Here is a 228399-nt window from a genome sequence, read left to right as displayed (position 1 = left end):
AGAAACATGTTTTGGCAGATTGAACACTGAAAGACAAAGAAAACAAGAAAAAACAAACCCTTCTTCCATATTTATCTTGTCAAATAAGACTATATGAATTATGATAAATTCGGGCTATAAACCAACTAAATATTGGATATAAGGGGGAGTGTAACGTCATGAAAAAAGCGGCTGCGGTTTTGCTGTCACTCGGTCTCGTTTTCGGTTTTTCATATGGATCTGACCATGTGGCGGAAGCCAAAACAAAGGTGAAGGTCTATAAGAATTGCAAGGAGTTAAACAAAGTATACAAAGGCGGGGTGGCCCGCACGTCGAAGGTGAAAAACAAAGGCGGAAAAACAAAGTACAAGCCTTATGTCTCTAAGGCGCTTTATGATGCCAATAAAAAGAAAGACCGCGACAAAGATTATATCGCCTGCGAACGTTAAATAAGAAAAAGCAATCTGATGTCCAGATTGCTTTTTTATGATTTATGCCGCCTGATCAGCCGCAGCACTTTTCGTTTTTCTTGTCGCAAAGCTTACAGCTACCATGACGGTAATATTCAAAAGCAGGGCGACTATGCCGACATTTAAGTCTTTTGCTGCTTGAGGCAGCGCGGGAAATAAAGTGCTGATCGTCGTTTCCGTCAATGTAATATAAGAAACCGCTCCGACACCTGTAATGATGCCGGCAAAGGCTCCCTGCTTCGTCACCATATTATGCTTGAATAGGCTGAACAGCAGGGCCGGAAATAATTGTGTGACAAGGCTGTAGCCCATCAATAACAGCGTAACGATGGTATTCCCGCCCTTGAAGGTAAAGTACACCGAAATCAGCGCGATCACCGGCACTAAAAACTTAGCAAGCACCGATACTTGCTGTTCTGTCGTGCGGGGCGCGAACACTTTGTACACATTTTTAGCAAACAGCGTAGAGGCAGACATTAAGATCATAGACCCCGGCACAAGCGCTGTCAGCAGTCCGGCGGCACCGATAATCCCGACAAACCAAGGGTCAAATGTTTGCAGTGACAGTCTCAAAAGCGATAGATCCCCGTCTGCGCCTTTCAGACCAGGAACTTGCAGGATAGCCGCAAAGCCTACGAAAAGGACGAAGAGCAGGACCAGCTGGTATAAAGGCATGATGATGGCGTTTTTGCGAAAGACTTTTGGGTTTTCGGCTGAATACGAAGCGGAAAACGTATGAGGCCACATGTAAAACCCTAGTGCTGTCAAGAGCACGGTTGAACTGAACCAGGCCGCACTTTGCCCCGTTTCGGGAAGCGTAAGAAAGCCTGGCTTTGCCGTTTCAATCTGCTGAAACATGTCTTGAAATCCGCCGTAGTAATGAATTGGCAAATACACACCTAAAAACAGAACGACAACCAAAATCATGATGTCTTTCACAACCGATATCCAGGCAGACCCGTGAATGCCGGATACCATAACGTAAACCGTGATCGAAATGGCGCCGATCCAGATGGCGGCGGTCGGAGAGATTTTGCCGTACGATGTTTCCGATACAATCAGCCCGAGGCCTTTCAGCTGCAGCACAAGATACGGAATGAGCGCGGCGATGCCGACCAGTGAAACGAGCACGCCAAGCAGCGGACTGTTATATTTTTTGGTGAAAAAATCAGACTGTGACATCAGCTTATGCTGTTTCGCGTACGTCCAAACCGCCGGCAGAAGCCAATAAGAAAGGATGTAAGCCAGGCATCCGTAGGCGATGATGTAAAAGGCCGGTCCGCCTTTCCCGTAGGCCCAGCCGCTTCCGCCGAGAAACGTAAATGTGGTATAAATTTCGCCTGCCATCAATAAGAACACGAATACGGTTCCGAAGCCGCGGCCTCCGACCGTCCACTGCTCAAGGTTCATATCTTTTCCTTTTTGGGCGCGTATGCCGAGAAAAATACTCAAAAGCAGGACGCCGAAAATGATGATGAGAGCTGCGTTCATTCTGCTTCCTCCTTTTTATTTTCGTTATCGAGGACATACACAATCGCCATCAACGCAGAGGTCAAAAGAGCCCACATCACGATATAGGCAAGAATAAACGGCATGCCGAACACATAGGGAGTCACTTTATTTGCAAAAGGGATGCCGAGTAAGATTCCGATAAAGGGCAAAGCGGCGAGAACGTGAATCAGTTTCATAGAATCCTCCTTCTCTTTTAGGATTGGGGTGTGCAAGCCCAAGCGTACTGAAAATGATGTCGCAGATATGGCGGCACATGTCATTTTTTGGGGCGAAAGGCTGTGGTTCGAATTATAAATAAATTTATTTTGTTTGTATAGTGGGAATTGTCTGAAATTTATTGTTGGAATTGCCCGAAGAGGGAGCGGGCAATCTTGGGAGAGTACAGAATGATTCAAAAGACTCATGGCCTGTCCGGGGCAAATAAATAGAATGTTAATAATTCGCTGACCTGCTCCCGAATTCGCGGATTAAAATAGCGGTGCTTTTCTTCATAACCATCGATCACAAATACATAAAGCGTAAAGGCCTCATCGCGTTCCGCCTCGTGTATCGCAATTTTTCTTTTCCTCAGCTCTTTTCTGACCTCCATCAAATCCTTTTGTGCTATTTTTAATGATTCGCTGATAAGCTGTTTATAAGGATGCTTCAATTTTAATGTGCTTTGCTCAATTCCGGCGAGATCACGATTAAAAATCGTAATGGCCATGGGCAAAAAGAGAGCCCGTTCAATTAATTCGTATATTTCCTCCTGCAGATTCGGCATTGCTGACTCCTTCTTTCTAATGGGAACGTTTGTTCTATTTGTATTCTATATCGGCTGGTGAAATGTTTCAAGACAGAAAAAATCGCCAAAACTTTTTAGTTTTCTGCTGATAATGTGTAGAATAAGGATAGACAAACCCGGTAAGGAGTATAAATGTTGGAGCATTTTTTATCCTATTTCACACAAGAACATTTAACTGAATTATTTCAAAGCTATAGGGCTTTCGGTCCGCTTATTGCTGTGCTGCTGCCTTTAATTGAAGCATTTCTCCCGTTTTTGCCGCTGATCGTGTTTGTGGTGGCGAATACGAACTCGTTTGGCCTGTGGGAAGGATTCATCCTGTCATGGGCGGGATCAACTGCTGGATCTATTCTCGTATTTTTGATTGTCCGTCAATACGGACAGAGAAGATTGCTTGGATTTATCCGCAGTCATCCGTCGGTCAGAAAGCTGATGTTATGGGTGGAACGGCACGGCTTCGGCCCTGTGTTTCTTCTGCTTTGTTTTCCGTTTACACCGTCAGCCGCGGTGAATGTTGTTGCCGGTTTGTCAAGGATCGGAACGCGGCCGTTTATTTTGGCGGCTGCCTCGGGAAAGCTTGTCATGATTTTTATGATCAGCTTCATCGGATATGATCTGCACGCGCTGATCACACAGCCGATTCGAACGGTCATCGCCGTATTGGTGATCGCTGTCTTATGGTATGTCGGCAAAAAGGTGGAGCGGTACCTGCATGTGAGAGCTAGTCAGCGTGAGCATGATGGAGGGAGACAGTAACATGAAAAAACGGTTTTGGTTTCTTGCCAGTGTAGTGTCCGTTGTTCTCGCCATTCAGGTTAAAAATGCCGTCTTTATTGATTATAAAGTGGAAGGCGTCAGCATGAACCCGACCTTTCAGGAAGGGAACGAACTGTTGGTCAATAAATTTTCGCATCGATTTAAAACCATCCATCGTTTTGATATTGTCCTTTTTAAAGGCCCCGATCAAAAAGTGCTGATTAAGCGGGTAATCGGCTTGCCCGGTGAATCGATCAAATATAAAGATGATCAGCTGTATGTGAACGGAAAGCAGGTTGCTGAACCATTTTTGAAGCAATTGAAATCTGTTTCTGCCGGAAGCCATGTAACAGGTGATTTTACGTTGAAAGATGTGACAGGAACAAGCAAGGTGCCGAAGGGTCAATATTTTGTCGTTGGAGATAATCGCATATACAGCTTCGACAGCCGGCACTTTGGTCCAATTAGAGAAAAAAATATCGTCGGTGTGATTTCCGATGCTGAACAAAAAGACGCCAATTGAAGCGGCGTCTTTTTTTGTGCTGGTTTGGAAAAATGTGTTGAAGAAAAAATTGTAAGAGGATATAATTTAAATCGTTACGTGTGTAACAAAAAAATAAAACTGGTTTTAAGATTTGCGTTTATTTTAGTGGTTTTCGTTCGTTTTGTATGAAACAAAAGGAGTGATTAAGATGAATGTAGAAGCAGTGATTATAGGGGGAGGGCCGGTCGGATTTATGCTAGCTTCCGAGCTTGCGATGGCCGGGGTGAAAACATGTGTGATTGAGCGCCTTGAAAAGCCTGTTCCGCATTCCAAGGCGTTGACCCTCCATCCCCGGACGTTGGAGCTCCTTGAGATGAGAGGGCTGTTGGAACGTTTCGTATCCAAAGGAAGCAAGATACCTTCCGGGCATTTTTCAATGCTGGATACCCGTCTGGATTTTTCAGGCTTGGATACGAGCTGTCCTTACACGCTCTTGCTTCCGCAGGCCAAAACAGAGTAGCTGCTTGAGGAACATGCGCGAAGCCTGGGAACAGAGGTGTTTCGGGGTGCAGAGGCGCTGGCGATAACGCAAAACGGAGAAGCGGTCCAAACGATTTTTAAGGATCGGGACGGCAGTGTACGGACGATCACAAGCAAGTTTGCCGTTGGGGCAGATGGCGCCGGAAGTACCGTCCGGAAACAGGCAAAAATTGAGTTTCCGGGAACAGACAGCACTGTCACCGCTGCGCTTGGGGATGTGGCGCTCCTTTCTCCGCCGCCGTCAGGCGTGCTGTCCCTTTGCACAAAAGAGGGCGGTGTTATGATTGTTCCGTTATCTTCAGACCGATATCGTGTCGTTGTGATCAGCCCTTATCGCACGCAAACGCCGAAAGATGTGCCTGTGACTGAGGAAGAGCTGAAAGCTGACCTCCTGCGAATTTGCGGAACTGACTTTGGTTTAAGCGACCCTTCGTGGATGTCGCGGTTCGGGAACGCCGCGCGCCAAGCGAAACGGTATCGGGACGGCAGAATCTTTCTTGCGGGTGATGCCGCGCATATTCATTTTCCGGCGGGCGGGCAAGGGCTGAATGTTGGCCTACAGGATGCAATGAACCTTGGATGGAAGCTGGCGGCGGCCGTCAAGGGCGTTGCGCCTTCATGGCTTTTGGACAGCTATCATAAGGAACGGCACTCAGCTGCTGAAGGGCTCCTGAGGAACACAGAGGCACAAACAAAGCTGTTTGATTTCAATCAAGCTGGTCTCCATTTGCGAAGTATGATGTCGGAACTGCTCGCCTTCCCTGAAGTGAATCGATATGTAGCGGGACAAATTTCTGCGCTCGATGTCAGGTATGAAGCTGATCCTAACATGCCGCCGCATCGTTTGAACGGGTCAAGGCTTCCTGATATGGAGCTGATTCTTTCAGACGGCAGTTCGGAACGGCTGTACAGCTGTCTCCATAACGGGACATTTGTTTTGTTATCGCTGACACAGGAGGCTTGTGATCATAGTCGATTAAAAGGCTTACGTACGGTAAATGCCTCGCTTGCAGAACCTAATGAAAAGTTGCGGGACGTGCATACGATTTTGATTCGCCCTGATGGACATGTTGCCTGGGCAGTGGGCGCATCGGAGCCCGATTGTACCGAAGTGATTCAAGCAGGGATCAGCCGCTGGATTTCCGTTGCCAGCCGGGTGTAGCTCAATTCGATTGTTTCATCTGTAACAAAACGGTATGATAGAAGAAACAATCGAATGAAAAAGGATGGAAAACCCGATGAATACAGATCATACGAAACGCAATATTTTTGAATTATATGCGGAGCTCATTCATCAGCAGGAGAAGTGGGAGGGGCTCATTAAAGCCTTTTTGTCTGACGAATTGAAGAAGCTGGATGCCGAGCACGGGAGTAAATCTCAATTGTCGATGACAGAAATTCATGTTCTTTCTTGTGTTGGGGACAATGAACCAATCAATGTCACGTCTATTGCAGAAAAAATGAATACGACAAAAGCGACTGTATCGCGCATCAGCACAAAATTGCTCGGCGCAGGCTTCCTTCACAGAACACAGCTCAGCGATAACAAAAAGGAGGTCTACTTCCGATTGACGCCGGCCGGAAAAAAACTGCACAGTTTGCACAAATATTATCACCAGAAGGTCGAACAGCGTTTTCTGTCATTTTTTGACCGATATACAGAGGAAGAGATTCTTTTTGCGGAACGGCTGTTTCGGGATCTGGTGACAAAGTGGTATCCGTCATCAGAAGAAATGGAAGAGGGTCTTCACAACGTTTTTAAATAAAAAACACGCACTGAGGTGCGTGTTTTTCACGTTTCTTCTTTCTTTTTCAAGATTGTAACGTAAATCAGATTTCCTCCGGCTAAAATCATAAGCGGCAGTCCAGGGGAGCCGGATGTCACCAAATTATAAATCAGCCAGATTCCTAAACATATTCCATAATATAAGTGCATTGCCTTCTCGGGATTGTCGCGCAGCAAACTTCCTTTAATAATCTTTTTCATCATATCGCCCCTATTAATTTTAGGATTTCCCTTTAGTTTACATGCATCTTCGGTTCATCTCAAAATTTGCTCTTTGGCTTTTGATGCTCTCAAAATATTTCGAGGGAATTTTAGAATTGTTTTTTTTACAGATACGTTTTCAGATAACTCTGCCCACTTCTATCATCTACTATCTCCCTTGCTAAAACACTGTTTTCTCCATATAAACAAGGAAAGACCTTCTGTAGCAAGCCACCCGTTTAGTCCTTTTATTTCCTCTTGGGGAATGTCTTACTTTCTATTTCGGCTAATACTCCCATAGAATCAACAAATGTAATATATGTTTCATTTTCACGCGTAAGAATTTTCGTACCCTCACTTAATAGACCCTGTCATTTCTCAGCTAAGTCTGTTGTTAACTTGCCAATATCTTCTGCAGAGATGCCGTACCATCCAACAATACGTTATGAATCAACCTATTCTGAAATTGGTCAGAGATCTCTAGAATACCCAAGTAACTTGTAATTTTACTTTCTCATAATCGGAACCACTGATCTTTTTCACTCAATGTATCTTCTATATATATAAATTTGTACATGTATTTACCTCAATTCATTCATTTGTTTTATTTTTATTTGAAAAGTAAAAAGAGGACATTAAGTCCTCTTCTTACTTACGATATGTCTATTAGTATCTTTCATTTACACGTGTTTTTGAAGCTTTGCTTTCAAGTGAAATGGGGTCTTCTGTTTTAGTTCTCCTAATCTTTACAGAAATACCTACTAGAATGACTGCCATAGTTGTAAATATTCCCATGGTTAATAAGATCGTATCATGATTTAAACTCCATCCAATTAAGAAAGAGATGATTGCTCCTCCGAAACTTGCCGAAGCTATAAATAAACTTGTAACTTCGTCAACGTACTTCTGAATAATGATAGATGCTAGTGTTAAAGCAATGGGAAATATGCCCGCTATACTTAGACCAATTAAAAATGTGCCACCCAATTGAAGTATTGGGTTACTTATATAAGAGAAGGCGATCAATAAAACAATTAAACAACTGCAACTAAATAGGAGGTACTTAGAAAAATCAAGCCTTCTGCTTACTAAACCAATCAGTATTCTTCCTATGATGATCCCTACCCAGAAAAAGGAGACACTGATAAGACTGATTTGTTCATTGTCTTGGTTTATCATAATTGAAGGTAAAAAGTTGGCGAAATTTGTTTCAATACCAGCATATAGGAAAGCGAAAAATACAAAAAAACCTAATTGCTTTGATTTTTTTCTATCTCCTATAAAGTATTGGAATGCTCCTACATTTGGCAAGGTCACTTGCTGGTTAGCCTTCTTAGCGTACTTTCGGTTCTTGGATAAGAAAATTAACCATCCTCCTAATAGGACAAACAAAAAGGTGAATATGCAGTAATACGGTAAAAACCAGTTATTGATATTGATGAAGGAATTAATTAATAATGGGAAAGTTAAAGCGCCTAATCCAAAGAGGACTTCCAACTTACTCATTTTTTCTGCATTACTTTCGAAATTAGCAATAACAAAGGAACCAACTGTCGTTTCTAATGTACCTGCTCCATATCCTAAGAGAAAAGCCATTACAACAATATAATACCAATCCTTAGTTAGAAAAAAGATACTTAACGCTACAAGCATTATTGTCAAAGCTAAAGTAAGTGTCCTAAAGTGACTGTATTTCTTAATCATTAACGGTGCGATTAATACTCCGCTCAGGAATCCGGTAAATTGAAAGAAAATGATGACCGAAATATCATCTGTTGTCTTGTTAAAAGACTCTAATAGAAATGGTGTCAAACTCCCTGTTGATATATGGATTATACCTACTGTAAAAAAGAAAGCATATCCAAATAAATATGTTCCTCTTAACATTCATTACACCCCTATATGAAAAAGCAGGAAAATAAATTCCTGCTTTTTCAGTAACTTATCTCTTCGAAATACTAGTTGACTGCTAAAACAGACATTGTTTGAGAGTTGCTATCTTTCTCAAAGAACATTTCTAATACTTCCTGAGATCTAAAACCATCGTTAAAAGAAGGGATCTCAACCCAATCTTTCTGAGTTGATGCAATCCAATTGATTAACTCGCTTCTAAAAGAATCAGCCCAACCATAAAATTCGTTTGGCGGATCGCTTAATAGGCTTTGCGGCACTGGGCAGTCTACCACGTTCAAGCCATCTATGAGCTTGTAAACGTGAGGATTGCCTGTGTGGTATTTAAACTCTTTTTTGTGTCCAACTACCTCAATGCTAAAACCACAGTCTTCAGGTACAGAACATTTTGATGTGATGATATTTACAAATACCTTGTTCTTCAGTTGGCCATAAATTTCAGCATAGTCATCTACAAGTACCTGTTTATCCTCTTTTGTTTTTACATTTGTGTTCATCTTTGCCCTTACTGATTCTGTGATGAAATCACACTCAAACAAATACCATACCATGTCGATGAGGTGAATACCCAGATCCCCCAATGACCCGCTAGTCTTCTTACTATTAGCGTATCTCTCCAAGTAAACTTCTTACGTCTAATTGCACTATTTTTCTTGAAGTGTGCTTTTATGGACAATATGTTACCTAGTTCATTATTGATAATTAAGCTTTTTAAGATATTTACGTAAGACAAATATCTATAATTAAATCCCATACTAGCTCTTACGCCTAACCTTTCAGCAGTATCTTTCATTATGCTTGCTTCCTCAAGAGAAATAGCCATAGGCTTTTCACACAATACATGCTTATGTTTTGCTAATGCTTGCAAAGCATGTTCTTTATGGCAAAAGTTTGGTGATGCTACAATTACACCTTCTGAGACATCAATTAGTTCATCTACATTTTCATATGTCTTCCCACCGAAAGTTTTCACAAAGCTTTCCGCATTTTGTTGATTGATGTCATGCACCCCAACTAACTCTGCATTTTTTATTGTAGATAAAGCAGTTGCATGCGCTCTTGCAATACCACCTGCACCTATGATACCAATCTTCTTCATATCTATTTCCTCCTGATTATCCAATTAATTTTTTTAAGGTATTGGTAATTCCTTTTGAGTACTCATTATCAGTTATCAGTGGGTGCAAGTTTTTGGCTTCTTGTGTTGCATTTTTTAGTAGATATCCATTCCCTACTGCCTGTAACATACGAACATCATTTCCGCTATCTCCAAATGCGATAGCTTTTTCGGTATTTAGGTTGTGTTTCTCTAACATAAACTTTACAATTTCATTCTTTCCTGTTCCCATAGGTATAAAATCTACATCATAGCTGTCTTCTGGATCACCTGCTAAGGGATTACAGCGATTTATATTAACTGAAACTCCGTATTCCTCGCAGATCTTTTCAATTGCTAATAGGTTTTTCTTGTCGTTTATTTCATCTTGTTCCTGATAATAAAAATTATGCTTATACCGTGACTTTCCTAATTGAGTTTGAGGATTCAAAAGAATGTTATGATGTTCATGTAACTGTTTCACAAGTATTTCAATCTTTTCTTTACTAAACTCTTCATTTATACGACTGTTCCACTCATTATCTTGCTGTCCGAAGTTATGCTCTGAAAAGTACGTAATTTCAGTTCCAAGATCACTAGCTATAAAATGCGGGAAATATCTAAATTTTCCTCGTTCCATTTTATCGAGAATAGATTCTATACTACTCCCAGTAACCCATCCGATGAGTAGTTCCCCAGCTTTACTTTTTTGTTCTAGATAGTCTTCGAGTTCATAAATGTCTTGTTGTTTTTGTTCGTCGATTGTATGCGGAAAATACGTTTCATCAAAATCACAAAAAACAATATACTTAGGATGTTCAACCTTGGATAACGCTTTATACTCCGACTTCTTGCTTAATAACATGAAACAGTCCCTCCATTACCCTGTCTTGTTCTTCTAAAGTAAATGACGGATATAAAGGCAAATGCAGTACCTGACTATGAGCCTTTTCCGTATGAACCAATTGGAGTTTTGTATACTTGTCCTGTACTAAAGGAGTTTTTTGCATATGAGACAGTATTGGATAATATACATCTGTTTGAACACCAAAATCTTCATTTAATTTAGTCATGATATCTGTCCTATCTTCTGTTCTTACCTTAATAGGAAACAGATGCCACACATGATCTTCACTTAATTCTGGTAATTCAATAAGGCCTTTATTCTGTAATTCTGCTAATTGAGTAATGTATCTATCCGCCAAGAATAGTCTTTTGAAGTTGTTTAATGAAAGATACTTCATTCTCTCTAAACCAATTGCTGCCTGTAAATTGTCCATTTTTGAATTAAATCCAAAATTGATGACTTTCTTATTTTTCACATTTACTTCAAAACCATGATAACTAAATTGTATGCATTTTTTAGCGAGTTCTTCATTATCAGTTGCTATTGCCCCAGCCTTACCACATACACCAAAATTCTTATATGGATTAAAACTTAATGTAGTTATGTCTGCATGCTTTCCTAAGTCTGTCAGTCCAATTCCTTGGCAAGCATCCTCAATTACTTTCAATTGATAACGATTTGCGATTTGACGGATATGCTTCATTTCTGAATGTTTTCCGTATAAATGCACAGGTAGAATAAACTTTGTATAAGGAGTTATTGCTTCCTCGATTTTGTCAGGATCGATGCAGAATGTTTGTGGGTTAATATCTACATAGATAGGAACGCCTCCCAAAGCTAACACAGCATTTTCAGTAGCTGAAAAGCTATTAGCTGGCATGATAACTTCATCCCCTCGGTTTAACCCTAAAGCCAATAATCCTATCATAATTGCATCCGTTCCACTGCTAGTTGCAATTACATACCTTTTATGTAAATATGTAGATAAAACTTTTTCGAATTGCTCTAAATAAGAACCACTAGTAAATTTTCCAGTTGGCAAAACTTTCGTTAATGTATTTAAGATATCATCCACTTCATCATTGGTTATTAATCTGTCTACAGGCATAAAAGGGACTTTACTGATTTCACGATTTTTTTGGTAGTTGAAAAGGTCGTTTTCAATATCTGTATTTTCTTTTAATACTTGTTTCCATCGCTCGTTTGCAATACTGTCTTCAATAACAAGTTCTTTTCCTTGCACGTCACCTTTTAAGTGTTTTAGGAGTAACGTGTTTTCTTTGCTTTTACCTGAAACTCTAACCTGTTTTTGCATGAACAGTACCTCCAATGATTTTATAATCTGGAAAATTTGATACAAATTTATCCTAATTTCTGAAACCGATAACATGTCAATAACTTTTTTGAGGAAGGGAAAATATGCCTACAATTGATGAAATAGCAAGATTATGCAACGTGTCTAAAACCACAGTATCAAGAGTATTGAATAATCATCCTTATGTGTCGAAAGAAAAAAGAGATATGATCTTAAAGGCTATTAACGAACTTGACTACACTCCCAATTATTTAGCTCGGAATTTTAGGAGAAATAAGACACAAACGATAGCTTTATCGGTTCCGAGTATCGACCATCCATTTTTTGCTCAATTAATAAAAGGGGTCTCTCATGAAGCACTGTCTAAGAATTACAAGGTAATTGTATTTCAAACCTTTTATGACAAACAGATAGAGATAGAATTACTAGAGTTATTGAAACACAAAGAAGTTGATGGTATTATTCTTGGAACTTTAGAAAATGAATGGGATAAGATATCCCCTTTTTTAAAGTATGGCCCTATCTTATTATGTAATGAATATCATCACTCAGCGGACATCACGATAATTGGGTATGATGAATTTGAAGCTACATACATGGGGGTAGTGCATTTAATTGAAAGAGGACATAAAAAAATTGGATTTTGTTTTGATACTCCATATAGCGAAGCTCAATGTCAGAGGAAAGAGGGTTACTTGAAAGCTTTACAAGATTACAATTTACATCATAGAAACGAATGGATATTCGGCGAAATGTTTAATATCGAGGATGGTTTTCGTGTTTTTCATAAGATAAAGGATCTAAAGGACAGACCCTCAGCAATATTTACAGGAAATGATCAAGTCGCCGCAGGGATTATTAAACAGGCGATAAAAAATGGCTTTCATGTTCCAGAAGACTTAGCTGTCATTGGTTTTGACAACCAACTGATTTGCCAAGTAGTGACTCCGACCATAACAACAATTGATATTCCCATAATAGAATTAGGTCAACAGGCTGTGTTGAAAATAATCGAGTATATTTCGGGTAACACTTCTTTAAACAGAAACATTATTAAACTGCCAACAAGTCTTATTATAAGAGAATCAACTTAACTATAGATTTTCACTTCCTTATCATTTTATATTTATTTATAGAAAAAGAGGTTATTCATATTTAACCTCTTTTTCAATCAGGAAGCCTGTTTTTTGAAACTCTCATAAATGCTCCTATACCAAAGTCGTCAATTATTTCTTCGCCTTTCATTTTCGCCCTCTGGTAGCATCACTTCAAATCTGATCCATTTTCTTATCAAACAAATTTTGTGCAGCAATGCGGATGAGCAGACATTACAATAAAAAAACCATCCTATGCTATTAAGCAAGAATGGTTTTTTTGGTTATATTGAGTTTGTACATAACCTTGAATCACTTCTAACAAAATGAGATTTAAATAAGTGTGAAATTGCTCTACCTTTGTAGATAGTTCTTTAACTATCCCTGCCAAATGATTCTTTTACAGCATCCGCAAACTCCTGTGGACTTAATTCTTGAACCCTTTTATTTCACTTACCTGCCCCATTTTGAAGCCTTCCATACTCTACAGATAGAGTAACCCCTATCCTTTACTGCCTAAGTCTACCATGTTGGGATTTTTTCCAACTAGGCATTACTGCCGCTTACCGAACGCTCTTTGACTTTTTTTTCACCATGAAGATGGTGAAGCAGACGATAAAACGGCGGCAAGAGGGCAATGACAAGGATGACGCGTATGACCTGAACCGCAACGACAAAGGTGGAATTGGCATGCAAGGTAACAGACGTCGTTGCCATTTCTGCAATGCCGCCGGGCGCAAATGCCAGAACAGAAGTGATGAGCGGGATTCCTGTCAGCTTGGATACGATCACGGCGCTTAAAAACATAGCTGCGATTAAACCGACGGACGAGACAAATCCGACGATGATAATGCGGCTGACGCCGGCAAACATGCTTTTGTACATCTTAGAGCCAATCGTTGCTCCGAGAAATACTTGCGACACATGGTTAGCTTGTGACGGCCACCAAGCTGTCATGTCGTGCCCTGTCACCGCAGCTCCGCCAACGTGTACAAGTGCTACACCGAGCATGCTACCGAGCAGCCAAGGAGCCGGAAACTTTAAAAATTTCGCAGCTTTGCAAGCTCCCCAAGCAGCGAGAATCAAAACGGCGGTCCACAAAACGGGAGCGAGCCTAAAATCTATCGTTGCTGAGGAAAGTGTTTCTGCTGCGGCACTTGCGGAACGATCTTGTTTTGTATAGATCAGAATGACTAAAAACGGAATGGAAAGCACCACGAGCAGCACCCGCATCATTTGAACAAGGCTGACAATGGCGGTATTGGCGCCGACCTCCTGCGCGATGCTCGGCATGGCGGACAGCCCGCCGGGAGCCGTGCCGACAAAGCTTGTCATCATATCTGTTTTGCTGAAACGCCAAAGCACATATCCTGACAGCATGGCCAGCAGTATAGACAATATCAGCATAACGCCGACTGAAAACCAATGGTCTTTGAGGACAGAAAGAACGGATAAGTTCAGCTTTTGGCCCAATTCGATGCCGAGGATCATCTGGCCGAGGGCGAGCCATCGGCGGTTAATTCCTTTTTGGTCTGGCGCCATCATCAGCCATGCTGGCCGTATCATAGCGAGACAGCAGGCGACAATCAGCGTTCCGATCATCCATCCAATCGATATTCCGGTCAATGAAAGAATAAACCCCCCGGCAGCACTGATTGCGATAAACCATAGATCTTTGAGGAGATTTTCGTCTTTCTTCAATGTAAAACCCTTCTTCCTTTTCACGTAACACGCCAATTGTTCACGTAGTGAATGTATTATTACTATAGTATATTATCGTTGATAAAGAAATTATGAATTATTTTCTATTAGCCATTCACTTTTCTTATGACCTTGTGTTCGAGCTTCTCGATTGTGTAAGTCAGGCATAAACCCGCTGCCAGCAAACACACGGCAAGGGCGTAAAAAATCATTTCTCCGCCAAACGATGTCAGGATCAGCCCGCCTGCCAGTGGTCCGATTGAGCGGGATATATCCCAATGCAGGCCGTATACCGCATAAAACCGGCCGAGCAGATGAGGCGGTGACAATTTTGAAATGAAGGTCTGGATGTGAGTTAGTCCGATACTTTCGCCAACTGTCATCACCGCTGCCGTCACTAATAGCATTGTCAGGGAGGTAGAGCAGGCAAAGCCGGCAGCCGCAAGAGAGTAGCAGATATAAGTAATGAGAAGGATCGTTTTCATTGAAAGTTTTTCTGTCCCTTTTACAAGAGGAACTTGGAGAACAAAGCTGAATAAAGCTTTTGCCGCCGAGTAGATGGTCAGCATGGATAGATAATCGGAAAACATGTTTTTGCTGAACAGCCTGTATGTTGTTTCTGTTTGCGCGTATAACATGCTGATGGGGAGAGAAAGCAGCAACAGAAGCAGTACAGGCCTGTATATCGTAAAGCTTTCGGACATTTCCGATGTTACAGCTGTCTTTAGCGGCTTTGTTTCTGGCAGTTTCAGTGCAGCGATCAGAAAGTAGATGAACAATGCCGCAGCATCTAATGCGAATATCCACACGGGGTTATGATTGTACAGCAACATCCCCACTAGCGGCCCAGCCGTCAGGCCCGCCGAATAGATCGCATTGATGACCGCAAACACTTCCGAACGTCTGCTTTCCGGCGTACTTTCGGCGATTTGGGCGCGGGAAGCAGGTATGTACAACGATCTCCCGATGCCATTCATGACGTAGAGGGTGGCAAAAAAATACGCATGATCGGCAAACGCAAATCCCGCCATGGCCGCTGATTGCAGCAGCAATGCGATCAGAATCGCTGTGCGCCGCCCAAGCTGGTCCGTTACCCGTCCTGCAACGAGTGTCAGGCAAATATCAGCAAATGGCTGAAGGCTGATGATCAGCATCGGGATCATGACACTGCCGTTTAATTGTTCATGCAGGTACAGCACCATAAAAGGACCCATCATTGCACCTGTCAGGCTTGTCAGCATTTCGCCGATAAAGCGGAGCCAAACTGGAGCGGTATATCTCGATTTTATAGCTTGAAAGCTGGTCAACATGTGATCGCCGCCTTTCGCTGTTTGATATAGTAGTAGTGTATAGAAGGGGCGGCGGCCCAAAAAGTGAAGAAAATAAGAGAAAAAGATTCCCCTTTTGTCGGGAGGTGTTGGGATTGAAGCTGATTGAGCACTACGTGGCACTTGTGAAAACAGGGCGCGCTGCGTATGGGCAAATGAACGAAATGACGCTCACTGAAGTTGCTGACTGTTTATTTTGTACAGAAAGAAATGCAAAGCTCATATTACATAAGCTGGAGAACAAGAATTGGATCATACGGGAAAGCGGGGCAGGGCGCGGCCGCAAATCCAAAATCGCGTTTCTTTGCCAGCCTGAAGAACTGCTTCTTCAAACTGCCAAGGAATATACAATGGCTGGAAAGCTTAAAAAGGCAAAGGAGCTGCTTCAGCAGTATCAGTCCGCGTTTCCAGGGCTTCAAAACGAATATGGCATGTGGTTTTCTGAGGTATTCGGTTTTGTGACAGAGACCGGCCGGGATGGAGAAAAGGATGTTCTCCGGCTGTTCATCACCCCTGAATCAGTCAGCAGTTTGGATCCGTGCCAAATATTTTTGCGGTCTGAGGGGCATTTCGTCAAGCAAATATTTGATACATTGCTCACGTTTGATTCGGCTGTGCAGAAGCCGAAGCCTCATTTGATACATGGATGGGAAGAGGAAGGGAAAAAACGATGGAGATTTTTTCTTCGAAAGGGTGTGTCTTTTCATAATGGACAGCCGCTGACAGCGCGGGATGTTGCGTTTACGTTTCAGCGCTTTTTGACACAGGCTGACAACCCGTATAAATGGCTGTTACACGGAGTGAAGCAAGTCTTAGAAAATGGCCCTTATTGTGTGGAGATCATACTCGATAAGCCGAATGAGCTATTGCTGTATGTTCTTTGTGATGAACGGCTGTCCGTTCTGCCGGCAGAACAGGGCGGCGGGATCAATGGAACAGGGCCTTTTCGGGTGAATCAGCATTGCGGGCAGATGCTTGTGCTTGAAGCCAATGAGCGCTACTTCAAGGGACGGCCCTTTTTGGATCGCGTTGAGTTTGTGTTTTCTGAACAAGCCGGAGAGATGAACGGTTTTACCATTCAAGAAAAACAAACATTTTCTGAGCAGCAAACCGTTTTTGATGAGCGGCATGTTCAGTATTTGTCACTCAATCTGAAAAAGACGGGGCCTCTTCAGCATCGAAGCTTTAGAAAAGCGCTCCGCCTGCTGATTTCCTCTGAACGGCTCGTTCGTGAAGCGGGAGGGCACCGCAGAACCCCGGTTACGGCTTTTTTGCATCCGAGTCCTTTTGATTGGGGAGGCGTTTCACCTTCTGAATTGCTGAAGCAGAGCGGATATGAGGGAGAAACGCTGGTGCTGTATACCTTTTCGGAAGCGGATCATCGTGAGGATGCCGAGTGGATTCAAAATGTTTGCGCCCAACATGGCATCAGGCTTACACTTCAATTCTGTGATTCTGCTGAGCTGCGCCGGCACGAAATCGTGCAGATGGCGGATATCATTCATGACAGTGCGACGTTTTATCAAGACAGTGAGTTTGGTTTTTTGCATTTGCTGCTGTCGGAGAACAGTTTTTTGTGTCAGCATCTATCTGAAAAGCTGGAACAGATATGCTCAGGAATGACAGAACGGATATTTTCAATGTCTGACCGCTGTTCGAGAATCCATATGCTGCAGGACATTGACTGTCAGCTTATACAGGAGTTCAATGCGATTCCGCTGTATCAAAATGTACTGCAGGTGACATCGAGTGAGAATGTGAAAGGTCTGATGCTTGATGAAGAGGGGTGGATTGATTTGTACTCCGTGTGGCTGTCCAAATAAAAAGGAGGGTTCTATTATTGAACCCTCTCCGTCTTTTAAGATGCTGCCATGCTGCGGCATTGTTCAGCGCAGGCAAAGCAGGACTTCGCACATGTTTGGCAATGATCGTGATCATGCTTTTCACATTCAGTGCCGCACGCTTCACAAATATCGGCGCAAAGTGCGCAAATTTCTTTCATGAACGGGCTGTCCGTTTGCATGGCTTTGACCGCCAGCGTGCAAATATCCGCGCATTCCCTGTCAAGCCGGATGCAGCCGCTGAGATCGTGATGCGCGCTCGCGCTTTCTTCCAGGCATTTTGTAAAACAATGATTGCAAGCCTCCATACAATCGATGCAAGCCTCAATACAAGCTTCTACATATTGCTCCATGGTTGATTCCCCCTGTATGGCAGTGTATGGTTTTATGTTTCCCGGCTGCATTTGAAAAAAACAGGTGAGTGTGTTTTTGGGGAATGGATATGTACATATACCCTGAACGGGTATATCTAACGTTCCATCAGATAGTATAGAAACCAGACAGCGTGATGTTGTTCATCCCGTGCGGCGCGCGTAAAAATGCCTTTCGCTTTTAAGTTTGAGGTTTCCTCGGCCGCACGCAAATAAAAGTCGACTGTTTCTTGTTCATCTTTAAAAGCGGCGTCCAGTCCTCTTGTAAAAGTGTCCGGGCATTCCTCCGTTTGTTTCGGCATGATGTGTTTGCCGGTAATGGCACCGTACAGTGTGGAAAATTCACGGAGGTGGCGCATTTCGTCACGCCTGATTTCTTCAATCTGTTTTCTGACTTCATCGCGGTGGGTAAGTTCGGCAAGCTTGCGGTAGCATTGAATCGCACTGAATTCTCCGTTAATGGCCTTTTCCAGATTCCGAATCAAAACAGGATCTTCCCGGTATGGCGCCGGATATGAATAGTAGCTGTAATGCAAAAGGGTTCAGCTCCATTCTTAGGAATTGGGCTTCTGTAAAAGTATATGTTGGGCAGGGAGAGATGTGCGGAGATCATCAGCTTTTTATATGTGAAAAGGCCGTTTTTACCAATAGATCAGATTGGTCATTTTCGTCAATATTCGATAAAATATATAGAGATAAAAAGAGAGGGGTCTTCTAATTTGGGAGCAGAGTTTTTAGTAGGCAGATCCGGGAGTGGAAAAACGAAGCTGATCATCGACAGCATTCAGGATGAACTGCGCCGGGCTCCATTCGGGAAACCGATCATTTTTCTAGTCCCGGATCAAATGACGTTTTTAATGGAATACGAGCTTGCTAAAACGCCTGATATGGGCGGAATGATACGTGCTCAAGTGTTCAGCTTTTCACGATTGGCCTGGCGTGTCCTTCAGCATACGGGAGGAATGAGCAGGCCGTTTCTTACGAGCACAGGCGTACAGATGCTCCTGCGGAAGCTCATTGAGGAGCATAAACAGGAGTTTAAAGTCTATCAAAAAGCAAGTGACAAAAGCGGATTTACCGCACAGGTTGAACGGATGCTGACAGAATTTAAGCGTTACTGCCTGGAACCGGAAGATATCCGCCGGATGGCGGAAAGCGGAACGGCTTCCGAGTATCGCGGGGAACGTGTTTTATCTGAAAAGCTTCATGATTTATCAATTCTGTATCAGCAGATGGAAAAAAGCCTTGCAGATCAATATCTTCACTCTGAGGATTATTTGACATTGCTGGCAGAGCATATTCCGTTTGCGGAAGATATAAAAGGCGCGCATATTTATGTGGACGGCTTTTATCAATTTACACCGCAGGAATTCAGGGTGTTGGAGCAGCTTATGGTTCATGCAGAGCACATCACGTTTTCGCTCACAGCGGACAAGCCGTCATATGAGCGGGAGCCGCATGAACTGGAATTGTTCAGAATGACGGGAAAAACGTATTATCGCCTGCATCAGAAGGCGAAGGAACTGAATCTGGACATTACCTATAAAGAGCTAAGCGGGACTGAGCGGCATACGCAGACGCCGGAACTGGCACATCTAGAGGCGCAGTATGAAGCGCGACCGGCCATCCCGTACGCAGAAAAACAAGAGGCTTTTACTGTGATGCAGGCCGCAAACAGACGAGCTGAACTGGAAGGCATTGCCCGGGAAATTCACGCTCTTGTCAGAGAGAAGGGCTATCGCTATAAGGATGTAGCGATTCTTGCGCGCCAGCCGGAAGACTACAAGGATATGGTGAAGGAAGTTTTCGCAGATTACGAGATTCCCTATTTCATTGACGGAAAAGCTTCTATGCTGAACCATCCGTTAATCGAATTTATCCGGTCGAGCATTGATGTTCTGAAAGGGAATTGGCGTTATGAAGCGGTGTTTCGCTGCGTGAAAACCGAACTGCTATTCTCGCTTAACGAGCCGAAAACTAAGGTGAGAGAACAGGTCGATCAGCTTGAAAATTACTGTATCGCCTACGGGATCAAAGGCGATCGCTGGACAAAGGGCGACCGTTTCCATTACAGACGTTTTGTGTCATTGGATGATGATTTTGCGCAAACCGATCAGGAAATCGAAATGGAAAACATGCTGAATGACACACGCGACTGGATTGTTCCGCCGCTTTTTCAGCTTCAAAAACGAATGAAAAAAGCAAAGACGGTTCAGGAGAAGGCGGAGGCGCTCTACCGCTATCTAGAAGAGACGGATGTGCCGCTGAAGCTGGATCAGGAAAGACAGCGTGCTGAGGAAGACGGTAGAATTATTGAAGCGCAGCAGCATCAGCAGGCGTGGGATGCAGTCATTCAGCTGCTTGAGGAGTTTGTTGAAATGATGGGAGATGAAGAGATTTCTCTTGATTTGTTTCAGCAAATGATGGAAGCCGGCGCGGAGTCGCTTACATTTTCTCTAATTCCGCCTGCGCTTGACCAGGTATTTGTCGGCAATATGGATTTATCCAGAATGTATGGCACCTCCTGCACCTTTGTGTTGGGGGCAAACGACGGCGTTCTGCCTGCACGCCCCGATGAAAATGGGGTGCTGTCGGACGATGACCGGGAATGGCTGAAAACGGTTGGGATTGAGCTTTCCTCAGGTGGGCGGGAGCGTCTGCTTGATGAGCATTTCCTCATCTATATGGCGTTTTCCAGTCCGTCTGACCGGCTTTACGTATCGTATCCGATTGCCGATGCGGAAGGAAAAACGCTTTTGCCATCGATTGTCATTAAACGGCTGGAAGAACTGTTTCCGCAGCATAAGGAGCGTCTGTTGACAAATGAACCTGAACAGGTCAGCGATGAGGAACAGCTTATGTATGTCGTCAATAAAAGCGTGGCACAGTCCTTTACCGCAAGCCAGCTCAGATTATGGACTCGGGAATACGACATCAGCGACGTCTGGTGGAGCACGTACAATGTGCTGATGAGTGAGCCGGACAGGCTGCAATCGAAAAAGCTGTTCTCAAGCCTGTTTTTCCGGAATGAAGTGAAGCAGCTTGAACGTAGCGTGTCGAGACAGCTCTATGGTGAACGCATTCAGGGCAGTGTATCGAGAATGGAAACCTTTAACGCGTGCCCGTTCTCCCATTTTGCATCACACGGGCTGCATCTAAAGGAACGGCAATTTTTCAAGCTCGAAGCACCGGATATCGGCCAGCTGTTTCATTCCAGCTTAAAGCTGATTTCAGACCGGCTGCGCGAGCAAAAAATGGATTGGCGCGATTTAACGAAAGAGCAGTGCGAGCTGTTTTCCTATGATGCGGTAGAGCGGCTGGCGCCGAAACTGCAAAAGGAAATTTTGCTCAGCTCAAACCGGCATTATTATGTAAAGGAAAAACTGCAAAAAATTGTGACACGCGTGTCCGGCATTTTAAGCGAGCATGCGAAAGCGAGCGGATTTGTGCCGATCGGGCTTGAACTGGGCTTTGGAGGAAAAGGGCCGCTTCCGCCGCTGACCTTTAAGCTGAAAAACGGCTGCACGATGGAACTCGTCGGGCGAATTGACCGCGTAGATAAAGCGGAAAGCTCAAAAGGCCTGCTCCTAAGGATTGTCGATTATAAATCAAGCGACAAAGGGCTTGACTTAGCGGAAGTATATTACGGACTGGCGCTGCAAATGCTGACGTATCTTGATTTATCAATTACTCATTCAGCTGACTGGCTCGGAATGAGGGCGACGCCTGCCGGAGTGCTATATTTCCATATTCATGACCCGATGATTCAATCTAATCTCCCGCTTGGGCTTGACGAGATTGAACAGGAGATCTTTAAGAAATTTAAAATGAAGGGCTTGCTCCTCGGCGATCAGGAAGCGGTTCGCCTCATGGATACGACCCTTCAAGAGGGGCGGTCGAATATCATCAACGCGGGCTTGAAGAAAGACGGCTCTCTCAGATCGGATTCAGCGGCAGTCGGCGAGAAGGAATTTGAGCTGTTGACGAAGCATGTGCGCCGCACCTTCCAAGAAGCAGGCGAACAAATCACTGACGGACGCGTATCGATTGAGCCGTATAAAATGAAGAACAAGACGCCGTGCACATACTGTGCGTTCAAATCAGTATGCCAATTTGATGAGTCATTAGAAGAAAACGAGTATCGCCCGTTAAAGGCTGAAAAGGATAAGACGATACTTGAGTGGATAAAAAAGGAGGCGGATGGCAATGAACATTCCTAAACCGGCAGACAGCACATGGACAGATGACCAATGGAATGCCATTGTCTCAACCGGCCAGGATATTCTCGTGGCAGCGGCGGCGGGCTCCGGTAAAACCGCTGTGCTCGTTGAACGAATGATCCGGAAAATCACCGCGGAAGAAAACCCGATTGATGTAGACCGGCTTCTCGTTGTGACATTTACAAACGCTTCAGCGGCAGAGATGAAACACCGGATCGCGGATGCCCTGGAAAAAGAGCTTGTAAAGCGCCCCGGCTCGCTGCATATCAGACGCCAGCTGTCTCTTTTAAACCGGGCCAGCATTTCAACACTTCATTCCTTTTGCCTGCAAGTGCTGAAAAAATATTACTATTTGATTGATCTTGATCCGGGCTTTCGGATTGCTGATCAGACAGAAGGCGAGCTGCTCGGGGATGAGGTGCTGGACGAGCTGTTTGAAGACGAATACGCAAAAGGCGAAAAGGCGTTTTTTGAACTTGTTGACCGCTACACGACAGACCGGCACGATCTGGATCTGCAATTTCTCGTCAAACAGGTGTACGAGTATTCACGTTCCCACCCAAACCCGGAGGCATGGCTGGAAAGCTTTGTTCATTTGTATGATGTATCGGAAAAGAGCGCCATCGAGGAGCTTCCGTTTTATCAATATGTCAAAGAGGATATTGCGATGGTGCTTAACGGAGCAAAGGAGAAGCTTCAGCGCGCGCTTGAGCTGACGAAAGCGCCGGGCGGCCCCGCGCCGCGCGCTGAAAATTTTCTTGATGATCTTGGGCAGCTTGATGAACTGATTCAGCATCAGGATGATTTCACTGAGCTTTATAAGCGGGTGCCAGCAGTCTCTTTTAAGCGCGCGAAAGCAGTAAAAGGGGACGAGTTTGATCCTGCACTCCTTGAAGAAGCGACAGATTTGAGAAACGGTGCAAAAAAACTGCTTGAAAAGCTTAAAACCGACTACTTCACAAGAAGTCCTGAACAGCATTTGAAAAGCTTGGCCGACATGAAGCCTGTTATTGAAACGCTCGTACAGCTTGTCATCAGCTATGGAAAACGGTTCGAAGCCGCGAAGCAGGAAAAATCAATCATTGATTTTTCTGATTTGGAGCATTACTGTTTATCCATTTTGACAGCTGAGGATGAAACAGGTGAGCGCCAGCCGAGCGAGGCGGCAAGATTTTATCAAGAGCAGTTTCATGAGGTGCTCGTTGACGAATATCAGGATACCAACCTAGTGCAGGAATCGATCCTGCAGCTCGTCACAAGCGGACCGGAGGAAACAGGCAACCTGTTTATGGTAGGTGATGTCAAACAGTCCATTTATCGATTCAGGCTTGCGGAGCCGCTTCTTTTCCTCTCCAAATACAAACGGTTTACAGAGAACGGAGAAGGCACAGGACGGAAAATTGACTTGAATAAAAATTTCCGAAGCCGGGCTGATATTTTAGATAGCACAAACTTTTTATTTAAACAGCTGATGGGCGGCAAAATCGGTGAGGTTGATTATGACGAGCAGGCTGAGCTGAAGCTTGGTGCGGCGTATCCGGACAATGATAAGACGGAAACGGAGCTGCTGCTGATCGACAACGCAGAAGAGACGGACGCAGGCGAAGAAGCAGAAGAGCTGGAAACGGTGCAGTTCGAGGCGAAAGCGATCGCTAAGGAAATTCGCAAGCTGATTTCATCGCCATTTAAGGTGTATGACGGAAAAACGAAAACACACCGCAATATTCAATACCGCGATATTGTGATTTTGCTCCGCTCCATGCCGTGGGCGCCGCAAATCATGGAGGAGCTGAGAGCTCAGGGCATACCGGTTTACGCCAATTTAACGTCAGGCTATTTTGAAGCGGTCGAAGTTGCCGTCGCGCTTTCTGTGCTGAAGGTAATCGATAACCCGTATCAGGATATACCGCTTGCCTCTGTTCTGCGCTCACCAATTGTCGGAGCGGATGAAAACGAGCTCTCTTTGATCCGGCTTGAAAATAAAAAAGCGCCGTACTATGAAGCGATGAAAGACTATTTGGCTGCTGGCGACCGGAACGACGAGCTTTATCAAAAGCTGGAAACGTTCTACGGACATCTTCAAAAATGGCGTGCGTTTTCGAAAAACCACTCAGTATCTGAGCTGATTTGGGAAGTGTACCGCGACACGAAATACATGGATTATGTCGGCGGGATGCCGGGCGGAAAACAGCGCCAGGCCAATTTGCGTGTTCTCTATGACCGTGCGCGCCAATATGAATCGACGGCATTTCGCGGCCTGTTCCGTTTCCTGCGGTTTATCGAACGCATGCAGGAGCGGGGCGATGATCTTGGAACGGCGCGAGCGCTCAGCGAGCAGGAGGATGTTGTCCGCTTAATGACGATCCACAGCAGCAAAGGTCTCGAGTTTCCCGTCGTGTTTGCAGCGGGTCTCGGCCGGAATTTCAACATGATGGACTTGAACAAATCGTACCTGCTGGACAAGGAGCTTGGGTTCGGCACGAAGTATATTCATCCCCAATTGCGCATCAGCTACCCGACGCTGCCGCTCATTGCGATGAAGAAAAAAATGCGCAGGGAGCTGCTGTCAGAGGAATTGCGTGTTCTCTATGTTGCATTAACGAGAGCGAAAGAAAAACTGTTTCTGATTGGCTCGTGCAAGGATCATCAGAAACAGCTCGCAAAATGGCAGGCATCCGCGTCTCAAACTGACTGGCTTCTTCCGGAATTTGACCGTTATCAGGCAAAAACGTATTTAGATTTCATCGGACCGGCTATTGCCAGACACAGAGATATGGAGGTTTTGGCTGAAAACGATGCGGCTATGCATGCTGATATATCAGGACACCCGGCTCGTTTTGCCGTTCGAATGATTCATTCCTATGATTTGCTGGATGATGATCTGGAAGAAAGAACGGAAGAAAAAAGCGAGCGCTTAGAAGCGATCCGCAAAGGTGAACCAGTTCCCGGCTCGTTTGCATTTGATGAAAAAGCCCGCGAGCAGCTGAGCTGGACATACCCGCATCATGAGGTCACGCAAATTCGTACAAAACAGTCGGTTTCTGAGATTAAGAGAAAAAGAGAGTACGAGGATGAATACAGCGGCCGGGCCCCCGTTAAACCTGCTGACGGAAGCATTCTGTACAGGCGTCCCGCTTTTATGATGAAAAAAGGCCTGACAGCGGCGGAGAAAGGGACGGCCATGCATACGGTTATGCAGCATATCCCGCTTACACATATCCCAACGATAGAAGAAGCGGAGCAGACGGTTCACAAGCTTTATGAAAAAGAACTGCTCACTGAAGAACAAAAAAACGCTATTGATATAGAAGATATCGTGCAATTTTTCCATACAGAAATCGGCGGACAGCTGATCGGTGCTAAATGGAAGGACCGGGAAGTGCCATTTAGTTTAGCGCTTCCGGCCAAGGAGATCTATCCTGATGCACAGGAGGCGGATGAACCGCTTTTAGTGCAGGGAATCATCGACTGTCTCTATGAAACTGAGGACGGCTTATATCTCTTGGACTATAAATCAGACCGGATTGAGGGCAAATTCCAGCACGGCTTTGAAGGAGCAGCCCCGATCTTGAAGAAACGATATGAAACGCAAATTCAGCTGTACACGAAGGCAGTTGAGCAAATTGCAAAAACAAATGTAAAGGGATGTGCGCTTTATTTCTTTGACGGAGGGCACATTCTGACATTATAGCGAGATCCGTAAGCTCCGGGAATTCAGAAGGAGCGGATCTCGTTTTCTATACAAAAGTGAGGTGAAAGCATTTGCGGATTTTACATACGGCTGACTGGCATCTTGGAAAAACGCTAGAAGGAAGAAGCAGGCTGAGTGAACAGGCAGATGTGCTTGATGAATTGAATACGATTGTAAAGGAAGAGCAGATCGATGCCATTGTAATGGCAGGGGACGCGTTTGACACCGTGAACCCGCCGGCTTTAGCCGAGCAGCTGTTTTATGAAAGCTTGTCTTCGCTTAGCGACAGAGGAAAGCGCCCGATTGTTGTCATTGCCGGAAACCATGATAATCCTGACCGTTTGTCCGCCGCTTCACCGCTGACACATGAAAACGGCATTTATTTAATTGGCTATCCGACGACAGAACCGCTGCATATTGAAGTGCCTTCAGCAGGGGAGCTTTTGGCTGTCGGAGCGCTGGCGTACCCATCTGAAGCGCGGTTAAATGAAGTGCTTTCCGATACATTTGATGAAAAGCTGCTCCGTGATCATTATGACGTGAAAATCAGGCAGGCGTTCGAGCATATGACAAGCCGGTTCCGCAAGGATGCAGTGAAGGTTGCCGCCAGCCATATTTATGTGGCAGGCGGCAACCAAACGGATTCAGAACGGCCGATTGAAGTCGGCGGCGCTTATACGGTGGCTGCTGAAAGCCTGCCGGCGGATGCCGCTTATGTTGCGCTCGGCCATTTGCATCGTCCGCAAACGATCAAGCGGGCGCGGACTCTTGCGCGTTATTCAGGCTCTCCGCTCGCTTACAGCTTTTCTGAAGCGGGCTATGCCAAATCAGTGACGATCGTGGACGCAAAACCGGGGGAAGAGGCCTCTTGGCGTGAGGTGTTATTATCAAGCGGCAAGCCACTTGTGAAGTGGAAAGCCGCAAATGGCTTAAGCGAGGTGTACAGCTGGCTGGATGAAGGCAGGGATCAGAATGCTTGGATTGACCTTGAAATCCGTGTCTCGGACCAGCTGTCACTTGAAGAAATTCACAGGCTGCGAAAGGCGCACCCGGGCTTTATCCATATCAGGCCGGTTTTCGAAGAACAGAACAAAGACCGGGAACGGATCGAGGTAAAGCATGTGTCGATCGAAGACCGCTTTAAGAAATTTTATGAAAAACAAACTGGCGGCGCGGTGCCGGATGAAGAAATGGTGAAGCTGTTTTTAGAGCTTGCATCAGGCGTTGAAGAGGAGGATGCGAAATGAAGCCGATCGCCTTAAGCATTAAGGGGCTCCACAGCTTTAGAGAGGAGCAGACGATAGATTTTGAAGGTCTTTCCGGTGCCGGTGTTTTCGGCATTTTCGGCCCGACAGGAAGCGGTAAATCCTCTATCCTCGACGCAATGACGCTTGCTTTATACGGAAAGGTGGAGCGGGCAGCGAATAATACGCACGGGATTTTAAACCATGCGGAAGATACGCTGTCTGTTTCCTTTACCTTTGCGCTTCAGACAAATCATCAAATCTCTTACAAAGTCGAGCGCGTTTTTAAGAGAACGGATGAAATGAAGGTGAAAACGGCACTTTGCCGCTTCATCGAAATCAGGGACGAGCATACGGTGCTGGCGGATAAAGCCAGCGAAGTCAATAAAAGAGTAGAGGAACTCTTGGGGCTGACAATCGACGACTTTACGAGAGCGGTGGTCCTGCCGCAAGGGAAATTTGCTGAATTTCTGTCTTTAAAAGGGGCGGAACGCAGGCATATGCTTCAGCGTTTATTTAATTTGGAGCAGTATGGAGACCGGCTTGTAAAAAAGCTGAGACGGCAGGCACAGGAAGCCAATGCGAGAAAAAATGAAATGCTTGCTGAACAGTCCGGTCTCGGTGAGGCGAGTTCAGAAGCGGTTGAGCAGGCGGAAAAGGCTCTCGAACAAGCAGAAGCACGGCTGGAAGCGATGAGAAAGAATCGTGATCAGGCAAAAGCGCGGTTTACGGAGTATCAGGAGATTTGGAATGTCCAAAAGGAAAAAGCCGCTTATGAGGAAGAGAAAAAACGTCTCGAAGAAGAACAGCCGCAAGTAGACAGCATGCAAAAGCGTCTGCTGGAAGCCGAAACAGCCGCCGCTCTGAAGCCCTATGCGGACCGGTACGCAGAGGCGATCCAGCATGAGGAAAAAGCTGAAAAGGAACAAACGCTTGCTCAAAAGGATTTAGCAGACCGGACCGCTTTCTTTCATCAAAAACATGAAGAGTATGAAGAGTGGCGCCAGCATAAAAGCGAGAAAGAGCCTGAACTTTTAACTGAGCAGGAACAGCTTTCCCGTTTGCAGGAGATCGAAATCAAACTGAGTGAGGCCAAGCAAGAGGAAGAGCGCAAAAAGGCTGAACTTCAGCAGAAAGAAGAGGCCCTTCAATCTGTCATGAATGAATTGGAGACTGTAACAGACCGTCTCACACGAGGGCAAAACAGACAGACGGAATTGAAGCAGCAGCTCAAATCTCTGCAGGTGACATCAGATGAGCGAAAAAGCTGCCAACAGGCCGCAGAAATGGCATTGCGCATCAGACAGACTGAAGAGCAAATCACGAAAGAGAAAAAACGAAGTGACGCATTGAACCTCGTGCTTCAAAAGATGAATGAGGAGAAGAGTACACTCGTTCAAAAGATGGAAGCCGAAAAAAGCAACATCATTCAGGCATATGAGGCTGTACAAACCGTGTACCATATGGTGTGTGTGACAGAACGTTCATTAACACGTATGACTGAGCAGGCTAAAAAGAGACAGCAAACGCTTCACTCGCAGCGTGAAAAAGCAAGAGTGGCCCTGCTCACAAAAGAGTTAGCGGAAAAGCTGACCGCCGGAAAGCCCTGTCCGGTCTGCGGTTCAATCCATCATGATCCGTCTGCCTCAGTACATGAAACATATGAGCTCGACAGCAATCTTGAAGAGAACATCAAACAAACGGATGTGTTATTGACGGAAGCGGCAGCTCTCAGCCAGGAGATTCTTTCAGCTAAAATCACGCTTGAAGAACAGTCCGCGCGCTTTATTGAACAGTGTCCGTTTTTGCAAACGATTCAAGTACCGAACCTTGAAGCGGCAGCTTCTTACGAGAATCAGCCGGTGCATGAGGCGTTCGATACTGCCACAATTGAATGGAAACGAGTCAAACAGGATATTCTTTCTGTTAAAACACGAATGGCACAAATGATCAGCGCCTATCAGGAGTCTTTGAAAAAGGCCGATCAGCTTAATGAAAAAATCGGTTTTGAAAAAAGAGAGGCTGACCGGATTGAAAGCATCATCGCCGAGCTTCAGTCCTCGATGGACAGCCGCCTGAACATGTTTAAAGAAGCGTTTCAGGATCAGTCTGTGAATGAAGCGGAAAAATGGCAGCGAGCCATTGAAGAAAAGGATCGGGCCGCAGAAGAATGCGAAAAACGGATTGAGAAGAGCATCGCGTTTCTTGCTGAGCATGAAGCACAAAAGGAAAAGCTGCGGGAATCGGGACACCAGCTTGAACGGGAAAAGCTTGAGCTTCATTATGCGGCTGAACGCATCAAGAGCTTGATAGCTGATTATGAGCACGAGCTAGGAGATTACGCTAGAGGAGATTCGATCCAAATCAAACTCCGCTCTGTCCAGCAGGATCTAAAGCTGTTAAAGGAAAAAGAGCAATCTCTGTATGAAGAACTGCAAAGCGCCCAAACGATGCTCAATCAGGCGAAAAGCCGCGCTTCAGCAAGCGAGCTCACTCTTAAAGAAGCGAAGGACAGATTTGAAAAAGCGGAAGCTGCTTGGCTTGAGCATGCGAAAAGCACCCGTTTTACCCGGACTGAAGAGGTGGAGCGAAGTCTCATCCCAGCCGATGAACTTGACAAGATGAAAGCGGACATAGATCAGTTTATGGATAAACTGAAGCAAAATGCTGCAAACTTAGAACGAGTTGCAGAGATACTTGCCGGCAGAGCCTTATCAGAGAGCGAATGGAGCGAAACCGTTACGGCATTACAAGAAGCTGAGGACGCATTTGGCGCTGCTATAGAGGAAAAAGGCGCAACAGCGAAAGCACTGGCCGTCATTCGCGACCATCATAAACGATTTAACGAAATTGAAGCTGAATTGAAGAAATGGCAGACGCATATCGACAGGCTGGACAAGCTGCAAGCTGTGTTTAAAGGCAATACCTTTGTTGAATTTTTAGCTGAGGAGCAGCTTGAAAGCGTTGCGCGGGACGCATCAACAAGACTCGGCATGCTGACGAGACAGCGCTATGCCATCGAAGTGGATTCAGAAGGCGGATTCGTGATGCGGGATGACGCGAATGGAGGCGTCAAACGCCCGGTATCTAGCTTATCTGGGGGAGAGACCTTCCTCACCTCGCTTTCTCTGGCTCTTGCGCTTTCTGCGCAGATCCAGCTTCGCGGAGAATACCCGCTCCAGTTCTTTTTCTTAGATGAAGGGTTCGGCACCTTGGATCAAGATCTGCTTGATACGGTTGTGACAGCCTTGGAAAAACTGCAGTCAGACAATCTGTCTGTCGGTGTCATCAGCCATGTGCAGGAACTGCGGGCACGGCTTCCGAAAAAGCTGATCGTCCATCCGGCTGAACCGAGCGGCCGCGGAACACGGGTATCACTTGAGTTGATGTAAGGGAGGAGCGGATATGGCAAAGCGGATTGCCGGAATATGTGAGCTGTGCGGCCGGAGCGATGTCCAGCTGACAGAGCACCATCTCACACCGAAAGAGGAAGGCGGAACGTTTCTGCCGACAGCGATGCTCTGTATTCCTTGCCATAAACAGATTCATGCCTTATATACCAATCAAGAGCTTGCCGTTCGCTTAAACGGAATAGATGAACTCCGAAGCGATCCGCAGCTTGCCCGGTTTGTCAAATGGATCAGAAAACAGCCGTCTGAGAAGCTGATCAAAACAAAGAAATCAAATGAACGAAAAAAGAAAAGATGACTAAAAAGCAGCCCTCTCTTTGCAGAGCGGCTGCTTTTATCCGTTTCCAACCATATCCTGATCGCTGACATCGGGGTCTATATAATTTGTCGCGTTGACTGCGTTGTTTAATAGAAGGAAATCTCCCGTGTTTCCTGCTCCCGAACCGAGCGCAGATTTTGAAGAGCTTTTCGGAGAAAGGTAAAAGGAATCACCAAAGTTTACGACTCCGCCCGATATGGAATTGATAGCTATAGGCCCGACAATTGCTGGCATAAACGACACCCTTTATCGAAGTCTCTGTTTATTATATGCTCTTGTCTGGCGATTGTGAGCGCGGAGACTGAATCTGCCTGATATGTTTGATTCTCGCATCGCCGCGAACAAGCGAGGCCGCCCCCACATGAAAAACAGAAGAGGAGGAGACCCCTTGAATTTTGATGCTGCGAACATGAATAACCGGCACCTCGTGGCAAAATGCGCTTTGTACACCTGTTTCGGGAATCGGCTTCACTGCCTGCTGCTGAAAGATCTGGTATTCCTTTCTGTTAAATGAGCCTTCATTATTGTAAAACGTGGACAGTGAGCGCTGAACAGCAAATACTTTTACACTCATATCGATTTCGTTTGTGTCGCCGACTTGAAACACACTTGCTATTCCAAGGGAGTTAATTTTAAGCAGTCTGATGCGGGATATACGCTTAAGCATTATTCTGACGGCAGCGGAGCAAACGGCCCGATAATAAGAGATTCTGGCGGTGTATCGAAAATAGAAGACAGATAGATGGATTCAGTGTCTCCGATGTGGAAAACAGAGGAGCTGGATACACCATTCATCCGGATATCCCCGACTTCCAGGTTGCGGTTGATGACTGTAAAGATCATGCTTGCTCATCTCCTTTCATTTCGGATGGAATATGTTCCAGGAAATGTTCTACAGCACGGATCACGTCACGCTTCACATGCTCAGCGATATGTTCCGCATATTGTTTAGGCGGTGTATGTTCTTCTTTTTTGATATGGGACATATAATAGTGAATCCGGCTGTCCATTTGTTTTCTGATGTCTTCAATGACATGATGCTTGTTTGTATCGTCAAGCCTGCTGTTATATTGGTTTTCAAGCTGCTCCAAAACATCTGGGATTTCCTCGGTTAAGTACATGTCGACATTCTGGCGGATCTGCTGCATGAGCTGGGCACTCTCTTCCTGCTGCATCATCCCAATTTCAGGTGCTGTTTGGCTGACTTCAAAATTTTGGACGCTGTTCGGGTCTGTCGGATTTAAGCCGATATTCAAAGTCCCGTCAAGCCTTTCGATTTTCAGCTGATCAAATTTATACTCCACCCGCTCAATGGTAGTGGCCGGCCGCTGTTTCATCGTATTCATTTCAGTTTGAATCTCTTTCAGCTGACGTTCGAGCTGCTGAATATGAAGCGTCTGCTGCTGAACGAAGGAATTCAAGTTTTGCAAGTAAGAGGAAACAGATTGATCATACATGTCTTTCACCTCTTTCATATGATTAACGGCCAGGAGGCTGGAGCGGAACCAATGAACCTGTATCGGGCTCCTGTAATTCGACTGGCTGCCCCTGAGCGGAAACCTCGGGAGCCGCTTCTACATAGCTGCCTGTATTGTACAGGTTAGAAAGCGATTTAATGGACCCGGCGCTTCCGATTTGCAGAATAGAGGAGTTGCTGATTGATTCCAGCCGGAGATAGTTAATTTGAATGGTTTGATTAATATAAAAGTTCATGAAGCACACTCCTTTATGCATTCCCTACGATCGGCTGATCAACTGCATCGTTGTCATACACATTCGTCGCGTTTTTGTAATTCATCACCTTGAGGCTGTCACCGGTATTAAAACTGCCCGCACCGGCAAACGTTCTGACCTCGGCCTGAGGAGAAATCGTAATACAGTCCCCGATGTGAATGACTCCGCTCGTACCAATCGCATTAATTTTAAACGCTCCGACAATGGCCGGCATACGAGCACATCCTTTGTTGAAAAATTGAAAAAAGGCAGGTAAAGTAAAAATAGAATTTGATTTTAATTGGGCTATTCACGATAGCTTATGACAAACGCACATATGTGTGAGAGAAATTTAAAATGGGGCATATCGGCTTTGAATGTAAGCGATCACATTTTTCGGCCGTTATGTTTAAACATTTCAAAAGCGGGTATTGTATCAATTGAGCGGAAATGCGGCGATGGGTGCCGCTATCCGCCTGCGTGATTTTTGTTTCAGTCTCTTTTGGTGTTTTTGCGTGAAGAAATGCTTTTTGGAGTATGTCGTGCTGCGGAATCCGTTTTTTGGGCGGGCATATTCTCGCCCCAAGGTATATCCCAGAAGTGCTGAGCAAAAAGCGGAGTTACATGTGGTGTATTCAAATTGTTATAGATAATGATTTACATACGGGAGTTTTCGGGATATCCCCTCTTCTTTAATTCGGGTGTTCAGCAGGCTATCCAGCTTTTGGCTGCATTGAATCGTTTCCTTGGAATTCATGCCGTATTTTTGCGCTGTTTCAATTAGTGTGACTCTCATTTCTTCAATTTTGCTGTTCATTACACTATCTCCAATTCTAGAATTTATTTTGATAAACACGGATATCGTTAGTATAACCCATTTTTACTGAAAAGGTTGCCTTTCGTCAATTTGACTAAAAAAGCGACAATTTTTGCTGCGGCCTTTTTAATGGAAGAAAGGACTATAGTCTTGCTAAGTGTACTTGCAAAAAGTCCTGCCGCTCCTCAATTTCTCTAAGTATGTTTGTCTGCTCATTTTCGAATTGCAAGGGGCTTTTTTTTATGAAAGGATCATCATAAGCTTTTTGACAAATGTCAAGATGCCATTCGCTGATGAAAGGAGACAATCGTTCAATGGTAAACGACCGGTTCAGCACGTTTTTCATTAACGTGTGATATTGAGACCGGAAGGCGGGAATGGCAAGAAGCCTTGACGAAAGCGTCCGACCTTTTGTCAGCAGAGGGTCTTCGTCAGATCTTCCGCGTGCGGCAAGCGGTCTGGTCTCTATCGGGGAAACGTGAAGCCGGCCGGATTCGTTTAAACAAAATGTGTAATAAAAGCCTTGATTGGTGCAGGCGCTGCCGATCAGCCACAAAAAAAACAGTTTGACATCCAGATACATTTTAATGCGTTCAGCCAATTCGTCATCTTCAGCTGTGCGGATCAGCGTCAGAAATTCGTGTAAGAACGGGGAAGATTCATGTTTAAAAACGGACAGCGGAGCCCTCGGATCGGCTGTCTTCATTCGGTAACTTGTTCTATCGGCTAGCTGATGGTTCTTGATGCTCAAATAAATCCCTTCTGGCTCGCCATTGATGGTCAGAAAGCTGTACGAGGCAGCGGGAGCAGGGACGCCGATCTGGTTAAAAAAACAATAAGCGAGCCTGCGACGCATCAGGGACGGATCATCCTGTTCCGCATTCAAAAAAAGTGTGCTTTCACCAAACAGAGACTTTTCCCAGCTGATTTCATAGGATACCTTTTCCGCCTTGTCACGCTGTGTGAGAAGAATGGGAGAAACTGATCGGTTAGTCACCAGAAGCCCTTTGGCAGTACCTTTACGATTCAGCTGCTGCCGATGAAAAAATAAATGTACGCTCTCCATATTCTTTCCTCCTCCTCAAAACGACATTTGTATGATATGTGCAGCAAGCCCGTCCTGAAACGAAATGAAAACGGATATGAGAAAAAGGGATTTCAGCATTCGACAGAGAATACAAGAAGGAGCATTCTGATTTAAAAGATGATGGAGGAATAACATGAAATTTGCGACAGGGGAACTTTACAACCGAATGTTTGTCGGCCTGATCATTGATGATGAGAAAATTATGGACTTGCAAAAGGCTGAAAAAAAACTGTTTGAACTTGAGACGATTCCGGGATCGCTGATTGAATGTATCGCAGAAGGGGATAAATTTGTTGCACATGCAAGGCAGCTGGCCGAGTGGGCAAAGAAACCGAATGATGAGCTGGGATCATTTATGTATTCATTATCTGAGGTGAAGCTTCATGCACCCATTCCTAAGCCGTCAAAAAATATCATCTGCATCGGCAAAAACTACAGGGACCACGCGATTGAAATGGGAAGCGAAGCTGACATTCCGGAGCATCCGATGGTATTTACAAAATCGCCGGTAACGGTTACAGGGCATGGTGATATCGTTAACAGCCATGAAGAGGTCACCTCTCAGCTTGATTATGAAGGAGAGCTTGCTGTCGTCATCGGAAAAAGCGGCACTCGCATTTCAAAAGAAGATGCCTATGACCATATTTTCGGATATACGATTGTGAATGATATCACGGCGCGTGATCTGCAAAAAAAGCATAAGCAGTTTTTTATCGGAAAAAGCCTGGATACGACATGTCCGATGGGACCCGTGCTTGTACATAAATCATCGATTCAGGAGCCTGAGCGCCTCAAGGTTGAAACAAGAGTCAACGGCGAGCTGCGCCAATCCGGTTCGACGAGCGATATGATCTTTTCCATTCCGGAATTAATTGAAACCCTCTCAAAGGGGATGACGCTTGAAGCGGGAGACATCATTGCCACCGGTACGCCGTCTGGAGTCGGAAAGGGATTTAAGCCGCCAAAATTCTTGCGGCCAGGTGACAAAATCGACATTACGATTGACCCGATCGGAACGCTGTCAAACCAAATCGGCTGAATCAAACAGGGGCGGACTCGAACCCGCCCGTTTTTTCTGAGACTCATCTTTGTGGCAGAGGACAAGTTCATGGTACTATAAGTGGGGTAATTTATCTGATAGGGGGAACCTGTATGACACACCTACATATTACGACATGGGTGGTAGCGCTGATTCTGCTTTTCGTCAGCTACTCGCTGTATTCGTCAAGAAGTGCGAAAGGCGCAAAAATCACTCATATGATTCTGCGGTTATTCTATATCCTTATTATTTTGACAGGAGCTGAGCTGTTTGTCCGTTTCGCCAACTGGAACGGAGAATACGCCGGCAAAATGATTCTTGGCATTATCACCATCGGCCTGATGGAAATGCTTCTCATCCGCAAGAAAAAAGAAAAGTCAACCGGAGGCCTATGGATCGGCTTCATCATTGTCCTCGTGCTGACAGTGCTGCTCGGTCTGCATTTGCCAATCGGTTTTCAATTGTTTTAATAGAAAGAGCATGAACCCGGCCCTAAGATGGAGTCGGGTTTTTAGGTACTTCCTCCCTTATATTCCAAATCATTTAAAATAACCTTAAAATTCCCTATAAGCGGTATCTCGTCCTATGAAATTATGATACCTTCAAGAAGATTCATTATTTTGCAGGAGGGATATCATGAAACGCAGAAAATTCAGCTCGTTTGTGGCGGCAGTGCTCATTTTTGCACTGATCTTCAGCCTTTTTTCTCCGGGAACCAAAGCGGCAGCGGCTGGTGCGATCGACCAGGCGGCGGCTCTGGAAAACGGCAAAGAACAGACAGGCACCATGAAGGAACCGGAACAGGTGAAATGGTACAAAGTGACTCCGGGAAAAGCGGATATTCAGAAAAACTCACATATGGCCTTGACCGTAAAGAGTGATTCAGTACTGAATGTATATGTATATCCAAGTATGGAAAAAGCGCTTAAAGTTGAAACGTTTGAGATGTACCGTTCTTATACGGCGGAGGATGGAAAAAGCGAAATCATTTTTCCATACGCGTGGAGCGGCCCTTACTATGTAAAAGTTGAATACCTCGGAGAAGAAGAACCAGAGGACGGCGGAACGGCCGAAGCAGCTGCGGAAGCCAAGTATTCGATTGGGTATAAAGGCACGAATAAGCAGCCGTCAGATTTAGAACAGGAAGAAGCTTGTCCGGTGGAAATGAGTGTCGATCAGAAAAAATCGGGAAAAAGCATCCTAGACAAGCTGAGAGCGATTCGTGATGAGCAGCTGAGCCAAACAGCAGAAGGCAAAGAGCTGACTAGCCTTTACTACAAAGCGGCACCGTTTATCGTGGCAAAGCTCGCACTCAATAAAACTGCGAGAAATGAAATCTATCAAGATCTTGTGACATTAAAGCCGTTGTTTGATGATGTGTCAGAAAACGGTGCGTCTTCTTCATATAAGATAACTGAAAAAGATCAAAAAGCAATCAACCGGCTGTATGATACAGCTTTACAATCAGTCCCGTCTTTCCTTAAAGAGGAGATAAAGAAACAGGCGGAACGATTCAATATCAAGCAGCTGCAAGGCAAAACAGCAGGAGCTATTTTAACAGAAAACAGTATTGCGGCAAAAAGTGAAGTTCAGACAACAAAGGTCATTTTCAAGGTGAAGAACAATAAAAGCCTCTCATCCGTACATAATGAAATGAAGGGCTTTTCTGCAAGTGCGCAATCGAAAAAAGACATTTCCAATGTGAAAAAGGCAAAGAAACTGTTTGACAATCTTTATTCATTTGAGCTTCCGAAAGACGAGAAACAGAACGGCACATATACGGCAAGCGCAAAACGGGTCAAAAGCGCTGCTGCGACATTATCCAAGATGTCTAACGTAGAGTTTGCGGAACCTGTGCAGGAATACAAAAGCCTTTCGAACGATATTCAATACCCTTACCAATGGCCGCTTAAAAACAACGGTGAAAATGGCGGTGTCAAAAATGCCGATGTGAAATACGAGCCTGCCAGCACATTGCTGTCTAAACGCAAGCTGAACGATACATTGATTGCAGTAGTAGACACAGGTGTGGACAGCACGCTTGCTGATTTAAAAGGAAAAGTAAGAACCGATCTCGGGCGTAATTTTGTGGGACGGAATAACAACGCAATGGATGATCAGGGGCATGGGACACACGTCGCAGGCATTATTGCAGCTCAAAGCGATAACGGTTATTCTATGACTGGATTGAATGCCAAAGCGAAAATTATCCCGGTAAAAGTGCTTGATTCCACAGGCTATGGAGATACTGAACAAATTGCCCTCGGCATCAAATATGCTGCTGACAAAGGAGCAAAGGTAATTAATTTAAGTTTGGGCGGAGGCTACAGCCGCGTACTTGAATTTGCTTTGAAATACGCAGCTGACAAAAATGTCTTGATTGCCGCAGCCAGCGGGAATGACGGAGCCAATTCTTTATCTTATCCTGCTTCTTCTAAATATGTGATGTCAGTCGGGGCAACGAACCGCATGGATATGACTGCTGATTTCTCTAACTATGGAAAAGGTCTGGATATCTCTGCTCCAGGGTCTGATATCCCGAGCTTAGTGCCGAACGGAAATGTCACGTACATGAGCGGAACATCTATGGCGACGCCATATGCTGCCGCTGCTGCAGGATTGCTGTTCGCTCAAAACCCTAAGCTGAAAAGAACAGAGGCAGAGGATATTTTGAAAAAGACGGCAGATGATATTTCCTTTGAAAGCGTGGATGGCGAGGAAGAAGAAATGTATGACGATAATGGCGATCCGATTGACATTCCAAAGACGCCTGGAGTAGACTGGCACTCTGGCTACGGACGGCTGAATGTCATGAAGGCTGTCAGCGCAGTTGATATACAGCTCAAAGTCAACAAGCTTGAAAGCACACAAACAGCCGTCAGAGGAAGCGCGAAGGAAGGCACGCTTATCGAGGTCATGAACGGCAAGAAAAAACTCGGCAGCGCCAAAGCCGGAAAAGACGGTGCGTTCAAGGTCAATATCCCGACTCAAAAACAAGATCAAGTACTGTATGTGAAAGCGACAAAAGGCGATGCAAAAACATCGTATAAAGTTGTCGTCGTCAAAGGGAAACCTTCCGGCACACCGAAAGTAAACGCAGTGAAAACGAGGGATACAGCAGTGAAAGGAAAGGCGAACAGCAAGGCAATGATCAGAGTGAAAAACAAATCAAAGAAAGTCATTGCTTCTGCCAAAGCTGACGCGAAAGGAACGTTCACGGTGAAAATCAAAAAACAAAAAGCCGGAACGGTACTGTACGTCACGGCTGCTGACACAGACAAAAAAGAAAGCAAGGATGTAAAAGTTGTTGTTGAAAAGTAATCTAAAAGCGGTGCTCACTGCACCGCTTTTTTTATTTGCGCCCCCGCTGGACTGCTGAATACATAATGGATCGCTTTCCATTTGAAGCCGTCCATTCGAACCGGTCTCCTGTCCCTTCGCTGCTGTAGTGATGCTGCATCGCGCATTGGGCGGTGTCGTTTGAAAAGTGATAGAAAGAAACACCCTGCTCCTCCGATGTATTCGAAAAGACTCCTTTATTATAAGAAAAGACGCAATCGAATACCGATAAGCCAAAGCTGTGCAAGTGCTGTAAAAATGCGAGAAAGGTTTCGTCATCTAGCGAATCCAAAAGCGCCATGAGCGGCCGCTTGACTGATTTTTCATAGCGGATGCGTTCTCCGCCTGAAAGGGAGATGTTTTCTTCACCGCATGCCAGAATCAATTTATCCTGGAAGCCGGCCTGCTCCCATTTTCCTTTATGAAGGATCCAAATTGGGCTGTGATGAAGACTGTCCGCCAGCAGTATATCGCCTTCCCCGTTTTCGATTAAACAGATGCCATCTTCGATAAGGATGGTGCCGTATTCCCATTTTCTTTCCTCTTTATATAATAATTGTTTCCGTTTCATGCATGCTGTCTCCTTTTTCTTCTTTCCTCTCCTTTCTTTCCAATTCAAGCCTGTCCCATACAACTCTTTTGTGGACAAATCAACTATCTGCCTATAGATGCATAAACTTACTAAGGTGCTGAAAGAAACGAAATTGTTACGAAAGAAACGGGATTGGAGCTGATATCACATGTGTGGAATTACGGGTTGGGTCGATTTTAAAAAGCAGCTCGTCCAGGAAAAACAAACGATCAACAGAATGACAGACACTCTTTCCAAACGGGGGCCTGATGATTCTAACGTTTGGGGAGAGCACCATGTTTTATTCGGACATAAAAGGCTTGCGGTTGTCGATATTGAAGGCGGACGCCAGCCGATGGCATGCACTTATAAAGGGGATACGTACACCATTATTTACAATGGTGAGCTGTATAACACGGAGGATCTGCGCAAAGAATTGCGGGCGCGGGGCCATCAGTTAGAGCGGACATCAGATACCGAGGTGCTGCTGCACAGCTACATTGAATGGCAGGAAGACTGTGTAGACCATCTCAATGGCATATTCGCTTTTGCTGTGTGGGATGAAAAGCGCGATCTGCTGTATGCCGCGAGAGACCGTCTCGGTGTGAAGCCGTTTTTTTACACAAAGCAAGGATCTTCTTTTCTCTTTGGGTCCGAAATAAAAGCGATCCTCGCACACCCTGATATAAAAGCGCAAGTGGACAGAACAGGACTTTCTGAAATTTTCGGGCTTGGACCGTCCAGAACTCCGGGAACTGGTGTATTTAAAGGCATAAAAGAAGTCCGGCCGGCTCACGCGCTGACGTTTTCTAAAGACGGGCTGAATATTTGGCGTTATTGGAATGTTGAAAGCGAAAAACATACGGACAGTTTTGATGACACGGTTGCCAATGTCAGATCGTTGTTTCAGGATGCGGTGACGCGACAGCTTGTGTCGGATGTGCCGGTTTGTACGTTCCTATCAGGCGGACTGGACTCAAGCGCCATTACAGCGATTGCAGCAGGCCATTTTGAAAAGGGAGGAAAAGCACCGCTTCATACTTATTCGATTGATTACGAAGAGAACGATAAATTTTTTCAAACGAGCGCTTTTCAGCCGAATGACGACGGGCCTTGGATTGAAAAAATGACAGAGGCCTTCGGTACAACACATCACAAATGCGTCATCAGCCAAAAGAATCTCGTCGATCATTTGGAGGAAGCCGTGCTGGTCAAAGACTTGCCGGGAATGGCTGATGTCGACTCGTCTCTGCTGTGGTTTTGCCGGGAAATCAAAAAGGACTTTGTCGTCAGCCTGTCGGGAGAGTGCGCGGATGAGATTTTCGGCGGGTACCCGTGGTTCCATATGGCAGACGTTGAGTCGGGCTTCCCATGGATGAGGTCGACAGAAGAGCGGATCAAACTGCTTTCTGATTCATGGCAGAAAAAATTGAATCTCAAAGAATACGTAAATGCCAAATACGAAGAAACCTTGGCGGAAACGCCATTATTAGACGGAGAAACGGGTGTGGACAAAGCAAGAAGACAGCTGTTCTATTTAAATATGCTTTGGTTTATGACGAACCTTTTGGATCGGAAGGATCGCATGAGCATGGGTGCGAGCCTTGAAGTGCGGGTGCCGTTCGCCGATCACCGGCTCGTGGAATATGTTTGGAATATCCCATGGGAAATGAAAATGCATGACAACCGGGAAAAAGGCATTTTGCGTAAAGCGCTCGAGGGCATTTTGCCTGATGACATTCTGTATCGCAAAAAAAGCCCGTATCCGAAAACACACCATCCGGAATATACAAAAGGCGTCAGCGAATGGCTGAAAACGATCAGAAGCCAAAAGGACTCGGTGCTTCATACTCTGCTGGACAGAAAACAATTGGATCAGCTTTTAGAGACAGAAGGCTCTTCCTTTCAGGTTCCGTGGTTCGGGCAGCTCATGAAGGGGCCTCAGCTGATCGCCCACCTTGCCCAAATTCATACATGGTTTGAAGCGTACCGCATTGATATTGATGAGGGTTAAAGAAAAAGCCGATTCTGTGTAGGGGAATCGGCTTTTTCTTCATATACAATTGGGAAAAAACATAATAGACTTGAAGAAGCAGTGATACATAGGAGTGAAAAGAAATGAAAGAGATAAAAGAAGCCTATCAGCAGTGCGGGCAGATCGTCAGCGCCCGTGAACCAGCCTGTTACAAAGCATTCTCGTTTCTTCCGCTGAAGCAAAGACAGGCTGCTTGGGCGGTCATGGCATTTTGCCATACGGCAGCCAATGCGGATGAGCACGCGTTATCTGCCATTGAAGCTGAGGCGGAACATGTTTTTTCCGGGACATATAACGGGAATCATTTTTTATGGAAGGCTTTCAGCCATGCGTATCAGACCTTTACATTGGACAGCGAGCCATTCCGTGAGTTCATTGCCGCACAGAAAGCGGAAGATACACCGTACGAAAGCCTTGATGAACTGCTTATGCACGCATACCAAACGGGAGGTGCGGCCGGATTGATGCTGCTCCCGGTCATAGCGCGCCGGCATCGAGAACAGCTTACTCATGCAGCCGGTTCTCTCGGTTTAGCGATTCAGCTGATTCGGCTTCTGAGAGATATCGGCACTGGCCAACAGCAAAAAAGCCGCATCCCCCGGCAGGTGATGCAGCAATTTGGATATACAGAGGACGACCTTCAGAAGGGTGTCGTGAATAAGGCATTCACAATGACGTGGGAGTATATCGCTTTTGAAGCGGAAGCCTACCTTGAGGAGAGTCAGGATGCCTTGCTGCTATTTCCGCAGTATTCTCAAAAAACGGTGAAAGCCGCTCTTCATTTGTACCGGGCTGTTTTAGAAAAAATCCGGGCGAAGCAGCACGATGTATTTCAACATCAATACGGTCTCACAGAGAACGAAGTGAAGCAGATTCTGTCTGACATCTAAAAAAAACACCCGGCCTTGTTTGTGCCAGGTGTTACGCCATACCTTTTTGAATCCAGATGCGTGAGCGCCATCTTCTATACATTAAGATTCCCCGGACCCATTCGTCTGCGATAAAGGAAATCCAAATGCCGGCAAGACCGAAACCGAGGTGGATGCCGAATAGATAAGCAAGCGGGAGACCGATGCCCCACATTGAAATCATTGCCATGTAAACCGGGAATTTCGCATCCCCCGCGGCACGCAGGGAGTTAATGATAATGACATTAAACGAGCGGCCCGGTTCAAGGATAATCGTCATGGCAATCAAAAGGCTCGCAGTCGCAATAATGTCAGGGCTTTGTGTAAAGATGCCGATCAGGTCTTTTGAAAAAATCGTCATCAAAACCGATGTAGCCGCAGCAATTCCGAGTGCCCAATATAGGCTCTTCATGCAGCGCTCATACGCAGCATCAAACTGTTTGCCGCCGATATAGCGGCCGATTAAAATTTGCGTGCCCTGGCTGATCGCAGTGCCGAACAGCAAAATAAACATCGTAATATTTTGCGTATACACTTTTGTTGTCAAAGCCTGCGCGCCCATGATGGCGATAAAATACGTGACAATCATTTGCGACAGGTTGTATGAAAGCTGTTCTCCCGCAGAAGGGATGCCGATTTTCAGCAGCTTGCGCAAATGCTCTTTATGCATATGAAAGACTTTTTTCAGCGACATTTTCAGCTGGATGCGTTTGTTGACAATGACAATCATCGCGATTAATCCGATGACGCGGGCGATAGATGTAGACATGGCCACACCGGCAACGCCGAGAACAGGAAAACCGAACAGACCGAAAATCACAACAAAGTTTCCGGCAATGTTTAATACGTTCATGCCGATTGTGACAAACATTGTATCCTTTGTGTAGCCGTAGCTTTTTAAGATCGCGCTGAATGTCATGATTAAAGCCTGAATAAAGGACAGACCTCCGACAACTTGTAAAAAGACTTTTGCATCAGGCATCAGGTCGCTTGTTAATCCCATCATATGAAGCAGAGGGGCAGCCGCGAAAAAGACGATGGCGCTGATGGCAAGGCTGATGAAGAAGTTGGCGCCGATTGACACATAAGCGACTTCCATGGCTTCTTTCTTTTGCCGTGACCCTAAAAATTGTGAAATGATAACGGTCGTTCCTGTGGCGATAAAGCTGAACATCACGATAATTAAATTCAAAATCTGGTTGCTGACGCCGACTGCTGCCACGCTGTTATCTGAGTATTGGCTGAGCATCAGTGTATCGGCATTACCCATAAACATATATAATGAGACCTCAATAAAGATCGGCCAAGTAAGCGAAAATAATGAGAACGTTTTGTCAGCAGCGGGTTTTTTCAAAGCAGTTGATTTGAAGACAGCTTGTTTCATCGTGTCTAACCCCTTTCGTAAATAAAATCAACGTTTTAAAGTGTACCTCCATTTCCTTATAATAAAAAGGGAGAGAAACGATACTTCTTGCAAAAATCCGACTTAAAAAGGAGGATGATTAAAATGCCCCGCATCCTGTTTACAGTACCGCCTTTTCCGGTATTTATCGCAGCTGGAGAAGGGGTTTTTAAAAGGGGAGAAACCCATGTGAAACGTGTATTCTCCGTGTTTGATCTGATATACGTCAAACAGGGAACGTTATATATAACGGAAAATGAAACATCATTCTCTGTTGAAGGCGGCGAGTACATCTTGCTTTCCCCCGGTCTTGAACATTACGGGACGAAGGGCAGTGATGAAGCAACCTCCTATTACTGGCTTCACTTCGATGAACATCAATATGAATTTACGGCAAAAGGAGGCAGCAATTGGTCTGAGCTTCAGCAGGAAAAAGGAAGTTTCGAGGAGCCGGCCCGCTACGGACTGGCTTTGCCGAGAAAAGGAAAGGTGCAGCGTCCGCAGTTTATGGCGCAGCAGTTTGAAAGGCTGATCGATTACTCCGCGGAAAACTCCGATTTGCCGCTTAGAAAGCAAATTTTATTTGAGGAGCTGATGTTGCATCTTCAAAAAGAGGCGTTTCAAATTCCGTCTGCCAAAGAGCGGGTTGCCTGGGAGGCGGCCCGGTACTTACAGGAACATTATAAGGAAAAGACGACAATCAAGGATCTCTCGCTCGCCCTTCACTATCATCAGGATTATGTGAGCCGCTGCATGCAGCAGGTGCTAGGCGTTACGCCGGCACAATACACGAACCGGGTGAGAATGACGGAAGCAAAGCGCCTTTTATCCTCTACAAATGATAAAATGGGCGTCATTGCGGAAACGGTCGGAATGGAAGACCCGACATACTTTTCAAAACTCTTTAAGCAGATAGAAGGCATTTCACCAATTGAATACCGGAAAATTGTCAGCCGGAAAGTTCAATAACCAGACGAGGGATGAACATGAAAACAACAATTTACGATGTGGCAAGGGCGGCGGGAGTATCGATCACAACTGTGTCGCGCGTGATTAACAAGACGGGCAGAATCAGCGAGAAAACGCGGCAGAAGGTGATGAATGTCATGAAGGAAATGGCGTACACGCCCAATGTCCACGCCGCGGCGTTAACAGGAAAACGAACGAATATGATTGCACTTGTGGCGCCTGATATTTCAAATCCGTTTTACGGCGAACTTGCCAAAAGCATTGAGGAAAGGGCGGATGAGCTTGGTTTTCAAATGATGATTTGCAGTACTGATTACAATCCGAAAAAAGAAACAAAATATTTTTCGGTGCTGAAGCAGAAAAAAGTGGACGGGATTATTTTTGCGACAGGGATTGAGAATCATGACAGCATGTCTGCTTTGGAGGAAATCGCCAGCGAACAAATTCCGCTCGCCATGATTTCTCAGGATAAGCCGCTGCTTCCGATGGATATTATCGTGGTGGATGACGTTCGTGGCGGGTACGAGGCTGCCAAGCATCTTCTGTCACTCGGCCATAGGAACATCGCTTGCATTGTGGGAGACGGGTCAACGACGGGTGAAAAAAACAGAATCAAAGGCTTCCGTCAGGCGATGGAGGAAGCGGGCGTGCCTGTCGATGAATCGCTTATCGTTCCGACGCGATTTTCTTTGGAAAGCGGTAAGGAAGAAGCGGGAAAATTGTTGGACAGGAACGCTCCAACGGCTATTTTTGCCTTCAACGACGTATTGGCCTGCGCCGCCATACAAGCTGCGAGAATGAGAGGCATAAAAGTGCCGGATGACCTTTCCATCATCGGTTTTGATAACACGATACTTGCAGAAATGGCTGCCCCGCCCCTGACCACCGTGGGCCAGCCGATTAAAGATATGGGGCGGAGTGTCATCGAACTGCTGGCAGAAGCAATCGAAGGAAAACGAAAGACGAAACAAAAAATCGTGCTGCCGCCTGAGCTCGTGGTCAGACATTCTACATCACCCCTCAAACCAAGAGCCCGCTAATAAGCGGGCTCTTTTCATTTTGACAGTTGAAGCTAAAAAACCTATTGCGTGTAAACAACAGGCAGTGTAAAATGAAACCATCTTTTGAGAAAGCGCTTGCGCAATATGTTAAAGCGGATTGAACCGCTGTTTTTTTAGCTGTTAGGAGAAAACGCTTTCTCGAGGCGATCCTAAAATGACATAAAGGAGAGGATGGGACGTGAAACATCAAGTAAGGTGCGCAGTATTAGGATTAGGAAGGCTCGGTTATTATCATGCGAAAAATCTCGTCTCCAATGTTCCGGGGGCAAAACTGGTCAGTGTCGGTGATCCGTTGAAAGGGAGAGCGGAGCAGGTTGCCAGAGAATTTGGTATCGAAAAATGGTCAGAGGACCCGTATGAGATGTTAGAAGATCCCGGCATTGACGCTGTCATTATCGTAACGCCGACAAGCACACATGGTGATATGATCATCAAAGCAGCGGAGAACGGCAAGCAGATCTTCGTTGAAAAACCGCTGACATTAAGCCTTGAGGAATCAAAGGCAGTTTCTGAAAAAGTGAAAGAGACGGGAGTCATTTGCCAAGTCGGCTTTATGAGACGATTCGATCCCGCATACGCAGATGCCAAACGGCGGATCGACGCTGGGGAAATCGGCAAACCCATCTACTATAAAGGCTTTACGCGCGACCAGGGAGCGCCTCCCGCAGAGTTTATCAAACACAGCGGAGGGATTTTTATTGACTGCTCTATCCATGACTATGATATGGCCCGTTATTTGCTAGGAGCGGAGATTACTTCTGTTTCGGGACACGGCAGGATCCTGAACAACCCGTTTATGGAGCAGTATGGCGATGTGGATCAGGCGCTGACGTATTTAGAATTTGACTCCGGTGCTGCGGGGGATGTCGAGGCAAGCAGAACCTCTCCATACGGACATGACATCCGGGCGGAAGTTATCGGGACTGAAGGCAGTATTTTCATAGGGACTTTGAGAAATCAACATGTGACCATCCTGACAGCGAAAGGGAGCAGCTATGATATTATCCCAGACTTTCAAACTCGTTTTCATGAAGCCTACTGCTTAGAGATGCAGCATTTTGTTGAGTGTGTCCGGAATGGAACAACACCGATCGTGACAGATATCGATGCGACGATCAATTTAGAAGTCGGCATCGTCGCGACCAATTCGTATCGAAGCGGCAGGTCCGTACAGCTGGATGTGAAGGGTGCGCACACTAGTTTGTAAACGTTATCATGATACGCCTGCGGCTTCCGCACTCCCGCAACTCGTTCCTATCAAAAAAGCAAGGACAGTTCAGCCCTTGCTTTCTCTCTTTTCATATAAATAGTACACATAATCAGTAGGTACACCTGTATGGCCAAGCTGCCTCAGCATTGCGGTCACGTTCCCTCTGTGATAAGTGCCGTGATTGACGACATGCAGGATGATGTCTGCATAAGTTGTTTCCAGTGTCCCGAGTTTCGGATGCTGCATTGATACGGTCTGTTCTAAGTCCGTCTGGCGGCTGAAGAATTCATGATACTGTGACTCCAACTCGGAAGAGTGCTGTTTTATCGCTTCCATATTACCATGCACGGACTCAAATTTGCCTGCGCCGACTATAATCTCTTGGTAGGCCACTCCCGAAAGAACGTTCAGCCAAATGTAGTCAGCCCTGCACATATGAAGCAGCACGTCGCTGATAGAAGGAAATACGCTCTTTACTTCTTGATAAGCAGTTTCCTCGGGCAGGTTTTCGATATGGTTACATATTCGCTTGTTCGCCCAGGAATGGTAGTCATAAAACTGTTTTGCATCAGTCATCAGCATTGCCTCCTTTTCTAAGACATTCGCTGTTTCAATCGTTATTCCTTCAATTGCTGAAAAGCGACACCCCGAAATACCCTGCTGCTGCCCACATCACAACTGCAGAGTATTTGTTTACGATCAGCATAAGCCTGCCGCTCGTATCTATCGTCTGAAACAGCCGGCCCGCTATCGCAAGACTGATAAACCAAATCCAAGAAACAGCGATGCAGGCAGCCATAAAGAGCCATTTCTCAAGCCCAGAATATTGGAGGGAGCTCGTGCCGATGACGCCGATCGTGTCGAGAATAGCGTGTGGGTTTAAAAGAGAAACGGCGGCCGCAAACGCAGCTTGCTTTTTAGCTGTGAACGTATTTTTCTCATTTTGATTTGCTTTCGGACGGCTGTTCCAAGTCACCCAGCCCATATAGAGGAGAAACAAAAATCCGCCGGCCATCATGACTGTCTCAAACACAGGCAGCTGCTGCACGATGACAGATACGCCTGCAACAGCTAAAACAATTAACAGAGTATCGCAGACAGAAGCGCTGATGATGGCTGGGAGTGCCCGCCAAATATGCCTTTGCCACGCTCCTTGCTGAAAAATAAACACATTCTGCGCTCCCAGCGGCAAAATTAAGCCAAAAGCAAGCACAACTCCGTGAATGATTGCATTCATGCTGAAAAAACTCCCTTCACATCTGTTTTTTTAATCATAAGAGAGATTTTCTATCATGTCTCCGGCCATTTGGTTGGGTTTAGAACCAGCCAAATGTATAATGTGAAAAAAGGGGGCACGACTATGTCGCAATGGCAGCCAAGCCGAGATTCGGATATTCCGCTGCATCGGCAGATTGAACAATACATGAAGGACAAAATTCTTCACGGGGAGTGGGCTGTGGGGACGAAAATCCCTTCACAGAGAACGCTGGCCGACATGTTTCAAGTCAACCGCAGCACCGTGACAACAGCCATTGATGAACTCACGTCTCAAGGCCTGTTAGAGGGGAGAAGAGGAGGTGGCACGAAGGTTGTAAACAGTACGTGGAGCGTGCTGGCGGCTGAGCCTCCGCTCGATTGGAGCGATTATGTCCGTTCAGGCATTCATCACCCTAATTCTTCTATCATTCAGGATATTAATCAAAACGAACCAAGAGCGGATATCATCAGATTAGGCACAGGAGAACTTTCACCGGATCTGCTCCCAGTTGACACAATGCGCCGGATGTTTCAGCAGATCAATCCGCACGCCCTGTCTTTAGGATACGAGCAGCCGAAAGGAAATCCTAAGCTGCGGGAGGCGGTGGCGGACCATTTAAAAGGCAAGCAGATCCATGTATCACCGTCATCGATTTTAATTGTGTCTGGCGCACTTCAGGCACTTCAGCTCATCTCGATCGGGCTTTTAAAACGAGGTTCTGTTATTTTGACGGAAAAGCCCTCCTACCTTCAATCTTTGCATGTGTTTCAATCAGCGGGGATGCGGCTTCGCGGCTTGCCGATGGATGAAGAAGGAATCAAGGCGGGGCTTGTTTCTTCTTATCGAAAACAATACGGAGGACAGCTGCTTTACACCATTCCGTCGTTTCATAATCCGACAGGCACTGTCATGTCAGAGCAGCGAAGGAAAGAGCTCACCGGCCTGTCAAAAAAAGAGCAGCTGCCAATCATTGAGGATGATGCGTACGGTGATTTATGGTTTGAAGAAAAACCGCCGCAGCCTTTAAAAGCAATGGACCATGAGGGCAATATTCTGTATCTGGGCACTTTTTCAAAAACGGTTAGCCCCGGTCTTCGAATCGGCTGGCTTGCCGGACCGGAGCCGGTCATTGAAAGGCTGGCGGACATTAAAATGCAGACAGACTACGGATCGAGCGGCCTGTCCCAGTGGGCGGCTGCCGAATGGCTGTCACAGGGGTATTATGAAGAGCATCTGACATGGATACGAAGGGCACTAAAACAAAGAAGAGACACGGCAGTTCATTTTCTCAAGCGGTATGCCGGAGACATCGCGACGTGGCAGATTCCTGCCGGCGGCTTTTATATTTGGGTGACATTTCACAAAGCCTTGCCTATCAGCCGTTTTTTTCATGAATTGCTGAAACAGCAGGTGCTGGTGAATCCCGGTTCCATTTATGACGGCGAAGACCGAAACAGCATCAGGCTGTCATATTCCTATGCATCTCTTGCGGATTTGGAAACAGGCATTAAAGCGGCAGCCGATACAGCCCGCCGCCTGATGTCCTAACGTTTGTTACACAATGACAGCTCCCAGCGCTCTGGCGAAAGCAATCGCATGCTCAGGCGCGATTTTGCAGCCTTTCAATTTGTCGAGGGAGACATGAAGCTGTTCAAAACGGCAGGTGCTGATGTCCATGTTTTGAAGGGACGTTCCGGTAAAGCTGGCGCCTTCCAGTTCGCACCCGTCAAAGTGTGTCTGCTGAAGCGCCATATTGCTGCACTCACTTTGCATAAGAGCACAGTGATCAAAACGAACTTGTTTCATATTTGAGTACGAAAATGAACTGAAATGTCCGTGGCACTCCTCGAATGAGACATTCCGCAGCGTTGATTCTGCCACATTCATTCCAACCATTTTTGATTGCTTAACGGAAGTTCTGTGAATGACAGCCCCGCTGAAATCGGCGTTTGACAAATCACATTTTTCAAAGATCACATCGGTTAGTTCAATATGCCGGAAAGACACATCGATAAACACGACATTTCTGAATATCGTGTTTTCCACACAAAGTCTTTCTATATCTTCGCCGCAGATTGTACAATCTGCAAACAAATGCATGCTGACCACATCATCCTGTGTCACGGTTTCATGAAAATCTGCGGTTTGCAGGTTTTCCGGTATGTGCGGTTTTTGAATCACTACTTTATTCATGAGATGACATCCTTTGCTGCCCGAAAAACCAGAGGCCTCCGGGATCAATTTAATAAATCGTTATGGAAGTTGATACATATAGTAAATCGTGAAGAGCCTTTTCTTGGTATAGCAGCCCGCTCGTTTTGTAAGCATAAATGGAAAGCTTCCTGTGCGTCAAGGCGTTTACAGGCCGGGAAAGAAAAGGGAACAGGAGGAATGCGGAATGGGGCATTACGTCAAAACCGAGGAGCATGTGACACTGTTTGTAGAGGATATCGGGCATGGTAGGCCGATCATCTTTTTGCACGGGTGGCCGTTGAATCATAAGATGTTTGAATATCAAATGAATGAGCTTCCGAAAAGAGGATTTCGTTTTATCGGCATTGATTTACGGGGATATGGGCAATCTGATCGCCCGTGGGAAGGGTACGATTATGATACAATGGCCGATGATGTGAAGGCAGTCATTTATACGCTGCAGCTTGAGAACGCGGTTCTTGCCGGTTTTTCGATGGGCGGCGCAATTGCCATCCGTTATTTGGCAAGGCATGACGGAGCAGATATTGGTAAGCTGATTTTATTGTCTGCAGCGGCACCCGCATTCACAAAACGCCCGGGTTATCCGTACGGGATGAGGAAGCAGGATATTGACGATATGATTGAACAATTCGAAACGGATCGGCCAAAAACACTGGCTGATTTAGGAAAACAGTTTTTTGAGAAAAAAGTGTCTCCAGAGTTCAGGCAGTGGTTTCTCAATCTGATGCTGGAGGCTTCCTCCTACGGGACGATCCACTCAGGCTTTGCATTAAGAGACGAGGATCTCAGAAAGGATCTTGCCTTAATCAAGGTTCCTGCGCTGATCCTGCACGGGAGAAAGGATAAAATTGCGCCGTTTGATTTTGCGAAAGAATTGAAGCGCGGCATCAAACAGTCGGAATTGGTTCCGTTTGTAAATAGCGGGCACGGAGCCTTTTATGAAGAAAAAGAGAAGATCAACAGTTTGATTGCGCAGTTTGCCAAATTATAAAAAAAACCCGATATTGATCGGGTTTTTTATATGATTCCTTTGCTTTGCAGTTTTGTAATGATCAAATCAGCCCCGTCGGAAATAGATATCCGGTCTGATTCAATGATGAAATCAGGTGAAAGCGGCGCTTCATACGGAGAATCGATCCCGGTGAAATGTTTGATTTCCCCGTTTCGCGCTTTTTTATAAAGTCCTTTCGGATCGCGCTGTTCACAGACATGCAGCGGACACTTCACATAAATTTCGAAGAATTCCTCTTCAGGAAAGAGCGCTCTGACCATATCCCGGTCCTCTCTGAATGGAGAAATAAAAGCCGTTAAAATCATTTGCCCGCTGTCGACAAACAGCTTCGCCACTTCTCCGATTCGGCGGATGTTTTCAATCCTGTCTTCAGTCTGAAAACCAAGATCTTTGTTTAAGCCGTGACGGATATTATCGCCGTCGAGCACATAACTCTGAATCCCCATGCGGTAAAGCTTTTCGTCAACGGCATTGGCCAGCACCGATTTTCCTGAGCCGGACAGCCCGGTAAACCAGAGGGCGCAGCTTTTGTGTCCGTTTAACGACTGTCTGTCAGACTTTGTGATTGCAGTGGGGTGCCAAATGATGTTTGGGTTGTGTGTCATCCCAATCCCCCGCTGTTATGCTGGATGGCAACAGGCTGTTGCTGAAGACCCTTGATCAGAACGTTTGCGACCTCAGGCCGGCTGAATTCTTTAGGCGGTTTTTTGCCTTGGCGGAGAAGCTCTCTCACCTTTGTGCCGGATAAGTGGATGTGGTCTCTTTGGCTGTGCGGACATGTTTTCGAGGTGCCCATGTTTCCGCATTTCCGGCAGTAAAAGCTGTGCTCGAAAAACAGCGGTTTGATGCCCAGTTCCTCCTCTGTGAATGATTGAAAAATATTTTGCGCGTCGTACGTTCCGTAATAGCTGCCGACACCCGCGTGATCACGGCCTACAATGAAATGGGTGCAGCCGTAATTTTTGCGGACGAGCGCATGGAAAATCGCTTCCCGCGGACCTGCATACCGCATGGCAGCAGGGAAGACCGACAACATGACACGATCCTTTGGATAATAGTGTTCAAGCAAAACCTGGTAGCTCTCCATTCTGATATCACTCGGGATATCGTCGGACTTCGTTTCTCCGACAAGCGGGTGAAGCAGCAGACCGTCGACCGTTTCTAACGCTGTTTTTTGAATATATTCATGTGCTCTGTGAACAGGATTCCTGGTTTGAAAACCGACAATCGTTTTCCAGCCGAGCTTTTTAAAGGCTGCTCTTGTTTCTGCGGGCGCTGCGTAAAACTGTTCGAAGGATTTGTCGGGAAGGCGGCTGACCGTGATAGGCCCTCCGATATAGTAATCCGGACGCGCCAGCATTTTTTTCACGCCTGGGTGGGCAGGGTCGTTTGTTTTAAAAACAGACAGTGCTTCTTGTGTTTTATCAGGCTGGTATATATCAGTAACTGTGATCATGCCGTAGGTGATGCCGTCTTTCACAAGCTTGACGCGATCTCCGGCAGACAGTTTGTTTGCTGTTTCTTCTCCGACAGGCAGCGTGATCGGCAGGCTCCAAGGCAAGCCGTTTGCCAGCCTCATTTCTTTCACAACAGTATGATAATCTTTTTCTCCCAAAAAACCAGTTAACGGGCTGTAGCCGCCGATCGCGATAAGCTCCAGGTCGCTCAGTGCAAGCTGATCCAGCTCCGCTTCGCACGTGCACCCTTCAAAATGGCATGCGGGATCGCAGCGGTTGATTAACACCCCTCCATGGGGCTCGCTTCCATTCAACGTGTTCAACCTCCATTTTTACGTTTCCTTTGTTTTTCTTTTCTGCGCTGGTTGAAAACTTCAAAGCAGCGCCTCAACATCATTTCATGCGCATAGCATGAGCATGCCGGACATTATTCTTGATGCAGACCGCATTCTGTTTTCTCCCGTCCGGCCCATCTTCCAGCCCTCTCATCGTTCGGGTCCGAGGAAGGCAATGTACACATTTCACAGCCTATGCTCGGGTAATGTTGATCGTGCAGTTTGTTATAAGGCAAATTGTGTAGGCGGATGTACGTCCAAACGTCATCCCATGTCCAGTGGATGAGCGGGCAAATTTTAATGAGCTTAAACTTCTGATCCAGATTCACGTATTGAATATGCTTTCTCGTAGGCGATTGCTCCCGGCGCAGTCCCGAAATCCAAGCTGTCATGCCGGACAGGTGTTTTTTAAGCGGCTCGATTTTCCGCAATTGGCAGCATAGATTCGGGTTATGCTTCCACAGCTCTCCGCCGTATTGCGTCTCCTGTTCTTTTAAGCTCAGCTCGGGTTCGAGCAGCTGGATTGTCAATCCCGGATATCGCTCTTTGACGGTCTCGATCAGCTCATATGTTTCCTGAAAATGCAGCCCTGTATCCAAAAAGATGATGTGCGCGTTGTTGTTGATTTTTGATATGAGGTCAAGAAGCACCATCCCTTCTGCGCCAAAGCTGCACGCGTACACAATCTTTTCCCCGTATATTCGGTAAGCCCATTTCAACACATCGAGCTCATCGATCAATTGATCCGTTATCTGTTTGGACAGCGTGTCGTTCCATGTGTCATATGTGATGATTTGTTTGTTCAACGTTTTCCCCCCGTTGCATCTGTCTGTTTCTTATCTATTGATCGAGTTATAGGCAGACTATTCATTTTTTGCATAAAGGTTCAGGGTTTTTAGGTGGGGCACCGCCTAAAATGGGGAACGGAACCATTAAGAGGCCGGCTGAATATGCTTTTAAGCAAAATGGTTTTATGCCCAAGGAGAGGTATTATGCCGATTACCATTTATCAGGGGCATCATCATTCGCTTGCCCCGGCGGATATTAACATCGTCATTGATGTCATCAGAGCCTTTACGGTCGCCCATTATGCGTTTATCGGCGGAGCGAAAGAGATTTTATTGGTCGGAACAGCTGAGGAAGCCTTTGCGCTGAAAGACACTTATCCGGATTACGTATTGACGGGAGAGGAAAAGGGGGTCGGTATCAGCGGATTTGATTTAGATAATTCTCCAAAACGCATGGCGATGCAGGATATGGCGGATAAGCGCTTGATCCAGAAAACAACAAACGGCGTCACAGCGGCGTTAGGGGCGCTGAACGCTAAGCACCTGTTCGTAACTGGATTTTCCAACGCCAAAACAACGGCAGAGCATGTGAAAACACTCGCCGTAAAGGATTGTGTCATGAACATTGTGGCTTCCCACCCGTCAGGTGATGACGACATGGCGTGTGCGGAGTATATCAAAGGCATCATTGCAGGGACAAATGCGGTTACGGCTGCGGAGGTAATTGAAAGAATAAAACGCTCTTCTGTTGCAGAGAAATTTTTTGACCGCAGCCAGCCATTGTTTGATCCGGAAGACATATCATACTGTACAAAAGAACTGACAGGCGATTTCGTGATGAAAGTGAAACAAGAAAGAGAAGTTCCAACGATAGAGAGGGTCATAATATGAATGATTTTTCACTAGAATTGCCAGTGAGAACAAGCAAGCCGAGAGAAACCGGGCAGACCATTTTAATTGATAACGGCTACCCCTTGCAATTTTTCAAAGATGTAATAGCCGGGGCGTCCGACTATATTGATTTTGTGAAATTCGGCTGGGGCACATCATTACTTACAAAAGATCTTGAGGGAAAAATCAGCTCGCTGAAAGAGCATGACATTAAATTCTTCTTTGGCGGCACATTGTTTGAGAAATATGTAAGCCAGAAAAAAGTGAATGAATTTCATCGGTACTGCACCTACTTCGGCTGTGAATATATTGAGATTTCAAACGGTACGCTCCCGATGACGAATAAAGAGAAAGCGGCTTACATTGCCGATTTTTCTGATGAATTTCTTGTGCTCAGCGAGGTGGGCAGCAAGGATGCGGAATTATCAAGCCGGCAAAGCTCTGAGGAATGGCTTGAGTATATCGTTGAGGATATGGAAGCGGGCGCGGAAAAAGTGATTACGGAGGCCAGGGAAAGCGGGACAGGAGGGATCTGTTCCAGCAGCGGCGATGTCCGGTTTCAAATTGTTGATGACATCATTTCCTCAAATATTGATATCACCAGGCTGATTTTTGAAGCGCCGAACAAAACGCTCCAGCAAGGGTTTATTCAAAAGATTGGGCCGAATGTGAATCTGGCCAATATCCCCTTTCATGATGCCATCGCATTAGAGACACTGCGCTTAGGGCTAAGATCCGATACCTTTTATTTGTAAAACAGCGGCTGCGGGGCTCTCGCTATGAAGAGAGCCTCTGCCTATTATTTTTTATGGCGGTACATAGGCGTGAGATAGGGAAGTGAAGTCAGACGGATGTTATAGATGAAGTCGATGACTCTTGTCGATATGACTTGGCATATCAGGGCTTGAATGACGATGCCCCAGGCAATAATAGACGCAGTAACCATAAAAATGATGCAATTCATGATGAGCAGGATCGTTCCAGGATTCCCGCCGCGGTAGATGGAAATCATCAGAGCAAGAGCCCCGAATCCTCCGTTCGAAATTTTGTATTTGTATAAAAGTCCGATGCCGAGTCCCAATAAAACAGCGCCGCTTGCCAAATCAAGCCACAGGTTTGATGTGATATCCGGAAAAACGACATCAAATATTAATACCGAGACAGAGGTGACGGTGATCGAAGCAAGGGTGCCGGTGAATGTTCTCATCTCCAGCCATTTTAAAGCAGTAAAAAGCATCGAAACATTCACTGCCCACACTGAAAAGCCATGTGGAATTTGAAACAGATAATGCAGCAGCACCGCAATACCTGCTGCCCCGCCTGTCGGAATATCATGTGGAAATAAAAACAAGGACATGCCGAGTCCCTGTAATACGCCGCCTACGACAATCATAAAAGTGAGTTTTGCTTTCATCAGCAGTTCAGCCATTAAGTCATTTGCTCCTTTATGAAAAGACTTGTCCGCTGTTTCCATTTTATGAGGCTGTCCATCATTTATGTCTGCAAATAAAGAAATGGCTCAGCTTAATATGCTGAACCATCCCACTTGTAGCGATGAATGATCTCCATATTGATCTCTGTTCCAATGCCTTTTCCTTTCGGGATGTGGACCATTCCTTTTGAAGGCTGAAGGCTGACGAGATCTGTAAAAGGATTCTTCATGACGTCCCACTCAATCGGTTCAATTTGATCTTTCTCCATTTTAGACCATGGAGGCAGACAGGCTTGCGAAAATAAAGCATAGAGACGTGAAAGCGATCCGTCATATGCATGGGCGGACGCTCGGACGCCGAAATAACGCGCGAGTTGGAGGCAGTCCCGAAACTCATCGATCCCGTTGACATGCATAACATCGGGCTGAATGATATCCAAGCAGCGCTGTGAAAGGAGGGAGGCAAATTTCGCCGCGCTTTTCATATTTTCTCCACCGGCAACAGGAACAGATAAACGGCTGCGCAGCAAAGCGTAATCCTGCGGCTGATCAAAGGGCAAAGGCTCCTCGAACCAGCCGATATTCGTCCATGTTGAGAAATAGCGTTCCCATTTCATAGCTGTTGCTGCATCGTAGCTTTGGTTTGCGTCCAGAATCAACGCAATGGAGCTGCCGGCCGTATGCTGCAGCGCACTGATGTGCCGGACATCTTCCTCGAATGAAGTCCCGCCGATTTTGACTTTGATTTGCTTAAAGCCCTTTTTTAACTTGTCTTCAACGTTGGAAACCGAACGGCTGATCCATTGCGGCAGGTCTGAATACGATTGGAATGAGGCATATACAGGGATCTCTTCTCTGTACCGCCCGCCCCATAGTTCGCAAACCGAACAATCAAAAGCTTTGGCCGCAATTTCTGTCAGCGCCATGCTCACGGCGGAGGCCGCCCGCTGATGCCATTTTTGAATCGTGCGCACTAATGGCAGGCGGCTGCTGGCCTGTTTTCCTAAAAGATAGGGAATGATCCGTTTGGTAAAACCGATATGCAAAGCCGGGAGCCAATCAACGCATTCTCCCCAGCCGTCAATCCCGCTTTCTGTGACAATTCTGATGAGATAGCAAGTTCGATATTGTTTAAACCCGTTTGCGTCGCCGTACGGCTCTTCTAATCGATGCAAAAGCGGAAAAGTCTCAACCCGTTCGATTTTCAAATTGGATGCTACCTTTCCTCAGCTGGCTGAAGCCGATTGCCTGCCATTTTAGGATCTTCTTTTTCTTTTGTTTCTTCTTTGTTTTGATTCACATGGATCAGCAAAATCACGAGAATGCCGACAACAAGCGTCAATCCCGCAATGCTCAAAAACATGCCGGGTCTGGACCATTCCATCAGGCGGCCGAAAATCGGAGGCCCGATGGCAACCCCTAAGAAACGAACCGATCCGTAGAGCGAAGTCACAAATCCACGTCTTTCTTTCCCGACAGCTCCGGTTATAAAGCTGTTCACACAAGGAAGAACAAGGCCTGAACCGATACTGCTCAGCACGAGAACACTGATAAAAAGGACAAGGTTCTCAATGAATGACAGTGCCGCGTAAGACACGGTCATGAACGCCAATCCGAGTACGATCAGCTTTTTCATTAACGATTGCTTTTGGCCAATTTTGCTCCCGGTTGTATAAGACGTCACACACATGACCAAAAGCGGGATCGCCAAAATCAAGCCTTTTTTGACGCCGTCGGTATCGTATGTTTTTTCCAAGACATCTGATAGATAAAACAGGATGCCGAATAAAGTAAACAGGCAGGTCGCCCCGGCTAAATAAGCGGTAAACAGCCATCTGCCTTCATGTTTAAAAACACTTAACAGCCCTTTCGCATATTTTCCGATCGGGGGCGGTTCTTTTTCCTTTTTCTTTTCTTTAATAAAAATCCAAGTCAGCACGATCGAAATGATACAAAATACCGGGAAGGCAAAAAACGCGCCATACCAGACAAGCAGGGCGATAAGCGAGCCGATGATCGGCGAAAGCACTTTCCCCATGCCGTTTGAAGCTTCAACGAGGCCGAGCACCTTGCTTTCCTGGGCGCCTTTAAACAGATCTCCCGTCAGCGCCATGGCAATCGGGCCGGTCCCGGCTGCCCCGATTCCCTGAAGCGCCCGTCCTGCCATGACCCAAGGGTATGCATTGTCAAAAAAACCTGCCGCAAACCCGGCTAATAAGCCGCCGGCACCATACAAGAATAAGCAAGGGATAATGATGATTTTCCTTGAGAATCTGTCAGCGAGATAACCGACAATCGGAATGGCAAACGCCGCAATCAAGGAAAATACTGTGATCACGAGACTGACTTGAAATTGTGATAAATGAAGTTCAGATTTCATTTTTGGCAAAATCGGGATAAGCATCGAGTTTCCAAGTGTTAATATTAAAGGGATTGAACCGATTGCAACAATCGTCATTCCGTTATTTTGTTTTGATGATTCCATCTCAGAGCACACTCCTTTTCTTCTGCTTAGAATGTCCCTGCTGGCTTCGTTTATTCAACGTTCAGACAGCAAAAAACCGAACAGAAAATACCTGTTCGGGAAAAAGGAGGGTTAACCGAGCGCCTGTGAAATCAACGCATATAAGTGTCCATTTTGGTCAGGAAGCATCTTTATCTGGTAAAGCATAAGCGGTGGCTCTTCGTCCGCTTGAAACCCCATTTCTATCAGCCTGTCATGTAAAGATGTGTGTTCACCCGGTATATCGATGCGCATCGGACCTTGTTTGCCGGCGGCCAGCCTGTTGATGAGTTGTGCAGCCACGTCTGATGATGGGGCAATGATGGGGCCGAATTTCAAATTGGCAGGTGTCTGTACAGATAGGCCGTAGCCAATCAGCTGTCCCTCATTGTTTCTGGCGATGACGCATTCCTCTGAGGTGGAAATAAGCTGCTGCAGAAGATTTGATCGATCTCCGCCAAAGGCTGCCAGATCGGCCGTGGCAAATTCTTGAAAGTCTTGTTTTCTAAAGGCTGTCAGTTTAGCATCAAGATGATCTTGCTTTTCAATCGGTTGAAAACTGTGGCAGCTGTACTTTCGGACTGAACCCGCTGTTTGAAAACCCGCTTTCTCATATAGCGGCAAACCTTCTTTTGTGGCGCAAAGCCTGATGGCGGTGCTTTCATCCGTTTTACTGATACACGCGTTTACCATCCGCCGCCCGAGACCGAGCCGTTTGTATTCCTTGTCTACGATGACGAGTCCGATAGAGGCAAGACGGCCAAACAAAAACAAGCCGATGCAGGAAATAATGTCTCCCCGGACATTTTGATAACCGAAAAAACGCCCCTGTTGGACAAGCAGTGCCAGCTCTTGTTCGCCATAATCCGGCCACCCGGCTTGCCTGCAAAGCCGCAATAGTCCGGAGGTATGTTCTTCATGAAGCTCAATCAGCTCATCCATTACCTTCATACGGGTCACCTGCTTGTTCCGAATGTTTTGTACATGACAATATGAGTGCCAATGCCGGGAATCTCAAACGGTTCGCCAAGTTCCTCCCAGCCAAGCTTTGCGTAGTAGCCTTTGACATGTTGTCTTGCATTGCACCAGACCGCCTGTACGCCTCTGTCTGCCAGTTTTTGTTCCGCATATTTGATCAGCGTGCTTCCGGCTTTTTGATCACGATATCCTTCAAGCGTCGCCATGCCTCTCAGCCGATATGCAGGGGATTCCGTTAATAATGGCTGATTTTGAGGGGAAAAAGAAGCGATGCTGATCAGGGTTCCTTCATAAAACACACCGAGATGAAAGGCGCCTTCCGCATGATCCTGTTCATATTTGCATTGTTCGATGGATTGATGGGGACGCAGGATGCGGTGCCTGATGTCGTATGTATCTTCCGCAGAAATGGTTTTAACTTCGAGCATGATGTTCCTCCTCATAAACTGATTTTCTTTATCGTAACATGAATAACGTTGAAAAAGACCGCCCGATTGGCTCAGACAGTCTTCTAGGTATTAATGCAAATAGATATTTTGACGCTGCTCATCTTTTTGCTGAATGTACGAAGTGAGCTCGGCGGTTAAGTCAGATCTGAGAAAAGGCGTAATCAAGTAGATGCCGTTAAACAGCTCGCATGCCGTATCCAACAGGGAGCGTGCAATCGCAAGGCCTTCCGCTTTTTGTTTCTCTTTATCCTCGCCGGCGAGGGCCATTTTTTCGCGAATAGAGTCAGATAGCTTAATGCCCGGAATTTCATTGTGGATGAATTCAGCATTTCGGCTGCTTGTGAGTGGCATAATGCCGATATAGATCGGTGTCTTCAGATGCTTTGTTTCGTTATGGATATCGACAAGCTGCTGCTCGGAATAGACAGGCTGTGAAACGAAATAATCGGCGCCGCAATCTATTTTTTTCTCCAGCCGTTTTACCGCTTTATCCAGATGGCGGACATTAGGATTAAATGCGGCGGCGACTGAGAAATTCGTTTTCTTGCCAAGCGGTTTTCCAGACAGGGACAGTCCTTCGTTGAATTGTTTGATCAGCCTGATTAAATCAAAGGATGTTAAATCATACACAGACGTCGCACCCGGAAAATCCCCGATTTTAGAAGGATCGCCCGTAATGGCCAGCACGTCATTCAGCCCTAACGTATCCAGACCCATTAAATGTGACTGCAAGCCGATAATATTTCGGTCACGGCATGTAATATGGACAAGAGAGCGCATATCGAGCTGTTGCTTCACAAGGGCGCCGCAGGCAACATTGCTGATCCGCGGAGTAGCCAGGGAATTGTCAGCGAGGGTCAGGGCGTCGATTCCCGCTTCTTTTAATTCAGCAGCAGCAGACAGAAATTTGTCGAAACTCAATTTTTTCGGCGGGTCCAGCTCTACGATAATGGAGCGTTTTTCCGCTGCGATCTCATTCAGGCCGGGCTCTGTCCGCTCATGCTGAACAGAAATGAATTCCTTCGCCCGGGTTTTGACTTCTTTTTCTGTAATCGGAGCAAGCCCGCCAACCGCTTCTGCCATCGCCTGGATGTGATTCGGCGTGGTGCCGCAGCAGCCGCCGATAATCCGCGCGCCTTGCTTGCGGAATTCTGACGCGCTGTTTTGAAAATACGTGTCGTCTGTTTCATAGACGAGCCGGCCTTCTTCAAGCGAGGGAAGACTGCTGTTCGGATAAACTGATAAGAACACGTCATCAAAAATCGGCACTTCGCTAAGCGCTTCAATCATGTGATAAGGGCCGAGCCGGCAGTTAATGCCGACGATATCAGCTCCGAGATCCGCGATCGATCGCAATGCTTCAGAAAGCAGTGTTCCGTCCTGCAGTACGCCTTGCTCATGCATGGAGACATTCAGCATAATCGGAAGGCCAGTCTCTTTGCGCGCGATTTTTAGCACTTCACGGGCTTCTTCCAAATCATAATACGTTTCTAACAGCAAGCCATCTGGCTCTTCATGCAGCAGCAGGTACAGCTGCTCGCGAAAGCTGCGTTTGATTTCGTCAAGGCTGTACGCGTTTTTATTAAAGGTACGGATGCCGCCCATCGTCCCCAGCACGTACGCATCGCCTGCTGAAGCCCGCGCGATTTTTACCGCCTCCTGATTCATTTTTTTGATGTCATCCTCAAGCCCGTGTCTGGATAATTTAATATAATTGGCCCCGTACGTATTTGTTTGAATGATGTTGGCTCCAGCCTCAACGTACGCTTTATGTATGCGCTGAATTTCCTCCGGCTTTGAAATGTTGAGCTCCTCAAAGCACCTGTCAATGCCATAGGAGTAGAGGAGCGTCCCCATGGCGCCGTCGCCAATTAACACCTGTTTTTGCAAATCTTCTAAAAGTCCCATTGTTTGCCTCCTTTATTCACATTCAGCAAGGAAAAAAGAGAAATAAAAAAAGTCCTCTTAAGAAGAAGACTTTGTCAGTGATTTTGTCTCTTCTTATCTTCCAAGCTGTTCGAGCTTGCTGGATTTAGCACCTTGGTCATGGCTGATCGCCATTACACCGGTTGCTGAAGCTTCGTCGGGCCAGTCCCTCTGCTTCTCTTGATAAGAACGGATATAAAATTTTCGTGTTCAGGAAGTGCCCTAAAGATGCCTGGCATTTTCCCTTTCTCCAAATTTACCGAAAATAAAGACAATAATCAATAGGATTCAGAAAATTTATCTGAAATTTATAAATTGAACGTCAATTGGCAGATCCGCGCCCCGCACTGCTGTGATAATCTGCTGCAGGTCATCCTTGTTTTTTCCGGTGACGCGCACTTGATCATCCTGCACTTGAGACTTTATTTTCAGTCCGGAGTTTTTGATGATGGTATTGATTTTTTTGGCGTTGTCCTTGTCAATGCCTTGAACAAGTTTTGCACGCTGGCGCACCGTTCCGCCTGACGCGCTTTCAACCTTGCCGTAATCAATGTTTTTTGTCGGCACGTTTCGTTTAATTAATTTACTGACCAGTACATCTTTCAGCTGGCTTAATTTAAATTCGTCATCAGAAACGAGGACAAGCTCCTCTTTATCTAAAGAAATGTCGCTTTTGCTTCCTTTAAAGTCATAGCGTGTGCTGATTTCTTTCAGTGCGATTTGAATCGCATTTTGCACTTCGGGCAATTCCACCTTTGATACAATATCAAATGAACTTTCTTTTGCCATATGAAAACCTCCATAACATTTAACTTATGTGTTGATTATAGTAGAATAAAGAGAAACTTCCAACAGAACAAAGAATCAATTTGTGATGATTGGAAAAAATGTTAACAGAATCCGCAGAAAAATAAGCGGAACAGGAAGGACGATAGCATGAGACCAGGGCAGCAATTAACCTTGAGTATAGATCACCAAACTGACTTCGGTTACTTTTTAACCGACGGAGAAGATACGATTCTCTTACATAACAGTGAAATAACTGAGGATATCGAAGACAGAGATGAGGTAGAGGTCTTTATATACGTGGACCAGCAGGAAAGACTTGCGGCCACGATGAAAATTCCGGTCATCAGCGCTGATGAGTACGGCTGGGTCGAAGTGGTGGATAAAGTGGAAGATATGGGCGTTTTCGTTGATGTCGGCTTATCTAAGGATGCGCTTGTTGCAACTGAGCATTTGCCGCCATACGAGGATGTCTGGCCGCAAAAAGGGGATAAGCTCTACTGTATGCTGAAAGTGACGAACCGGGGGCGCATGTTTGCGAAACCAGCGCCTGAAGATATCATCAGCGAACTGTTTACCGACGCTTCAGAAGATCTGATGAATAAAGAGCTGACAGGTACGGTGTACAGATTAATCGCAACGGGTTCATTCATCATCACAGACGACGGTATCCGCGGTTTTATCCATCCGTCAGAAAGAAAAGAGGAGCCAAGACTCGGCTCAAGAATCACGGGACGGGTGATTCAAGTAAAAGAAGACGGTTCAGTCAACATGTCGCTGCTTCCGAGAAAACAGGATGCATTGTCTGTAGATGCCGAGTACATTCTGACGTATATGAGAACAAGAAACGGCGCTATGCCGTATGGCGACAAAAGCCAGCCTGACGATATCAGAGAACGTTTTAATATGAGCAAAGCCGCCTTTAAACGTGCGCTCGGCCATTTGATGAAAAACGGAAAAGTGTATCAGGAAGACGGATGGACATACGAGAAAAAATAGAAGGCCGCACAGGCCTTCTATTTTTTATATAAGAACTTCACAAATAAAATTTTGTTACGTATCATTAGGGGAGACAGAGTGTTTTGTCAGTTAAAAGACAGGGGGAGAGTTCGTGGAAATTCGCATCGATTTTTTATTGATCTTGATTGCGATGCTTTTCTTTTGGATTGCTTATATGGCAGGAATAAAAAAGCAAACATGGATATTGTCCGGTTTCCGTGAGTCTCGGATACGTGACAAAGACCGCCTGGCTAGTATTGCGGGATACTTTTTTCTGAATTCAGGGATATTTATTCTTTTAAACGGTTTTATTTCATTTCAGGGACAAGATCAGTTGATTCCGCCAATGATTTTGGCATATGGAGCTGGAGTCATCATTTATGTAAATAAAAAATTAATATAAAACCTCCAGCATATATCAAATATCTGGAGGTTTTTGTTTGCTCACTTTTTCAAAAAGAAAATCGCCAATGTGCCGGGACCGGCGTGTGAGCCGATTGTAGAACCGATTGAATGCATGATGATCTCTTTCGGCTTGAACGTATCTTCAATCAAATTTTTCATGTCAATGGCTTTTTCTTCGTTCGCAGCGTAGCTGATCCCCACGGTTTGATTGCCCCAATCACCACCGCGTTCTTTCATCAGTTCGATGATCCGTTTGAAAAGTTTTTTCTGTCCGCGAATTTTTTCCAGAGGCACAAGCTTGCCGTCCTCCATCTGAAGCAGCGGCTTAATATTCAGCAGGCCGCCGACAAAAGCGGATGTTTTGGAGATGCGGCCGCCTCTTGCAAGATATGTGAGGTCATCAACGGTAAAAATGTGCTCAAGCTGTTCGCAAAAGTTCTTTACAGACGTTTCAATTTCTTGTATTGTATTCCCGTTGATACAGAGATCGACAGCATGCCGGACAGCCAGGCCGTATCCTAATGAAGCACATTTGGAATCAATGACCCGTAAATCGAAATCGGGGAATTCCTCCTTCACTTCATTGGCCATCATCACAGCTGTCTGATACGTGCCGGAGAGGCCTGAGGAAAAGGCAATGTAAAGAGCGGGATCACCTGTTTCGGCATATTGCAAAAACACATTTTTAATCGTTTGCGGTGAGGCTTGGGACGTCTTAGGCGTTTCTCCATTTTGCATCGCTTCAAATATTTGATCCGCATCAATCGTGACTGCATCTTCGAATTCTTTATCGCTGAGAGAGACTCTGAGCGGAATAAAGCCAATGCCGTTTTCTTCAAAATAAGAACGAGGCAAATCAGCGGCGCTGTCAGCGATGAGATGAACTGTCATATTGCTTCCCTTCTTTCCGTTATCGCTCGTTATCATAAGAGTTAAGCCAACTATATCATATTAATTTGCCAAAATCGTGTTCAAATATTTGTTTTAAGGGAAAACATAATAAGAAGAAAGAGCGGAGGAACATGCCATGGTACTAGATCAAACAAAAAAATTACTCATCGTCATCATCGGCGCTTTACTCAATGCGGCCGGGCTGAACTTATTTTTGATACCGGCAGATGTATATGCCAGCGGATTTACGGGTGTCGCCCAGCTTTTATCAAGCGTCATTGTTCAATATGCCCCCTTTTACATATCGACGGGAACGCTCTTGTTCCTCTTAAACATTCCGGTCGGTATTTTAGGGTGGCTGAAGGTCGGCAAATCGTTTACGGTGTACAGCATTTTAAGTGTCGCACTCACTACTCTGTTTATGGGGATCCTGCCGGAAACAAGCCTGTCACATGACATTTTGCTGAACGCAGTGTTCGGCGGCGTCATTTCCGCAGTCGGTATCGGTTTAACATTAAAATACGGCGCTTCAACAGGCGGTCTCGATATCGTCGCCATGGTGCTTGCAAAGTGGAAGGATAAACCCGTCGGCACGTATTTCTTCATTCTGAACGGGATTATCATTTTGACGGCAGGATTATTGCAAGGTTGGGAGAAAGCATTATATACCCTCGTTACACTGTATGTGACAACGAGGGTGATCGACGCCATTCACACCCGCCATATGAAGCTCACGGCAATGATCGTGACGAAAAAAGCGGACGAAATCAAAGAAGCCATTTACGGGAAAATGGTGCGCGGCATCACAACTGTTCCGGCCAAAGGAGCCTTTACGAACGAACAGAAAGAAATGATGATTATCGTCATCACAAGGTACGAATTGTACGATTTAGAGAAGATCGTCAAAGAAGTTGATCCGAAAGCATTTACGAACATTGTTCAAACGACCGGGATTTTTGGTTTCTTTAGAAAAGACTGACGAAAGCAGGTGGAAGTCGTGAAACGGCTGCTTGTGATGCTCCTTCCCGTGCTGCTTTTGATAGGCTGCGGGAAAGATGAGCAGACAGAACCCGATAAGGAGGTATCAGGCGGAATGGAGAATCAAGAGGTTGTTTTATCTGTTGACGCAATTCAGGAGCCTGAACAAATCAAGTTTAACATGTCGCTGAAGAACCAAAGCGAACGTGCTGTCGAGTTTCAATTCAGCACAGGACAAAAATTTGAACTTGTCGTGTATGATTCTGACAACAAAGAAAGATACCGTTATTCGAAAGACAAAATGTTTACGCAGGCTTTTCAAAACCTGACATTGGAACCTGGAGAAACATATGATTTCTCTGATGTGTGGAAGGAAGTCCCTGAGCCGGGAACTTACGAGGTAAAGGTAACATTTAAGGGCAGAGCGGAAAATCTCAAGCAGATTCAGGCTGTTCAGCAATTTGAAGTCAAATAAGAGGCTATGGCGAATCGCCATAGCCTTTTTTTATTGCAGTTTGTCCAGCTGATCCTGAAATTGATGGAGCTGGCGACGTTCCGCATCTGTCGAGTTGGCATACGCAGAAGATACGGCATTTTTGGCTCTCAGAATCGCTTGCTCCTGATCGCCTTCCTCAAAGCCGTTTGTCACCATAACAGCCTGTTGAACAAATGATTTTGCCTGCTGAAACAGTTCGTTTCTCATTTAATATTCAACCTGTCTTTCGGCCGAGTCTCGTGCCGCGGCATGCTGGTGAGCTTCTTCTAATGTAGACCGATATGGAAATCTTGCGGCGTGTAGCCCGATGGAGTCTTTACCCTGCTGAATAAACCTTCTGGATTTGCTTCGTTTACCCATTTTGAGACTGCCCCCTTCCATACTTTGACGAGATGAGTCGTCTTCAATAGTATGGTGGGGCGAAGTAACGTTTATGAGTGGGAAAAATTAATACGGGTGGTCTTTAAAGTGAGAAATATTCTTTTAAAAATCTTGCCACGCCGTCCTCTTCATTTGTAGCCGTTGTCTGGTTGGCAATCTGCTTGACCTCGTCGATTCCATTTCCCATCGCAACGCCGCAGCCTGCGAATTCAAGCATTTCCAAATCGTTATCCTCATCTCCGAAAGCAATGATCCGCTCCCTCGGCACACCGTAATAATCGCTGATTTTCTGCAGGCCGACCGCTTTATTCATGCCGCTTTTAATAATTTCAATGACATGCCACGGCGCGGCCCATCTTCTATGATCGATCACCTCGGCATGCACATCCGATAAATAGGAGCGTATGGCCGGTACATCTTCTTCTTTTGCGTGAATGAGCACGGATGTAACATCCTCATCGAGAGTTTCCCGCAAGTCTCCGACCGTCACATTCGTTGTGTTCATGTTAAAGGCATCAATCAGGTGCTCATCATGGTAATGAAAGTACACGTCGTCAATGACTTCAGCAAGCACATTATGTACGTTATAACTCTCGCTGATCTCCACTAGCTGTTTGACAACATCAAGCGGCAGCGAGGTGTGATACCGTCCCCAGCTGTCGTCCTGCGGATGATGGACAAACGCTCCGTTAAAATTGACAATCGGCGTTGTCAGTTTCATCTGCTGGTAATACATAGAACTCGAGCGGTACGGCCGGCCCGTTGAGATGCAGACATAATGCCCGTCATCTTTTAGGCGCTGTATCGTCCGAAGAGTGTTTTCTGATATGGTTTTGTCATCCTTTAATAAGGTTCCATCTAAATCTAAAGCGATTAAATAGGGTTTTGTCTCCATGAAAAGCTCCTTTAACCTTAGAATTTGCTTGTTTTGCCTTACTTACAGTGTAGCTTTTTACCATCTTTATTGTCTACATGTTACACTTATGATTATGGTTATCCTAAGGAGGGGCACATTGTGATTCAAATTGAAAATCAAACCGTTTCCGGTATTCCGTTTTTACATATTGTAAAGGAAGAGAACAGGCACCGCGCTGTTCCTCTCGTCATCTTTATACATGGTTTTACAAGCGCGAAGGAACATAACCTTCATATTGCTTATCTGCTTGCGGAGAAGGGCTTTAGAGCCGTTCTGCCGGAGGCTCTGCACCATGGTGAACGGGGAGAAGAAATGGCTGTTGAAGAGCTGGCCGGCCATTTTTGGGACATCGTCCTCAACGAGATTGAAGAGATCGGCGTACTCAAAACCCATTTTGAAAAAGAGGGCCTGATAGACAGCGGCCGCATCGGCCTCGCAGGCACATCAATGGGCGGCATCACAACACTTGGCGCGTTGACTGCTTATGATTGGATAAAAGTCGGCGTCAGCCTGATGGGAAGTCCGAATTACGTTGAACTGTTTCAGCAGCAGATTGACCATATTCAATCTCAGGGCATTGATATTGACGTGCCGGAAGAAAAGGTAGAGGAGTTGATGAAGCGTCTCGAATTGCGGGATCTCAGCCTTCAGCCGGAAAAACTGCGCCAGCGCCCGCTATTATTTTGGCACGGCGCAAAAGATAAAGTCGTGCCTTACGCGCCGACCCGGAAATTTTATGACACGATCAAATCCTATTACAGCGAACAGCCGGAACGCCTCCAATTTATCGGAGATGAACACGCTGACCATAAAGTCCCGCGGACAGCTGTGTTAAAAACGATTGAATGGTTTGATACGCACTTATAAAGCACAATGGTGTGAAGAAAGGCTGGATTTGCGTTATACTGTAGAAAAAAGGAGTGAGGGAACGTGGAAGAAGCATTAAAAGAAAACATCATGGGCGCTCTGGAACAGGTTGTTGATCCTGAGCTTGGCGTTGATATCGTGAATCTTGGTTTGGTATATGATGTTGATATGGATGAAGACGGCTTAACGCACGTTACGATGACACTGACATCAATGGGCTGCCCGTTAGCGCCGATTATCGTTGATGAAGTGAAAAAAGCATTAGCGGACATTCCGGAAGTGAAAGAGACGGAGGTTCACATTGTGTGGAATCCGCCTTGGACAAGAGACAAAATGTCCAGATACGCGAAAATCGCGCTTGGCATTCAATAAAACAAAACAAAAGAGGACAGCCTTACTGTGAGGCTGTCCTTTTTTACAACTGAAAGGAGTGAGGTAAAATGATGTACCTGCTTGCTGTCCTATGCCCGCCTCTTGCTGTTTTGTTTTCGGGAAAACCGTTTCAGGCATTGCTGAATCTCATATTGACCTGCATCTTTTGGCTGCCGGGCGCGATTCACGCCTGCTTTATCGTCGCTGACCGCCGTGCCGAAAAACGGGCAAGAAGATAATCTGGAAAAATGAGGGCGCAGACATGGTATAATGGTCATAAAAACAGCAGGGAGAGCGCCATGAAAAAGAAATTGCTTGCATTCGCGCTTTGTATTGGCGCGTATGCGGCCCTGTTTGCGTACTCTGTGCACTCAGATCAAAAAACAGACACAAGCGAGATGGCGGATGTGAGCCGCCTGATGCCTGTGAAAATTAAGCAGACAGTGAAAGGGCAAGAAGAGGAAACGCTCATTGACACGGTCAAAGAGGCAAATCGAAAAAACATAAAGATCTCAATCGCCGGGGCCCAGCACTCCATGGGCGGCCATACATATTATGAGGACGGCATCGTTCTCGACATGACAGGCTACAACAAAATCCTGTCGTTCGATCAAGAGAAGAAAACCATCAGAGTGCAAAGCGGCGCGACATGGAATGACATCCAGAAATACGTGAATCCATACGGACTCGCGGTAAAAGTCATGCAGTCACAAAACATTTTTACAATTGGAGGATCTCTCAGCGCCAATGCCCACGGACGTGATATCCGCTACGGCTCGCTGATTGATACAGTCAAATCATTTCGGCTTTTAAAAGCTGACGGATCAATCGTCACCGTCACTCCAAAAGATGATTTGTTCAGGGCAGTCATCGGAGGGTACGGTCTTTTTGGCGTGATTCTTGATGTAATGCTTGAGCTGACGGATGATGAGCTGTATGTCATGCAGACTGAAACAATGAATTACAGTGCATACGCGGACTATTTTACAAAGCACGTAAAAGGAAATCCGGATGTCCGAATGCATCTGGCGCGAATTTCAACAGCGAAAAAAGGATTTCTGGAAGACATGTATGTTACGAATTATGAATTGGCTGATCATCAGGATCAGCTGTCATCATACAGCGATCTCAAAGAAGACGAGTATACGGGGCTCACAAAGTTTGCACTCGGCTTGTCCAGGCGATATGAATGGGGAAGACATTGGCTGTGGAACACACAGCAATCCTATTTTCTGAGCCAAAACGGCACAAAGATCTCACGCAATAACGTCATGCGGTCTGAATCAACATTTCTCGAATATGAAAACAATGACAACACAGATGTTCTGCAAGAATACTTTGTGCCGGTGAAGGAGTATGCGTCCTATATTGACGACCTGAGACAAACACTGACGGACGAGGATTTGAATCTGCTGAACATTACGATCCGCTACGTGCAAAAAAATGAAAAAGCCGATCTTTCCTATGCGAAGGATGATATGTTTTCGCTCGTGCTTTTAATAAACGAGGGCTTTTCAAAAGAAGACCAGGCAGATACTGCCCGGATCATCAGGCGCATGACAGACGCTGCCATCAAGCACGGCGGCAGCTATTATTTGCCGTATATGACGTACCAGACAAAAGCGCAAATGAGACAGGCATACCCGAAAAGCGAAGCGTTTTTTCAGAAAAAACGAACGTATGACCCGGATGAGCGCTTTATGAATTACTTTTATCAGAGGTATAAATAATGGGGAAAAACAAATTAAAATGGCTGACATTATCACAAAGCAGCGTATTTTTTGCAAGCAGCTTAATCTTTCCGTTTTATATTCTGTTTGTGAAAAATATCGGCTCAAGCTACACGCAGTTCGGCTTTTCCTACGGATTGTTCGGGCTGAGCGGAGCGCTCATTTATCCGCTGCTCGGACGGCTGTCTGAAAGGTTTGACAGCCGTTATTTTCTGCTTGCAAACTCTTGGGGAATGGCCGTGCTGCTTTTATATGTCCCGCATATTGGAAGCGTCGTTCAAGTGTACATCGTCCAAGTGCTGTTAGGGCTCTTTGGTGCGATGCAAAAGCACGGAGAAAAAGTGCTGATCGCCAATTTTACAGACAGCGGAGAGCGCGGAAAGAAGATTGGGAATTACCATTTTTGGACAGCTGTTTTTTCAGCAGCAGCCATTATGCTCGGCGGCTTTCTCGCTGACTTTTTTACAGTACAAATGATTTTTTATGCAAGCTCTATTCTATATTTTTTGAGCGGATTGATGATGATGAAAACAGGCTGATGCGGTCAGCTTGTTTTTTTATGTGGCTGAAAAAAGCGTCATATCAACGTTTTCTGATGAATCAGTGCAGTTTTTTTTGAGCGGATTTTTTATTGAACAGAAAATTTATAAATGAATAAAAATATTAAATATACGATTGAATTAATTTTTATTCATGTTATAATGTTAAATAATTTCACAAAGACCAAGAAGGTGAACTTGTTTTGAAAATAGGAATTGTAGGCGCTACAGGATATGGAGGCACCGAACTTGTCAGGATTCTCTCACATCACCCTCATGCAGAGGAATGTATACTTTATTCATCCAGCGGAGAAGGGAATGTCTATAGCGAGGTTTATCCTCATCTTGCCAGCTTAGCGGATCAAAAGCTGAAGCCGATTGATATGAATACGATCAAACACGAAATAGATATCATGTTTCTTGCTGCGCCGCCCGGGGTATCAAGTGAATTGACTCCGCAGCTGGCAGATGCAGGGATTCCGGTTATTGATCTGTCAGGTGATCTGAGGATACAAGAGCCGGCTGAATATGAAAAGTGGTATAAACGGACAGCGGCACCGAAGGAAGTGATTCATGAGGCGGTATACGGTCTCGCAGAATTGAATCAAAAACAAATTCAACAGGCGAAACTCATTGCCAATCCGGGTTGTTTTCCAACGGCTGTTTTACTTGGCCTCGCCCCATTGGCTCAAAAGAAACTGCTCAATGAATCTTTCGTTATCGTTGACGCGAAGACCGGTGTTTCCGGAGCGGGAAGAAAAGCATCCATGGGAACTCATTTTTCTGAGCTGAACGACAATTTTAAAATTTATAAAGTCAATGAACATCAGCATACGCCGGAAATTGAACAGGCGCTGCAAGAATGGCAGCCGGGGCTCGGGCCTATTACATTTTCGGCTCACTTGGTTCCGATGACAAGAGGCATCATGGCGACGATGTATACACAATTAACCTCTGATCTATCGGCAGATGACCTGCATGATTTATATTCGGAATTTTACCAAGATTCATATTTTGTGAGAGTAAGGCCAAAAGGGCAGTATCCGCAAACGAAGGAAGTGTGCGGCAGCAATTTCTGTGATATCGCCGTTACCCTCGACGAGAGAACGAACAGAGTCACAATCGTTTCGGTAATCGATAATTTAATGAAGGGTGCCGCCGGTCAGGCTGTGCAAAACTTTAATTTGATGAATGGCTGGAATGAAGAGACTGGACTCACCATGACGCCAATATATCCATAGAACGGGAGAGAATCGAACCATGATTCAGTTAAGTGAAGATCAAATTGTAAAAGTAACAGGTGATGTATCCTCGCCAAAAGGGTTTCAGGCAAAGGGCGTGCATTGCGGGCTGCGCTACTCGAAAAAAGATCTCGGCGTCATTATCAGCGAGACACCGGCCGTAAGTGCAGCGGTTTATACCCAAAGCCACTTTCAAGCCGCTCCAATCAAAGTTACACAAGACAGCTTAAAACATGGGGCAGCATTGAAAGCCGTCATCGTCAACAGCGCGATTGCCAATGCCTGCACGGGAGAACAGGGCATAAAGGACGCATACACAATGCGTGAGAGCCTTGCTTCGCAGCTTGGCATTGAGCCGGAGCTTGTCGCCGTTTCATCAACAGGCGTCATCGGCGAACATTTAGACATGGAAAAAATTCAGGCAGGCATCAAGCTGCTGACACAAACACCTGCGGGATCAGGAGATTTTGAAGAAGCGATATTAACAACCGATACAGTGATCAAGCAGACGTGCTATGAGCTGACAATCGGCGGCAAAACAGTCACGATCGGCGGAGCGGCCAAAGGCTCGGGCATGATTCACCCGAACATGGCCACGATGCTGGGTTTTGTCACAACAGATGCAGCAATCGAAGAAAAAGCACTGCAAAAGGCGCTGCGTGAAATCACCGACATTTCATTTAACCAAATCACAGTTGACGGTGAAACATCCACGAACGATATGGTCTTGGTCATGGCAAACGGCTGCGCGAAAAACGAGTGCCTGACGGAAGATCATCCAGAATGGCCGATCTTTAAAAAAGCGCTCTTGCTTACTTGCGAGGATTTGGCTAAAGAGATTGCCAGAGACGGAGAAGGCGCGACGAAACTAATCGAAGCGCAAGTGCACGGGGCGAAAAACAATCTTGATGCAAACGTGATTGCCAAAAAGATTGTCGGCTCAAGTCTCGTGAAAACGGCGGTCTACGGAACAGATGCCAACTGGGGGCGCATCATCGGAGCCATTGGGCACAGCGCAGCTCAAGTGACGGCAGAAGAAGTAGAGGTTTATCTCGGGGGCCAATGCCTGTTTAAGCATAACGAACCTCGGCCATTCTCTGAATCTCTCGCCAAGGAATACCTTGAAGGAGATGAAATCACCATTGTCATCAAGATGGATGAAGGGGACGGGAACGGAAGAGCGTGGGGCTGTGACCTGACCTATGACTATATCAAAATTAACGCGAGCTATCGCACGTAATAAAGGGGAGCATTATGAAGAAAACAATCGTTTTTAAATGCGGGGGAAGTGTCATCCGTGAGCTATCTGAGGAATTTTTTCATAATCTGAAAGAATTGATGGCGTCAGGATGGAAACTGGCGATCGTTCACGGCGGCGGCCCGGAAATCACAAATATGCTGAAACGGTTAAATATCAAAACAGAATTTTCAGGAGGACAGCGGAAAACAACGATGCCAGTGTTAGAAGTGGCGGAGATGGTTTTATCGGGCTCTGTGAATAAGTTTTTCGTTGCTGAGCTTGCCAAACACGGACTGCGTGCTGCAGGCATCTCTGGTAAGGACGGCGGTCTTTTGGAGGCGGATTATCTCGATCCGGAAACATACGGGGAAGTCGGAGAAATCAAAAAGGTTGATGCATCCATGGTAACCGCGCTGATGGAAAAGGGCATCATTCCTGTTATTGCGCCGCTGTCTATGACGAGAGACTGCAAGACGCTGAATGTGAATGCCGATCTGGCCGCTTCAGCTGTCGCCGGAGCGCTTGAAGCTGATAAGCTGATGTTTGTCACTGATGTCGATGGGATCATGAAGGAAAAGCAGCGTCTTGACGTCCTGACCCCTGAGGAGGTTCAAATGCTGATCAAGCAGGAAGTGATCACAGGGGGGATGATTCCGAAGGTCAATTCAGCCTTGTCAGCTTTATCGGATCAGGTGTCTGAAGTCATGATCGTAAACGGTAAAGGATCATTCTTCACAGAACAAACCTTTCAAGGTACAAAAATTGTTAAAGCAAAGGAGGCTGTTTCATGAGCAGCTTGTTTCAAACCTACGGACGCTGGGATATTGACATCAAAAAAGCAAAGGGAACGTACGTTGAGGATCAAAACGGCAAAACCTACCTCGATTTCATTCAGGGAATTGCGGTATCTAACCTAGGCCACTGCCATGAAACGGTTACAGAAGCAGTCAAAAAACAGCTCGACAGCGTATGGCACGTATCCAACTTGTTTCAAAACAGTCTCCAGGAGCAAGCGGCACAAAAGCTGGCGGCACACAGTGCGGGGGATCTCGTCTTTTTCTGCAACAGCGGCGCGGAAGCGAATGAAGGCGCGATAAAGCTCGCCCGAAAAGCAACCGGGAAAACGAAAATCATCACTTTCCTACAGTCGTTCCATGGCCGCACGTATGCAGGGATGGCTGCGACCGGACAGGAAAAAATCAAAACAGGCTTCGGCCCGATGCTGGAAGGCTTTCACTACCTGCCATACAACGATCCTTCCGCTTTTGAGGCTCTTGGAGAGGAAGACGGCATTGCCGCGGTGATGCTTGAGACAGTGCAGGGAGAAGGCGGAGTCAATCCGGCAAGCGCTGAATTTTTAACAGCCGTACAGTCGTTTTGCAAGGAAAAGCAAGCTCTTCTGATCGTTGATGAAATCCAGACCGGCATCGGACGGACGGGAAAGGGCTTCGCATACGAGCACTTCGGACTTTCACCGGATATCATCACAGTCGCAAAAGGATTGGGAAACGGATTTCCAGTTGGCGCTGTCATCGGAAAGAAACAGCTTGGAGAAGCGTTTACCCCTGGTTCTCACGGAACGACTTTCGGAGGAAATATGCTGGCGATGGCTGCTGTAAATGCCACATTGCAAATTGTATTCCAGCCTGACTTTCTGCAAGAGGCTGCTGACAAAGGGGCGTTTTTAAAAGAACAGCTCAAGGCTGAGCTAAAGAGCCCGTTTGTAAAACAAATCCGCGGTCAAGGATTAATGCTTGGAATTGAGTGTGATGGCTCTGTTGCTGACATCATTACTGAATTGCAGACATTAGGCTTGCTTGTATTGCCGGCCGGCCCGAACGTCATTCGGCTGCTGCCGCCGCTCACCGTGACAAAGGATGAAATAGCAGAAGCTGTCAGCAAGCTGAAACAGGCAATCGCTCATCATTCCGCTGTAAGCCAGTAGTTTTTTTTGACATGAAGGTATAAAAATTCATTTTTATAATTAATTATTCATCAAGAGGTGGGCTGTTAGATGGAAGGTTATTTAGTGTTAGAAGATGGAACAGCGTTCAGCGGCGAGCTGGACGGTCATGAAAACTGCACGGGAGAAGCTGTTTTTTTTACAGGAATGACAGGTTACCAGGAAGTGCTGACAGATCCATCATATAAAGGGCAGATTATCGTATTTACCTATCCGTTGATTGGCAACTACGGCATTAATGAAAAGGATTTTGAAAGCAAGAAACCTCAAGTGAAAGCCGCGGTTGTCTACGAGGCGTGTGATCATTTTTCTCATCATGAAGCGGTATACAGTCTCAAGGAGTATTTACAGAAATGGAACATTCCGCTGTTGACCCATGTTGATACGAGGGCTGTCGTGAAAAAAATCCGTGCAAACGGAACGATGGGTGCGACTGTCACAGCCTCTAAAGAAGCAGCTGAGATTGCCCTTCAGCCAGAGAACGTGGCAGAACAGGTTTCCGCACAGGAAGTTAGCACATTCGGCGACGGAAATAAACATATCGCCCTCATCGATTTCGGCTATAAAAAGTCCATCGCGTCATCACTTGTCAAACGAGGCTGCAAGGTCACCGTGGTGCCGTATCAGCAAATGGAAGCTGTCTACGATATAAAGCCGGACGGCATTGTGTTATCGAACGGACCTGGAGACCCAAAAGCGATTCAGCCGTATTTAGGAAAGATCAAAAGCATCGTCAGCCGTTATCCGACTCTCGGCATCTGTCTCGGCCATCAGCTGATCGCGCTCGCGTTCGGAGGGAATACATTCAAGCTGCCATTCGGACACAGGGGCGCAAATCATCCGGTCATCGACAGTGAAACGAAACGCGTTTTCATGACAAGCCAAAATCACAGCTATGTGGTTGATGAACAGTCCATAAATGAAGAAGAGCTCACGATCAGGTTTCATCATGTCAATGATACGTCAGTTGAAGGGCTTTCCCATAAAAAACTGCCTGTCATGAGTGTTCAATTTCACCCGGAAGCCCATCCCGGGCCGGCGGAAAGCGAATGGATTTTTGATGATTATTTAAAGAATGTGATACCAGCAAGGAGAGAAATCGCGCATGCCTAAAGACACCAGTATTTCAAGCATATTAGTAATCGGCTCAGGCCCGATCATCATCGGGCAGGCGGCAGAATTTGATTATTCGGGCACTCAAGGGTGCATCGCGCTGAAGGAGGAGGGCTATCGGGTGATCCTCGTCAACAACAATCCGGCGACAATTATGACCGATGAAGCCTTCGCAGATGAAATTTATTTTGAGCCGCTGACAGCAGAAAGCCTGACAGCCATCATTAAGAAAGAACAGCCTGATGGGCTTCTTGCCAATTTAGGCGGGCAGACCGGGTTGAATTTAGCGGTGGAGCTTGAAGAAACGGGTGTTTTAAAAGAGCACGGCGTCAAACTGCTCGGCACATCCGTTGAAACGATACAAAAAGGTGAAGACCGGGAAAAATTCCGTTCGTTAATGAACGAATTGAATCAGCCCGTGCCAGAGAGTGAAATTGTTGATAACGAGACCGACGCCCTCCGCTTTGCGGAATCCATCGGTTTTCCTGTCATTATCAGACCTGCTTACACTTTAGGCGGAAAGGGCGGAGGAATTGCTCCTGATAAAGAAGCCTTTACCGCTATGATCAAGCAGGCGCTATTAGCAAGCCCGATCAATCAATGCCTTGTGGAAAAAAGCATTGCCGGCTTTAAAGAAATCGAATACGAAGTCATGCGTGATAGCAATAACACATGCATCACCGTATGCAACATGGAAAACATCGATCCGGTCGGGGTGCATACAGGTGACTCCATCGTTGTGGCGCCGTCACAAACATTGACGGATGAAGACTATCAGATGCTGCGGACAGCTAGTCTGACAATCATCTCAGCACTTGATGTTGTAGGCGGCTGCAACATTCAATTCGCGCTTGATCCATTCAGCAAGCAATATTATGTCATTGAAGTCAATCCGCGTGTAAGCCGGTCATCGGCTCTCGCGTCTAAAGCCACCGGTTATCCGATTGCGAAGATGGCTGCAAAACTGGCCGTAGGATATACTCTTGACGAGCTGAAAAATCCGCTCACAGGCTCGACTTACGCAAGCTTTGAACCGGCGCTGGACTATGTCATTGTCAAATTTCCGCGCTGGCCGTTTGATAAATTCAAAAAAGCAGACCGCAAGCTTGGCACAAAAATGAAAGCCACTGGTGAAGTGATGGCGATTGAACGGAATTTAGAAGCGGCAATACAAAAGGCAGCCGCGTCCCTTGAATTGAAAAATATCGGCACACACCTTCCAGAGCTCAGCGGCTTGTCAATTGAAGCGCTGTGGGATTTGGCAGTTACTCCGGATGACCGCAGATTTTTCGTTGTCATGGAGCTATTGAGCCGCAGCGTGTCGATTGATGACATTCATGAGAAAACAAAAATTGATCCGTTTTTCCTGCATACCTTTGACAACATCATCAAACTGGAAAACCGCATGATGGAAGCAGGCAGCGATCTCTCTTCTGAATTATTGAAAAAAGCAAAGGAAAAGGGATTTTCAGACGCAACGATTGCCTCACTGATCGGCAAAACAGAAGAAGAGGTGCGCGCGATTCGCAAGGAGATGGGCATTACGCCTTCCTTTAAAATTGTAGATACGTGCGCGGCTGAGTTTGATGCGAAAACAAATTACTTTTACTCCACATATTTCGGAGAGACCGATGGGGACATCAGCTGCAAAGAGAAAAAACGCGCGCTGATTATCGGATCTGGCCCGATTCGGATCGGCCAAGGTGTTGAATTTGATTACAGTGCTGTTCACGGCGTGCTGACACTGCAAGAGCTTGGGTTCGAAACCATCATGATCAACAATAACCCGGAAACGGTCAGCACCGATTATGAAATTGCGGACCGCCTGTATTTTGAACCGATGACAACGGAGCACATTTTAAACGTAGCGGAGCAGGAAAACATTGATTTTGCAATCGTGCAATTCGGCGGCCAAACCGCGATCAATGCTGCTGAAGCGCTTGAAAAAGCCGGCATTACCCTTCTCGGCACCTCGTTTGAAACGCTCGATGTGTTAGAGGATCGGGATCAATTCTATCAGCTTCTTGATGAGCTTGGATTGAACCACGCAAAAGGAGAAATCGCATATACAAAAGAAGAGGCCGCTGAAAAAGCTGATGAGATCGGCTATCCGGTGTTAATCCGCCCATCTTACGTCATCGGCGGAATGGGCATGATCATTGTTGGCTCGCAAGCCCAGCTTTCTCAGTTGTTGAACGGTGAGGACAGCATGCCGTATCCGATTTTAATTGATCAGTATGTGTCAGGAAAGGAAGTCGAAATTGATTTGATTTCCGACGGTGAGGATGTCTTTATTCCAACATATACCGAGCATATTGAACGGGCAGGTGTCCATTCGGGAGACAGCTTTGCCATCCTTCCCGGACCGTCCATCACAAGCGGGCTAAAGCAGGGCATAAAAGATGCCGCGCAAAAAATTGCCCGAAAGCTTTCATTTAAAGGTGTCATGAACATCCAATTTGTGATCGACAATGGAAACATTCTCGTTCTTGAAGTGAACCCGAGAGCGAGTCGCACGGTTCCCGTTGTCAGCAAAGTAATGGGCGTTCCGATGATCCCGCTCGCCACACGCCTGCTGGCGGGGGCATCTTTAAAAGATATAAACCCGGCAGTTCAGAATCATCATGGGGTTGCCGTGAAGTTCCCTGTTTTTTCTTCTCATGCGATTCAGGATGTGGATGTCAAGCTAGGGCCGGAAATGAAATCAACGGGAGAAGGCATGTGTGTAGCATACGATGCCGACAGCGCCTTGAAAAAAATCTATACACGTGCCTGGAATCAAAAAGGAAGCATTTACTTGCAAAACGGGCCGGACGATGTGAAGGAGTTAGCGGAAAACGCCGGTTTTACGGTTCATGAAGGGACATTTTCCTCATGGATGGAACAGGAAGGGAAAACGCTCCACATCAATCTGTGCGGCTCTGAAGAAGCGCGCAAAGAACGTTTGGAAGCCATGACGCACGGCATCACCGTCTTTACAGAAGAAGAAACCGTGCGGGCGTTTTTACAAAGCGGTTCAGGCCATCCGCAGCCTGTTTCTCTCAAAGATCTCTATAAAAAGGAAGTGGCATCATGCACACAGTGACGCAAACCAGTTTATACGGAAAAGATTTATTAACGTTAAAGGATCTTAGTGAACAGGATATAAACGCCTTGCTCGCAGAGGCCGGTGAGCTGAAACAAAACAAAATCCAGCCTATTTTTCAAGGCAAAACCTTGGCGATGATTTTTGAAAAGTCATCAACGCGGACCCGTGTTTCATTTGAAGCCGGCATGGCGCAGCTGGGCGGGAGCGCCCTCTTCTTAAGCCAAAAAGATCTGCAGCTGGGACGCGGTGAGACTGTTGCTGATACGGCTAGAGTGCTGTCAGGCTATGTGGATGCCATCATGATTCGGACCTTTGAGCATGAAAAGGTAGAGGAGCTTGCCAAAGAAGCTGACATTCCGGTCATCAACGGACTTACGGATAAATACCATCCATGCCAGGCGCTGGCGGATCTTTTGACGATTAAGGAAATGAAAGGGAAGTTTAAAGGCGTGAAAGTCGCGTACATCGGTGACGGAAATAACGTGGCGCACTCATTAATGATCGGCTGCGCGAAAATGGGCTGTGATATCTCGATCGCTTCGCCAAAGGGGTACGAAGTGTTAGATGAAGCAGTTGAAGCGGCAAAATCAGCTGCACTTCAATCAGGCGCTTCTATCACGCTTACAGCTGACCCGGTTGAAGCTGTAAAAGAGGCGGACGTGATTTATTCTGATGTGTTTACCAGCATGGGACAGGAAGCGGAAGAGCAAGAGCGTCTCGCTGTCTTTGCACCTTATCAGGTGAATGCGGCGCTTGTCAGCCATGCCAAGCCTGACTATACATTTTTACATTGCCTCCCTGCGCACCGTGAGGAAGAAGTGACTGCGGAGATTATTGACGGACCGAATTCTGCAGTATTCCAGCAGGCGGAAAACCGTCTCCATGTGCAAAAAGCATTGCTGAAGGCCATTTTATACAAAGGGGAATCATCAAAAAACTGCTGAGCCAGACTCAGCAGTTTTTTTGATGGCAACATATTCACAGCCGCTTAGGCGCATACTACAGCAAAAAGGAAAAGGAGGAAAAACAGTGGGACAGCAGCATCAATTCCGGCCCGGGCAGAAAGCGCCTAATAACGGTGTCTACGTAGAAATCGGCGAGACGGGGAGCATGGTTAAAAACCCTCAAAAGATCCATCTGTCAGCAGGAGAAATGTTCCCTGAAACATCAAATCACAATCGGCTGTGGACATATAAAAGAAAGCCGTGATCAAGAAAAAACCCAAAACAATAAATGTTTTGGGTTTTTGGCTTTTTAATGCTGGCTTGCATTTTTGTTCATAGGCATGATTTCCGCTAAAACCATGATTAAGACATACAGTACAACAGCAATGACAGATGATGTTTTGAAATTATACGCAGCGCTGTTCATGCTGGCAATCAAGTAGCATGCCATATGTGATAAAAGGAACGTCCAAATAAAGGCAATAATATATCGCACGTTTCCACCTCGTCCTTCTCATTCTATTCTAAAAGTTATCATACCATACAAAAAGCGAAGGGGGAATCCAATTTTAGCAGAAAGTGAGGTGATAAAAGAGTCTAATTCGTCACACTTTAATGGTAAAATATAAAAACATCAATCAGTATATTAGCCAAAACTGTAAAAGGCTAGGACTTTACCTTATTCGTTTCTTTTCTTTTTACATAAGATAGCGTGAGATGAAGTGTGAAAGGAGGCGGGCAAGCGATGGGAATAACGGAAAGGTACTTTCAATTGGGAACGGAGCATAATGTCATTCATCTGCCCTATCGCCCGAACGGCTTCGGCATCTTTATCTTGGGGGACAGAACCCACTTTGTCGGGAATAATTCAAGCTTTTGGCTTCAGCATTACGGAAGAAATCAGCTTCTGAACATGCTGAGGAATGAAGGATATACTCTTTTTAACAGCAATCTGTTCGGAAGGCATTGGGGTGCAGAAAAAGCGGTCACCTATGCCAAACAGCTGATACATTCCGTGCTAAAGCAGGAAATCCTCAATCCGAAGATTCATATTTTAGCAGAAGGCATGGGTGCTCTCGTGGCCGATGAACTGCTTCGTTTTTCCCCGGATCATATCCGCTCAGCCGCAATGTTGAATCCTTGTCTCGATCTTCAGGCACATTATGAATCAGAGAAAGAAAATAAATTTTTCTATAAGCAATTTTTAAAAGAAGTATCGGAAAGCTACGGAATTTCTGAAAAAGAAGCGGAAGTGCTTCGTTACAAAACCATTGAAAGCTATCCGAGCGGCGTGCCGGTTCATATATGGCAGCGTATGACCGGAGCTCCCTATCCGTACAGCGTACATGCTGAAGTATTCAAGGGAAAACAGCAAAAGCAAGGTTCACCGGTCGATATGACATTTCACTTATTTGAGCATCCAAGCAGAATTTATGCTTCAATCTGCAAATTCTTTCACAGTCATGAAAAAGCGTTATAAAGAATACAATAACAACAGCCTTCTCTTTTGCGGAGGCTGTTTTTTGCTTTGGGAATAGAAAAACCGGAAGGGCGGCAGATGCAATGGAATCAACGCTGATTGTAGGTGCGGACGAATTTTTCGGCCTTTCATTATGCGAGCGAATGATGAATGAAGGCATACATGTTGACGTCATTCTGGCGGAAACAGAAGATGAAATGAGACAAATGTACTTAGAAGAAAGACTCATGTGGCTTGGGAGAAATGGACTCTTTCGCCAGCTTGAACACATTGGAGATCAAAAATATGATACAATTTGTATCCAGTTCGGCGGCTTTTTGCCTTTAGACCAATTTAATTCTCCCTATATATTAATATATGAACAAGACCGAAAAGAATGGGAAAAGCGTGAAAAAAAGGGATCAGAAAAAACGGTGATCCTGCCGAAAATGTATGGGCCGTGGAAAGAAGAAATCGAGGTAGACGGCTATTACACAGACGATGTGGCTGACGAGCTGCTGAGATTCCTGCTTGAATCAAGCCGCGATAGCAAAGATCAGTTTTTTGATTTGCAAGTCACAGAAAAAACCTCAAAAGAAGAAGCAAAAGCAAAAATTTCCGAGTGGAAAAGACAATTTTCATCAATTTTCGACAAATATTAAGAAATACCTTCCATGTTTCGAGTTTTCTAGATACAATAAACGTATAAAAATGATACATGTTATAGCTTGTCAAAAGGAGTTGAACATGACTTGATCACAAGGCTTGTCATGATCTTTTCTGTCCTCCTTTTATTAAGCGGTTGTGGACAAACTCCGTTTAAAGGAAAAATTGAGAAGGTCGGCATGCTCTTTCCTGATACGATTAATGACCTCGTATGGGGCACAAAAGGGTATAAAGGATTACTGAATATACAATCAAAATATAATGTGGATGTCTACTATAAAGAAGGCGTTAAAACAGATGAAGATATTATAAATGCGATTGAGGATTTTCATAAGCGGGGCGTTAATCTCCTCTATGGCCATGGGAGTGAATATGCAGAGGTGTTTAACTTGGTCAGTGAAGATTATCCAGATATGGAATTCGTCATTTCTAATGCTAAAGCAAAAGCTGATAATGTGACGAGTGTCCATTTCAGCGGCGAAGCAATGGGTTTCTTTGGAGGAATGACAGCTGCCCGTATGTCGAAAACGAATCAGGTCGGCGTGATTGCTTCCTTTACGTGGCAGCCGGAGGTTGACGGTTTTATCAAAGGGGCCAAATATGAAAATCCGAATATAGAAGTAAACACAAAATATACGGATCATTGGGATGATGATACGACAGCAGTAAAGCTTTATCAGAAAATGAAGAACGAAGGCGCGGATGTTGTGTATCCCGCCGGAGATGGGTATAATGTTCCTGTCATTCAGCAAATCAAAAAAGACGGCCTTTATGCCATCGGATACGTCACAGATCAATCGGATCTGGGCGAGAATACCGTATTAACCAGCACGGTGCAAAATGTGGACAAGGCTTATGAAATCATCGCTGAGCAATTCAACAAAGGCACCCTTGAAGGCGGCGATCATTACTACGACCTGAAAACGGGAGTTGTTGAAATGGGAACATTCAGCCCGCTTGTCGATAAAGACTTTCAGCAAAGAATCGCCAAGCTGATCAAAACGTACAACAAAACAGGCGAACTGCCAAAAAACGAGTAATGGAGTGACGTCACATGCAGCACGAAAAATCACTTGAGTTCTTGCAAATTGCCATGAAATATCTGCCTGAAGCGAAAGAACAGCTTGAAAAATCAGGCATTGAGCTGTCGATGGAGGCCATACAGCCGTTTATGAATCTATTTACAACGGTAATGGCGGAAGCTTATGAGCTTGGCAAGTCTGACGCGAAATCTGAAACCGAATAAAAAGAAGCCACTTTTTCGAAAGTGGCTTTTCACTTGATTTTCTTTTTAATAGCGGAAACCATAGGTGCGAGCTCCTTGAGAGCGGGCTTGATTTGATCGAGAGAGTTCATAATCGAACCGATTTGGTTCATAATATACATGTAATCAATCGTCTCTTCTTCGTTTGTCCGGGAAACCTCCTCCTCCACTTCTTCCTTCTCTGGGTTTTGTTTTGCGTTATCGCCGAACATCATCTTTGAAAATATATCCACCTGTATACGCCTCCTTTTCCATATACCATACTGTATGAGTAAGATGAACTGATAGTTTAGACGAATATATTGCCATGTGAAAAAAAATAGGATAGAATTAGTACCTGATACTAATAATTGATCACAACCTGATTGATCTTCTAAATTTACTATATAAAGGAGTCTTCCCTTATGAAAGCTGGAATACTTGGAGTGGGACGTTATATCCCTGAGAAGGTTTTAACAAATCATGATCTTGAAAAAATGGTTGAAACTTCTGACGAGTGGATTCGTACAAGAACAGGAATAGAAGAAAGAAGAATCGCCGCAGACGACGTCTTTTCATCACATATGGCTGTTGCAGCTGCAAAACAAGCGCTTGAACAAGCTGAAGTGGCTGCTGAGGACCTGGATATGATCCTGGTTGCAACTGTTACACCTGATCAGTCATTTCCTACGGTCTCTTGTATGATTCAAGAACAGCTCGGCGCGAAGAAAGCGTGTGCTATGGATATCAGCGCGGCTTGTGCTGGCTTTATGTACGGGGTGGTCACCGGTAAACAATTTATTGAATCCGGAACGTACAAACATGTCCTTGTTGTCGGTGTAGAAAAGCTCTCAAGCATTACAGACTGGGAAGACCGCAACACAGCCGTTCTGTTTGGTGACGGAGCTGGCGCTGCGGTAGTCGGACCAGTCAGTGATGACAGAGGGATCCTTTCATTTGAACTTGGAGCAGACGGCACAGGCGGTCAGCACTTGTATCTCAATGAAAAACGACATACAATCATGAATGGACGAGAAGTTTTTAAATTTGCAGTCCGCCAAATGGGAGAATCATGTGTTAATGTCATCGAAAAAGCCGGACTTTCAAAAGAAGACGTCGACTTTTTGATTCCGCATCAGGCGAACATCCGCATCATGGAAGCTGCACGTGAGCGTTTGGAGCTTCCTGCCGAAAAGATGTCTAAAACCGTTCATAAATATGGAAATACTTCTGCCGCATCCATTCCGATTTCTCTCGTAGAAGAATTGGAAGCCGGTAAAATCAAAGATGGCGATGTGGTCGTCATGGTAGGATTCGGCGGAGGATTAACTTGGGGCGCCATTGCAATACGCTGGGGCCGATAAAAAAAGGTGAGAGGTGCACACAAGATGAGTAAAAAAAGAGTAGTTGTTACAGGGCTCGGAGCATTGTCTCCGCTTGGCAACGATGTCGATACAAGTTGGAATAACGCAATCAACGGTGTGTCCGGAATCGGTCCGATCACTCGTGTTGATGCTGAAGAATATCCGGCAAAAGTAGCCGCTGAATTGAAAGACTTCAATGTTGAAGATTATATGGATAAAAAAGAAGCTAGAAAAATGGACCGTTTTACACAATATGCGGTTGTGGCTGCAAAAATGGCGGTTGAAGACGCAGATCTTAAGATTACGGATGAGATCGCGCCAAGAGTCGGTGTTTGGGTAGGTTCCGGCATTGGGGGACTTGAAACACTAGAGTCTCAATTTGAAATCTTCTTAACAAAAGGACCGAGACGGGTTAGCCCGTTTTTCGTGCCAATGATGATTCCCGATATGGCGACAGGCCAGATTTCTATTGCATTAGGAGCAAAAGGGGTTAACTCTTGTACGGTTACAGCATGTGCTACAGGAACGAACTCTATCGGTGACGCGTTTAAAGTCATTCAGCGCGGCGATGCAGACGTTATGGTCACAGGCGGAACTGAAGCGCCGCTGACAAGAATGTCATTCGCGGGCTTCAGTGCCAACAAAGCGCTGTCTACTAATCCAGATCCGAAAACAGCGAGCCGCCCGTTCGATAAAAACCGTGATGGCTTTGTCATGGGTGAAGGTGCAGGGATTATCGTTCTTGAAGAGCTTGAACATGCTCTGGCCCGCGGCGCAAAGATTTACGGAGAAATTGTCGGCTATGGCTCAACAGGAGACGCTTATCATATCACAGCGCCGGCACAAGACGGTGAAGGCGGAGCGAGAGCGATGCAAGAAGCCATTAAAGATGCGGGCATCGCGCCTGAAGAAATTGATTATATCAATGCTCACGGGACAAGCACGTACTACAACGACAAATACGAAACAATGGCGATTAAAACCGTATTCGGCGAGCATGCGCATAAACTTGCGGTAAGCTCTACAAAATCGATGACAGGCCACCTCTTAGGAGCAGCTGGCGGTATTGAAGCGATTTTCTCTGTGCTTGCCATTAAAGAAGGTATGATCCCGCCGACAATCAATATTCAAACACCTGATGAAGAATGCGATTTAGATTATGTGCCAGATGAAGCCCGCAGACAGGATCTCAATTATGTTCTCAGCAACTCATTGGGATTCGGCGGACACAATGCAACATTAATCTTTAAGAAATATCAATCATAATCAAGCCAAACCGGCTGCCCTTAAAGGGTAGCCGGTTTTTTTTGTGCGCATAGAATAAAAAGGGGAGGCGATCACATGAGTGTGGAACAAACACATAGCTGGCTCGGGAAGGCTGCTTCAATAGATGATTTGGCCCATTACATTGTCCCGCTTTTTTCAGGTGTGGAGAAAAAGAACTGGAAAGGCATTCTGGGACACCTTCAGCATCATGGGATGTTTAAAAACATAAAAGAGGGCATTCAGACTGCTTCTAAGCTGAAAGAAAAAGGTTTTTACGAGCATATTCAAAAGGAAGAACAGTACCTCAAAAACAAATGGCAAGGGCCTGATGTACCAATTGTCACGCTGCCGGTTGATGAACGAAACAAGAGAATTCGTTTAGAATTCGGATCAAAATCAGGACTCGCCTTTCAAGACAAAATGTTCCTCTTTCTCTCGTCAAATTTAGATTTTGCATCGGTATCTGCTCTGATCACACATGAATATCACCACGTTTGCCGGTTAGATCATCTGACGAAAGAGGAAAAGGATGTCACATTACTTGATACAATCATCATGGAAGGGCTGGCAGAATATGCTGTTTATGAGAGGTTCGGCCGAAGTCAAACGGCTGAATGGACGTCTTGGTATACGCCGGAGCAGCTGCAAGCTTTATATGACAAAAAGATTGCGCCCCACCAGGATATCAAACGGGACAATCGATTATTCTCACAGCTGTTATTCGGCAAAGGATATCAGCCCAAAATGCTTGGATACGCAGTCGGATTCAATATTGTAAAAAAGTATTTAACGGCCAACAAAGCAAACACGACAGACGGGCTGTCCATCCCTGCCGAAACCTTTTTGAATGCAACGCTTTAAAAGAATAAAATAATGGGATTTCGTTAATAATATTACATTTATCCTAAAAAATTCTTGATTTTGCAAAATGATTGTAATAATATACAACTATAAAATTTTTCGATAATTCAATATTATTTATTATTTCTGAATAAAGGGATTGCTTTCTCTTGAAAACGTTTGACAAGAGGGGGAAAGGGGAGCTAGCATGAGCACACTTTTAGAAGTGAATAATTTAAAGACTTATTTTTTCAGGAAAAAGGAGCCGATCCCTGCGGTTGACGGAGTCGATTTTCACATCAGCAAAGGCGAAACCGTCGCGCTTGTAGGTGAATCGGGCTCGGGAAAAAGCATTACTTCTTTATCAATTATGGGCCTTGTCCAAAGCTCAGGCGGAAAAATCATGGACGGCTCTATTAAACTCGAAGACAAAGACCTCACCTCGTTCACTGAAAACGACTATTGCAAAATCCGCGGAAACGAAGTATCCATGATTTTTCAGGAACCAATGACCTCCCTGAATCCGGTGTTAACAATCGGAGAACAAATTACCGAAGTGCTGATTTACCATAAAAACATGAAGAAAAAAGAAGCTCGCCAAAAAGCTGTTGAACTCTTGCAGATGGTCGGTTTCTCCCGGGCCGAGCAAATGATGAAGGAGTACCCGCACCGGCTGTCCGGCGGAATGAGACAGAGGGTGATGATTGCCATCGCACTCAGCTGTAATCCTAAACTGCTCATTGCCGATGAACCGACGACAGCACTGGATGTGACAATACAAGCCCAAGTTTTGGAGCTCATGAAAGATCTCTGCCAGAAGTTCAACACGTCGATACTTCTCATCACACACGACTTAGGTGTCGTATCGGAAGCAGCCGACAGAGTGATTGTCATGTACTGCGGACAAGTCGTGGAAAACGCCACCGTTGACGACTTATTTTTAGAGCCGCTTCATCCTTATACAGAAGGCCTGCTTACGTCGATTCCCGTCATAGATGGAGAGATTGATAAATTAAATGCGATTAAAGGAAGCGTGCCGACACCAGATAATCTGCCGCCGGGGTGCCGATTTGCCCCAAGGTGCCCGAAAGCCATGGATAAATGCTGGACAAATCAGCCTTCGCTTTTGACGCACAAAAGCGGAAGAACGGTGAGATGCTTTTTATATGAGGAAGAGGGTGCCGAACAATCATGACAGCAGCTAATCAAGAAACAATCTTAGAGCTTCGTGACGTAAAAAAATACTTCCCGATCCGCTCAGGCCTTTTTCAAAGAAAAGTAGGCGATGTTAAAGCGGTGGACGGTGTTTCATTTTCGTTAAAAAAAGGAGAAACACTCGGAATCGTTGGAGAGTCCGGCTGCGGGAAATCGACTGCCGGCAGGACGATGATCAGGCTGTACAAACCGACAGAAGGCCAAATCCTTTTTAAAGGACAGGATATTTCCAACCTGTCAGAGGAGAAGCTGCGGAAAAGTGTCCGCAAAAATATTCAAATGGTGTTCCAAGATCCATTTGCCTCGTTGAATCCAAGAAAGACGCTGCGTTCCATCATAAAGGAGCCGTTTAATACGCACCACATGTATACGATGCATGAACGAAACGAGAAAGTCGAAGAACTGCTTGCGAGAGTAGGCCTTCACCCGTCGTTTGCCAGCCGTTATCCCCATGAATTTTCCGGCGGACAGCGTCAGCGGATCGGCATCGCCAGAGCGCTCACTTTGAATCCAGAACTGATCATCGCAGATGAACCAGTTTCCGCACTTGATGTATCAATTCAGGCCCAAGTTATTAACTTAATGGAAGAATTGCAGGAAGAATTTAATCTGACGTATCTATTTATCTCTCATGATCTTAGTGTCGTCCGCCATATCAGCGACAGAGTCGGAGTGATGTATCTTGGAAAAATGATGGAACTGACCGGCAAGCATGAGCTTTACGACAATCCGCTCCATCCGTATACCCAAGCTCTTTTATCGTCCGTTCCGGTTACAAGAAGAAAAGGATCTGTCAAACGTGAACGCATCGTCCTGAAGGGAGAACTGCCGAGTCCGGCCAATCCGCCAAAAGGCTGCGTTTTCCACACGAGATGTCCTGTTGCAAAGCCAATATGCAAGGAACAAATACCAGAATTCAAAGAAGCTGCTCCCAGCCATTTTGTGGCTTGTCACCTTTATGGCTAATTGTTGCCCGCACAGCTTTGAGAGGGGGTATGCACACTACATAAACAACAGCTGAGAGGAACGAACATTTCAAAAGGGGGAATATCTAATGAAAAGACGGAAAACCGCACTGATGATGCTAAGTGTATTGATGGTTCTGGCCATCTTTTTATCGGCCTGCTCGGGATCAAAATCGAGCAGCAGCAGCGAGAAAAAATCAAACGGAAAACCTCAGCAAGGCGGGGATTTGGTTGTTGGCTCAATCGGAGCGCCAACACTTTTCAACTCATTATATTCAACTGATGAATCGAGTACAGATATTGAACAAATGATTTACAGTTTTTTAACGAAAACAGATGAAAATTTAAATGTCAAAATGTCACTGGCGGAAAGTGTGAAAGAGCTGGATGGCGGACTGAAATATGACGTGAAAATCAAAAAAGGCGTTAAGTTCCATGACGGAGAAGAGCTGACTGCCGATGATGTTGTCTTTACGTACAGCATTCCATTGAATAAGGATTACAAAGGAGAGCGCGGCTCTAACTTTGAAATGCTGAAATCGGTAGAGAAAAAGGGAGATTACGAGGTTTTATTTACCCTGAAATACAAAGATCCTAACTTCTATAATAATACGTTAGACAGCTATGGGATTCTGCCGAAGCACATTTTAAAAGATGTACCGGTTGCAGAGCTTGAGGATAATGACTTTAATAGAAAAAATCCAATCGGCTCAGGGCCTTTCAAATTTAAAGAATGGAAAGACGGCCAATACGTCAAGCTCGTTGCCAATGATGACTACTATGACGGACGCCCGTATTTAGACAGTGTCACGTATAAAATCATTCCGGACGCCAATGCAGCGGTTGCCCAGCTTCAAGCCGGCGACATCGATTTCTTTAACGTGCCGTCAACTGACTATAAGACAGCTGAATCGTTTAATAATGTCAAAGTTGTAACAGACTTGGCGCTGAGCTACTCATATATCGGCTGGAATGAGAAAAACGAGCTCTTTAAAGATAAAAAAGTACGCCAGGCACTCACCACCGCGTTAGACCGTGAAACTATGGTGCAAACTGTATTGGATGGAGACGGGGAAGTCGCTTATATTCCGGAAAGCCCGGCTTCTTGGAACTATCCGAAAAACGTAGAAGTGCCTAAATTTAAATACAACGTGAAAAAAGCAAAGAAGATGCTGAAAGAAGCCGGCTGGGAAGATACTGACGGTGACGGCATCTTAGATAAAGACGGTAAAAAGTTTGAGTTTACTCTGAAAACGAACCAAGGAAATAAAGTGCGTGAGGATATTGCTGTTGTTGTTCAAGAGCAGCTCAAAAAAGTCGGTATTAAAGTAACGCCGCAAATAGTTGAATGGAGTGCGTTAGTAGAACAGACAAGTGCCCCTAATTGGGACTATGACGCAATGGTGTTAGGCTGGAGCCTGTCCACGTTCCCGGATCACTATGATATCTTCCATTCTAGCCAGTCTGAAAAAGGCTTAAATAACATGTGGTACAAAAACCCTGAAGTTGATAAGCTTCTCAAAGATGCAAAATCAATCAGCGACCGTGATGAATACTCAAAAGCCTACGAAAAGATTTACCAAAAACTTGCTGAAGATCAGCCATATACCTTCCTTTATTATCCGAACAACCATATGGCGATGCCAGCTAACTTAGAGGGTTATGTGTATCATCCGAAACGTACACTATATCAGATTGAAAAATGGTGGCTTGCCCAATAATTTTCCCTTGCAGGGGAGGGAGTGCGTTTCCTTCCCCTTCTATATTGATAAAGAACCACAAAGGGGACAAGAATATGGTTACATATATCATTCGAAGAACTTTAGCTTCAATTCCTATCTTATTAGGAATTACAATTTTGTCTTTTGTCATTATGAAAGCGGCTCCCGGAGATCCGATGACGCTTATGATGGACCCTACCATCAGCCAGGCAGACAGAGCGCAGTTTATTGAAAAATACGGCCTGAATGACCCGGAATACGTTCAATATTTAAAATGGCTAGGCAATATGGTTCAAGGGGATTTCGGAACGTCCATTATCAGAAAAGGAACGCCTGTTTCAGAGCTGATTATAGCAAGGCTGCCTAATACACTCCTCCTAATGCTGGTGTCGACGATATTGGCGCTGATCATTTCAATCCCATTTGGTGTGATTTCTGCTAAAAAACCTTATTCAAAACTGGATTATGGCATTACATTTACTTCATTTATCGGTTTAGCCATTCCGAACTTTTGGTTCGGTCTGATTTTAATTATGGTGTTTGCTGTGAACCTCGGCTGGTTCCCGACAGGGGGAGTCGCTACTCTTAACACGGATTTTAGCTTATTAGACCGGATTCATCATTTGTTATTACCCGCATTTGTGTTAGCTACGGCAGATATGGCTGGCTTAACGAGATACACAAGGTCAAATATGCTTGATGTGTTAAATCAAGACTATATCCGAACAGCCAGATCAAAAGGCTTTAAAGAAAATCGCGTGCTATTTAAGCATGGCTTGCGAAATGCGCTATTGCCTGTTATTACGATCTTCGGTTTAATGATTCCCTCCTTTATCGGCGGAGCGGTTGTCGTAGAGCAGATTTTCACATGGCCGGGGTTAGGAAAGCTGTTTGTCGATTCGGCATTCCAGCGTGATTATCCGGTTATTATGGCAATGACCGTGATTTCGGCAGTGCTTGTCGTGGTCGGAAACCTCATTGCGGACATCCTTTACGCGATTGTTGATCCGCGGATCGAATATTAAGAGGAGGGAAACAGAGATGTCAGAGTTGCAAACAACTCCCTCGCCGGAGATCAGACTGAAAGAAAACATTTCGAAAAAACCAGATACGATGACCAAGATCTTCTGGGAAAAATTCTCGAAAAACAAGCTGGCCATTCTAGGTGCCGTCATTCTGTTTATCATTATTATGTCGGCTGTTTTCGCTCCCTTGATTGCACCTTACCCCCAGGAGCAACAAAGCTTGCTTGATAAGTATAAAGCACCGGGCCTTGAACATCTGATGGGAACCGATAAATTCGGCCGTGATATTTTCAGCCGGATCTTGTATGGGGCGCGTGTCTCTTTATTGGTTGGTTTTGCGTCTGTAGTCGGTTCGATTTTGATCGGAACAGTTTTAGGGGCGTTAGCTGGGTATTTCAGAGGAATAGCCGATGCTGTCATTATGCGTCTGGTCGACATTGTATTATCCATTCCTGATATCTTCTTACTGATCACGCTGGTCACCGTCTTCAAGCCAGGTGTGGACAAACTAATTTTAATTTTCTGTCTTACAGGCTGGACCACGACAGCGCGGTTAGTAAGGGGAGAATTCTTGTCGCTTCGTTCAAGAGAATATGTTCTCGCCGCTAAAACAATTGGGACAAAGACGCACAAAATTATTTTTTCGCATATCCTGCCAAATGCGTTAGGGCCGATTATCGTCTCGGCGACGCTGAAAGTAGGATCTGTCATTCTGGCTGAATCAGCGTTAAGCTACTTGGGGTTCGGAATTCAGCCGCCAATCGCAAGCTGGGGAAACATGCTTCAAGACGCACAAAATTTCACAGTAATGATTCAAGCATGGTGGTACCCGTTATTTCCCGGGCTATTCATTTTAATTACCGTTTTATGCTTCAACTTTGTCGGTGATGGTCTGCGGGATGCATTGGATCCAAAAAATATTAAATGAAAATGAAAATAATATCTGGTATAAAATATAACAAAATCATAAGAAAAGCAGATCTCTTTTTGTCAGAAAATATACAAAGAGATCTGCTTTTTGTGATTTTTACATAAACCCAGCGATTCCAGATTTCCTCAATCTCTTTGGAATAATTTCTCTGTCCCTTGCCTATACTGTGGACAACAGTTTTTATAAAAGTGAGGGGTTAGAGATGTTATTTCTTCATGATGTGTGGGTCAATTGGTTTGAAGGGGAAGAAAATGGCTACAATGTATGCCACTTTCACGAATGGCGCAAGGAAGATACGGTTGAGCTTTTGGATCAGGTGCCGCTGTTAAGGGTGCCGTCGGTACTGTTTCATTACATAGAAAACGATTTGTCTGAGCTTCCGAAAGGTTTGCTTGACGACGTACATCAGAAATCGTACATTCGGAAAAATCATGAGCGGACAAAGCTTGAGTATTGTTTTGTTGTAACAGACGGAATCGGCATTTTGGCTGTCGACACGATCGGCTACACGATCCCTGTCAGAAAAAGCCGTTTGATCCCAAGGCAGGAGCAGCTCGTTTATGAAATGGTAAAAGATGTAGAGCCTGAAACATATGAATTTGAGCCAAAGAAGCTGGAATCCTCTAAAGAATATCACATTTTATCATTAGCACCAGAGCACGTCAGAGGGCTGACAAGAAAAGAACGGCAAATCAAGCAGCTGATGTTTATGGCGCTGGACCAATTAAAAGGGCTGAAAAACCGCGCTGAAATCGGCTACTGGTACACAGAGTGGAACCCGCATATGTACGAACAAATCAAACGGATGAGCTTTGAAGAGATTTGGGACATGCTGTATAACGAAACAATTGAAGGCTGGTCGGACAAGCATCTGGCATTTTGCGAAAACCTGATAAAAGGACAGCCTTTTTTCGAAAAGCTATGGGAAATGGAAAATGAATCAAAGGTAAACTAAAAAAACCGCTCTTTGCAAAGAGCGGTTTTTTGATTAGCGTCTTTTTCGGCCAAGGCCCATGGCGTTCTCCATTTTTTTCAGCATTTTGTTCGCTGTCCGGTTTGCCCGTTCCGCGCCTTCATCGAGAATCCGGTCTAATTCATCAGATTCAATTAGTTCATGATAGCGGTCCTGGATCGGTTTTAGTGCGTTAACCACGACTTCTGCCAAATCACCTTTAAACTCGCCGTAGCCTTTCCCTTCGTACTTTGCTTCAAGCTCTTCAATTGTCGTATTGCCGAGGATTGAATAAATCGTAAGAAGGTTGGAAACGCCTGGTTTGTTTTCCTTATCAAATTTTACAATGCCTTCAGAATCTGTCACAGCGCTTTTGATTTTCTTTTCAAGAAGCTTCGGTTCATCCAGTAATGTAATATAAGCTTTCTGGTTCGGATCGGATTTGCTCATTTTCTTCAGCGGATCATTCAGAGACATGATGCGTGCGCCGACTTTTGGAATTTTCACTTCCGGAACCGTAAAGATGTCGTTATATTTTTTGTTGAAGCGTTCTGCGAGATTTCGCGTCAGCTCAAGGTGCTGCTTTTGATCCTCGCCGACAGGCACAAGATCTGTTCCATACAGCAGAATATCAGCGGCCATCAGCGGCGGGTATGTTAACAGGCCGGAGACAACAGCTTCATTGCCTTTGGATTTGTCTTTAAATTGGGTCATCCGTTCAAGCTCGCCGATATACGCGACACACTGCATCATCCATCCGGCCTGTGCATGCGCGGGAACCTCTGACTGAATAAACAATGTTGCTTTTTCTGGATCAAGTCCGACAGCTAAGTAAAGCGCCGCCAGACTGCGGATATTCTTTCTTAGCTGAAGCCGGTCTTGAGGCACGGTTATTGCATGCTGATCCACGATGCAAAAATAGCTGTTATAATCATGCTGCAGTTCGACAAACTGCTTCATTGCACCGATATAGTTGCCGAGCGTAACGGAGCCGCTTGGCTGAATGCCTGAAAAAATCGTTTGTTTCATGAAAACATCAACCTCATTTCTTAAAACATAATAAAAAAGGCCCATTCTTCCCCTATAAAAAAGGGACGAATGAACCGTGGTACCACCCTGATTATTCCATTAAAATGGAATCACTCTGACGTTTGTAACGGAGACTGCTCCGGCTGAGCCTACTTTTTCGGTTTCGGTCAGCTGCTCCAAAGTCCATTCCACATTGCCCGTTATCTGCTCCCAGCACCGCAGACTCTCTTCAAACGGGTGAAATGTGTACTACTCTTTTTCATAGCACGCTTTTCTTTTGATTGCTTCATTATAAATCAATTATAACCAATTGTCATCATGAAAAAACATTCTTTTTTCCAGTAACATTGTAAAGATATAAATACCACTGGTGCTGTAAAACCCCTAAATGATAACTGCTATCAGCGTGAAAACAGCTAGATATTATATGTAAAAAGCAATATGGATAGAAAACTTATCAAATAGTTTTTAATCAATTTATGCTTTAAATGGTAGAAGGATATTATGTTCGTGGAAGAAAAACTAACGAAGTTCAAATATTTTAAATTGATAAAATAATATTGCAATAAATTATTTGTTTCATTATAATGAACTTGTTCACTCTATTGTTACAGCTTTTTTACAAAAATAATCAGAAAAGACGGAACAGAATAAAAGTTATGGAAACTCAGGTTCATTTGTCTGATATTTCTGAGGATTTAGCCGTAAGGAGCTGAAAAATTATTATTAGGGGGTTTGCGATAATGAAAAAGCGTTGGTCGATTGTCACGTTGATGCTCATTTTCACTCTCGTGCTGAGCGCATGCGGCTTTGGCGGCAGCGGATCAAACGGTGAAGGGAAAAAGGACAGTAAAGGAAAGACGACACTTAACATTAATATTAAAACTGAGCCGTTCTCCTTACATCCGGGATTGGCAAATGATTCAGTATCAGGCGGTGTCATCCGTCAGACTTTTGAAGGATTGACACGTATCAATGCAGATGGTGAGCCTGAAGAAGGCATGGCTTCTAAAATTGAAACGAGCAAAGATGGAAAGACATATACATTTACAATTCGTGATGGTGTGAAATGGTCTAATGGTGACCCTGTAACAGCACAAGATTTTGAATATGCTTGGAAATGGGCACTAGATCCTAATAACGAATCACAATACGCTTACCAGCTTTACTACATAAAAGGGGCTGAAGCGGCGAATACCGGCAAAGGCAGCCTTGATGATGTGGCAGTAAAAGCTGTAAATGACAAAACGCTAAAGGTTGAATTAAATAACCCGACTCCATATTTCACTGAATTAACAGCGTTCTATACGTATATGCCGATCAACAAGAAAATTGCAGAGAAAAATAAAAAATGGAACACAAATGCCGGAGATGATTATGTATCAAACGGACCGTTCAAAATGACGGCATGGAAACACAGCGGTTCTATCACTCTTGAAAAAAATGATCAGTATTGGGATAAAGACAAAGTCAAACTGAAGAAAATCAGTATGGTTATGATCAACAATAACAATACTGAACTGAAAAAATTCCAAGCTGGCGAACTTGATTGGGCCGGTTTGCCGCTCGGACAGCTTCCGACAGAATCTCTTCCTACCCTGAAAAAAGACGGTTCTTTACATGTTGAGCCGATGGCAGGTGTCTATTGGTACAAATTCAACACTGAAGCTAAGCCATTAGACAATGTAAATATCCGTAAAGCATTATCTTATGCGATTGATCGTCAATCGATTGTTAAAAACATTACGCAAGGTGAACAAATCCCGGCAATGGCTGCGGTGCCACCGACAATGAAGGGATTTGAGGATAACAAAGAAGGCTACTTCAAAGACAACGATGTCAAAACGGCAAAAGAATATCTTGAAAAAGGCCTGAAAGAAATGGGCTTAAGCAAGGCATCTGACCTTCCGAAAATCAAATTGTCTTATAACACTGATGATGCACATGCGAAAATCGCTCAAGCCGTGCAAGAAATGTGGAAGAAAAATTTAGGCGTGAATGTTGAGCTTGATAACTCAGAATGGAATGTATATATTGATAAGCTTCACAGCCAAGATTATCAAATCGGCCGTATGGGTTGGCTTGGCGACTTTAACGATCCTATTAACTTCCTCGAGTTGTTCCGTGACAAAAACGGAGGTAATAACGATACTGGCTGGGAAAATCCAGAATTCAAAAAGCTTCTGAATCAGTCACAAACTGAAACTGATCCAACAAAACGTGCAGAGCTGCTGAAAAAAGCAGAAGGTATTTTCATTGATGAAATGCCTGTAGCGCCAGTTTATTTTTATACGATTCCTTGGGTGCAAGACGAAAATCTGAAAGGAACCATCATTACTGGAACCGGAGAAATTTATTTCAGAAACTCGTACTTTCAATAAGTCTTATTTGTGAAAACAAAAACCTCAAGGTATATGGGGACCTATTTCCCATATACCTTTCTTACTGAAAGAGTATAAAAATGTAAAAATCATGGAGGTGTTCCCCCTTGCTAAAATATATCGGAAGACGCTTAGTCTATATGATTATCACATTATTTGTGATTGTAACTGTGACATTCTTCTTAATGCAGGCAGCACCGGGTGGGCCATTTTCAGGTGAGAAAAAGCTTCCGCCTGAAATCGAAGCAAACTTAAATGCGCATTACGGCTTGGACAAGCCGCTGTTTGTACAATACGTCAGTTATTTGAAATCAGTTGCAATGTGGGATTTCGGACCGTCATTTAAATATAAAGGTCAGAGTGTTAACGACCTAATCAGTTCAGGTTTCCCCGTTTCATTCACTCTTGGAGCAGAAGCTATTCTCCTCGCTTTAGCGTTAGGTGTATTGTTTGGGGTCATAGCAGCCCTTTACCATAATAAGTGGCAGGATTATACCGTGGCGATTTTAACGATATTTGGCATTTCAGTTCCGAGCTTTATCATGGCGGCTGTTCTGCAATATGTGTTCTCCATGAAGCTTGATCTGTTTCCTGTCGCGGGTTGGGAGTCCTGGGCATACACCTTTTTGCCTTCAATCGCACTTGCTTCCATGCCGATGGCGTTTATTGCCAGACTTTCTCGTTCAAGCATGATCGAAGTGTTAAACAGTGATTATATTCGCACAGCGAAAGCAAAAGGGCTGTCCCGTCCAGCAGTTACAGTGCGGCACGCCATTCGAAACGCGCTTTTGCCAGTCGTTACATACATGGGCCCGATGGCAGCGCAGGTCTTAACGGGAAGCTTTATTATTGAGTCCATCTTTGGTATCCCGGGGCTTGGTGCACACTTTGTAAACAGTATTACAAACCGTGATTATACAGTCATTATGGGTGTAACGGTGTTCTTCAGTGTCATCTTGCTATTGTGTGTATTAATCGTAGACGTGTTATATGGCATTATTGATCCAAGAATCAAGCTTTCAAAAGCAAAGAAAGGAGCCTAGGCCATGCAAAACATTCCAAAAAACCTGTTTGAACCAGCCGCAGCGAATGCCGGCGATGCAGAAAAAATAAGTAAAAAGAGCCTTTCCCTCTGGAAAGATGCGATGCTTCGCTTCCGCAGCAATAAGCTTGCAATGGTCGGGCTTATCATTATTGTACTCATTATCCTTATGGCAATTTTTGCGCCAATGTTCTCAAGATACGATTATTCAACTACTAATCTCTTAAATGCGGATAAGCCGCCTTCAAAAGATCACTGGTTCGGAACAGATGATCTTGGACGGGATATTTTCGTCCGTACTTGGGTAGGTGCGCGAATCTCAATCTTTATCGGTGTTGCAGCCGCTGTTCTTGATTTGCTGATCGGTGTGATTTGGGGAAGCATTTCAGGCTTCCGCGGAGGCAGAACGGATGAAATTATGATGCGTATCGCCGATATCCTTTGGGCAGTTCCTTCATTATTAATGGTCATCTTACTGATGGTTGTTCTTCCGAAAGGGCTATTTACGATTATTATTGCCATGACGATTACGGGCTGGATTAATATGGCCAGAATCGTGCGTGGACAAGTGCTGCAGCTGAAGAATCAGGAGTATGTGCTTGCTTCACAGACACTTGGTGCAAAAACATCCCGTCTGCTGTTTAAACATATCGTGCCAAACGCAATGGGTTCCATTTTGGTCACGATGACATTGACAGTTCCGACTGCGATTTTCACAGAAGCCTTTTTAAGCTATTTGGGACTTGGTGTTCCGGCTCCGCTGGCAAGCTGGGGAACGATGGCTTCTGACGGATTGCCTGCATTGACCTATTATCCGTGGCGTCTATTCTTCCCTGCCGGTTTCATCTGCATTACGATGTTTGGCTTTAACGTTGTCGGCGACGGATTAAGAGACGCATTGGATCCTAAGTTACGTAAATAAGGGAGTGATACGGGTGACACGCCTATTAGAAGTAAAAGATTTAGCGATTTCATTTAAAACATATGGCGGAGAGGTTCAGGCGATCCGCGGAGTGAATTTCCATCTGGATAAAGGAGAAACGCTGGCCATTGTCGGAGAATCAGGTTCCGGAAAAAGTGTGACCTCTCAAGCGATCATGAAGCTGATTCCAATGCCTCCGGGTTATTTCAAACGAGGTGAGATCTTGTTTGAAGGAAAGGATCTGGTGCCGCTGTCCGAAAAAGAGATGCAAAATGTCCGGGGAAAAGAGATCGGGATGATATTCCAGGACCCGATGACCTCTTTAAATCCGACGATGAAGGTCGGCAAACAAATTACGGAAGTGCTTTTTAAACACGAGAAAATTTCAAAGGAAGCGGCTAAAAAACGCGCGGTTGAACTGTTGGAATTAGTCGGTATCCCGATGCCGGAAAAGCGGGTTAACCAATTTCCGCACGAGTTTTCAGGCGGGATGAGGCAGCGGGTTGTCATCGCCATGGCGCTTGCGGCGAATCCGAAGCTTCTGATCGCCGATGAGCCGACCACTGCTCTTGATGTAACGATTCAAGCGCAAATTCTGGAATTGATGAAGGATTTGCAAAAGAAAATTGACACGTCCATCATCTTTATCACACACGATCTTGGTGTTGTGGCTAACGTTGCTGATCGGGTCGCTGTCATGTACGCGGGACAGATTGTAGAAACCGGTACGGTAGACGAGATTTTCTACGATCCGAGACATCCGTATACGTGGGGGCTTCTTGCATCCATGCCGACACTGGAAAGTTCAGGAGAAGAACAGCTGACTGCAATTCCGGGCACGCCGCCTGATTTGACAAACCCGCCAAAAGGAGATGCTTTTGCGCTGCGGAGCTCTTACGCGATGAAAATCGATTTTGAACAGGAGCCGCCAATGTTTAAGGTGTCCGATACTCATTATGTAAAATCGTGGCTGCTTCATCCGGACGCGCCAAAGGTAGAGCCGCCTGAAGCGGTAAAAGCGAAAATGCGTAAACTGGCAAATACCTATGAAAAACCTGTCTTAGTGAGAGAAGGTGAATGAATTGAGTGAGAAACTATTAGAAATCAAACATTTAAAACAGCACTTTGTCACGCCAAAAGGAACGGTTAAGGCTGTAGACGATTTATCATTTGATATCTATAAAGGTGAAACATTAGGGCTGGTTGGTGAATCTGGCTGCGGTAAATCGACAACAGGCCGAAGCATTATTCGGCTATACGAAGCGACCGATGGTGAGGTGCTGTTCAACGGCGAAAATGTGCACGGGAAAAAATCGCGGAAAAAGCTGCTGGAATTCAACCGCAAAATGCAGATGATTTTCCAAGATCCATATGCATCCCTGAATCCGAGAATGACAGTTGCTGATATTATTGCTGAAGGCCTCGATATTCATAAGCTGGCGAATACGAAAAAAGAGCGGATGCAGCGGGTCCACGAACTCTTGGAAACAGTCGGTTTAAACAAGGAACACGCGAACCGCTATCCGCATGAATTTTCCGGCGGCCAGCGCCAAAGAATCGGGATTGCCAGAGCTCTCGCTGTAGATCCGGAATTCATTATCGCAGATGAGCCAATTTCCGCTTTGGATGTATCCATTCAAGCACAGGTCGTGAATTTAATGAAAGAACTGCAAAAAGAAAAAGGGCTCACATACCTGTTTATTGCCCACGATTTATCGATGGTCAAATACATCAGCGACCGCATTGGAGTCATGTATTTCGGGAAGTTGGTTGAGCTTGCGCCGGCAGATGAGCTTTATGAAAATCCGCTTCACCCGTATACAAAATCATTGCTTTCTGCGATTCCGCTTCCTGATCCGGACTATGAGAGAAATCGCGTCCGCCAGAAATACGATCCGTCCGTCCATCAATTAAAAGATGGGGAAACGATGGAATTCCGTGAAGTCAAACCGGGACATTTTGTGATGTGCACGGAGGCAGAATTTAAAGCTTATTCATGAATCATAAATCCTTCAAGAGATTTCTCTTGAAGGATTTTTTTTAATCATAGAAAGTGAGAGTGATAACATTTACAATTAGAGGAAAAAGCGGAGGCGAAATACGATTCAATTTCTGCATAACAAAAATGTTTTTGCGCTATTACTGTCTCAATCTCTTCAATCTTTAGCAGGAGTCCTTGTCACAATCGTATTAATGGTCAGGGTCTATCAAATGACCGACTCCGTCTTTTTGGCGGGTCTTGTTTTATCGTTCATGTCGTTTGCGAGTATAGCGGCAAGCTTTTGCATCTCCCCAGTGCTTCGCAATCTCGGTTTTAAAAAGGTGCTTGCGGGTGCAAATCTGCTGAGAGCGGTCTTTACAATACTGATGGCTTTTAGCGTCAGTCATCACGAACAGGTTTTCTTTTGGATAACGCTGCTGTTTGTCTTCTGTTTTTCCTTCGCGGGCGCCTTTTTTCAGCCGGCAAGATTCGCGCTGCTGCCGATTATTGTTCCAAAAGAGCAATATGTGAAAGCGAACGGTGTGATCTCCCTCTCGAATCAATTGTTTTTAACAGCAGGCTGGGGCCTTGGCGGCCTTCTGACGTATGCCGTACCTTTTGAACTCGTTGTCGGTGCAGCCATTTGCTTGTTTGTTCTTTCGGGAGCTTCCCTCATTGTGCTTCATATAAATGAAAAAACGACTGATGGAACAGCTGAAAAAGCATCTGCCAAAAGTATATGGAAGGATTTAATGATGATCCCTATTGTAAGAGACATTACTCTAATGGACATGTTAGAAGCTTTGGCGGGTTCTGTTTGGTCGTCTGCTATTCTTCTCGCATTTACTGCGGCTGTTTTGCATGAAACAGAGGTGTGGTGGGGGATGTTTAACGCTTCTTATTTTATAGGTGCGATTGTCGGCAGTGTGATTGCCATTCGTTTTTCTGCTTTTTTTGAGCGGAACATGGGCTACGCTATTATTTTCTGCTCGCTTGTGATGGCGGTGCTGACCCTTCTGTTCTCATTTTCTCCAATCCCGTTTTTATGCGCTCTGGCTTGTGCTGCAATGGGGCCTTTTTATCAGGTGCGTGATATTTGCCAGGAAACCATGCTGCAAGAGGTCATTCCCAAGCAGAAGCGTATCGGGATCATGGCTGCCAAAAATGCGATTTTGACTCCTTGGTCAGGCGTCACCTACTCCATTATGGGGCTCGTGGCTGATGCTGCGGGTGCGAAAACAGCTTTTATCGCGGCAGCTGCATTATATATCATGACGTTTCTTATTGCACTGGTGCAGCCCCGCCTGCTTCAGTACAAGCAGGAAAGCCAAGCTTAATGATAGCTTTTTACATACACTTCAAAATGAACGGAGCATCTGACTCCGTTTTTTGCTGAAAAAAAATGAAACCATGGCGGAAGTTTGTACGTCTTTATAGATGTAAAGCTGTTTAAACAATATGAAATGGGGTATATCTAAAAGTATGAAGACAATGAACTCATAAGGAGCAAATCAATGAACTGGTATGAAAAGCTTAGCGAGTACTTTCCAATTGAAGAAATGAAATCAAAAGCGCATATGGAAGCTCTTCTGAAAGAGCGGAGCGATATTTATCATAAAGATGAAGGCAAACATCATATCTTAATGTTTGCGGAATTCGATTCTTTTATCTTCGTTGATTATCTGTATGTGTCTAAGGATGCAAGAGGGCAGGGGCTTGGCGGCAAATTGATCGCGAAGCTGAAAAAGAAAAATAAGCCGATATTGCTCGAGGTGGAGCCTGTGGATGAAGATGATACTGATACAGAAAAACGCCTGAGGTTTTATCAAAGAGAGCATTTCAAACATGCTCAGTCAATTGGGTACCGGCGCCGGTCATTGGCTACGAATGAAGTAAATAAGATGGAGATTCTGTACTGGTCACCGAAAACAGAATCAGAAGAAGAAATTCTTGAAGCCATGAAACAGACATATGAAAACATTCATACTTATAAAGATGAGAAATGGTACGGGGAATCGTACGAAAAAACAGATGAGGTCCTAAAACTCATTGATGAAGAAAAACAAAAAAATATTTTCGATCAGTTAAGCTAATTGAGAATTAGAACATATCATTAAAATTAAAAATTTGCCGGATTGACACATTTTTTTCTTAGGATACTGTTCACACTTACTTTTTTATAGTATAATACCTATAAAGATTCCTTTTTTAGAGTAATTTCAATTTAAGAATAAAATAGATGTTCATCCTACTAATTAGAGGAGTGAAGATGAATGGTTACACTATACACATCACCAAGCTGTACTTCATGCAGAAAGGCGAGAGCGTGGCTTGAGGAGCACGATATTCCATTTGAAGAAAGAAACATTTTCTCTGAGCCTTTATCAATTGATGAAATAAAACAAATTCTTCGAATGACTGAGGACGGAACAGATGAAATCATCTCAACCCGTTCAAAAGTATTCCAAAAACTGAATGTGAACGTTGAATCTATGCCGCTGCAAGATTTGTACCGCTTGATCAACGAGCACCCAGGTTTGCTTCGCCGTCCGATCATCATCGACGAAAAACGTTTGCAGGTCGGATACAACGAAGACGAAATCAGACGTTTCCTGCCAAGAAAAGTCCGCTCTTTCCAATTAAGAGAAGCACAGCGTTTGGCAAACTAATAGATCGTATCATCAAAAGAAGGCTGAGTGATCAGCCTTCTTTTTTAGATAGTTGACAAAATCCTAAAACGGTTTTTTGTTTTAGGATTTTGTTACCTTTTCAGTTCAGCGTGATTGAAAACCTTTGAAGTCTAGGAAGGCCGAGCATTGGAGCACAACGAATATGTTTATTCGTGAGCACCGACGCGCAGGTCTGACAACGAATGCGAAGGTTTGTCGACACGCTGAAAGAAGGCTGAGTGATCAGCCTTCTTTTATTTTTCCACCTGCTGATAATAAATACTCGCCAGGATGACAAACGCGACCGTTAAAATGGGGAGGAGCGTTTCGACTGTGCCGTGCTGCGCCATAAAAAAAGATAGCTTTTTGTCCCTGACAATCATTTCTCCTCCTGTATAAGCAAGCAGACCGCTTCCCGCGTAAATCAGAACCGGTATTTTCTCAAGTGCGATGTGGATGAGTTTGCTGCCCCAAATTATAACCGGCACCGATACACACAAACCTATGACCACGAGAGAAAACTCACCGTGTGACGCTCCCGCAACTGCTATGACGTTATCCAGCGACATAAAGAGATCTGCAAGCACAATCGTTCGTATCGCTCTCCACAGCGAGGTGCTGCTTTTGATGTGCTGCGTGTCTTTTTTTTCAATCAGCAGCTGATATCCTAAATACAGCAGGAAAATTCCGCCGGCGCACTGCAAGAACGGAATGTTCAAAAGGTATACCGCTGCGCTTGTTAATCCGATTCTCATGGCAACGGCGATAAATGTTCCGAGAATAATGGCTTGCTGTCTTTGCTTGTCCGGCAAATTTCTGCTGGCCATGGCAATGACGACCGCATTATCTCCGCCGAGGATCAGGTCGATCCCAACAATAACAAGCAGAGAAATCAGATAGTCATGCTCCATGATCGGCACCTCGCTTTCGTTCCATCGCTTGTACTACTACTATATGAGACAGGTCATATTTTATGATATGAGCCGCAGATCTGCCGTTTTTTAGGTGAAGGTGCATTTTTATTTCTTTTGTGACTGTTTTATCATAAAATAGAAATACAAAGGAATTCACACTGGCCTTGCATCAAGGTTAAGATGTGGACGGAATGGGTAAAGTGTAGTAAAGTACTATTAATCGGGAGCTTAGATGTCCCTTCAACATCTTATATAGAAGGGAAGGTTGGCAAATGGAAATTGAAAGAATTAACGAGCATACAGTAAAATTTTATATGTCTTACGGAGATATTGAAGATCGCGGTTTTGACAGAGAAGAAATTTGGTATAACCGTGAACGCAGTGAAGAACTTTTCTGGGAAGTCATGGATGAAGTTCATGAGGAAGAGGAATTTGCTGTGGAAGGCCCTCTTTGGATTCAAGTTCAGGCACTGGACAAAGGATTAGAAATCATCGTCACAAAAGCCCAGCTTTCCAAAGACGGACAAAAGCTCGAACTGCCGATTCCTGAGGATAAAAAGCAAGAACCAGCATCTGAGGATCTTGACGCCTTGCTGGATGATTTCCAGAAAGAAGAGCAAGCCGTCAATCAGGAAGAGAAGGAGCAAAAGCTTCAATTTGTCTTGCGGTTTGGCGATTTTGAGGATGTTATTTCTCTATCTAAATTGAACGTTAACGGAAGCAAAACGACTTTATATTCGTTTGAGAACCGATATTATTTATATGTAGATTTTGGCAATATGACTGACGAAGAGGTTGAAAATCAGCTAAGCATCCTGTTGGAGTACGCAAATGAATCCTCAATCAGCATACACCGTCTTGAAGAGTACGGCAAGCTGATTATTTCAGAGCATGCTCTGGAAACGATAAAAAAACACTTTGCATCATAGCAAACCGATTTCTTTCCGGAAATCGGTTTTTTTTATGCAATGAAATGCTATGTTTGAGACGTGAAAAATCAAAAACATACATACAAGAGAAAATACGGCGAACAGGAGTTGATCATCTTTTCCAGAAAGTATACCTCATCTGGAAAGGAGAGATGACAATTGTTTAGTGCTGTGACTGAAGACGGCGAAATGTTTCACCTTCTAGGCGCTCGGCAAAGCCAGAAATTAAAGCGGAGACGATTCTTCTGCCCGGTGTGCGGGGGTGAGCTTGCTGTGAAGCTCGGACTCCAAAAAGCACCGCATTTCGCCCATAAACAGAACAAATCCTGTTCGATAGACATAGAACCGGAAAGCGCCTACCACTTAGAAGGAAAAAGGCAGCTGTATATATGGCTGAAAACGCAACAGGCTTCCCCGATATTAGAACCGTATATCAAGAACATCAATCAAAGACCGGACATCATGACAAAGATCAAGGGACGCATGCTTGCTGTTGAGTATCAATGTGCCACTCTTGCGCCAGATGTCTTTCAAAAGCGAACAGAGGGCTTCAAACAAGCAGGAATCATCCCGCAGTGGATTGTGGGACACAGCCGCTTAAAATGCTCTGCTCCATCCTTTTATCAGCTTTCTGCTTTCCATTGGCAGTTTATCAATGCAAGTCCATACAGGGAACTGATATGTTATTGCCCGGAAACACGTTCTTTCCGCCGGCTCAGCCACATCATTCCGTTTTACACAAACCATTCTTATTCCTCCGTTCAAACGATCCCTATCCATCGGGCTGCTGCAAACGATCTTTTTTTTACTGAACCGACGCCCGCATTTCAATATTCCGGCTGGACGAAAGCGATTCACCGTTTTCGCCATAAACCCCATCGGTTTATCTCCAAGGAAACAAATCGCCTCAGGCTGCTGTTTTATGAAAAGCGGCAGACACCCCTTTCTTTTCTTCCGACGGAAGTGTTTGTCCCTGTTATAAAAGGGGCTGTTTTTCATAGTCCGGTTTTTGTGTGGCAGGGGTTTTTATATCTGTTTATTACGGATCTGGGATATAAACGCGCGCCAATTCGCTTTTCAGCCGTTTTACAGCAGTGCAAACTGCACATTCATAAAAAGAACATTTCGCTCAGATACAAATGCAGCGAAGATTGTCTTTCTGAAGCGGTGAAACAGTACATTGATTTTTTGTGCAAGAAGGGATTTTTAAGGGAGACTCAGAAAGAAGTATATGTGCTGAATCAGCCTGCAGAGGGCGTACGCTCATTACAGGATCTCATAGAAAGTGACCGCAGCTGTTTTATAGAATGAGTTTGTCTCATTTGGCTCACCCTAAGACAAAGGTGGTGGGCTGGCTGTGAAAGGCACAAAAGAAAAGGTTTTTCGTGTTTTTACTGCTTTTTTGGCATTCGTTCTCTTCATTACTGCATATGATTTGACAAAAGGCAGTGAAAAACCGGAAGATATTCACAACACAAGTTTTTTGAGAAACAGCGGTTTTTTCAATTGGCTTGAATCAAAGAAAACGAGGGGGATCACCATGGCTGAGGAAAAAAAAGCAAACCAACTGCCTGACAGAAGTGAGGTAAAGGCAGAAGACACATGGAGACTTGAGGATATTTTTCCTACTGATGAGGCCTGGAATAAAGAATTTCAAGCTGTAAAAGAATTAATTCCGAATTTATCTAAGTATAAAGGAAAGCTGGAAGATTCAGCCGATCATTTATACGAAGCTCTTACGTTCCAAGATAAAGTGATGGAGCGGCTGGGCAGGCTGTACACATATGCGCATATGCGCTCTGACCAAGATACCGGGAACTCTTTTTATCAGGGGCTGAATGATAAGGCGGGAAACCTATATACACAGGCCGCAAGCGCGACAGCTTATTTGGTTCCGGAAATTTTATCCATAGAAGAAGACAAACTGCAGCAGTTTATTCTTGAAAAAGAAGAACTGAAACTGTACTCTCATGCGATTGAGGAGATTACAAAGGAACGCCCGCACGTGCTGAGCGAGAAGGAAGAGGCGCTGCTTGCTGAAGCTTCTGATGTGCTGGGTTCATCTTCCAATACATTCAGCGTATTAAATAACGCCGAGATAACATTCCCGTCCATTAAAGATGAAGAGGGGAATGAAAAACAGATCACTCACGGGAATTTTATTAATTTCTTAGAAAGTGAAAACCGTGAAGTCCGCAAAAATGCCTTTGACGCAGTATATAAAACATACGGTCAATATAAAAACACAATGGCCACGACGCTAAGCGGCACTGTGAAAAAGGACAACTTCTACGCGAGAGTGAAAAAATACAAATCAGCGCGTGAAGCGGCGCTTTCTAACAACAGTATTCCTGAGGAGGTATACGACAACCTCGTCAAAACGATTAATAAGCATTTGCCGCTCCTGCATCGCTATATCGCGCTGAGAAAGAAAGTGCTTGAGCTTGATGAAGTGCATATCTATGATCTGTATACACCGCTTGTGAAGGATGCGGGGATGAAGGTCACGTACGAGGAAGCCAAAGATTACATGCTGAAAGGTCTGGCACCTTTAGGGGAAGAATACGCCTCCATCTTAAAAGAAGGGCTGGAAAACCGCTGGGTCGACGTTTATGAAAATAAAGGCAAACGAAATGGCGCTTATTCATCAGGAGCTTACGGCACGAATCCGTATATCTTGATGAACTGGCATGATAACGTCAATAATCTCTTTACGCTCGTGCACGAGTTTGGACATTCCGTACACAGCTACTATACGAGAAAGCACCAGCCATATCCATACGGCAATTACAGTATCTTTGTCGCGGAAGTTGCGTCTACGACAAACGAAGCGCTTCTTGGCGAATACCTGCTGAACAACTTAGATGATGAAAAACAGCGCTTATATATTCTCAACCATATGCTTGAGGGCTTCAGAGGAACGGTCTTTAGACAAACGATGTTTGCTGAATTTGAACATCTGATCCATACAAAGGCGCAAGAAGGGGAGCCGCTTACACCTGAGCTTCTGACAAATGTCTATTACGATCTGAATAAAAAGTATTTCGGAGACGGCATGGTGATTGATAAGGAAATCGGCCTTGAATGGTCACGGATTCCGCATTTCTATTACAATTACTATGTGTATCAGTATGCGACAGGGTACAGTGCTGCCCAAGCGTTAAGCAGCCAGATTTTAAAAGAAGGAAAGCCGGCGGTTGACCGTTATATTGACTTCCTGAAAGCGGGAAGCTCACAATACCCGATTGATGTCCTGAAAAAAGCGGGCGTTGATATGACGTCTCCAGAGCCGATCGAAGCTGCGTGCAAAATGTTTGAAGAAAAACTTGATGAAATGGAAGAGCTGCTGATGAAAGTCAAGCAGTCTTAAAAAAGAAAGCCTGTGCAAAAATGACGCACAGGCTTTTTTAAAACCCTTTAAAGGTTTTCCGATGGTTCAGGCGATAGAGGGTAAACAAAATAGACAGAAACAGCAGAGGAGAGGTAATATAAAGCGGCAGCATATGCATCATGCCTAATATATTCAAACAGAAAAAAACGGCAATGCACACAATTAAGATCACAGTATACATCATGGCGGTCCCCCTCGTCCTTTTTCCTTATTAGGATATGAGTGAATGTACTTCGTTATGTTTTGTGACAAAAATATGAACATTAAGCATAGAGGTTGTCAACAGTCGACATCTTTTGTTATCATAAGGATGTGAAATTGATCACAAACAAACATTACCCCTTTGTTTGACCGTGAAAAATTTCTCCCATCCCCTTTGTTGTCGTTAAGACATATGAAACCGCGCTTATCCCGGCGCGGTTTCTTTAGTGCTATGAACAGAACGTATGTTTGGTGTCGGTGCAAAAAAACAGCCTCAAGCATATACACGCCTGCGGCTATTTTTCACATGATTGATATTCATCAGAATAAGTGCTGAGAGACTTCCAAAACATTCCGTGTTTGGCTTCCACTTTGGCAACCTTTTTAGCAAATGCCAATTTTTTCATTTCTTTTTCTACCTCTTCAAGGCTCAGGTCATAAACTAGAGCAATTTCCTTGGAGGCAACGAAGCGGAAATATTCAATAAAACATTCCAGAGGCGGTGTTTCCGACGGCTTCGGCTCGTCGCCAAGCATCTCAAATAAGATTTCTTCATATACATCATATGAATAGCTGCCGGGTACTTTAAGTCCTTCGTCCTCATGCTGTGTATTGAAAAACGTCAGCGTCGGATTGACGGAAACATCCATCTCAGCGGCAATTCTCATATCACATTGAAGCGCCTTGACCGCGCTTTGAGAATGCAGGTCATTTTTGAACTCTTCAAGATCGAGACTCGTTTTTTCTGCGATTTCCAAAAGCACGTTTTCATCCGTAATATTTTTCTTTGAAACAAACAGACTCTCCTGCATATTTCTGAGAAATTGCATGCCGACTTTTCTTCCTTGCAGTTCGGCTGCTTTAAAAGCGAGAGCAGCCATATAAGGCGATGAAAGCGGCTGATCCTGCTCGAACCAGACATTGCCGTCACACGACATGCCGGAGCGGCTCGCGATCTTTTCCCATGCTTCTGCGAGAAGATGCTTTTTCCGTTTCTTATTTAACGCGGTAAGGCTTGCGGAAGCTATAATGCGTAATGTGAAAAAGCGTCCGTATCTAATTTTCAGCTTTTTAATGACGGGCTCTAAGGACCAGCATTCAGGACATAAAGGGTCTACAAACATGTAAATTTCAAGCGGTTTTTTTGGATGGCCGTGGCAATGGGCGAAGTATTGCTCATGCTGATAGTTTGTCAAGATGATCGATCCTCCGCTTCCGTTTGATTCACCATATGCCTTGCTGTCAATTCCAGCCGGCCAAACAAAAACTCACGAATATCGCCCTCCAGCCCTACATGGTCCATTGCGTCCTTCATACAGCTGAGCCACGCATCAGCTCTCTCGTTTGTAATTGGAAAGGGAAGATGCCTTGCTCTGAGCATGGGGTGGCCGTGTTCCTCAGTATAAAGCGGAGGCCCGCCTAAATACTGAGTCAAAAATTGCTTCTGTTTCCTGGCGGTTTCTGTTAAATCGCTCGGAAAAATTGGCTTCAGCAAAGGATGAGACGCGACACGCTCATAAAAAGTATCAACAAGTTGCGATAGAAGTTCCTCTCCAATCGCTTCATAAGGTGCGTTAAACGATTGTCCCATGTTGACTACTCCTTTAAATATGGCTAATAGGAATCATAAATCCTATTGCAAAAAGTAATTTTCTGTATTTCAACATTTCATCTAAATTTATTTTAGCAACAAGGCATCATTTCTACAAACAAACTGCCTTTTATGCGTTTGATGACTAGTTTCGGCTGTAAGCCAGGGTTTGTATTTCATATCATATCACATAAAAATCAGGAATGCGTAAGATTTCACTTCGCAAAAAAACCAGAGGGCAGAAGCCGCTCTGGTTACGCGTAATAAGCTGAAGTTATTTTTTTTACATAGTTTTGCGTTTCTTGAAAAGGAGGAATACCTCCGTATCGGTCAACATTTCCCGGTCCGGCGTTGTAGGCTGCTAATGCCATAGACACATTGCCGTCGTATTTATTCAGCATTTGTTTTAAATATTTCGTTCCGCCCTCCACATTTTGCTGCGGATCCAGCGGATTAGAAACGCCAAGTGAGCTTGCTGTTGCCGGCATGAGCTGCATTAGGCCCATCGCACCTGCTCCGCTGACCGCTTTTGCATTAAAGCCTGATTCCTGCTTGATGACGGCACGGATTAGTTTTTCATCGACGCCATATTTATCAGCTGCTTTTTTTATAGCGCTGTCAATGGAGAAGTCTCCCGAACTGATCTGTTTTGCTTCATGTTTGTTTAAAGGTGAATCTGCAGCAGCTGTTTCGGTGCTTTCTGCCGCTTTTGTGATATAACCTGAATTGCTATTTGTATATGAATTAAGCCCATAAGCTGAAAGCAGTGACGGCGCTGTTGAAGAAGCGCTGTTCAGCAGACTGAGCGGGCTTGACGTTGCAGAAGATGCTGTTGGTTGCGGAGTCGCCAGACCGTTTGTATATTGGCTAAGCAAAGAGCTGAAGCTTGAGAGCGGGCTTTCCGCATCATTTTGAGTGCCTGTGCTGCGTGCATTAGATATGGACTGTAATGCTTGAAGCTGAAGTAAAGCTGCCCAATTCGTTACATTCACGATGTCATTCCACCTTATATAGACTTTCGTTTTTCTTCATAAAAACGCAGAATTTTATTTTTGGTTTCGCGCTGAGGAATGCTGAATTGCTGAAGCAGCTTCTCAAAGGCTTGTTTGCCCTCATGCCAGTCTGCCGCCTCAAATTCGATTTCATAGTCCTCTTTATTTAAATATCGGCTATGGTCTAAAACTATTAAGCCTTTTTCTGTTTCTTTTTCCGCGCGGTTTGTTGCTAAAGATCCAAAGTACTGAATGGCATCTGTATCGATCTGAAGCTTGTGCAGCTGGTCCTTCACAGGGCCTTCGGGAACTGAAAAGCCAGTAAGGTCTGATACCTCTGAAAGCCGCTGGTGCGTTTCCAGAAGCCCTACATCTGCCGGTTCTTTTAACGTCAGGACATACTCTCCGTTTTTTCTGCGGATTCGCAGCGCAGCGTGTTTTTGTTTCAGCGCAAAGCTGCCTGTGTCAAAATAATGATTCTTTTGATCTGTAAAATCTTTTTCTGTCAGCTTGAGTGCGGCTGTTATGGTTTCAAATTCTTGTTTGGTCAGCATGTTTTTAAATTCTATTTCAATTTCTTGGCTCATGATGCTCTTCCTTTCCGCCCTGTAAATCTTATTTTTACTATTATCTCTTTAGATGTTAGGTTTATCAATATCCAGCTTGATATGATAAAATGAATCTGTACTTTGTTTAAAAAGGAGAGCATTATGCAAAACAGAATCGAAATCTTGAACGCAACATTATCGGATGATCAGCTTCGCCTTGCCTGTGAGACGGAAGGAAACGAAGCAGAACGCAAGCCGTCAGGTCAAATGCTTGTTGATTCTGACCACTTTGCTTTTGTATACATACTTGAATTAGCTGATTCTTTTGAATATGTCATTATAAAGGAACATGTATGGCCGGAACTGAAGCAGGCCCATGTACAAAGAATCCCGATTGTTTTAGAGGCCGGAGGCAAAACCATTGAACTGGCAGGCCTGCATGAGGAACTGGAGTATCTTTTAGAAAATATTAAAGATAATGCAAACTACGGAGAAATGGAAGAAAAAGTGAAACGCGTGTTTTTATAGAAACTGGTTCGGAATTGGGGGATGTATGATGGATGACAAACAATGGGAGCGTTTTTTAGTGCCTTACCGCCAGGCTGTCGAAGAGTTGAAAGTGAAACTCAAGGGGATCCGCACATTATATGAATACGAGGATGACCATTCTCCGATCGAATTTGTGACCGGGCGCGTCAAACCTGTGGCGAGCATACTTGAAAAAGCGAGACGGAAAAGCATACCGTTACATGAAATTGAAACCATTCAGGATATCGCAGGCCTTAGAATCATGTGCCAATTTGTCGATGACATCCAAATCGTAAAAGACATGCTGTTTGCCAGAAAAGATTTCACCGTTGTGGATCAGAGGGATTATATTGCGGAACATAAAGAGAGCGGGTACCGGTCATATCATCTTGTTGTGCTATATCCTTTACAGACGGTGTCCGGAGAAAAGCATGTTCTTGTGGAAATACAGATCCGTACGCTGGCGATGAATTTTTGGGCGACCATTGAGCATTCATTGAATTATAAATACAGCGGAAACATTCCTGAAAAAGTAAAATTAAGGCTTCAGCGTGCTTCTGAAGCGGCTTCCCGGCTTGATGAAGAGATGTCGGAGATCAGGGGTGAAGTACAGGAAGCTCAAGCTGCCTTTTCAAGAAAGAAAAAAGGAAGCGAGCAACAATAGGTAAAGGGGAAGAAAAGCATGAAATTTGCCGTATCATCAAAAGGTGATCAAGTTTCTGATACGCTGAAAAGCAAAATACAGGCGTATTTGTTGGATTTTGATATGGAACTGGATGAAAATGAACCGGAAATCGTCATTTCAGTTGGGGGCGATGGAACGCTTTTGTACGCTTTTCACAGATACAGCGACCGCTTGGACAAAACAGCATTTGTCGGCGTTCACACGGGTCATCTGGGGTTTTATGCCGACTGGGTTCCTCATGAAATTGAAAAACTTGTTCTCGCGATTGCGAAAACGCCGTATCATACCGTCGAATATCCGCTTCTCGAAGTGATTGTGACCTATCACGAAAACGAGCGGGAAGAAAGATATTTAGCATTGAATGAATGCACGATTAAAAGCATAGAAGGAAGCCTTGTGGCTGATGTGGAAATCAAGGGACAGCTCTTTGAAACCTTCCGGGGCGACGGCCTCTGCCTATCAACGCCATCCGGCAGCACCGCCTACAATAAGGCGCTGGGCGGAGCGATTATCCATCCGTCTATTAGAGCGATCCAGCTTGCGGAAATGGCTTCTATTAATAACCGCGTATTCCGGACGGTCGGATCGCCGCTGCTTCTCCCTTCCCATCATGATTGCATGATTAAGCCGAGAAACGAAGTTGACTTTCAAGTGACGATTGACCATTTAACCCTTCTTCATAAGGATGTAAAGTCGATCCGCTGCCAGGTTGCATCCGAAAATGTGAGGTTTGCGAGATTCCGTCCGTTTCCATTTTGGAAAAGAGTCCAGGATTCGTTTATCGGAAAAGGTGAATAGAAAGAGGACGTATCGTGGATCATTTTTTTATCAGAAAGAACATTACTTCCGCTGAAAACGGGGTAACTCTAAAAGATTATGCCGCTGAACTGGGAATTTCGAAACGTCTGCTGACCGATATCAAGTTTGGCGGTGGAGACCTGCTTATCAACGGTGACCATGTGACGGTCAAATACGTTTTGAGAGAGGGAGATCTTCTTGTCGTCAAGTTTCCTAAGGAACAGGTAAGCGAGACGCTATTGGCAGAGCCTGTTCCGCTCGATATCCTGTATGAGGATGAACATGTACTTGTGATAAACAAGCAGCCGTATGTGTCATCTATCCCTTCAAGAGAGCACCCATCCGGCAGCATTGCCAATGGAATTATCCATCATTATCAAAAAAACGGAGTGAGGTCGACGGTTCATCTTGTCACCCGGCTTGACCGGGATACATCTGGTGTCATGCTTGTTGCCAAGCATCGCTTTGCCCACTCCATTTTATCGTCAGCGCAAAAAAACGGGCTTGTGAAACGCCGGTATGCGGCAGTGGTCCACGGGCGGTTGACACGGGCGGAGGGAACAGTCGATGCTCCGATTGGCAGACATCCTGACAGTATTATTGAACGGACGGTGAGACCGGACGGCCAGAAGGCTGTTACTCATTTTTATGTCACATGCGCAAATGACGACATGACCTCGGTGACATTGCAGCTTGAGACTGGACGTACCCACCAAATTCGTGTTCATATGAGCTATCTCGGGCACCCGCTGTGCGGCGATACACTGTACGGCGGAACGAGGCGGGAAATTGGCCGCCAGGCCCTGCACAGCGAGCAGCTTTCATTTATCCATCCGCTGACACAGGAGAACATGACGTTTCATGCTTCACTGCCTCAAGATATGAAAGAACTGATAAAAGGAGAGAATCAATGATTCTCTCCTTTTTTATATGGGGCGAAATCTTGATTCGTCATAAGGCAGGGAACTTGGAACAGAGACGGTTTCTATTTCTGGAAAGCGAAAGCCTGTCAGTTTATTTCCGAACACGCAGCCTGTATCAATGTTGATGGTGCGATTGACCTTCCGAGGCTCTTTCACAGGTGTATGGCCGTATACGACCCAAGCCTTGCCGTTATAGGCTGCCGCCCAATCACGTCTGACGGGCCTGCCGTCCGGATACGTTTCACCCGTCACATCACCGTAAAGCACAAAGTCTTTCACTCTGCGGGTATATTTGCCGATATCGTCAGCCTTTATGCCAGCATGGGCGACAACTAATTCTCCGTTATGTAAGATGTCGTAAAGCGGCGCTGTTTCGTACAGCTTCATAAACTGTTCGCTTACTGCTGTTCTTTCTTCTTTAGAAAGTTCTTCAAGCTCTGCCGCTGTTGTTTCGAGACCATGCATCACTTTCACCGGATTTCCTTTTAAGTAGCGGAACAGCTTATTGCAATGATTTCCCGGGACATAACGTACAGCGCCTTTTTCGTAAGCGCCCGCTACAAAGCGGATGACCTCTATCGATTTGGGTCCTCTGTCGGTTAAATCTCCGGCAAAAACAAGCATCCTGCCTTCCTCGTGGACAGGTACTCCATTTTTGATCGTATAGCCAAGCTTTTGGATTAATGCAGTCATTTCGTCATAGCAGCCATGAATATCGCTGATTATGTCGTAAGCCATTCGGCATCCTCCTTACCAATGATTTTATTTATTATGATGCAAAGTGTTGTGAGTCATCACAAGCTTTTATGTGCAAATTATAGAAGAATCATTTTCTAAACAGGATTTAGACCATATTACTTTATTTTTTATCATCACCCTTGTTAAAATCGCGTTATGTTTTTTTAAAAATTGAGGTTTTGTTCTTTGATTAAGAACTGGCATAACCCTGATCTAAAAAGGAGGTTCTGATTATGGCGCATACATCTGTCGCATCTTTAGTTGTTGTACTTATCGTTGCATTTTTGACACCCATCCTTTTGCATCGGTTTAAACTCAGCATCCCGGTTGTTGTTGCTGAAATCATTATGGGATTGATCATAGGAAAAAGCGGCCTTAATTTAGTTGTGGAGGGTGACACATGGCTCCAGACGCTTTCTATGCTCGGATTTATCTTTTTAATGTTTTTAAGCGGGCTTGAAATTGATTTTTCATCGTTTGAGAAAGGAAAGAAAAAGCAGCTTATGCCGAACGGCAAAGAAGCGCCTAATACGTTTGCTGCGGCATCTATTATCTTTGGCGGTATTTTTATTTTATCATTGCTGCTGTCTTATGGGTTCGTCTTGGCAGGATTTATCGAAAATGCATTCTTAATGACGCTTATTATTTCAACGATTTCATTAGGCGTTGTCGTTCCAACGTTAAAAGAAGAACGAATCATGAATTCAAATATCGGGCAGATTATTTTGCTCGTTGCTGTTATTGCTGATTTGGCTACGATGATTCTTCTTGCTGTTTTTTCCTCTTTATACGGAGAGGACAGCGGAAACATGTGGCTTCTGATGATCCTGTTTGCAGCCGGAGTGGTGCTTTACTTTTTCGGCCGGGTCTTCAAACATCGCTCTTTTGTTCAATCCATGTCAAAAGGGACGATCCAGATCGGAACGCGCGCGATTTTTACGTTAATTATCGTACTCGTTGCCCTGTCTGAATCACTTGGGGCAGAAAATATTCTCGGCGCTTTCTTAGCAGGGGTTCTCGTTTCCCTTCTTTCACCAAACAAAGAACTTGTTCAGCAGCTGGATTCATTCGGCTACGGGTTCTTAATTCCGATTTTCTTTGTGATGGTCGGTGTGAAGCTGGATATATGGACCCTTTTCCAAGATCCGAAAATATTAATCATGATTCCACTTCTGCTTTTGGCGCTGTTAGTCAGCAAAATCATTCCTGTCCTGTACTTGAAGAAGTGGTATGATAACCGAACCGTTTTGGCATCTGGTTTCCTGCTGACATCAACGCTTTCGCTCGTGATTGCCGCTGCGACAATCGGCCAGCAGCTTCACGTGATCAGCGCAAATATGTCAGGAGCGCTGACGTTAGTAGCCGTCATTGCCAGTATTTTTTCGCCGGTCTTCTTTAAAAAATTGTACAAACGGGAGGAGCAGCCGGAGGAGAAAAAGACGATTACGTTTATCGGTGCAAACCAAATGACATTGCCTGTTACTCTTGAACTGCCGGAGGAAGAGTATGATGTGCGTGTTGTACACGTATACCAAGAGAATGCGGAGGAAAAGCTGTCAGAATCAGTATTTACTGTCGAAACGATTTCTGACTATGAACACGAGACGCTTGAATCACTCGGCATTTTTGATACGGATATCCTCGTTGTTGCGACAGGGAATGAAGACATGAATGCGGACATTGCATTACTTGCAAAAGAAAAAGGCACAGAAAGAATCATTGCCAGCGTAGGATCACCGGAGAATGAAGCAGCTCTGAAGGAGCAGGGAATCAGCATCTTTTCTATTCTGTTGTCAACAAAAACACTGCTTCGCGCTCTGATAGAAGCGCCTGGAGTCATGAGGCTTCTCACGAACCAGGAGTCTTCGCTGTATCAAATTAATATGGAAAACAGCACTTACGACGGTGTGATTTTGCGGGAATTCCCTTTAACAGGCGACGTCATCTTTGTCAGGATTTTCAGAGGTGTGGATAGCATCGTTCCACATGGGGACACAAGGCTGAAACTGGGAGACCGCTTAATTGTTACCGGATCTCGCGGGTACGTAACGGAGCTTAAGAAAACATTAGAAGGATAAACCTTGACCAAATAGGGATTCGTGTTAATATAGAGGTGCAGAACAATTCAATATGTATTCGTATAACCACTAGGGGTGTCCTTCATAAGGGCTGAGATAAAAGTGTGACTTTTAGACCCTCATAACTTGAACAGGTTCAGACCTGCGTAGGGAAGTGGAGCGGTATTTGTGTTATTTTACTATGCCAATTCCAAACCACTTTTCCTTGCGGGAAAGTGGTTTTTTTATTTATCAGACAGGGGGAATGACGTGTGAAGTTTTCAGAAGAATGCCGCAGTGCAGCCGCAGAATGGTGGGAGGGGAGTTTTGTCCATCCGTTCGTTCAGGGAATCGGTAATGGAACGCTTCCGATTGACCGTTTTAAATACTACGTGCTTCAGGATTCTTATTATTTAACGCATTTTGCGAAGGTGCAATCGTTTGGCGCCGCTTATGCGAAGGACCTTTATACAACGGGACGGATGGCAAGCCACGCCCAAGGTACATATGAGGCGGAAATGGCGCTTCATCGCGAGTTTGCGGAGCTGTTGGAAATCAGTGAGGAAGAGCGTAAGGCGTTTAAGCCGTCTCCTACGGCATACTCTTATACATCCCATATGTACCGTTCGGTTTTGAGCGGGAATTTTGCTGAGATCTTAGCTGCCCTGCTGCCATGCTACTGGCTTTATTACGAGGTAGGTGAGAAATTGCTGCATTGTGATCCGGGGCATCCGATTTATCAGAAGTGGATCGGCACATACGGCGGTGACTGGTTCAGACAGCAGGTCGAAGAGCAAATCAATCGGTTTGATGAGCTGGCGGAAAACAGCACGGATGAAGTGCGCGCCAAGATGAAAGAGAATTTTGTTATTTCCAGCTTCTATGAATATCAATTTTGGGGAATGGCCTATCGAAAAGAAGGCTGGTCCGACCGCGGCATAAAAGAGGTGGAGGAATTTGGAGCTTCACGCCATAACTGATGACTGCAAGCCGGTTGAAGAGTTAGCGAGAGCCATCATAGCTATTCGGAATGAAGTTGATTTTATACACATTCGGGAACGGTCAAAATCGGCGGCCGACATTTTGAAACTGCTCGGGCTTATTTCCGAAGGCGGTGTTGATAAGCGAAAACTGGTCATGAATGGGCGGGTGGATATTGCGCTTTTTTCTACGATTCATCGCGTGCAGCTGCCGAGCAGCAGCTTTTCGCCGAAGCAGGTCAGAGCCAGATTTCCTCACCTTCATATCGGTCGGTCGGTGCATTCGCTTGAGGAAGCGGTTCAAGCAGAAAAGGAAGACGCTGACTACGTGTTGTTCGGCCATGTGTTTGAAACGGATTGTAAAAAGGGTCTTGAAGGCAGAGGTGTGTCATTGCTGTCAGATATCAAACAGCGGATTTCCGTCCCGGTTATTGCGATCGGCGGAATGACGCCGGACAGATTAAGAGACGTAAAACGAGCAGGAGCAGACGGTATTGCAGTCATGTCGGGAATTTTTTCTTCCGCTGACCCTTTGGAAGCTGCCAGACGATATTCCCGCAAGCTAAAGGAGATGCGCTATGAAAAGGCATTATGATGCAGTTGTCATTGGAGGCGGAATTATCGGTTCCGCGATTGCTTATCATTTAGCAAAGGAAAACAAAAACATCGCATTGTTTGAAAGTGGAACAATGGGCGGCAGAACAACAAGTGCTGCTGCCGGAATGCTGGGCGCCCATGCCGAGTGCGAGGAACGTGACGCGTTTTTTGACTTTGCCATGCACAGCCAGCGTCTGTACAAAGGTCTTGGAGAAGAGCTTTACACATTATCCGGTATTGATATCAGACAGCATAACGGCGGTATGTTTAAGCTTGCGTTTTCTGAAGAAGACGTGCAGCGGCTGAGGAAGATGGATGACTTGGATTCTGTCAGCTGGCATACAAAAGAAGAAGTTTTAGAAAAAGAGCCGTATACGTCTGGTGACATTTTCGGGGCAGCCTTTATTCAAGATGATGTGCATGTTGAGCCTTATTTTGTTTGTAAGGCATATGCGAAAGCAGCGAAAGCGCTTGGGGCGGAGATTTTTGAGCATACTCCTGTCCTGCATGTCGACCATGACGGTGAAGCGCTGTCCATCGAGACGCCGAATGGTAACGTATGGGCGGATCATGTCGTGGTTGCCAGCGGGGTGTGGAGCGGAATGTTTTTTAAACAGCTTGGGCTGAACAATTCATTTTTCCCTGTAAAAGGGGAGTGCCTGTCTGTTTGGAATGATGATATACCGCTGATAAAAACACTTTACCATGACCATTGCTATATCGTACCGAGAAAAAGCGGCAGACTGGTTGTCGGCGCGACAATGAAGCCAGGTGACTGGAGTGAAACACCGGATCTTGGCGGATTGGAATTGATAATGAAAAAAGCAAAAACGATGCTGCCGGCCATTCAGAATATGAAGGTGGATCGTTTTTGGGCAGGACTGCGGCCGGGAACAAAGGATGGGAAACCGTACATCGGCAGACACCCTGAGGACAGCCGTATTTTATTTGCGGCGGGCCATTTCAGAAATGGGATTCTGCTCGCTCCGGCAACGGGCGCTTTGATCAGTGATCTCATGATGAATAAAGAGGTCAATCAAGACTGGCTGCACGCATTCCGAATTGATCGCAAGGAGGCGGTTCAGATATGATGCTACAGCTGAACGGTAAAGACGTGAAGTGGGAAAAAGACACAGGTACAATTCAAGACCTGCTGGCGTCTTATCAGCTTGAAAATAAAATTGTTATCGTTGAAAGAAATAAAGAAATTATCGGCAAAGAACATTATCACGAGGTTGAACTTTGTGATCGCGATGTTATTGAAATTGTCCATTTTGTAGGAGGCGGATGAGCATGTTAACAATTGGCGGGAAATCATTTCAATCAAGATTGTTGCTGGGCACGGGGAAATACCCATCGTTTGAAATTCAAAAGGAAGCGGTGGCCGTTTCCGAGTCTGATATTTTAACATTTGCTGTGCGGAGAATGAACATCTTTGAAGCGTCTCAGCCTAATTTTCTGGAACAGCTTGATTTATCCAAATATACGCTTCTGCCGAATACAGCGGGCGCCAGCACCGCTGAAGAAGCGGTCCGGATTGCAAGATTGGCAAAAGCGTCAGGGCTTTGTGACATGATTAAAGTCGAAGTCATCGGATGCAGCCGTTCTTTGCTGCCTGATCCTGTTGAGACATTAAAAGCGTCCGAACAGCTTCTTGAAGAAGGCTTTATTGTGCTCCCGTACACGTCGGATGACGTTGTACTGGCAAGAAAACTGGAAGAGCTTGGCGTGCATGCCATCATGCCGGGGGCATCTCCGATCGGATCGGGGCAAGGAATCTTAAATCCTTTGAATCTGTCATTTATTATTGAACAGACAAAAGTGCCGGTCATCGTGGACGCCGGCATTGGATCGCCTAAAGACGCGGCATACGCAATGGAGCTTGGAGCGGACGGCGTACTTCTCAATACGGCTGTATCAGGCGCGAATGATCCTGTGAAAATGGCGCGTGCCATGAAGCTCGCAGTGGAAGCAGGGCGCCTTTCTTATGAGGCGGGGCGCATTCCGCTTAAGCAATACGGAACGGCAAGCAGTCCGGGAGAAGGTCTTCCTGTATGACGGACAGGTACTCCAGACAGGAGCTGTTTGCTCCGATCGGCCCAGCCGGCCAGAAGAAATTGAAAGAAGCGCGCGCCGTGATCATCGGCGCCGGCGCGCTTGGAACAGCGAGTGCTGAAATGCTGGTCAGAGCAGGAGTCGGCTCTGTGAAAATTGCCGACAGAGATTACGTTGAATGGAGCAACCTCCAGCGCCAGCAGCTGTATACAGAAGATGATGTCAAAAAAGAAATGCCGAAAGCGGCCGCTGCTGAGCATCGTCTCCGTTCGATTAACAGCGATGTCGATGTGACTGGCCTTGTCATGGATGTGACAGCGGAAAATATCTTCGAGCTGATTAAGGGCGCTTCGATCATTGTGGATGCGGCTGATAATTTTGAAACCCGCCTGATCGTAAATGATGCTGCGGTCAAAGAAGGGATTCCTTTTCTCTACGGCGCCTGTGTAGGGAGCTACGGCCTCACCTTTACCGTAGTGCCGGGATCAACCCCCTGCCTGCATTGCTTGCTCGATACACTTCCGATTGGCGGAGCGACATGTGACACAGCCGGCATCATCAGTCCGGCTGTTTTGCAGGTAGCGATCTTTCAGGTGACAGACGCGCTGAAGCTGCTGACGGGAGAGGAGTGCGAGCCAGTGCTGCGCTCTTTTGACTTGTGGAAAAACGAACGGTCAGAGGTGAGAGCGGCGGGTCTCAAACATGACGCATGCCCAAGCTGCGGCACAAAGGATTTTCCGTTTTTGTCATATGAGAACCAAACAAAAGCGGCTGTATTGTGCGGCAGGAACACGGTGCAAATCAGATCATCCTTTACAAAAGAAGCGGATCTTGAAGGGCTTGCCGGTCAGCTGAAGCAAGCAGGGCTTGAAGTAGCCGCGAACCCGTATTTAATTTCCTGCCGCTCGGATGATATGAAAATGGTGCTGTTCCGGGACGGCAGAGCATTGATCCATGGAACAAATGATATTGCCCGGGCAAAATCTATTTATCATAAATGGATTGGGTAATAAAAGGAGTGTAATGTATGAGTATATATAAAGCATTGACAATCGCCGGCTCTGATTCAGGCGGCGGCGCAGGGATACAGGCCGATATTAAAACCTTTCAGGAGCTTGATGTTTTCGGAATGTCTGCGATTACGGCGGTAACCGCCCAAAATACGCTTGGCGTCCATGGGGTGTATCCGCTGACTGTAGAGGCACTGAGACAGCAAATTGACGCTGTTGCCGAGGATTTGAAACCGGACGCCGTAAAAACGGGAATGCTCTGGAATGCCGAAATGATTGAAGAAGTGGCGAGAAAAATTGACGAGTACGGGTTTAACCGTGTGATTGTTGATCCGGTTATGATCGCAAAGGGCGGTGCATCCTTGCTGCACGATGAATCAGTTGCTACCTTAAAAGAGCTGCTCATACCGAGGAGCTACGCGATTACGCCGAATGTTCCGGAAGCAGAAACGCTGACAGGAATGACAATCCGCTCGCTGGATGACCGAAAAAAAGCAGCGGAGCAGCTCGTAAAGATGGGAGCTCAGCATGTGATTATCAAAGGCGGGCACCAGCCTGAGGACAATCACATTACTGACCTTCTTTTTGATGGAAACATGTTTATGCAAATCAGCCATCCTTATATCGATACGGAGCATACGCATGGCACGGGCTGTACCTTTGCTGCGGCTTTAACGGCTCAAACAGCTAAAGGAGACAGCATCCATCAGGCATTCGAGGTTGCGGCCAACTTTGTCCGCGAAGCGGTGGAAAATACGCTCGGCATCGGATCGGGACACGGGCCGACAAACCATTTCGCCTTTAAACGAAACAGCTTAAAAACAAGCCAATGAGATCACCAGCGGATGGTGGTCTCTTTCACGTTTGTCCATCGTATGCGCTTTTCATCTGGACAAGGTTATGATATGATAGGAATTAAGATCAGGTACTAATACTATGTCTTTATAAAATATAGGAGGCTTTATACATATGAATTTTTCACTTGAAGGCCGCAACATTGTTGTGATGGGGGTAGCCAACAAACGCAGTATCGCGTGGGGAATTGCGCGCTCTTTACACGAAGCGGGTGCACGTTTGATTTTCACATACGCAGGAGAACGCCTTGAGAAATCTGTTCACGAGCTTGCCGGAACGCTAGAACGCAATGATTCCATTATCCTTCCTTGCGACGTAACAAACGACGCGGAAATCGAAACTTGCTTCGCAAGCATTAAAGAGCAGGTCGGTGTGATCCACGGTATCGCGCACTGTATCGCATTTGCCAACAAAGAAGAGCTCGTCGGCGAATACTTAAACACAAATCGTGACGGTTTCCTTTTGGCTCATAACATCAGCTCATACTCTCTGACAGCAGTTGTGAAAGCGGCACGTCCAATGATGACTGAAGGCGGAAGCATTGTCACTTTGACTTACCTTGGCGGAGAGCTTGTGATGCCGAACTACAACGTCATGGGTGTAGCGAAAGCTTCTCTTGATGCAAGTGTGAAATACTTAGCTGCTGACTTAGGAAAAGAAAATATCCGCGTTAACAGCATTTCTGCCGGCCCGATCAGAACATTATCTGCTAAAGGCATCAGCGATTTCAACTCCATCTTAAGAGACATTGAAGAGCGTGCGCCGCTTCGCCGCACGACAACACCTGAAGAAGTGGGCGATACAGCTGCGTTCTTATTCAGCGATATGTCCCGAGGCATTACAGGTGAAAATCTTCACGTTGATTCAGGTTTCCATATCACTGCCCGCTAAGCAGGATCTATGTCAAGCAATCCCGAACAGGGATTGCTTTTTTATTTCTTCTGATTTTCAGCTTTCTGTCATATAGATAGAATATGACACAATCGGAGGGATGAAGATGTCTAATAAGAAAAGAAACGCGGATAAAAAACCGCTCATGTATATTGTTCAGCCGGATTATGCAGAAACAGCAAGGTCATCCATGCAGGAGATTGTCATCAAAAAAAAGGCCAATAAACCCGCTCCGCCAAAAGCAGAGGAAAAGCCGGCCTACCATGAGAAACAGCAGGAGGAAGCCGTGGCAAAGGAGGTCCAGCAAGCAGACCAAAAGCCTGCAGCTGAGCCAGTGAGTCAGCAAACACAAGAGGTGAGAGAGCCAGAGAACACAAAGAACCAGCAGGAGCAGGAAGCAGAGCCGCAGGCCATTGAAGAAACCGTCGAACACGAGCCTCCGAAAGCAGAAAAAAAGGAAGAGCCTGCGCTTGAGGCCCGGAAGCCTGAAAAAGAACCGGAAGCTGTCCACAGTGCTGATAAAGCGGAGGAAAAAGCACCGCCGGCACGAAAAGTGAAAAAGCCGATGAGCAAGATGACGATTCATGAAAAAATTGATTTTTTAACAAAGCTGCCTCATAACATGCCGAGAGCGCTTTGTTTGATTGAAGCCAATGGAAGAACGTACAGGGGCGTGATTGTCGGAAGAAGAAATGATTCCGTCCTGCTCCGGACGACTGGAAACGGTGCGCCGACTGAACTGTCGATTGATGAAATCACCTCTTTGCATCCGCTCGGTTTTTAATGAAATGAAAAAAGCTGCCCGGCAGATCTTCCCGGACAGCTTTTTTACATAGAGAAAAGCCTGCAGGCCTGCAAGCTTTTCCAGCTTATGATTAATGGTGATGATGCGTGCGATTGATTAATCGTGGATTTAAGCAGTTGATTGCGCAAAAGCAGTCTAAGTCCACTTCAATGCAGTAGTTCGTTTTTTCAAGTCGGAACACTTCACAAACCGTATCTGTATCGGTGAAGTCCAAAATGTGTTTGTGTTCGTCAAATGCGATTAATAATGACAGTGTTGCGCAGCTGTCATGAACTTTTTCTACTCTGAAAAATACTGTATTAAAGCAAGGGCCGTTATCGAGTTCGCCGACATTTCCGAAGGCCACTAAGGGCTTTGATTTTGATGTAAATATTGCAAAAGGCACTGTATCGCCTAGCGAATGGGTTGGTGACAAGAGCTTTGAATGGCAGCTTGTCGGGCAATCCTCTTCAACAGCGTGTTGCAGTTCTTCAATATTTTCTACAGCTTCACGCACGCAGCATGATGTTTTCTGGCTCATATTATCCCTCCTGCCTTATAAATTTGAGACTGGCGAAATGATGGAGAGTCAGCTGCCTCACGCTGGAAGCAGCTGAATAATTTGCACCTGTAATAGAGTTTGGAAGGGGATTCCTCTTTACAAGTGTTTATCCATTGTGATGATGCTTTTTATCTCTGTTAGGGGATGTTCTGTCAACTAACTCTGGCGACAGGCACTGAATGGCACAGAAGCATCCAAGATCCACTTCAATGCAGAAATCTGTTTTTTCAAGCCCGAAGAAATCCGGGTCGCAAGGGTGGCAAACACTTAAGGTATCGCCTTTGACATCGACCGGGCGTAAAATAGACAGTGTTGCACAGCAATCGCATAATTTTTCGACGCGGAAGAAAATGGATTCAAAGCATTGCATATCATCCACAAATCCCCCCACGTTTCCGAATGTGGAGAACAATCCGCCTTTTTTATCAAAAACGAGAAACGGAATTGTGTCTTTTCCAGCAATCGTAGGGTTTAAAAGGTTGGTATAGCAGCCAGTCGGACACTGTTCTTCAACTGCCTCCTGCTCTGCTAAAATCTTTTCCACTGCATCGCATACACAGTTCTCATGCCGGCCATGGGTTTTTCCGCAGCTCATTGATTTCAGCTCCTTCTTTATAGGGTATTTGACTTTAGTCCTTAACAACATATGTACCCGTGCCCCACTTGGTGTGGGTGAACGTCTATATATTCATCATATGCTTGGAAAATAAGAAAAAGCAGAGCGTTTTAGCTCTGCTTTTAGGTCCTAGAGGATAAGCGTAATAGCCAGGACAGCGATAAGAACGTTTGTTGCTGTAGAGATCAGTACTGCGATATCGGCATCTACTGTTGTAACGTTTACGCCGCGGGAGCATTCGATAAGAAGTTTTTGGCGGTTTACTTGCTTGTTGGCTGTCAGCTGCAATAAATCTTGTGCAACTAGTTCGGCAATAACACCGTCTGCAATTGAGGTAAGAGCTACTGTTAGGACAGCTGCATTAAGTGCTGTTACAACTGATGCTACGGCTTGAACGTCTGTAGATGAAACGTTGATGTCACAAGAGTCTCTGATAATAATTGTCTCATCGGAGACTTGTTTGTTGAGATTCGCCTGTGCAAGATCTTGATTGATAAAAGCATTGTCGTTGCCGAATCCATTGCCATTGCAGCAAATATCGCAATTGCATTTTCTGTCTTCTTTTTCTTTCTCTTTGTGATCTAACGGATGGTCACAGTCAGGATCAAGTGCAACCCAAGAATACGGTCTGCTTTCCATATCTATTCCTCCTTTTCTTTTACTGTTATTAAATGAGCGAGCCTCTTACTTTGACTGAGGCATATATCCTGATGAAGAACCCTATTTTTTATGATTAGTTTGAATTGTTATTGTTTTGGCGTCTTTGTCTGAGCTGTTCAAGAAGCTGCTCTCTGCGGCTAAGCGGTTTATCGCTCTTTTGCTCTTGCACAGCTGCTTCTTCTTTTTTCTTCTTTTGTTTTTCAGCTAGCTCCGCTGATTTCGCTTGCAAGTCTTTTACCATATTCAAAAGCATTTCCTTTTCTTCATCTGATACTTTTTTCATTTTGTCTTTCGTGATGCCGTGTTTAACAAATATATTTTGAACCAGCATTTTCATCATCGGATCAACTTCCGGAAGCTTTTCAAGTTCTTCTTTGATTTTATCGTTATCTGACATTTGTTTTCACCTCGACTTTTAAGTTTGTGAAAAGAAAGGATTAAAGGACGTCAAGTTCAAGGAGAATGCTGTTTAGCACCTGAAGCAAAAGTTGTACAAAGATTATTATTTCATCGGCAGACAAAGTAATCTTGATATTTCGGCTGTTGATAATTTTAATGATGGTTCTTTTTTTGATTTGGGAGTTATCGAGAATGAGTATTTCGCTTGCCACTGTGTCAGCCAAATCCTCGTCGGCGATGACGAGCTGTGTCACCAGGATAATCAATGTTGTAGCCAAGGCTTGTATAGAAAGGGCAGCTGTTATATGTGACGTATCTATTGTGATATTTTCGCAATCAATGACTTCGATCTGCTGTTCGAATTCGCTTGATAATTGCTCAAATATTTCAGGATGCAGAGATTCAACTTCTTCTTCAAATGACATAACCTTCACTCCTTTCTTATCCATACTGTATATAATGCAGAAGAGGTGCAGAGCGGAATAAGAAAAATAACCAATTTTCAACAGGACAAGATACAAATTCATGAAAGCTAGGGTTTCTGCATATATGTGAAGGGGATGACGAAAGGAGTGAACAAGTGGTTATCAATTGGCTGTCTCTTTTCCTTCTTTCGCTTGCGGTCTTTCGGCTCGCTCGGCTGCTGGTGTTTGACACGATTATGGCGCCGCTTCGCAGCCTGTTTCATGAAGAGAAGGAGGAAAAGGATGCAGACGGGAACATTGAAACGTATATCGTCATTAAGGGAACAGGTGTAAGGGCGTTTATTGGTGAATTACTGAGCTGCTATTGGTGCACAGGCGTGTGGTGCGCCGGCTTTTTGATTTTATGCCAGGCATTAATCCCGCAAATTGCCCAGTGGCTGATTTTGCTTCTGGCGATCGCCGGTCTTGCCGGTATTATTGAAACACTTGTATCAAAATGGCTGCAGGAATGAGGCGTTCCCACCAGCAACTTTTCACTAGCATCCGCATAAAGTAGCATATATGACATAAGGAAAGGAAGGGACCATAATGAATCAAATCAATAAACCTTCCCAAAAAACTCCATATACGGATTCATCGTCTCAATCAAAAAAGATCAAAAAGAAAGGCTGCGGGTGCGGAAAGAAAAAGAAAAAACCTCAATAACCTGGCAAAGAAACCGGAGATTTCCGGTTTTTTGTTTTTTTAACGGAGTGGTCTCACTCAGCATATATCATGAGTGGGGGGATGCCAGTGAATGAGTTTGAAAAATGGATAGACGGGAGATATGAAGCTCACGAACAAAAGCAAAAAGAGCATGAAGACACTATGAGCAGTATCAGAAAAGACTTGGATGCATTTGATGAAGCCGGTTTGGCGTTTGAAGAGGAGATTGAAGAACTGGCTGAAAAAACTGAAGCCTTGCTCAAAAAACACAAGGCTCAGTACGAACAATCATAAATCCGCAAACGCCCTATGCGAATATCCAAGCCGATTAAGGCTGCACACATAGTGTATAGAGAGTAAAGGAGGTGCTTATCTATGGGCTTTGGATACGGATTCGGAGGAGGCTACGGCGGCTGCGGCTATGGCGGCGGTTATGCTGGCGGTTACGGCGGCGGCTATGGTTCAACATTTGTTCTTTTAGTCGTATTGTTCATTCTCCTTATCATCGTGGGTGCATCTTTTTATAACTTCTAAGGTTTATTGAGGGAAGTACGGGTGATGTCCCGTACTTCCTTGCCTTGTGTTCATTTTTTATTTTTGGAAAAAGCACATTGAACAATGGGTATTCATACAATACTGTATCACTCCGCCAAAAGGAGGCGTATTATGGATAATCAATTTTTTAAGAACATCGAAAAGAAAACAGGTGTCAATATGCAGGATGTCATGAATCTTGCCGGCTCCCTTCAAAACGCCAATTTTAAAGACGAAAACACAGTCCGCAGTGTCATTAAGCGCGTAGCGCAGCTGGCAAACAGACGCGTGCCGAAAGAATTAGAAGATAAGATTGTTCAGTCCATTACAAGCGGAAAAGAAAAGCTTGATTTTAGTACGATTTCTAAAATGTTGGATAATAAATAAGCAGAGGGCCTGGCTGACTCATTTCAGCGGGCCTTTTTTATAGAAAAAACCCGGCAGATCACTGCCGGACTGTTAGTTATGCAAGGGATGTCTTGCTTGCTGTAAAAGAGGATATAAAAATCTTGAACGGTGGGCCGTTTTGCCGCGCCTGTTTGCGGGACAAGACAAATATAAATGCTGTTTGGCCCGGGTCATGGCGACATATAAAAGGCGTCTTTCTTCCTCAAGAGGAGCTTCATCTCCTTTTCTCGCTGTTTCTAATGAGAAATCGTGCGGAATCGAGCCATCTACCGTGCCTAACACGTAGACGGTTTTGAATTCAAGCCCTTTTGACCGGTGAATGGTCATCAGCTGAACGCCATTTTCATCCGTTCTGTTTTTCTCAGCGGCTCTCATATGGTCTACGTGGGCGAGAAAATCAGGAATCGTTTTGAACTTCTTGGCGACGACCTTGATGTCACGCAGGTCATCGGATCCTTTTTCCAGCTTGTTGCTCTCATTGCCCCGTTTTTTTAAATACTCGGAGAAGCCCATTTTTCCTTCTGCAAAGGTGATCGCTTCCACCGGCTTCATTGTGCGGAGGCTTGCGAAAAACGGTACGATCTTCTTGATTTTGTCCAGCTGGAATGGCTTTAGATCAGGCAGTTTGGCCAGCGCTTTAATCATGGAGCAGTCCTCGGTAATCGAGAGCGCCTTCAGCGTGTTCAAAGCGGACTGTTTTAAGAACAAGGCTGGCAGCAAGTGCTTAATCGCCTCAGTGTCATCCTCATTTTGGCTGGCGTACAAGTATGCGAGAATCTGGCGGACGATCCGTCTGCTGTAAAACGATTGGACGCCGCGGTCTGCTGTATACGGAATTGACGATTGATGAAGCCTCTCATATATAGCACGGCCTCCGCTGTTTGTGCGGTAGAGAACTGCAAAGTCTTCAGGGCTTGCCCCGTTTTGAATTTTTTCTTTGATATCGGAAACGACCATTGTTGCTTCTTCCTCTTCGTCATAAGGATAAAACAGCACAGGGACCTGGACGTCATCACGCGCCGCTTCAAGCATTTTGGCATACCTGTTTTTGTTCTTTTTCACGACGATATCAGCACTGGAGACGATCGGGTGCGTAGACCTGTAGTTCGCGGTTAAATAGATCGTCTTCGCTCCAGGGTAATCCTTTTGAAAATCAAGAATAAAAGACGGATTGCTTCCGCGGAATGCGTAGATAGACTGGTCATCGTCACCGACGCAGCACAGGTTTTGCTCCGGGCTTGCCAGCATTTGCATGATTTTATATTGAACCGGGTTAATGTCCTGAAACTCATCAATTAAGATATAAGTAAACCGAGATTGATATTGTTCCAGAAGATCCGGCCGATCGATAAACAATTCATAGCAGGCTGAAGCCATGTCATCAAAATCAAATTGGTTGTGCTCTTTTTTCTGGCGTTCATAATGTTCATATAATCGATAGACTTGTTTTTCCCACTCATCTTGTAAAGGGATGCGTTCATTCGGCACATAAGTGTTTTTCCAGAAACCAATCTGCTGCAGGGCCTGATCAACAGGGAACTCCTTCTCATCTATACCTTCTTCATAGAGTGCTTTTTTGATATATTGTTCCCGCTGCCACTCCATTTTCAGCAGATGCTCGCCGTTCCATTTAGCAGAATCATAGTGATACAAAATCTTATAAAACAAGCTGTGGAATGTTCCGGTGACAAGTCTTCTCACTTTTGCAGGCTGTAATCCGTACTGCTTCGCCATACGCTCTTTCATTTCGGCGACGGCTTTTGTCGTAAAGGTGACAAGCAGCATGTTTTCCGGCGGTATGCCTAAGTGTTCAATCATGTGGGCGGCGCGAGCCGTTAGCACCCGTGTTTTCCCGCTTCCCGCACCTGCAAGCACTAGCAGCGGGCCTTCCGTTTCCGTGACAGCTTTCAGCTGATCCGTGTTCAAGCCGACAGACGGAAATAGATTCGTATCAGGTTCTATTGTTTTTTGAACAAATGGTGTTCCGGGTTTAATGCTTCTCGGCCGCTTCCATTCAGTGACAGCTGGAGACGATTCAGCAGCGATCGCTTTTCCCTTGGGCAAACGAAAGACACCGGATTCCTGATCGTCTTCTTTTTTCTCCTCTTTAGCGGGTTTCGTTTCGCAGGCTTCCTCACATGCCGGAAAATGGCCTGGCTGGCGGTGGATAAACTCCGGCGGATCGGCGATATTGAGCCTTAACAAAACGGGTTTTCCGCAATGAGAACAAAATAAATGTCCTTTTATTCCTTCTTCAAAGAGGAATTGGTAATGTTCTCTCGAATATGTATGTAAATGTATAGTTCGATCATTCAGTCGGGCGCATTTCAAACAGGGATCCTCCCAATCAAAAAAAGGTGTTCATTACAGACAAAGACTATCATATCAAAAGAAACGTGTTTCAAAAAGTAAGTTTAAGGGAAAAGAGACAGCAGAAGGGTGGGTATCGTATGATATATGCAGGTCAAATTCAGAACCAGCAATACGCTCAATATGCAAATAGAACGATTGGACATAAGCAGGATTACGCCGGAACCGAAAAAATCAACTATGTCTCGTTTCAGCGGGTATACAAGGAACTTGAAAAGCAGCAGGAGAATCAAACGGCCGCTGAAAGAAAAGTAAACGAGACAAAACGTAAGCGCTCTCTTTATAAGAGATTGCGAGAAAAAGGAATGGGCACTTATATTAATCGATATGTATAAAAAACCGTTCACATCAAGAGAACGGTTTTTTATGTGCGGAAAAAATCCGGATCTCAATAGACCCGGATACTGTTTAGTCGTTAATCATTTGTAAGTGGGGAATGCCGGCATCGAGAAATTCTTTTTCAGAAAGCACGCGATACCCGTGTTTCTTGTAAAACGGCACAGCCTGCGTTTGCGCGTTTAAAATGAAACCGGAAGCGCCGCCGTCTGCCGCCGCTTTTTCGAGTGCCTTCATAATGATGCCGCCGACACCGGAGGAGCGGTGGCTTTTCAATACGCAAATCCGCTCTAACTTGCCGTAGCCGTCCTTCATACGCCATCTTCCGGCGCCGACAGGCTTTCCGCCGTCATACACGACGATATGCTCCGACTCATTTTCAAGTTCGTCAATTTCTTCTTCAGCAGGTACGTTTTGTTCTTTGACAAAGACTTCTTTTCTTACATAAAATGCATCTTTCATTTGTTTTTCATTTTTTGCGATAACTGCTTCCAAACGATTATTCTCCTCCGCCTAGCAAGAAGGTTTCATATACTGTCCACGATCCGTTTTCTAGCTGGTAAAGCAAGTGGAAACGATCAACGATTTCTTCATGCGACACTTCCTGCATTTTTAATTGTCCCAGCACATCTGAATGCTCATCGTCGGAAAGATTTTGGCCGACCGTCACATGCGGAACGAAATTATATTCCTGTTCACCAGCCAACACACCGGTGTATAACTTTTCATTGAGTGTTTTTAATTCTTCCGTCGGCTCTGCTTTGATGTAAATGACATTATTGACAGGCGCAAATGAGCTGTATTTTGTCATTTTGAGAACGATCGGATGGGACTCCTTTGCGATGTTTCTCAGATGTGATACAAGCTGATCCGCTTTCTCCTCTTTACATTCAAACGATGCTCTTAGCGTCAAATGGGGCGGGATCAGGGAATAGCTCGGATCATAGCGCTTTCTGTAAGAGTTCGCAAGGTCTTGGAGTTTTTTTGATGGAAATAAAACGATTCCGTATTTCATATTATGTCCCTCCTGGAAATAAAGTATGATAGAATATCAAAGCATTTTTTTCAGCGCCGGCGTGATGAGCGGCTGCCAGTATGTCCATTTGTGATCTCCGTCAAATGATTCAAAATAATAATCGGAAAGCTTCTCCTCCAGCAGCTGTTTCAGCTCCTGATTCGGTTCTGTAAAGTCCAGAATGTTTCCGTCTGTCGTGTGGACGTCAGTTTCTTTTGTTCCGATTTGGTGATAAATAGAGAGGTGTTTGATATCGTCTGACTGTTTCACAGCTCCCAATACATGTTTGTCAACATAGGGAGACTGCATGATGATGTTTCCGAACATATTCGGATAATCAAGCGCTGTCATAAGAGAAACAGTCGCTCCGAGAGAATCACCGATCAGCGTCCGACCGTAGCCGACTTGATAGGTTGGATACTCGTCATCCGCAAACGGAACGAGCTCATGGGCGATGAACCGTTTATACGCCGAAAATTTTGAGCCTTCCGGATGATAGGTTTTTCTGCGCTCTTTTACATCCTTATAAGGAACACCGATAATAATGCTCCGGTCTATTTCTCGCTTGGACAGCAATTCTTCGACCTGTCTGCCGATTCTCCCCAGCCTGAAATAATCGTGGCCGTCCTGCGCGATAATGACATGGTATTTATAAAGCGGGGAGTAGTTGGACGGCAGATAAACGAGCAATGTCATTTCCTCGTTAAGCTCTTTTGAAAAGAATTTCTTTTCTTGCACTGTGCCGTTTTTCGGTGCCATAATACATTCCTCCAGGACATCGCTAGACTTTCTTGCTGTTTTCCATTATTGTACCATGAATTATTAGAAATTTCTCTCTTTAAACTGTTCGGAACTCGAAGAAAAAAGTGTTGAAATAAACTGCAAATTGCGCTAATATAAAACTATCAGAAAATTGAAATCGATATTTCTTATCGTGAGAGGTGGAGGGACTGGCCCTTAGAAACCTCAGCAACCGGCTTGTTTTGCATTATGTGCAAAACGCCAAGGTGCTAAATCCAGCAAGCGTTTTTTATGCTTGGAAGATAAGAAGAAGCGTTAAACCCCTTCTTCTTATGAGGAAGGGGTTTTTTATTTTGAAAAGGGAAGGTGTCAGCTATATGTCACAGCACGTTGAAACGAAATTAGCCCAAATTGGAAACCGAAGCGACGAAGTAACGGGAACAGTGAGTCCTCCTATTTATTTATCAACAGCATACCGCCACAGAGGAATCGGAGAATCTACCGGATTTGATTATGTTCGCACAAAAAATCCGACACGCCAGCTTGTTGAGGACGCGATCGCCAGCTTAGAAAACGGAGCGAGAGGGCTTGCCTTCAGTTCGGGAATGGCTGCCATCCAAACGATTATGGCGCTGTTTAAAAGCGGAGATGAACTGATCGTTTCATCGGACCTATATGGCGGCACGTATCGTCTGTTTGAAAACGAATGGAAAAAATATGGATTGACCTTTCATTATGATGATTTCAGTGATGAGGACTGTTTACGCTCTAAGATTACGCCGAATACAAAAGCGGTGTTTGTGGAAACACCGACAAATCCGCTCATGCAGGAGGCGGACATTGAAAAGGTCGCCCGGATCACAAAAGAGTACGGTCTTCTGCTGATCGTTGATAATACATTTTATACACCGGTCTTGCAAAGGCCGCTTGAGCTGGGAGCCGACATTGTGATTCACAGTGCAACCAAGTATTTAGGCGGGCATAACGACCTGCTTGCGGGACTTGTCGTTGTAAAGGATGAGCAGCTTGGTGAGGAAATGTTTCAACACCAAAATGCGATCGGCGCCGTCCTGCCTCCGTTTGATTCGTGGCTTCTGATGAGAGGAATGAAGACGCTGAGCCTCAGAATGCGCCAGCATCAGGCAAACGCGCAGGAGCTTGCGGCGTTTTTAGAAGAGCAGGAAGAAATTTCTGATGTACTATATCCCGGAAAAGGCGGCATGCTGTCCTTCCGTCTGCAGAAAGAAGAGTGGGTCAATCCATTTTTAAAAGCGCTGAAAACCATTTGTTTTGCAGAAAGCCTCGGCGGGGTGGAGAGCTTTATTACATACCCTGCCACACAGACGCACATGGATATTCCTGAAGAAATCCGCATCGCAAACGGAGTCTGCAATCGCTTGCTGCGTTTTTCAGTCGGAATTGAACATGCGGAAGATTTAAAAGAAGACTTAAAACAGGCGTTATGTCAGGTCAAAGAGGGAGCTGTTTCATTTGAGTAATCACAATTGGACGCTGGAAACCCAGCTCGTGCACAATCCATTTAAAACAGACGGCACAACAGGAGCGGTCAGTGTACCGATCCAGCACGCATCAACTTTTCACCAATCTTCATTTGAAGAGTTTGGCGCATATGATTACAGCCGCTCAGGAACGCCGACAAGAACAGCACTCGAAGAAACAATTGCCGCACTGGAAGGCGGAACGAGAGGATTTGCTTTCAGTTCAGGCATGGCTGCGATCTCAACAGCATTTTTATTGCTGTCACAGGGTGACCACGTTCTTGTGACAGAAGATGTATATGGCGGAACCTTCCGCATGGTAACAGAGGTGCTGACCCGGTTTGGCATTGAGCACACGTTTGTTGATATGACGGATAGTAACGAAGTGGCGCGGAATATCAAGCCGAATACAAAGGTCATTTATATGGAGACACCGTCAAATCCGACACTTGGGATTACTGATATTAAAGCGGTTGTTCAGCTTGCAAAAGAAAACGGCTGTTTGACCTTTCTGGACAATACATTCATGACACCTGCACTGCAGCGTCCGCTTGATCTCGGTGTGGATATTGTGCTTCACAGTGCAACAAAGTTCTTGAGCGGACACAGTGATGTGCTCTCAGGCCTGGCTGCTGTAAAGGATGAAGAGCTTGGGAAGCAGCTGTATAAGCTGCAAAACTCGTTCGGCGCCGTCCTTGGCGTGCAAGATTGCTGGCTTGTGCTGCGCGGATTAAAAACATTGCAGGTCCGTTTAGAAAAAGCAAGTCAAACAGCTGAGCGGCTTGCGGAATTTTTCCAGAAGCATCCGGCGGTGAAACGCGTGTATTATCCGGGGCTGTCTGATCATCCGGGCGCTGAAATCCATAAAAGCCAGTCAACGGGAGCGGGCGCCGTGCTATCTTTTGAGCTTGAAAGCAAAGAGGCCGTTAAGAAATTAGTAGAGAATGTATCACTTCCGGTCTTTGCTGTAAGCCTCGGCGCCGTGGAATCGATTTTGTCTTATCCGGCAACGATGTCTCACGCGGCAATGCCTAAGGAAGAGCGTGAAAAACGCGGCATCACAGACGGCCTGCTCCGTCTTAGCGTGGGAGTCGAACATGCAGACGATTTAGAACGTGATTTCGCACAAGCGCTGAAAGAAATTGCGCCAGTGGCGGTTCGATAAAAAGAAGCCGGGGATGGCCCCGGCTTCTTTTGTTATTCATCATCAGGATTCAGAATCGCGAGGACTTGATGATCCTCCCAAACGCCGTTGATTTTCACATTTTTTCGGGCGATGCCCTCTTTATGAAATCCCGCTTTTTCCAATACACGCATGGACCCGAGATTGCGGGGCATCACACCGGCTTCAATACGGTGCAGTTTCAATTCGTGAAACGCAAAATCAACAATCAATTTGACGGTCTCTGTCATAAGGCCCTTTCCATTATGGGCTTTGTCTAAAAAATACCCGATGAACGCAGTTTGCAGCGCCCCGCGGATGATTTGAAAGAGCGAAACCGTACCGATTAATGTATTGTCTGACGCAGCGAAAATGCCGAAATGATACTCTTCATCTTCCTCCAGTCTTTGCTGATACTCTGCTATTCTTTTTCTTTGCCCCTCAACCGTATAGTAATCGTCTGCGCGTATCATGGAGAACTGTTCAAAGAAATCCTGATTTTCGCTTTGCAGCCGCAGATTTTCTTCCGCATCCTTTACTTCTAAAGGTCTTACATAGATGTTTTTTCCTTTTAACATATCAGTGATCTCTCCGTTCTCATGTCAGCATTCCTCTTACATTATTCTGAGGAAAGTGTAAAAATCCTTTTTATAAGAAAGAAGAAAACCAGTTTCCCATAAAGGTGCCGACATAGTTCCCAATTAAGTAGCCGAGCGTACCAACAAGCATGATCGGGGCGACAAGTTCCCGCCATCCCTTGGCAATTGCCATCGCAGCCGCTGTCGTAGGCCCCCCGACAGCAGCGTTGACAGCGAGCAGAATTTCTTCAAGCCGCACGCGGAACAATTTTCCGACGGCTAAGGAAACAGTTAAATTGCTAATCGCAATGATAAACACAAATAATAGAATAAAAGGCGCATTGGTAACGATTAAGCGCAGATCTGCAGGAATGCCGATCACCACAAAAAACAAATATATCAAAAAGGTTCCAAGCTCTTGAGATCCATTAAGCCTTTCAAAAAAACGCGGGAATAGAAAAATGATAAGAACAGTTAAAGACGTGAGCATCAGATACTGATCGCCAAGCGTTCCGGTCAAAAGGGGATGAGAAAAAAGGCTTTTAAAAAAGCCGGAAATCTTCACACTAACTGCAACAAGCGCAAAAGCAGCACCAGCATTAAAAGCGATATCCTTTAAGGAAATGTCCTTCCGTTTCCAATAGCTTTCTGCACTGTTTCCGCTCTTTCCATCGGCTTTTACTTTTTCTTCAAACGGCATAGCATAATGCCGCTGAAACCATTTAACTGCAGGAATGCTGATTAATATAAAAAACAAAAGCGCCATCATAACATTATCAGCCACAACGGTAGCTGACACATATTCCCCCGGTGTCTCAAATTTTGCCGCCATCGCCGCAAAGTTGATCCCGCCGCCGATATATGAGGCGCTGATCATCCCGCCGATTTTATCGAGATAAGGAATATGCTGTTTGAAAAGAAAAAAAGAGAGAACGCTCCCAAGCACAGTGCCAGCAGAGCTAATCAGAAAAATAAACAGCAAACGCCTGCTTTCCTTAAAAATCTGCCGCACATTGATCTGAAACAGCAAAAGGGGAATCGCCAGGGGCACCACATAAGCCCACACAGTATCATACACAGGCGACTCAACAGGAAGCACTCCTATATTTGTAAACACCATAGCACCTAAAAGCGCAATGATAGCACCCGACACAGCGGACGCCCACTTAAAGCGCTGCTCCAGCCCGATGCTCACTGCCGCCCACACCGCAATAAACCCCCACAATACCCAAACATCATCAGAAGAAATCAAAGAATGCAAAACCCCATCACTCCTATTGTTAGAAAATTAAGACATATTATAATAGCCGGGGAACGGAACAGCAAGTCCGAAAAAAAGTTTTTCTGAAAAAGCAGTTGACGAATAGAAGGGAAGGTTATATAATAGAACTTGTCAGAAAGACAACAACATACCCAGCAACACATACATATCATGATTCCGTAGCTCAGCTGGGAGAGCGCTACCTTGACAGGGTAGAGGTCGCTGGTTCGAGCCCAGTCGGAATCATAGCTTAAACCCTTGCACAGCAAGGGTTTTTTACTTTTTATAGGGGCTGTCGGTTTTATTAATGCAGTATATGATTTAAATGAAAACCTAGGAATAATATTGAGTTGAGAAGATAAAATAAAAACCCCATTTCTAAAGTCCAAAATGGGGTTATTTCAATATCATATTAAGTTGCTGCTCTATCTGCGACCTTATAAGTGGACTGCTCAGAAAGAGCGTATGAAGCGCTGGATACTCCAACAATGCCAAGCAAGAGCGCTAAACAAATTGCAATTTTACATTTTTTCATTTAAATGTTTCCCCCTTTGAATTTGTTTACGTGCTTCAATTGCCATTTGATAAAAATCGACCGCATCATGTCTGTCTTCTTTGTTGGTCAAAAAATCAGCAACAGCAACAGCGTATTCTTCCATATCACCATAAAGGTTTTTCTCTTTGAAGAACTTGAACACTTCTCTAAGTGTTTGTAAGTCAAATGATAAATAAAGACCTTTAACCAGTTTTAATTTCTCGGTTACTTCCTGGTTGTTGTGTCGGGCAGCAACCTTCTGACCTTCCTGGTATAATTCTAATGCAGCCTTTACATCATTCTTCTTTGCTTTGACATATGCAAGATTAAAAATCGCTTTGGACTCATAAATGTGCTTTCGATCCTTATGAATTTCATAGGCAATTTGAAAATGTTTCTCAGCATTGTCAAGTTCTTCAAGGTTATTATAACATAACCCCACATTAAAATGAGCTGAACCAATTAAATGTTGCTCCCCTATTTCTAAGGCATCTTTTAAAGCTTTTTCAGCTGTTTCTAAAGCATCCTCATAACACATTTTGTCTAGCCAATTCCCAAATATAACAAATTGACATTGGACCATTTCTTTGCCATATGTAAGGTTACCCTGAGCATCTTTTTGCTCCTTAAATATAGAGTATGCTCGCTGAGCATAATTCATTGAAAAATGAGTCTCTTTCATATAGTAATAGACTTCAGACACTTTGAAATAGAACTCTGCCTTATCTGTATTTGCGTTTTCATCTAATAAATCAAGATATTTTTCAGCTTCGCGATAATAAGTTAAAGCAATAACTAAATCTCTTGTTCTAAAATGATACATGCCGGTAAAAAAATTATAATAGAACTCTATTGTATTCGTGAGGGATTCAGGGGCCATATTTTCCCTTGTCTTTTTGAGATCAGAATAAACACCATCTATATTTTTAACAGAGTCAGGTTCGAGATACGACAGCATTATTTCGTGCCGTAGCTTTAATAGCTGGAGATAGACTGCTACTTTTTCATTTTTCTCCATCATATCGAATTCTTTTTCAACTTTTTGTTTCATTTCTTTTGCTTTCTCAACTCGACCCTGCTTTATGACAACATACCAATGATTAATGTCTGTAGTTACATAATGATATGGGATTAAATCCGAAACAGACAATCAAATACCTCCTTTTATTTACATATATTTAATATTATACCACCAAGGGCACACTCTAATAGAACCATTTTTCGAAAAAACTTTCTATTCAGACTGAAATAAAGGTCAGAATAAGCATAAATAAGGACATCTGATACGGACCCTTTAGCTTGCTTTAGAATTATAGAAAGTTGGTCTAAAAGGCTCCCAATGTCGTTTAATGATTTATAAATGATATCTACATTTTTCAAGAAAATGTTATAATGAAAAGCCATAAAGTGATATGAAGAGGGGCAATTTCGATGCATTACATAACGGCATGCTTAAAAATCATCAGTGATAAAGACCTTAATGAAATAATGAAGGAATTCAAAAAACTTGAGGAAGAAACGAACAAAGAAGAAGGGTGTATCAAATTCCATGCTTATCCGCTTGATCCATCAGAACGTAAAATAATGCTTTGGGAGATTTGGGAAAACGAAGAAGCTGTGAAAACCCATTTCACGAAAAAACACACAAAAGACGTTCAACAACAAGAATTAACGGAAGTAGAATGGTTAATGAAAAGCAATGTGAATGATTAAAAGGCTTTTTAAAAAGAGAATAAAGCTGGCAGTTTGTTGTCCAACTCTATCAACAATCATCCTTTTCATTCAGAAGTCATCAGATGTACAATTCAATAGCCTTGAAGTTATAGGGCTGGTCAGAATCGAATATACTTGTTCAAAAGGCATCAACTACCTTGACAGGGGAGAGGTCGCTAGTTCGAGCCCAGTCGGAATCATACACGGCGGTTAGAGGCGTTATCACGTTTCTAGCCGTTTTTTTGCGTTGACTTAGTCGTATTAAGGCGGAGAATAGCGGTGGACCATTACGTGTCTGAGCGTTTCTTATTCTATTAAATGGGAATAGGAAGCGGGTAACGTACTTGATCATAGAACACTCTCATAACATAAAAAAACCTTTTTTCCGGAACCTTCGGTAAAAAACGAAACTTTTGAATCTATGATTTTACGTTATAATGTAAACGGTTACATTTATAGTATACTTATACTATTTATTTGTTCAAGTGGATATTGACAGGAAGGATAGAAAAACAGATGAAATACATGAATACAAGGCAAAAAGAGATTTTGTATCTGTTGTTATCTGAACCTGATGACTATTTAGTTGTGCAAGATTTCGCAGACAGGGTACAGTGTTCTGAAAAAACGATCAGGAATGATTTGAAAGCGATCGAGGATTACCTCAATGAACATTCTCATGCTCAGCTCATTCGGAAACCAGGGTTGGGCGTCTTTTTACATATAGATGAACAGGAAAGGACCTGGTTAAGCCAACAATTACATACAGAACATTTTTATTCTAGGCAGCGAACCGATGAGGAAAGAATGTTGCAAATTGCTTATGACTTATTAATGAATCTAAAGCCTGTTTCTGCAAAAGAAATTGCCGCTCAGCATTTTGTCAATCGATCTTCCATTAAAAAGGATTTATGTGCGGTAGAGGAGTGGCTGAAGCGATTTGACCTCACGCTGGTTTCGAAGCAGCGGCTTGGTTTGAAGGTTGATGGGAACGAAAAAAATAAAAGAAAAGCATTGGCAAGAATATCTGATTTGATTGATAACACGGAGTTTACTAGCCAATTTATTAAAAGTAAGTTCTTAAGTCACGAAGTAGATTTTGTAGCGAAAGAAATCAAATCATTACAAAAAGAGCATTCGCTTTATTTCACAGATGAGACGTTTGAGAGTTTGCTGTTGCATACATTGTTCATGATCCGCCGAATCAAAATGAAGCAGCCGATCTCGATATCTCCAAGAGAACTGGCAGCAGTAAAAAAGAAGAAAGAATATCAATGGACATTTGCTTGTTTACAACGGCTTGAACCGGTTTTTGCAATCCGCTTTCCTGAAGAAGAGGCCGTGTATTTGACATTACATATATTGGGCGGGAAAGTTCGATATCCATTACAGAAAGAAGAAAACCTTGAAAATGCAGTGCTTCCAAAGGTTGTAAGGCATTTAATCAACCGTGTTTCAGAGCTGAAAATGCTGGATTTTCATAAAGATCAGGATTTGATCAACGGATTGAATATTCATCTCAATACAGTGTTACAGCGGCTGAGCTACGATCTTTCTGTATCAAATCCTATGCTTAATGACATCAAAAAGATGTACCCTTATTTGTTTCATCTGATCATTGACGTTCTGGAAGACATCAATCAAACGTTTGATCTTCATATCCCTGAGGAAGAGGCAGCATATTTAACGCTGCATTTTCAGGCAGCAATCGAACGGCTGCATCACAGCAGTGATACACATAAAAAGGCGATCATCGTTTGTCACATGGGTATTGGGATGTCACAATTGCTGCGGACAAAAATTGAACGGAAATGTCATCAAATCGCTGTAATGGCCTGTATCGCAAAAGCCGATTTAAAGGACTTCATAAAACAGCATGAGGATATCGATCTTGTCATTTCAACCATAGCTCTGGAAAATATAACGATCCCATATATTGTTGTATCTCCGCTTTTGGAGCCTTCAGATGAGAAGGAATTACTTGCATTTGTGCATCAGCTTGATAAACCACAGCGCCAAAAACAAAAAACCTTTCAGATGCTGAACAATACGACTCCTTTTTTGGTTTTTTTACAGCAAGAGGCAGAGCACCGCTATAAGGTAATTGAACAGCTGGCGACAGCTTTGTTTGAGAAAGGCTATGTTGAAAAGGAATACGCGGTTCATGCGGTGATGAGGGAAAAAATGGCGGCGACAAACATTGGGGCAGGCATAGCCATTCCTCATGCGAACGCTAAATATATCAAACAATCAGCAATCGCAATTGCCACATTAAAAGAGCCGCTTGATTGGGGAAATGAGAAAGTATCGCTTGTTTTTATGCTGGCTGTCAAACATGAGGATCAAAATATGACAAAGCAGCTGTTTCGTGAGCTTTCATACCTGAGTGAGCAGCCGGCCTTCGTGCAGAAGCTGACGAAAGAAACAAACGTCATGACATTTTTATCTTATTTGGATTATTAAAAGCAGGGAGGCATTCCTTGCTTTTTTTGTTTATAAGGAAAAATGCCGTTATTTCCGGAACTTATGGTAAAAAAAAGCGATTTTAACGGCATGATTTCGGTATACAGTTGAGACAAGATCTTGTTATTCACACTTTAAAGGAGGTTTCGTATGAAACTGTTAGCGATTACATCTTGTCCGAACGGAATTGCCCATACGTATATGGCAGCGGAAAATCTGCAAAAAGCAGCTGACAGATTAGGCGTTAGCATCAAGGTTGAGACCCAGGGCGGAGTCGGGGTAGAAAATGAGCTAACCGCAGAGGAAATTCGGGAAGCGGACGCGATCATTATTGCGGCAGACCGCTCGGTAAACAAAGATCGATTTATAGGCAAAAAACTGCTGTCTGTCGGGGTTCAGGACGGCATCCGCAAACCGGAAGAATTGATTCAAAAAGCACTTAGCGGGGATATACCGGTCTATCGTTCCGCTTCAAAATCGGAATCCGGTAATCATCAGGAGAAGAAACAAAATCCGATTTACCGTCATTTAATGAACGGCGTTTCATTTATGGTTCCTTTTATTGTTGTCGGCGGATTATTGATAGCGGTTGCATTAACGCTTGGGGGTGAGAAAACACCTAAAGGCTTAGTTATTCCGGATGATTCCTTCTGGAAAACGATTGAACAGATCGGCAGTGCTTCATTTTCATTTATGATTCCGATTTTAGCCGGCTATATCGCCTATAGCATCGCTGATAAGCCGGGGCTTGTGCCGGGGATGATCGGCGGATATATTGCAGCGACTGGAAGTTTTTATGACAGCGCAAGCGGCGCCGGTTTCCTCGGTGGAATCATTGCCGGATTTTTGGCTGGCTATGCTGCACTTGGGATAAAAAAATTAAAAGTGCCAAAAGCAATCCAACCGATCATGCCAATTATTATCATTCCGGTGTTTGCATCACTGATTGTAGGTTTAGCGTTTGTGTTTTTGATCGGCGCACCTGTAGCTCAAATTTTCACATCTTTAACGGTTTGGCTGGCGGGGATGAAAGGATCGAGCTCGATCCTTCTGGCACTGATTTTAGGCGCGATGATCTCATTTGATATGGGCGGTCCCGTAAACAAGGTGGCATTTCTGTTTGGCTCGGCCATGATTGGAGAAGGAAATTATGAAATTATGGGGCCAATTGCCGTCTCCATTTGTATTCCGCCGATTGGCCTTGGAATTGCAGCGTTTTTTGGAAAAAGAAAATTTGAGGCGTCGCAAAGAGAAATGGGGAAAGCGGCATTTACGATGGGGCTCTTTGGCATCACTGAAGGAGCCATTCCATTTGCGGCACAGGATCCTCTTCGAGTCATTCCCAGTATTATGGCAGGTTCTATGACGGGTTCTGTGATAGCGATGATTGGCAATGTGGGAGACAGAGTAGCGCACGGCGGGCCTATCGTTGCAGTGCTTGGTGCAGTTGATCATGTCTTGATGTTTTTTATTGCTGTATTGGCGGGATCTCTTGTCACTGCTCTGTTCGTCAACGTACTAAAAAAGGATATTACGGCGGCGTCCCCTGTGCTCAGCGAAGCGGCACCCCCAAGTGAAGCTGCTGCAGCAAAAGAAATACCGCAGCCGATTCAAGCCGAAAGCCAAAAAGCTGAGATGACGGAAATCAAAAAACTGACAGACATCATCATGCCCGAGCTGATTGAACCACATTTATCAGGGGAAACCAGGGATGACATTATTGATGAAATGATTCAAACATTGTCCCGCAATGGTATGCTGCTGTCCGAGAGCGGGTTTAAACAAGCCATTTTGAATCGTGAACAACAGGGAACAACGGCGATTGGCATGAATATCGCAATTCCGCACGGGAAATCTGAGGCGGTCAGGAAGCCGAGTGTTGCCTTTGGAATCAAACGATCAGGTGTTGACTGGAACAGCCTAGATGGATCAGATGCAAAATTAATATTTATGATTGCTGTACCGAAAGAGAGCGGAGGGAACCAGCATTTGAAAATATTGCAGATGTTATCCCGAAAACTAATGGATGATAGCTATAGGAAGCAGCTGCTCTCCGTGCAAACAAAAGAAGAAGTATACAAGCTACTGGATGAAATCGTGTAATGCGGGGGGATTTTCATGACGGCTGAACCGTTATTTTTCAAGCCTGTTTTCAAAGAGAGGATTTGGGGCGGCACCGCTTTATCTGCTTTCGGCTATAACATTCCGTCAGAACGAACAGGGGAGTGCTGGGCTTTTGCTGCTCATCAAAATGGACAAAGCGTTGTTCAAAACGGAATGTATAAAGGGTTTACGCTCTGCGAATTATGGGAGCAACACAGATATTTATTCGGACATCTTGAAGGGGACCGTTTCCCTCTTCTTACAAAAATGTTAGATGCAGACCAAGATTTATCCGTTCAGGTGCATCCGAATGATGAGTTCGCCAAAATACATGAAAACGGGGAACTCGGAAAAACCGAATGCTGGTACATCATTGATTGCGAAAAAGATGCTGAGATCATTTACGGACACAACGCAAAAACAAAGGAAGAACTGATCTCGATGATTGAACTTGGAGAATGGGACGAACTTTTGCGCCGGGTAAAGGTAAAGCCGGGGGATTTCTTCTATGTGCCAAGCGGTACCGTTCATGCGATTGGAAAAGGCATTCTCGTTTTAGAGACGCAGCAGAATTCAGATACAACCTACAGATTATATGATTATGAACGAAAAGATGCAGAAGGTAAGCTGCGCGAGCTTCATCTGGAGAAGAGCATAGAAGTGATAGAGGTTCCATCTATCCTAGATCGGCAAACAGTTCATCATGAACAAATAGAGGAGTTATTTACAACAACATTGATTGAATGCGCTTACTTTTCGGTAAAAAAGTGGAATTTGTCAGGATCAGCAAGCCTACAACAACAAAAACCATTCCTTCTTATCAGTGTTATTGAAGGGGAAGGCCGAATGATATCCAGTGGGTATGTCAATACCTTCAAAAAAGGAGATCATATGTTGCTGCCCTACGGTTTTGGAGAATTTAAACTGGAGGGACAGGCAGAGTGCATTGTCTCTCATCTATAATTGTTTAATGTAGCAGACTAAAGTGTTGCTGAATGTGGAAAAACCCTTCTTAAATTGGAGGGTTTTTATGTCCTTTATTTTAGTCCCACCCGCATTCACGATTTAAAGCCTGACGTTCTTTAAGTTCGTGGTTTTACATTATTTTGTTTAACGTTGTTAATTAAACCTTGAATCGGCTGTAACACATTTTTTCTGCTGTTATTTTTTCTTAAAACAATTGCAGCTATACTAGCTCCTCAACCTAAAAGAGACACCCACATCATCCCTCTGTTTCGGCGGTTATTCACCGGAAATGATTCATTTTAGAGCAAGTTTCTATCATAATTTTTGTTTCGATACTTAGTTTTCGAGGAATTGATATGCTGGAATGATAAAGATGGAATTCAAGAAAGAATATATAAGAATGCAACGAATTAAAGTAAACATGCTGGACAAACTTATAGGGATTAAAAAGAAGAAAGGAGGATGGAAATGAAAAAATGGCTGCAAATCGTTAGTGTGTTGTTTCTATCGAGTTTTGTATTAATGGGCTGTAATAATGGTCAAGATAATAATGATAATAATAACAATGCTCCGGATGTTGAGGAGAACGATCAAGATAATAACGGCAACAACCAAGATACTGACAATAACAACGCTCCAGGTGTCGATGAGGATGATACCATCAATAAAGATGATGAAAAAGATAATGATCCTGATCCTGAAGATCCAGTTGAGGATCCTGAAGATACCGATAAAGATAGAAAAGACGAGTAAGGAAACTGTACAAATATTGTTTAAAGAAAAACCCGCTCTCAGTTTAGAGGGAGGGTTTTATCTCTTTGCATGGGCTTTTTTATTGTTTTACATGGTAACGTATCTCCAATGCATAAAATCTTCTGACTTATGCTCCAATTCAAACCCTAAGGTCTCTAAAATATGTTGTGAACCAAAATTGTTATGTTCACATCTAGCTGTGATATGGTTCACCGTATCTTGGCTTAAGGCCCAGTTTATTATTTTTTGGGCAGCCTCAACACAATACCCTTTGCGGCGATGGCTTTTATTTGTTGCAAAGCCGATTTCAATCATGCCATTCGTATCCGGGTCACCTAAAAATCCGGTTCCTCCTACAATTTCATGATTGTCCTTCTTTACAATAATCCATGAATCAAATCCTTTTGTTCCATTGTTTTCAACTAATTTCTCGCGGAAATAAGGGATGGCTTCAAAAAAACAGGATTTGGCCATTCACCATTTGTTTCATAACCTAGGTCTTTAATGGCCTGATGATCTCGTTTAGATGCAGCGTTAAGAAGGGGAATATCAATCGTTTTTAAAAGCAGCCGATTTGTTTCAAGAAGAACCATATATCTAATCCTCTTTTCTTTTAACTGGTAATCATGATAACATATTGAAATATTTATCGGTGCAAAAATTCTTGGACAACATGAAGAACATGAGCTGAATTTGAAATGAATTGTTTTATTGAAACCAAATTTCTACGGGCACCAACTTCCTTTCGTCACTGTCTTGACGGGGAAAGATCGAAAGTGTCATAAATCCAAAACGGGTAGGAAAGCGCTGATATCAAAGCGTTCCTACCCGTTTTCTGTTTCTGCTGAAAACATTTTGTACTACCTTTTCGCAATCAAGTAAAGCGATATCGCTCTTTGGGTTTGAACAGGGTTATGAATGATTATGACCCATTGGTTTCTTCTCCTTGGAAAGCTTGCGATTGCATACAATGGAGCAGTATCGCGTGGGGTAAACCCGCCATTAATCACTTGTATATCTCTTCCTTCAAGATGACAAACAAGATATTCACCAGGATCTATTACCTGTTGGCCAGTCCATGCGAAGGAATAAAAGCCGTCTCCGAGATCCTCAGAGGAAGATGGCGGTATAATGCCATCTACATTCAGTGTGATTTCTCTTCTTCGCTGTCTTTCTGAAAAGTCTGGATTTCTTTGAGTGTTATGAGTATGTGTAAAGTAAGGAATTAACGCGGGACCATAATAGTAATGATACAAAGCAACCACTCCTTAATTTTACATTCATACAAATTGTATGTTATTACATGTCGTTCATTCCTTTTTGTTTCGTATTTCGGCTTTCTAGAGGTTTTTCTCTCTTTTGAACATGCAGGTTAATAGCATATGTCTGTTCTCGATGATAGTATTTATATATTAATTACAGTATTTTTTTAGGTTTTTTTCGATAGTGGGGGAAAAGTATGGCGAAAAAAATGGCAAAAACAAATGCGGTTCGTTTGATAGAACAGCAGAACATCTCCTATGAGTTATTAGGGTATAAAACAGAAGGCGGCCAACCGGTAGATGGCATCTCTGTTTCGGAAAAAATCGGTTATCCTTCAGAATATGTATATAAAACATTGGTGGCAACAGCAGGAGCAAAAGATTATTACGTCTTTGTTGTACCCGTTGCAGAAGAATTAGATGTAAAAAAGGCAGCAAAAGTAATAGAAGAAAAGAAAATAGAAATGATTGCGATGAAGGAATTATTAGGGGTAACTGGCTATGTTCGCGGCGGCTGTTCACCAATTGGCATGAAAAAATCGTTCCCGACCTATATTGATGCAGCCGCTGAAACACTTGATTTTATCATTGTCAGTGCAGGGAAAATCGGTATGCAGCTAAAGGTGGCGCCTCAAGATTTAGCGAAAGCATGCGATGCCGCATTTGCAGAAATTGTATAGATGGCACGCAATGAAGATAAACCGAAAAAGCTTAGTCATATGGACTAAGCTTTTTCCACATCTCTTTCAAATATGATCTCAAAATAAGCAGCTGCTCCATACCCATCTATACTGGGAGCGAAAATCTGAATGAATGTCCAGCCTCTTTTCGCATAGTCATGGATGATTTGCTGGTAGTCTTCTTTAGGCCTTCTTCTCATTGTACTCAGTTCAACTCTTACGAATTCATACTCTTTCATCGTTTGATCCCTCCTATTAAGGTATACGTAAGAGTGAGAGGGATGTTCCGAAAACATGGGTGTAGGGCAAAAGTAAAATTTGTAATAGAAATAAGGCCTTACAAGTGTCCACTTTCTCAATGTCTTCTTTATAAATGGCAACACATGAAATTCTTCTCCGCATCTGCAATGACCCCAACAATAACGAGCGTAAGTTTTCAATGAAATAGGTCTGCAACAGCTCGCTTCCACCAACCTTGACAGCGGGTTCCGTTTCAATTTTCTAGACTTCCAAATCTATGAACATAGGCAAACTATCATATAGATAATCGGTACAATTTCTCTTACTGTCCTTGTATGGCAGATAAAGACAAAGTCTATTTTTTTGTTTGTTTTTGGCTTATAATACCTGATGATGGAAAAAGAGTTCGAGTTTATAGAGCGAACACCCGATAGTAAGCTGGGGGACGTGCTGTCTTTTCGTTTATGGGTTTATTTTTTCTTGTATCGGCTTTAAGAAAAAAGTGCATTTCCCGATTGACTTATTCTAATGTTCTTATTTTCATTAGGCGAGAGTACAGCAGCAGACGGTTCGAGCTTTCCGCTGCTTAGTTTATCGCAAAAGATCTGCTTTTTCTCTGAAGCAGTTTTCATCTGTTTGCCTGAACTTTGCAAAATGGCTGGCTGAAAAAACAAGGATATCATTCAATTAAAACATGCAACGATGCAGACATGTTTTGTATCCGACTGGACTTTACCTCATCATTTATTTTGCATTTCAGTAATATTTTAAGAAGGCGATGGTATTTCATGAACAAAGAAACTTTAAAAAACATACTCATGATTTTTTCAATATGCGCAACCCTCCGAGAAACCGATGGTATGCGTATTGCCCATAGCTGGATTTTGAGTGAAATCGTACGATTTTTGATTTGCATGGCTGTGTTTTTGATCGTGACATTTCTATTAGATGCTTTTTTTCAAAATAAAAAAGAGTCACATTAATGTGTGGCTCTTTTTGCATAACATCATCTGATCAAAAACATCACAAATGAATCAACCATCATGATCAAAAACAGCAAGCAAAAATAAATGAGCGAGTAGACAAACATATCCTTTGCCCACTTGACGTCATCGTCCGTTTTGAATCCCTGAATGCTTTTTTTGATCCATATGCCTCCGAGAACAAGGGAAGCTAAGAAATAAAATGGGCTGATATGGCCGGTGCCGAGAGAAAAAGGAAATAATAGCGTGACCGGTACCAGAACTGCAATATATTGAATCATTTTTATTTTTGTTACATGATTTCCTTTTACAACCGGCAAGAGCGGAACGCCTGCTGCCCGATATTCCTCTTTGCGTCTGATCCCAATCGCCCAAAAATGCGGGGGCTGCCACAGAAACATAATCGCGTACAACAGCACTGCAGTCATACTGATGTCTCCGGTTACCGCACAATACCCCATCAACGGCGGCGCAGCTCCTGGGAAGCTCCCGACAAATGTGCTCCACACAGAGGTTCGTTTCACCCATACTGTATAGATTATTGCATAAAAAATAAAGGCAGCCAGTCCGAGAAGGGCAGTTAATGGATTGAGGGAATACAGCATTGCAAGGCCTGCGATTCCTAAGACGGAGCCATACGTTAAGATCATGGCAGGCGGCATTTTCCCTGTGACGGAGGCCCTGCTGCGGGTGCGTGCCATTTTTGCGTCCATATGCCGATCAAAAAAGTTGTTATAAACAGTGCCGGAAGCCATTACAAACGCAGTTCCAAGCATTGCTGTCACCATTGTCATCAAAAAAGCCATTCCGGTTAATGGTTTTTCTGCGCTTGCAAACGCGATCCAAAATCCGCCGAAGGCTGCTATCGAGTTTGATATGATAATGCCGGGTTTTGCAAGTTTGATAAAATCGTAAACTGTTACCCGGTTCGAAGCTTTTATGTATTTCGTTTCAGATAGAGCTGCAGAATCTCTTGTATTCTCCAAAAACAGACGCCTCCCCCAAAACTGCATGCTTTTGTTATCGTAACAAGAGGGCTATGGAATCACAATTATTTCCTATATTTGTCATGATATTGTCATTTTTTAAAACAAAAAAATGGGGAGCTGGACTGCCCCCATTTTGGTAAACGGCGTTTAGTATCCGTATCCTCCGCCGTATCCTCCGCCGTAACCGTACCAAGGGTAGTAAGGCGGGCGTGGGCGCGGGTAATAGTAAGGCGGACGCGGATAAAACGGATAGAACGGTCTTGGGTAATAATAAGGCGGATAAAATGGCGGTCTCGGGCGCTGATAATAATAAGGCTGTCTTTCATCATAAGGTGTAATTTGTTCAAATGTCTGTTCATTCAAAGGATAATCCAAGAGGAAAACCTCCCTAGTTTTTTTATTCCTTTTACCATATTCTTGATGTTTAGGTTGGGTGTATGTACATTCGAGAAATCGGATTTTTTTATGATGAAATCCCTGAAAAAGGATTGACAAGAACTTCTAAATCTCATAGTATTACAAATGTGAAATAAATATTACTCTAATGTTACAAAAGTATTTCTAAATAGATACAGTTCTAACTGATGAAAAATAAATCGAAACGGTTATGAAAGAAGGAATTTGGGTTGTTGGCAAAAAGAATCAAATGGTTTCATGTATTAATAGCAGTCGTATGTGTGGCGGGCCTTATCGGCTTTTTTCATAATTCATTAAAAAAAGAAACGGTTATGAATAAAGTAAAAACTGATTCTCAGTATGGGAATGTGGAGATCGCAACGCTTGTGAATGACGGGAAAACCTTCAATTACGCGGTCAACTATCCCGTTTTCAAAAATAAAAAAATGGATTCGGTATTAAAGAGTTTCGCAGAGAAAGAGGTTCGCCAATTTCAGAAGGAAACAAAAGACGTTGACCAGGAACATACGACAAAGCGCAACGAATTAAATGTTGATTATAAAATTGTCCATTATGCCAAGCAGACTGTAGCGATTGTATTTAATGAATATAAATATATCGGCGGTGCACACGGGCAAACTGTGAAAAAAACGTTCAACTATGATTTTAGTAAACAAGCTTTTCTTTCAATTGATGATATTTTCAAAGAGGACGCTGACTATTTACATAAGCTCTCGTTAATCGCTTATCATGAGCTGAAAAAGGATAAGGACATTGCTGCAGACGATGCGTTATTAAAGGAAGGAACGGCACCGAAAACAGATAATTTCAGCCGCTTTGCCATCAAGGAAGATTATATCGAATTTTATTTTGATACATATCAGGTCGCAGCAGGTTATCTTGGAGAGCAATCGATTGCCATTAAGAAAAGCCTTTTGAAAGACATCGTGAAAGAACAATATATTGATAAAGCAAAAAACAAAAATAATATCAAAGAGAAAAAGCCGAAGCATGAAGTGATTTCTTTGCCCAAAGAAGAAGCGGTTGATCCAAATCAAAAAGTCATTGCGCTTACTTTCGACGACGGCCCGAATCCTGCGACAACAAATCAGATTCTGGTCTCCTTGAAGAAATATAAGGGACATGCCACGTTTTTTGTTCTCGGGAGCAGGGTGCAATATTATCCGGAAACGCTAAAAAGAATGCTGAAGGAAGGAAATGAGGTGGGGAACCATTCGTGGAGCCATCCGCTTCTCACAAGGCTTTCAGTGAAAGAGGCGTTAAAGCAAATCAATGACACGCAAGATATCATTGAAAAAATAAGCGGATACCGCCCGACGCTTGTAAGACCTCCATACGGCGGGATTAATGATGAGCTGCGCAGTCAATTGAAAATGGATGTCGCGTTATGGGATGTTGATCCGGAAGATTGGAAAGACCGAAACAAAAAAACAATCGTTGACCGTGTCATGAGTCAGGCGGGAGATGGAAGAACCATCTTGATTCACGACATTTACCGCACCTCTGCTGATGCTGCCGATGAAATTATCAAAAAGCTCACTGATCAAGGCTATCAATTGGTGACGGTCTCTCAGCTTGAAGAGGTTAAAAAACAAAGAGAAGCAAATTAATACATAAAGGCTGCCGCGGATATTGCCCGGACAGCCTTTTTTCTTTTTAATAAGAGCCTGTGGTGGCCCAAACATTCAGGTTGGGTCCTGAATACTTGCCGAAAGCGTAAGAAGTTCTTGGATCTAAATCATATACCATCGGTGTATAACAAGATTTTTGCCCGACCACCGCTTTTCCATTGCCGCCTGCAGAATCACAATTATATCTCTTTCCGTCCGTGTTCCGGGTAATCTCCGCATTTGCTTCAAAGCCTGACGTCAATGTATGATTCATCGTGATTTTTGCCCAAGCCGTTTTACATGTACTGCTGAATTTAAGCTCGACTACTCCGATGACTTGATTGTTGGCATTCACTAAGTTTGAGGATTTTTTTGTAGAGCCGCTGGACGCACAATCATTGTAATAAGGGCTTTTTCCATCATAGGCATGGGTTTCCGCATTGGCGGGCGCTCCTTTGACGGCAAAAACAAATACAACTGCGAATAACACCAATGAAGCCTTCGTAAACAGTTTTTTCATGTCCTTTATGACCTCCTTAATATGGCAAACAATAAATCATACGGAGGAACAATCAAAACATGCATGCTTTTTTGTGAACAATAAAGGCGGCCGGGAGGATGGAGTTCTTGGCCGCCTTTGGTGTGTGGGTTAACCTTTTATATCAATGGTTTGTCCGAGCGTCGGATGCTGAATCATCTTTAAGGTTTGATCGGCATTTTGCTGGGCGGTGTCCAGCATTTTTTTCGTTAAGGCGATATCAACATTTTGGGCAAGGGATGCTTGGTGCATCGCAACTGATAAAGCAGGAATATCCATCGTTCCACCTCCTATGCCTTACCTATCGGCGGCTTTGGATGATTTTACAGTGAAAAATGGCTTAATTTTCCCTGTTGACCCTTACGCTGCGGCATACCGTATGTTTTTGACAAGGGGGGAATCAGGATGAATCTTGCAATGGAAAAGACCTTTGAGCAATATGAAAAGCTGTTTTCAATGGTAGAAGAGAAAAGAGAGGATGAATTTCGGTATATGATGATGAGGCCGTTTGAAAAGATGTGGAGCGCCATCCAAGTTCCCCTGAGAGCAAAGGAGCCGAACGGCTATGATGTAATCATGGCTGTGAAAATGCTTGGTTATTTGGATGTCCGTGATGCTGAAGCCGGGCAGCAAGCATTAAGGATACTGAAAGAATCACATGCTGCAGAGACAGCTGAATCTGCGCTCCGGCAATGTATCTATTTTGCAGAGCGCGAACAGCTGCGGGTGAATGCAGACGAGATCAAATTCGGCCTTTACATCGCTGATCCAAATAAGCTTCAGCTGCAAAAAGGCTACTGCGGATTTGGCGGGATACCGGGCTTTATACATGTATGGATGAATCCGGACAGCTATAACCTGCCAAGGATACCTTCAATTATTGCTCATGAGTTTCATCATAATTTGCGGTTTTCGTATGTTGATTTTCATCATGGCTCTGTGAGTGTCGGAGATTATCTTGTAATTGAAGGGTTGGCTGAATCATTTGCCAGAGAGCTGTTTGGCGTGGCGCAATTGGGTCCTTGGGTAACACGCTTTGATCAAGAAGAATTGCAGTATTCCATTAAAGTCATCAATGAGGTGCTGGATGTGAAAGGCTTTTCGGAAGTAAGCCGTTATATGTTTGGTGATCCAATTGCGAAAGTCCAAGGCTTTGAGCCTGCCGGATTATCGGCTTTTGCGGGTTATGCCGTTGGATATCACGCCGTTCAGTCATTTATGGATAAGCATCAAGTCACGATAAGCGAGGCCACGCTCTTGGATGCGGAGACCATTCTGTCTCAGTGCGGGCTGTTTTCCAAATGAAAAAAGCGTCACATATAGCGGCGCTTTTTGATCCCCAGAGCCAGCAGTTCTATGGCGGCACAAAAGGCAATTCCAATCGTATACGCTTCGATATCGCTCCATAAAAATCCGTACCCCAGTACAAGCCCGCCAAGAGAATTGTCTCTGATCCGGTCGATCCACTCGGCGTGATACAACTGGCTGATTTCAATGATAAAACAGAAAGAAAGACTGATAATGCCCGACAACATTGTCTTCATTTTCTGAAATAGAAACCCGCATCCCGTAAAGATCATGGCAGACCAAAGCGAGTCTCCCAGATAAGTATTGATGGTATTGGGCAGAACATTGGAGAACGCTCTTGATCCCAGCCCCAGCACCATGATCAGAATGGTGACAGCTGCATATATCCATCGATTTCGCTTCATTGAGAATTGATACCCCGTCTCTGCTTCATCTCCCATGTATTGTAAGGAATATATCTTCTATTTGTCCAATAAAAAAGCGGCTGAACAGCCGCATGATGGGTTTATTTTGCTTTAAGGTTTACATGGTCAGCGGTCTGGTCCTTGCCAATTACAAAATGAAGTTCATATCGGCCTGTGTCATATACATAGTCGATTTCATCGGTAAACGGGACGGTTAACACTCGATTCGCGGAGCCTATTTCATTCCGCAGCATTTCCGGGGTAACTCCGCCTAAATTCAGCTGCCGTTCGACACCGGTTCCAAAGTAGCGGATTTCTGAAATTGTCATGTCTTTATGATAGGAAAATCCGTAGCCCGGGTTCCCCATATTCCAGTGATATAAATCAAACCGATTGTCTCCTCCGGACGGTCGTTCGGGTTCCCCTAATGTAGCATGGACATCGCCTTTCGTGCTTTTGTTAACTGTAAGGCCTTGCACCTGCTGAGGCATTTCCCCTGTGTAGGCGGAGTTGTAAAGATTTTTGACAAGCTCGGCGGCTGATTGGTTTGTGTTTTCAGAGAGCGAGGTTGTTTGAGTTACGGCGTTTGCCGGTGTTGAAAAGGACGCTGCCCCAAAGCCGGAAAGAGAGCCTGTCAGTGCTGCTGCCGCGCTTAGAACAGACATTGTTTTTTTCATGCTGATCCCTCCTTTTTCATTCTACCCTCTCGTTTCCCGGTGATGATGCACTAAAACATGTGAGTGCGCTTTGTATGTTTTATTGATCCCTTGCAAGGGAAGAGAACTGGGTAATTCGGTATATACACAAGCAAGAAAGGGGAATGGAGATGGCTGAACAGAAAAAAATCACAATAAACGGCGTTGAAATGGAAGCATCCGAAGAACAGACGGTGCTTCAGCTTTTGAATAACAGTTCGATTGAAGTGCCGCAAGTTTGCTATCATCCAAGCTTAGGGCCGATTGAAACATGCGATACGTGCATCGTCAGCATCAATGGCGAGCTGAAGAGGTCGTGCTCCGCTGAATTAAAGGATGGCGATGTCATTGATACGCTTTCGCCTGATGTGAAAAAAGCGCAGGTCATCGGGATGGACAAGATTTTATATAATCATGAGCTTTATTGTACAGTTTGCGATTACAACAACGGGGGATGCGAAATACATAATACGGTGAAGGAAATGAAAATCAATCACCAAAGCATCCCGTTTGACCAGAAGCCTTACCATAAGGATGAATCTCATCCGTTTTACCGGTATGATCCAGATCAATGTATTTTGTGCGGACGCTGTGTCGAAGCGTGCCAGGACGTTCAGGTAACTGAAACACTGACCATTGACTGGGAGCGGAAACGCCCCCGCGTTATTTGGGATAATGATGTGCCGATCAATGAGTCATCTTGTGTATCATGCGGCCACTGTTCTACCGTCTGTCCGTGTAACGCGATGATGGAAAAAGGAATGGAAGGGGAAGCCGGGTATTTAACAGGCATCAATGACAAAACACTGCGTCCGATGATTGAGATCACGAAAGGCGTAGAGACAGGTTACGGCTCGATTCTCGCCATTTCTGATATGGAATCCGCCATGCGTGATGAGCGAATCAAAAAAACGAAAACCGTCTGCACCTATTGCGGTGTCGGCTGCAGCTTTGATGTCTGGACAAAGGGAAGAGACATTCTGAAAGTTGAGCCGCAGGAGGAAGCGCCGGCCAACGGCATTTCTACTTGTGTGAAAGGAAAGTTCGGCTGGGATTTCGTGAATAGTGAGGAACGCCTGACAAAGCCGCTGATCCGCGAAGGCGACCATTTCCGTGAAGCGGAGTGGGAGGAGGCGTTATCACTGATCGCCAGCAAGTTCACGGATTTAAAAGAAGAGTTTGGCCCGGATTCACTTGCCTTTATTACATCATCTAAATGTACAAACGAAGAATCCTACCTCATGCAAAAGCTGGCGAGAGGGATCATTGGCACAAATAATGTGGACAACTGCTCGCGCTATTGCCAATCTCCTGCGACTGCCGGCCTGTTCCGGACAGTCGGCTATGGCGGTGACTCAGGGTCGATTACAGATATCGCGCAAGCGGACCTTGTGTTGATTATCGGTTCGAACACGTCTGAGTCGCATCCGGTCTTGTCCACTCGCATTAAACGGGCACATAAGCTGAGAGGGCAGAAAGTGATCGTAGCGGATATCAGAAAACACGAAATGGCAGAGCGTTCAGATTTATTTGTCCAGCCGCGTGCCGGATCAGATATCGTCTGGCTGAATGCCATCGCCAAATTTTTGATTGAAAACGGCAAGGCCGATGAACGCTTTTTACAGGAAAGAGTGAACGGACGGGATGAATATGTGAAAAGCCTGGCACCGTATACCCTTGAATATGCCGAGGAGAAAACCGGAATTGATCAAGAAACCCTCATCCAAATGGCAGAGATGATTGGTCAGGCTGACAGTGTGTGCGCATTGTGGGCAATGGGCGTGACACAGCATATTGGCGGAAGTGACACAAGCACGGCAATCTCAAATCTGCTGCTTGTGACAGGAAACTACGGAAAACCGGGAGCAGGCTCTTACCCACTGCGCGGCCATAACAACGTGCAGGGAGCAAGTGACTTCGGAAGCATGCCTGACAGAATGCCGGGGTATGAAAAAGTGACGGACGAACAAGTCCGCCAAAAATACGAGCGGGCGTGGGGTGTACCGCTGCCGAAGGAGCCGGGCATGACCAACCACGAGATGATCGAAAAAATCCATTCCGGCCAGCTGAAAGCGATGTATGTAAAAGGTGAAGAAATGGGTCTGGTCGATTCCAATATCAATCATGTACACGCCGCATATGAAAAGCTTGATTTCTTTGTGGTGCAGGATATTTTCCTTTCACGTACAGCCGAGTTTGCTGATGTTGTTCTTCCTGCGAGCCCAAGCCTTGAAAAAGAGGGAACCTTTACAAACACTGAACGCCGTATTCAGCGGCTGTATCAGGTGTTTGAACCGCTGGGCGAATCAAAGCCTGACTGGCAGATTATTATGGAGGTTGCCAATAAGCTCGGTGCTGACTGGCACTATGAGCACCCTGGAGACATTATGGAGGAAGCAGCCATGCTGTCGCCGATTTATGCCGGCGTCACCTATGAGCGCCTTGAAGGGTACAACTCCCTGCAATGGCCTGTAAGCGCTGATGGAAAGGATTCGCCTTTACTTTTTACTGAGCGCTTCCCTTTCCCAGACGGCAAAGCCATTCTCTATCCTGTTCAGTGGACAGAACCTGAAGAGTTCGGTGAGGAATATGATATCCACGTCAACAATGGGCGGCTCTTGGAGCATTTCCACGAAGGGAACCTGACCTACAAATCAAAAGGCATTTCGAAGAAAACACCGGAAGTGTTCTTAGAAATTTCTCCTGAACTCGCGGCAGAACGGGGGATTCAGGACGGAACCCTTGTCAGACTCACATCGCCTTTCGGAAATGTCAAAGTGAAGTGCGTGATCACTGATCGTGTCAAAGGGAAGGAAGTATACCTGCCAATGAACGATTCAGGGGAAGCAGCGATCAACCTGTTAACAGGCAGCCATGCCGATAAGGATACCGATACGCCTGCTTATAAAGAAACATCAGCCAAGATGGAAATTTTGAAGTACGACGGAAGCAATCCGCTGCCTAAGATCAATCACCGCAACGGGAATCCGCAGCCGCAAATCGGTGTGCAGGTACAAAAGAAATGGGCGCGGAAGGATTATATTTTCCCTGGCGACGCTGTGAAAAGGGGGATTGGGCATAATGGCTAAAGCAATTAAACGAATTCAGAAAATCGAGATAACCGAAGAGGATCAGAGAAAGCGTGATATGAAAGAAATTGAAGATGCATTAGTCGAGAATAAGGAAGCCATTCTTGAAACGCTGCATATGATTGGCCACATGAACGAGCGTGGTGTTTTGCCATTGCTCCGCGGCCTTTTTGGACAAGGAGATAAAGTCCTTGACATCTTAGTGAAAAAGGCAGATACAGAGGAAACAGCCAATACGTTGAAAAATTTGCTTCTTCTGTTTGGAACGCTAGGCATGCTGGATGTGAAACAGCTGGAGCCCCTCATTTTGAAAGTGAATGCGGGTGTGGCAAACGCGGTGGAACAGAAGGACAGCGAAGAGAAAACAGGTTATTTTGATATCATCCGCTCGCTCAAAGACCCGGAAATCAACAAAGCAGTTACACTGCTTTTCTCCTTTTTAAAAGGAATGGGACAAGATACAAAGGAGCTGGAACGCACGACTCAGCCTCCCGAGCACCAAAAACATCATCAGGAACCCCGAGAGAAAAAGGAAATGAATAAGCGAGATTGATCACCTGCCCGAGATGGCTGCTGCCAGCTCGGGTTTTTTGTGAGATGAGCCTCGTGAACCAGGTATAAATACCCAAATTAGAAACTAGACAAAGAAGCTTTTGTTTTGGAAAATGATATGCCATCACCGGCCTGTCCAGTATTTTTTCCAGTAAAGGATAAATATCTATGTCATTGGCTGACCTATACTATGAATGGATATGATAGAGTAATTTGTTACTTTGTTCCCTGTTAAGAAAAGGAAAAGCGTGATTATAATAGAAAACGATTACTTTAGATGGAGGAACAGCAATGAAAAAAGCATTATTCATTTTGTTTGTGCTAACGATTGGATTTGCGCTTTCTGCGTGCAGCCAGTCCAGTGATGCGTCAGCTGAGCAAAAGACAGAAAAGAAAGAAGCAACAGCAACGGAAAAGAAAACAGAGGAAAAAGAAATCAAAACGGATGAAAAAGTGCATAAAGTAGGCGAAACTTTTAAAGCTTCCAGCACAAATTTCTCGGTCAATAAAGTATATACGACGGCAGAACAAGGCGAGTATAAGACAAAAATTGGCGACAAAGAAAAAACAATAAATAATAATGAAGAATTTTTAATAGCTGAGGTAACGATCGAAAATACAAGCGACAAGTCTTTCAATTATACGAGTGGCGGTTTTGAATTGAAAGACAGCAAAGATCAATCGATCAGAGCCAACATAGTATCTACTGCTGACCTGAAAACAAGCCTTAAATCAGGAAAGTTAGCCTCGGGTAAAAAGGTAACAGGCACAGTCAGTTTCGTGATTCCAAAAGGAGAAAAAAACCTTAATCTGTCATATAATCCATCATTTTTAAATTTTGAAACAGAGGATATTACATATTTCGTAAAACTGAATTAAGGTATCTTTTGAGCATGTCACCGGAAAATCGGAGCATGCTTTTTTTATTTTAAAAGAGATTGATAGTATAAAATGGTAGTGAGGTGATCAATTATGCAAACCAAATGGCTAGAACGTGCACAGCGGATTCGGGCAATCGCACAAGCGGGGCTGGCTTTTTCCAAGGATGTGTATGACAGGGAAAGGTACGAAGAGCTGATGAAGCTCAGCGTAGAGATGATGGCGGATTACTCTCAGACGGAAATTGAAGTTATCACTGATTTATGGAAGGGCGAGATAGGCTATCCGACACCGAAAGCGGATGTTCGCGGAGCAGTATTTCGAGAGAATCAGATTTTGCTTGTTCGGGAGAAGCATGATGAGCTGTGGTCACTGCCGGGCGGGTTTTGCGAGATTGGTTTATCACCGGCTGAAAACGTGATCAAAGAAATCAAAGAAGAGTCGGGTTACGATACTGAACCGTCCCGATTGCTGGCCGTGCTAGACAGCCATAAACACCCTCATCCGCCTCAGCCATATCATTACTATAAGATATTCATTGAATGCAGCATAACAGGCGGGCAGGGGGAAACAGGAATTGAGACGAACCATACCGCTTTTTTTCCGGAAGACAGGCTCCCGCCGCTTTCTCCAAAACGAAACACACCTTCACAGCTCAGCATGCTGTTTGACTTTTTGCGCCATCCAGAAAAGAATACGATATGTGACTAAACAAAGAAAGAGCCCGGAAGGCTCTTTCTTTTTTATAGCGCAATATGTTTTTCATTGGCGAGTTTCAGAAGGGTCAAAATAGAATCGGCTTGTTTATGGCCGAGTTTTTGCTTTAATTTGTTTTCTTCAACTAATCGGCTGCCGTAAATCTCGACAGAGGCTTTGTCAACGACAGTATGCCAGTTTTCCTGCTTTTTTCCCTCAACAAGCGGTTTTTCATGTCTCTCAGAAAAAGAGAACACAAACAATACAAATGCAAGTGAAAGTAGGATGCCGACAACTTGTTTTTTGAAATCAGTCTGTGCTGCCATGTTGTTCTCTCCTTCACCTTTTACCTTTTATTTAATCATAGAATCAGCTTGCTTTATATAATGGAAAAGTCATTTTTTTAGGTTAGTGCTATTGGTTGGAAATAGGGGTATTTTCTGATTGGAGCGGTGCAATTGAATGCATATTGGATTTGCGTGCTTATGCCTAAGGTCACGTTGTGAGCCAAAACAGCAGTGCAGAATAGAAAAAAATTGAAAGATTATGGTAAGATGAACGAAATTCGAGGGGGAATATATGATGCCTGCATCGAACATCGTGATCGCCTGCCTGCTGTTATCAATTTGATTATATTTGGTAGTCCCTCTCTTTTTCGAAAGCGAGAGGTGAAATGGAACGTCAATTGCTGAATTCTTTCAAGGGGAGTGACAATGCATGAATGTGTTAAACCGCCGGCAAGCCTTGCAGCGAGCGCTGCTCAATGGAAAAAACAAACAGGATGCTTATCATCCGTTTCCATGGTACGAATCGATGAGAAAGGATGCGCCTGTTTCCTTTGATGAAGAAAACCAAGTGTGGAGCGTTTTTCTTTATGATGATGTCAAAAAAGTCATTGGGGATAAAGAGCTGTTTTCCAGTTATATGCCGCAGCAGTCGAGCTCTATTGGAAATTCCATCATTAACATGGACCCACCGAGGCATACGCAAATCCGTTCTGTAGTGAATAAAGCCTTCACGCCGCGTGTGATGAAACGAAGTTTGACAGGGCACACCTGTTTGATATTCACCGCCATCCTAATCCGCATATCGCGTTTGGACACGGCATCCATTTTTGTCTTGGGGCACCGCTTGCCCGTCTTGAAGCAAAGATCGCGTTAACGTCTTTGATTTCTGCTTTTCCTCATATGGAAAGCGTCAGTATCACTCCGATTGAAAACAGCGTGATATACGGATTAAAGAGCTTCCGTGTGAAAATTTAATAGATAAGGAGACTGGAGATTCATGAAAAAGCACCATATTTCGATGATCAATATCCCGGCGTACGGGCATGTCAATCCTACGCTTGCATTAGTGGAAAAGCTTTGTGAGAAAGGGCATCGTGTCACGTATGCGACGACTGAGGAGTTTGCGCCCGCTGTTCAGCAAGCCGGTGGAGAAGCATTGATCTATCATACATCCTTGAATATTGATCCTAAGCAAATCAGGGAGATGATGGAAAAGAATGACGCGACGCTCAGTCTTTTGAAAGAATCACTCAGCATTCTGCCGCAGCTTGAGGATTTATATAAGGATGATCAGCCTGATCTGATCATTTATGATTTTGTCGCGCTGGCTGGAAAATTGTTTGCTGACAAGCTTAATGTGCCGATCATTAAGCTCTGTTCGTCATATGCCCAAAATGAATCCTTTCAGCTCGGAAATGAAGACATGCTGAAAAAAATAAGAGAAGCAGAGGCTGAATTTAAAGCCTACTTGGAGCAAGAGCAATTGCCGGCTGTTTCATTTGAACAATTAGCTGTGCCGGAAGCTTTAAATATTGTCTTTATGCCGAAATCCTTTCAGATTCAGCATGAGACGTTCGATGACCGTTTCTGTTTTGTCGGCCCATCCCTTGGAAAACGGACGGAACAAGATAGTTTGAAAATTGAAAAGGGTGATCACCCGCTTATGCTGATTTCATTGGGAACGGCGTTTAACGCCTGGCCGGAATTTTACAAGATGTGCATCGAGGCATTTCGAGGTTCTTCATGGCAAGTGATCATGTCCGTCGGGAAAACGATTGATCCTGAAGGCTTGGATGATATCCCTGCTAACTTTACCATTCGCCAAAGCGTGCCCCAGCTTGAGGTTTTGGCGAAAGCCGATTTGTTTATTTCTCATGGCGGAATGAACAGTACGATGGAAGCGATGAATGCCGGTGTGCCGCTTGTCGTCATTCCGCAAATGTATGAACAGGAGCTCACTGCTAAGCGTGTCGATGAATTAGGCCTTGGTGTTTATTTGCCGAAAGAGGACGTTAGTGTTTCCAAGCTACAGGAAGCAGTGCAGGCCGTATCCAATGATCAAGAGGTGCTCAGCCGCGTCAAGAATATGCAGAAGGATGTAAAAGAAGCAGGCGGAGCGGAGCGTGCGGCAGCTGAGATTGAAGCGTTTATGAAAAAATCCGCTGTACCGCAGTAAATCACAAAGACCGAAATCAAAAATTAGATTTCGGTTTTTTGTTAAATATTTTTTTTCATCCCGCATCTCCGGCATTCTCTAAGAAATTTTCCGCCTTTTACAGAGCTTTTGAACAGTGTGTAATCACAGTTATCGCAGCGCCCGCTGCGGACGTCCGGATATTCATTGAATTCGTAAACGATCGATGTATCGTAGCCTTTTGTTTCATATTCTTCTTTTTTTGTTTCCATGGCGATCCCCCGTTAGCAAACGTATCTGCTGTCTATATTACAGCAAGCTTCAGGTGTATTCAAATGGATTTTAGAGGCTTGGGTTTATCTTGATTTCTCCCTTGGTTTGCGCCACAATAGCTTTATTAAACTTGTATACATAAAAAGCCTATGCAAAGAGGAGAGAAACGGGTATGGGAAAAGGGTTACATGGAAAGCGCGTGGCAATCGGGGGCTCCCGAAAAACGGAAGAAATCAGCACGATCATTGAAAAACAGGGCGGAACTCCTGTCATCCGGCCTCTCCAAGGCACGGTTTACTTAGCAGAGAAGCAGGTGGAGCCGGATTTGCGGACGTTTGTGGAGGAAAAAGCTGACTGGGTTATTTTCACGACAGGCATCGGCACGGAGACTCTTGTCGATATGGCAGAGAAAATCGGTCTGAAAGATGAGTTTCTGCAGGCCATTCGCCAAGCGAAAGCGGCATGCCGAGGATACAAAACGCTGGCTGCGCTGAAAAAGCTTGGGATCACCCCGGAAGCTTCAGATGAAGACGGGACAACAAGAGGTTTAATCCGTTCCTTGGAACCTCACGACTTTTCAGGAAAAACAGTCATGGTGCAGCTTCATGGAGAAAAAGCACCGGTCCTCATGGCATTTCTTGAAGAAAAGGGCGCGTCTGTCCTGCCGATTCTGCCTTATCAGCACATCCCGCCAGAGGAGGAAACGGTGGAGCGGTTATGCCGGGAGCTGATGAACGGTGAGATCGACGCCGTTTGTTTTACAACGGCAATTCAGGTTCGTTCCCTGTTTGATTTTGCCAAGGGGCACGGCTATATTAATGAAGTGAAGGCTGTATTCGAAGAGCGCGCCATCGCTGCGGCTGTCGGAAAAGTGACTGCTGAAGCACTGCGGGAAGAAGGCATCACGAGACTGCTTGCGCCGGAGATTGAGCGGATGGGCGCGATGATTGTTGAGCTGTCCAAGTATTATGAAGAAAAGGAATAACCAGTACAAAAAGCCGCTTTCCAAGGGAAAAGCGGCTTTTGTCTGTCATCCATTCAGCTTCAGCTGCTGATGCGCGGTGAATAATGTCGGGTATGTCAGCACGCTTAAAATCACACATGTCAGCGCCGCTGACGCCATCGTTGTAAACACGATTAAGAGCTGAAAGCGAACCGCCTGAATCGGGTCCGCGCCTGCTAAAATCTGGCCTGTCATCATGCCTGGAAGCTGAACAAGCCCCAGTGTTTTCTGGCTTTCCAGCGTCGGGATCATACTCATTTTCATCGCAGAAGTAAGAATACGCTGTATAGATTGCTTCGGTGTGCCTCCAAGAGACAATATTAATTGAATTTCTTCTTTGCGAACTTCGACTTCTGAGCTGAGCCGGTTTAAAAACAGACTCGAGAGCACCATTGAATTTCCGATGACCATTCCGCTGATCGGAATGACATATCGGGCCGTAAGCGGGATGATATGAAGAGACAGCAGAATTCCCTGCGTTACAATTTCTACAATCGCTAACGCGGCGAACACTCTCCAAAACGAGCCGATTGTATTTTTCTTTCGTTTGATGACATTTTGCGCCGCCACCGCCAGCATTAACAGCACCATCAGCAGGATAAAAACGGGATGGTCTCCGCGGAAAATCAGCGACAGTACATAACCAATGATAAGCAGCTGTACCGCGGCCCGGATGGTGGCGATGATCATGTCTTTTTCTACGCCTGCTTTAAAGGATTTTGATAAAAACAAGGCGATCAAAACAAAGATCATCGTTAAAGAGAGGGAAAGGTAATCCATTACCGAGTGCCTCCCTTCAAAAAGTCTCTCGCTGCTTCATGTTGCGGATTGGAGAAAAATGTTTCGGTTGCTGCAGTTTCCAGAAGCCGTCCATCCGCCATAAACCAAATGGTATCGGCAACTCGTTTTGCCTGCTCCATATTATGAGTCACCCACATGACCGTCCATTTTTTCTCTTGATGCTGACGTTTGATCAGCTTTTCAATTTCAAGAGCAGAAACCGGGTCCAAGGCCGACGTGATTTCGTCTAATAATAGAATAGAGGAAGGATTTGCGAGCGTTCTGGCTAGTGACAGCCTTTGCCGCTGTCCGCCCGATAAGTCCTTGGCGCTTCTGTCTAACAGCTCTTGCGGGAGCCCTGTAAGAGAAGCGAGCTCTTCAGGGGAGTACAGCTGTGATTGGTGAAGCCTTTGGACCAGACTTAGATTATCACGCACTGTCCCGTCGAGGACGGGCGCCGATTGAAATGCGAGGGCTGCCGTTCGCCTCAGCTCATTGACATTCCATTCTCGGACTTCCTTTCCGTATATATTTACTTCGCCGCTGTCAGGCGTTCTCATTAAATTGCACATGGACAGGAGGGTGCTTTTGCCTGAACCGGAAGGACCTAAAACGGCCACGATTGTGCCCTGTTGAATGTCTCCGGTGACATCCTGCAATACATCATAGGTTTGTCCGTCTTGTTCATAGCTTTTTTTGACTGATCTGAAGGAGATGGCTGGTTTGTATTGTGTTTGATTGTTTGCTTCCATTACAATAATCACCTTTCAGTAAAGTAGGCTTATACTATATTTAACTATAACGTGAAACAGATGCCTTTTGGTAGCAAAAATAAAGGAGAACAGGCTTTCACCCGTTCTCCGGCAGATGCTACGCGGTCAGATTTGACTGTGTTTTCTTTTTCGGTTTTCCCGGCTGTGAAGCGAAGGTATGTAACACCATCCCCGCTATAATAATGAATAAACCGGCAAATGATAAAAGAGATGGGAAAACGCCTGACAGCAGAACAATTTCACCAAGCAGCGCGAAAATCACTTCACCGGATTGAGTTGCTTCAACGGCTGCGAGTTTTTGCGGATTGTCTCTTACCATATCAGTGGCCCAGAAAAATAAAACGGTCGCAATGATGCCTGAGCTGACGGCCACGATAAAGGATTGAACGGTTTGCCCTGCTGTCGGAAGGCCGTCTGACCACCAGCCGTAAGCTGCTACTATAAGCCAGAATGGAAGGCTTGCCAAGGTCATCCCCAGCACACGCTGAAATGTATCAAGCCGGCCCCCGTATTCTTCGAGCATTCTCCGGTTTCCTAGCGGATAAGCAAAAGCCGCAATGACAACCGGCAGCACACTGAAAAGCAGCATCTTCCCAGAAAGCGATTCTGCATGCTGAAGCTGTATCAGTGCCGCTCCGATCAGGATGATCACGGAAGTGCCAAGTGAAACAAGGGGAATCTTTTGCCGAACGAGCTGCGGCCCGTCCGGCATGTCTTTTTTGACATAGAAAAATGGAGATAACAGAACACCGGCTACAATTGTGATTTGCCAGGTCCCGGCTACGAGCCAACCTGGACCGTATGCAGCTGCAAATGTGATCGGCGCGTAAAAAAGCACGAAGCCGACAAAGCTCCATTTAATCCAAAAGAACGGCTTTTTCCGCATCTCTTGTAAGAGAGGGGCGAATGTCCCTCTCATGATGACTATCAAACATAAAAACGGAACCATAAAAATAAAGCGCAGCGAAGAGCTCCAAAGCCAGCTGCCTCCGGATAACTCCATCGCTCTGTTTAAAATAAAGGTAACGGCGAAAAAGAGTGAAGCCAATATTCCGATAACGATTGCTTTCATGATATCCCTCATTCTGGCATTATTTTTTTATACTATACTATTCGATATCGCACAGATCAATGGAGTCGTGAGAAAATAAGCATGTTTTGCGAACCGCTAAGTGTGGAAGACAAAAAATGGAGGTGAGATTGTTGGAAGCAAGGACACAGACGTACTTCTTTCAGGATGACGGCAGGATTCCGAATCACCCTGATTTTCCGCTTGTTGTGTATCAAAACGCACTCAAGGACACCGGTCAGGCAGAGCGGATCGTCAACCGGCATGGCTGGTCTAACAGCTGGTCAGGGAGTGTTTTTCCATACCATCATTATCACAGCAATACGCATGAAGTCCTGATTGCAGTTAGGGGAGAGGCTGTGATTCAATTTGGGGGAGAAAAAGGGGCCGCCATTCCTTTCAAATCCGGCGACGCAGTCGTGATTCCAGCTGGAGTCGGCCATAAAAAGCTAAGCTCAAGCGCCGATTTTACCGTCGTTGGCGCCTATCCGGGAGGCGTTCATTATGATATGAAGACGGGAGAGCCGAATGAATGGGAGGAAGCGATGAAACAGATCAAGCAGGTGTCATTGCCGGCGAAAGATCCGATCACAGGAAAAAGAGAACCTCTATTGGGAATATGGGTAAAGTGAAGGGGAGAAAATTGCTGGATTGTCAATAACTAGTGTCGCAGAAATGTTATGACATGGGCTCCATATAAATTAATTTCATAATCGAAGCAATTCACGTTCAAATTTTGTTCAAAAAGTGTTATCATATAGAAGGTAATTGAATTGGAGTTTTTTGTGTTTGCTATTTTCAGAGAGAGTAAAGGATTTTTGACTTATTCAATTGTTTATTTTTGAGATAAAAATAATACTGAATATGGCAAGATGAAAAACTGGGTAGTAAACATTTATTTTTGTAAATGATTGTGCATGAATTCACAATCCTTATTCTTATGCTTTCATGCATGAGACCAGGGAGAGGCACTACCCTTTCCAAAAAAATCTGCAAACTGCTTATAGTAAAGGAGAATTGGATATGCCAGAAACAATCGATCAAACAAATGCGTCTGTCAGCCAAAGCCAGCAAGATCTTATTGATCAGCTGTTAAAGCCGGAAGTTCAAGAATCACTGACCGTTTTAGTTGACCAGCTTCCGAAGCTGACTGAGTTAGTGAATATTTTAACGAAGTCTTATGATTTCGCTCAGTCTGTAGCAACTGACGAAGTGCTAAAAAGCGACACTGTCGGTGCTATCACTGAAATTCTTGAGCCTGTAAAAGAAACAGCGAAAGAAGTAGCTGCGACTGCAATCGAAGCGAAAGACCGCGCGGATGCAAGCAACGAAACGATTGGTCTTTTCGGCCTGTTGCGCATGCTGAAAGATCCTCAAGCTCAAAAGCTGTTCCGTTTTGCTAACAGCTACCTTGAAGTCATGAACGAACGCGAAAACCAAAAATAATCTCAGATTCAAATTGATATAAAGGACGGAGGATATACGATGTCAAAACATATTGTCATTCTAGGCGCTGGTTATGGCGGAGTTCTTTCTGCTCTAACAGTTCGCAAACATTACACAAAAGAACAAGCACGCGTGACTGTGGTAAACAAATACCCAACTCACCAAATCATTACGGAATTACACCGTCTTGCAGCAGGCAACGTGTCTGAAAAAGCGGTTGCAATGCCATTAGAAAAACTTTTTAAAGGCAAAGACATTGATCTTAAAATCGCGGAAGTAAGCTCTTTCTCTGTTGATAAAAAAGAAGTTGCGCTTGCTGACGGTTCTACATTATCTTACGATGCGCTTGTTGTAGGTCTTGGTTCTGTAACAGCTTACTTCGGCATCCCAGGTCTTGAAGAAAACAGCATGGTATTGAAATCTGCTGCTGATGCGAACAAAGTCTTCCAACATGTTGAAGATCGTGTGCGCGAGTACTCTCAAACGAAAAACGAAGCTGATGCAACAATCCTTATCGGCGGAGGCGGCTTAACAGGTGTTGAGCTTGTCGGTGAGCTTGCTGATATCATGCCGAACCTTGCGAAAAAATACGGCGTAGACCATAAAGAAATCAAATTGAAACTGGTTGAAGCAGGTCCGAAAATCCTTCCTGTTCTTCCGGATGATCTTATCGAACGTGCGACTGCAAGCCTTGAAAAACGCGGCGTTGAGTTCTTAACAGGTCTTCCTGTTACAAATGTAGAAGGAAACGTGATTGATCTGAAAGACGGATCTAAAGTTGTTGCCAACACATTTGTTTGGACTGGCGGCGTACAAGGTAACCCGTTAGTCGGTGAATCAGGTCTTGAAGTGAATCGCGGACGCGCGACAGTAAATGACTTCCTGCAATCTACATCTCATGAAGATGTATTTGTTGCCGGTGACAGCGCAGTTTACTTCGCTCCAGACGGCCGTCCATACCCGCCAACTGCACAAATCGCATGGCAAATGGGTGAGCTGATCGGTTACAACCTATTCGCTTACTTAGAAGGCAAAACGCTTGAAACATTCAAGCCAGTAAACTCTGGTACACTTGCAAGCCTCGGACGCAAAGACGCGGTTGCCATCATTGGTGCTAATTCTACACCGCTTAAAGGTCTTCCTGCTTCCTTGATGAAAGAAGCAAGTAACGTACGCTACTTAACACACATTAAAGGACTTTTCAGCCTGGCTTACTAATCCTTTTTGTGGACTCGGGCATTGCCAAAAGCGTTCCTGTCGGAATGCTTTCCGGCAATGTCTTTTTTTTGTTTTTCTGCTAACGTTAACATTTCATTTTCAAAAAAGAGATTGATCCTAGAGGAATATAAAGGTAAAATAAAATTAAATCAAAATGTTAACGTTAACATTTTGAAATAGAATGAAAGACGGTGAGGACATGGAACCCTTTATGGGCGAGAATTTTTTGCTGAAAAATGAAACCGCTGTCAGCCTCTATCACAATTATGCGAAAGACATGCCGATTATTGATTACCACTGCCACTTAAGCCCGAAAGAAATCTATGAAAATAAGACATTTCAAAACATCACGGAAGCTTGGCTGTATGGAGACCATTACAAATGGCGCATCATGAGAGCCAATGGGATTGAAGAGACATACATTACCGGCGAAGCAGCAGATGAGAAGAAATTTATGGCTTGGGCGAAAACCGTGCCGATGGCGATTGGCAATCCGCTCTACAATTGGACTCACTTAGAACTGCAGCGTTTTTTTGGCATTTATGAGATTTTAAATGAGCAATCCGCGCCGGCTATATGGAAACGGACGAATGAACTGCTTCAAGGAGAAGGCTTCGGGGCAAGGGATTTAATCGTAAAATCAAATGTAAAGGTCGTTTGCACAACTGATGATCCTGTCGATTCTCTTGAATACCATCTATTATTAAAAGAAGACAAAGATTTTCCTGTCAGCGTGCTGCCTGGATTTCGGCCGGATAAGGGACTTGAGATCAATCGTGAAGGCTTTCCTGATTGGGTGCAGGCACTTGAAGATGCCACAGCCATATCGATTACAACCTACGATGAATTTCTAAAGGCACTGGAAAAACGGGTGCGATTCTTCCACTCAGCCGGCGGCAGAGTGTCTGATCACGCGATAGATTCGATGGTATTTGCCGAAACGACAAAAGAGGAAGCGGGACGGATTTTTTCTGACAGATTACAAGGAACAGAGGTTTCTTATGAAGATGAGAAGAAATTTAAGACGTATACGCTTCAGTTTCTTTGCGGTTTGTATGCGGAGCTCGATTGGGCGATGCAGTTTCATATCAACGCTTTAAGAAACACGAATACAAAAATGATGAAGAGACTTGGACCTGATACAGGCTATGATTCTATGAATGATGAAGAAATTGCTAAGCCTTTATACAAGCTGCTGAACTCAGTCGAGATGAAGAACAAGCTGCCGAAAACGATTTTATATTCACTTAATCCAAACGATAACTATGTCATCGCCAGCATGATCAACAGTTTTCAGGACGGTGTTACCCCGGGAAAAATACAATTCGGTACAGCATGGTGGTTTAACGATACAAAAGACGGGATGCTCGAGCAAATGAAAGCGTTGTCAAATGTCGGGCTTTTCAGCCGCTTTATCGGCATGCTCACCGATTCCAGAAGTTTTCTTTCCTATACGCGCCACGAATATTTCAGGCGGATCGTCTGCAATTTGATCGGGGAATGGGTGGAAAACGGCGAAGTGCCGCATGATATGGAGCTTCTGGGAAGCATTGTTCAGGGAATTTGCTATGACAATGCGAAACACTACTTTCAATTTCAAGAAGAGAAAGCAAACGTGTAACCAAATGTCCGCTCAGCAACACGATCATGCGTCATCCTGAGCGGACCACTACCCGAAAATTCTTAAGACACAGAGGTGGAAGATGCGAACTGAACTGGCAAATAAGGTTGTGTCGATCGAAACGGAGAAAAAGCTTTCGTTGAAAGAGAAAATTTCCTATGGATTTGGTGATTTTGGCAACGGTTTTATGTTTGATCTCGGCCAGATTTATTTATTAAAGTATTTTACTGATGTAGCGGGAATCCCGGCTGCGATGGCCGGCGGCATTTTTTTAGTCAGCAAGCTGTTTGCGGCGATAACAGATCCAATTGTCGGCTCATCTATTGATTATCGCAAAAATATCGGCAAACGGGGGAAATTCAGGCCTTATCTATTAATCGGCAGCATCGTGCTTGCGGTGCTTACTGTTCTTATTTTTCTGTCTCCCAATGTATCAACGACCGGAAAACTCATTTATGCATATGCATCCTATATGATTTGGGGCATCGGCTATTCATTTGTGAATATTCCGTATGGCTCATTAGGGGCAGCGATGACTCAAAATTCTGAGGATCGGACCTCTATTTCGACTTTCCGCCAAATCGGATCACTTGGGGCTTTGTTTATCACAAGTGTGGCCGTGATGCCGCTGCTCGTCAAGTTTGATAATCCGAAGGTCGGCTACCCGGTGGTCATGGGCTTGTTCGCCGCACTTGGTGTGATTTGGTTTTATATTTGCTACCGCAATTGCAAAGAGCGCATTGTCATATCGGAAGCGCCAAAAGAAAAATTAACACTCTCATCTGTCGTCAAAACATTTATCTCGAATAAACCGCTGTTAACCCTTGTCCTGATGACGATTTTTTCAATTTCCGCATACAACATTAAATCCGCCATGCTAGTCTATTTCGCACAATATAACCTGGGCAATGTTGAATTAATGGCTTATATGAACTTTATTATTATCGGTTCTTCCTTTTTGGGCGTCGTATTTCTGCCAAAGCTCGTCAAGATGTTTGGAAAGAAACGAACGGCAATGATCGGCTTCGGCATCAGTGTAGCCGCGGATCTCATCAACTTTATGCTGCCATCAAACGTTTATGTGTTTACGATTCTAGCCAGTATCGCCTTTATCGGAATCAGTATTCCAAATGGCATCACGTGGGCGCTTGTCTCCGATATTATTGACTATGGCGAATGGAAATCCGGTGAACGGAAAGAAGCAACGACATATTCACTTTTTAATTTCTCCAGAAAGCTTGCTCAGTCATTGTCCGGTTTTCTCTCGGGAATCGGTTTGGGGCTTATTGGCTATGTGCCGAATGCAGTCCAGACAGCACAGGCGCTGATCGGAATCAAAGCGCTTCTGCTTCTGTACCCGGCCATTGCTTTGGCATTAGCGATGATCATTATCGGTTTTCTTTATAAACTCACAGACCAGCAGCATGCACAGATTGTTCAGGATCTTCATCAAAAGAGCTGACAACGTAATATATAGAATATTTAAAATAATTTGTAAATATGATGTGTTTGTAAGGGTTTTCGCTTAGGGGTGCCCGAAGAACTGAAAAGAAAGAAAGGAGGCACTTTATTGAAAACGGTAACGATACTGGCTGAAGAAGCAAAGGAACTCGTTCGGGTCAAGCTGATCGGTGCCCATTTGAATGAACGAGATGCTGAAAAAGTAGCAGATGTCCTCGTGCACGCCGATTTACGCAGCGTACATTCGCATGGTGTGCTGCGAACAGAACATTATGTGAACAGGCTAAGGGCGGGAGGGATCAATCCCGAAGCACATCCTGTTTTTAAAGAAACGGGGCCTGTGACCGGCGTACTTGACGGAGATGATGGTTTCGGCCATGTAATTTGTGATATGGCGATGGACCGTGCAATTGATATGGCGAAGAAAAACGGAGTCGGCATGGTCACGGCCGTAAACAGCAGCCATTGCGGAGCGCTAAGCTATTTTGTGCAAAAAGCAGCTGAAGAAAAGCTGATCGGAATGGCAATGACACATACGGACAGTATCGTTGTTCCATTTGGGGGGAGGTCTCCTTTTTTAGGGACAAATCCGATTGCTTACGGTGTTCCGGCTAAGCATAAGAAACCGTTTATCTTAGATATGGCGACATCCAAAGTGGCCTTTGGGAAGATTTTGCAGGCCCGTGAAGAGGGCAAAGACATTCCTGAGGGATGGGGGGTTGATGAAAACGGAGAAGCAGTAACCGATCCTTACAAGGTCGTCTCACTTTCAACCTTCGGCGGCCCGAAAGGCTATGGACTATCTATTGTGGTAGATGTGTTTTCCGGATTGCTGGCGGGCGCGGCTTTTGGCCCTCATATCGCCAAAATGTACAGCGGCCTTGATCAAAAAAGAAAGCTGGGACATTACGTTTGCGCGATCAATCCGTCCTTTTTTACCGACAGGGATACGTTTTTAGAGCAGATGGATGCCATGCTCGATGAACTGCAGCAGTCACCGCCGGCTGCTGGAGTCGAGAGAGTGTATGTGCCCGGCGAGATCGAGCAGCTGCATGAAGAAAGAAATAAGGAACACGGAATATCAATTGCTCGAAGTGTGTATGAATTCTTAAAAAGCAGGTGAGAAAAATGAAAGCGGTTCAAGTGCGAAAAGCGTATGATCTGGTGACTGTGGAGATGAAGAAGCCGGTTCTTTCAAAGGATGATGAAGTGCTCGTGAAAGTCAAGCGAGTCGGGATTTGCGGCTCAGACATGCACATTTATCATGGCACGAATCCGCTCGCCACCCTCCCGAGAGTCATCGGACACGAGGTAACGGGACAAGTAGAGGAAGTTGGGGCGAATGTACAGAGCCTTAAAACCGGTGACCACGTTGTGATTGAGCCGATTTCTTATTGCGGAACGTGTTACGCCTGCCGGAAAGGGCGCCCGAATGTTTGTGCCAAGCTTTCTGTGTTTGGCGTACATGAGGATGGCGGCATGCGGGAATATGTTGTGCTTCCGGAAAGGCAGATTCACGTTGTATCAAAGGACTTGCCTTGGGAAGAAGCGGTCATGGCCGAGCCTTACACGATAGGCGCCCAGGCAGTGTGGAGGGGCCAGGTGGAAAAAGGTGATACCGTTCTGATTCAGGGAGCGGGGCCCATCGGGATCTGTGTGTTGAAAATGGCTAAGCTGGCGGGCGCTGCCGTCATGATGACTGACTTGAATAACGAGCGGCTGGCATTTGCGAAAGAAAACGGTGCCGACGCTGTCGTGAATGCCCAAACAGAAAATGTTGCTGAGCGGGTCCGGGAATGGACTGGGAATGAAGGAGCCAATGTGGTCATTGATGCGGTTTGTCTGCCGGCGACTTTTGAGCTTTCAGTTGAGGTCGTTTCTCCCGCGGGACATGTGGTGGTGCTTGGATTTGATGAAAAAGCGGCACAAATTTCTCAGCTGCCGATTACAAAAAAAGAAGTCACGATAACCGGATCGAGATTGCAGACCAATCAGTTTCCCAAGGTGGTAGAGCTTTTGAATAAAGGACGGTTAGCACATAACGGACTGGTGACCCATACATTTTCAGTAGATGACGTCCATCATGCATTTCAGTTTATCAAGGAGCATCCAGATCAGGTGCGAAAAGCCGTTATCACGTTTGATTAATCCACTGAATCCGGAGGTGTACACATGAATATGACATTTCGATGGTATGGCCGAGGCAACGATACAGTCACACTGGAATACGTGAAGCAAATCCCCGGAGTCAAAGGCATCGTCTGGGCTCTCCATCAAAAACCTGTCGGCGATGTATGGGAAAAAGAAGAAATCAGAGCCGAGACCGAATATATTCAATCCTATGGTTTTCATACTGAAGTTGTAGAAAGCGTGAATGTTCATGAAGCGATTAAACTCGGAAACGATGAACGAAGCCGATATATTGAAAACTACAAACAAACCATCCGCAATCTTGCCGAATTTGGCGTGAAAGTGATCTGCTATAATTTTATGCCGGTTTTTGATTGGACACGCACGGACATGTTTCGTCCACTGGAAGATGGATCAACCGCTCTGTTTTTTGAAAAGGCCAAGGTGGAGAGCCTTGAGCCCCAAGAGCTGATTCGGACGGTGGAGCAAGCATCTGACATGACACTGCCGGGGTGGGAGCCCGAAAAATTAGCTCGGATCAAAGAGCTGTTTGCAGCCTACAGAACGGTCGATGAAGAACAGCTATGGGACAATCTATCATTCTTTTTGCAGGAAATTCTTCCGGTTGCAGAAAGTCACGGTGTTCAAATGGCCCTTCATCCGGATGACCCGCCATGGCCGATCTTCGGGCTGCCGCGTATTATCACAGGGGAGGCAAGCTATAGGAGGCTAAGGGCGATATCGGATTCACCGTCTAATTGCATCACTCTTTGTACAGGTTCAATGGGAGCCAATCCCGCTAATGACATGGTGGAGATTGCTAAGACGTATGCCGGCATCGCTCCATTTTCACATATTCGCAATGTGAAAATTTTTGAGAATGGCGATTTTATTGAAACATCTCATCTGACGAAAGACGGTTCGATCAACATTCAAGGCGTGATGGAAGAACTGCATAAGCAGGATTACAAAGGATATGTCAGACCGGATCATGGGCGCCATCTTTGGGGTGAGCAATGCCGCCCGGGATATGGCCTATACGATCGGGCACTTGGCATCATGTATTTGAACGGGCTGTGGGACGCCTATGAAGCAATGGCAAAAAAAGAGGTGGAAGTATGATCCCGCTGCATGAGAACCTGGCTGGTAAAACGGCTGTCATCACTGGTGGCAGCGGCGTGCTTTGTTCAGCGATGGCCCGGGAGCTTGCCCGCCATGGCATGAAGGTGGCGATATTGAATCGGACGGCTGAAAAAGGCCAAGCGGTCGTGAAGGAGATTACAGCAGCTGGCGGCACAGCTTGCTCTGTTTCTGCGGATGTGCTGGACAGGAGGTCACTTGTGCAGGCAAAGGAGGACATCCTCGGCCGATTTGGCTCTGTCGATCTGTTAATTAACGGGGCTGGCGGCAATCATCCTGACGCGATAACTGATGTGGAGACATATGTAGAAGCAGGAGAAGGCCAATCCTTTTTTGATTTGGATGAGGGGGGCTTTTCAACTGTATTCTCTACCAACTTCACCGGTGCGTTTCTGGCCTCTCAAGTGTTTGGAAAAGAGCTGCTGAAGGCTGATTCACCGGCGATTATCAATCTATCTTCAATGAGTGCTTATTCACCTATGACGAAGGTTCCGGCATACAGTGCCGCCAAAGCATCGATCAATAACTTTACGATGTGGATGGCTGTTCATTTTGCTGAAACCGGACTGCGGGTCAATGCGATTGCCCCAGGCTTTTTTCTGACAAAACAAAATCATGATCTGCTGATCAATCGAGACGGAACCTTAACCGGACGTTCTAACAAAATTATTGCGGGAACACCGATGAAGCGCTTTGGAAAACCGGAGGACCTGCTCGGCACACTTCTTTGGCTGGCGGATGAATCCTATTCCGGTTTTGTCACCGGGATCACCGTTCCTGTCGATGGAGGATTTATGGCTTATTCAGGCGTGTAACGAAAGCAGCGCAACAGAAGCTGAACCAACATAGGGGTGAGGTTGAGATGTTCTCAAAAGATAAGCTTCCCGTTATCCTTTTTTTGTTCCTGGCAGGAGTGATTAATTACCTGGATCGCTCGGCACTTTCCATTGCAGCTCCTTTTATTCAAGATGATCTCACATTATCTGCCACGCAAATGGGCTTGATTTTCAGCAGTTTTTCGATTGGTTATGCCATTTTTAACTTTCTTGGGGGCGTGGCATCTGACCGCTACGGGGCAAAGATGACCTTGTTTGTCGCCATGGTCGTTTGGTCGCTGTTCAGCGGAGCAGTCGCCCTCGCCTTTGGTTTTGTCAGCCTGCTGATTATACGCATCCTCTTCGGAATGGGAGAAGGCCCGCTGTCTGCGACCATCAACAAAATGGTGAATAACTGGTTCCCGCCGACCCAGCGGGCGTCCGTTGTCGGTGTGACCAACAGCGGAACGCCGCTCGGGGGAGCCATTTCCGGCCCGATCGTCGGCATGATCGCAATCGCGTTCAGCTGGAAGGTATCCTTCGTTCTCATTATGATTATTGGATTAATATGGGCAGTGCTCTGGTTCAAGTTTGTCAAAGAGAAGCCGCCAGTAGCGATGGGGGATGCACCGGCAATCAAAGCAGAAATGCCTCCTAGAGAAAAAATTCCGCTCACCTTTTACCTGAAGCAAAAAACAGTCCTGTTTACGGCGTTTGCTTTTTTCGCTTACAACTACATCCTCTTCTTCTTTTTGACGTGGTTTCCGAGCTACCTTGTTGAAGAGCGGGGACTAAGTGTTGAATCGATGAGTGTCATCACGGTCATTCCGTGGATTTTAGGCTTTATCGGCCTTGCAGCGGGGGGATTTGTTTCCGACTATGTGTACAAAAAAACAGCCCGAAAAGGTGTGCTGTTCTCGCGCAAGGTTGTGCTTGTCTCATGTTTGTTTTCCTCAGCGGTCCTGATTGGTTTGGCCGGGCTTGTGACAACTACTGCGAGCGCTGTCACACTTGTCGCTTTATCAGTGTTCTTTCTCTATTTGACAGGCGCTATCTATTGGGCTGTCATTCAAGATGTGGTTGATCAAAACAATGTCGGTTCTGTAGGCGGATTCATGCATTTCCTTGCTAACACGGCAGGAATTATAGGCCCGGCTTTAACCGGCTTTATTGTTGACCGAACGGGCACGTTTTCAGGAGCATTTTTGCTTGCCGGAGGGTTAGCTGTCTTTGCTTCACTAGCTGTTATTCGTTTTGTCCGTCCGATCATCGGCAAACCAGCAGGAACAGAAGCGGAGAATCCGGTGTCTTATTAATCTGGAAATATAGTGGGAGAGGCGGTATGTTTGATGATACAATATACAGTAACTAATCGCAGCCGATCTGATAAGGAAGGGAATTAGATGGTAACCATAAAAGATATCGCAAAACTCGCAAACGTATCCCACACAACCGTTTCCAGAGCACTCAACAACAGTCCTTACATCAAAGAACATACGAAGAAAAAAATACTAGAGCTCGCAGCACAGCTCAACTATACACCAAATGTAAACGCGAAAAGCCTGGCGATGCAAAAGTCACATACGATCGGGCTTTTCTTTACAAGCATCACAAACGGAACTTCACACAGCTTCTTTGCTGACACAATCAAAGGCGTAAATCAAGCCATAAGTGAGGATTACAATCTCTATGTCCGCGGCATCGATGATCTGAAAAACTATGACTCCGTTACGCCGATGAGATATGACGGCATCATTTTAATGAGCCAAAGTGACATTGATAATTCTTTTATTTATCATATTCGAGAAAAAAACATCCCGCTTGTGGTACTGAATCGCGATATTGATGACCGCAACATCACGAATATTTTGTCCAATGACAAAGAAGGCTCTCAGGAAGCTGTAGAATACTTCATTAAGAACGGACATCAAGATATCGCCATCATCGAGGGAATCGAAGGCTTTAAATCCTCCCAGCAGCGTAAGGAAGGCTACTTAGCCGCACTGATTCATCATCATATTCCGATCAAACATGAATACAGTGTCAAAGGGCAATACGATATGGAAAGCGGCTTTCAAGCGATGGAGCGGCTGCTGGCACTGCCGAATCCTCCAACTGCTGTCTTTTGTTCGAATGATGACATGGCAATCGGAGCGATGAATGCGATATTCGCAAAGGGCCTGCGCGTTCCTGATGATATTTCAGTGATCGGTTTTGATGATATTGGATTTTCACAATACATTACGCCAAGGCTTTCAACAGTGAAGCGTCCAGTAGAGAAAATCAGCGTGCTTGGCGCGCAAAAACTATTGACGCTGATCAGCGAGCCGGAAACAAAAGCAGAAAAAATCTTGGAAAACACAGAATTCATGGTGCGTGATTCAGTCAGACGATTGACGACGTGATGGCCCGTTTTCAGCGGGCATTCTTTATACAGAAAAATGTTAACGTGTGCATAAATGAGAGAGGGAGGCAATGAAGATGCAGAAGCTAAATAAAAGTGTGTACGATCACTATACTCAGTATCCGGAAAAAATTCTCCAATTCGGAGAAGGGAACTTTCTTCGAGGATTTGTCGATTGGCAGATTGATCAATTGAATCAACACACTGATTTTAATGGGAGCGTCGCAGTTGTGCAGCCAAGAGGGTCAGAAAAAATCAAAAGGTTAAATCAGCAAGATGGTTTATACACGCTTTTTTTACAGGGAATGAAAAACGGAGAAGCGGTAAACGAGCATATGATTATCAACTCAATCAGCCGCGGAATTGATCTGTTTTCTGATTATGAAGCTTACAAAGAATTGGCTTCAAGTGAAGAGCTGCGGTTTATCATTTCCAACACCACTGAGGCCGGTATCGTATGTGATGAAAAAGATCGTTTAGAGGATAGGCCGCAAAAAACATTCCCTGGGAAATTAACGGCATTTCTCTACTTTCGCTATCAAGCTTTTAAAGGAGATCAGACTAAAGGCTGTGTCTTGATCCCATGTGAGCTGATCGAGAACAATGGCGAAAAGCTGAAGGAAACGATTCTTCATTATGCAGATCTATGGAAGCTGGAAGAAGGGTTTACACAGTGGATTCTTGATGCCAACACGTTTTGTAATAGTTTAGTAGACCGCATTGTCCCGGGCTTTCCTGTCGACAGCATTGATGAGATTACTGCAGATCTGGGCTATCAAGATGAACTGATAGTTGTGGGAGAGCAGTATTATTTATGGGTTATCGAGGGGCCGGATTGGATTGGGGAAGAACTGCCTTTTGCAGCTGCCGGGCTCCATACAAAGATTGTCAGCGACCTGACCCCTTACAGGATTAAAAAAGTGAGAATTTTAAATGGCGCTCATACGGCAATGACGCCAGTTGCTTTATTATACGGTTTAAAAACTGTGCGGGATGCTGTCGAGCATCCGGAAGTGGGGCAGTTTATTAGAGAGATGATCGGTGACGACATTCTCCCTGTTTTAAAAATGGAAGGGCTTTCTCAATATGCTGATGATGTGCTTAATCGTTTTAAAAACCCGTATATTAAGCATTACCTAGAAAGCATTGCATTGAACTCCGTTTCCAAATTCAAAACGAGAAACCTGCCGACCATTCAGGAATATGCTGAACAGAAGGGACAGCTTCCTGAACGCTTGGTGTTTTCTTTCAGTGCTCTTTTGTATTTTTATCAGGGAAACGAGAAATTGCAGGATGATCCGGTTGTTCTTCAATTTTTCAAAGAGGTGTGGCATCAGGAGAATCGAGACATGCTTCGTATCGCCTCAAGGGTGTTAGGCGAGGAGCGGCTGTGGGGGGCAGATCTGAACGAGATACCGAGGCTGACTGAGAGAGTCGCTGATTACTTGAATCATATTCATGAGCTGGGCATGCAGCGGGCTCTTGAACAATGCTGCACACAAAGGGGAGAGGTACGATGAAGTCATTTATAAAGATTCATAAACAAGATAATGTCCTTCTTGCTCTGCGGGATATTGAGAAGGGAGAGCGGCTGAATGCGGATGGCATGTCGATTGAAGTGAAGGATGATATAAAAAGAGGCCACAAGATTGCGCTTCAGCCTATCAAAGAAAACGACAGCATCATCAAATACGGGTTTCCAATCGGGCATGCATCACAAGATATATCCATCGGAGAGCATATTCATGTCCATAATACAAAAACAAACCTGTCTGATATCCAAACATACAGCTATACACCGAGATTTGATGAAAATCCGTACTCAAATGAGAACCGGACGTTTAAAGGATTTAAAAGAGAAAACGGAGCTGCCGGTGTACGCAATGAATTGTGGATTGTGCCAACTGTCGGCTGCGTCAATGGGATAGCTGAAAAAATGCTCCAGCGTTTTGTCAGAGAAACGGGGGATATCGCTCCATTCGATAACGTGCTCGTGTTAAAACACCAATACGGATGCTCGCAGCTTGGCGACGACCACGAAAATACGAAGCAAATCCTGCTGAATGCCATTCGCCATCCAAATGCCGGCGGTGTCTTGGTGTTAGGGCTTGGCTGTGAAAACAATGAGCTGGCAGGAATGAAGGAAGCACTGCAGGACGTGAACCTGAATCGGGTGAAGTTTCTCGAATCCCAGTCTGTGACCGACGAAATGGAGGCAGGCGTTGCTTTGCTGAAGGAGATTCATGAAGCGGCCAAAGGGGATAGGCGAGAAGACATGCCGCTGTCCGAACTGAAAATCGGGCTGAAATGCGGAGGTTCGGACGGTTTTTCCGGTATAACGGCAAACCCGCTGCTTGGACGTTTTTCAGATTATATCATCGCACAGGGAGGGAGTACGGTGCTGACGGAAGTCCCGGAAATGTTCGGTGCGGAAACCATCCTGATGCAGCGGGCTGCCAATGAAGAAGTGTTTCATAAAATTGTCGATTTAATCAATGATTTCAAACAATATTTTATAAAACATGATCAGCCGGTGTACGAAAATCCTTCACCGGGCAATAAAGCAGGAGGTATTTCTACGCTTGAGGATAAATCGCTGGGCTGCACGCAAAAAGCGGGGATTTCTCCTGTCGCGGATGTCTTGAAATACGGCGAAGTGCTCAAGACAAAAGGGCTGACGCTTTTGAGCGCGCCTGGCAATGATTTGATCGCTTCCTCCGCATTGGCGGCGGCGGGCTGCCAAATTGTCCTCTTTACAACGGGGAGAGGCACGCCGTTCGGCACCTTTGTCCCGACAGTGAAGGTAGCGACAAACACTCAGCTGTACGAGGCGAAACCGCATTGGATTGATTTTAACGCAGGTCTTTTAGCGGAGAATGATGTGCATGAGGAATTTGTGCTGCGGGAGTTTATCCACTATATGATTGAAGTGGCCAGCGGTCAGCTTGTGAACCATGAAAAAAATGATTTCAGAGAACTTGCCATTTTTAAATCGGGTGTGACGTTATAATGAAAAAGGCTATCCTCCGGAGGATAGCCTTTTTCATTAGATCAATTTTAAGCCACTGACCAAAATGATGGACGCCATAATAAATTGCAGCGGACGCGGGGAGAATCGAGGCGAGAGATGGCTCCCGATAAGCACGCCGGGAATCGAACCGATCAGTAGGTTAGCTGCCAGCATGTAATCCACGCTTCCGAAGCTTGCGTTCAAAATGCCTGCTGCCGTAACGAGAAGAAAAGCATGCGCGATATCTGTTCCGACAATCTGTGACGCTTTCATGTTGAATAAGTAGATCATGGCAATTGCAAATAATGACCCGGAACCGATGGATGTTAATCCGACAATAAATCCAAACACAACACCAATAAAAATCGTCAGCGCCCGCTTATTTTCAAGCGGCATCAGCTGCCAGCGGTTCGGGCGAAGCTTTCTATCCAAAAACAAACGAACGATGATTGAAATGGCAACTAGCGTTAACACATAGCCAAGAGCGTGCTTAATAATTTCTTCCTGATGCTGATGAAAGGCGGGGAACAAATGCAGTATGCCAATGGCTAGCGACGCACTCGGAATACTGCCGATGGCTAAGTATTTTACTAATTTAAAGTTAATTGTTTTCTGCCGCCAATGGGAGGCAACGCCAAACAGCTTTGTGATCGAGTTATATACAAGATCCGTACCGACCGCGATGGAAGGATTAATTCCAAGCACAATTAAAAGAGGAGTTAATAAGGCCGCTCCGCCCACTCCCGTCAATCCGACTAAGGCTCCGACAAACAAACCCATCAATATGATGCTTACACTCATGATAAAGGCCTCCTGAAAACCCGACTATTTTTATCAGATTATATATGATTAGGTCGCGTTAATCAATTAAATTTTTTGAATTTTTGCACGTTATCTGCTTGGGATTTTGGTTTGCTCAATATCTTTATTCATTTGACCTATAATGAGTGTCTGGACGAAATCTGGAAGTGAGCCGGAGGCATAAAAAAAGATACCCTAAACAGGTATCTTTTTTCTCGTTTACGTTACATGCGCTGCTGATAGAAAGGAAGCTCTGTGTGGCCCATTTCCCGCACATAAACGAACAGGTTGCCTTTATGATGAATTTCATGCTCCATTGCTAGCTGAAGCAGGGCGCTGCCTGTGACTTTTCTGCCGAAAGCGGCTGTCAGATCAATTTCTCTGTCCAGTTGCTCTTCAGTCAGCTGTTCAAGGATAGCGGCCGTTTTTTCTGTATAACTTTTTGCCAGAACATTGAGATCTGTTTCTGTTTCTTCCTGCTTGTTTTGAAATGGTGAAGCATTGCCTTCTTTAATGACATTTGCGAACAAGTGGAAAGAGGTAAGAATGTGTTTGACCAGCTCTTCCGCTGACATTGACGTTTCAGCCGGTTTGTAGCCGTAATGGTCTTTGCTGATTTTTTCAGCAAGCTCATTGGTCACGTTTCGATGGGATAAAAAATGGCTGACAATTTGATTGGATTGGCTCAATATGATCTCCTCCATATGTAAAAATGAATGGTGCAATGAAATCCTATACCAACGGTTATCAATTCACAAGTAATATGCTGTGGGATGAAACAAAATGCTATGTCAATCGTATATATAACGTTCACAAAATATGAAATGGAGTATAAACATGACAAACATACCTTTCATTTATCAGTACGAAGAAAAAGAGAATGAAAGAGCTGCAGCGGGCTACGGCACTTTCGGTTACCTTATCACACGGATTGAAGAAACGCTTTATGATCAATACGGTATATTCTATGAGCTCTATGCCAGTGATGACCCGAACACGGAATACTGGGAGCTTCTTGTAGAAGATGTCCGCAGCGGTTCATTGGAGCCTGAGCATGTGGCATATATATTTGAAAAGCTTGAAAAGAAAACCTTTGCTTACGATGAAGATGAAAAAGAACCGGATTATACCGTCCATAAGTCTATAAGAAACAGTGTATACGCGTATCCTGAAAAGGGAGTTGCTTTTGCCAGAATTCCTTATTTTCAAGATGGGAGCATCATGAGTTTTGATTGTCTGTTTGCGGTTAACGATGAAAAGATGCGTGCATTTCTGGAGGGAGTCAGACCGCGTCTCTGGGAAAAAAGCAAGCGGAAAGTGACCGTTTTTACGGATGGAGATGGAGGAACTTCAAGAGAGCAGGAAGCGATTGTCAGAGAGGTTCAGCGGAGTCAGGTAATCATGAATCCGCTATTGAAAAAAGAGATATACAGATCAATTGATCAGTTTTTTCATAGTGATAAATCGTTTTATCAAACGTATGACATCCCTTACAAGCGCGGCATTCTGTTATATGGACCTCCTGGAAACGGAAAGACGACATTAGTGAAGTCGATCGCAGGCAGTATCGATGCACCTGTTGCCTATTGGCAAATTACTGAATTTACGTCGAGCGAGACAATAGAAGAAGTCTTTCAGGCAGCGAGACGCCTCGCTCCTGCAGTTCTCGTCATCGAGGATATAGATTCGATGCCGGAAGATGTGCGATCCTTTTTTCTCAATACGCTGGACGGCGCGACATCAAAAGAGGGGCTATTTCTCATCGGCACGACAAACTATCCCGAAGAGATCGATCCAGGTTTGATGAATCGTGCAGGACGATTTGACCGTGCCTATGAAATCGGGCTTCCGGATGAAGAGCTGCGGCTGGAATATATGAAAATGAGAGGCTTTGACATCTTTTTGAGTGAAGAAGAAATAAAAAACGCCGCAAAGCTTACAGAAGGCTTTTCCTTTGCACAGCTGGGAGAATTATATGTATCTTCAGCGCTTCAATGGCACCAAGAAGGGAATCATCATATTGAAACCATGGTGAAAGACATGACAGGAGAGCAAAGAAAAAGCCGGCAGGGAAGCTGGATGGAAAGAAACAAAGTCGGTTTTCACTAAAAGAAAGCACGGGTTTTTGAAAAACCCGCGCTTTTTTGTTGCGGTTAGCCGAAATTCGACAATTGCGGTCTTTTTGCGTTCTTCTTTTTCTTGTAAATATGATAAAATATGACATATCTCGGGTAACTCAAAAGGGGGGATTAATTGAAGATGAAGCAGACGATTCCGTCCTCTTATGTCGGGCTTAAAATTAATGAATGGTATACCCATATCCGGCAGTTCCACGTTGCTGAAGCCGAACGGGTCAAGCTCGAAGTAGAAAGAGAAATCGAGGATATGGAAGAAGACCAAGACTTGCTGCTGTATTATTCTTTAATGGAGTTCAGACATCGTGTCATGCTGGATTACATTAAGCCTTTTGGAGAGGACACGTCGCAGCTAGAGTTTTCAGAATTGTTAGAAGACATTGAAGGGAATCAGTACAAGCTGACAGGGCTTCTCGAGTATTACTTTAATTTTTTTCGAGGAATGTATGAATTTAAGCAGAAAATGTTTGTCAGTGCCATGATGTATTATAAACGGGCAGAAAAGAATCTTGCCCTCGTCTCGGATGATATTGAGAAGGCCGAGTTTGCTTTTAAGATGGCCGAGATTTTTTGCAATTTAAAGCAAACCTATGTTTCGATGAGCTACGCCGTTCAGGCATTAGAAACGTACCAAATGTATGAAACGTACACCGTCCGCAGAATCCAATGTGAATTCGTTATTGCAGGAAATTATGATGATATGCAGTATCCAGAAAGAGCATTGCCCCACTTAGAACTGGCTTTAGATCTTGCAAAGAAAGAAGGCAATCCCCGCCTGATCAGTTCTGCCCTGTACAATCTCGGCAACTGCTATGAGAAAATGGGTGAACTGCAAAAGGCAGCCGAATACTTTGAGAAATCTGTTTCTATTTGCAAGTCGGAAAAGTTCGATAATCTTCCGCATTCTATCTACTCTTTAACACAGGTTCTGTATAAACAAAAAAATGATGCCGAAGCGCAAAAACAGTATCGTGAAGGATTGGAAATCGCCCGTCAATACAGTGATGAATTATTTGTGGAGCTTTTTCAATTTTTACATGCGTTATATGGAAAAAACATTGACACAGAATCAGTCTCACACACCTTTCAATTTCTTGAAGAACATATGCTGTATCCTTATATTGAAGAGCTGGCGCATGATGCTGCCCAATTCTATATAGAAAACGGACAGCCCGAAAAAGCACTTTCATTTTATGAGAAAATGGTGCACGCACAAAAACAAATCCAGAGAGGAGATTGTTTATATGAAATCTAAATGGATGTCAGGTTTGTTGCTCGTTGCGATCGGGTTTAGCTTTACTCAGGTAATGGTCCATGCAGGAGAAACAGCAGACGCAGAGGGGAAAACATTCCATATTGCGGCACGCAATCAAACATGATGATGACAAAAAAGACCCTCAGGGGTCTTTTTTATTTTAACTTCCATTCTTTTATGGTCAGCTCAGAAGATGCGCTTGCCACCAGAGGATCTGCATGTCCGATTTCCGCCGCTTCTTCCAGCGAACCTGCTTCGATGACGTAGGCTCCGCCTGTGGCGTCGCTGAATGGCCCGAACATTTTTAAGCGCTTTTCTGCCTGTAAGCGATCCAAAAATTCATAGTGGCCGGCTACATGCTCCTGATTGAATTGATCTGTTCTCGTTGTCAGCATTAAGTACGTATTCATCTCATACCCCTCCTATTGAACTTCAGTTTAACACAATTATCCATATACCGGTGACGCCGGATGGTATGAGCTTTTCGTCCTACGAATGCCACCTATTTATGAAAAAGAAAAAGGAGAGATGATAGGTGAGCATTCAAGTGAAGAAAAATTTGGTTTCTGAAGCGAAATACGCGCTGAAGTGCCCCAATGCGATGTCCGCTGAATACATTACCATTCACAACACGGCAAATGATGCGTCAGCGGCTAATGAAATCAGCTATATGATTGGGAACACCAGCTCAACAAGCTTTCACTTTGCGGTGGATGATAAAGAGGTGATTCAGGGTCTGCCGCTAAACCGAAACGCCTGGCACACGGGTGACGGCACTAACGGTACAGGAAACCGCAAATCAATCGGCGTTGAGATTTGCTACAGCAAATCGGGAGGTCCAAAATATGAGGCCGCCGAAGCCTTGGCGATTTCTTTCGTGGCTCAGCTTTTGAAAGAGCGCGGCTGGGGAATAGACCGAGTGAGAAAGCATCAGGACTGGAGCGGAAAGTACTGCCCACACCGTATTTTATCAGAGGGACGCTGGGATCAAGTGAAGGCGGCAATTGAGAAGGAGTTAAACGGAGCCGTGTCAGCGAAAAAGGCTTCAGTCTCTTCTTCGTCGTCTGAATACCATGTGAAAAAAGGCGATACACTGTCGGGGATTGCCGCATCACATGGTGTCAGTGTGAAAACGCTGCAAAGCATAAATCATATCACCGACCCTGATCACATCAAAGTCGGACAGGTGATTAAACTGTCTCAGGCGGCAACTTCTTCTAAAAGCCATGCCGCGTCTTCCTATCCGCTCCCATCGGGAGTGATCAAAGTGACAAGCCCGCTAACGAAAGGGACAAACGTAAAGCAGGTGCAGACTGCTTTAGCTGCCCTTTATTTTTACCCTGATAAAGGAGCGGAAAATCACGGCATTGACGGCGTTTATGGCCCGAAAACAGCAAATGCCGTGAAACGTTTTCAGTCTGTCAGCGGATTAACGGCAGATGGCATTTACGGTCCGAAAACGAAAGCGAAAATAGAGGAAAAGCTGTAATCAACAAACGGAAGCAGCCAAGCTTCCGTTTTCTTCTTACATACAAACTGCGGCAAGAGCCTTTTGAATATCATAAATGCTATCGTCTTTTTTAAACTGCTTTGAGACAGCGGGAAGTTCTGCGCCGGAGATCCAAATTTTCAACTCTGAATCAAGATCAAAGCGGCCGGCAGTCTCCACGCTGAATCTAGAAATGCTTTTGTACGGAATCGATTGAAATTCCGTTTTCTTTCCTGTGATTCCCTGCTTATCTACAAGAATAAGGCGCTTGTCAGTAAAGACAATTAAATCGCGAACCAATTTAAACGCGGCATCGACATCCTCACCATCGAGTAAAATATGAGCCAGCTCTTCTTTCACCGCAGCCGTTGACAGTGTTGACGCATTGCCAAGTAATCCATCAATAAATCCCATGATATACCTCCTAATACGTATTCTATCAAATCATACTATAAAAAAGGTTTTCATACATAGGCGAGTAGAGTAAACTGGTGCTGACTGGTAAAGGAGAGCATTCAAAATGAAAGATATGTATGACAGCTTTGCAGCCCTTTCTGCTTCTGAATCGGAGTACCGGATTATTTATGAGGAGAAAAACGAAAGTGAGCTTATCGTCCTCGGTCCCCACGGCGGCAGAATTGAGCCTGGCGTCAGTGAGCTGGTGCGGGCATTTTCCGATCAATGTTCCATTTATTTGTTTGAAGGTGTGAAGCAGCGAAACAACCGTTCCTTGCACCTGACAAGCACTCGTTTTGACGAGCCGCTGGCTTTAGAAAAAGTGAATGCCCACCATTACGCATTAGCATTTCATGGGTATCATGATCCTAAAACTCCGCATACATTGGTCGGAGGCGCGGACCGTAAAAAAGCCAAGCGCATTTGTGAGCAGCTGAATGAAGCTGGCTTCAGCGCCGAGCTCACGAGTGAGAAAGACCGGCTGGCAGGTGTCCATCCGAAAAATATTGTCAATCGGACGAAGAGGGAAATGGGACTGCAATTGGAAGTAAGCACGGCACAGCGAAAGGCGTTATTCCGCAATTTTGGCTGCCGTGATGAAAGTTACACACAAAACGATCTGTTTTATCGATATGTGGAAGCCATTAAGCTTGGCTTTTATGAATAAATATAACGGGACCTGCACGATCGGCCTATTCCTTCATACGCTGGGGTTGTGCGAAAGTGTAGGGAGGAATGAATATGTTTTATCATATAAAAGAGCTTCAATATCAAGCAAAGCCAGCACGTCCTGATCCTGTCTATGCAAAAAAACTTCAAGAAATACTGGGCGGCCAATTCGGTGAGATCAGTGTCATGATGCAATATTTGTTCCAAGGCTTTAACTGCAGGGCGGACGCCAAATATAAAGATTTGTTATGTGACGTAGGTACTGAAGAGATTGCACACGTAGAAATGTTGGCGACGATGATTTCCAGGCTTCTGGATAATGCACCAGCCGATGTACAGGAGGATGCTTATAAAAGCAATCCCGCCATTGCAGCAGTTATGTCAGGAATGAATCCTCAGCATGCGATTGTGTCCGGTTTGGGTGCAATGCCAGCAGATAGTGAGGGCTATCCTTGGAATGCCAAATACATTATTTCAAGCGGGAATTTGCTGGCGGATTTTCGCGCAAACTTAAATGCGGAATCTCAAGGACGCCTTCAGGTGACTCGGCTGTATGCGATGACCGATGATCCAGGGGTAAGGGATATGCTGTCATTTTTGATTGCAAGGGATACTTATCATCAAAATATGTGGTATGCGGCTATTAAAGAGCTGGAAGAAAGAGAACGGGATATTGTCGTTCCAACAACATTCCCGCGTGAGCTCGAAAAGCGGGAAGTGGCCTATGATCTGTTTAACTTTTCCAGAGGAGATGAAAGCTCACAGGGGAGATGGGCTCATGGCGAAGCCTTTGACGGCCGGGGAGAATTCCGGTATATTCCGGCCCCGATTGCATTCGGGCCTGCGTCTCATCTTAAACCGGCGCCAATGTGGGTGCATAATACGATGCCCCCAATGTCAAAATGCTAGTTTTTCTGCCGGGCTGAGGATATATATTCCCAGCCCGTTTTTGATCAGCTGTATTTGCCGATATGATATAACGCTTTTTCTTCAGCGACCTGCAAGTGCTGCTGATCGCCTTCCTCGTACACAATTGGCCGCTTGTGTGATAATAAGTAAGCGAGCCGCTTCTGAAATTGAATACCTGCTTTACGCCGTTCAAACATTTCAAGCCTTTTTTCAGCAAATTCCTTTGTTACCCGGAATACCCCCGCGATTGTGGCAAGCGCCTGGCTTCTCCATTGCGGCAGTTCCATCTGCAACAGCATAAAGGTTGGCACACAGAAGTGGTACATAAATTGATTCGCCTGAAATTCCTGCAGTTCCCTGAAGAGCTTGTTCATCTGAAAATGATTGCCTGCATGCTTTAACACGTGGCACAGTTCATGGCCAAAATCTTCCCATTGTTCTTCCCGTGATTTTCTCTGATTCAATACGATACTATACATGCCGTCGTATTTGACCATCATGCTCCCCATATCCTCAAAATGAACCCAAATATCCAGATCCTTTGCGATTTTCAGCATGTCAATGTGATGGGGGGAGGTGATGCCCAGCCGACTGTATAAATTTTTTACGTATTCCTCCAGATGTGATAGGTAATCGCCCAATTGAATACTCCCTTTCGAACGTGTGTTCTGTTTTTGGCGAGAAAGAAAAGCCCTTATAGGACTGGAAAGTGTGTTGAAATCTTTCCCTTTTCTTAAAAAAATAAACACTTTTTTCTTTATATCGGTCTATTTTTCATATGTTTTAGAGAACAGAGTAATATTTATTTATTTTTTGGTTTCCGATTTTTCTCTTTTTCTTTTAAATAGTTGATAAATTCAATGGCTTGCTGTTTGCTTTCTGGGGAAAAATCCTGCATATCACGGTATGCTACCTGCAAGTCCGGATCTGAGAACATATCCTCATCGGATTTTTTGTCTTTCCCTGTTAATAAGTAATCAGTCGTTACTTGAAAGTAATCAGCCAGCTTTTGGAGTGTGTCGTAATCAGGTTCGCTTCGCCCGTTTTCATAGTGGGAATATCGTGCCCTTGACACACCGATGTGAGATGCGATTTCTTCCTGTGTCCTTTTCCCTCTGAGACTCTTCAATCTGCTGCCTATCATACTATGACCTCTCTTTTTTAAACTCCCTAAGTTACTTATGATTATAGATACAATCTGTATCAAAATAAAGTTATGATAAAAAAAGTATCAAAAATAACTTGATGATACAGATTGTATCGTTTATACTTGGTAACAGTTGATACGAAATGTATCGAAAACAGATCAGGAGAGTGATCACATGTATCCAATCCAAATTGTTTTTAGTGAAAATCCCATAGATCAGCGCCATCTCGGACAAGCCGGCGGCACCATATCGTTTACGGCATGCGGCCTTCCGGTGTTCCACTTTGAAACGCGAGAACAGTTTCAAACATACATGATGTTAAAAGGAGAAGCGGCGTACAATGAAAACCGATAAAAGCTATCCTTTTCCTACGTATTCAGGGTTATTGAATTCAGAACATTATGACAAAATCGGTCCGGCGCTATGGCTGTTTCTCTGGTTCATCAGCGCAACAACAAAAGAAATTGAAAAAGACGGCGTATGCTGGGGAATCGTACTTGGCCATAAGCCGTTAAAAGCGAGAGAAATGGCGGCTGTTTTCGGGGTGAGTGAGAAAACCGTCAGAAGATGGCTGGAGCTTCTCGAAACCCATGAGTACATAAAGGCTGTCCGCGCGCCATACGGACTGATGATTTCTGTAAAGCATTCCAAAAAATTCAGTTTCAGATCGGACAAAACTGCACACCGGAGCATAAAGGAACGGCCATTTTCGCCGCAGGCACCGGACACAGACGTCCGCTCAGATAAAGATAAAACAAATATAAATACTGCTGCTGATGATGCAGTGGATTACATTGCGAAGCGGTTTACACAATTACGTTCGGCTCAAGAAGGACGCACCGTGTATCCTTCCTCCAGAGATTATCAAGCCATCGCCCGTATTGTTGCCATTGGCGTTCCTGTAACACAAACAATCAAATGGCTTGAGGAATGCTTTCAAGCCTTTGAAAACCGGCGGACCACCGCTTCAGAAACAATCAAGGCCTTTCGCTACTGCTCAAAATTCATTGAAGACCGATTTTTAGCGCAGCAGACCAAAAACAATGCCGCAATTCAACATGAGAGGATGGAAAGACATGACAAAACGAACAATCGAGCAAATTTTAGAGGAGCTGCGAAGAGGGAGACGTCCATTACTGGCGGACAAACCGGCCGAATCAGACGCAAGCCGGTATGATTGCCCGCGATGCAAGGATCAGGGAGGCTATCTCATCCGGCAGAACGGCCTGGAAGTCTGGACAATGTGCAGCTGCATGGCAGAACGGAAAGTGAAGCGGCTGCTCGGTGCCAGCGAGATTACCCACGCCTTCAGACAGCTGGGCTTCAGAGAATTCCGCACGGAGGGAAAGCCGCAGGCCATAAAAGACGCGTTTGAATGCGCAAAAGAGTATGTGGCCGATTATGAACAAATCAAGGAGAGCCGGAAAAACAGCATTGCCCTTTTAGGACAGCCCGGATCAGGGAAAACGCACCTTTTGACTGCTGTTGCCAATGAATTAATGAGAACACGCCATGTGCCGGTCATTTATTTTCCGTTCGTGGAAGGCTTTACCGATCTGAAAAATGACTTTGACCTTTTGGAAGCGAAGCTGAGCCGGATGAAGCAAGCAGATGTACTGTTCATAGATGACCTGTTTAAACCGGTTAACGGCAAACCGCGCGCCACAGATTGGCAATTAGAGCAAATGTATTCGGTACTTAACTACCGCTACTTAAATCATAAACCAATTTTGCTTTCAAGCGAGCTGACGATTGAAACACTTGTACGGGTCGATGAAGCGCTCGGCACGAGAATCTACGAAATGTGCAGCGACTATTTAGTGATTATCAAAGGAGCAGCGTACGAGCTGAATCATAGATTGGAGGGTGTCAGATAATGTGCAAGCTTTGTCAAACAAAGAAAGTCATTGTGGAGCATACCGAAATTGGAGCCGTTTTTCATCCATGTCCGAACTGCCGGTCCGGCACTGATTTAACGCCGGTCATTCGAAAGCTGGAGCAAATGTTGACAGCGGAAAAAGCGAGGCTGAATGTCCATGATTAAACAGCTGACTGCTCTAATTGCTTTGCTGTTTCGGGCAAAGCGAACAGAAAAAAACATTGAACAATGGTATAAGGATGACGGGAAGTGAAAGTGTTGGCAAAAACAAAACAAGCAGAGAAAAGCCCTGCGCCGTGGCGTGCTGTCCCGTGCGGGGATACGAAACCGATCTATATTTATTCAGCGTACAGTGAAGAAGAAAAAGAAAGATTCCCATATTCAAACGGCCGGCTGATCGCCGCTGTATTTGACCTCAGCTCTTATTCGCAAAAAAGCAATGCCGCCTTGATGGCGGCTGCACCTGAACTGCTGGAAGCGGCTAAAGCAGCTCTTGATTTTCTGAAAGGGAATTCTGTTCATTCAAAGGAGCGCATTATTCAGCTATTAGAAAAAGCCAAAACAAGCGCTGCACCGGAAAGGGAGGAAAAGAAACATGATCAATCCTAAAAAACTGCTACATATTGATTCTATCACGCTGGAGAGCCAGCTGGAGGAGGGAAAAATCCGCGTGATCATTGTGGATGGCATCAAGCAAGAAGCATGGATCACAGAAGCGCCGGAGCATGGAAAAACGCTCGTCGAAACGAGAAAGGGAGACCTTGCCCGCGTGGAGTTTGAAATCGGCTACAAATTAAATTAAAGCGAAAACAGAATACGTCCAAGACGGAAAGCCTGCGGACACTGATCAACTGCACAGCATTTGTGCGTTGATTGGTGTCCGTTTTTTATTGCCAAAAATGAGGAGGATCATAGAATGCAAGACTTACTATTTGAATATAAACGCACGCTAAAACAAACAAGAACACAATATAAACCGCTCACTGAAGCAGATGAATCCGTGCTTTCAGCTGAGGAGCTGAAAGATAAAAAGATCATTAGAAATATCATCACGGATCTTGAATATATAACAGAATGGCTTGAAAAAGGAAGACAGCCTGGCATCAGACGGGCGATTGACCGGCGTGATGCCTACCAGCGGCTGATGATCAAGGACCCGAGAATCATCGAATCATTTTCCAGCACAATGATGGTTGAGCCGGACGGGCAGGTATCAGAAGAAGACAGAGAGAGAATCCAAGAAGCGTTATCCCTGTTAACGGACAGAGAAAAAGAAATGTTTTTGCTGCATAAGGTAGAGTGCTTTTCTTATGAACGGATCGCTGATCTTCTCGGTGTGAAAAAATCGACTGTGCAAACGACCATCAAACGGGCAATCGCAAAGATGCAAAGACAGCAGGAAGAAATGAATCAATCGCTTGCCTGAAAGCTTGTCATACGTTTGCCACCTATAAGTGAATAGAGCATGACACATAAGCGGCTGGCACGATCAGCCGCTTTTATGAATAGACATCCATGCTGGAGGTGGCGGTGATGCCGTAGCATGAAAACACAACAGCGCGAACAAGCATTAGCAATCTATCAACAACATCAAGGAAAGATCACAAATCGGGCGATCGCGGACACAATCGGCGTTTCCGCGAAAACAATCGGCATCTGGAAAAAACAAGACAAATGGAAAGAAGCCTTGTTTTCTGAAACCAGAAACGAACAAACACAGCGCCGGATAGACAATGAGGAATTAAATGAACGCCAGCGGCTGTTTTGCCTGTATTACGTCAAAAGCTTCAATGCCACACAGTCAGCAATTAAAGCGGGCTATTCTCCGGACAGCGCCCATGTGACGGGCAGCCGGCTGTTAAAGAATGAAAAGGTCGCTGCTGAAATCAGACGCATTAAAAAAGAAATGGTCAGTGAAATGTTTATTGAAGCGATGGACGTGCTGCAGGTTTATATCAAGATCGCTTTTGCGGATATTACGGACTATGTGACTTTCGGAAAAAAAGAGGTCCAGGCTGTCGGGAAATCGGGACCGCTGTTTGATGAAGATGATAACCCGATTATGAAGGAAATCAGCTTTGTCGATGTCAAAGATTCCGGGCTCGTTGACGGCACCATTGTGACGGAAGCGAAGCTTGGCAAAGAGGGCATCGCCATCAAGCTTGCCGATAAAATGAAGGCGCTTGAGAAGCTGTCCTTATATTTTGATTTGTTTCCGGATCAATTTAAACAAAAAATTGAAAACGAGAAATTAAAGCTTGCCAAACAAAAAGCGGAGAAAACAGATGACAGCCAAGAGCCGATTGAAATCATGATCAAACGAAAAGAGGCCAAGCCATGATTGTAAAAGAAATCAACCCTCATTTCGAAGATTATGTGTTCAATTGGGAGCAGACATACCAGTTTCTCGTTGGCGGCTACGGCTCATCCAAAAGCTATCATACCGCATTGAAAATCGTGTTAAAGCTGCTGAAGGAAAAACGGACGGTACTTGTCATTCGCGAGGTGTTCGATACCCATCGGGATTCGACCTTTGCCTTGTTTCAAGAGGTGATTGAAGAGCTCGGCCTCACAAAGGCTGTGGCATCCCTTTCTTCCCCGCTGCAGCTGCGGTTTCAAAACGGCAGCCGGATCATGTTCAAAGGAATGGACAATCCGGCAAAATTGAAGTCAGTTCATAACATTTCATTAATATGGATTGAAGAGTGCTCAGAGGTGAAGTATGAAGGCTTTAAGGAATTAATCGGACGTCTTCGCCACCCTGAGCTGAAGCTTCATATGATCTGCACCACTAATCCCGTCGGCACCTCCAATTGGACGTACCGGCATTTTTTTCGGGATGAACGCAATAAACGGTTTGTGCTTGATGACAGCGAACTTTACGAAAAGCGGACGATTGTTAAGGGAGATACGTATTATCATCATTCCACAGCAAACGACAACCTCTTTCTCCCGAAAAGCTATGTGAAACAGCTCGACGGGCTCAAGGCGTATGATCCCAACCTGTACCGGATTGCCCGTAAAGGACGATTCGGCGTCAACGGGATCAGAGTGCTGCCGCAGTTCGAGGTGCTCCCGCATGGCCAAGTAAAAGAACGCATCGCAGCCATCAGCAAGCCGATATTTCGCACAGGCATGGATTTTGGATTCGAGGAATCCTACAATGCCGTCGTCCGGCTCGCTGTCGACCCTGAAAAAAAATACCTCTACATTTATTGGGAGTATTATCAAAACAAAATGACAGATGACAGGACGGCTGAGGAGCTTCGTGAGTTTATTGACACACAGGAATTGATCAAAGCCGACTCTGCTGAGCCGAAAAGCATCCAATATTTCCGCCAGCAGGGTTTTCGGATGGTCGGAGCCAGAAAGTTTCCCGGCTCCAGACTTCAATACACCAAAAAGGTGAAACGATTCAAAAAAATCTTCTGTTCGGACCGCTGTGAAAATGTCATCTATGAGCTCAAGACGCTAACGTATGCTAAAGATAAAAACGGCGCGCTGATAGAGGATGAATTTACGATTGACCCGCATACGCTTTCTGCCATTTGGTATGCGCTAGATGACTATGAGGTTGCTGATATGAAAGAGACAGCACACAAACGAATCCGGCCCAACCGGGAAAGGAGGAGGTCATAAATGATGCACAATCAAACAGTCAGAGCGACTGTGTTCAAAGCCAATGCCGCCGTTCCTCAGACAAAGCAAATCTATGAAGATGACTTTTCTGAGCTGTACGGAGAGGATATTATCGCACCGCCCTACAACATCATCGAGCTTAAGACCATTGCTGAATATTCGACGATTCTTCAGCAATGCATTGATGCGTACAGAGTGAATATTACAGGTTTTGGATTCGATGTTGAGTACACGTTTGATGTTAACGCAAGTGACGTTGATCAGACGAAAAAGAAAAGAGCGGAAAAAGAATGGGCCAGACTTGAAGCCTTCTATAAATGTCTTCACTTTGACGAATCAGCCGAAATGATTTTAGGCTATGCCATCGAAGACAGAGAAAAAACAGGCAACGGTTTTATGGAAGTGCTTCGCGACGGGATGGGAAAACCGGCCGGCATTGAATATTTAGATGTGAAAAATATGCGTGTATGCGGAGCCGGTGAACCTGTTGAGGTCTCATTTGTATATGAAGAAAACGGGAAAATGAAAAGGATCAAAAGGCAAAAACGCTTCCGAAAATATGTGCAGATGATCAATGGAAAGAAAGTATTTTTCAAGGAATACGGCGATCCGCGAAAAATGGACATGCGCACGGGTGAATATGTAAACACATTAGCAGAAAAGCATCAAGCGAATGAAGCCATTCACCTCAAAATCGGAAGCGGCGTGTACGGCGTGCCCCGCTGGGTCGGCAATATCGTCAACTTATACGGAGCCCGAAAAGCGGAAGAGCTCAATTTTATGTATTTTAAGCAGGGCCGTCACGTACCCGCTGCAATCACAGTGGAAAACGGGTTGCTGTCGGAAACTTCTTACCGAGAGCTGCAAGAGTATATGAATGATCTTGAAGGCGTGGAAAACGCACATAAATTTCTTCTGATTGAAGCGGAAGGAATCGCAAAAGAGAAGGATCTCCATGGAGGCGAGGATATTACGCCAGTGTCCGTGGAAATTAAATCCTTGGCGGAAATTCTGCAAAATGACGCCTTGTTTCTTGAATATGATGAAAAAAGCAGAAATAAGCTGCGCTCGGCGTTCCGCCTCCCGCCGCTGTATACAGGCGAGGCTCAGGAATACAACCGGGCGACAGCTGATACGGCTAGAAAAATTACGGAGGAGCAGGTCTTTCAGCCGGAGCGAAAAACGCTCGTGAATAAACTGAACACGCTGCTTTTGCCGGAGCTGAATATTCATGATGTCAGGCTGACATTAAAAGGACCGGACTTTCGTGATCCGCTTGAGATTGCGAAAGTGCTCGGTCCTTTTATTACAGCCGGAGCGGTCTCGCCGAATGATTTACGCGACCTTGCCGGACGGGTGCTTGGAAAAACGCTGGAGGAGTGGCCTGAGGAAATTTATAAACGGCCTGCAGGACAGGATGCGGAAAAGACAAACCTGACTGCGCTCATGCAGGAGCTGAAAGAAAGCATCGAAGACATCAAAACGTCCTGAAGGGAGGTGAATCAAGCAGGTGGCGCGGGAATTAAGAAATGCCAAAATCAGCTTTGTCAGCTATGTGGACAAGGCGGCTAACCAGACAGAATTTTTCTTTACGAAGTCAGCCGGACCTCCGTCATTTGAAAAAAAGGTTCGGCTGTTTACAAAAAGTGAGCAGGATGAACAAAAGCTCGTGTACGGAATCGTGTATGAGCCTGATGTTCCTGATGCCCACGGCGATTTTATGACCGCTGAGGAAATTGAAAAAGCGGCGCACGGCTTTCTCGCGGAGGCACGGGAGATTGATATCAATCACAGCTTTGAGGGCGGAACCGGTGTCGTGGTCGAGTCATATGTGGCGCCCGATGATTTTATGATCGGGTCAAAGCAGATTGCAAAGGGTTCGTGGGTGCTCGTGACGAGAGCGTCTGACGAGGTGTGGGAACAGATCAAGGCTGGAATCATCACCGGCTACAGCATGGCGGGCACTGCTGATGTGTATGAGGAAGAACCGGTTGAAAAGGCGGGATTTTTCAGTGTGTTCAAGCAGATGCTGGCTGACAAAACAGGGAAGGAGACTGAAGAAATGAGAAAAGAAGACATGAAAGAATCATTCGAGCATGCGCTTTACCCTCTGCTCAAACGGCTTGAGCGGATTGAAAAAAACACAGACACGGAGGAAAAGCCGGAGCAGACGGGTGATGACGAGCGTCTGAAAAAGCTCGTTGAGGACCTGCTCGCCCCGCTGATTGAACGAATCGAGGCTTTGGAAAAAGCGCGAGGCGCGTCTAAGCAGACAGCGGACGATGCGGGCGGCAATACAGAGCAAGTTAAAAAATCAATCTGGAGCGGACTGCTGTAAACCAGTCAAAGAGGAGGAAATCAATTGAGAAATCAAGAGATCATTCGGAAAGCGGAAATGTCGCTTTCTGCTTTAAAAAGCGGAGGGCTTATGAATCCTGCGCAAGCATCGGCTTTTATCCGCATGGTGCAAAACACGCCGACCATGTTTAGTGAATCCCGCGTGATTCAAATGGAAAATGACTCGCAAAAATTTGAGAAAATCGGGTTCGGCCAGCGTATTCTGCGGGCTGCTCAAGAAGGAAAAGCACTATCAAACGACGAGCTGACAGTTCCAACGACAAGCACTGTCCAGCTGAACACGAAAGAAGTCATTGCGGAAATCAACATTACGTATGACACACTCGAAAACAATATTGAAAAAGACGGCCTACAGCAGACGATCATGCAAATTTTAGCAGAGCGCGCAGCCGTTGATATTGAAGAGCTGATTGTAAACGGCGATACAGCATCAGCTGATCCGTATCTGGCACAGCTGGACGGCATCCGCAAACAAGCGGTGTCCCACATCGTTGACATGAACGGTGAAGAACTGTCCAGAGCGACATTCAAGAAAGGCTTAAAGGCTGTTCCGCCGAAATATTTGCGTATTCCTCAAGAATTCAGATTCTATACGTCTCACGGCTTAGAAGTTGAATGGAAGGACCGTGTGGCAGACCGCCAGACCAACCTTGGGGACCTGGCTGTTCAGGGTGGTTTATCAACAGCATTCGGCGTACCGGTTAAAGGGGTATCCAATATTCAGCCGTACACAGTCGGTGAGGGAGATGCGCAATATGACGCTTCTGATATCATTCTCACACATCCGAAAAATATCATTCTCGGCTTCTCCCGCAATATCCGAATTGAAGTCGACAAAGACATCCGCTCCCGTAAATTCATTATTGTCTTAACGGCCAAGCTGGACAGCAAGTTCGAAGAAGAGGATGCCTGTGCGAAATTAATTAACGTAAAAGAATAATAGAAACGAGGTGGTCAGCTCATGCTCATTGAACCATCTGACGTAGCCTCCTATTCGGTCTATGCTCGGGTGAAAAACAGGCCGGAAGAATTGCTAGCGCAGGATATCATTGAGGCGGAAGCGGAAGCGGCTCTCATCACGGGCCACTGCTTTGAAGACAGCGTTTATGACCCGCTGCCCAACAAGGCGAAATTGGCTTTGCTGAAGCTTGCCCAGTATTTTGCGCTTGTAAATAGCGATGAATCAGCATCATCAAGCTATCAGTCTGAAAAAATGGGGGATTATTCGTACACGATTTCCGGAGAAGGCGGCATTCAGCGGCCAGAGGTGTATCATTTGCTCGAAGAGTTTATCATACCGGGCTACGTCCCTGAATCCTCCAGACTGAAGGTGAGGTCTTTATGAGTTATCAGCAGATGCTCATTCACCGCTGCGACATTTATCATGAAGCGGCGCAAGCGCCGTCTGCAGGCCGATTTGGGATTCCGGCAGACAAGCTGCAGCCGGTGATTTCATATCCGGACACACCCGATGAACAAGATGTCCCTTGCTATTTTTCTGAAAAAACGCAGCAGCTGATCCAGGAGGAGCCGGATCAAACTGTATATCACAGCTTTCTCGTCCATTTTCCGTTGTCAGCGGACATCCGCGTGAACGATAAAATCATTTGGGAGAATCATAAATATATACTAAAGCTGCCGAAAAAGATCAGGCATCATCATTGGGAAGTCATCGCGGTCAGGGATGAAAGCCTATGAAAATAGCGGGACTGAAACAGCTAAACACGTCATTAAAAAAAGCGGCATCAGGCGGCTTTTCACGTCAGGCATCCCGGTGGCTTGAGGAGTGCGGGCAAGATTTTCTGGAGATCGTCCAATCTGAACTCATCAGCACACAAACGATTGATACAGAAAAACTGCTCAGCTCGTTCGAGAAAGGCGCCGAAGACAATCTCTGGATTGTGCAAAGCGGCGGGCTATCGCTTGAGGTGGGTACACAGCTTGATTACGCCTCATTTCTTAATGACGGCCATTGGACGTCAAAACAAGATGTGAGATGGGTGCCGGGGCATTTCCAAGGCTCGCGGTTTATTTATGATCCCGCGGCTTCAACTGGAATGGCGCTCAAGAGAAAATGGATCCCGGGCACGAGCTACTGGGATCATGCGCTGCTTTTATATGAACAGCTGTTTGAAAAATCGCTGGAAAGCAAATTGCGCCAGTGGCTGAAGAAGCTGTAAAGGAGGAGCAGGATGAACAGCGAAACAGGATCGATCATGGCGTTTTTGTACAGCCGGTGGTCTGTTCCCATTTATGAACGTGAGCTGCCTGATCAATTTCAGGTGCCGTCGTTATACGTCCCATCGCCATCTGTTTTCGAGGAAACAGATACGGTCTCCACATTTAAAAAAACCTACAGTCTCAATGTGAAGCTGTTTCATCATGACTCCGTTCAGGCGCTGGATGAAGCGGACAGGCTCGCGGATGCCATCAGAGAAGCGAGAAATATGGTTCCGCTGCTCAGTGAATCCGGTGAGAAGACGGGGGATATGGTTCGCGTCACCCGAATTGAGACAAGGGTAGGAGACAGGGGCGAGGCGGTCATGGTGATCAGGTGGAGCAGCCGATATTATTATCACAAAACAGAACAGCCTGTCTTACAGGATATCGACATGAACAGCGGGGTGAAATAAGCGGTGGCAAAGAACAAACAACAGAAGAAGGCTGTACATACGGAGAGCCGGGAAGCTCTTTTTGATACAGCGGATTTGATTAAGCACGCGAAGGAGCTGTTTGGCGTTAAGCCGGATATCCTTCAGGGGGCTTTATTTGGCGTGGATCAAACACGTATGACGAAATCAGAAGCCAGTCAATTGATTCAAACATTTCTAACCAAGGAGGTCATGTCATCATGAATGGCGGAACATTTACAACAGGCAAAGAAAAAGAACGTGCAGGCATTTATTTTAACTTTAAAACGACAGCGCAGGAGCGGGTGTCACTCGGTGAACGGGGGACAGTCGCACTTCCGGTTGCATCAAGCTGGGGCGAAGCGAAAACGTTCGTCTCCATTTCCAGCGTTGAGGATCTCAACAAAAAAGTGGGCCTCAGCATTGATGATCCATCTTTATTGCTTTTGCGTGAAGCAAAGAAAAATGCGAAAACAGTATTGATGTACCGTCTAACCGAAGGTGTCCGAGCGTCTGCTGATATTGCTGAAGGCGTCAAAGCCACTGCGGTATATGGCGGAACAAAAGGAAATGACATTATCATCCGCATTAATCCAAATGTGCTGGATGCTGCTTCTTTTGATGTAACAACGTATATGGATGAATCAGAGGTTGATAAACAAACCGTCAAAAAGGCTGAAGAATTAACAGCTAACGGCTATGTCACCTTTACTGGAACAGGCGATCTTTCTTCGACGATTCCGCTCACTGGATCAGAAGGAGACACTTCAGCTGAGACATTGAATGCATCTGCAGGAATCCGTTTATCCGGCGGTACGGATAAAGCTCCTGTCAACTCCGACTATACAGATTTCTTAGCCGCGGCTGAAACGGAGAACTTTGATGTGATTGTGCTGCCGGTTGCGGAAGGTGATCAGCTGAAGGCGACATTTGCTGCTTTCATTAAGCGTCTTCGCGACGGCCAAGGACAAAAAGTGCAAGGGGTCACAGCCAATTATGCAGGTGACTATGAAGGCATCATCAACGTAACAGAAGGTGTGCTGCTGGAAGATGGCACGGAAGTTACGCCGGACAAAGCAACGGCTTGGGTAGCTGGAGCGAGTGCAGGAGCAACCTTTAACCAATCACTTACATTTGTAGAGTACGAAGGCGCCGTTGATGTGTTACACCGCCTTGACCACGATACGATTGTTGAACGCCTGGGCAAAGGCGAATTTTTATTCACATTCGACGCCCGCGATAAATCTGTCAGCGTAGAAAAGGACATTAACTCACTCGTTACGTTCACAGCTGAGAAAAACAAAAAATTTGCGAAAAACAAAATCGTCCGTGTCCTGGACGCTGTGAATAATGATTTAACACGCGAACTGAAAGCCTTAATTAAATCAAGAAAAGGCAGCGGAAGCGATATTCCGGCGTCTGAAGACGGACTTCAATATGTGAAAACGATGATCACGCAATACATGACAACTCTTCAGGATGCTGGCGGCATCACTGGCTTTGATTCTGATGAAGATATCACAATTTCAATGAATGAAGACCGTGACGGCTTCTTGATTGACCTGGCTGTACAGCCTGTCGACGCAGCAGAAAAATTCTACTTTAATGTGGAGGTAAACTAATATGGCATTAAAAGCACAGAACACAATCTCAGGAAAAGAAGGCCGCTTATTTCTCGATGGCGAAGAAATGGCGCATATCAAAACATTTGAAGCAAATGTGGAGAAAAACAAGTCTGAAGTAAACATTATGGGCCGCCGCATGACAGGCCATAAAACAACAGGGGCAAACGGAACTGGAACAGCAACGTTTTATAAAGTCACATCAAAATTCGTGATTCTGATGATGGACTATGTCAAAAAAGGCAGTGATCCTTACTTTACGCTGCAAGCTGTGCTGGATGATAAGTCCTCCGGACGAGGCACAGAGCGAGTCACGCTGTACGACGTCAACTTTGACTCTGCCAAAATCGCAAGCCTTGATGTCGATTCAGAAGCGCTAGAGGAAGAAGTTCCATTTACCTTCGAAGACTTCGACGTGCCTGAAAAGCTTTCTGACACGTTTTAATCAAAGCTGAACGAGCCATACGCAGACCTTTCTCAGAAAGGTCTGTTTTGTTACATGATGAAATTAATTAAAAGATAAGGGAGTTTTTTACATGAGCGAGAAGAACGAAAACGTATATGATCTTTCCTTTTTTATGCCGGGAAAAACAATTGAAGCTGAGGAAATCAAAGTTCCAATCTCAAAGCGTTTTGTTGATAAAAAAGGGAATGTCGTACCATTTATTTTTAAAGCGATTACGACGGAGCGCATTGATGAATTAGAGAAAGAAACAACAACGTATAAAAATGTCAAAGGCAGAGGCCGTGTAAAGGATTTAGACAGCCAGCGCTTTTATGCCCGAATCGCAGTTGAATCAACCGTTTATCCGGACTTCCGTTCAAAAGAGCTTCGAGAAGCTTACAAAACGGCCGACCCGGTAGAAGTTGCGAAACGCGTCCTCTCAGTTGGAGGCGAATACGCGAACTGGTTAAACAAAGCGATTGAGATTAATGGTTTCGAAGATGAATTAGAGGATCTGGAAGAAGAAGTAAAAAACTAATCAAGGATGGGCATAAAGAAGCCGTGTACCTCTACTATGCGATGCACGAGCTTCATTATTCTCCATCAGATTTATTAAAACTGTATGAAGCGCCCAGAAACTTTAAGGCGCTTTTGTATGGACTGATTGGATATAAGCTTGAATTAATGGAAAAAGAATCGAGGAAAGGAGGTACATAATATCGCTAAATTGACAGCTCGTTTTGACCTGGAAGATAAAGTTTCTAAAAAGTTAAAACGAATTCATAAAGGGTTTCAAATGGTCGAAAAAAAGGTGAAAACCATTAATCGACAAATCAAAATCAGTATTAAGGCAGAGGATCAAGCCTTTTACAGATTGAGAAAGATCAATGACTATATTGTTTTGAAATTCGCAAAATCACTTGAAGTTAAAGTGGTTCTTGATGATCAGGCTACTGCCGGACTTAATGTTATTGAGCATAAGCTGAAACGGCTCCCAAAAGAAAGAAACATTACTGTAAGTCTAATTGAACATGTAACAGATGCTTATAAAAAAATAAGAAAAATGTTGAGCGGAAATCAGTTTTCAGTCGGTCTTTTCGTCAATGATCAAATCACCCCAGCTACAAAACGAATATTGGGATATTTGCAAAAGAACCTTAAAAATGGGTATTCAGTTAAATTAAAAGTGATTGATGAAATAACAAAAACCGTTAATCGAATTACAGCCCTTTTAGGAGATTTTGAAAAAACATATACAGTTAAATTAAAAGTGATTGATGAAATAACAAAAACCGTTAATCGAATTACAGCCCTTTTAAGAGATTTTGAAAAAACATATACAGTTAATATTATCGCTAAAGAAAAATTAGCTGCTGATAAGATCAACGAGAAGAAACCGGAAGAAAAAAAGAATTGGTTTATGCAAACATTAGAAGACTTCGGAACAGCTTTTAAAGATAAAGTGATAGAAAAGATTCTTGACTCGTTATTTGAAAAAATTCCTTGGTTTAAAAAAAATGATAATGAAGAAAATACCCCAAATCATGCGCCTGGGAATACGCAGAGTAATGAGAAAGTTGATAAACGCAACACCGGGCAGAGATGCTGTTGCTGCTGCTGTGGGTGCGGAGGTAATAGCTCTGGAAGCAAAGTCAACAAAAGATATAAAAAAAGAAAAAGTCCGACAAGTGCAAGGACTTCAGGACGAACACTGAGAGTTCCAGGCGAGGTATTACGAAGACGTCAGAGCGGTACATCAGGAGAAAATGCCACAAGCGGAAGAAATTCTGGTTCTAAGTTCAGAAACTGGCTCGGAAGCATGAGGTCCGCTGCCACCGACTCATCAAAATGGGGGAAAGTTTTAACGCCTTTAAAAGGTTTGGGGAAATTTGCGAAAGGTATACCTCTTTTGGGAACTGCATTAGCGGCAACCGATTTGCTAGGTATGAACAAAGAAAATGCAGGTGAGAAAGTTGGTTCTTTCGCCGGGAATCTTGGCGGAGCTGCTGCAGGTGGAGCCGCGGGAGCAGCCATTGGTTCTGTTGTCCCTGTTGTTGGCACTGCTGTTGGCGGAGTTGTCGGGAGTATAGCAGGCGGTATAGGGGGTTCTGATTTAGGATCATCCATTGGCAAATGGTTTGATGATGGCGGCGCTTCTAAAGCTTGGGATGGAATTGTTGACGGTGCAAAAAATGCTGTCGATTGGATCAGCGATACTTGGTCTGATTTCTCGGATTGGTTCACGGATAATGTCTGGACTCCTGTTAGTGATTGGGCAGGAGATAAGATTGATAAGATCACCGAAAAATTCGAGGATGCTAAGAAATGGCTGACTGATACCTGGAATGACGTGTCATCCTGGTTTGTGGACAACGTGTGGACACCTATTTATAACACGGCAGTACCGATCATAAATTTAGTAGTAGGTGCTTTTTTATTTGCCTGGGATGGTATCCAAGCTCTCTGGAGTATTGTTTCAACTTGGTTTATGGATAATGTCTGGAATCCATTAGTTGACGGTGTCACTGATGCAGCTGATTGGATTTGGACAAAAATAAATGACGCTTGGACATGGATCTCAGACACATGGTCCACTGTTTCAACTTGGTTTATGGATAATGTTTGGAATCCAATTAGTAACGCAGTGGCAACTGTGGCTGGCTGGATACAAGCACATATTGATTATGCGAGAATCTGGATCCAACTAAAATGGCTTCAAGTGGCAACTTGGTTTTATGACAACGTCTGGAATCCAATCAGTACAGCAGTTAGTAACGTAGCAAATTGGATTTGGACGAAGATCAACGAAGCATGGACTTTTATTTCAGATTTATGGTCTACAGTCTCAACTTGGTTCATGGATAATGTTTGGACGCCGGTAAGTGATGCTGTCACTAATGCAGCAAGCTGGATCTGGACAAAGCTTAACGAAGCATGGACGTGGATATCTGACAAATGGAGTGCTGTTTCAGCTTGGTTCAGTGAAAATGTGTGGAATCCAATTATTACAAAAGTAGAGGATGCCAAAAAATCCATTTCAGAAAAATTCGAGTCAGCTATAACAGCAGTTAAAGACGCTTGGAAAGATATTGAGACTTGGTTCCAAGAAAATGTGGGTGATCCGTTAGGTGGTATAGCTGACGGAATTAAGGAGAAATTCCAAGATACTTTTGCATGGGTCATTAAACTCCAAGAATTGGCCGGCGCTGGAGGACGGTTCATAAATAACCTTATCGGTAGAGGTGAGGAAGCTACTGGATTAACAACAAAGGAATCCGGTAAGTCTTCATCTGGTAAAAATTCTAGCGGTGGCGGAGGAATTGCTGGTCTTGTCCAGTCTCAGTCATCAGGACCAACAAGTATTTTTCCTAAACAAAAAAGCGTTCTTGAAAAGAAGGCGACGGGCGGCTATATTACGAAACCAACCATTTCATGGATTGGTGAAGCGGGTAAAGAGTTTGTGATCCCTGTTGATAACAACAAGGGCCGCGGAAAAATGCTTCTTTCTCAGGCTGCTTCAAAACTGGGGATGAACGTTGTTGACGACATGGCTTCTGCTTCATCTGCAGGCGGAGAATCAGCAGTTTCTCCATTAGGCGGCGCAGCATCAGTCACCGCTACAGTATCTCCTACCGTTGATACTTCGAGTCTTAATGAACAGGCTTCTTCTTTCGGCCAACAGTTCACGCAGGGCTTTGATCAGGGTATTGAGGATAAAGTCGTTTCGATGGACGCTTGGAAACAGAAAAATGTTGGCCAGCCTATGAAAAATTTGATCTCCTACTCTCCAAATTACGGAAAACAAGTGGTCAATGGCTATACCAACGGTCAGAACAGTACGGCAACCGGAACAGATGGATTCCTGCAGACGAAAGTCAAAACACCATTCCAGAACACTGTGAATAAATCCTCTTCATGGGGAAGCGGTACAATCAAAGGATTTGCTTCCGGACAAAATAGTTCCCAGACCGGTACTGATCAATACGTGAATACTCATGTAAATAAGCCGTTTTTGCGATCTAAAGAATCATCAAACGGCTGGGGAACCGGTATGATCGGGAATTTTGTTTCAGGTATGACTTCAAAGGCAAGTGAAGTCCATGAAGCCGCCAAGGAACTCGCGAAAAAAGTGGAGAAGGCTTTCCGTGAAGAATTAGATATCCATTCGCCTTCTCGAGTTATGATGAGTCTCGGTCGCTTTGCATCTGTCGGTGTAGTAAAAGGGTTGGATTCTGTCGATGTGAAAAAATACGCTGAAAAGCAAGCCGGTTCACTGGCAGCTGCTTATTCCGGAATGGGTGCAGTAGGGGGAAATGTGAAACAGTGGCTTATGGCAGCAATGATGGCCACAAAGACACCATTGAGCTGGCTCTCGGGATTAATGACGATTGCACAGTATGAATCAGGGGGCAACCCGAACTCTATTAACCTGTGGGATAGCAACGCGAGGGCGGGGAATCCATCACAAGGACTCATGCAGACAGTTCCGACCACATTTAATGCTCATAAAGCACCGGGCATGGGTAACATTAGAAATCCGATTCACAACGCTGCTGCCGCTATCGGCTATATCAAAAGCAGATACGGCTCAATTGATAATGTACCTGGCATTAAAAACCTGAAACGTGGCGGTCCCTATGTCGGTTATGCCAACGGCGGGCTGATTACAAAAGAACAAATTGCCCGTGTCGGTGAAGGAAACAAGCGGGAATGGATCATTCCGGAGGAGCGGGGCATACGCGGCCGCTACCTCCTTCAGAGAGCAGCCCAAGCCTTAGGAATGGAAGTGACAGATCCATCACAAACTCAGCAGTCTGAGCTTTCATCAGGCCAAGTTTCCGCTGTTACTTCAGCTAGCCGGCCAACGGCAGCGGTTTCCGGATCAAAAGAGATTTATATTCAATTTAATGGTGACCAGCATTTCCATAATGGACAAGATGCCGAAAGCCTTGCAGCGAAAATCAAGCAGGCGCTTATAAACGAGCTGCAAAAGGATATCAATATTGGAACGAAGGGAGTCGTTGCATTTGACTAAATCCGTATATGAATTTTGGATTTCACAAGGGAAGGACAAGCTGCGGCTCCCCGTACTTCCCGACCAACTGAACATTTCAAATACGGTTCAGAATGAGACGGTTAAAGTAGCCAAGTTTGGTGACCTTACATTTATTGACGAACAGGGAGCGAAAGAAATTTCGTTCTCTTCGTTTTTTCCGAAGAAATACAGCCCGATAGCTGAATATCAAAACTTCCCGTCGCCAGAAAATGCGATAACAAAAATTGAAAAATGGATGAAGGCTAAAAAACCGGTCCAGTTTTTGATTACGGGAACTAAAGTGAATCTGACTTGCAGCATTGAAGGTTTTTCCTATAGCGAAGGCCAGCAGGATATCGGCGATCGTTCGTTTGATATTCAATTAAAAGAATACAAAACCGCTTCCCCCCGAAAAATCAAGCAGAAGAAAAAAACAAAGGCAAAACGCCCGTCGAAGGCTTCTCCAAAAACTTACACAGTGAAAAAGGGAGACACGCTGTGGGACATTGCCGGCAGGTTTTACGGGAACAGCACGCAATGGCGCAAAATTTGGAACGCCAATAAAACAGCAATGATCAAACGAAGCAAACGGAATATCAGGCAGCCGGGCCACTGGATTTTTCCCGGCCAAAAATTAAAGATACCGCAATGAAACAGGTGATGTATGATGATTGAACTGTTCGTCATTAAAGACACAGAGTGGCTTGAGCTGGTTGCAGAAAGCGTATCGCTGGAAGGCCACCGTTATCAGGCGCCGCGCTCCATTGAAGCGACCATCGTCATCAAACAGGGCGATCAGACGTATTACAGCGTCACAGAAGGAGATACGGTCTTATTTAAGTGGAAGGGAAAAGAGCTTTTTCGGGGCATTGTTTTTGCAAGAACCCCGGACGAGCATACGCTTGCTTTCAGCGCATACGATATGCTTCAGTACCTGGTCAAAAATCAGGATGTGTACGTGTTTTCCAATCAGCGTGCTGATCAGATGATCAAAAGGATCGCCAACGATTTTCAAATACCGACGACCTTGATTGCGAATACACGCCATACGATTAAAAGCCTAGTCATTAAAAATGATACGACCTTGTATGACATCATACTAAAGGCGTTGAAACAGACGAAAAGCCAGACAGGCCGACATTATCAGCTGTATTCGGAAAAAGGAAAGCTCGGTCTGCGCGCTTGGCCAGATCCGTCAGAGGTATGGGTGCTGGAAACGGGCGTCAATATTACGGGCTACCAATACAGCACTTCTATAAACGACACTGCCACACGGGTGGTGCTCCGCCGGCAGAAGGACAATAAGACGTATAAAACGTCTGCCAAGGACAGTTCAGGCTTAAACAAATACGGTGTGCTTCAATATACAGAAACGGTCACAGATGACATCAACCAGGCACAGCTTCAGCAGCGGGCAGATGTGCGCCTTGCTGAAAAAAAGGGCGTGAAAAAAGAACTGAAAAATATTCAGGCAGTCGGCATCCCGGAAGTGCAAAGCGGCTTGCCTGTCTATATTTCCATTCCGGAGGCCGGGATCAAGAAAACCTACTGGGTAGATACGGACCGGCACGAGTTTAAAGGAACGAAACATACGATGACCATTGATGTTGTCGAAAAGAATACGATGCCGGAAGGAGTTTCCTGATGAGATTGAGTGAGGCTATTAAACATTTGGCCGTTGGTGCAGTTGACGCTGAGTCTCCGGTGGAGCTGCTGCCGGCTGAGGTGGTTTCGGTTTCTCCAGTTGAAATCAAATTAAAAGAAAACAGCAAACTGATCATACCGGCTGACGCCATCATCATCCCAAAACGAATGCAGTCCGGAGGAGAAGATGCACTCGAGCCGGGGGATCGCGTCATGACCGCGGCTCTGACTGGCGGGCAATCGTTTTTTATTTTAGATAAAGTATAGACAAACCGCTTCGCATGAAGGGGTTTTTATTTAGCTTGTAAAAAGGAGTGGGCATCATGGCCCTGACACCAGAAGTGGAGTTTGAGGATATCGAAGATGACAGCGAAGTCATTGAAACCTCTACAACATACAAAATAGATTTTGAAAACGGAAGAATTACAAATGAACTGATTACCGGACTTGAAGCGATCAGACAGTTCGTATATATCGCCTTACAAACAGAACGATATGCGTACTCCGTATACAGCCATAATGTCGGAAATGAGCTTCAGGACGTGCTTACAGATCATGAAACGACTGATGCCTATAAAAAAATGGAGATTCCGAGGCTGATAGAAGAGGCACTGGTTTATGACGACCGGATATCTGCTGTAACCGATTTTGAGATAGAAAAACAAGGCGATGCGTTTCATGTTTCCTTTTTGGTGGAGACAGATGAAGGGACGCTTGAGATTGAGGAGGTGATCGGCGAAGATGTTTGAAGATCAGACCTTTGAAGAGATTATGGAGCGTATGCTGAACAGCATCTCCGCAGATATTGACACAAGAGAAGGCAGCGTCATTTATAATGCCTTAGCTCCGGCGGCAGCCGAGCTTGCGAAGTCATATATATGGCTGGATACAGTGCTTGAGCTAGTCTTCTCTGATACCGCGCAAGGCGAATTTTTAGACCGGCGTGCAGCGGAAGCGGGGATTGAACGGACAGCCGCGACAAAGGCGGTCAGAGCGGGAGAGTTTACGTCTGGGATTACCATTCCTGTGGGCTCCCGCTTCTATGTGGATAATCTTTATTTTCAATATACGGCGGACGGGACGCTCATCTGTGAAACACCTGGTGAAGCAGGAAACGCCAATCTGACCGGACGCAATTTACTGTCGCTGGATACCATTCCCGGATTAGAAACAGCCATTGTCAAAGAAATCCTGATCCCGGGGCGAGAGGAAGAAGGAGATGACAGCTTAAGAGAACGGTATTTTACAAGGGTTCGGCGCGAGGCTGTCAGCGCTAACAAAATGCACTATAAAGAGTGGGCTGAAGAAGTGGACGGTGTTGGAAAAGCAAAGATCTTCCCGCTTTGGAACGGAGACGGCACGGTCAAAATTGTCGTCACGAATGCGAATCTTGAGCCGGCTTCCAATATCTTAATTCAAAAAGTGAAAAACTATATCGACCCTGAACCAGGACAAGGGGAGGGGCAGGCGCCAATCGGAGCCGTTGTCACAGTAGAAAGCGCCGTCTGGAAGGAAGTTGAGATTTCTGCCGAAGTGCTGCCTGAGATCAATCACTCAATTGATGAAGTGAAGTCAGAAATTGAAGAGGGCGTTTTAAATCTCTTTAAAAAAATGGCGTTCGAAGACAACGTCATCCGCCTTTCTCAAATTAACAATATCGTCTATAATTCACCGTCAGTCAGTGATTATTCCAATATTAAAGTCAACGGCACCTCCGAAAATTTGGTGCTGAGCGACGTGGAAATTCCTAAGCTGGGGCAGGTGAAGATCATTGAGCAAACAAGATGACATGACAGCGTATCTGCCTCCGTTTCTCACCAGCCTTAAAGAAATGGCAGAGCTGCTGAAAGCGGAAGCGCCTGAGTTTGATAAACAGAATAACAGCATATTTGATCTGACGGATCAGCTATTTGTACCGACAGCGACATGGGGGCTCAGCCGCTGGGAAAAGATTTTAAACGTGCCGCGGGAATCAGGTGACACTGATGAAATCAGACGATTGCGGCTCATTTCAAAAATGTCGAACATCCCGCCAGTCACCTACAGGGCCATTGAACAGGCCGTGAATCGTTTCTTGAAAAACCCGTCTGCACAGGTCCGCCTGCTGCCCGGCGAATACCGATTTACCGTAGATATCAATGTTGATGACCTTCAGCACATGAATGAACTGATCGAAGCCATCGAAAACATGAAGCCCGCTCATTTGGCGTATACGCTCAGAGGCGGATTAAATGAGGCGATTCAAATCAAAGATACAGTCATCCTGAATCACCGCAGATACCGAACAGCCAGTGAGCTGAAAGTCGGTTATTCTGTCACCCTTAACAACAATGAGGTGGTTTTAACTTGATTTCAACCATATACAGAGAACGTACAGCTGCTGATCTAAAAAGCAGAATTGATCACGTGCTGCTTAACGGACAAAAAACAGAAATAGTAGAGCTCTCCATTGACGGAGCGACAGTCACCGTTCTGACAAAACGTGAGGAAGACATCAAGCATATCGAAACGGTACAAATTTTTGACGAACTGGGCAACATCATTACAGAAAGAAAAACAGACCTGGACGTCAGCGAAAACAGAACACTCGATTTCAGATTTACTTTTGAGGTGGTGTAAACATGGCATACGAAGAAAAAACAGACTGGCTTCCGGATGACCCAATCAACGAAGATGACGTCAACCGCTGGGAAAAAGGAATAAAAGACGCCCACACAGACCTGGCCGCCCACAAAAACGACATGAACAATCCCCATAACACAACTAAGGCACAAGTCGGGCTGGGGAATTTGGATAACGTGAAGCAGGCGGCGAAAGAGGATTTTGACCAGCATGAGCAAGATCAGGTGAGGCATATTACAGAGGACGAAAGAGTGACTTGGAATGGAGCGCAATTGTCCAAAATATCCGCTGACAATGGGCAGCCGATGTTTAACTTAACAACTGATTTCCACACAGAGCTTCAAAATTACCCGACATTGACGTATTTCTCATATGATAAAACAGCAGCAAATGCTCCACCTAGTGGAGGTCGAGGATTCTGGACGTGTAGTATTGGGAAAACATATGGGCACGTAATAGTAATGACTAATGATAATAAAACGTTTCGTAAATCGTTAGCTAATAATAAGTGGTCGGATTGGATTGAATTGGAGAATACTGAAGGAGCACTAAAGAAAGTTAATGTTCATGAGGGGAAGTCGGACATACACGTCACACTAGCAGATAAAGACAAGTGGAATAACAGCCAGCTTTTTAAAGTCACAGCAGACAACGGCCAAGGAAAACTATACTTAAGCGAAACAGATGATTTTCATAAAATTGTTCCGCAGAACACTGGAATGGTTCATTTTGCCTCTGCGCCAAATACGGTGAATGGTCCAGGCACTTCAGTCAGGGGTTTATGGACAATTAATGCGACTGGGAATTACGGGCAAATTATCGCTTTTGATAATGCTAATAAAACGTATCGAAAAACGATATCAGGAGGAAACTGGTCAGATTGGGTTGAATTAGAGACAACAGCTGGGGCAGAGGCGAAAGTATCTAATCATGCGAAAGACTCTACCGCGCATATTACTGTAGGGGAACGAAATAAGTGGAATGCTGGTCAGTTGTCTAAAATTACAAACGATGCAGGTGGAGTTTATATTTCAATAGGCGATACTGATGATTTTCTTAGTAAAATTGTAAAATCTGGTGAGAGATTTGGGACTTTCTATTCTACTGGCAAGCCAACTAATGCGCCCTCTACAATATCAACTAGAGGATTTTTTCATTTTACAGCAACTGATAGTAATGGCAATGGAACTTTCGGATACGTAGTAGCTATTGATTATAGGAATAATATGTTTACAAATTATGTTGATGGTAATTTAGGTTGGCAAGGGTGGAATAAAATTGAGACTGAAAGCGATGCTCAAACAAAGGCTGATAAATCCTTAGCTGATGCAAAAAACTACGTAGATACAAACTATTCAAATCAAAAATTAACTATTCTTACAGGTTCTAATGCAATTCAAGACGCAAGAACAGCGGGGGATGTCTACCCATCAGGGGTTACTTTGATGGATGTTGGTCAAGAAAACACAACAGGTTATCCAGGTAAGATGGGTTTTGTAAAAAATGAAAAATATAATAATTATCGTTTCACTCAATATTTTTACAATAATGGTAATGTTTCTTACTCTTATGCTGGAACTGGTATTTGGGTTCGTCAATGGTATCCTCAGTCTGGATGGACAGAGTGGCAAAAAATTTCAGGATTTGCTCATGCAAATGTTGGAACTACCGGAAAACAGCTATTGAACAAAGGGGAACATCAAAAAATCATCTTTAACAGAACGATAAAAGACAGCCATAAGGCATTTGACACTAAAAATAGCAGATTCATTTGCCCGAATAACGGAATGTTTTTGGTGAATGCAGGGCTCTATATTGAAAGTGTTCAGAGATATGCAAACTATGAGATGGAAATATATTTGAACGGAAAAATTTATAAAAATATAGGTCATTATAGAAATAGTCCAGATGATCCATCAGATAGTAAACAATTTAACATAGGAATTTATGGAGCTGCAACAGTTCCAGCTAATGCAGGTGACTATATTGAAATATACTTATATGTAGGTTATGACGGAGATGTTCAGCGCTATATAACTGATAGTTCAGGCTGGTATAACTACTTTGATATAGCAGAATTAGGAGGTCAGAATTTCCCTACATTATAGGAGGTACTTAAAATGATATTATACGACGCAATTATGTACAAATACCCTGACGCTGTGCCAAGAAAGGATTTTGAACTAAGGAATGACGGCAATGGTTCATATATTGAAAAATGGAACCTGCGCGCCCCAATCCCAACTCAAAAAGAACTTGAATCCTGGTGGGAAGAGCTACAAAAAAACCCACCGTATGAGCCGCCTGGTCAGGTGGAGCTTCTCGCTCAGGAGTTGTCACAAGAAAAGCTGGCTCGTAAGCAGCTAGAAGAGCTGAACAAAACTTTGGGGAGCGAACTGGCAGATATAAAGCTCTCATTACTTTCTTTGAAAGGAGAACATGCTGAATGAATTATTGGGTGCTTGCCCTCCATTATGAGTGGGCGACAACGGATATGGTGAAACAGGCTTTAGCATATCAAGACTGTTCAATTGAAGATTTGGCAGAGGGTGTGAACAAAAAGCTGATTACATCTGACCAGTATAAAGAAATTACCGGTAAAGCCATGTAAGGCTTTTTTATTTTGCCTGTTTTTAGATCAAAAGGAGGATGAAGATGGTGAAGTATCAATATGAATTTCCTCTCGATAAGACTGGAAAAGCCGGAGCTGTAAAGCCCTATAGAGGAGAAAAAAATGATTTTGTGACACCTGTTTCGAACTTGTCAGGTGTCGGGGAGATTTTAACAAACGCTGCCTTAAAGGCGACTGAGGCATACAGTCAGCTCGGGCAAGACAGGCTGGGTGCAGTTCTGATTTCGAAAGTGAAGGGATGGGCGTATGCAGATCGTGAAGGCACGCTCTTTATAGAAGAAAGCGACAATAACAATGCTTGGACAACGACAGCAACAGTTAATGTCGCAGCGGGTGTCCTGACAGCGACAGACTGGGTGTACCTTTCTAAACGCTATTACCGCTTTCGTTATGTGAACGGGAACCTTCAGCAATCAGAGTTTGTATTATACCAATCAGTCGGCGCGGGAGAAATGGACGTGCGTGTACATGAAAAAGCCCCTTTGCAGATAGACTTTTCGGAGATTCAAACAGGCGATGGACGGCTAAAAGTAAAAGCCAGCCAAACGTTTGACTTTGTCTTTCATGAAAATGCCGAGTCCGCCGGCGAGGGTGCCGCTTTACCAGTGGACGGTGCCGCGCATTTACTCGTTGAAGTATACGGCACAGCGGAAACGAGTGAGGTGAAATTTTGGGGGAAATCAGTGTCAGGACAGAAACTTCCGATCAGAGGCGTGAAATCTGATGATGCGTCCTCAGCCTCGAGTACGTTAAGTAAAGCTGAGGCGTGGGCCTTTAATATTAAAGGGTTTAAGGAGATCATCATGGAGATCGCCAGTATCACCGGCGGGACTCTTTCGATAAAAGGAACCGTGGTTTCATAACCATTTCGGCCCTCGGAAGGGAGGTGATCCGCATGTAAAGGAGGAGTGAGTGATGCAGCAAGAGATAGATGTAAATGTGGTTCAGCAGGATTTAGCAGACATGAAAGGTGAGCACAAAGCGCTGGAGCAGAGGGTTTCCGTATTAGAACGAGTGTCTGACCGGCAAGATCAGCAAATCATGACGCTGAACGAAAAATTAAACAAAATTGATGAAAATACAACGTGGATTAAACGCACCATCACAGGTGCCATCATTACAGCAGTATGCACAGGGATCATTGGCGGAGCCATCGCCATTATGTACAACCTGCTGCAGCATTAAAGGGGGATTTTTATGAAAACGTTTGACAAAGGCACGGTCATTAGGACGGTGCTTCTTTTGGTTGCATTAATCAACCAGACCATGCTGATGCTTGGCAAATCACCATTGGACATTCAAGAGGAGCAGGTCAATCAGCTTGCTGACGCTCTTTATTCTGCCGGATCTGTCATTTTCACAATTGGAACGACACTTGCCGCTTGGTTTAAAAACAATTATGTAACAGAAAAAGGGAAAAAACAGCGTGACTTGTTAAAGGAAAACAATCTGACCAAATAAGGAGAGAGCTAAATGGTAAACATTATTCAAGACTTTATTCCAGTTGGTGCAAATAACCGTCCAGGCTACGCAATGACGCCGCTTTACATTACAGTGCACAATACAGCGAACACTGCAGCCGGAGCGGATTCTGAGGCGCATGCCCGCTATTTGAAAAATCCTGATACGGCGACAAGCTGGCATTTTACAGTTGATGATACAGAAATTTATCAGCATCTGCCTTTAAATGAAAACGGCTGGCATGCAGGAGACGGAAACGGCAGCGGCAACCGGGCTTCTATCGGAATTGAAATTTGTGAAAATGCGGATGGAGATTTTGCGCAAGCAACAGCAAATGCCCAGTGGCTTATTAAAACGTTAATGGCTGAACACAATATCAGCCTCGCTAACGTTGTACCCCATAAGTATTGGTCTGGGAAGGAATGTCCGCGCAGACTATTGGATACGTGGGATACATTTAAAGCAGGGATTGGGGGAGGCGGCAGCCAAACTTACGTTGTGAAACAAGGTGACACGCTTACATCCATAGCGAGAGCGTTCGGTGTTACTGTTGCTCAGCTGCAAGAGTGGAACAATATCGAAGACCCGAATCTCATTCAGGTCGGTCAAGTGTTAATTGTAAGTGCGCCATCGTACGCTGAAGAACCAGAACTCTATCCGCTACCTGACGGCATTATCAAACTAACAACGCCTTACACCTCAGGAGAACACGTCTTTCAGGTGCAAAGAGCATTGGCGGCCCTCTATTTTTATCCTGATAAAGGAGCTGTTAACAACGGAATTGACGGCATTTACGGACCGAAAACAGCTGATGCAGTTGCGCGTTTTCAGTCTGTTAACGGTCTAACCGCCGACGGTATTTACGGGCCAGCGACAAAAGCGAAGATCGCAGCACAATTAGCTTTGTAAAGAAGTGTTTTAATAAGTAAACATTGACAACTGTCACTAGAAAAACCATACTAAATAGTGAATTTTTATATTTAGGTGGTAATTCTGTGCAAAAAGATATTAAATTAAATAATGTCAAAGGCGTATTAATATTTTCTGTAGTGTTTGGTCATCTATTAATTGCAAGTAAAAGCGGGCTGGAAAATATGATTGAAATTATTTATTCATTTCACATGCCTGCTTTTATTTTCTTGAATGGTTATTTTTCTAAAAGGCCATCAATCAAAAAAGTGCTCAATCTGATCCTATTATATGTTATTTTTCAAACCTTTTACTGTGTGTACCGTTACTACGCAGGTAACTTTTCTGTCATTCAATTTACTTATGGAAGACCGCATACTCATTTATGGTATATTGTCAGTCTGTGCAGCTGGTATGCATTAGCTATTATTCTCAAGAAAATAAACGGCAGAAACATCTTAAAAGCGGTGTTGCTGATTTTATTGCTCGTGCTGAGCTTTTTTTCCAGGCTTTATGCAGATCAGATTGTAGAATTTATTAAAATTTACTATAGCAATATGCATACGCAAACGCTGTCTATATTAAGAACTTTTGTTTTTCTTCCATTTTTCTTGGCTGGCTTTTATTGTTCTAGGGATCTCATGAGTAAAATATACCGTTCATTAGACAAATTTAAGTTTAAACTGTTTTCTACTTTAGCTGTCTCTGTATTGGTATTCATCACATTAGATTTGCATCATGATAAATTTGATCAGCTGTTTTTTGGTTTTCTTGGCTACCAGAAGTTCCATATAGAAAATCATAGTTATACAGGGATTGTATTCTTTCATTATTCCTTAGCTGTATTAGGCACTTTCTTATTATTAAATGCAGTAGGTGCTGGCAAAAACAAATTGACTCAATGGGGAGAAAACTCACTTGCGATCTTTTTATTTCATATGATCTTTGTCTTCCCGCTATTTACTCATAATAGCTGGTTAAACGAGCAAAACCCTGATACGCGATTGATTTTATGTTTTACGATGGCATTAGGAATAACGTCTCTATTTGGATCGCGCGCATTTAACCGGATAGTGAAATATATAATCTATCCAATGAAGTATTTAGAAATCATTTATGCACGGCTCCTAAATCAAACAGTTAAAAATGATGAAAATAAAAAGCGACATATTGTTTAATTGTCGCTTTTTTTTGTTCGTTTTTTTAGATGCTTTAATACCGTGGCACTCCGCTCTCTCACCCGAAGCGAATACCCGGAAAGGCCAAACTTTCCGTAATCAACAAACTTCACACGCCTCACCAATTTTTTCACTGTATCACCTGACAATATCCTCTGTTTGTTTTATTATATGTAACCCTTATAAGAAAAGGAATAAGGACAAGAGCTGTTTTCTCTTGTCCTTTTAGTGTGATCATGCTTTTTTTCGTTTATACTCGTCAATCAGCCGTTCGTTTTCTTTGAAGATTCTTGCAGTATGCGGACTGACTTGATAGCTCGCGACACTGGTAGTTGAACGTTTTTTCAGGATTTTAAACGGCTTCGCCGCTCGGGGCTCGCATCCGTTTTGAAATGCGCGTTCCATTATCCTTCACCTTCCTCCTCAATTGGCAGCACTAAATCATATATGCTTGTTAATGATGTGAAAAGCAAATAATCAAATTCCGTGACAATGCTGTCAGACGTCAGCTTGATGACGTAATTCTGTGTCTCGATGGTAAAAGGGATGAGAACCACTTTTCCGTATTGGTCGTAATAAACATCCTTTCGATCAAGCCGAGTTTGCACGTCTGCCGGATCGTCCATATGCTCGGTTAACCGGTCTTTATCAGCCTGTGTCGAATAGTGACAAAGGGAGGCCGTTAAGTTCATTTTATCGGCATAGGTTTTCAGCAGTTTATCAATACCTTCAGCATATGCTTCTATACTTCCATAATAAACGTGGATCGGTTCGTTTTTCAATAGGTATTGGTATGTTTTCAGCCGATTGAGATACATGTGGAGCATTTCGTTGTTTTCTTCGAGGATTTCTCTTGTGTCTGTTTCCAGTTCGCTGCCGGCCAGTTTTTTGACGTATGCGCTTAAGAAGATGAAAGCGTCAATTAAAGCAAAACTGACGGCGACAATGAGATACCGTTCCCAGTGAGTAAACAGGGAAGAGGAATCATATGTCCAGTATACCATAGCGCCCAGAACAAACAGCAAATACCATGTTTTCCGGATGGCGGACATTTTTTCTTTGACCTTCGATTCGAAACGCCATGTGGCATACACGTATAAGCCCAATCCGGCCATTATGCACCAGACCATGATCTGAAAGAATAAAAGCATACATCAATCCCTCACATCTGAAATAGGTTCTGCTTATTGTATTCGAGAGATACGGCTGGTTTTCCTGTTCCATCAAAAAAACCGCTCCTTTGACAGAAGCGGTGTAACATTAAAAAATCATATTTAAAATAAAGTAGGCAATGGCACCAAGTGTCGCTGAAATCGGAAGCGTGATGACCCATGTAATGAGCATCCGCTTGGCCGTACCCCAGTTTACGCCTTTTACCCGGTGTGACGCGCCGACGCCAAGGATTGATGAAGAAATGACGTGGGTTGTACTGACCGGCAAATGAATAAATGTGGCGCCGAAAATAATAGCTGCACCGGTTAAGTCAGCAGAAACACCGTTTACCGGACGAATTTTCATGATCTTTCCGCCAACGGTTTTGATGATTTTCCAGCCACCGATTGATGTTCCAAGACCCATGGCTGTCGCGCAGGCGAATTGCACCCAAGTTGGAATATCGTTAGACGAAGTATGTAAATTCGCTGTAATGAGAGCCATTGTGATAATTCCCATTGCTTTTTGAGCATCGTTTGTTCCGTGTGTATACGATTGCAGGGCAGCTGTTACAATCTGCACTCTGCGGAATTGCTTGTTCGTTTTCGCCAAATTGCTGTCTTTGAAAATCAGCTTGACGATGCTGTAAAGAATAAACCCAAGGACAAAGGCAATAATCGGTGAAAAGATAAGTGCTTCAATGATTTTAATGAATCCCTTATAATTTAACGCAGCAAATCCGGCTGACGCAATGGCGGCACCGGCAATAGCTCCGATGATGGCATGAGATGAGCTGCTTGGGATGCCGTAGTACCATGTGATCAGGTTCCAGGCAATCGCAGCGATTAATGCAGCCAAAATTACGACAGAGCCATTTTCTAATGTATAAGGGTCTACAATGTCTTTCGTAATGGTTTTGGCAACACCTGTAAATGTCATTGCTCCGATAAAGTTCATCACAGCCGCCATTATAATGGCATGGCGCGGTTTCAGCGCTTTTGTCGATACTGAAGTCGCAATTGCGTTCGCCGTATCATGAAACCCATTGATGAAATCAAACGCCAGAGCACAAATGACTATTAGTATCGTTAATATTAATAGAATATCCATTTTAACCCCTCGTTACGCGTTTTTCATAATGATGGTTTCAAGATTATTGGCAACACTTTGGCAAGAGTCGGCTATTTCTTCAAGCGTTTCGTAAATTTCACGATATTGAATGACTTTGATCGGATCTGTTTCATTTCCGAAAAGATTCTTTAATGATTTTCTGTGCAGGTTGTCACAGCTGTGCTCATACTCTTTAATTTTGATCGCGTGAGGCTGAATATCCTTTAAGCGGTTTTCTGCCAGCAGCTCAATTGTAATTAAAATTTCTTTGGCACATTCTCTGATGTATCCGCTGAATTTATCGATATGCTCGTCTGATGAAGTAATCGAGAAAATCTCCATCATGGCAGAGAAGTGTTCGATTCCGTCGAGCACATCATCCAGGCTGTTTGTCAGCTGAAGGATATCTTCGCGTTCAATAGGAGTGATGAACGCTTTGTTAAGCTCTTTAATCATGACATGAACATGATTGTCACCTTTTGTTTCAAATTCTTTTAACGTATCTGCGAATTCTTTAAGCGTCGTTTGGTTTGTGACCTTAAAGTTCACAAAATATTCGGCAGTTTCGTCTATATTTTTTGCGATTTCTGTTAAAAGGAGTGAGAACTTATCTTTTTTTCTTCTTATCATTAAAAACCCTCCATAGTTTGAATGAGACAATGCACACATCAAATTATTATATAGCCTTTTGTCGAAAAAAAACAGGTTAAGTCGAAAAAAACACGGCTTGACTTTTTCAGCAAATCATGTCCACTTATTTTGGCCTACTTCGGTTTAAAAAAACGACCCAAGTTTGCACAATCTTTCTGCTTAACGTAAAAAGTATATCAAAAGTTGTATTTTTCCTGTCAACTTTTATCTTCTGTTTCACCAAAAAACGGTTCCCTAAACAAGGGAACCGTTTTATCAGCTTGCTTTTCGTTTTTTCATCCAGTAGTAAACAGGCAGTCCGGCAAGGCCGATGAGGATGGATAAACCGCAGCTCAGTGTATCTGTAATGAGTGTGCTTCCTAACACAAAGAATGAACCTGCGATGGCCAAAATCGGCATGAATGGGTATAGCGGAACACTGTAAGCGCGCTTTTCTCCCTTTGTTCGCTTGCGGAGGATAAATACCGCAAAAAAGGCCATCACATAAAAAATGTAGATCATGAAAATAGAGATTTCCGAAAGCTTATCAGGGTTGCTGATCAGCATCAAAATCAAAGCCACGGCAATTTGGAAGGAAATCGCAATCCATGGTGTGCGGAACGTCGGGTGTACTTGTGACAATTTTTCAGCAAATGGAAGTTGTTTGCGTTCTGCCATCGCAAATGATACACGCGGGAAAGAAAGGACCTTTCCGTTTAAGCAGCCGAAGATGCTGACAATAATCCCGACACTGATCAGCTTTCCGCCAATTGACCCGAACAGCATGGTGGCAGCAGTGCTTGTCGCATTTTCACCAAGTGTGACAATTTCGTTCGCAGACAGGATGTGAAGCAATGCAAAATTAATGAAAATATAGATGGCTGTTACGATTAATAATCCGCCCGTCATTGCGCGTGGCAGCAGCTTTTCGGGATTTTTCATTTCTCCGCCGAGAGCGGCCAGAAGAATCCATCCGTCGTAAGCAAACAATGTAGCCAAAATCGCTGCTCCGAAATTCATATCGGCAATGCTTTCATTTACTGCTGTGAAGATGTGCTGATCGCCTTTCCAAAGGCCAAAGATGATGATGCATGCAATCGGAATCAGCTTTCCGACCGTTGTCAGTGTTTGGACAAAGCCGCCGTATTTTGTACCGATAATATTAATGACACATAAAAAGAGAACTGCTATAATTCCGATTACTTTTGATAGTCCAGATCCCCAGCCGAAAAGATTGGCCATTAAAGATCCAAAATATAAACCCAGCGCACCGATAATCGCCGGACCGTAAATGATAATCTGCACCCAGCCGCACAAAAATCCCCAAAACTCGCCGTATACTTCCTCAAGGTACGTATAAAGCCCGCCGGTTTTTGGAATCTGCGTTCCGATTTCCGCGATTGTCAAACCGCCTGCCAATGTTAAAATACCGCCTAACAGCCAGGCGAACAGCGCTGTCTTTGAATCACCTGAATAAGCGAGCACAGCGCCAGGCTTCATAAAAACACCTGAACCGATAATGGTTCCGATGACAAGAGTAAGGGCAAACAAGAGGCCTATCTCTTTTTTCAAACCGTTGTCTTCAGTATGCATGTCCTTAACCTCCTATGATGTTGAAGCTTCATGAGAAGAATCTTTTTTCATATTGTAAACCCTATTTTAGAAAAGTGAAATAAAATAAATTTTCTGATTTTCGATATTTGCTTTGTTTGTGGTTAGTAAACCTGTGAAAACGTCTGATTTAATAAGTGATAAGCGAATGAATATATGGTTTTGTAGTTAGAAAGTTCGTGTTTTTCGGGCGGGATTTAACCGAAACTGAGGATGCGATGAGAACCCAGCAAAATAACGAACCTTCGCTGAAGCTGATATGTTGACTTTCCCATGCGAATAAAATACCTTGTAATTAGAACAATAAATATACAACTATGATATAATATCTCGAAATCGAGATAAAATGACCTGGAGGGACAGTATATGAAAGTCAATGGCATTCACCACGTGTCGGCATTAACGGCCGACGCACAAAAAAACTTAGATTTCTATAAGAAAGTATTAGGATTAAAACTTGTCAAAAAATCCGTCAATCAGGATGAACCGACAATGTACCATCTGTTCTACGGAGATGAAGTGGCAAATCCGGGAACTGAGCTGACGTTTTTCGAGATCCCCCGCATTGCGCCGTTTCATGCGGGAACAAACAGTATTTCTTCTATTGGTTTGCGCGTTCCAAGCACAGAAGCCCTGCATTACTGGAAAGAACGTTTTGAAGAGCATCAGGTGGCGCATAGCGGCATCACCCAAAGAGCGGGACGTGACATATTGGCATTCCAAGATCATGAAGGACAGCGCCTTGTGCTGACTGCTGATGAGAAAGGAAAAGGATATGGCCTGCCTGTTAAACAAGGCGACATTCCAGAAGAATTTTCGTTTCGCGGGTTAGGGCCGGTTGAACTGACTGTGCCATATGCTGAACCAACCTTACACGTATTGACGAATATTCTTGGATTTACAGAAATCAACCGTGAAACAGTCGAAGGACAAGGAACCGCCGTTATTTTGGAATCTGGAGAAGGCGGTGCTGCAACGGAAATCCATTTAATAGAAAGAAACGATCTTCCCCGCGAGCGCCAAGGCAAAGGAAGTGTTCACCATGTTGCATTTCGGGTAAGAGATGAAGAAGAACTTGCCGGGTGGCACCAGATCATCAGCCGGGAAGGCTTTAGCAATTCCGGCATCGTTGAACGCTACTACTTCAAGGCGCTGTATTTCAGAGAGCCGAACGGCATTTTGTTCGAGTTATCAACTGACGGTCCGGGCTTTATGGTTGATGAAAACCTTGATGAGCTCGGCCAAACGATCGCACTTCCGCCGTATCTTGAGCATCGAAGAGCTGAAATTGAAGCAAAACTAAAACCGATTCAATAAATTGTAATTGATTTGCCTTCCGGCGCTGCCGGAAGGCTTTTTTTAATATCGTCATACATTTTGACATGAACAGGATGGCTTATTGGGGAGGAAATATCAGATGCCGATTGGGAGAAATGGCTTAAACCCCGTTGTATATATGGGCGATTGGCATGAAATGGTCTCGGCAAAAATATTGTCTTTGTTTATTAATAGTTTATTCATATTTGCTTGTTACACTATTTCAAAGTTAGACAAAAAGGAGTGAAAAACAAGTGGAAAAGAAAAAACGCGAGCTGGATATTGTCCTCATCCTCATTTTGCTCGCATCTGCATTCTTAAATATCTATAACATTTGGACGGACGACACGGTGAATCCTTATTACACCGCGGCAGTTACAAGTATGATGCAAAGCTTTCATAATTTCTTTTATGCTTCGTTCGATGCTGCCGGCTTTATAACAGTTGATAAACCGCCTATTACATACCAAATCCAAACGATCAGCGCATTGATATTTGGTATGCATGGGTGGAGCGTCATTCTGCCTCAGGCATTAGCGGGTGTAGGTTCAGTCCTCCTTATGTACTTGCTGATTAAGCCGACATTCGGAAAAACAGCGGCGCGCATTGCCTCATTTGTTATGGCATGTACACCGATTGCTGTAGCTGTAGCACGTACAAACAATGTTGATGCATTACTAGTATTTTTCTTATTGCTGGCCACATGGCTTCTCTTTAAAGCGGTCAGAAAAGGAAAGCTGATCTGGCTGTTAGCAGCATTTTTCGTTGTTGGAGTAGGCTTCAATACAAAAATGCTTCAGGCTTATATGATTTTGCCGGCCTTCTTATTGTTCTATCTGATTGCGGCAAACGCCACAATAAAGAAAAAAATCATTTCCTTGGTAAGTGCTTTAGCTGTATTAGCAGCCGTTTCCTTATCATGGCCGCTCATTGTTGACAATATCCCTGCAAGCAAGCGGCCTTATATCGGAAGCAGCCAGACCAACTCCGTTTTGGAATTGGCTTTCGGATATAACGGGATTCAGCGGCTGACAGGCCAAAATTCCGGCGGCGGCCAGGGCGGACCAAACGGAGACGCTTCAAAAGAAATGTCTTCTCCTGACAACAGTTCAACGCAAAATCAAGCACCGCCTAATCAGTCATCAAGCAGCAGCTCATCAAGTGATGACAAATCATCAAATGGCAATATGACGGCACCTCCATCCAATGGTGAAATGCCAAGCGGCGATCAAGGAGGCCCTCCAAGCGGCGGAGATGGCGGCCAAGGCGGTCCTGGTGGAGACGGAGGGAAAGGCGGTGCAGGAACCGGCTCGAAAATGCAATCAGGTTCAGGAATGTTCGGAACGGGAACACCTGGTCCGCTGCGGCTTTTCCAACAAGAATTATCTGATCAAATCAGCTGGCTTCTGCCATTTGCGATCTTTGGAATCGCAGGCTTACTGATCGCTGGGGCAAGAGAAAGAAGAAGATTATCTGCAGAGCAGAAGGAAACGGTGTTCTGGGTTGCATGGCTTGTTCCGATTGCCGGATTCTTCAGTGTTGCAGAATTTTTCCATCATTATTATCTCATTA

At 44.7% G+C, this 228399-nt stretch carries 240 protein-coding genes, 1 tRNA gene, 9 pseudogenes, 3 riboswitches and 1 other annotated feature (1 of these 254 running past the window's edge); of the genes and pseudogenes, 162 read left to right on the top strand and 88 right to left on the bottom strand.

Going from position 1 to position 228399, the window contains the following annotated elements; genetic code table 11:
• Positions 1-158 precede the first annotated feature (158 nt).
• A complete protein-coding gene (locus tag AC0C66_RS14300; RefSeq protein WP_014113282.1) occupies positions 159-428 on the top strand; it encodes an excalibur calcium-binding domain-containing protein in 270 nt (89 codons plus the stop codon).
• A gap of 42 nt (positions 429-470) precedes the next feature.
• Here the strand turns inward: AC0C66_RS14300 and AC0C66_RS14295 are convergent, their stop codons facing one another.
• From AC0C66_RS14295 to AC0C66_RS14285, 3 genes are all read right to left on the bottom strand, one after another.
• Positions 471-1940, bottom strand: coding sequence for a sodium:solute symporter family protein (locus AC0C66_RS14295; RefSeq protein ID WP_072183341.1), 1470 nt, complete (start codon positions 1938-1940; stop codon positions 471-473).
• Positions 1937-2137 carry a DUF3311 domain-containing protein gene (locus AC0C66_RS14290; protein WP_014113284.1) on the bottom strand — a complete coding sequence of 67 codons (201 nt, stop codon included), beginning with the start codon at positions 2135-2137 and terminating at the stop codon, positions 1937-1939. The genes AC0C66_RS14295 and AC0C66_RS14290 overlap by 4 nt, the downstream gene beginning before the upstream one ends.
• 224 nt (positions 2138-2361) lie before the next feature.
• Positions 2362-2724 (bottom strand): YhjD family protein, encoded by a 363-nt coding sequence (locus AC0C66_RS14285; protein ID WP_072183342.1) that lies wholly within the window; start codon positions 2722-2724, stop codon positions 2362-2364.
• 153 nt (positions 2725-2877) lie between these two features.
• Between AC0C66_RS14285 and AC0C66_RS14280 the strand changes: the two genes are divergently transcribed.
• From AC0C66_RS14280 to AC0C66_RS14265, 4 genes and pseudogenes are all read left to right on the top strand, one after another.
• On the top strand, positions 2878-3501 hold the full coding sequence (locus tag AC0C66_RS14280) for a TVP38/TMEM64 family protein (protein WP_088679518.1): 624 nt from the start codon (positions 2878-2880) through the stop codon (positions 3499-3501).
• Position 3502: 1 nt separating this feature from the next.
• Complete coding sequence (gene lepB, locus AC0C66_RS14275) at positions 3503-4024, top strand: signal peptidase I (protein ID WP_019257986.1); 522 nt, start codon at positions 3503-3505, stop codon at positions 4022-4024.
• Between the two features lie 163 nt (positions 4025-4187).
• A pseudogene (locus AC0C66_RS14270) lies at positions 4188-5687 on the top strand (monooxygenase).
• 76 nt (positions 5688-5763) lie between these two features.
• Entirely contained in the window at positions 5764-6291 is a 528-nt protein-coding gene (locus tag AC0C66_RS14265; RefSeq protein ID WP_014113289.1) for a MarR family transcriptional regulator, read from the top strand.
• A 26-nt stretch (positions 6292-6317) separates the two neighbouring features.
• Here AC0C66_RS14265 and AC0C66_RS14260 read toward each other — a convergent pair whose 3' ends face one another.
• The 5 genes and pseudogenes from AC0C66_RS14260 to ntdA all read right to left on the bottom strand — a co-directional run bounded on the left by AC0C66_RS14260 (position 6318) and on the right by ntdA (position 11681).
• Entirely contained in the window at positions 6318-6515 is a 198-nt protein-coding gene (locus tag AC0C66_RS14260; protein WP_014113290.1) for a hypothetical protein, read from the bottom strand.
• 663 nt (positions 6516-7178) lie between these two features.
• Positions 7179-8399, bottom strand: a complete 1221-nt coding sequence (gene glcP, locus AC0C66_RS14255; RefSeq protein ID WP_472973603.1) for a glucose/mannose transporter GlcP — start codon at positions 8397-8399, stop codon at positions 7179-7181.
• A 71-nt stretch (positions 8400-8470) separates the two neighbouring features.
• Positions 8471-9522, bottom strand: a pseudogene (gene ntdC, locus AC0C66_RS14250) (glucose-6-phosphate 3-dehydrogenase NdtC).
• 16 nt (positions 9523-9538) lie between these two features.
• The gene (ntdB, locus tag AC0C66_RS14245; RefSeq protein ID WP_472973602.1) at positions 9539-10384 is read right to left on the bottom strand and encodes a kanosamine-6-phosphate phosphatase; all 846 of its coding nucleotides are present in this window, start codon (positions 10382-10384) and stop codon (positions 9539-9541) included.
• Positions 10356-11681: a 3-dehydro-glucose-6-phosphate--glutamate transaminase gene (gene ntdA, locus AC0C66_RS14240; RefSeq protein ID WP_072566053.1), complete on the bottom strand. Its 1326-nt coding sequence runs from the start codon at positions 11679-11681 to the stop codon at positions 10356-10358. Before ntdA ends, ntdB begins: the two co-directional genes overlap by 29 nt.
• Before the next feature lie 104 nt (positions 11682-11785).
• Between ntdA and ntdR the strand changes: the two genes are divergently transcribed.
• Positions 11786-12775 carry an NTD biosynthesis operon transcriptional regulator NtdR gene (ntdR, locus tag AC0C66_RS14235; protein ID WP_072566054.1) on the top strand — a complete coding sequence of 330 codons (990 nt, stop codon included), beginning with the start codon at positions 11786-11788 and terminating at the stop codon, positions 12773-12775.
• Between the two features lie 546 nt (positions 12776-13321).
• Here ntdR and AC0C66_RS14230 read toward each other — a convergent pair.
• Positions 13322-14476, bottom strand: a complete 1155-nt coding sequence (locus AC0C66_RS14230) for an AbrB family transcriptional regulator (protein WP_072181833.1) — start codon at positions 14474-14476, stop codon at positions 13322-13324.
• A gap of 107 nt (positions 14477-14583) precedes the next feature.
• Complete coding sequence (locus AC0C66_RS14225) at positions 14584-15786, bottom strand: MDR family MFS transporter (RefSeq protein WP_072181834.1); 1203 nt, start codon at positions 15784-15786, stop codon at positions 14584-14586.
• 113 nt (positions 15787-15899) lie between these two features.
• Here AC0C66_RS14225 and AC0C66_RS14220 point away from each other — a divergent pair, with 113 nt between their 5' ends.
• The gene (locus tag AC0C66_RS14220; protein WP_072181835.1) at positions 15900-17627 is read left to right on the top strand and encodes an SgrR family transcriptional regulator; all 1728 of its coding nucleotides are present in this window, start codon (positions 15900-15902) and stop codon (positions 17625-17627) included.
• 35 nt (positions 17628-17662) lie between these two features.
• Here the strand turns inward: AC0C66_RS14220 and AC0C66_RS14215 are convergent, their stop codons facing one another.
• Both AC0C66_RS14215 and AC0C66_RS14210 read right to left on the bottom strand, forming a co-directional pair.
• The gene (locus AC0C66_RS14215) at positions 17663-17998 is read right to left on the bottom strand and encodes a four-helix bundle copper-binding protein (RefSeq protein ID WP_072181836.1); all 336 of its coding nucleotides are present in this window, start codon (positions 17996-17998) and stop codon (positions 17663-17665) included.
• Between the two features lie 116 nt (positions 17999-18114).
• Positions 18115-18552, bottom strand: a complete 438-nt coding sequence (locus AC0C66_RS14210; protein ID WP_088679514.1) for a ferritin family protein — start codon at positions 18550-18552, stop codon at positions 18115-18117.
• Positions 18553-18735: 183 nt separating this feature from the next.
• Here AC0C66_RS14210 and addB point away from each other — a divergent pair, with 183 nt between their 5' ends.
• The 5 genes from addB (at position 18736) to hlpB (ending at position 30879) form a co-directional block, all read left to right on the top strand.
• On the top strand, positions 18736-22236 hold the full coding sequence (gene addB / locus AC0C66_RS14205; protein WP_461845693.1) for a helicase-exonuclease AddAB subunit AddB: 3501 nt from the start codon (positions 18736-18738) through the stop codon (positions 22234-22236).
• Complete coding sequence (gene addA, locus AC0C66_RS14200) at positions 22223-25927, top strand: helicase-exonuclease AddAB subunit AddA (RefSeq protein ID WP_088679513.1); 3705 nt, start codon at positions 22223-22225, stop codon at positions 25925-25927. Before addB ends, addA begins: the two co-directional genes overlap by 14 nt.
• 71 nt (positions 25928-25998) lie before the next feature.
• Positions 25999-27174: an exonuclease subunit SbcD gene (gene sbcD, locus AC0C66_RS14195; RefSeq protein ID WP_072181839.1), complete on the top strand. Its 1176-nt coding sequence runs from the start codon at positions 25999-26001 to the stop codon at positions 27172-27174.
• Positions 27171-30563, top strand: coding sequence for an exonuclease subunit SbcC (sbcC, locus tag AC0C66_RS14190; protein WP_461845694.1), 3393 nt, complete (start codon positions 27171-27173; stop codon positions 30561-30563). The genes sbcD and sbcC overlap by 4 nt, the downstream gene beginning before the upstream one ends.
• Before the next feature lie 13 nt (positions 30564-30576).
• The gene (hlpB, locus tag AC0C66_RS14185; RefSeq protein ID WP_014113305.1) at positions 30577-30879 is read left to right on the top strand and encodes an HNH nuclease-like protein HlpB; all 303 of its coding nucleotides are present in this window, start codon (positions 30577-30579) and stop codon (positions 30877-30879) included.
• A 36-nt stretch (positions 30880-30915) separates the two neighbouring features.
• On the opposite strand, the gene AC0C66_RS14180 is transcribed toward hlpB, so the two are convergent.
• The 8 genes and pseudogenes from AC0C66_RS14180 to AC0C66_RS14145 all read right to left on the bottom strand — a co-directional run bounded on the left by AC0C66_RS14180 (position 30916) and on the right by AC0C66_RS14145 (position 34496).
• Complete coding sequence (locus AC0C66_RS14180) at positions 30916-31134, bottom strand: spore germination protein (protein WP_010333667.1); 219 nt, start codon at positions 31132-31134, stop codon at positions 30916-30918.
• 31 nt (positions 31135-31165) lie between these two features.
• Entirely contained in the window at positions 31166-31567 is a 402-nt protein-coding gene (locus tag AC0C66_RS14175; RefSeq protein ID WP_041520914.1) for a spore germination protein GerPE, read from the bottom strand.
• Positions 31567-31743: a spore germination protein GerPD gene (gene gerPD / locus AC0C66_RS14170; protein ID WP_014113307.1), complete on the bottom strand. Its 177-nt coding sequence runs from the start codon at positions 31741-31743 to the stop codon at positions 31567-31569. Before gerPD ends, AC0C66_RS14175 begins: the two co-directional genes overlap by 1 nt.
• Entirely contained in the window at positions 31740-32357 is a 618-nt protein-coding gene (gene gerPC, locus AC0C66_RS14165) for a spore germination protein GerPC (protein ID WP_072181841.1), read from the bottom strand. Before gerPC ends, gerPD begins: the two co-directional genes overlap by 4 nt.
• Before the next feature lie 22 nt (positions 32358-32379).
• On the bottom strand, positions 32380-32613 hold the full coding sequence (locus AC0C66_RS14160) for a spore germination protein GerPB (RefSeq protein ID WP_003224438.1): 234 nt from the start codon (positions 32611-32613) through the stop codon (positions 32380-32382).
• Between the two features lie 13 nt (positions 32614-32626).
• On the bottom strand, positions 32627-32848 hold the full coding sequence (locus AC0C66_RS14155; RefSeq protein ID WP_003239409.1) for a spore germination protein: 222 nt from the start codon (positions 32846-32848) through the stop codon (positions 32627-32629).
• A gap of 422 nt (positions 32849-33270) precedes the next feature.
• Positions 33271-33430 (bottom strand): annotated as a pseudogene (locus AC0C66_RS14150) (aspartyl-phosphate phosphatase Spo0E family protein).
• Between the two features lie 142 nt (positions 33431-33572).
• On the bottom strand, positions 33573-34496 hold the full coding sequence (locus AC0C66_RS14145; protein WP_072181842.1) for a CotH kinase family protein: 924 nt from the start codon (positions 34494-34496) through the stop codon (positions 33573-33575).
• 154 nt (positions 34497-34650) lie between these two features.
• Between AC0C66_RS14145 and AC0C66_RS14140 the strand changes: the two genes are divergently transcribed.
• The 3 genes from AC0C66_RS14140 (at position 34651) to wprA (ending at position 38877) form a co-directional block, all read left to right on the top strand.
• Positions 34651-35556 (top strand): fumarylacetoacetate hydrolase family protein, encoded by a 906-nt coding sequence (locus AC0C66_RS14140; RefSeq protein ID WP_014113312.1) that lies wholly within the window; start codon positions 34651-34653, stop codon positions 35554-35556.
• A gap of 113 nt (positions 35557-35669) precedes the next feature.
• Positions 35670-36026 (top strand): YisL family protein, encoded by a 357-nt coding sequence (locus AC0C66_RS14135; protein WP_014113313.1) that lies wholly within the window; start codon positions 35670-35672, stop codon positions 36024-36026.
• 166 nt (positions 36027-36192) lie between these two features.
• Positions 36193-38877, top strand: coding sequence for a cell wall-associated protease WprA (wprA, locus tag AC0C66_RS14130; RefSeq protein WP_461845695.1), 2685 nt, complete (start codon positions 36193-36195; stop codon positions 38875-38877).
• Positions 38878-38908: 31 nt separating this feature from the next.
• Here the strand turns inward: wprA and AC0C66_RS14125 are convergent, their stop codons facing one another.
• Entirely contained in the window at positions 38909-39466 is a 558-nt protein-coding gene (locus AC0C66_RS14125; protein WP_461845696.1) for a DUF2777 domain-containing protein, read from the bottom strand.
• Positions 39467-39635: 169 nt separating this feature from the next.
• Between AC0C66_RS14125 and asnB the strand changes: the two genes are divergently transcribed.
• Both asnB and AC0C66_RS14115 read left to right on the top strand, forming a co-directional pair.
• Complete coding sequence (gene asnB, locus AC0C66_RS14120; RefSeq protein WP_088679509.1) at positions 39636-41480, top strand: asparagine synthase (glutamine-hydrolyzing); 1845 nt, start codon at positions 39636-39638, stop codon at positions 41478-41480.
• Positions 41481-41561: 81 nt separating this feature from the next.
• Positions 41562-42391 (top strand): annotated as a pseudogene (locus AC0C66_RS14115) (phytoene/squalene synthase family protein).
• Positions 42392-42422: 31 nt separating this feature from the next.
• Here the strand turns inward: AC0C66_RS14115 and AC0C66_RS14110 are convergent.
• Positions 42423-43793 (bottom strand): MATE family efflux transporter, encoded by a 1371-nt coding sequence (locus AC0C66_RS14110; RefSeq protein ID WP_014113320.1) that lies wholly within the window; start codon positions 43791-43793, stop codon positions 42423-42425.
• Positions 43794-43916: 123 nt separating this feature from the next.
• Between AC0C66_RS14110 and AC0C66_RS14105 the strand changes: the two genes are divergently transcribed.
• The 3 genes from AC0C66_RS14105 to iolX all read left to right on the top strand — a co-directional run bounded on the left by AC0C66_RS14105 (position 43917) and on the right by iolX (position 47048).
• Positions 43917-44780, top strand: a complete 864-nt coding sequence (locus AC0C66_RS14105; protein ID WP_061188331.1) for an AraC family transcriptional regulator — start codon at positions 43917-43919, stop codon at positions 44778-44780.
• 17 nt (positions 44781-44797) lie between these two features.
• The gene (degA, locus tag AC0C66_RS14100) at positions 44798-45820 is read left to right on the top strand and encodes a transcriptional regulator DegA (RefSeq protein WP_461845697.1); all 1023 of its coding nucleotides are present in this window, start codon (positions 44798-44800) and stop codon (positions 45818-45820) included.
• A 199-nt stretch (positions 45821-46019) separates the two neighbouring features.
• Entirely contained in the window at positions 46020-47048 is a 1029-nt protein-coding gene (gene iolX / locus AC0C66_RS14095; RefSeq protein WP_461845698.1) for a scyllo-inositol 2-dehydrogenase, read from the top strand.
• 69 nt (positions 47049-47117) lie between these two features.
• Here the strand turns inward: iolX and AC0C66_RS14090 are convergent, their stop codons facing one another.
• Together AC0C66_RS14090 and AC0C66_RS14085 are read right to left on the bottom strand one after the other, a co-directional pair.
• Complete coding sequence (locus AC0C66_RS14090) at positions 47118-47627, bottom strand: DinB family protein (protein WP_072566070.1); 510 nt, start codon at positions 47625-47627, stop codon at positions 47118-47120.
• Positions 47628-47676: 49 nt separating this feature from the next.
• A pseudogene (locus tag AC0C66_RS14085) lies at positions 47677-48326 on the bottom strand (LysE family transporter).
• 55 nt (positions 48327-48381) lie between these two features.
• On the opposite strand from AC0C66_RS14085, the gene pdxR reads away from it, so the two are divergent.
• Positions 48382-49857: a MocR-like pyridoxine biosynthesis transcription factor PdxR gene (gene pdxR / locus AC0C66_RS14080; protein WP_461845699.1), complete on the top strand. Its 1476-nt coding sequence runs from the start codon at positions 48382-48384 to the stop codon at positions 49855-49857.
• Positions 49858-49863: 6 nt separating this feature from the next.
• Here pdxR and AC0C66_RS14075 read toward each other — a convergent pair whose 3' ends face one another.
• Entirely contained in the window at positions 49864-50502 is a 639-nt protein-coding gene (locus AC0C66_RS14075; RefSeq protein WP_114150721.1) for a pentapeptide repeat-containing protein, read from the bottom strand.
• A gap of 205 nt (positions 50503-50707) precedes the next feature.
• On the opposite strand from AC0C66_RS14075, the gene AC0C66_RS14070 reads away from it, so the two are divergent.
• Positions 50708-51514 carry an alpha/beta fold hydrolase gene (locus tag AC0C66_RS14070; protein ID WP_014113328.1) on the top strand — a complete coding sequence of 269 codons (807 nt, stop codon included), beginning with the start codon at positions 50708-50710 and terminating at the stop codon, positions 51512-51514.
• Positions 51515-51540: 26 nt separating this feature from the next.
• Here the strand turns inward: AC0C66_RS14070 and cysC are convergent, their stop codons facing one another.
• From cysC to AC0C66_RS14055, 3 genes are all read right to left on the bottom strand, one after another.
• A complete protein-coding gene (gene cysC / locus AC0C66_RS14065; RefSeq protein ID WP_072183104.1) occupies positions 51541-52140 on the bottom strand; it encodes an adenylyl-sulfate kinase in 600 nt (199 codons plus the stop codon).
• Positions 52137-53306, bottom strand: a complete 1170-nt coding sequence (gene sat / locus AC0C66_RS14060; protein ID WP_014113330.1) for a sulfate adenylyltransferase — start codon at positions 53304-53306, stop codon at positions 52137-52139. Before sat ends, cysC begins: the two co-directional genes overlap by 4 nt.
• Positions 53307-53419: 113 nt before the next feature.
• On the bottom strand, positions 53420-54133 hold the full coding sequence (locus AC0C66_RS14055) for a phosphoadenylyl-sulfate reductase (RefSeq protein WP_088679507.1): 714 nt from the start codon (positions 54131-54133) through the stop codon (positions 53420-53422).
• A gap of 186 nt (positions 54134-54319) precedes the next feature.
• Here AC0C66_RS14055 and AC0C66_RS14050 point away from each other — a divergent pair, with 186 nt between their 5' ends.
• A complete protein-coding gene (locus AC0C66_RS14050) occupies positions 54320-55006 on the top strand; it encodes a 2-phosphosulfolactate phosphatase (RefSeq protein ID WP_072183103.1) in 687 nt (228 codons plus the stop codon).
• Complete coding sequence (locus AC0C66_RS14045) at positions 55003-55761, top strand: phosphosulfolactate synthase (protein ID WP_072183102.1); 759 nt, start codon at positions 55003-55005, stop codon at positions 55759-55761. The genes AC0C66_RS14050 and AC0C66_RS14045 overlap by 4 nt, the downstream gene beginning before the upstream one ends.
• Before the next feature lie 44 nt (positions 55762-55805).
• Here AC0C66_RS14045 and AC0C66_RS14040 read toward each other — a convergent pair whose 3' ends face one another.
• The 7 genes from AC0C66_RS14040 to AC0C66_RS14010 all read right to left on the bottom strand — a co-directional run bounded on the left by AC0C66_RS14040 (position 55806) and on the right by AC0C66_RS14010 (position 63083).
• A complete protein-coding gene (locus AC0C66_RS14040; protein WP_003224494.1) occupies positions 55806-56435 on the bottom strand; it encodes a YitT family protein in 630 nt (209 codons plus the stop codon).
• A gap of 95 nt (positions 56436-56530) precedes the next feature.
• The gene (locus AC0C66_RS14035) at positions 56531-57646 is read right to left on the bottom strand and encodes a mandelate racemase/muconate lactonizing enzyme family protein (protein ID WP_072183101.1); all 1116 of its coding nucleotides are present in this window, start codon (positions 57644-57646) and stop codon (positions 56531-56533) included.
• Between the two features lie 8 nt (positions 57647-57654).
• Positions 57655-58923, bottom strand: coding sequence for an MFS transporter (locus AC0C66_RS14030; protein ID WP_014113335.1), 1269 nt, complete (start codon positions 58921-58923; stop codon positions 57655-57657).
• Positions 58924-59034: 111 nt separating this feature from the next.
• Entirely contained in the window at positions 59035-59892 is an 858-nt protein-coding gene (locus AC0C66_RS14025; RefSeq protein WP_090558645.1) for a GNAT family N-acetyltransferase, read from the bottom strand.
• A gap of 5 nt (positions 59893-59897) precedes the next feature.
• Positions 59898-60347: a GNAT family N-acetyltransferase gene (locus tag AC0C66_RS14020; RefSeq protein ID WP_014113337.1), complete on the bottom strand. Its 450-nt coding sequence runs from the start codon at positions 60345-60347 to the stop codon at positions 59898-59900.
• Positions 60348-60437: 90 nt separating this feature from the next.
• Positions 60438-62276 (bottom strand): bifunctional homocysteine S-methyltransferase/methylenetetrahydrofolate reductase, encoded by a 1839-nt coding sequence (locus AC0C66_RS14015; protein WP_461845700.1) that lies wholly within the window; start codon positions 62274-62276, stop codon positions 60438-60440.
• 90 nt (positions 62277-62366) lie between these two features.
• Positions 62367-62484: riboswitch (SAM riboswitch) on the bottom strand.
• 107 nt (positions 62485-62591) lie between these two features.
• Positions 62592-63083 (bottom strand): YajQ family cyclic di-GMP-binding protein, encoded by a 492-nt coding sequence (locus AC0C66_RS14010; protein WP_014113338.1) that lies wholly within the window; start codon positions 63081-63083, stop codon positions 62592-62594.
• Positions 63084-63181: 98 nt separating this feature from the next.
• Between AC0C66_RS14010 and AC0C66_RS14005 the strand changes: the two are divergent.
• Both AC0C66_RS14005 and AC0C66_RS14000 read left to right on the top strand, forming a co-directional pair.
• Positions 63182-64079, top strand: a pseudogene (locus AC0C66_RS14005) (CvfB family protein).
• 112 nt (positions 64080-64191) lie between these two features.
• A complete protein-coding gene (locus AC0C66_RS14000; protein WP_014113340.1) occupies positions 64192-64482 on the top strand; it encodes a DUF3784 domain-containing protein in 291 nt (96 codons plus the stop codon).
• 41 nt (positions 64483-64523) lie between these two features.
• Here AC0C66_RS14000 and AC0C66_RS13995 read toward each other — a convergent pair whose 3' ends face one another.
• The gene (locus AC0C66_RS13995; protein WP_242734498.1) at positions 64524-65375 is read right to left on the bottom strand and encodes a DegV family protein; all 852 of its coding nucleotides are present in this window, start codon (positions 65373-65375) and stop codon (positions 64524-64526) included.
• A gap of 136 nt (positions 65376-65511) precedes the next feature.
• On the opposite strand from AC0C66_RS13995, the gene AC0C66_RS13990 reads away from it, so the two are divergent.
• Together AC0C66_RS13990 and AC0C66_RS13985 are read left to right on the top strand one after the other, a co-directional pair.
• The gene (locus AC0C66_RS13990; protein WP_041520917.1) at positions 65512-66354 is read left to right on the top strand and encodes a YitT family protein; all 843 of its coding nucleotides are present in this window, start codon (positions 65512-65514) and stop codon (positions 66352-66354) included.
• 18 nt (positions 66355-66372) lie between these two features.
• On the top strand, positions 66373-66828 hold the full coding sequence (locus AC0C66_RS13985) for a BsuPI-related putative proteinase inhibitor (RefSeq protein ID WP_061188345.1): 456 nt from the start codon (positions 66373-66375) through the stop codon (positions 66826-66828).
• A 30-nt stretch (positions 66829-66858) separates the two neighbouring features.
• Here AC0C66_RS13985 and AC0C66_RS13980 read toward each other — a convergent pair whose 3' ends face one another.
• From AC0C66_RS13980 to yitU, 3 genes are all read right to left on the bottom strand, one after another.
• Complete coding sequence (locus AC0C66_RS13980; protein ID WP_003239348.1) at positions 66859-67056, bottom strand: DUF3813 domain-containing protein; 198 nt, start codon at positions 67054-67056, stop codon at positions 66859-66861.
• Positions 67057-67209 carry a hypothetical protein gene (locus tag AC0C66_RS13975; RefSeq protein ID WP_003239346.1) on the bottom strand — a complete coding sequence of 51 codons (153 nt, stop codon included), beginning with the start codon at positions 67207-67209 and terminating at the stop codon, positions 67057-67059.
• 103 nt (positions 67210-67312) lie between these two features.
• Positions 67313-68125, bottom strand: a complete 813-nt coding sequence (gene yitU / locus AC0C66_RS13970; protein WP_461845701.1) for a 5-amino-6-(5-phospho-D-ribitylamino)uracil phosphatase YitU — start codon at positions 68123-68125, stop codon at positions 67313-67315.
• Between the two features lie 120 nt (positions 68126-68245).
• Between yitU and AC0C66_RS13965 the strand changes: the two genes are divergently transcribed.
• The 13 genes from AC0C66_RS13965 (at position 68246) to AC0C66_RS13905 (ending at position 81508) form a co-directional block, all read left to right on the top strand.
• Positions 68246-69013, top strand: a complete 768-nt coding sequence (locus AC0C66_RS13965; RefSeq protein WP_088679506.1) for a prolyl oligopeptidase family serine peptidase — start codon at positions 68246-68248, stop codon at positions 69011-69013.
• A gap of 63 nt (positions 69014-69076) precedes the next feature.
• Positions 69077-69385, top strand: a complete 309-nt coding sequence (locus AC0C66_RS13960; RefSeq protein WP_003224525.1) for a metal-sulfur cluster assembly factor — start codon at positions 69077-69079, stop codon at positions 69383-69385.
• Between the two features lie 68 nt (positions 69386-69453).
• A complete protein-coding gene (locus AC0C66_RS13955; RefSeq protein ID WP_003232996.1) occupies positions 69454-69624 on the top strand; it encodes a YqaE/Pmp3 family membrane protein in 171 nt (56 codons plus the stop codon).
• Positions 69625-69684: 60 nt separating this feature from the next.
• Positions 69685-71115: an FAD-binding protein gene (locus AC0C66_RS13950; protein ID WP_461845702.1), complete on the top strand. Its 1431-nt coding sequence runs from the start codon at positions 69685-69687 to the stop codon at positions 71113-71115.
• Complete coding sequence (locus AC0C66_RS13945) at positions 71115-71654, top strand: MFS transporter (protein ID WP_061188348.1); 540 nt, start codon at positions 71115-71117, stop codon at positions 71652-71654. Before AC0C66_RS13950 ends, AC0C66_RS13945 begins: the two co-directional genes overlap by 1 nt.
• Before the next feature lie 203 nt (positions 71655-71857).
• The gene (gene argC / locus AC0C66_RS13940) at positions 71858-72895 is read left to right on the top strand and encodes an N-acetyl-gamma-glutamyl-phosphate reductase (protein WP_014113347.1); all 1038 of its coding nucleotides are present in this window, start codon (positions 71858-71860) and stop codon (positions 72893-72895) included.
• Positions 72896-72914: 19 nt separating this feature from the next.
• Positions 72915-74135, top strand: coding sequence for a bifunctional ornithine acetyltransferase/N-acetylglutamate synthase (gene argJ / locus AC0C66_RS13935; RefSeq protein ID WP_072183374.1), 1221 nt, complete (start codon positions 72915-72917; stop codon positions 74133-74135).
• 14 nt (positions 74136-74149) lie between these two features.
• On the top strand, positions 74150-74926 hold the full coding sequence (gene argB, locus AC0C66_RS13930) for an acetylglutamate kinase (RefSeq protein ID WP_472973601.1): 777 nt from the start codon (positions 74150-74152) through the stop codon (positions 74924-74926).
• Positions 74923-76080: an acetylornithine transaminase gene (locus tag AC0C66_RS13925; RefSeq protein ID WP_072183376.1), complete on the top strand. Its 1158-nt coding sequence runs from the start codon at positions 74923-74925 to the stop codon at positions 76078-76080. Before argB ends, AC0C66_RS13925 begins: the two co-directional genes overlap by 4 nt.
• Before the next feature lie 69 nt (positions 76081-76149).
• Complete coding sequence (locus AC0C66_RS13920) at positions 76150-77211, top strand: carbamoyl phosphate synthase small subunit (RefSeq protein WP_072183377.1); 1062 nt, start codon at positions 76150-76152, stop codon at positions 77209-77211.
• Positions 77204-80296, top strand: coding sequence for a carbamoyl phosphate synthase large subunit (locus AC0C66_RS13915; protein ID WP_072183378.1), 3093 nt, complete (start codon positions 77204-77206; stop codon positions 80294-80296). The genes AC0C66_RS13920 and AC0C66_RS13915 overlap by 8 nt, the downstream gene beginning before the upstream one ends.
• Positions 80284-81243: an ornithine carbamoyltransferase gene (argF, locus tag AC0C66_RS13910; RefSeq protein ID WP_061188354.1), complete on the top strand. Its 960-nt coding sequence runs from the start codon at positions 80284-80286 to the stop codon at positions 81241-81243. Before AC0C66_RS13915 ends, argF begins: the two co-directional genes overlap by 13 nt.
• Positions 81244-81328: 85 nt before the next feature.
• Positions 81329-81508, top strand: a complete 180-nt coding sequence (locus AC0C66_RS13905) for a YjzC family protein (RefSeq protein WP_003224549.1) — start codon at positions 81329-81331, stop codon at positions 81506-81508.
• A gap of 45 nt (positions 81509-81553) precedes the next feature.
• Here AC0C66_RS13905 and AC0C66_RS13900 read toward each other — a convergent pair whose 3' ends face one another.
• Complete coding sequence (locus AC0C66_RS13900) at positions 81554-81739, bottom strand: YjzD family protein (RefSeq protein ID WP_003224551.1); 186 nt, start codon at positions 81737-81739, stop codon at positions 81554-81556.
• Between the two features lie 249 nt (positions 81740-81988).
• Between AC0C66_RS13900 and AC0C66_RS13895 the strand changes: the two genes are divergently transcribed.
• The 4 genes from AC0C66_RS13895 to comZ all read left to right on the top strand — a co-directional run bounded on the left by AC0C66_RS13895 (position 81989) and on the right by comZ (position 84614).
• A complete protein-coding gene (locus tag AC0C66_RS13895) occupies positions 81989-82723 on the top strand; it encodes a hypothetical protein (RefSeq protein ID WP_014113354.1) in 735 nt (244 codons plus the stop codon).
• 83 nt (positions 82724-82806) lie between these two features.
• On the top strand, positions 82807-83364 hold the full coding sequence (locus tag AC0C66_RS13890) for a hypothetical protein (protein WP_072183379.1): 558 nt from the start codon (positions 82807-82809) through the stop codon (positions 83362-83364).
• Between the two features lie 90 nt (positions 83365-83454).
• A complete protein-coding gene (gene med / locus AC0C66_RS13885) occupies positions 83455-84408 on the top strand; it encodes a transcriptional regulator Med (protein ID WP_061188356.1) in 954 nt (317 codons plus the stop codon).
• A 14-nt stretch (positions 84409-84422) separates the two neighbouring features.
• A complete protein-coding gene (comZ, locus tag AC0C66_RS13880) occupies positions 84423-84614 on the top strand; it encodes a ComG operon transcriptional repressor ComZ (RefSeq protein ID WP_003224559.1) in 192 nt (63 codons plus the stop codon).
• A 29-nt stretch (positions 84615-84643) separates the two neighbouring features.
• Here the strand turns inward: comZ and yjzB are convergent, their stop codons facing one another.
• The gene (gene yjzB, locus AC0C66_RS13875) at positions 84644-84871 is read right to left on the bottom strand and encodes a spore coat protein YjzB (protein WP_072183380.1); all 228 of its coding nucleotides are present in this window, start codon (positions 84869-84871) and stop codon (positions 84644-84646) included.
• A 165-nt stretch (positions 84872-85036) separates the two neighbouring features.
• On the opposite strand from yjzB, the gene fabH reads away from it, so the two are divergent.
• The 9 genes from fabH (at position 85037) to AC0C66_RS13830 (ending at position 94893) form a co-directional block, all read left to right on the top strand.
• Positions 85037-85975 (top strand): beta-ketoacyl-ACP synthase III, encoded by a 939-nt coding sequence (gene fabH / locus AC0C66_RS13870; protein WP_072183381.1) that lies wholly within the window; start codon positions 85037-85039, stop codon positions 85973-85975.
• 24 nt (positions 85976-85999) lie between these two features.
• Positions 86000-87241 (top strand): beta-ketoacyl-ACP synthase II, encoded by a 1242-nt coding sequence (fabF, locus tag AC0C66_RS13865; protein ID WP_014113358.1) that lies wholly within the window; start codon positions 86000-86002, stop codon positions 87239-87241.
• A 75-nt stretch (positions 87242-87316) separates the two neighbouring features.
• The gene (locus AC0C66_RS13860; protein ID WP_072183382.1) at positions 87317-88102 is read left to right on the top strand and encodes a DUF2268 domain-containing putative Zn-dependent protease; all 786 of its coding nucleotides are present in this window, start codon (positions 87317-87319) and stop codon (positions 88100-88102) included.
• A gap of 187 nt (positions 88103-88289) precedes the next feature.
• Positions 88290-89276, top strand: a complete 987-nt coding sequence (gene appD, locus AC0C66_RS13855) for an oligopeptide ABC transporter ATP-binding protein AppD (protein ID WP_061188358.1) — start codon at positions 88290-88292, stop codon at positions 89274-89276.
• On the top strand, positions 89273-90262 hold the full coding sequence (gene appF / locus AC0C66_RS13850) for an oligopeptide ABC transporter ATP-binding protein AppF (RefSeq protein ID WP_072183264.1): 990 nt from the start codon (positions 89273-89275) through the stop codon (positions 90260-90262). Before appD ends, appF begins: the two co-directional genes overlap by 4 nt.
• An 88-nt stretch (positions 90263-90350) precedes the next feature.
• Positions 90351-91982: a peptide-binding protein gene (locus tag AC0C66_RS13845; protein WP_061188360.1), complete on the top strand. Its 1632-nt coding sequence runs from the start codon at positions 90351-90353 to the stop codon at positions 91980-91982.
• A 74-nt stretch (positions 91983-92056) separates the two neighbouring features.
• On the top strand, positions 92057-93007 hold the full coding sequence (locus AC0C66_RS13840) for an ABC transporter permease (RefSeq protein ID WP_024120910.1): 951 nt from the start codon (positions 92057-92059) through the stop codon (positions 93005-93007).
• 16 nt (positions 93008-93023) lie between these two features.
• Positions 93024-93935 carry an oligopeptide ABC transporter permease AppC gene (appC, locus tag AC0C66_RS13835; protein WP_061188361.1) on the top strand — a complete coding sequence of 304 codons (912 nt, stop codon included), beginning with the start codon at positions 93024-93026 and terminating at the stop codon, positions 93933-93935.
• A gap of 205 nt (positions 93936-94140) precedes the next feature.
• Positions 94141-94893, top strand: a complete 753-nt coding sequence (locus AC0C66_RS13830) for a YjbA family protein (RefSeq protein ID WP_014113365.1) — start codon at positions 94141-94143, stop codon at positions 94891-94893.
• Positions 94894-94926: 33 nt separating this feature from the next.
• On the opposite strand, the gene trpS is transcribed toward AC0C66_RS13830, so the two are convergent.
• Positions 94927-95919 (bottom strand): tryptophan--tRNA ligase, encoded by a 993-nt coding sequence (gene trpS, locus AC0C66_RS13825; RefSeq protein ID WP_003224581.1) that lies wholly within the window; start codon positions 95917-95919, stop codon positions 94927-94929.
• A gap of 58 nt (positions 95920-95977) precedes the next feature.
• Positions 95978-96191, bottom strand: a binding site (T-box leader).
• A 471-nt stretch (positions 96192-96662) separates the two neighbouring features.
• Between trpS and oppA the strand changes: the two genes are divergently transcribed.
• The 8 genes from oppA (at position 96663) to spx (ending at position 104914) form a co-directional block, all read left to right on the top strand.
• Complete coding sequence (gene oppA / locus AC0C66_RS13820; protein WP_014113367.1) at positions 96663-98300, top strand: oligopeptide ABC transporter substrate-binding protein OppA; 1638 nt, start codon at positions 96663-96665, stop codon at positions 98298-98300.
• 107 nt (positions 98301-98407) lie between these two features.
• Positions 98408-99343 (top strand): oligopeptide ABC transporter permease OppB, encoded by a 936-nt coding sequence (gene oppB, locus AC0C66_RS13815; protein ID WP_014113368.1) that lies wholly within the window; start codon positions 98408-98410, stop codon positions 99341-99343.
• A 3-nt stretch (positions 99344-99346) separates the two neighbouring features.
• Entirely contained in the window at positions 99347-100264 is a 918-nt protein-coding gene (gene oppC / locus AC0C66_RS13810) for an oligopeptide ABC transporter permease OppC (RefSeq protein WP_014113369.1), read from the top strand.
• 4 nt (positions 100265-100268) lie between these two features.
• A complete protein-coding gene (gene oppD / locus AC0C66_RS13805) occupies positions 100269-101345 on the top strand; it encodes an oligopeptide ABC transporter ATP-binding protein OppD (RefSeq protein ID WP_072182805.1) in 1077 nt (358 codons plus the stop codon).
• Between the two features lies 1 nt (position 101346).
• The gene (gene oppF, locus AC0C66_RS13800) at positions 101347-102264 is read left to right on the top strand and encodes an oligopeptide ABC transporter ATP-binding protein OppF (RefSeq protein WP_072182806.1); all 918 of its coding nucleotides are present in this window, start codon (positions 101347-101349) and stop codon (positions 102262-102264) included.
• Positions 102265-102367: 103 nt separating this feature from the next.
• Positions 102368-103582 carry an MFS transporter gene (locus AC0C66_RS13795; RefSeq protein WP_072182807.1) on the top strand — a complete coding sequence of 405 codons (1215 nt, stop codon included), beginning with the start codon at positions 102368-102370 and terminating at the stop codon, positions 103580-103582.
• A 177-nt stretch (positions 103583-103759) separates the two neighbouring features.
• Complete coding sequence (locus AC0C66_RS13790) at positions 103760-104338, top strand: GNAT family N-acetyltransferase (protein WP_003224597.1); 579 nt, start codon at positions 103760-103762, stop codon at positions 104336-104338.
• Positions 104339-104518: 180 nt separating this feature from the next.
• Positions 104519-104914: a transcriptional regulator Spx gene (gene spx, locus AC0C66_RS13785; RefSeq protein WP_003239281.1), complete on the top strand. Its 396-nt coding sequence runs from the start codon at positions 104519-104521 to the stop codon at positions 104912-104914.
• A gap of 254 nt (positions 104915-105168) precedes the next feature.
• On the opposite strand, the gene AC0C66_RS13780 is transcribed toward spx, so the two are convergent.
• Positions 105169-105825 (bottom strand): TerC family protein, encoded by a 657-nt coding sequence (locus tag AC0C66_RS13780; RefSeq protein ID WP_041905005.1) that lies wholly within the window; start codon positions 105823-105825, stop codon positions 105169-105171.
• A gap of 183 nt (positions 105826-106008) precedes the next feature.
• Here AC0C66_RS13780 and AC0C66_RS13775 point away from each other — a divergent pair, with 183 nt between their 5' ends.
• Together AC0C66_RS13775 and mecA are read left to right on the top strand one after the other, a co-directional pair.
• On the top strand, positions 106009-106134 hold the full coding sequence (locus tag AC0C66_RS13775; protein WP_120698858.1) for a hypothetical protein: 126 nt from the start codon (positions 106009-106011) through the stop codon (positions 106132-106134).
• Positions 106101-106757, top strand: coding sequence for an adaptor protein MecA (gene mecA / locus AC0C66_RS13770; protein ID WP_014113374.1), 657 nt, complete (start codon positions 106101-106103; stop codon positions 106755-106757). Before AC0C66_RS13775 ends, mecA begins: the two co-directional genes overlap by 34 nt.
• Here the strand turns inward: mecA and AC0C66_RS13765 are convergent.
• A pseudogene (locus tag AC0C66_RS13765) lies at positions 106752-106873 on the bottom strand (hypothetical protein). The gene mecA and the pseudogene AC0C66_RS13765 overlap by 6 nt on opposite strands.
• A 73-nt stretch (positions 106874-106946) precedes the next feature.
• Here AC0C66_RS13765 and AC0C66_RS13760 point away from each other — a divergent pair.
• Together AC0C66_RS13760 and pepF are read left to right on the top strand one after the other, a co-directional pair.
• Positions 106947-108068 (top strand): competence protein CoiA family protein, encoded by a 1122-nt coding sequence (locus AC0C66_RS13760; protein ID WP_240510039.1) that lies wholly within the window; start codon positions 106947-106949, stop codon positions 108066-108068.
• Between the two features lie 229 nt (positions 108069-108297).
• Entirely contained in the window at positions 108298-110127 is a 1830-nt protein-coding gene (pepF, locus tag AC0C66_RS13755) for an oligoendopeptidase F (RefSeq protein WP_175304915.1), read from the top strand.
• A 37-nt stretch (positions 110128-110164) separates the two neighbouring features.
• Here the strand turns inward: pepF and AC0C66_RS13750 are convergent, their stop codons facing one another.
• From AC0C66_RS13750 to AC0C66_RS13730, 5 genes are all read right to left on the bottom strand, one after another.
• Positions 110165-110332, bottom strand: a complete 168-nt coding sequence (locus AC0C66_RS13750) for a hypothetical protein (RefSeq protein ID WP_041520918.1) — start codon at positions 110330-110332, stop codon at positions 110165-110167.
• Between the two features lie 313 nt (positions 110333-110645).
• Positions 110646-111545: a protease adaptor protein SpxH gene (gene spxH, locus AC0C66_RS13745; RefSeq protein ID WP_014113378.1), complete on the bottom strand. Its 900-nt coding sequence runs from the start codon at positions 111543-111545 to the stop codon at positions 110646-110648.
• Positions 111542-111940, bottom strand: coding sequence for a globin domain-containing protein (locus tag AC0C66_RS13740; RefSeq protein ID WP_003224612.1), 399 nt, complete (start codon positions 111938-111940; stop codon positions 111542-111544). The genes spxH and AC0C66_RS13740 overlap by 4 nt, the downstream gene beginning before the upstream one ends.
• 254 nt (positions 111941-112194) lie before the next feature.
• Positions 112195-112932, bottom strand: a complete 738-nt coding sequence (locus AC0C66_RS13735; RefSeq protein ID WP_250540712.1) for a lytic transglycosylase domain-containing protein — start codon at positions 112930-112932, stop codon at positions 112195-112197.
• 14 nt (positions 112933-112946) lie between these two features.
• Positions 112947-113519, bottom strand: a complete 573-nt coding sequence (locus AC0C66_RS13730; protein WP_014113380.1) for a CYTH domain-containing protein — start codon at positions 113517-113519, stop codon at positions 112947-112949.
• Positions 113520-113642: 123 nt separating this feature from the next.
• Here AC0C66_RS13730 and AC0C66_RS13725 point away from each other — a divergent pair, with 123 nt between their 5' ends.
• The 4 genes from AC0C66_RS13725 to AC0C66_RS13710 are packed head-to-tail and all read left to right on the top strand — an operon-like array spanning position 113643 to position 116405.
• Complete coding sequence (locus AC0C66_RS13725; protein WP_072182811.1) at positions 113643-114008, top strand: UPF0738 family protein; 366 nt, start codon at positions 113643-113645, stop codon at positions 114006-114008.
• Positions 114009-114036: 28 nt separating this feature from the next.
• Complete coding sequence (gene yjbM / locus AC0C66_RS13720; protein WP_019713982.1) at positions 114037-114672, top strand: GTP diphosphokinase; 636 nt, start codon at positions 114037-114039, stop codon at positions 114670-114672.
• An 18-nt stretch (positions 114673-114690) separates the two neighbouring features.
• Complete coding sequence (locus tag AC0C66_RS13715; protein ID WP_003224622.1) at positions 114691-115491, top strand: NAD kinase; 801 nt, start codon at positions 114691-114693, stop codon at positions 115489-115491.
• 14 nt (positions 115492-115505) lie between these two features.
• Complete coding sequence (locus tag AC0C66_RS13710) at positions 115506-116405, top strand: RluA family pseudouridine synthase (protein ID WP_072182812.1); 900 nt, start codon at positions 115506-115508, stop codon at positions 116403-116405.
• 12 nt (positions 116406-116417) lie between these two features.
• On the opposite strand, the gene prpE is transcribed toward AC0C66_RS13710, so the two are convergent.
• The gene (prpE, locus tag AC0C66_RS13705; RefSeq protein WP_014113384.1) at positions 116418-117152 is read right to left on the bottom strand and encodes a bis(5'-nucleosyl)-tetraphosphatase PrpE; all 735 of its coding nucleotides are present in this window, start codon (positions 117150-117152) and stop codon (positions 116418-116420) included.
• 233 nt (positions 117153-117385) lie between these two features.
• On the opposite strand from prpE, the gene AC0C66_RS13700 reads away from it, so the two are divergent.
• From AC0C66_RS13700 to cotO, 10 genes are all read left to right on the top strand, one after another.
• Complete coding sequence (locus tag AC0C66_RS13700) at positions 117386-119230, top strand: monovalent cation:proton antiporter family protein (protein WP_014113385.1); 1845 nt, start codon at positions 117386-117388, stop codon at positions 119228-119230.
• A gap of 61 nt (positions 119231-119291) precedes the next feature.
• Positions 119292-119400: riboswitch (TPP riboswitch) on the top strand.
• A gap of 81 nt (positions 119401-119481) precedes the next feature.
• Positions 119482-120189: a thiaminase II gene (tenA, locus tag AC0C66_RS13695; RefSeq protein ID WP_072182813.1), complete on the top strand. Its 708-nt coding sequence runs from the start codon at positions 119482-119484 to the stop codon at positions 120187-120189.
• Positions 120167-120784: a thiazole tautomerase TenI gene (gene tenI / locus AC0C66_RS13690; protein WP_072182825.1), complete on the top strand. Its 618-nt coding sequence runs from the start codon at positions 120167-120169 to the stop codon at positions 120782-120784. Before tenA ends, tenI begins: the two co-directional genes overlap by 23 nt.
• The gene (thiO, locus tag AC0C66_RS13685; protein WP_088679498.1) at positions 120768-121877 is read left to right on the top strand and encodes a glycine oxidase ThiO; all 1110 of its coding nucleotides are present in this window, start codon (positions 120768-120770) and stop codon (positions 121875-121877) included. The genes tenI and thiO overlap by 17 nt, the downstream gene beginning before the upstream one ends.
• On the top strand, positions 121877-122077 hold the full coding sequence (gene thiS / locus AC0C66_RS13680) for a sulfur carrier protein ThiS (RefSeq protein WP_072182824.1): 201 nt from the start codon (positions 121877-121879) through the stop codon (positions 122075-122077). The genes thiO and thiS overlap by 1 nt, the downstream gene beginning before the upstream one ends.
• A complete protein-coding gene (gene thiG, locus AC0C66_RS13675) occupies positions 122074-122844 on the top strand; it encodes a thiazole synthase (protein ID WP_072182815.1) in 771 nt (256 codons plus the stop codon). Before thiS ends, thiG begins: the two co-directional genes overlap by 4 nt.
• Positions 122841-123851 (top strand): thiazole biosynthesis adenylyltransferase ThiF, encoded by a 1011-nt coding sequence (thiF, locus tag AC0C66_RS13670; RefSeq protein ID WP_072182816.1) that lies wholly within the window; start codon positions 122841-122843, stop codon positions 123849-123851. The genes thiG and thiF overlap by 4 nt, the downstream gene beginning before the upstream one ends.
• A 17-nt stretch (positions 123852-123868) precedes the next feature.
• The gene (gene thiD / locus AC0C66_RS13665) at positions 123869-124684 is read left to right on the top strand and encodes a bifunctional hydroxymethylpyrimidine kinase/phosphomethylpyrimidine kinase (RefSeq protein WP_061188372.1); all 816 of its coding nucleotides are present in this window, start codon (positions 123869-123871) and stop codon (positions 124682-124684) included.
• Between the two features lie 136 nt (positions 124685-124820).
• Positions 124821-125597, top strand: coding sequence for an enoyl-ACP reductase FabI (fabI, locus tag AC0C66_RS13660; protein WP_072182817.1), 777 nt, complete (start codon positions 124821-124823; stop codon positions 125595-125597).
• Positions 125598-125697: 100 nt separating this feature from the next.
• Positions 125698-126381, top strand: coding sequence for a spore coat protein CotO (cotO, locus tag AC0C66_RS13655; RefSeq protein ID WP_072182818.1), 684 nt, complete (start codon positions 125698-125700; stop codon positions 126379-126381).
• 91 nt (positions 126382-126472) lie between these two features.
• Here the strand turns inward: cotO and cotZ are convergent, their stop codons facing one another.
• The 5 genes from cotZ to cotV all read right to left on the bottom strand — a co-directional run bounded on the left by cotZ (position 126473) and on the right by cotV (position 129043).
• Positions 126473-126922 (bottom strand): spore coat protein CotZ, encoded by a 450-nt coding sequence (gene cotZ / locus AC0C66_RS13650; protein ID WP_014113394.1) that lies wholly within the window; start codon positions 126920-126922, stop codon positions 126473-126475.
• A 127-nt stretch (positions 126923-127049) separates the two neighbouring features.
• Positions 127050-127538 (bottom strand): spore coat protein CotY, encoded by a 489-nt coding sequence (gene cotY, locus AC0C66_RS13645; RefSeq protein ID WP_014113395.1) that lies wholly within the window; start codon positions 127536-127538, stop codon positions 127050-127052.
• Between the two features lie 150 nt (positions 127539-127688).
• The gene (gene cotX, locus AC0C66_RS13640; protein WP_061188374.1) at positions 127689-128198 is read right to left on the bottom strand and encodes a spore coat protein CotX; all 510 of its coding nucleotides are present in this window, start codon (positions 128196-128198) and stop codon (positions 127689-127691) included.
• A 94-nt stretch (positions 128199-128292) separates the two neighbouring features.
• Complete coding sequence (locus AC0C66_RS13635) at positions 128293-128616, bottom strand: spore coat protein (RefSeq protein ID WP_072182819.1); 324 nt, start codon at positions 128614-128616, stop codon at positions 128293-128295.
• A 40-nt stretch (positions 128617-128656) separates the two neighbouring features.
• Positions 128657-129043, bottom strand: a complete 387-nt coding sequence (gene cotV, locus AC0C66_RS13630; RefSeq protein WP_061188376.1) for a spore coat protein CotV — start codon at positions 129041-129043, stop codon at positions 128657-128659.
• A 155-nt stretch (positions 129044-129198) separates the two neighbouring features.
• On the opposite strand from cotV, the gene yjcA reads away from it, so the two are divergent.
• The 4 genes from yjcA to spoVIF all read left to right on the top strand — a co-directional run bounded on the left by yjcA (position 129199) and on the right by spoVIF (position 130669).
• Positions 129199-129555 (top strand): sporulation protein YjcA, encoded by a 357-nt coding sequence (yjcA, locus tag AC0C66_RS13625; protein WP_061188377.1) that lies wholly within the window; start codon positions 129199-129201, stop codon positions 129553-129555.
• A 280-nt stretch (positions 129556-129835) separates the two neighbouring features.
• Positions 129836-130042, top strand: a complete 207-nt coding sequence (locus AC0C66_RS13620) for a hypothetical protein (protein WP_072182820.1) — start codon at positions 129836-129838, stop codon at positions 130040-130042.
• 81 nt (positions 130043-130123) lie between these two features.
• Positions 130124-130282: a YjcZ family sporulation protein gene (locus AC0C66_RS13615; protein WP_014113402.1), complete on the top strand. Its 159-nt coding sequence runs from the start codon at positions 130124-130126 to the stop codon at positions 130280-130282.
• Between the two features lie 132 nt (positions 130283-130414).
• Positions 130415-130669 carry a sporulation-specific transcription regulator SpoVIF gene (gene spoVIF, locus AC0C66_RS13610; protein WP_072182821.1) on the top strand — a complete coding sequence of 85 codons (255 nt, stop codon included), beginning with the start codon at positions 130415-130417 and terminating at the stop codon, positions 130667-130669.
• 72 nt (positions 130670-130741) lie between these two features.
• Here the strand turns inward: spoVIF and AC0C66_RS13605 are convergent, their stop codons facing one another.
• Positions 130742-133021 (bottom strand): ATP-dependent helicase, encoded by a 2280-nt coding sequence (locus AC0C66_RS13605; protein ID WP_139026442.1) that lies wholly within the window; start codon positions 133019-133021, stop codon positions 130742-130744.
• A gap of 119 nt (positions 133022-133140) precedes the next feature.
• On the opposite strand from AC0C66_RS13605, the gene AC0C66_RS13600 reads away from it, so the two are divergent.
• Entirely contained in the window at positions 133141-133395 is a 255-nt protein-coding gene (locus AC0C66_RS13600) for a hypothetical protein (protein WP_003224670.1), read from the top strand.
• 73 nt (positions 133396-133468) lie between these two features.
• Here AC0C66_RS13600 and AC0C66_RS13595 read toward each other — a convergent pair whose 3' ends face one another.
• Genes AC0C66_RS13595 through AC0C66_RS13585 form a run of 3 tightly spaced genes read right to left on the bottom strand, consistent with a single transcriptional unit; the run spans position 133469 to position 135170 of the window.
• On the bottom strand, positions 133469-133891 hold the full coding sequence (locus tag AC0C66_RS13595; RefSeq protein WP_072182822.1) for a GNAT family N-acetyltransferase: 423 nt from the start codon (positions 133889-133891) through the stop codon (positions 133469-133471).
• Between the two features lie 4 nt (positions 133892-133895).
• Complete coding sequence (locus AC0C66_RS13590) at positions 133896-134411, bottom strand: YjcG family protein (RefSeq protein ID WP_014113407.1); 516 nt, start codon at positions 134409-134411, stop codon at positions 133896-133898.
• A gap of 36 nt (positions 134412-134447) precedes the next feature.
• The gene (locus AC0C66_RS13585) at positions 134448-135170 is read right to left on the bottom strand and encodes an esterase family protein (RefSeq protein ID WP_014113408.1); all 723 of its coding nucleotides are present in this window, start codon (positions 135168-135170) and stop codon (positions 134448-134450) included.
• A gap of 167 nt (positions 135171-135337) precedes the next feature.
• A riboswitch (SAM riboswitch) is annotated at positions 135338-135461 on the top strand.
• Positions 135462-135529: 68 nt separating this feature from the next.
• Here AC0C66_RS13585 and metI point away from each other — a divergent pair.
• Complete coding sequence (gene metI / locus AC0C66_RS13580) at positions 135530-136651, top strand: cystathionine gamma-synthase/O-acetylhomoserine thiolyase (RefSeq protein ID WP_472973622.1); 1122 nt, start codon at positions 135530-135532, stop codon at positions 136649-136651.
• On the top strand, positions 136644-137816 hold the full coding sequence (gene metC, locus AC0C66_RS13575; RefSeq protein WP_242734473.1) for a cystathionine beta-lyase: 1173 nt from the start codon (positions 136644-136646) through the stop codon (positions 137814-137816). Before metI ends, metC begins: the two co-directional genes overlap by 8 nt.
• A gap of 32 nt (positions 137817-137848) precedes the next feature.
• Here metC and AC0C66_RS13570 read toward each other — a convergent pair whose 3' ends face one another.
• Together AC0C66_RS13570 and AC0C66_RS13565 are read right to left on the bottom strand one after the other, a co-directional pair.
• Complete coding sequence (locus AC0C66_RS13570; RefSeq protein WP_014113411.1) at positions 137849-138391, bottom strand: GNAT family N-acetyltransferase; 543 nt, start codon at positions 138389-138391, stop codon at positions 137849-137851.
• A gap of 70 nt (positions 138392-138461) precedes the next feature.
• Positions 138462-139652, bottom strand: coding sequence for a DUF819 family protein (locus AC0C66_RS13565; protein ID WP_072183575.1), 1191 nt, complete (start codon positions 139650-139652; stop codon positions 138462-138464).
• Positions 139653-139825: 173 nt separating this feature from the next.
• On the opposite strand from AC0C66_RS13565, the gene AC0C66_RS13560 reads away from it, so the two are divergent.
• A tRNA-Val gene (locus tag AC0C66_RS13560) sits at positions 139826-139898 on the top strand.
• A gap of 275 nt (positions 139899-140173) precedes the next feature.
• Here the strand turns inward: AC0C66_RS13560 and AC0C66_RS13555 are convergent.
• Positions 140174-141337 carry a response regulator aspartate phosphatase gene (locus AC0C66_RS13555; RefSeq protein WP_014113412.1) on the bottom strand — a complete coding sequence of 388 codons (1164 nt, stop codon included), beginning with the start codon at positions 141335-141337 and terminating at the stop codon, positions 140174-140176.
• A gap of 281 nt (positions 141338-141618) precedes the next feature.
• Between AC0C66_RS13555 and AC0C66_RS13550 the strand changes: the two genes are divergently transcribed.
• The 5 genes from AC0C66_RS13550 to AC0C66_RS13530 all read left to right on the top strand — a co-directional run bounded on the left by AC0C66_RS13550 (position 141619) and on the right by AC0C66_RS13530 (position 148185).
• Entirely contained in the window at positions 141619-141900 is a 282-nt protein-coding gene (locus AC0C66_RS13550) for a putative quinol monooxygenase (RefSeq protein WP_014113413.1), read from the top strand.
• A gap of 516 nt (positions 141901-142416) precedes the next feature.
• Positions 142417-144363, top strand: a complete 1947-nt coding sequence (gene manR / locus AC0C66_RS13545; RefSeq protein WP_461845705.1) for a mannose transport/utilization transcriptional regulator ManR — start codon at positions 142417-142419, stop codon at positions 144361-144363.
• 150 nt (positions 144364-144513) lie between these two features.
• Positions 144514-146466, top strand: coding sequence for a PTS mannose transporter subunit IIABC (gene manP / locus AC0C66_RS13540; protein WP_072183572.1), 1953 nt, complete (start codon positions 144514-144516; stop codon positions 146464-146466).
• A gap of 15 nt (positions 146467-146481) precedes the next feature.
• Complete coding sequence (gene manA, locus AC0C66_RS13535; protein ID WP_072183571.1) at positions 146482-147429, top strand: mannose-6-phosphate isomerase, class I; 948 nt, start codon at positions 146482-146484, stop codon at positions 147427-147429.
• 471 nt (positions 147430-147900) lie between these two features.
• Positions 147901-148185, top strand: coding sequence for a hypothetical protein (locus tag AC0C66_RS13530; protein ID WP_072182414.1), 285 nt, complete (start codon positions 147901-147903; stop codon positions 148183-148185).
• A gap of 87 nt (positions 148186-148272) precedes the next feature.
• Here the strand turns inward: AC0C66_RS13530 and AC0C66_RS13525 are convergent.
• A pseudogene (locus AC0C66_RS13525) lies at positions 148273-148778 on the bottom strand (GNAT family N-acetyltransferase).
• Between the two features lie 267 nt (positions 148779-149045).
• Positions 149046-149441 (bottom strand): hypothetical protein, encoded by a 396-nt coding sequence (locus AC0C66_RS13520; protein WP_072182415.1) that lies wholly within the window; start codon positions 149439-149441, stop codon positions 149046-149048.
• Between the two features lie 203 nt (positions 149442-149644).
• Here AC0C66_RS13520 and ybaK point away from each other — a divergent pair, with 203 nt between their 5' ends.
• On the top strand, positions 149645-150127 hold the full coding sequence (ybaK, locus tag AC0C66_RS13515; protein WP_072182416.1) for a Cys-tRNA(Pro) deacylase: 483 nt from the start codon (positions 149645-149647) through the stop codon (positions 150125-150127).
• Between the two features lie 44 nt (positions 150128-150171).
• On the opposite strand, the gene AC0C66_RS13510 is transcribed toward ybaK, so the two are convergent.
• The 3 genes from AC0C66_RS13510 to cotT all read right to left on the bottom strand — a co-directional run bounded on the left by AC0C66_RS13510 (position 150172) and on the right by cotT (position 152714).
• Positions 150172-150366, bottom strand: a complete 195-nt coding sequence (locus AC0C66_RS13510) for a DUF4177 domain-containing protein (protein ID WP_014113421.1) — start codon at positions 150364-150366, stop codon at positions 150172-150174.
• A gap of 1007 nt (positions 150367-151373) precedes the next feature.
• A complete protein-coding gene (gene cyoE, locus AC0C66_RS13505) occupies positions 151374-152363 on the bottom strand; it encodes a heme o synthase (protein ID WP_072182418.1) in 990 nt (329 codons plus the stop codon).
• 123 nt (positions 152364-152486) lie between these two features.
• Positions 152487-152714 (bottom strand): spore coat protein CotT, encoded by a 228-nt coding sequence (gene cotT / locus AC0C66_RS13500; protein WP_072182419.1) that lies wholly within the window; start codon positions 152712-152714, stop codon positions 152487-152489.
• A gap of 251 nt (positions 152715-152965) precedes the next feature.
• On the opposite strand from cotT, the gene pdaC reads away from it, so the two are divergent.
• Positions 152966-154366, top strand: coding sequence for a peptidoglycan-N-acetylmuramic acid deacetylase PdaC (gene pdaC, locus AC0C66_RS13495; protein ID WP_072182420.1), 1401 nt, complete (start codon positions 152966-152968; stop codon positions 154364-154366).
• 46 nt (positions 154367-154412) lie between these two features.
• Here the strand turns inward: pdaC and AC0C66_RS13490 are convergent, their stop codons facing one another.
• A complete protein-coding gene (locus AC0C66_RS13490; RefSeq protein WP_072182421.1) occupies positions 154413-154886 on the bottom strand; it encodes a YjfA family protein in 474 nt (157 codons plus the stop codon).
• A 129-nt stretch (positions 154887-155015) separates the two neighbouring features.
• Complete coding sequence (locus tag AC0C66_RS13485; protein WP_014113427.1) at positions 155016-155183, bottom strand: YjfB family protein; 168 nt, start codon at positions 155181-155183, stop codon at positions 155016-155018.
• A 126-nt stretch (positions 155184-155309) separates the two neighbouring features.
• Between AC0C66_RS13485 and AC0C66_RS13480 the strand changes: the two genes are divergently transcribed.
• Positions 155310-156209 (top strand): DUF2268 domain-containing putative Zn-dependent protease, encoded by a 900-nt coding sequence (locus AC0C66_RS13480; protein WP_072182422.1) that lies wholly within the window; start codon positions 155310-155312, stop codon positions 156207-156209.
• Positions 156210-156217: 8 nt separating this feature from the next.
• Here the strand turns inward: AC0C66_RS13480 and AC0C66_RS13475 are convergent, their stop codons facing one another.
• On the bottom strand, positions 156218-156616 hold the full coding sequence (locus AC0C66_RS13475) for a ribosomal maturation YjgA family protein (RefSeq protein WP_072182469.1): 399 nt from the start codon (positions 156614-156616) through the stop codon (positions 156218-156220).
• A 101-nt stretch (positions 156617-156717) separates the two neighbouring features.
• Positions 156718-157293, bottom strand: coding sequence for a YjgB family protein (locus AC0C66_RS13470; protein ID WP_461845706.1), 576 nt, complete (start codon positions 157291-157293; stop codon positions 156718-156720).
• A 149-nt stretch (positions 157294-157442) separates the two neighbouring features.
• Between AC0C66_RS13470 and fdhF the strand changes: the two genes are divergently transcribed.
• The 4 genes from fdhF to AC0C66_RS13450 all read left to right on the top strand — a co-directional run bounded on the left by fdhF (position 157443) and on the right by AC0C66_RS13450 (position 162542).
• On the top strand, positions 157443-160400 hold the full coding sequence (fdhF, locus tag AC0C66_RS13465; protein WP_088679488.1) for a formate dehydrogenase subunit alpha: 2958 nt from the start codon (positions 157443-157445) through the stop codon (positions 160398-160400).
• On the top strand, positions 160393-160953 hold the full coding sequence (locus tag AC0C66_RS13460) for a helical membrane plugin domain-containing protein (RefSeq protein ID WP_072182424.1): 561 nt from the start codon (positions 160393-160395) through the stop codon (positions 160951-160953). The genes fdhF and AC0C66_RS13460 overlap by 8 nt, the downstream gene beginning before the upstream one ends.
• A 290-nt stretch (positions 160954-161243) precedes the next feature.
• Positions 161244-161831 (top strand): DUF4352 domain-containing protein, encoded by a 588-nt coding sequence (locus AC0C66_RS13455; RefSeq protein ID WP_014113433.1) that lies wholly within the window; start codon positions 161244-161246, stop codon positions 161829-161831.
• Between the two features lie 93 nt (positions 161832-161924).
• Positions 161925-162542 carry an NUDIX hydrolase gene (locus AC0C66_RS13450; RefSeq protein WP_072182425.1) on the top strand — a complete coding sequence of 206 codons (618 nt, stop codon included), beginning with the start codon at positions 161925-161927 and terminating at the stop codon, positions 162540-162542.
• 32 nt (positions 162543-162574) lie between these two features.
• On the opposite strand, the gene AC0C66_RS13445 is transcribed toward AC0C66_RS13450, so the two are convergent.
• Positions 162575-162853 carry a hypothetical protein gene (locus tag AC0C66_RS13445; RefSeq protein WP_061187251.1) on the bottom strand — a complete coding sequence of 93 codons (279 nt, stop codon included), beginning with the start codon at positions 162851-162853 and terminating at the stop codon, positions 162575-162577.
• A 391-nt stretch (positions 162854-163244) separates the two neighbouring features.
• Here AC0C66_RS13445 and AC0C66_RS13440 point away from each other — a divergent pair.
• Both AC0C66_RS13440 and AC0C66_RS13435 read left to right on the top strand, forming a co-directional pair.
• A pseudogene (locus AC0C66_RS13440) lies at positions 163245-163789 on the top strand (cytochrome P450).
• 22 nt (positions 163790-163811) lie between these two features.
• A complete protein-coding gene (locus AC0C66_RS13435; protein ID WP_061187253.1) occupies positions 163812-164990 on the top strand; it encodes a glycosyltransferase in 1179 nt (392 codons plus the stop codon).
• A gap of 41 nt (positions 164991-165031) precedes the next feature.
• On the opposite strand, the gene AC0C66_RS13430 is transcribed toward AC0C66_RS13435, so the two are convergent.
• Positions 165032-165220: a DUF8096 family protein gene (locus AC0C66_RS13430; protein ID WP_014113438.1), complete on the bottom strand. Its 189-nt coding sequence runs from the start codon at positions 165218-165220 to the stop codon at positions 165032-165034.
• A 173-nt stretch (positions 165221-165393) separates the two neighbouring features.
• On the opposite strand from AC0C66_RS13430, the gene AC0C66_RS13425 reads away from it, so the two are divergent.
• Positions 165394-166206: a uroporphyrinogen-III synthase gene (locus AC0C66_RS13425; RefSeq protein WP_072182427.1), complete on the top strand. Its 813-nt coding sequence runs from the start codon at positions 165394-165396 to the stop codon at positions 166204-166206.
• A gap of 45 nt (positions 166207-166251) precedes the next feature.
• Here the strand turns inward: AC0C66_RS13425 and AC0C66_RS13420 are convergent, their stop codons facing one another.
• The 3 genes from AC0C66_RS13420 to AC0C66_RS13410 form a co-directional block, all read right to left on the bottom strand.
• The gene (locus AC0C66_RS13420; RefSeq protein WP_072182428.1) at positions 166252-167004 is read right to left on the bottom strand and encodes an ABC transporter permease; all 753 of its coding nucleotides are present in this window, start codon (positions 167002-167004) and stop codon (positions 166252-166254) included.
• Positions 167004-167756 carry an ABC transporter ATP-binding protein gene (locus tag AC0C66_RS13415; RefSeq protein WP_072182429.1) on the bottom strand — a complete coding sequence of 251 codons (753 nt, stop codon included), beginning with the start codon at positions 167754-167756 and terminating at the stop codon, positions 167004-167006. The genes AC0C66_RS13420 and AC0C66_RS13415 overlap by 1 nt, the downstream gene beginning before the upstream one ends.
• A 118-nt stretch (positions 167757-167874) precedes the next feature.
• Positions 167875-168849 (bottom strand): DMT family transporter, encoded by a 975-nt coding sequence (locus tag AC0C66_RS13410; RefSeq protein WP_072182430.1) that lies wholly within the window; start codon positions 168847-168849, stop codon positions 167875-167877.
• 131 nt (positions 168850-168980) lie between these two features.
• On the opposite strand from AC0C66_RS13410, the gene AC0C66_RS13405 reads away from it, so the two are divergent.
• The 13 genes from AC0C66_RS13405 to AC0C66_RS13345 all read left to right on the top strand — a co-directional run bounded on the left by AC0C66_RS13405 (position 168981) and on the right by AC0C66_RS13345 (position 184091).
• A complete protein-coding gene (locus tag AC0C66_RS13405; protein ID WP_014113443.1) occupies positions 168981-169478 on the top strand; it encodes a cupin domain-containing protein in 498 nt (165 codons plus the stop codon).
• A 391-nt stretch (positions 169479-169869) separates the two neighbouring features.
• Positions 169870-170292, top strand: a complete 423-nt coding sequence (locus tag AC0C66_RS13400) for a DUF1641 domain-containing protein (RefSeq protein ID WP_003239166.1) — start codon at positions 169870-169872, stop codon at positions 170290-170292.
• A 39-nt stretch (positions 170293-170331) separates the two neighbouring features.
• Positions 170332-171510, top strand: coding sequence for an NAD(P)/FAD-dependent oxidoreductase (locus AC0C66_RS13395; RefSeq protein ID WP_003239165.1), 1179 nt, complete (start codon positions 170332-170334; stop codon positions 171508-171510).
• A 199-nt stretch (positions 171511-171709) separates the two neighbouring features.
• Positions 171710-173131: a glucuronate isomerase gene (uxaC, locus tag AC0C66_RS13390; RefSeq protein ID WP_072182432.1), complete on the top strand. Its 1422-nt coding sequence runs from the start codon at positions 171710-171712 to the stop codon at positions 173129-173131.
• 82 nt (positions 173132-173213) lie between these two features.
• Positions 173214-174593, top strand: coding sequence for an MFS transporter (locus AC0C66_RS13385; RefSeq protein WP_061187261.1), 1380 nt, complete (start codon positions 173214-173216; stop codon positions 174591-174593).
• Positions 174594-174701: 108 nt separating this feature from the next.
• The gene (gene allD, locus AC0C66_RS13380; protein ID WP_461845707.1) at positions 174702-175715 is read left to right on the top strand and encodes an ureidoglycolate dehydrogenase; all 1014 of its coding nucleotides are present in this window, start codon (positions 174702-174704) and stop codon (positions 175713-175715) included.
• Positions 175716-175720: 5 nt separating this feature from the next.
• On the top strand, positions 175721-176740 hold the full coding sequence (locus AC0C66_RS13375) for a zinc-binding alcohol dehydrogenase family protein (RefSeq protein WP_072182434.1): 1020 nt from the start codon (positions 175721-175723) through the stop codon (positions 176738-176740).
• A gap of 24 nt (positions 176741-176764) precedes the next feature.
• Positions 176765-177844, top strand: a complete 1080-nt coding sequence (gene uxuA, locus AC0C66_RS13370) for a mannonate dehydratase (RefSeq protein ID WP_072182435.1) — start codon at positions 176765-176767, stop codon at positions 177842-177844.
• Positions 177841-178677, top strand: a complete 837-nt coding sequence (locus AC0C66_RS13365) for an SDR family oxidoreductase (protein WP_072182436.1) — start codon at positions 177841-177843, stop codon at positions 178675-178677. Before uxuA ends, AC0C66_RS13365 begins: the two co-directional genes overlap by 4 nt.
• Positions 178678-178724: 47 nt before the next feature.
• A complete protein-coding gene (locus tag AC0C66_RS13360) occupies positions 178725-179993 on the top strand; it encodes an MFS transporter (protein WP_014113451.1) in 1269 nt (422 codons plus the stop codon).
• An 87-nt stretch (positions 179994-180080) separates the two neighbouring features.
• A complete protein-coding gene (locus AC0C66_RS13355) occupies positions 180081-181082 on the top strand; it encodes a LacI family DNA-binding transcriptional regulator (RefSeq protein WP_072182437.1) in 1002 nt (333 codons plus the stop codon).
• A 76-nt stretch (positions 181083-181158) separates the two neighbouring features.
• Positions 181159-182601, top strand: coding sequence for a tagaturonate reductase (locus tag AC0C66_RS13350; protein WP_088679486.1), 1443 nt, complete (start codon positions 181159-181161; stop codon positions 182599-182601).
• On the top strand, positions 182598-184091 hold the full coding sequence (locus AC0C66_RS13345; RefSeq protein WP_072182439.1) for a UxaA family hydrolase: 1494 nt from the start codon (positions 182598-182600) through the stop codon (positions 184089-184091). Before AC0C66_RS13350 ends, AC0C66_RS13345 begins: the two co-directional genes overlap by 4 nt.
• Positions 184092-184127: 36 nt before the next feature.
• Here AC0C66_RS13345 and AC0C66_RS13340 read toward each other — a convergent pair whose 3' ends face one another.
• Both AC0C66_RS13340 and AC0C66_RS13335 read right to left on the bottom strand, forming a co-directional pair.
• Complete coding sequence (locus tag AC0C66_RS13340) at positions 184128-184892, bottom strand: sulfite exporter TauE/SafE family protein (RefSeq protein ID WP_014113455.1); 765 nt, start codon at positions 184890-184892, stop codon at positions 184128-184130.
• Positions 184893-185116: 224 nt separating this feature from the next.
• Complete coding sequence (locus tag AC0C66_RS13335) at positions 185117-185581, bottom strand: DinB family protein (RefSeq protein WP_072182440.1); 465 nt, start codon at positions 185579-185581, stop codon at positions 185117-185119.
• Positions 185582-185729: 148 nt separating this feature from the next.
• Here AC0C66_RS13335 and yjoB point away from each other — a divergent pair, with 148 nt between their 5' ends.
• The 3 genes from yjoB to phrA all read left to right on the top strand — a co-directional run bounded on the left by yjoB (position 185730) and on the right by phrA (position 188406).
• Positions 185730-187001, top strand: a complete 1272-nt coding sequence (gene yjoB / locus AC0C66_RS13330) for an ATPase YjoB (protein ID WP_072182441.1) — start codon at positions 185730-185732, stop codon at positions 186999-187001.
• 144 nt (positions 187002-187145) lie between these two features.
• Positions 187146-188282, top strand: a complete 1137-nt coding sequence (gene rapA / locus AC0C66_RS13325; protein ID WP_472973600.1) for a response regulator aspartate phosphatase RapA — start codon at positions 187146-187148, stop codon at positions 188280-188282.
• On the top strand, positions 188272-188406 hold the full coding sequence (phrA, locus tag AC0C66_RS13320; protein WP_014113458.1) for a phosphatase RapA inhibitor PhrA: 135 nt from the start codon (positions 188272-188274) through the stop codon (positions 188404-188406). The genes rapA and phrA overlap by 11 nt, the downstream gene beginning before the upstream one ends.
• A gap of 31 nt (positions 188407-188437) precedes the next feature.
• On the opposite strand, the gene AC0C66_RS13315 is transcribed toward phrA, so the two are convergent.
• Positions 188438-188692 (bottom strand): YciI family protein, encoded by a 255-nt coding sequence (locus AC0C66_RS13315; protein WP_087987210.1) that lies wholly within the window; start codon positions 188690-188692, stop codon positions 188438-188440.
• 125 nt (positions 188693-188817) lie between these two features.
• Between AC0C66_RS13315 and AC0C66_RS13310 the strand changes: the two genes are divergently transcribed.
• Positions 188818-189771: an N-acetylmuramoyl-L-alanine amidase gene (locus tag AC0C66_RS13310; RefSeq protein ID WP_088679485.1), complete on the top strand. Its 954-nt coding sequence runs from the start codon at positions 188818-188820 to the stop codon at positions 189769-189771.
• 36 nt (positions 189772-189807) lie between these two features.
• Here the strand turns inward: AC0C66_RS13310 and AC0C66_RS13305 are convergent, their stop codons facing one another.
• Positions 189808-190185, bottom strand: a complete 378-nt coding sequence (locus AC0C66_RS13305) for a PH domain-containing protein (RefSeq protein ID WP_079288551.1) — start codon at positions 190183-190185, stop codon at positions 189808-189810.
• Between the two features lie 106 nt (positions 190186-190291).
• Between AC0C66_RS13305 and AC0C66_RS13300 the strand changes: the two genes are divergently transcribed.
• Positions 190292-190894: a poly-gamma-glutamate hydrolase family protein gene (locus tag AC0C66_RS13300; RefSeq protein ID WP_072566136.1), complete on the top strand. Its 603-nt coding sequence runs from the start codon at positions 190292-190294 to the stop codon at positions 190892-190894.
• A 74-nt stretch (positions 190895-190968) separates the two neighbouring features.
• A complete protein-coding gene (locus AC0C66_RS13295; RefSeq protein WP_072182443.1) occupies positions 190969-191805 on the top strand; it encodes a manganese catalase in 837 nt (278 codons plus the stop codon).
• Positions 191806-191849: 44 nt separating this feature from the next.
• Here the strand turns inward: AC0C66_RS13295 and AC0C66_RS13290 are convergent, their stop codons facing one another.
• Both AC0C66_RS13290 and xre read right to left on the bottom strand, forming a co-directional pair.
• Complete coding sequence (locus AC0C66_RS13290) at positions 191850-192446, bottom strand: ImmA/IrrE family metallo-endopeptidase (protein WP_014113465.1); 597 nt, start codon at positions 192444-192446, stop codon at positions 191850-191852.
• 161 nt (positions 192447-192607) lie between these two features.
• Positions 192608-192949, bottom strand: coding sequence for an HTH-type transcriptional regulator Xre (xre, locus tag AC0C66_RS13285; RefSeq protein WP_072182444.1), 342 nt, complete (start codon positions 192947-192949; stop codon positions 192608-192610).
• A 178-nt stretch (positions 192950-193127) separates the two neighbouring features.
• Here xre and AC0C66_RS13280 point away from each other — a divergent pair, with 178 nt between their 5' ends.
• The 37 genes from AC0C66_RS13280 to AC0C66_RS13100 all read left to right on the top strand — a co-directional run bounded on the left by AC0C66_RS13280 (position 193128) and on the right by AC0C66_RS13100 (position 221007).
• Complete coding sequence (locus tag AC0C66_RS13280; protein ID WP_061187276.1) at positions 193128-193307, top strand: hypothetical protein; 180 nt, start codon at positions 193128-193130, stop codon at positions 193305-193307.
• Positions 193294-194130: a phage portal protein gene (locus AC0C66_RS13275; protein ID WP_072182445.1), complete on the top strand. Its 837-nt coding sequence runs from the start codon at positions 193294-193296 to the stop codon at positions 194128-194130. Before AC0C66_RS13280 ends, AC0C66_RS13275 begins: the two co-directional genes overlap by 14 nt.
• Positions 194030-194830, top strand: a complete 801-nt coding sequence (locus tag AC0C66_RS13270; protein ID WP_072182446.1) for an ATP-binding protein — start codon at positions 194030-194032, stop codon at positions 194828-194830. The genes AC0C66_RS13275 and AC0C66_RS13270 overlap by 101 nt, the downstream gene beginning before the upstream one ends.
• Positions 194830-194997 carry a hypothetical protein gene (locus AC0C66_RS13265; RefSeq protein WP_014113468.1) on the top strand — a complete coding sequence of 56 codons (168 nt, stop codon included), beginning with the start codon at positions 194830-194832 and terminating at the stop codon, positions 194995-194997. The genes AC0C66_RS13270 and AC0C66_RS13265 overlap by 1 nt, the downstream gene beginning before the upstream one ends.
• A gap of 84 nt (positions 194998-195081) precedes the next feature.
• Entirely contained in the window at positions 195082-195441 is a 360-nt protein-coding gene (locus AC0C66_RS13260) for a phage portal protein (protein ID WP_072182447.1), read from the top strand.
• Positions 195428-195634, top strand: coding sequence for a phage-like element PBSX protein XtrA (gene xtrA / locus AC0C66_RS13255; protein ID WP_064813284.1), 207 nt, complete (start codon positions 195428-195430; stop codon positions 195632-195634). Before AC0C66_RS13260 ends, xtrA begins: the two co-directional genes overlap by 14 nt.
• Positions 195635-195748: 114 nt before the next feature.
• Complete coding sequence (locus tag AC0C66_RS13250; protein WP_072182448.1) at positions 195749-196258, top strand: sigma-70 family RNA polymerase sigma factor; 510 nt, start codon at positions 195749-195751, stop codon at positions 196256-196258.
• A gap of 117 nt (positions 196259-196375) precedes the next feature.
• Positions 196376-197173 (top strand): phage terminase small subunit, encoded by a 798-nt coding sequence (gene xtmA, locus AC0C66_RS13245; RefSeq protein ID WP_072182449.1) that lies wholly within the window; start codon positions 196376-196378, stop codon positions 197171-197173.
• Entirely contained in the window at positions 197170-198471 is a 1302-nt protein-coding gene (locus AC0C66_RS13240; RefSeq protein WP_072182450.1) for a PBSX family phage terminase large subunit, read from the top strand. Before xtmA ends, AC0C66_RS13240 begins: the two co-directional genes overlap by 4 nt.
• 3 nt (positions 198472-198474) lie before the next feature.
• Positions 198475-199962, top strand: coding sequence for a phage portal protein (locus tag AC0C66_RS13235; RefSeq protein ID WP_472973621.1), 1488 nt, complete (start codon positions 198475-198477; stop codon positions 199960-199962).
• A 19-nt stretch (positions 199963-199981) separates the two neighbouring features.
• Complete coding sequence (locus tag AC0C66_RS13230; protein ID WP_014113475.1) at positions 199982-200809, top strand: XkdF-like putative serine protease domain-containing protein; 828 nt, start codon at positions 199982-199984, stop codon at positions 200807-200809.
• Positions 200810-200833: 24 nt separating this feature from the next.
• A complete protein-coding gene (locus tag AC0C66_RS13225; RefSeq protein WP_072182451.1) occupies positions 200834-201769 on the top strand; it encodes a phage major capsid protein in 936 nt (311 codons plus the stop codon).
• Positions 201770-201790: 21 nt separating this feature from the next.
• Positions 201791-202174 (top strand): protein YqbG, encoded by a 384-nt coding sequence (gene yqbG, locus AC0C66_RS13220; RefSeq protein ID WP_072182452.1) that lies wholly within the window; start codon positions 201791-201793, stop codon positions 202172-202174.
• Entirely contained in the window at positions 202171-202527 is a 357-nt protein-coding gene (locus tag AC0C66_RS13215) for a YqbH/XkdH family protein (protein WP_061187285.1), read from the top strand. Before yqbG ends, AC0C66_RS13215 begins: the two co-directional genes overlap by 4 nt.
• A complete protein-coding gene (locus tag AC0C66_RS13210) occupies positions 202524-203009 on the top strand; it encodes an HK97 gp10 family phage protein (protein ID WP_072182453.1) in 486 nt (161 codons plus the stop codon). The genes AC0C66_RS13215 and AC0C66_RS13210 overlap by 4 nt, the downstream gene beginning before the upstream one ends.
• 12 nt (positions 203010-203021) lie before the next feature.
• Positions 203022-203462, top strand: coding sequence for a phage tail terminator family protein (locus AC0C66_RS13205; RefSeq protein ID WP_072182454.1), 441 nt, complete (start codon positions 203022-203024; stop codon positions 203460-203462).
• 3 nt (positions 203463-203465) lie between these two features.
• Complete coding sequence (locus AC0C66_RS13200; RefSeq protein ID WP_014113480.1) at positions 203466-203684, top strand: YqzN/YkzM domain-containing protein; 219 nt, start codon at positions 203466-203468, stop codon at positions 203682-203684.
• Positions 203681-205081, top strand: coding sequence for a phage tail sheath family protein (locus AC0C66_RS13195; RefSeq protein WP_003220591.1), 1401 nt, complete (start codon positions 203681-203683; stop codon positions 205079-205081). The genes AC0C66_RS13200 and AC0C66_RS13195 overlap by 4 nt, the downstream gene beginning before the upstream one ends.
• A 1-nt stretch (position 205082) precedes the next feature.
• The gene (locus AC0C66_RS13190; protein WP_003220592.1) at positions 205083-205526 is read left to right on the top strand and encodes a phage tail tube protein; all 444 of its coding nucleotides are present in this window, start codon (positions 205083-205085) and stop codon (positions 205524-205526) included.
• A gap of 91 nt (positions 205527-205617) precedes the next feature.
• Positions 205618-206064 (top strand): phage tail assembly chaperone, encoded by a 447-nt coding sequence (locus tag AC0C66_RS13185; RefSeq protein ID WP_072182455.1) that lies wholly within the window; start codon positions 205618-205620, stop codon positions 206062-206064.
• Positions 206065-206105: 41 nt separating this feature from the next.
• Positions 206106-206243 carry a hypothetical protein gene (locus tag AC0C66_RS13180; protein WP_072182456.1) on the top strand — a complete coding sequence of 46 codons (138 nt, stop codon included), beginning with the start codon at positions 206106-206108 and terminating at the stop codon, positions 206241-206243.
• Between the two features lies 1 nt (position 206244).
• On the top strand, positions 206245-210561 hold the full coding sequence (locus AC0C66_RS13175; protein WP_472973620.1) for a transglycosylase SLT domain-containing protein: 4317 nt from the start codon (positions 206245-206247) through the stop codon (positions 210559-210561).
• Positions 210554-211213, top strand: a complete 660-nt coding sequence (locus AC0C66_RS13170) for a LysM peptidoglycan-binding domain-containing protein (protein ID WP_024121074.1) — start codon at positions 210554-210556, stop codon at positions 211211-211213. The genes AC0C66_RS13175 and AC0C66_RS13170 overlap by 8 nt, the downstream gene beginning before the upstream one ends.
• Before the next feature lie 15 nt (positions 211214-211228).
• Positions 211229-212206 (top strand): XkdQ/YqbQ family protein, encoded by a 978-nt coding sequence (locus AC0C66_RS13165; RefSeq protein WP_072182458.1) that lies wholly within the window; start codon positions 211229-211231, stop codon positions 212204-212206.
• Positions 212206-212472: a DUF2577 family protein gene (locus tag AC0C66_RS13160; protein WP_014113486.1), complete on the top strand. Its 267-nt coding sequence runs from the start codon at positions 212206-212208 to the stop codon at positions 212470-212472. Before AC0C66_RS13165 ends, AC0C66_RS13160 begins: the two co-directional genes overlap by 1 nt.
• Positions 212473-212528: 56 nt before the next feature.
• The gene (locus AC0C66_RS13155) at positions 212529-212954 is read left to right on the top strand and encodes a DUF2634 domain-containing protein (RefSeq protein WP_041905131.1); all 426 of its coding nucleotides are present in this window, start codon (positions 212529-212531) and stop codon (positions 212952-212954) included.
• The gene (locus tag AC0C66_RS13150) at positions 212947-213993 is read left to right on the top strand and encodes a baseplate J/gp47 family protein (RefSeq protein WP_072182459.1); all 1047 of its coding nucleotides are present in this window, start codon (positions 212947-212949) and stop codon (positions 213991-213993) included. Before AC0C66_RS13155 ends, AC0C66_RS13150 begins: the two co-directional genes overlap by 8 nt.
• Positions 213977-214555, top strand: coding sequence for a YmfQ family protein (locus AC0C66_RS13145; RefSeq protein ID WP_044445109.1), 579 nt, complete (start codon positions 213977-213979; stop codon positions 214553-214555). The genes AC0C66_RS13150 and AC0C66_RS13145 overlap by 17 nt, the downstream gene beginning before the upstream one ends.
• Positions 214552-214824 (top strand): hypothetical protein, encoded by a 273-nt coding sequence (locus AC0C66_RS13140; RefSeq protein WP_061187291.1) that lies wholly within the window; start codon positions 214552-214554, stop codon positions 214822-214824. Before AC0C66_RS13145 ends, AC0C66_RS13140 begins: the two co-directional genes overlap by 4 nt.
• Positions 214825-214826: 2 nt before the next feature.
• Positions 214827-216935: a terminase gene (locus tag AC0C66_RS13135; RefSeq protein WP_072182460.1), complete on the top strand. Its 2109-nt coding sequence runs from the start codon at positions 214827-214829 to the stop codon at positions 216933-216935.
• A gap of 12 nt (positions 216936-216947) precedes the next feature.
• A complete protein-coding gene (locus AC0C66_RS13130) occupies positions 216948-217277 on the top strand; it encodes an XkdW family protein (protein ID WP_072182461.1) in 330 nt (109 codons plus the stop codon).
• Positions 217274-217438, top strand: a complete 165-nt coding sequence (locus AC0C66_RS13125; protein WP_072182462.1) for an XkdX family protein — start codon at positions 217274-217276, stop codon at positions 217436-217438. Before AC0C66_RS13130 ends, AC0C66_RS13125 begins: the two co-directional genes overlap by 4 nt.
• A 44-nt stretch (positions 217439-217482) precedes the next feature.
• Complete coding sequence (gene xepA, locus AC0C66_RS13120) at positions 217483-218322, top strand: phage-like element PBSX protein XepA (RefSeq protein ID WP_072182463.1); 840 nt, start codon at positions 217483-217485, stop codon at positions 218320-218322.
• Between the two features lie 52 nt (positions 218323-218374).
• On the top strand, positions 218375-218644 hold the full coding sequence (locus AC0C66_RS13115; RefSeq protein WP_014113495.1) for a hemolysin XhlA family protein: 270 nt from the start codon (positions 218375-218377) through the stop codon (positions 218642-218644).
• 12 nt (positions 218645-218656) lie between these two features.
• Complete coding sequence (locus AC0C66_RS13110) at positions 218657-218920, top strand: phage holin (protein ID WP_061187296.1); 264 nt, start codon at positions 218657-218659, stop codon at positions 218918-218920.
• Positions 218921-218932: 12 nt separating this feature from the next.
• Positions 218933-219829, top strand: a complete 897-nt coding sequence (locus AC0C66_RS13105) for an N-acetylmuramoyl-L-alanine amidase (RefSeq protein WP_072182464.1) — start codon at positions 218933-218935, stop codon at positions 219827-219829.
• 86 nt (positions 219830-219915) lie between these two features.
• Entirely contained in the window at positions 219916-221007 is a 1092-nt protein-coding gene (locus tag AC0C66_RS13100; RefSeq protein WP_072182465.1) for an acyltransferase family protein, read from the top strand.
• Here AC0C66_RS13100 and spoIISC read toward each other — a convergent pair.
• The 6 genes from spoIISC to steT all read right to left on the bottom strand — a co-directional run bounded on the left by spoIISC (position 221004) and on the right by steT (position 225492).
• Positions 221004-221156 carry a three component toxin-antitoxin-antitoxin system antitoxin SpoIISC gene (spoIISC, locus tag AC0C66_RS13095; RefSeq protein ID WP_120698819.1) on the bottom strand — a complete coding sequence of 51 codons (153 nt, stop codon included), beginning with the start codon at positions 221154-221156 and terminating at the stop codon, positions 221004-221006. The two genes, AC0C66_RS13100 and spoIISC, sit on opposite strands and share 4 nt — an antisense overlap.
• A gap of 85 nt (positions 221157-221241) precedes the next feature.
• Positions 221242-221412, bottom strand: a complete 171-nt coding sequence (gene spoIISB / locus AC0C66_RS13090) for a three component toxin-antitoxin-antitoxin system antitoxin SpoIISB (protein WP_003239095.1) — start codon at positions 221410-221412, stop codon at positions 221242-221244.
• Entirely contained in the window at positions 221412-222158 is a 747-nt protein-coding gene (gene spoIISA, locus AC0C66_RS13085; protein WP_061187299.1) for a toxin-antitoxin-antitoxin system toxin SpoIISA, read from the bottom strand. Before spoIISA ends, spoIISB begins: the two co-directional genes overlap by 1 nt.
• 109 nt (positions 222159-222267) lie before the next feature.
• Entirely contained in the window at positions 222268-223269 is a 1002-nt protein-coding gene (locus tag AC0C66_RS13080) for an inorganic phosphate transporter (RefSeq protein WP_088679479.1), read from the bottom strand.
• A gap of 12 nt (positions 223270-223281) precedes the next feature.
• Complete coding sequence (locus tag AC0C66_RS13075; RefSeq protein ID WP_014113501.1) at positions 223282-223899, bottom strand: DUF47 domain-containing protein; 618 nt, start codon at positions 223897-223899, stop codon at positions 223282-223284.
• A gap of 276 nt (positions 223900-224175) precedes the next feature.
• Positions 224176-225492: a serine/threonine exchanger gene (steT, locus tag AC0C66_RS13070; protein WP_072182467.1), complete on the bottom strand. Its 1317-nt coding sequence runs from the start codon at positions 225490-225492 to the stop codon at positions 224176-224178.
• Between the two features lie 384 nt (positions 225493-225876).
• On the opposite strand from steT, the gene AC0C66_RS13065 reads away from it, so the two are divergent.
• From AC0C66_RS13065 to AC0C66_RS13055, 3 genes are all read left to right on the top strand, one after another.
• Positions 225877-226827 carry a ring-cleaving dioxygenase gene (locus AC0C66_RS13065; protein WP_072182468.1) on the top strand — a complete coding sequence of 317 codons (951 nt, stop codon included), beginning with the start codon at positions 225877-225879 and terminating at the stop codon, positions 226825-226827.
• A gap of 100 nt (positions 226828-226927) precedes the next feature.
• Complete coding sequence (locus AC0C66_RS13060; protein ID WP_120698821.1) at positions 226928-227074, top strand: hypothetical protein; 147 nt, start codon at positions 226928-226930, stop codon at positions 227072-227074.
• 7 nt (positions 227075-227081) lie between these two features.
• On the top strand, positions 227082-228399 hold the 5' portion of the coding sequence (locus tag AC0C66_RS13055) for a glycosyltransferase family 39 protein (RefSeq protein ID WP_461845708.1). The gene runs 869 nt beyond the window's last position; only the first 1318 of its 2187 coding nucleotides appear in the window; its start codon is at positions 227082-227084; its stop codon lies beyond the right edge, outside the window.

The sequence above is a fragment of the Bacillus sp. VA13 genome (genome assembly GCF_055710085.1).
Note: the sequence above shows the minus strand (reverse complement) of the source record. Positions and strands in the feature narration are given on the sequence as shown.

What these genes read in the sequence shown, in the direction of transcription:
- AC0C66_RS13195 (WP_003220591.1), top strand. Translation starts at nt 203,681, where the DNA reads ATGAATGGCGGAACATTTACAACAGGCAAAGAAAAAGAACGTGCAGGC.
- AC0C66_RS13400 (WP_003239166.1), top strand. Translation starts at nt 169,870, where the DNA reads ATGCCAGAAACAATCGATCAAACAAATGCGTCTGTCAGCCAAAGCCAG.
- AC0C66_RS14020 (WP_014113337.1), bottom strand. Translation starts at nt 60,347, where the DNA reads ATGCTCGAAGTTAAAACCATTTCTGCGGAAGATACATACGACATCAGG.
- addA (WP_088679513.1), top strand. Translation starts at nt 22,223, where the DNA reads ATGAACATTCCTAAACCGGCAGACAGCACATGGACAGATGACCAATGG.
- AC0C66_RS13340 (WP_014113455.1), bottom strand. Translation starts at nt 184,892, where the DNA reads ATGAGTGTAAGCATCATATTGATGGGTTTGTTTGTCGGAGCCTTAGTC.
- AC0C66_RS13915 (WP_072183378.1), top strand. Translation starts at nt 77,204, where the DNA reads ATGCCTAAAGACACCAGTATTTCAAGCATATTAGTAATCGGCTCAGGC.
- thiG (WP_072182815.1), top strand. Translation starts at nt 122,074, where the DNA reads ATGAGCATGTTAACAATTGGCGGGAAATCATTTCAATCAAGATTGTTG.
- appC (WP_061188361.1), top strand. Translation starts at nt 93,024, where the DNA reads ATGTCAGAGTTGCAAACAACTCCCTCGCCGGAGATCAGACTGAAAGAA.
- AC0C66_RS14300 (WP_014113282.1), top strand. Translation starts at nt 159, where the DNA reads ATGAAAAAAGCGGCTGCGGTTTTGCTGTCACTCGGTCTCGTTTTCGGT.
- AC0C66_RS13235 (WP_472973621.1), top strand. Translation starts at nt 198,475, where the DNA reads ATGCACAATCAAACAGTCAGAGCGACTGTGTTCAAAGCCAATGCCGCC.
- steT (WP_072182467.1), bottom strand. Translation starts at nt 225,492, where the DNA reads ATGCATACTGAAGACAACGGTTTGAAAAAAGAGATAGGCCTCTTGTTT.
- AC0C66_RS14180 (WP_010333667.1), bottom strand. Translation starts at nt 31,134, where the DNA reads ATGCCAGCAATTGTCGGGCCTATAGCTATCAATTCCATATCGGGCGGA.
- AC0C66_RS13420 (WP_072182428.1), bottom strand. Translation starts at nt 167,004, where the DNA reads ATGGATTACCTTTCCCTCTCTTTAACGATGATCTTTGTTTTGATCGCC.
- AC0C66_RS13155 (WP_041905131.1), top strand. Translation starts at nt 212,529, where the DNA reads ATGGCCCTGACACCAGAAGTGGAGTTTGAGGATATCGAAGATGACAGC.
- AC0C66_RS13860 (WP_072183382.1), top strand. Translation starts at nt 87,317, where the DNA reads ATGAGTGTGGAACAAACACATAGCTGGCTCGGGAAGGCTGCTTCAATA.
- AC0C66_RS13585 (WP_014113408.1), bottom strand. Translation starts at nt 135,170, where the DNA reads ATGGCACCGAAAAACGGCACAGTGCAAGAAAAGAAATTCTTTTCAAAA.
- AC0C66_RS13130 (WP_072182461.1), top strand. Translation starts at nt 216,948, where the DNA reads ATGATATTATACGACGCAATTATGTACAAATACCCTGACGCTGTGCCA.
- AC0C66_RS14265 (WP_014113289.1), top strand. Translation starts at nt 5,764, where the DNA reads ATGAATACAGATCATACGAAACGCAATATTTTTGAATTATATGCGGAG.
- xepA (WP_072182463.1), top strand. Translation starts at nt 217,483, where the DNA reads ATGGTGAAGTATCAATATGAATTTCCTCTCGATAAGACTGGAAAAGCC.
- AC0C66_RS13435 (WP_061187253.1), top strand. Translation starts at nt 163,812, where the DNA reads ATGAAAAAGCACCATATTTCGATGATCAATATCCCGGCGTACGGGCAT.
- AC0C66_RS14175 (WP_041520914.1), bottom strand. Translation starts at nt 31,567, where the DNA reads ATGCTTAAGCGTATATCCCGCATCAGACTGCTTAAAATTAACTCCCTT.
- spoIISB (WP_003239095.1), bottom strand. Translation starts at nt 221,412, where the DNA reads ATGGAACGCGCATTTCAAAACGGATGCGAGCCCCGAGCGGCGAAGCCG.
- AC0C66_RS13210 (WP_072182453.1), top strand. Translation starts at nt 202,524, where the DNA reads ATGAAAATAGCGGGACTGAAACAGCTAAACACGTCATTAAAAAAAGCG.
- yitU (WP_461845701.1), bottom strand. Translation starts at nt 68,125, where the DNA reads ATGGAGACAAAACCCTATTTAATCGCTTTAGATTTAGATGGAACCTTA.
- AC0C66_RS13350 (WP_088679486.1), top strand. Translation starts at nt 181,159, where the DNA reads ATGCAGAAGCTAAATAAAAGTGTGTACGATCACTATACTCAGTATCCG.
- cotZ (WP_014113394.1), bottom strand. Translation starts at nt 126,922, where the DNA reads ATGAGCCAGAAAACATCATGCTGCGTGCGTGAAGCTGTAGAAAATATT.
- AC0C66_RS14215 (WP_072181836.1), bottom strand. Translation starts at nt 17,998, where the DNA reads ATGGAGCAATATGTAGAAGCTTGTATTGAGGCTTGCATCGATTGTATG.
- AC0C66_RS13410 (WP_072182430.1), bottom strand. Translation starts at nt 168,849, where the DNA reads ATGAAAGCAATCGTTATCGGAATATTGGCTTCACTCTTTTTCGCCGTT.
- AC0C66_RS13305 (WP_079288551.1), bottom strand. Translation starts at nt 190,185, where the DNA reads ATGGGATTTATTGATGGATTACTTGGCAATGCGTCAACACTGTCAACG.
- AC0C66_RS13275 (WP_072182445.1), top strand. Translation starts at nt 193,294, where the DNA reads ATGAAAACCGATAAAAGCTATCCTTTTCCTACGTATTCAGGGTTATTG.
- AC0C66_RS13425 (WP_072182427.1), top strand. Translation starts at nt 165,394, where the DNA reads ATGGGAAAAGGGTTACATGGAAAGCGCGTGGCAATCGGGGGCTCCCGA.
- AC0C66_RS13315 (WP_087987210.1), bottom strand. Translation starts at nt 188,692, where the DNA reads ATGAATACGTACTTAATGCTGACAACGAGAACAGATCAATTCAATCAG.
- AC0C66_RS13365 (WP_072182436.1), top strand. Translation starts at nt 177,841, where the DNA reads ATGATCCCGCTGCATGAGAACCTGGCTGGTAAAACGGCTGTCATCACT.
- AC0C66_RS13300 (WP_072566136.1), top strand. Translation starts at nt 190,292, where the DNA reads ATGAAAGATATGTATGACAGCTTTGCAGCCCTTTCTGCTTCTGAATCG.
- appD (WP_061188358.1), top strand. Translation starts at nt 88,290, where the DNA reads ATGAGCACACTTTTAGAAGTGAATAATTTAAAGACTTATTTTTTCAGG.
- cyoE (WP_072182418.1), bottom strand. Translation starts at nt 152,363, where the DNA reads ATGCAGTTTTGGGGGAGGCGTCTGTTTTTGGAGAATACAAGAGATTCT.
- spoIISA (WP_061187299.1), bottom strand. Translation starts at nt 222,158, where the DNA reads ATGCTTTTATTCTTTCAGATCATGGTCTGGTGCATAATGGCCGGATTG.
- AC0C66_RS13295 (WP_072182443.1), top strand. Translation starts at nt 190,969, where the DNA reads ATGTTTTATCATATAAAAGAGCTTCAATATCAAGCAAAGCCAGCACGT.
- AC0C66_RS13975 (WP_003239346.1), bottom strand. Translation starts at nt 67,209, where the DNA reads ATGGGTAAACGAAGCAAATCCAGAAGGTTTATTCAGCAGGGTAAAGAC.
- AC0C66_RS14090 (WP_072566070.1), bottom strand. Translation starts at nt 47,627, where the DNA reads ATGACTGATGCAAAACAGTTTTATGACTACCATTCCTGGGCGAACAAG.
- AC0C66_RS13110 (WP_061187296.1), top strand. Translation starts at nt 218,657, where the DNA reads ATGAAAACGTTTGACAAAGGCACGGTCATTAGGACGGTGCTTCTTTTG.
- AC0C66_RS14105 (WP_061188331.1), top strand. Translation starts at nt 43,917, where the DNA reads ATGCCCCGCATCCTGTTTACAGTACCGCCTTTTCCGGTATTTATCGCA.
- AC0C66_RS13240 (WP_072182450.1), top strand. Translation starts at nt 197,170, where the DNA reads ATGATTGTAAAAGAAATCAACCCTCATTTCGAAGATTATGTGTTCAAT.
- asnB (WP_088679509.1), top strand. Translation starts at nt 39,636, where the DNA reads ATGTGTGGAATTACGGGTTGGGTCGATTTTAAAAAGCAGCTCGTCCAG.
- AC0C66_RS13135 (WP_072182460.1), top strand. Translation starts at nt 214,827, where the DNA reads ATGGCATACGAAGAAAAAACAGACTGGCTTCCGGATGACCCAATCAAC.
- gerPC (WP_072181841.1), bottom strand. Translation starts at nt 32,357, where the DNA reads ATGTATGATCAATCTGTTTCCTCTTACTTGCAAAACTTGAATTCCTTC.
- AC0C66_RS14145 (WP_072181842.1), bottom strand. Translation starts at nt 34,496, where the DNA reads ATGGAGAGCGTACATTTATTTTTTCATCGGCAGCAGCTGAATCGTAAA.
- xtmA (WP_072182449.1), top strand. Translation starts at nt 196,376, where the DNA reads ATGAAAACACAACAGCGCGAACAAGCATTAGCAATCTATCAACAACAT.
- sbcC (WP_461845694.1), top strand. Translation starts at nt 27,171, where the DNA reads ATGAAGCCGATCGCCTTAAGCATTAAGGGGCTCCACAGCTTTAGAGAG.
- fabH (WP_072183381.1), top strand. Translation starts at nt 85,037, where the DNA reads ATGAAAGCTGGAATACTTGGAGTGGGACGTTATATCCCTGAGAAGGTT.
- AC0C66_RS13185 (WP_072182455.1), top strand. Translation starts at nt 205,618, where the DNA reads ATGAGCGAGAAGAACGAAAACGTATATGATCTTTCCTTTTTTATGCCG.
- AC0C66_RS13075 (WP_014113501.1), bottom strand. Translation starts at nt 223,899, where the DNA reads ATGATAAGAAGAAAAAAAGATAAGTTCTCACTCCTTTTAACAGAAATC.
- AC0C66_RS14040 (WP_003224494.1), bottom strand. Translation starts at nt 56,435, where the DNA reads ATGGCTGAACTGCTGATGAAAGCAAAACTCACTTTTATGATTGTCGTA.
- AC0C66_RS13065 (WP_072182468.1), top strand. Translation starts at nt 225,877, where the DNA reads ATGAAAGTCAATGGCATTCACCACGTGTCGGCATTAACGGCCGACGCA.
- AC0C66_RS13125 (WP_072182462.1), top strand. Translation starts at nt 217,274, where the DNA reads ATGAATTATTGGGTGCTTGCCCTCCATTATGAGTGGGCGACAACGGAT.
- AC0C66_RS14290 (WP_014113284.1), bottom strand. Translation starts at nt 2,137, where the DNA reads ATGAAACTGATTCACGTTCTCGCCGCTTTGCCCTTTATCGGAATCTTA.
- AC0C66_RS14280 (WP_088679518.1), top strand. Translation starts at nt 2,878, where the DNA reads ATGTTGGAGCATTTTTTATCCTATTTCACACAAGAACATTTAACTGAA.
- AC0C66_RS13115 (WP_014113495.1), top strand. Translation starts at nt 218,375, where the DNA reads ATGCAGCAAGAGATAGATGTAAATGTGGTTCAGCAGGATTTAGCAGAC.
- AC0C66_RS13480 (WP_072182422.1), top strand. Translation starts at nt 155,310, where the DNA reads ATGAATCTTGCAATGGAAAAGACCTTTGAGCAATATGAAAAGCTGTTT.
- AC0C66_RS13950 (WP_461845702.1), top strand. Translation starts at nt 69,685, where the DNA reads ATGAAAAAGAAATTGCTTGCATTCGCGCTTTGTATTGGCGCGTATGCG.
- thiD (WP_061188372.1), top strand. Translation starts at nt 123,869, where the DNA reads ATGAGTATATATAAAGCATTGACAATCGCCGGCTCTGATTCAGGCGGC.
- fdhF (WP_088679488.1), top strand. Translation starts at nt 157,443, where the DNA reads ATGGCTGAACAGAAAAAAATCACAATAAACGGCGTTGAAATGGAAGCA.
- AC0C66_RS13375 (WP_072182434.1), top strand. Translation starts at nt 175,721, where the DNA reads ATGAAAGCGGTTCAAGTGCGAAAAGCGTATGATCTGGTGACTGTGGAG.
- ybaK (WP_072182416.1), top strand. Translation starts at nt 149,645, where the DNA reads ATGGCGAAAAAAATGGCAAAAACAAATGCGGTTCGTTTGATAGAACAG.
- cotO (WP_072182818.1), top strand. Translation starts at nt 125,698, where the DNA reads ATGAAGATGTCTAATAAGAAAAGAAACGCGGATAAAAAACCGCTCATG.
- thiO (WP_088679498.1), top strand. Translation starts at nt 120,768, where the DNA reads ATGAAAAGGCATTATGATGCAGTTGTCATTGGAGGCGGAATTATCGGT.
- AC0C66_RS13215 (WP_061187285.1), top strand. Translation starts at nt 202,171, where the DNA reads ATGAGTTATCAGCAGATGCTCATTCACCGCTGCGACATTTATCATGAA.
- mecA (WP_014113374.1), top strand. Translation starts at nt 106,101, where the DNA reads ATGGAAATTGAAAGAATTAACGAGCATACAGTAAAATTTTATATGTCT.
- AC0C66_RS14225 (WP_072181834.1), bottom strand. Translation starts at nt 15,786, where the DNA reads ATGTTGACCAGCTTTCAAGCTATAAAATCGAGATATACCGCTCCAGTT.
- AC0C66_RS13510 (WP_014113421.1), bottom strand. Translation starts at nt 150,366, where the DNA reads ATGAAAGAGTATGAATTCGTAAGAGTTGAACTGAGTACAATGAGAAGA.
- ntdR (WP_072566054.1), top strand. Translation starts at nt 11,786, where the DNA reads ATGCCTACAATTGATGAAATAGCAAGATTATGCAACGTGTCTAAAACC.
- gerPD (WP_014113307.1), bottom strand. Translation starts at nt 31,743, where the DNA reads ATGATCTTTACAGTCATCAACCGCAACCTGGAAGTCGGGGATATCCGG.
- hlpB (WP_014113305.1), top strand. Translation starts at nt 30,577, where the DNA reads ATGGCAAAGCGGATTGCCGGAATATGTGAGCTGTGCGGCCGGAGCGAT.
- AC0C66_RS14160 (WP_003224438.1), bottom strand. Translation starts at nt 32,613, where the DNA reads ATGAACTTTTATATTAATCAAACCATTCAAATTAACTATCTCCGGCTG.
- degA (WP_461845697.1), top strand. Translation starts at nt 44,798, where the DNA reads ATGAAAACAACAATTTACGATGTGGCAAGGGCGGCGGGAGTATCGATC.
- thiS (WP_072182824.1), top strand. Translation starts at nt 121,877, where the DNA reads ATGCTACAGCTGAACGGTAAAGACGTGAAGTGGGAAAAAGACACAGGT.
- AC0C66_RS13270 (WP_072182446.1), top strand. Translation starts at nt 194,030, where the DNA reads ATGACAAAACGAACAATCGAGCAAATTTTAGAGGAGCTGCGAAGAGGG.
- fabI (WP_072182817.1), top strand. Translation starts at nt 124,821, where the DNA reads ATGAATTTTTCACTTGAAGGCCGCAACATTGTTGTGATGGGGGTAGCC.
- yjbM (WP_019713982.1), top strand. Translation starts at nt 114,037, where the DNA reads ATGGATGACAAACAATGGGAGCGTTTTTTAGTGCCTTACCGCCAGGCT.
- AC0C66_RS13150 (WP_072182459.1), top strand. Translation starts at nt 212,947, where the DNA reads ATGTTTGAAGATCAGACCTTTGAAGAGATTATGGAGCGTATGCTGAAC.
- AC0C66_RS13460 (WP_072182424.1), top strand. Translation starts at nt 160,393, where the DNA reads ATGGCTAAAGCAATTAAACGAATTCAGAAAATCGAGATAACCGAAGAG.
- ntdB (WP_472973602.1), bottom strand. Translation starts at nt 10,384, where the DNA reads ATGTTATTAAGCAAGAAGTCGGAGTATAAAGCGTTATCCAAGGTTGAA.
- AC0C66_RS13780 (WP_041905005.1), bottom strand. Translation starts at nt 105,825, where the DNA reads ATGGAGCATGACTATCTGATTTCTCTGCTTGTTATTGTTGGGATCGAC.
- AC0C66_RS13570 (WP_014113411.1), bottom strand. Translation starts at nt 138,391, where the DNA reads ATGTTAAAAGGAAAAAACATCTATGTAAGACCTTTAGAAGTAAAGGAT.
- uxaC (WP_072182432.1), top strand. Translation starts at nt 171,710, where the DNA reads ATGGAACCCTTTATGGGCGAGAATTTTTTGCTGAAAAATGAAACCGCT.
- AC0C66_RS13395 (WP_003239165.1), top strand. Translation starts at nt 170,332, where the DNA reads ATGTCAAAACATATTGTCATTCTAGGCGCTGGTTATGGCGGAGTTCTT.
- manA (WP_072183571.1), top strand. Translation starts at nt 146,482, where the DNA reads ATGACGGCTGAACCGTTATTTTTCAAGCCTGTTTTCAAAGAGAGGATT.
- AC0C66_RS13980 (WP_003239348.1), bottom strand. Translation starts at nt 67,056, where the DNA reads ATGAGAAACGAACTGTTTCAGCAGGCAAAATCATTTGTTCAACAGGCT.
- trpS (WP_003224581.1), bottom strand. Translation starts at nt 95,919, where the DNA reads ATGAAACAAACGATTTTTTCAGGCATTCAGCCAAGCGGCTCCGTTACG.
- AC0C66_RS13190 (WP_003220592.1), top strand. Translation starts at nt 205,083, where the DNA reads ATGGCATTAAAAGCACAGAACACAATCTCAGGAAAAGAAGGCCGCTTA.
- AC0C66_RS13945 (WP_061188348.1), top strand. Translation starts at nt 71,115, where the DNA reads ATGGGGAAAAACAAATTAAAATGGCTGACATTATCACAAAGCAGCGTA.
- prpE (WP_014113384.1), bottom strand. Translation starts at nt 117,152, where the DNA reads ATGGCTTACGACATAATCAGCGATATTCATGGCTGCTATGACGAAATG.
- AC0C66_RS13955 (WP_003232996.1), top strand. Translation starts at nt 69,454, where the DNA reads ATGATGTACCTGCTTGCTGTCCTATGCCCGCCTCTTGCTGTTTTGTTT.
- wprA (WP_461845695.1), top strand. Translation starts at nt 36,193, where the DNA reads ATGAAACGCAGAAAATTCAGCTCGTTTGTGGCGGCAGTGCTCATTTTT.
- ntdA (WP_072566053.1), bottom strand. Translation starts at nt 11,681, where the DNA reads ATGCAAAAACAGGTTAGAGTTTCAGGTAAAAGCAAAGAAAACACGTTA.
- cotV (WP_061188376.1), bottom strand. Translation starts at nt 129,043, where the DNA reads ATGTCATTTGAAGAAGAAGTTGAATCTCTGCATCCTGAAATATTTGAG.
- AC0C66_RS13360 (WP_014113451.1), top strand. Translation starts at nt 178,725, where the DNA reads ATGTTCTCAAAAGATAAGCTTCCCGTTATCCTTTTTTTGTTCCTGGCA.
- phrA (WP_014113458.1), top strand. Translation starts at nt 188,272, where the DNA reads ATGAAATCTAAATGGATGTCAGGTTTGTTGCTCGTTGCGATCGGGTTT.
- AC0C66_RS13105 (WP_072182464.1), top strand. Translation starts at nt 218,933, where the DNA reads ATGGTAAACATTATTCAAGACTTTATTCCAGTTGGTGCAAATAACCGT.
- AC0C66_RS13840 (WP_024120910.1), top strand. Translation starts at nt 92,057, where the DNA reads ATGGTTACATATATCATTCGAAGAACTTTAGCTTCAATTCCTATCTTA.
- fabF (WP_014113358.1), top strand. Translation starts at nt 86,000, where the DNA reads ATGAGTAAAAAAAGAGTAGTTGTTACAGGGCTCGGAGCATTGTCTCCG.
- AC0C66_RS14295 (WP_072183341.1), bottom strand. Translation starts at nt 1,940, where the DNA reads ATGAACGCAGCTCTCATCATCATTTTCGGCGTCCTGCTTTTGAGTATT.
- AC0C66_RS13995 (WP_242734498.1), bottom strand. Translation starts at nt 65,375, where the DNA reads ATGACAGTTCATCTCATCGCTGACAGCGCCGCTGATTTGCCTCGTTCT.
- AC0C66_RS14025 (WP_090558645.1), bottom strand. Translation starts at nt 59,892, where the DNA reads ATGAAGGTAATGGATGAGCTGATTGAGCTTCATGAAGAACATACCTCC.
- cysC (WP_072183104.1), bottom strand. Translation starts at nt 52,140, where the DNA reads ATGACACACAACCCAAACATCATTTGGCACCCCACTGCAATCACAAAG.
- AC0C66_RS13895 (WP_014113354.1), top strand. Translation starts at nt 81,989, where the DNA reads ATGGGAATAACGGAAAGGTACTTTCAATTGGGAACGGAGCATAATGTC.
- AC0C66_RS13450 (WP_072182425.1), top strand. Translation starts at nt 161,925, where the DNA reads ATGCAAACCAAATGGCTAGAACGTGCACAGCGGATTCGGGCAATCGCA.
- AC0C66_RS13355 (WP_072182437.1), top strand. Translation starts at nt 180,081, where the DNA reads ATGGTAACCATAAAAGATATCGCAAAACTCGCAAACGTATCCCACACA.
- cotY (WP_014113395.1), bottom strand. Translation starts at nt 127,538, where the DNA reads ATGAGCTGCGGAAAAACCCATGGCCGGCATGAGAACTGTGTATGCGAT.
- uxuA (WP_072182435.1), top strand. Translation starts at nt 176,765, where the DNA reads ATGAATATGACATTTCGATGGTATGGCCGAGGCAACGATACAGTCACA.
- AC0C66_RS13265 (WP_014113468.1), top strand. Translation starts at nt 194,830, where the DNA reads ATGTGCAAGCTTTGTCAAACAAAGAAAGTCATTGTGGAGCATACCGAA.
- argB (WP_472973601.1), top strand. Translation starts at nt 74,150, where the DNA reads ATGAAGAAAACAATCGTTTTTAAATGCGGGGGAAGTGTCATCCGTGAG.
- AC0C66_RS13615 (WP_014113402.1), top strand. Translation starts at nt 130,124, where the DNA reads ATGGGCTTTGGATACGGATTCGGAGGAGGCTACGGCGGCTGCGGCTAT.
- AC0C66_RS13060 (WP_120698821.1), top strand. Translation starts at nt 226,928, where the DNA reads ATGCCGATTGGGAGAAATGGCTTAAACCCCGTTGTATATATGGGCGAT.
- glcP (WP_472973603.1), bottom strand. Translation starts at nt 8,399, where the DNA reads ATGTTAAGAGGAACATATTTATTTGGATATGCTTTCTTTTTTACAGTA.
- yqbG (WP_072182452.1), top strand. Translation starts at nt 201,791, where the DNA reads ATGCTCATTGAACCATCTGACGTAGCCTCCTATTCGGTCTATGCTCGG.
- argF (WP_061188354.1), top strand. Translation starts at nt 80,284, where the DNA reads ATGCACACAGTGACGCAAACCAGTTTATACGGAAAAGATTTATTAACG.
- AC0C66_RS14010 (WP_014113338.1), bottom strand. Translation starts at nt 63,083, where the DNA reads ATGGCAAAAGAAAGTTCATTTGATATTGTATCAAAGGTGGAATTGCCC.
- AC0C66_RS13790 (WP_003224597.1), top strand. Translation starts at nt 103,760, where the DNA reads ATGAACTGGTATGAAAAGCTTAGCGAGTACTTTCCAATTGAAGAAATG.
- oppC (WP_014113369.1), top strand. Translation starts at nt 99,347, where the DNA reads ATGCAAAACATTCCAAAAAACCTGTTTGAACCAGCCGCAGCGAATGCC.
- AC0C66_RS14045 (WP_072183102.1), top strand. Translation starts at nt 55,003, where the DNA reads ATGAATGATTTTTCACTAGAATTGCCAGTGAGAACAAGCAAGCCGAGA.
- manP (WP_072183572.1), top strand. Translation starts at nt 144,514, where the DNA reads ATGAAACTGTTAGCGATTACATCTTGTCCGAACGGAATTGCCCATACG.
- AC0C66_RS13180 (WP_072182456.1), top strand. Translation starts at nt 206,106, where the DNA reads ATGCACGAGCTTCATTATTCTCCATCAGATTTATTAAAACTGTATGAA.
- pdxR (WP_461845699.1), top strand. Translation starts at nt 48,382, where the DNA reads ATGTATAATGTGAAAAAAGGGGGCACGACTATGTCGCAATGGCAGCCA.
- argJ (WP_072183374.1), top strand. Translation starts at nt 72,915, where the DNA reads ATGATTCAGTTAAGTGAAGATCAAATTGTAAAAGTAACAGGTGATGTA.
- metI (WP_472973622.1), top strand. Translation starts at nt 135,530, where the DNA reads ATGTCACAGCACGTTGAAACGAAATTAGCCCAAATTGGAAACCGAAGC.
- AC0C66_RS14110 (WP_014113320.1), bottom strand. Translation starts at nt 43,793, where the DNA reads ATGAAACAAGCTGTCTTCAAATCAACTGCTTTGAAAAAACCCGCTGCT.
- AC0C66_RS13165 (WP_072182458.1), top strand. Translation starts at nt 211,229, where the DNA reads ATGATTGAACTGTTCGTCATTAAAGACACAGAGTGGCTTGAGCTGGTT.
- AC0C66_RS14135 (WP_014113313.1), top strand. Translation starts at nt 35,670, where the DNA reads ATGACACACCTACATATTACGACATGGGTGGTAGCGCTGATTCTGCTT.
- AC0C66_RS13730 (WP_014113380.1), bottom strand. Translation starts at nt 113,519, where the DNA reads ATGAGCCAAGAAATTGAAATAGAATTTAAAAACATGCTGACCAAACAA.
- AC0C66_RS13775 (WP_120698858.1), top strand. Translation starts at nt 106,009, where the DNA reads ATGTGGACGGAATGGGTAAAGTGTAGTAAAGTACTATTAATCGGGAGC.
- AC0C66_RS14030 (WP_014113335.1), bottom strand. Translation starts at nt 58,923, where the DNA reads ATGGAATCATCAAAACAAAATAACGGAATGACGATTGTTGCAATCGGT.
- comZ (WP_003224559.1), top strand. Translation starts at nt 84,423, where the DNA reads ATGCAGCACGAAAAATCACTTGAGTTCTTGCAAATTGCCATGAAATAT.
- manR (WP_461845705.1), top strand. Translation starts at nt 142,417, where the DNA reads ATGAAATACATGAATACAAGGCAAAAAGAGATTTTGTATCTGTTGTTA.
- AC0C66_RS13530 (WP_072182414.1), top strand. Translation starts at nt 147,901, where the DNA reads ATGAAAAAATGGCTGCAAATCGTTAGTGTGTTGTTTCTATCGAGTTTT.
- cotX (WP_061188374.1), bottom strand. Translation starts at nt 128,198, where the DNA reads ATGGAAAGCAGACCGTATTCTTGGGTTGCACTTGATCCTGACTGTGAC.
- spx (WP_003239281.1), top strand. Translation starts at nt 104,519, where the DNA reads ATGGTTACACTATACACATCACCAAGCTGTACTTCATGCAGAAAGGCG.
- AC0C66_RS13725 (WP_072182811.1), top strand. Translation starts at nt 113,643, where the DNA reads ATGCAAAACAGAATCGAAATCTTGAACGCAACATTATCGGATGATCAG.
- AC0C66_RS13080 (WP_088679479.1), bottom strand. Translation starts at nt 223,269, where the DNA reads ATGGATATTCTATTAATATTAACGATACTAATAGTCATTTGTGCTCTG.
- AC0C66_RS13715 (WP_003224622.1), top strand. Translation starts at nt 114,691, where the DNA reads ATGAAATTTGCCGTATCATCAAAAGGTGATCAAGTTTCTGATACGCTG.
- AC0C66_RS13205 (WP_072182454.1), top strand. Translation starts at nt 203,022, where the DNA reads ATGAACAGCGAAACAGGATCGATCATGGCGTTTTTGTACAGCCGGTGG.
- AC0C66_RS14155 (WP_003239409.1), bottom strand. Translation starts at nt 32,848, where the DNA reads ATGCCGGCCATTGTCGGAGCGTTTAAAATTAATGCGATTGGTACGAGC.
- xre (WP_072182444.1), bottom strand. Translation starts at nt 192,949, where the DNA reads ATGATAGGCAGCAGATTGAAGAGTCTCAGAGGGAAAAGGACACAGGAA.
- AC0C66_RS13590 (WP_014113407.1), bottom strand. Translation starts at nt 134,411, where the DNA reads ATGAAATACGGAATCGTTTTATTTCCATCAAAAAAACTCCAAGACCTT.
- AC0C66_RS13415 (WP_072182429.1), bottom strand. Translation starts at nt 167,756, where the DNA reads ATGGAAGCAAACAATCAAACACAATACAAACCAGCCATCTCCTTCAGA.
- xtrA (WP_064813284.1), top strand. Translation starts at nt 195,428, where the DNA reads ATGATCAATCCTAAAAAACTGCTACATATTGATTCTATCACGCTGGAG.
- oppA (WP_014113367.1), top strand. Translation starts at nt 96,663, where the DNA reads ATGAAAAAGCGTTGGTCGATTGTCACGTTGATGCTCATTTTCACTCTC.
- AC0C66_RS13160 (WP_014113486.1), top strand. Translation starts at nt 212,206, where the DNA reads ATGAGATTGAGTGAGGCTATTAAACATTTGGCCGTTGGTGCAGTTGAC.
- AC0C66_RS13845 (WP_061188360.1), top strand. Translation starts at nt 90,351, where the DNA reads ATGAAAAGACGGAAAACCGCACTGATGATGCTAAGTGTATTGATGGTT.
- AC0C66_RS14015 (WP_461845700.1), bottom strand. Translation starts at nt 62,276, where the DNA reads ATGGGACTTTTAGAAGATTTGCAAAAACAGGTGTTAATTGGCGACGGC.
- AC0C66_RS13760 (WP_240510039.1), top strand. Translation starts at nt 106,947, where the DNA reads ATGTTTCACCTTCTAGGCGCTCGGCAAAGCCAGAAATTAAAGCGGAGA.
- AC0C66_RS14140 (WP_014113312.1), top strand. Translation starts at nt 34,651, where the DNA reads ATGAAATTTGCGACAGGGGAACTTTACAACCGAATGTTTGTCGGCCTG.
- AC0C66_RS13280 (WP_061187276.1), top strand. Translation starts at nt 193,128, where the DNA reads ATGTATCCAATCCAAATTGTTTTTAGTGAAAATCCCATAGATCAGCGC.
- AC0C66_RS13250 (WP_072182448.1), top strand. Translation starts at nt 195,749, where the DNA reads ATGCAAGACTTACTATTTGAATATAAACGCACGCTAAAACAAACAAGA.
- AC0C66_RS13990 (WP_041520917.1), top strand. Translation starts at nt 65,512, where the DNA reads ATGGTACTAGATCAAACAAAAAAATTACTCATCGTCATCATCGGCGCT.
- thiF (WP_072182816.1), top strand. Translation starts at nt 122,841, where the DNA reads ATGACGGACAGGTACTCCAGACAGGAGCTGTTTGCTCCGATCGGCCCA.
- AC0C66_RS13430 (WP_014113438.1), bottom strand. Translation starts at nt 165,220, where the DNA reads ATGGAAACAAAAAAAGAAGAATATGAAACAAAAGGCTACGATACATCG.
- AC0C66_RS13830 (WP_014113365.1), top strand. Translation starts at nt 94,141, where the DNA reads ATGTTATTTCTTCATGATGTGTGGGTCAATTGGTTTGAAGGGGAAGAA.
- AC0C66_RS13925 (WP_072183376.1), top strand. Translation starts at nt 74,923, where the DNA reads ATGAGCAGCTTGTTTCAAACCTACGGACGCTGGGATATTGACATCAAA.
- AC0C66_RS13445 (WP_061187251.1), bottom strand. Translation starts at nt 162,853, where the DNA reads ATGGCAGCACAGACTGATTTCAAAAAACAAGTTGTCGGCATCCTACTT.
- appF (WP_072183264.1), top strand. Translation starts at nt 89,273, where the DNA reads ATGACAGCAGCTAATCAAGAAACAATCTTAGAGCTTCGTGACGTAAAA.
- AC0C66_RS13345 (WP_072182439.1), top strand. Translation starts at nt 182,598, where the DNA reads ATGAAGTCATTTATAAAGATTCATAAACAAGATAATGTCCTTCTTGCT.
- AC0C66_RS13600 (WP_003224670.1), top strand. Translation starts at nt 133,141, where the DNA reads ATGATATATGCAGGTCAAATTCAGAACCAGCAATACGCTCAATATGCA.
- AC0C66_RS13550 (WP_014113413.1), top strand. Translation starts at nt 141,619, where the DNA reads ATGCATTACATAACGGCATGCTTAAAAATCATCAGTGATAAAGACCTT.
- AC0C66_RS13635 (WP_072182819.1), bottom strand. Translation starts at nt 128,616, where the DNA reads ATGTCAGATAACGATAAAATCAAAGAAGAACTTGAAAAGCTTCCGGAA.
- AC0C66_RS14050 (WP_072183103.1), top strand. Translation starts at nt 54,320, where the DNA reads ATGCCGATTACCATTTATCAGGGGCATCATCATTCGCTTGCCCCGGCG.
- lepB (WP_019257986.1), top strand. Translation starts at nt 3,503, where the DNA reads ATGAAAAAACGGTTTTGGTTTCTTGCCAGTGTAGTGTCCGTTGTTCTC.
- AC0C66_RS13470 (WP_461845706.1), bottom strand. Translation starts at nt 157,293, where the DNA reads ATGAAAAAAACAATGTCTGTTCTAAGCGCGGCAGCAGCACTGACAGGC.
- AC0C66_RS14075 (WP_114150721.1), bottom strand. Translation starts at nt 50,502, where the DNA reads ATGAATAAAGTAGTGATTCAAAAACCGCACATACCGGAAAACCTGCAA.
- AC0C66_RS14260 (WP_014113290.1), bottom strand. Translation starts at nt 6,515, where the DNA reads ATGATGAAAAAGATTATTAAAGGAAGTTTGCTGCGCGACAATCCCGAG.
- AC0C66_RS13385 (WP_061187261.1), top strand. Translation starts at nt 173,214, where the DNA reads ATGCGAACTGAACTGGCAAATAAGGTTGTGTCGATCGAAACGGAGAAA.
- AC0C66_RS13485 (WP_014113427.1), bottom strand. Translation starts at nt 155,183, where the DNA reads ATGGATATTCCTGCTTTATCAGTTGCGATGCACCAAGCATCCCTTGCC.
- AC0C66_RS13490 (WP_072182421.1), bottom strand. Translation starts at nt 154,886, where the DNA reads ATGAAAAAACTGTTTACGAAGGCTTCATTGGTGTTATTCGCAGTTGTA.
- AC0C66_RS14285 (WP_072183342.1), bottom strand. Translation starts at nt 2,724, where the DNA reads ATGCCGAATCTGCAGGAGGAAATATACGAATTAATTGAACGGGCTCTC.
- AC0C66_RS13890 (WP_072183379.1), top strand. Translation starts at nt 82,807, where the DNA reads ATGGAATCAACGCTGATTGTAGGTGCGGACGAATTTTTCGGCCTTTCA.
- pepF (WP_175304915.1), top strand. Translation starts at nt 108,298, where the DNA reads ATGGCTGAGGAAAAAAAAGCAAACCAACTGCCTGACAGAAGTGAGGTA.
- AC0C66_RS13475 (WP_072182469.1), bottom strand. Translation starts at nt 156,616, where the DNA reads ATGAAGCGAAATCGATGGATATATGCAGCTGTCACCATTCTGATCATG.
- AC0C66_RS13740 (WP_003224612.1), bottom strand. Translation starts at nt 111,940, where the DNA reads ATGGGACAATCGTTTAACGCACCTTATGAAGCGATTGGAGAGGAACTT.
- AC0C66_RS14125 (WP_461845696.1), bottom strand. Translation starts at nt 39,466, where the DNA reads ATGAAACGGAAACAATTATTATATAAAGAGGAAAGAAAATGGGAATAC.
- AC0C66_RS13700 (WP_014113385.1), top strand. Translation starts at nt 117,386, where the DNA reads ATGGCGCATACATCTGTCGCATCTTTAGTTGTTGTACTTATCGTTGCA.
- AC0C66_RS13920 (WP_072183377.1), top strand. Translation starts at nt 76,150, where the DNA reads ATGGAAGGTTATTTAGTGTTAGAAGATGGAACAGCGTTCAGCGGCGAG.
- spoVIF (WP_072182821.1), top strand. Translation starts at nt 130,415, where the DNA reads ATGGATAATCAATTTTTTAAGAACATCGAAAAGAAAACAGGTGTCAAT.
- yjoB (WP_072182441.1), top strand. Translation starts at nt 185,730, where the DNA reads ATGACAAACATACCTTTCATTTATCAGTACGAAGAAAAAGAGAATGAA.
- AC0C66_RS13455 (WP_014113433.1), top strand. Translation starts at nt 161,244, where the DNA reads ATGAAAAAAGCATTATTCATTTTGTTTGTGCTAACGATTGGATTTGCG.
- AC0C66_RS14070 (WP_014113328.1), top strand. Translation starts at nt 50,708, where the DNA reads ATGGGGCATTACGTCAAAACCGAGGAGCATGTGACACTGTTTGTAGAG.
- AC0C66_RS13750 (WP_041520918.1), bottom strand. Translation starts at nt 110,332, where the DNA reads ATGATGTATACTGTGATCTTAATTGTGTGCATTGCCGTTTTTTTCTGT.